The sequence below is a fragment of the Frigoribacterium sp. AC512 genome (assembly GCF_979258295.1).
This window is the reverse complement of sequence record NZ_OZ409850.1, coordinates 2781967-3012652: the sequence shown is the minus strand read 5'-3', so window position 1 is coordinate 3012652 and position 230686 is coordinate 2781967. Positions and strand designations below refer to the sequence as shown.

Sequence of the window (230686 nt, the reverse complement as noted above, 5' to 3'; positions counted from 1 at the left end):
AGTGCGAGGCGAGGCACTTGTCGAGGGCGTCGAGGGTCTCGTCGACGCGCATGTCGCAGAACACGTCCCGCTCGACGACGACGTGCGCCGAGAAGACGGTCGCGCCGCTGGTGATCTGCCAGGCGTGCACGTCGTGGGCGGAGACCACCCCTGGCGTGTCGGTGATGTGCGCGCGCACGGCCGCGAGGTCGATGTCGCCCGGCGCCGAGCCGAAGAGCACCCGGACGGCCTCGCGCAGCAGCGACCACGCCCGCGGCACGATCATGGCCGCGATGATCAGCGAGCCCACCGAGTCCGCCTGGGCGAAGCCCGTCGTCAGCACGACGACCGAGGCGACGACGACCGCCGCCGACCCGAGCAGGTCGCCGAGCACCTCGAGGTAGGCGCCGCGCATGTTGATCGAGTGGGAGGCGCCGCCGCGCAGCACCAGCAGCGCCACGACGTTGGTCGCCCCGCCCACGAGGCCGACGACGAGCATCGGCAGGCCCAGCACCTCGAGGTGGCTCGGGTCGAGGAGCCGCGACACGGCGGCGACGGCCACCGAGAGCGAGACGGCGACGAGCACGAGGCCGTTGACCAGCGCCGCGAAGACCTCGGCGCGTCGGTAGCCGTAGGTCTGACGGCCGCTCGCGGGGCGGGCGGCGACGATCGTCGCCAGCAGGGCGATGACGAGGCCGGCCAGGTCGGAGGCCATGTGGCCGGAGTCGGCGAGCAACGCGAGCGAGCCGGAGAGGGCCGCGCCGACGAGCTGGGCGACGAGGCCGAGGGCGACGACGCCGATCGCGAGGCGCAGGCGACGGCCGTCGGCGGCCATGTGGCCGTGCGCGTGGTCGTGGCCCATCCGTCGCTCCTCGCGTCACCCGGTCGGCCCGCCGGGTGCTGGCCGTCGTCGACCCTACCGGCGGCGACCGACGCTCGACAGGTGCGGCGGCTAGTCGATGTCGAGGATCGTTCCCGACTGTGCCTCGACGGTGATCCGGCACGGCGGGGCCGGGAACAGAGGAGGGGCCCCGGTCGTTGGCAGCGTCATGACCGACACCGGCGCCTCCTCCGTCCCCCGCCCCTCCTCGTCGGGCCCGCTCGTCGGCGTGACCGGCTCGACCGGCGCCGTGGGCGGCCGTGTCGCGGCGGCGCTCGCCGAGGTCGGCGTCCGGCAGCGCCTGCTCGTCCGCGACGCCTCGAGGGCGCCGCGGCTGGCGGGCGCCGAGGTGGCGGAGGTGACCTACGGCGACCACGAGGCGTCCGTCGCGGCGCTGCGCGGCGTCGACGTCCTCTTCATGGTCTCGGCCGCCGAGGCGCCCGACCGGCGGGCCCAGCACCTCGACTTCGTCGCGGCGGCGGCCGAGGCCGGCGTGGGCCACGTCGTCTACACGTCGTTCCAGGGGGCGGCCCCCGACGCCGTCTTCACCCTCGCCCGCGACCACTGGGCCACCGAGGAGGCGCTGCGTGCGTCGGGCATGCAGGTCACCCTGCTGCGCGACTCCTTCTACCTCGACGTGCTGCCCGAGTTCGCGGACGAGCAGGGCGTGCTCCGCGGGCCCGCCGGCTCCGGGCGCGTCGCGGCCGTCGCACGCGCGGACGTCGCGGACGTGGTCGCGGCCGTGCTCCAGGAGCCCACGGCGCACGCCGGTGAGACCTACGAGCTGACCGGCTCCGAGGCCGTCACGCTCGCGGAGGCGGCGGCCCGCCTGTCCGTCGTGCTCGGACGGCCGTTCTCCTTCGTGGACGAGACGCTCGACGAGGCGTACGCCTCACGCGAGCGCTGGCAGCCCGAGCCGTGGCAGGCGGACGCGTGGGTCAGCACCTACACGTCGCTCGCGTCGGGCGAGGTGTCCCGCGTCACGACCGCCGTGCGCGACCTCACCGGCCACGACCCGCTGACGATCGAGACCCTCTTCGGGCCGCGCGGCGCCTGAGCCGCTGCTGCCGCTGCCGCTGCCGCCGCTGCCGCTCGTGGCAGGGCATCTCGGCGGGTTCCTGTCGCTCAGGGCGGGTCAGCGCTGATCCGCCGCGGGCGACGGGGACCCGCCGAACCGGAGCGTGGACCCGCCGCGGGCGACGGGGACCCGCCGACTCGCGCGCTGACCCGCCGCGGGCGACGGGGACCCGCCGGCTCAGCGGACGCGTCGCGCGGAGAGCACCCCGCTGACCCCGAGCACGAGCACCGACACGAAAATCCCGACCATCGGCAGCTCCCACCCGCCGGAGGCGTCGTGCAGCCCGCCGATCGCCAGCGGCCCGAGCGAGGCGATGGCGTAGCCGCCGCCCTGCACCAGGGCCGAGAGGCGGCGGGCGTCGTCGCCGGTCGTGGCCATCCGCACGATGACGATGAAGATGATCGTGATGCCGCCGCCCTGGGCCGCGCCGCCGAAGATCGACCAGATCAGCCAGTGCTCGGGCGCGAAGAAGAGGCCGAGCGGCATGGCCGTCCAGAGCACGCCGATCAGGGCGATGACCGCGGACGGGCGCCAGCGCAGGGCGAGCAGCGGGACGCCGAGCGCCCCGACGACCGCCATGATCTGGAACACCGACGAGCTCGCGCCGGCGGCCTCACGGGTCAGGCCGATCTCGTCGCCGAGCAGCGTGGGCATCCACGCGGTGAGCCCGTAGTAGGCGAAGGCCTGGCCGGCGAAGGCGAGGGTGAGGCCCCAGGTGGTCCAGCGGCGCAGCAGCGGCCGGCGCCGCGCCTCCGCGTCGGCCTCGTGGGCTGCGGCCTCGACGACGTCGATGCCGCCGGTCATGACGTCGGCCGAGGAGGCGCCTCCTGCGTCGACCGCCCCGCTCCCGGCCCGTGCCCCCACGCCGAGCGCGACCCGCGGCCCGACGGCGACGGCCCACACGGCCACCGCCAGCACGGCGAGCAGCCCCCAGCCGACCAGCGCGGCCGGCCAGCCGACGACCGAGGCGATCGGGGCGGTCGCCAGCGACGTGATCATCGACCCGACGTTGAGCGCCGACGTGTAGATGCCCGTCACGAAGCCCGCTCGCTCGGGCGTGTAGTCACGCCGGATGATCACCGGCAGCACGACGTTGCCGACGGTGATCGCGATGCCGATCACGATCGTGCCGACGTAGAGCCAGGACGAGGTGCCGAGGGCGCGCAGCACGGTGCCGAGCAGGACACCGGCGAGGCCGATGCTGACGGCGCGCTCGGCGCCGACCTTGACGATCAGGCTCGAGGCGAGCGGGCTCGCCAGGGCGAAGCAGAGCACGGGGATGCTGGTCAGCAGCCCCGCGACGACGGCGGTGAGGCCGAGGTCGGCGCTCATCTGGCCGAGCACGGGCGCCGTGGCGACGATGGGGCCGCGCAGGTTGAGCGCGATGAGGACGATCGCGAGGGTGAGCAGCCAGGCGGCGGGCGAGCGGACCGCGGCCGAGCCGGCCTGCCTCACGCCGCGCCGCGCACGGGTGCCGTGACGAGCTCGACGCCGAGCAGGTCGGCCACCTCGCGCACGTCGGAGGCGACGGCGACGGCCCCGACGTGCTCGGCGGGCTCGCCGTAGCCCCAGGTCACGAGGATGGTCGGCACGTCGTGCTCGGCCGCGCCCTCGACGTCGTGGTGGCGGTCGCCGATCAGCACCGGACGCGAGACGTCGGCGCCGCGCTCGCGCAGGCGGCGGAGGGCCTCGGCGACGACGTCGGCCTTCGTGTTGCGCACCTCGTCGTCGGACGCCCCGGTGATCAGGTCGAGGTACTGCACGAGGTCGTGCGCCTCGAGGATCTTGGTGGCCGGGGTCTCGGGCTTCGAGGTGGCGGTCGACGTGGGCAGCCCCGCGGCGTGCACGCTGGCGAGCAGGTCGCGGACGCCCGGGAAGATCTCGCCCTCGAGGGCGCCGTTCGCGAGGTAGTGCGCGCGGTAGGTGCGCATCGCCTCGGCGAGGCGGTCGCCGGTGAGGCCGAGGCGCACCTCGAAGCTCTGCGGCAGGGGCGGGCCGACCCAGCCCATCAGCTCGGAGTGCTCGGGCACGGGCAGGCCGAGCGAGGCGATGGTGTGCGCGAGGCTGGCCGTGATCGCGGGCGCCGAGTCGGCGATCGTGCCGTCGAGGTCGAACAGGACGGCCGTGTAGGAGGGAGTCATCGCCTCCAGCTTACGAGCGCCGCGGAGCTCCGGCCGCGGCCGGAGCCGCTAGAACAGCCGCGAGTGCGAGTCGTCGAGCCCGCGCATCGCGTCGTAGTCGAGCAGCAAGGTGCGGATGCCGCGGTCGTGCGCGAGGGTGCGGGCCTGCGGCTTGATCTCCTGTGCGGCGAAGACGCCGGTGACGGGCGCCAGGTGCGGGTCGCGGTTCATCAGCTCGAGGTAGCGCGTGAGCTGCTCGACCCCGTCGATGTCGCCGCGGCGCTTGAGCTCGACGGCCACGGCGGCGCCCGAGGCGTCTCGGGCGAGGATGTCGACCGGCCCGATCGCGGTCATGTACTCCCGGCGGACGAGCACGTGCCCCTCGCCCAGCAGGTCGATCTGCTCGGCGAGCAGCTTCTGCAGGTCGGCCTCGACGCCGTCCTTCGTGAGCCCGGGGTCGACGCCCATCTCGTGCGACGAGTCGTGCAGCACCTCGTGGATCGACACGACGAGGATGTCGGCGGTCTTCGCCTGCGTGACCTTCCAGAGCTCGACGACCCCCGCCTCCTGCTGGTCGGCGTCGGGCTCGAGCACGGTCAGCGTGCACGGCGGGCTCATCCAGTTCAGCGGCTTGTAGCTGCCGCCGTCGGAGTGGACGAGCAGGCTGCCGTCGCTCTTGACCATGAGCAGTCGGGTGGCGAGGGGGAGGTGGGCGCTGAGCCGGCCGGCGTAGTCGACCGAGCAGCGGGCAATGACGAGACGCACCCGACGATCCTAGGGTCCGGTGCTCGGTGATCAGCACACTTCACGTTCTGCAAAATATATTGACTAGATTAGAAATCTGAAATACGTTTTGCTCGTCCGGAACGACCGGGCGAGAACGAGGGGACGACACCGATGACCGACACGACGCAGATCCCGACCAGCACGGACGGCGCCGCTCGTGTCGCGCCGGTCCCCCGCTGCCGACGGTGCGCCTCCTCCGACCCTGTCGACCTGCTCCGGCCGGTCGACGAGGTCGTCGAGATGCTGCTCGCCGACGTCGCCGTGGGGCGCTGGGTGCCGGGTGACGAGGTCGACGTCCGGTCAGCGTCCGTCGAGCACGGCGTCGACGAGAGCGTCGTCCGGCTCGCCCTGCACGACCTGCGGCGAGCCGGGCTCGTGAACACGAACCCCTTCACGGGCGGCGCCGTCGTGGTCTGGCACCGCCGCCACAACGAGGTGCTGCTGCGCAGGCTCGTCGGCGTCGTGTCCGTGGTCGCGGCGCGCCGTCCCTCGCTGGACGACCTGCCCGAGCCCGGGCCCGCCATCTCGGCGAGGGCTCGTCACGGTCTCGTGCTGCCGCCCGACCTCGCCCACCTGCTCGACCTCGTCCGGCTCCTCGTGCTCACGCTGCCCGAGGCGAGTCGTCGGCAGGTGCTCGCCGAGATCGTCACCCCGCTCTCGGTGCTGGGCACGACGACGGCGATGCGGGTGCACGGCATCGTCCCCGCGATCTCCGACGACGTCCGAGGCGTCATCGTCGACCTGGTCGAGGTCGCCGCCCACTACGGCGAGTGGGACGACGTCCCGGTGCTCGTCGCCGACTACGCGGTGGCCCTCGGCGCGGACGAGCGCTGACCTCCCCTCCTCCCTTCCCTCTCCTCATTCAGGAAGATCGGTCCTGAGCTGCGCAATGGGGGGCGTGCGAGTCCTGAGTCGTGCACGGATCAGGAACTCGGGCCCGCCATCTCCTGAGTTGCGGCGACGGAGGAGGCGACGGTCCCGGCCCAGCCGTGGTCCCGGGGGCCGTCGGCTAGGCTGCGGCACCATGAGCCGGGCAGAGGGCGACGTCGCCGCGAGGCCGACCCTCGCCGCGGTCGCGCGGGCGGCCGGGGTCAGCGCGAGCACCGCCTCCTTGGCCTTCAGCGGTGCCGGCCCCGTCTCGGACGAGACGCGCAGCCGCGTGCTGGCCGTCGCCGCCGACCTCGGCTACGGCGGGCCCGACCCCCGTGCGCGGTCGCTGCGCCGCGGCCGCTCGGGCATCGTCGGCGCCGTCCTCGAGGACACCCTGAGCAACGCCTTCCGCGACCCGATCAACGTCGCGATGCTCGACGGCATCGCCGACGTCACGGGCCCCGCCGACAACAGCCTGCTGCTGCTCACCGAGACCGAGGGCGAGCACACCCGGCTGCTCGACGCCCCGGTCGACGCGCTCGTCCTCTTCGGCTGCAGCACGCGACTCGACGCGTCCGTGTCGACGGTGCGACGCCGCGGCATCCCGCTGGTGTCGATCGAGGCGCCGCCGATGGAGGGCGTGCTCGACATCGGCGAGGACAACGTGGGCGCGTCCCGGCTGCTGGCGCAGCACCTCCACGACCTCGGCCACCGCCGCGTGGCCGTCGTCGCGCTCGAGCTGGGCCCGGGCCGCGAGACCGGGGAGATCACCGACGCACGCGTCGCGGCGGGCACGACCTGGCCTGCCCTCGAGCGACTGCGCGGCACGCGCCTGGTCTACCCCGACGCCGGCGGGCTCGTCACGCGCGGCAGCTGGACGTCCGAGGGGCACCGGGCCGGTACGCACCTGCTCGACGTGCCCGCGTCCGAGCGGCCGACGGCGATCATCGCCCAGAGCGACCTGCTGGCCTCGGGCGTCATCGCCGCGGCGGCGGACCTCGGGCTCTCGGTGCCCGGCGACCTCAGCGTCGTGGGCTACGACGGGGTGCGGCTCGACGACCCCCGGGCCGCCGACCTCACCACCGTGGTGCAGCCGGCGGTCGAGAAGGGCCGCGCGGCCGGTCGCGCCGTGCTCGCGCTGCTCGCCGGCGAGGCCGCCACGGGCACGATCTTCACGAGCGTGTTCCGCCCGGGCTCGACGACGGCGCCGCCGCGCGCCTGACGCCGCGGTCGCGGGTCAGCGCGCGCCGACGACCATCCAGCGGTCGGTGCGGGCCCGCAGCCCGAGCGTGACCGCGCGGGCACCGACGTAGCCGAGGCCGAACGTGAGCCAGAGCGCGACCGCGCCGGCCGTGCCGGGGCCGACCCGCGCCTCCACCGGGAGCAGCAGCGCGAGGTAGACCAGCACGCTGACGACGCTCGCGACGGCGAGGTAGCGAGCGTCGCCGGCGCCGAGCAGCACGCCGTCGAGCACGAAGACGAAGCCCGCCAGCGGGATCCCGACGGCCATCGCGACCACCACCGAGGGCAGCAGTGCGCGCACCCCCTCGTCGCTGCTGAAGACGGGCGCGAGCACCGGGGCCAGCATGGCGAGCAAGGCGCCGAGCAGCACGCCGCCGCCGACGCCGAACAGCATGAGGCGTCGGGTGATCGCCCTCACCCGCTCGCGGTCGCCCTGGCCGAGCGCGTGCCCGACCATCGCCTGCCCCGCGATCGCGAGGGCGTCGAGGGCGAACGCCAGCGTGCTGAACAGCGTGAGCGCGATCTGTATCACGGCGAGGCCGGTGACCCCCGAGGAGGCGGCGGCCGCGACGGTCGCGACGAGCGCGGCACGCAGACCCGCGTTCCGCACCAGCAGCCACGCGCCCGAGCGGGCGGTCCGGCCCACCCCGGCGAGGCCGGGACGCAGGTCGGCCCCGACGTCGCGCGCCGCCCGGACGGCGATGACGACGTAGACGGCGGCCATGCCCCACTGCGCGACGACGGTGCCTGCCGCGGAGCCCGCGATGCCCCAGCCGAAGCCGTAGAGGAACAGCGCGTTGAGGGCGGCGTTGGCCGCGAACCCGACGCCGGCGACGACGAGCGGCGTGCGGGTGTCCTGCAGGCCGCGCAGCAGGCCCGTCGCCGCGATGACGACGAGCATGCCCGGCAGGCCGATCAGCGAGACGGAGAGGTAGGTCGTCGCGGCCCGGGCCACGTCGCCGTCGACCCCGAAGAGGCCGACGAGCGGCTCGGCGACGAACGCGCCCGCCACGGCGATCGCCACGCCGACGACGAGGGCGAACCACAGGCCGTCGACGCCGGCGCGGATCGCCCCGCGGCGGTCGCCCGCGCCGAGGCGCCGAGCGACGGTCGGGGTCGTCGCGTAGGCGAGGAAGATCAGCAGGCCGAGCGCGGTCTGCAGGATCACGCTCGCGACGCCGAGCCCGGCGAGGGGCACGGAGCCGAGGTGCCCGACGAGGGCCGTGTCGGTGAGGAGGAACAGCGGCTCGGCGACGAGCGCGCCCAGCGCGGGCAGGGCCAGGCGGAGGATCTCGCGGTCGAGCGGCGACCGGAGGCGCACGTCTAGTCGGTGCCCCGGAGGCGGCCGACCACGGTCATCAGGTGGTAGACGACGATCGCGGCGACGGTGCCGAGGATGATGCCGCCGAAGCTCGCGCCGCCGAGCGCGAAGGTGAAGTCGGCGATGCCCATGATCAGGGCGACGCCGGCCGTCAGCTGGTTCTTCGGGCGGCTGAAGTCGACCTTGTTCTCGACCCAGATGCGGATGCCGATGACGCCGATCAGGCCGTACAGCGCCGTCGTCACGCCGCCGAGGACCCCCGGCGGGATGGTGAAGATGACGGCGCCGATCTTGGGCGAGAGGCCGAGGAGGATCGCGACGACGCCCGCGACCCAGTACGCGGCGGTCGAGAACACGCGCGTGGCGCTCATCACGCCGATGTTCTCGCCGTAGGTGGTGGTGGCCGAGCCGCCGCCGAGACCGGCCAGCACGGTGCTCAGGCCGTCGGCGAAGAGCGCACGGCCGGTCAGCGGGTCGAGGTCGCGCTTCGTGAGCTGGCCGACGCCCTTGACGTGTCCGACGTTCTCGGCGATCAGGGCGAGCACCACGGGCAGGAACCCGAGGTAGATCGGCAGCTGCGCGAGGTCGAACGCGGGCGCCGTGAAGGTCGGCAGCCCGACCCAGGCGGCGTCGCCGACCGCGCTGAAGTCGACCTCGCCGAGCAGCACCGCGGCCACGTAGCCGACCACGACGCCGACGAAGATCGACAGGCGGCCGAGCAGGCCCTTGAAGAGCACGGCGCTCAGCACGACGGCGGCGAGGGTGATGACCGCGGTGAGCGGGGCCTGCGCGAAGTTGTCGCGCGCCGCGGGAGCCAGGTTGAAGCCGATCAGGGCGACGATCGCGCCGCTGACCACCGGGGGCAGCAAGGCGTTGATCCAGCGGGTGCCGGCGAGGTGCACGACGACGCCGACGATCGCCAGCAGGGTGCCGACGACGATGATGCCGCTGAGCGCGAGGGGGATGCCGCCGACGGCGGTCGCGGCCCCGATCGGGGCCAGGAACGCGAACGACGAGCCGAGGTAGCTCGGCAGCTTGTTCTTCGTGATGATCAGGAACAGCAGCGTGCCGATGCCCGAGAAGAGCAAGGTCGTGCTCGGCGGGAATCCCGTGATGATCGGCACGAGGAACGTCGCGCCGAACATGGCGACGACGTGCTGACCGCCCAGGCCGATGGTGCGCGGCCAGGTGAGCCGCTCCTCCGGGGCGACGATCTCGGTGGAGTCGACCGTCTTGCCGTCGCCGTGCAGTGCCCAGGGGAGTGCCATGGGCAGAACTGTAGCGGCGCGCTGTTTCCTGCTCGTTTCCTGCACCGCGCCTGTGGAGGGGCAGGGCGCTCTGCACAGGCCCTGCTACGTCGGGCGCGGCGTCGCCGGCCCCGCCTAGGCTGGCGGACATGACGACCGACGCACTGTCCTCCGGCATCACCACCGACGAGCTCGACCCGGGCGTGCGCCCTCAGGACGACCTGTTCCGCCACGTCAACGGGCGGTGGATCGAGCGGACCGAGATCCCCGACGACAAGGCGCGCTACGGCTCCTTCTACCTCCTCGCAGAAGAGGCCGAGGCGGCGGTCCGCGACATCGTGCACGAGTCGCAGTCGGCCGAGCCGGGCACCGAGGCCCGCAAGGTCGGCGACCTGTTCACCAGCTTCACCGACGAGGCCCGGGTGGAGGCGCTCGGCGCCGAGCCGCTGCGCCCGCTCCTCGAGACGGTCGCGTCCGTCGACGACGTGCCCGGGCTGCTCCGCCTCGTCGGCGCCTTCGAGAAGCAGGGCGTCGCGAGCTTCGTCCAGCTCTTCGTCGACAACGACCCGGGCGACCCCACGCGGTACGTCGTGCAGGTCGAGCAGGGCGGCCTGGGGCTGCCCGACGAGTCCTACTACCGCGAGGAGAAGAGCGAGGCGATCCGCACCTCCTACGTGGCCTTCATCTCGCGCATGCTGGGGCTCGCGGGCCTCGACGACGCCGACGAGCGCGCCTCGCGCGTGATGCAGCTCGAGACCGCCGTCGCGTCGCACCACTGGGACAACGTCGCAACCCGCGACAGCGACGCGACCTACAACCTGCTGCCGTGGTCCGAGGCAGCCGCGCTCGCCGAGGGCGTCGACCTCGGCCTGTGGCGCGACGCGGTGGGTGCGCCCGCCGGCGTCTTCGACGAGGTCGTCGTGCGCGAGCCCTCGTTCGTGACGGGCCTGGCCGGGCTGATGACCGACGAGCACCTCCCGGCCTGGCAGGACTGGCTGCGCTGGCAGGTCGTCCGGTCGTTCGCCGCGTACCTGTCGTCGGCCTTCGTCGAGGCGAACTTCGACTTCTACGGGCGCACCCTGACGGGCACCCCCGTGCAGCGGGCCCGCTGGAAGCGCGGCGTCTCGTTCGTCGAGGGCGCCATGGGCGAGGCCGTCGGCCGCATCTACGTCGAGCGCCACTTCGCGCCCGAGGCGAAGGAGGCGATGGACGTCCTGGTCGACAACCTCGTCGAGGCCTACCGCCGCAGCATCGCCGACCTGTCGTGGATGACCGACGAGACGCGGGCCCGGGCCCTCGACAAGCTCGAGAAGTTCACGCCCAAGATCGGCTTCCCCGTGAAGTGGCGCGACTACTCGGCCCTCGAGGTCGACCCCGGCGACCTCGTCGGCAACGTCCGCGCCTCGGCCGTCGTCGGCTTCGACCGCGAGCTGGGCAAGATCGGCCAGCCGATCGACCGCGACGAGTGGTTCATGACGCCGCAGACCATCAACGCCTACTACAACCCCGGCTTCAACGAGATCGTGTTCCCGGCGGCCATCCTCCAGTTCCCCTTCTTCGACGCGAGCCGCGACGCCGCGGCCAACTACGGCGCGATCGGGGCCGTGATCGGCCACGAGATCGGCCACGGCTTCGACGACCAGGGCTCGAAGTACGACGGCGACGGCAAGCTGACCGACTGGTGGACCCCGGCGGACCGCGAGGCCTTCGAGCGCCTCACGACCTCGCTCATCTCGCAGTACGACGCCCTCGCCCCGGCACAGGTGCCCGAGCACCACGTCAACGGCGCGCTCACGATCGGCGAGAACATCGGCGACCTCGGCGGGCTGTCCATCGCGTACGACGCGTACCTGATCTCGCTCGACGGTGCCGAGGCGCCCGTGATCGACGGGATGACGGGGGCGCAGCGGTTCTTCCTCAGCTGGGCGCAGGCGTGGCAGATCAAGCTCCGCGACGAGGAGGCCATCCGGCTGCTGTCGATCGACCCGCACTCGCCCAACGAGTTCCGCTGCAACCAGATCGTGCGGAACATCGACGACTTCTACGACGCGTTCGAGCTGACGGAGTCCGACGCGCTCTGGCTCCCTGCCGAGCAGCGCGTCACGATCTGGTAGCCGTGCCGGCCGCGGAGGGTCGGACGGGCCGGCACAGCAGCAGGTCGGACGAGGCCGTCGAGGCGGGGCGGCACGCGCCGCCCTCGCCTCCGGGGGGTCTCGGGGGCGCGCTGACGGCCCTGGGCGACCTCGCGGCCGACGGCGTGCAGGTCTCCGTGTCGGTCTGGGACCTCGACGACGGCACCGAGCTGCTCGCCGTCGACGACTGCGTCGTGCTGCCCGTGGGGCAGCTCGGGGCGGTGCTGCTGTTGATCGAGGTCAGCGCCCAGATCGAGGCAGGCCGGCTCGGCGCCCTCGACGAGCTCGAGCGCATCGCCGGTCCGGGCAGCCGGGCGGCCCTCGGCGGCGGCGGCATCTGGTCGTACCTGCAGCGGCGTCGGCTGGCCGTCACCGACGCGGCCGCCCTCGTCGGGGCCGTGCGCGACCCCGCCGCCGTCAACGCGCTGCTCGGCAGGGTCGGGCTCGAGGCGGTCCGGGCCAGGGCCGACGACCTGGGCGTGCGGAACACCGCACTGCTCGACGAGATCCGGTCCGAGCGCGGTCCCGACGACGCGCCTGCCCCCTCCGTCGGCTCGACCCGGGAACTCGCCCAGCTGACGGCCCTGCTCGCGCAGGGGCAGGTGGTCGGGTCCGCGGTCAGCAGCCGGGTGCTCGGCTGGCTGTCGCTCGGGGTCGACCTGTCGTTCGTCGCAGCGCCCTTCGGCCTCGACCCCGTGTCGCACCGCCGGACCGACCACGACCTGCAGCTCGTCAACGCGGTGGGCAGCGACCGCGGGGTGCGGTCCGAGCTCGGGGTGCTGCGCGGGCCGCGGGCCGGCGTGGCCTACGCCGTGACGATGACGTTCGACGATCTCACGCTCGAGCGCCGCCTCCGGGTGCTCGCCGGGGCCAGAGCGGTCGGCGTCGACCTGCTCGCCCGCGTCCGCTGACGCGCGGGCCGCCCGGGCCCATTCGCGCCCCGCAGGTGCCGACCGGCAAATGCCGACCGGCAAATGCCGACCGCTCTGCCCTCGGGGGCCGTACAACACGGGGAATTCCCGTTGTTGCAGCACACGAGGTCGGGTTCTGCAGCGGCAGAAAGAGGCTGCGGCTGCGGCAGGGCCGGGGCTGCGGCAGGGCCCGGGCTCGGGTGCGGCAGGGCCCGGGTGCGGGTGCGGGTCAGTCGACCAGGCCGAGCTCGACCGCGACGCGCAGCGTCTCGACGCCTGCGGGAGGGCAGCGGTGAGCGTCCGCCGACGTGACCCAGTGCAGTGCGCCGATCTCGCCCGAGGGCGACGGCTCGGCTCCGTCGTCCGTCGGCGTCGCCGACCAGAGGCGCATGTGCACCTCGCGCCCCTCGGGCTCGCCGTGGGCCTGGGTCCGGACGGTGCCGAGCTCGCGGAGTGACGAGCGGTCGAGCTCGAGGCCGACCTCCTCGCGGGTCTCGCGGACGAGGGCGTCCTCGCCGGTCTCGCCTGCCTCCTGCTTGCCGCCCGGGAGGTAGAGCACGTCGCGTCCGCGAGCAGTGACCATGAGGAGGCGCCGGTCGCGCACCAGCACGAGGGCACTGACGACGATCGGGTCCATCCGCCCATCGTGCCGCATCACGACCCGGCGCTCGTGATCCGGCCCTCAAGACGCGAGTGATCTGCGTCGGCGCACCCGGACTTGCTGCTGTCCCGAGGTCCGCGACACGGGATCACGCGCAAATTACAGGTGGTGAGAGCGGGGAGGAGCGGAAGCAGGGAGGAGCGGAAGAGCCGGGGGCGCGTCAGCTGACGTCGCGGTCGCGGAGCCGCTCGTCGGCGGCAGGGCGCAGCACGGCGGGCTCGACGGCGGCCGCGCGGGTGTCGGTCAGGCCGAACAGCGACTCGAGGCCGTCGCGGAACTCCTCGCCGCGCCCCTCTCGGGCGAGCTCGCGGGCCCGGACCGACGGGGTGTGCAGCAGCACGCCGGCGAGGTGTCGCAGTGCCGACTCCGTGCGCTCGGACGAGTCGCCGCGCGACCGGGCGCGCTCGATCTCGGCGTCGAGCAGGTCGAAGACGTGGCGACGCAGCGCGACGACGGCCGGGGTGAGCGACTGCTCGGCGGCGACGGCGTGGAACTCGGCGGCGGCGCTCGAGACGAGTGCGCGGGCGTCGTCGGCGGCGGTCAGCTCGGCCATCGGGGCGTGCAGGCTGATCGTCTCGAGGTCGAGCAGCTCGACCCCGGGCACGCGGGCGACGAGGGGGTCGACGTTGCGCGGCAGGCCGAGGTCGATGACGAGGCGGCGCGACGCGTCGACGACCTCGGGCACGACGACGGGCTCGGTGGTCGAGGTGCAGGTGATGAGCACGTCGCTCCACGAGATGGCCTCGGCAAGGTCGTCGAAGGGGCGCAGGTCGTGCTTGAGCCCGAACCAGGAGGCGCGGCCCGACGCCGAGAACACGGCCAGGTCGCCCGCGCCCCGGTCGCGCAGCGCGGCCACGGTGGTGGCGGCGTACTGGCCGGTGCCGACGATGAGCACCCGCGCCTGCGCCCAGTCGGTCACCCGCGACGAGGCGAGCTCGAGGGCGAGGCGGACGAGCGAGCGCCCGGCCCCGCCGACGTTGGTGCGGTTCTTGACCCCGCGTGATGTCTGGGACGCCTTCTGGAACAGCCGCTCGAGGTCGCGCGACGTCGTGCCGCGCGTGCGGGCGGCCTCGAGGGCCCGGCGGACCTGGCCAGAGATCTCGTCCTCGCCGATGACGACCGACTCCAGCCCCGAGCTCACGGCGAACAGGTGCTCCACGACCTCGTCGCCGGTGATGACGCGGACGTTGTCGCGCATCTCGTCGGCGTCGATGCCGCTGGCCTCGCTCATGGTGCTGATGGTGGCCTCCACCGCGACGGAGGCAGCGGCCGTGAGGGGCTCCTCCACGTCGACGTAGGCCTCGAACCGGTTGCAGGTCGCGAGCACGACGGCCCCGCCCACGAAGTCGTTCGCGTCGACCAGGGTGCTCGCCGCGGAGGGTGCGCCGATGCTCAACTTCTCGAGGAGGTCGAAGCTGGCGTTCCGGTGGGACGCCGTGAGGCAGATGAGCACCCGTCGATGATAACTCTCATGCGCCGGTCGAACCCGGGGGTTGCCTCGATGTCGAGGCTGTGCACAGGTGATCCGTGCACAGGCTGCACATTCCGCAGCGCGCGTTCAGGAGGTGCCTGTCAGCCTGGCAGACGGCCTCGCATCACCGGGGCCCCGCACGACCAGAGGAGCACCACCATGACCGAAGGCACCACCAGCACCACTGACTCCGGCAGCACCGCCACGAGCACGCAGTGGCAGCTCGTCGCCCGGCCGCACGGCGAGCCGACCACCGACGACGTCCGCGAGGTCGAGGTCGAGCTGCCCGCGCTCGCGGCGGGCGAGGTGCGCGTGGCCAACGAGTTCCTCTCGGTCGACCCGTACATGCGCGGCCGGATGAACGACGTGAAGTCGTACGTGCCGCCCTTCGCCCTCGGCGAGACGATGACCGGCGGCGCGATCGGCCGCGTCGTCGCGTCCGCGTCCGACGACCTGCCCGTCGGCACGGTGGTGCAGCACGACCTGGGCTGGCGCGACGTCGCTCAGGGCGCCTCCTCGTCGTTCCGGGCCGTCGAGCCGGCGCCCGGCGTCGAGCTCTCGGCCTACCTCGGCGTGCTCGGCCTCACCGGCCTGACGGCCTACGTCGGGCTCACCGAGATCGCGGGCATCCGCGAGGGCGACGTCGTCTTCGTCTCGGGCGCCGCAGGCGCGGTCGGCACCATGGTCGGCCAGATCGCCCGTCTGAAGGGCGCCTCCCGCGTGGTCGGCAGCGCCGGCAGTGCCGAGAAGGTCGAGCTGCTCACCTCGAAGTACGGCTTCGACGCGGCCTTCAACTACAAGGACGGCGACGTCGCCGAGCTGCTGGCCGAGGCCGCGCCCGAGGGCATCGACCTCTACTTCGACAACGTGGGGGGCGACCACCTGTCGGCCGCGCTGGCCAGCTTCCGGGACGGCGGCCGGGCGGCGCTCTGCGGCTCGATCGCCGGCTACAACGCGACCGGCGCGCCCGTCGGCATCACCGGCACGACCAACATCGTGACCCGCGGCCTGATGCTCAAGGGCTTCACGCTCGGGAACTACCGCCACGTCGCTCCGGCGTTCCAGGCCGAGATGGGCCCGTGGCTCGCGGCCGGCGAGGTGGTGCACGACGAGACCGTCGTCGAGGGCATCCACTCGGCGTTCCACGCGTTCACCGGCCTGATGCGCGGCGAGAACGTCGGCAAGATGGTCGTCGCGGTCTGACCTGGTCCTGACCTGGTCCTGACCGCGGTCTGACCGCGGTCCGACATCGAGGTGACGCTCCGGGGGAGTGCGTCCGACGCGCACCCCTCGGCCGCGTCACCTCGATCCCGGCGCTGCCCAGCGGCCGGGTGGGACAATGGGGCACGTGACCCTGCCCGACACGCACCCGCTCCTCTCCGGCCGCACCGCCTCCTCGTCCCTCGTCCGTGCCCTGCGCGGCGACCGGCCCGAGGTGCTGCCCGTCTGGTTCATGCGCCAGGCCGGCCGCTCGCTGCCCGAGTACCGCGCGTTGCGCGTCGGCACGGCGATGCTCGACGCCTGCCTCGACCCGGCGCTCTCGAGCGAGATCACCCTGCAGCCCGTCCGTCGCCACGGCGTCGACGCCGGCATCTTCTTCAGCGACATCGTCGTGCCGATCAAGCTCGCGGGGGTCGGCGTCGACATCGTCGCCGGGCGCGGTCCCGTGCTCGACCAGCCGATCCGCACGCCCGACGACGTCGCCGCGCTGCGTCCCCTCGAGCAGGAGGCGCTGGCCCCGATCGCCGAGGGCGTCGCCCGCACCGTGGCCGAGCTGGGCGACACCCCCCTGATCGGTTTCGCCGGTGCCCCCTTCACGCTGGCGGCCTATCTCGTCGAGGGCGGCCCGTCGAAGGACCACATCCGCGCCCGCGCCCTCATGCACAGCGACCCCGAGACCTGGCAGGCCCTGCTCGGCTGGGCCGCCGACGTGACCGGGGCGTTCCTCCGCGCCCAGGTGCTCGCCGGCGCCAGCGCCGCTCAGCTCTTCGACTCGTGGGTCGGCAGCCTGTCGCTGTCGGACTACGAGCAGCACGTGGCGCCGTTCTCGGCCCGGGCGTTGTCGCACGTGGCCGACCTCGACGTCCCGACCATCCACTTCGGCGTCGGCAGCGGCGAGGTGCTGAGGGCGATGCACGGCGTCGGGGTCGACGCCGTCGGCGTCGACTGGCGCATCCCGCTCGACGAGGCCTCGCGGCGACTCGGCGGCGGCGTGCCCGTCCAGGGCAACATCGACCCGGCGATGCTGCAGGCGCCGTGGCCGGTGCTCGAGGCCCACGTCCGCGAGGTCGTCCGCCGGGGCCGTGCCGCCCCCGCGCACGTCCTCAACCTCGGCCACGGCGTCGGACCCGACACCGACCCCGACGTGCTGACCCGCATCGTGGCCCTGGCCCACACCCTGTAGGAGGCGCGCGACAGTGACCGAGGCGACCCGCTCCTCCGGGGCGGCCGCGCAGCGTGCCCTCGTGGTGGGCGGCGGCGTCGCCGGCCTCGTGGTCGCGCGCGACCTCGCGGCAGCCGGCGTCGCCGTCACGCTCGTCGAGGCCTCGGACCGGCTCGGCGGCGAGGTCGGCCGCCACGTCGTCGGCGGCCTGCCCCTCGACGCCGGCGCCGAGAGCTTCGCGACCCGCGGCGGCACGGTGCAGGCGTACCTCGACGAGCTCGGGCTCGGCGGCGACGTCGTGCTGCCCGACCCGCGCGGGGCCTGGGTGCAGCACGGCGCCGGACAGGCCTTCCCCCTGCCCCGCACGGGCCTGCTCGGCATCCCCGGCGACCTGACGGCCGACGACGTCGTCGCGGTCGTCGGCGCGGCGGGCACGGGCGAGGCGGCGCGGCTCGACGCGGCGGCGGGGGACGTCGGCGCCGACGAGACCTCGGTCGGCGGCCTCGTCCGCGTGCGGATGGGCGACGCCGTGCTCGACCGGCTCGTCACCCCGATCATCGGCGGGGTCCACTCCGTGCACCCCGACCTGCTCTCCGTCGACCGGGTCGCCCCCGGCCTCCGGGCGGCGCTGCGGCGGGAGGGCTCGCTGGCCGGCGCCGTGCTCAGGGTGCGCGCGCTCGCACCGGCGGGCTCCGCGGTCGCCGGGCTGCGCGGCGGCATGGCCAGCCTGGCGGAGGCGCTGGTCGCCGAGCTCGTCCGCCTCGGCGTCGAGGTGCGGCTCGGGGCCCACGTCGCGGTGCTCGACGCGCGGTCGGTGACGCTGACCGGCTCGGCGACGGCGACCGGCTCGGTGACGGCGACCGGCAGCGACCACGTCGTGCACGACGAGCACGGCACCGCACCCGAGCGCCTCGAGGCCGACGTCGTCGTGCTCGCGGTCGGCGACGGCGCGGGACGCGTGCTCGGCGGGCGGCCCGCCCACGCCGCGGGACTCATCACGTTGGCCACGCTCGTGCTGCGCGACGACCGCCTCGACGCGGCGCCCCGCGGCACCGGGGTGCTCGTGGCGCCCGGTGCCGACGGCGTGCGCGCCAAGGCGCTCACCCACGCGACGGCCAAGTGGCCGTGGCTCGCCGAGCGGGCCGACGGTCGGCACGTCCTCCGGCTCAGCTACGATTCCCCTGTCGTCACGGCGGCCACGAGCGACGACGAGCTGCGCTCCACGGCGCTCGCCGACGCGTCGGTGCTGCTCGGGCTGCCGCTCGACCCCGCCACGGTCGAGGACGCGGCGCGCGTCGAGTGGTCCGCACCCCTCCCGCAGGAGGCGGCCGGCGCCTCCTCGTCCCTGCCCGACGGCGTCGTCCGCGTCGGCGGCGCCGTGGCCGGTCGGGGGCTCGCCGCCGTGATCGCCCACGCGCGTCGCACCGCCGCCGACCTCGTCGCCCGCTGATCCGGCCCCCGGTCGGCGGGTCCGTGCCGCCGGCGGCGGGTGCTGCTCGATGTCGGCAGGTTCCCGTCAGCCCCGGCGGGTCAGCGCCGACCCGCCGCGGGCGACCCTGACCCGCCGCGGGCGACCGCGACCCGCCGTGGGCGACCGCGACCCGCCGCGGGCGGCCACGACCGGCCGCGGGCGACTGCGACCCGCCGCGGGCGGCCACTACCCGCCGACATGTGGCCGCAGCTGCGCGCTCGGGGCAGCGGAGGAGGCGCGGCGGGTCAAGTCGACCCGCGCAGCGGCCGAGCACGGGCGCGTCCGGGCGGCGGCGGGCGGCACCGGGCTACATTGGGACAGCGCGTCGGGCACCGGTCCGTGCGCCCCCACACATGAATGGAGCGACATGCGAGGCAAACTGATCTTCGTCGCCGGAGCAGCCGTCGGATTCGTGCTGGGCGCTCGCGCCGGCCACGAGCGCTACGAGCAGATCGCCGCGAACTCGTCGAAGCTGTGGAACAGCCGCGCCGTGCAGCGGCAGGTCGTCAAGGCCGAGGACTTCGCGGGCGCCAAGGCCGCCGACGCGGTCGACGCGGTCGTCAACGGCGTGAAGACGGTGGCCGTCAAGGCCGTCGGAGGCGGGAAGAAGAAGAAGTGACCGACTCCACCCGGAGCGACAAGGTCCGACGCGGCTCCAAGTCGCGCTCGTTCTTCGCCCTGGTCCAGGACGTCCCCAGCCTGGTCACCGACCTCGTCAAGGGCGAGCTCGCCCTGCTCAAGTACGAGATCATCGGCACGCTCAAGGCCTTCGGCATCGGTGCGGGGTTCCTCGTCGGCGCGCTCGTCTTCGTCTTCGCCATGCTCGGGGTGCTGCTCACGGGCATCGTCCTGCTGATCGCGATCTGGCTGCCCGGCTGGCTGTCGGCGCTGATCGTCGCCTTCGTGCTCCTCCTCGTCGCCGCCCTGCTGGCGTTCCTCGGCTACAAGAGCATCAAGAAGGGCCTCCCGGCCGTGCCGGAGAAGACGATCGCGAGCCTCAAGCGCGACCTCAAGGCCGTCAAGGGCGTCGGGACCATCCCGGGGCACGACGTCACCGAGTTCTGAGCCGCCGCCTCCGCGACTCCCTGCGAGCCCCGCTCGACCCCTCCTCCCCGCCCGCACCGATCGGAGACCCCGTGAGCGACAGCACCGCCAAGAACGACAGCAGCGACAAGGCCGACAAGGCCGACGGCAGCGACATCCAGGCACACATCGACCGCACCCGTGCGGAGCTCGCCGCGACGCTGAACGAGCTCGAGGACAAGCTCAACGTCCCGAAGCAGCTCGGGATCGCGGGCCACCGCGCGAAGTCGTCGTTCTCGCGCGACCCGCTGCCCTGGGTCGCGGGTGCCGGCGTCGCCGCGCTGGCGCTCGCGGGCGTCGTCGTCGCGGCCGTTCGGTCGCGCTGACCGGGAGCCGGGCTGCGAGCCCGCCCGACGGTCCCTGCGCGACGGCCCCTGCGCGACCGCCCGTCCGACGGCCCCGTCCGACGGCCCCCGGGCGGTCGGCCGGAGATCGCTCGACGACGTCGCAACCTGGTTGGGCTCCCAGCCCGCACAGGTGGAGAATGGCCCCATGAGTCACAGCGCCGACTCGCCAGTCCCCGAGCTGCCGACGTCCGATTCCCTTCCTGCCGAGCGACCCGGCGCCGAGCGCCTCGGGTACACCCTCTGGGCAGTGCTCCGCCGCGATCCCCAGAACCCGTACGCCCCCGAGCACGAGGACGTCGCGCAGCTCGACGAGCTCGTCGACTCCCTCGCCTCCGAGGGCGTGGTCGTCCGTGGCTTCTACGACGTCAGCGCCCTCCGCGCCGACGCCGACGTGATGATCTGGCTGCACGGCGAGGTCCCCGAGGCGATCCAGTCGGCGTACCGCCGCCTCCTGCGCACCGACGTCCTCGGCGGCCTGCTGCCGACCTGGAACGCCATGGGCATGCACCGCGACGCCGAGTTCTCGCGGAGCCACAGCCCCGCGTTCATGCGCGGCAAAGAGCCCGAGGCGTGGCTCACGGTCTACCCGTTCGTCCGCAGCTACGAGTGGTACCTGCTGCCCGAGGCCGAGCGCCGTCAGATGCTCGCCGACCACGGCAAGCAGGGCTCCGAGCACCGCGCCGTGCTCACGAACACGGTGGCCAGCTTCTCCCTCGGCGACTACGAGTGGATCCTGGCCCTCGAGGCTCCCGAGCTCGTCCAGCTCGTCGACCTCATGCGCGACCTCCGCTACACCGAGGCCCGCCGACACGTCCGCGAGGAGATCCCGTTCTACACGGGCCGTCGCATCACCACCACCGAGATCATCGAGGTCCTGTCGTGACCGACACCACCGGCATCACCAACGGCCAGCTCGTCCGGGCTGCCACCCCCGCCGCCGCGCAGGGGCCCGAGCACGTCAGCGTGCCCACCGACTACGACGCGATCCTCCTCGCCGGCTTCGGCGGGCCCGAGGGCCAGGACGACGTCATCCCGTTCCTCCGCAACGTCACGCGCGGCCGCGGCATCCCCGAGGAGCGCCTGGAGGAGGTGGCGACGCACTACCGCCACTTCGGCGGCGTCAGCCCCATCAACCAGCACAACCGCGAGCTCAAGGTCGCCCTCGAGGGCGAGCTGTCGCGGCGCGGCATCGACCTGCCCGTGATCTGGGGCAACCGCAACTGGGACCCGTACATGGCCGACGCCGTGCGCGAGGCCGACGAGCGCGGCTTCACCAAGCTCATCGCGGTCGCGACGAGCGCCTACTCGTCCTACAGCTCGTGCCGCCAGTACCGCGAGGACTTCGCGATGGCGCTCGAGGCCACCGGGCTCGAGGGCAAGATCATGATCGACAAGGTGCGTCAGTTCTTCGACCACCCCGGCTTCGTCCAGCCGTTCATCGACGGCGTCCGCGAGGGCCTCGAGAAGGCCCAGGCCGAGAACGCCGACCTCGACCTCGCGACCGAGGTGCAGGTGCTCTTCGCGACGCACTCGATCCCGTCGACCGACGCCGCCCGCAGCGGTCCCGAGGCGCGCGGCTTCGACGACGAGGGCGCGTACGCGGCGCAGCACAAGGCCGTCGCCGAGGTCGTCATGGCCGCGGCCGAGGCCGGTCTCGGGCTCGACCTGCCCGCCGGCGGCGGCACGACCGTGCCGTGGCAGCTCGTCTACCAGTCGCGCAGCGGCCCGCCCTCGATGCCGTGGCTCGAGCCCGACATCAACGACGCCATCGACGACCTCGCCGGCGGCCCGACGCGCGCCGTCGTCATCGTGCCGCTCGGCTTCGTGAGCGACCACATGGAGGTCATGTGGGACCTCGACGAGGAGGCGCTCGAGACCAGCGAGAAGAACGGCTTCTGGGCCACGCGCACCCCCACCCCCGGCATCGACCCGAACTACGTGACCGGCCTCGTCGACCTCGTCCTCGAGCGTGTCGAGGGCACCCCCGTCGACGACCGCCCGCACCTCACCGACATCGGGCCCTGGTACGACGTGTGCCGTCCGGGCTGCTGCGAGAACGTGCGCCTCGGGTTCAAGCCCGCCGTCTCGGGATTGGTGCCGTAGGAGCGTGGCGACACTCCGAGTAGGCACCCGGGCCAGCGCGCTGGCCGTCGCGCAGTCCACCACGGTCGCGGAGCGCCTCGCGGCCGCGACCGGCCACGACGTCGAGCTCGTCCGCGTGCACACCGAGGGCGACCGCACCCAGGCGACGGGCGAGTCGCTCTCGCTCGGCGGCACGGGCGTGTTCGCGAGCGCGCTGCGCGAGGCGCTGCTCGCCGACGAGTGCGACGTGCTGGTGCACTCCCTCAAGGACCTGCCCACCGCCTCCCACCCGGGTCTGCACATCGGGGCGATCCCGGGCCGGGCCGACGCCCGCGACGCGCTCTGCGCCCGTGACGGCCTCACCCTCGAGACGCTGCCGCAGGGCGCGAAGGTCGGCACCGGCTCGCCCCGTCGTGTCGCCCAGCTGCTCGCGCGACGTCCCGACCTCGAGGTCGTGCCGATCCGCGGCAACGTCGACACCCGCCTCCGTCGGCTCGAGGACGACCTGGACGCCGTCGTGCTCGCCGCGGCCGGCCTAGGCCGCCTCGGCCGCTCGACCTCGGTGACCGACCTGCTCGGCCTCGGCCCGTGGCCCAGCGCCCCCGGCCAGGGCGCGCTCGCCGTCGAGGTGCGCGAGGGCGACCCCAGCGACGAGCTGGCCCGCGGGCTCCGCGCGATCGAGCACGTCGAGACCCGTCTCGTCGTCACCGCCGAGCGCGAGGTGCTCGCCGGGCTCGAGGCGGGCTGCTCGGCGCCCATCGGCGCGACCGCCGTCGTCGACGCCGGCCTGCTGCTGCTCAGCGCCACGGTCTACAGCCCCGACGGCTCGCGCCGCATCAGCTCGTCGCACGCGGTCTCGCTCGAGGAGGGGCCCGTCACGGCCCAGCTCGCGGACGTCCACGAGGTGGCCGGCCGCGTCGTCGACGAGCTGCTCGAGCTCGGCGCGGCCGAGCTCGCGCCGATCGGCGGGGGGCCCGCGGGCGGGGACCCCCTGGGGAGCGCGTCGTGACCGCCGCCAAGCCGCTCAAGGGCGTGCGCGTCCTCGTGCCGCGGGGCGGCAAGTGGGGCGACGGCGTGTCGGCGTCCCTCCGGTCGTACGGCGCGGCACCCGTGATCGCGCCGCTCATCAACTTCGCGCCCGCCGAGACGCCCGAGCTGCTCGCCGCCGCGCTGGGGCGACTGAAGGCGGGCGTCTACGAGTGGCTCGTCGTCACCAGCGCCACGACCGTCGACGTGCTCGTCGGCAACGGGATCCGGCCCATCCCCGCGACGCGCATCGCGGCCGTCGGAGAGACGACCGCCGCGGCGCTGACGCTGGCCGGCTACCACGTCGACTTCGTCCCCGAGGGCGACAACTCCGCCCGCGGCCTCGTCAAGGAGTGGCCGTCGGAGCTCGTCGCCGGGCGCGTGCTCGTGCCCCAGTCCGACATCGCCGAGCCGACCCTGGTCGCCGGCCTGTCCGCCCGGGGCTTCGACGCCGAGTTCGTCTCGGCGTACCGCACCGTCGGCGTGCCCGTCACCGACGACGTGGTGCGCGACGTCGCCTCCGGCGACATCAGCGTGCTGCTCGTCACCTCGGGCAGCGTCGCACGGCAGATCGCCGCCCAGCTGACGCCCCTGCCCGAGAGCACGGTCGTGGCTTGCATCGGCCCGCGCACGGCGTTCGACGCCCGTGCGGCCGGGCTGCCCGTCCACCTCATCGCCGAGACGCGCTCCGCCGCGGCCCTGGTGGAGGCGGTGGTCGAGAACGCCGTCGCGGGCGGCACGGCCGACCTCGACGACGCGCACGGAGGGGGACGCTGACGCGACCCTCCCGCGGTGCCCGCACCGCGCCTCCTCGGCTCGACCGTGCCGGGGTCCCGACATCGACGACCATCGACGACCCGAGAAGGACCATGTCCCAGTTCCCCCGCGTGCGGCCCCGCCGGCTGCGCGCCACCCCTGCCCTCCGCCGCCTGACCGCCGAGACGCGGCTGCACCCGGCCGACCTCGTGCTGCCGATGTTCGTGCGCGAGGGCATCGACGAGCCCGTCGCCATCAGCTCGATGCCGGGCGTGGTGCACCACAGCCTCTCGAGCCTGCCGCGTGCCGTCGAGGAGGCGGCCGCGGCCGGGGTGGGAGGCGTCATGCTGTTCGGCGTGCCCCTCGAGAAGGACGCGGTCGGGTCGGGCGCCACCGACCCCGAGGGCATCCTCAACGTCGGCACGCGCGTGGCGGTCGACGCGGCGCAGGGCGCCCTCGTCGTGCAGACCGACCTCTGCCTCGACGAGTTCACCGACCACGGCCACTGCGGCGTGCTGGCCGCCGACGGCTCGGTCGACAACGACGCGACGCTGGTCCGCTACGACGAGATGGCGATCGTGCAGGCCGAGGCCGGCTCGCAGCTGATCGGCATGAGCGGCATGATGGACGGCCAGATCGGCTCGGCCCGCGAGGCCCTCGACGACGCCGGCTTCGGCGGCACGGCCTTGCTCGCCTACGCGGCCAAGTACGCCTCGGCCTTCTACGGCCCGTTCCGCGAGGCGGTGCAGTCGACGCTCGTCGGCGACCGGCGCACCTACCAGCAGGACGCGGCCAACGGTCGCGAGGGCATCCGCGAGGTCGAGCTCGACATCGCCGAGGGCGCGGACATCGTCATGGTGAAGCCGGCGATGAGCTACCTCGACGTGCTGGCCGAGACCGCGGCGATGAGCCCGGTGCCCGTCTGGGCCTACCAGATCAGCGGCGAGTACTCGATGATGCACGCCGCCGCCGCGAACGGCTGGATCGACCTCGACGCCGCGTCGTACGAGAGCGTGCTGTCGATCAAGCGCGCCGGTGCCGACGCGATCCTCACCTACTGGGCCACCGAGCTGGCCACCCGCCTGCGCAAGGGAGACATCTGATGGGCGACCACGCCAACGAGCACTTCTTCACCCGCGCGAAGCAGTCGATCCCGGGCGGGGTGAACTCCCCGGTGCGCGCCTACGGCAGCGTCGGGGGCACGCCCCGGTTCCTCGTGGGGGCGAAGGGGCCGCACGTGACCGACGCCGAGGGGCGCGAGTACGTCGACCTGGTGGCCTCGTGGGGCCCCGCGATCCTCGGGCACGCCCACCCCGAGGTGGTGCGCGCCGTGCAGGAGGCCGCGGCCCGTGGCCTGTCCTTCGGCGCGTCGACGCCCGCCGAGACCGAGCTCGCCGAGCTGGTGCGCGAGCGCGTGGCCGTCGGCGACGCCCGCCCGATCGGCAAGATCCGCATGGTGTCGACCGGCACCGAGGCCACGATGACGGCCATCCGCCTGGCCCGCGGCTACACCGGTCGCGACCTGCTCGTGAAGTTCGCCGGCCACTACCACGGCCATTCCGACTCGCTCCTGGCCGAGGCCGGGTCCGGCGTCGCCACGCTGTCGATGCCCGGCTCGGCCGGCATCACCGCCGAGACGGCGGCCCAGACGCTGGTGCTGCCCTACAACGACCTCGACGCCGTGCGCGCCGTGTTCGACGAGGACGGCCCCCGCATCGCGGCGGTCATCGTGGAGGCGGCTGCCGCCAACATGGGAGTGGTCGCGCCCGACCGCGGCTTCAACCGCAGCCTGTCCGAGATCACGAGCCGCCACGGCGCGCTGCTGATCGTCGACGAGGTGCTCACGGGCTTCCGCGTCGGCCCGGCCGGCTGGTGGGGCCTCGAGGCGTCGAAGGTCGTGCCCGACGGCGCCGGCTGGCAGCCCGACCTCGTCACCTTCGGCAAGGTGATCGGCGGCGGCATGCCCCTCGCCGCGCTCGGCGGCCGCGCCGAGGTGATGGACTTCCTGGCCCCGACCGGCCCGGTGTACCAGGCCGGCACGCTGAGCGGGAACCCCGTCGCCGTCGCGGCGGGCATCGCGACCCTGCGCCTGGCGACCCCGGAGGTCTACGCCCGGCTCGACGCCGTCGCCGACACGCTGTCGCGCGAGGTCTCCGCGGCCCTGTCGGCCGAGGGCGTCGAGCACACCGTGCAGCACGCCGGCTCGCTGTTCTCGTTCGCCTTCACGGCGACCCCGCCGCGCGACTACGACGACGTGCGGGCACAGCAGACCTGGCGGTACCCGGCGTTCTTCCACTCGATGCTCGACTCGGGGGTGGCCCTGCCTCCCTCGGTGTACGAGGCGTGGTTCGTCACCGCCGCGCACGACGACGCGACGGTGTCGCGGATCCTCGACGCCGTGCCGGCTGCGGCGCGCGCGGCCGCGGCCGCCACGGCCCCCGGCGCGTAGCCGCGCCGCGGGGCGCGGCGGCGCGGGCCGCGCCGTCCGCTCCTCGTCGAGCACGGCGCGGGACCCGCTCGGCGTCACGACCGGTAGATGCCCGCCTCACGGACGGCGTCGAACCAGCCCTGGAGGCGCCCGGGCTGCAGACGGACCGCCTCGGCTGCGCGGGGGCCGTCGGCGTCGCGCACCGCGTCGCGCAGCTCTTCGGTGAAGGCGCGGGCCGGGGCGAACTCGAAGACGCCGTTCATGACGGGTCGCTGCGCGAGCAGCGCCACACGAGGTGCGTTGTTCGCCCAGAGGCGTGCGAGGGACGGGCTGCCGGCCGCTTCCAGGAAGATGTTGTTCGTCCTCACGAGGCCCGTGACGTCCTCCGGCTCGTTCGAGGCGAAGGCGGCCGCGCGCGCCTCCAGGAGCGGCACGACCTCGTCGCGTGCGGCCGTGCTCAGCTTCGGCACGGCACGCTCGCAGACCATCGCCCAGACCCCGTAGCCGATGTCGATCGTGTCGACGAACTCGTCGTGGGTCGGGTCGACGACGCGGGTGTACCGGTTGGCCTCGATGTCGACGAGCGCCTGGTCGGCGAGCTTCGCGATGGCCTCGCGGACGGGGGTGCGCGAGACGCCCAGCCAGGCGACGAGCTGGTCGTCGTTGAGGCGCTCGCCGAACTGGAGCGTGCCGTCGAGGATCGCGGCGAACATCTTGTCGTAGACGACGTCGCGCAGCAGGCGGCGGGGGGCGGGCGGCTGATCGGTCAGCTGGGGGATGGGCATCGGGGTTGCTCCATGTCGAGAGAGGGGCGGACCACGAGGCTCCCTGCGCCTGTCGCGGTCTGCCGTGCCGTACGGGAGAGTGCATCGGACATCCGATACATCGTGCGAGCCTAGGGCCGCAGCCTGGACGCGCCCAGGAACGACGCGGGTCCCCGCCGACCCTCGAGAGGCCGGACGAGGTCAGCGGCGGACGTCGACGACGATCCTGCCGCGCACGGATCCCGCGACGATGTGCGGGCCGTGGTCGACCACGTCGGCCAGCGCGATCTCGGTCGTGAGCTCGTCGAGCAGCCCCAGGTCGAGGTCGGCGGCGAGGCGCCGCCAGGCCTCGCGGCGGAGCTCGACGGGGGCGTCGACCGAGTTGACGCCCACCAGCGAGACCCCGCGCAGGATGAACGGCAGCACCGTCGTGGGCAGGTCGCTGCCCTGGGCGAGCCCGCAGGCGGTGACCGTGCCGCCCCAGGCCGTCTGTGCGAGCACGGTCGCGAGGGTGCGGCTGCCGACCGAGTCGACCCCGCCGGCCCAGCGGGCCGACTGCACCGGCCGGCCGGGCCGGTCGAGCTCGCTGCGGTCGATCACGGTCGAGGCGCCGAGGCGCGTCAGGTAGTCGCGCTGCTCGTCGGCCCGCCCTGAGGAGGCGGTGACCGAGTACCCGAGAGCGCTCAGCACCGCGATGGCCACCGACCCGACGCCGCCGGCGGCGCCGGTCACGACGACGTCGCCGTCGTCCGGCCGCACGTCGCGCTCGAGGCGCAGGACGCTGAGCATCGCGGTGAACCCGGCCGTGCCGACGGCGGCGGCCTGCCGGGGCGAGATCCCCGCCGGCACCGCGACGAGCGACGCGGCGTCGACGACGGCCTGCTCGGCGTATCCGCCGTGGCGGCCCTCGCCGATGCCGGCGCCGTTGAGCAGCACCTGGTCGCCCGGCGACCAGTCGGGGGAGGACGACTCGGCGACGGTGCCCACGAGGTCGATGCCGGGCACGAGCGGACTCGTCCGCACGACGCCGGGATCGCCCGAGAGGGCCATGCCGTCCTTGTAGTTCAGGCTCGACCAGGCGACGTCGACGACGACGTCCCCCTGCCCGAGGAAGGCCCGGTCGACCTGCTGCAGGGCAGCAGGCCGACCCTTCTCGACGACGACGGCACGCATGCCGTCACGCTACGCGGCCTCGGTGCCCTACGGCTGGTCGACCGGCGGCGTCGTCGTGCGCGGGGACGCTGCGGCGGACGCGCCGGACTGGGCGCCCAGGAACCCGCCCAGGGCGCCGACGAGGTCGAGCCCGGTGGTCGCCTTGACGACGTCCTGCAGCTGGGTCATGTTGTTCGCGACCGACTTCGTGAGCTGGTTCGCGCCGTCGGTCGAGACCACCGTGAGGGCATCGATGTTGCCCATCGGCGCGGCCATCTCGCGGGCGATCTCGGGCAGGCGCGAGATGACCTGCGACGCGAGGGCCGCCTGGCCGAACTTGCCCTGGGCCTCGGCCAGCGCGTCGACGGCCTCGGCCTCGGCGAGGCCCTTCGCCCTGATCGCGGCAGCCTCGGCGCGACCGGCGGCCTCGACGGCGGCGGCCTCGTTCTCGGCGGCCGCGCGGGCGGCGTCGGCCAGCTGGGTGCGGCGGAACGCCTCGGCCTCGACGGCGGCGTTGGCCGCGTCGCGCTCGGCCTCGGCGTTCTGCACCGAGGCGTAGGCGGCGGCCTCGGCGGGCTGGCGCACGTCGATGTTGAGGCGCTCCTGGTTGACCTTCGCCTGCTCGGCGACGGCGATGCTCTCCTGCTCGGCGACGAGCTTGTCCTGCGTGGCGCGTGCCAGCTCGCCCGCGGCCGACGCCTCGGCGTTGGCCCGGTCGGTCTCGGCCTTGATCTGCGCCTGGCGCACGTCGAGCTGCAGCTGGCGCTCGGCCGTCTGCTGCGTGTTGCCGATGCGGGCCAGGGCCGCGATGCGCTCCGCCTCCGCCTCGGCCACGTCGGCGTTCTGCTTGGCGACCGCCGCCTCCGCGCGTCCGCGGTCGGCGAGGTACGTGCTGCCGGGCGTCTCGATCTCGCGGATGTTCATGGTCTCGATCTGCAGGCCGAGCTCGGCGAGCTCGCCCTTCGTCTCGTTCACGGCGTCCGCGGCGAGGCGCGAGAAGTTCTTGACGAGGTCGTCGACCGGCTGGCCGCCGATCAGCCCTCGGATCGAGCCCTCGAGGGACTGCTGCACGATCACGGGCAGCTGCTGCTGCTGCAGCAGGTAGCGCTGGGCCGCCCGGCGGACGCCGTCCTCGGTGCCGGTCACCTTGAAGTTGACGGTGGCCTTGACGGCCGTGCGGATGTAGTTGGCGTCGATCGCCTGCACCTCGACCGGGGTCTGGTACTGCTCGAGCGAGAGCGTGAAGCCCTCCTGGAAGATCGGCCAGACGAACGTGCGCCCGCCGATGATCACCTTCTGGGGGCTCGAGATGCCGCCGCCCTCGGAGCGCTCGGCCCCGCGGCCGACGACGATCAGCGCCTCGTTCGGCGGGACGCGGCGCACGCGGCTGGCGACGAACGACAGCAGGGCGAGCACGATGACGACGGCGACGACGACCGCGACGACGCTGGTGTTTCCGGTGATGAAGTCCACAGGGCTTCCTTCCAAGGGGCGGGGTGGTGCAGGGCTGGAGCGGTGCTGGTCGGGATGCGCCGGTGCGGCGAGGTGGCCGGCGACGGCGGGGACTGCGGGGCGACGGGCCTACGGGGCGACGGGACCCGCCGGGTCGACGGGCTCGACCTGCACCCGAGGCCCGGCCTCGGCGACGACCCGGACGCGGACCCCCCGGGCGATCGGGGCGTCGCTGTACGCGAGGCGCCGCTCGAGCTCGCGGACGTCGTCGAGGCGGACCTCGCCGCCGCTCGGCGTGGTCGCCTCGGTCGTGGTGCCGGTGAAGCCGACGGGCGACCAGTGGCCGCCGCTCTCGCGTCGGGTGACCCGGCGGACGAAGAGCTGCACGAGCACGAGCACGGCCGCCGCCACGAGCACGGCGACCATGTACGTCCAGACCGTGTCGAGACCGGCCTGGGTGGTCACGAGCCCGGCCAGCCCGAAGATCGACAGGGCGGCGCCGAGCGCGACGCCCGAGACGAGGCCGTCGCCGACGTCGAACAGGTCGAGCAGGTCGCCGACGACGATGCTGGCGAGGAGGACGACGAGCCCGACCGCCCCCACGACGATGAACGTGATCATGCGTCGAGACTGACAGGTCCGGAGGCCTCGCGCATCGCCTGCGCGGCGGAGCGTGGACGGACGGACGCCTCGCGACCCCGGGGAGGAGCGACCCGTGCCCTAGCCGAAGAGGATCGCGGCCTCGTCGTAGCGGTGCTGCGGCACGGTCTTCAGGCTGTCGAGCGCCTCCTCGAACGACACGTGCACGATGTCCGTGCCGCGCAGGGCGACCATGCGCCCCCAGCGGCCCTCGACGACGGAGTCGCTGGCCGCCATGCCGAGGCGGGTCGCGAGCACGCGGTCGTAGGAGGTGGGGGTGCCGCCGCGCTGGATGTGGCCGAGGGTGGTCGCGCGCGTCTCGATGCCCGTGCGCTCCTCGATGATCGGCGCCAGCGCCTCCCCGATGCCGCCCAGGCGCGGGCGGCCGAACGCGTCGAGGCCGCGCTCGGAGTGCGCGTCGCTCTCGTGGTCGGGCACGAAGCCCTCGGCCACGACGACCAGCGGTGCGCGCCCGCGGTCGTAGGCCGACTGCACCCACGCCACGATCTGGTCCATGCTCGTGGCCTGCTCGGGGATGAGGATGGCGTGCGCGCCGGCGGCCATGCCCGAGTGCAGGGCGATCCACCCGACGTGCCGGCCCATCACCTCGGCCACCATGCAGCGGCTGTGCGAGTCGCCGGTGGTGCGCAGGCGGTCCATGGCGTCGGTCGCGATCTGCACGGCGGTGTCGAAGCCGAAGGTGTAGTCGGTGGCGCCGAGGTCGTTGTCGACGGTCTTGGGGACGCCGACGATCTTCAGGCCGGCGTCGGTCAGGCGCTTCGCGGCCGCGAGCGTGCCCTCGCCGCCGATGGCCATGATGGCGTCGATGCCGAAGCGCTCGAGGTTCTCGGTGATGCGCTCGACCCCGCCCGCGCCCTCGAAGGGGTTGGTGCGGCTCGTGCCGAGGATCGTGCCGCCCTGCTTCGCGATGCCCTGGATCTCCTTGCGGGTGAGGGGCATGACGTCGCCGTCGACGACCCCGCGCCAGCCGTCACGGAACCCGACGAACTCCTGGCCGTGGATCTGCGTCCCCTTCAGCACCGCCCCTCGGATGACCGCGTTGAGTCCGGGGCAGTCGCCGCCGCTGGTGAGGATCCCTATCCGCATCGTGTCGCTCCGTCGCATGTCGGGCCCGGGGTCGGGCCGAGGTGCGTCCCATCATGGCGCACGGGGCTGCGTGCGCGGGTCCCTGCACCTCCGCGCCCGCACGGTCGGGAGCACGAGTCGGCGTACTACCCTCGGTGCATGACCGACCATCCCCCGCCGCGGCCCCCGTCGCCGTGGGCGAGGTTCGCACGGCCGGTGCCGGGCGAGCAGCGCGGGCAGTCCGTCGTGGGGCCCCCTCCGACCCTGCACCAGGAGGCGCGGGCCCGCCACGAGGCCGCCGTCGTCCCCGAGGCGGCCTGGCCCCCGGCCCCGGCGCCGGCTCCGTCGGACGAGGCGAGCCTCTGGGCACCGCAGCCGACGAGCTCGTCGGCCGGCGCCTCCTCGTCCTCGCCCCACGCCGCAGGCGGCCAGGGCTCGTACTTCACGTCGCTCGACGACGACGACTTCTGGGACAGCCGACCTCCCCGCAGCGACGACCCGGGACGCGGCCTCGCGATCGCCTCGGTCGTCTTCGGAGTCTTCGCCGCGCCCCTGGGCCTCGTGTTCGGGCTGGTCTCGGCACGGAGGTCGCGACAGGCGGGCCACGCCCCGACCCTGGCGCTGGTGGGCATGGTCGTCTCGGGCGTGGTGATCGTCGCGAGCCTCGTGTGGGGCATCTCCGCCCTCGACTACGTGACGCGGCTCTCGTCGACCTGTGCCCAGCTCGGCCCGGGCGACTACGTCGACGCAGACGGGCGCACGGTCACCTGCGGCTGACCGTGCGCCCGTCGGGTGCGCCGGGTGCGCGGGGCGCTGCCCTGCACCCTGACTAGAGCTGGACCGTGCCCGTGTCCGCCACGTTCTTCGGGTGACCACCGGTCAGCGCCGCCTTGGCGTACTTCAGCAGGGTCACGGCCTTCGGCTCGTTGCTGACCCAGTACTCGGCCGTGTCGACGTCGACCTCGATCAGGGCGACGGTGGGGTCGTCACGTCCCTCGTCGAACCAGGCCTCGGCGCCGGCCGTCCAGAACTCGTCGACCAGCGCGGAGTCCTTCGTCACCGACGCCTCGCCGGCGAGCGAGAGCCAGCCCTTGCCGGTCTCGACGGCGACGTTGACCTGCGGGTGGGCCTTGATGTCGTCGACCTTGGGGGAGGGGTCGCGGGTGAAGAAGTACACCTTGCCGTCGAAGTCGCGGTCGACGATCGCGAGCGGCCGGCTCACGAGGCGGCCGTGGCCGCTGCGGGTGGTCAGGATGCCGATGCGCCCGGCGTCGAGCACCTCGGCGACGCGGGAGATGTCGTTGGTCTCAGTCATGCGGGAGACGCTACGCCGGGGGCGAGGGAAGGGGTCCACCCGCGGGAGGCGCGGTGCGGGTCGCAGAGGACGACGTCGCGTCCCGCGCACGGCTCGCACACGACCAGCTGCTCGCGGCACTGCAGGTCGGAGCAGTTCTGCATCCGGCTGGTCGCCTCGCCGCAGGCGGAGCAGCGGCCGACGACGGCGGCGTGGTCGCTGAACTCGACGGACCCCCGCCGGTCGAAGACGTAGAGCGACCCCTCCCACAGGCCGTCGTCGCCGTAGCGCTCGCCGTAGCGCGCCACGCCGCCGTCGAGCTGGTAGACCCGGCCGAACCCCCGCGAGACCATCAGCGAGCTGAGGACCTCGCAGCGCACGCCGCCCGTGCAGTACGTGACGACGGTCTCGTCCTTGAGGTGGTCCCACCGGCCGCTGTCGAGCTCGGCCACGAACTCGCGGGTCGTCGCGACGTCCGGCACCACGGCGTCGCGGAACCGGCCGATGCGCGACTCGAACTCGTTGCGGCCGTCGAGGAAGACGACGTCCTCGCGCGCGACGAGCTCGTGCAGCTCCTCGGGCGTGAGGCGTGTGCCGCCGCCCACGACGCCCGACCCGTCGACGACCAGCTCGTCGGGGGCGCCGAACGTCACGACCTCGTCGCGGACCTTCACCGAGAGCCGCGGGAAGTCGTCGGCGCCGCCGTCGCTCCACTTCACGTCGAGGTCGCGGAAGGGGGCGTACTCCCGGGTCTTGCGGAGCCAGCGCTTCACGTCGGGCACCTCGCCGCCGAGGGTGCCGTTCACGCCGTGCGGCGAGAGCAGCACGCGGCCCCGGAGGCCGAGCGACTCGGCCAGGTCGCGCTGCCACAGCCGCACGGCGTCGGGGTCGGCCAGCGGCACGAACACGTAGAACAGGACGATCCTCGACACGGGCACCGGACGAGCGTAGTGGACTGCTCGGCAGGGCATACATGCACTAGTGTCAGCATCTCGTACATCACACACGAGGAGGTGCTGTGCCCGTTCCGCACGACCGCCAGACCGTCATCGAGCGCCGTCTGCACAAGGACGACGTGCACGAGACGCTGCTCGCGGCGATCACGGCCGGTGCCCTGCCCGCCGGCAGCCGTCTGCGCGACGCCGACCTCGAGTCGTGGCTGGGGGTCTCGCGCACTCCGATCCGGGCGGCCCTCGTCCGGCTCGAGCACACCGGCCTCGTCGAGACCCTGCCGCAGCGCTGGACGCGGGTCGCCGTCGCCCGCCCGGCCACGGTGCCGGCCCTGGTCGTCGCGCTGTGCGCGCTGTGGCGCGACCTCGTCGCAGAGGGGCAGGGCGTGCTCGCGCCCCACGCGGAGCACGACGCACGCCGGGCCTTCGCGCGCTGCGCGACGACCCTCGACGCCTACCGGGCCGACGTGTCGCACGACGCCGACCGGTGTCGAGCCCTCGTCGACGACGTCTTCGCCTGCGTCGCCCTGCTGCGGGGCGGCGGCGTTCCCGAGGTGGTGCGGGGCACCCTCGACGACCTCGAGTCGCGTCTGCGCCACCAGGCCGCGCTGCTCGGCCGTCGCCTCGACGCCGAGCTCGTGCGGACGGCGATCGGCGAGGCCGACGTGGCGGTCGCGACGGCCCATGCGGGCCGGCTGCGGGGCGCCCTCGACGAGCTGGCCCGCCGTGCCGCGCAGAGCTGCCCGGGCCCCTCCCCGGCACGTGGCCCCTGGTGGCGACCGTGACCCGGGCCGTGGTCGGCGACCGGGGTCACCTCGGTCGCCGGCAGCTGCTCAGCGACGACGTCTTCCGGGCGCTCCGGGACGCGGTCCTCGACGGGGTCCTCGAGCCGGGTGAACGCCTGCGCGACGACGAGCTCGTGAGGTGGCTCGGCGTGTCCCGGACCCCGATCCGCAACGCCCTCGACCGTCTCCGCGGCGCCGGGCTGGTCGAGCTCGCCGCGAACCGGTGGACCCGTGTCCGCGACCCGGACGACTCGGTGCTCGGCGACAGCGCGGCCGTGGTGGCCGCGCTGCACCGTGCCGCGGCCGTGATCGCCCTCGCGCGGCTCGACGACCGCTCCGTCGACGAGGTCTCCGTCGGTCTGGGAGCCGCGCGGCCCGTGGTGCGGCGCGGCGCGCGAGCTCCTGCGACGGTGGAGGTGCTGCGGTGCGTCGGCGTGGCCGTCGGCGGCGTCGCCGCGCGCGCGCCCGTCGAGGTGCTGGCCACGTCGTTCGCCGAGGCCGAGCTGCGCCTCGCGCACGGACTGCGATCGCGACGGTGCGTCGTCGATCTCGGCGTGTGGGACGACTTCGTCGCCTCTGCCCTGGAGTCTCTCGCTGCGCGCGACGGCGGGGCCTGGGGCGATGCCGTCGGGCAGCTGCTGCGTCGCGTCGCCGCGACGGGGCGGTGACGCAGGCCCGCCCGGGCGCCCGGTCTCACTGACCTCCGCCGCCGGGCGACGACGGGCCGTCAGGGATGGCTGCGGGCATCGATCACGAGGTCGGGAGACCGTGACGACGTGGACGGGACGACCTCGATGGCGTCGCGCAGCGACGCGCGACGGAACGCCTGCACGAGCGCGTCCGCGGTGCGGGGCCAGTCTCGGTCGTGGAGGGCCGTGCGCAGCTCGTCGAGGAGGGCGACGAGGGCCGGACGGGTCCAGTCGATCGACAGGTGGCGGCAGAGGAACGCGGCCCGGATGTCGAGCGGCTCGGCAGCTCGGCGCACGAGCGGGTTGCGGGCCAGCTCGAGGAACCCCGCGCTCGCCTGCACGAGGCCGAGGCAGGTGGGGCCCTCGTCGAGCACGGCCAAGGCCCGTTCGGCCGAGGCCCCGGCCCTCGCCGAGTCGCCGCGGGCGAGGGACCGGACGGCCTCGGCGTGCAGGACGCCGATCAGCTCGAGCGTGTCGAGCAGGTCGAGGTCGTCCGCCGTCGCCACGCAGGTCGACCGGTTCGCCTCGATCTTCACGAGGTCCTGGGACGAGAGCCGGGCAAGGGCTTCCTTGACCGGCGTCTTCGAGACCCCGAGCCAGTTCGCGAGGTCGTCCTCGAAGAGGCGCTCGCCCGGGGTCAGGGTGCCGTCGACGATGGCGTCGCGGATCGTCTCGAACGTGAGGTCGCGGAGCAGACGTCGAGGATGGCGGGTGGCGTAGGCCGGCACAGGCATGTTCCTCCAATGTGGAGTACGCAAAATATCACACGCAGGTACGCGGCCACCAGGGCTCACGGAGGCGCGGGCTACCATCGGCGGGTGGCCCTGGTCCCCGAGGCGTCCGTCGGCGCCGCCCCCCTCCGACCGGTCGAGACGGTCTACCGGCCGGCCGACCCCGTCGACGTCCGGGCGACCCTGCGGACGCTGGCGAGGGGAGCGGGCGACCCCGCCTGGCGCATCGAGGGCGAGCGTGTGTGGCGTGCCGTCCGCACGCCCTCCGGTCCCGGCACGCTGTGCCTCGCGGGCGGACGGTCCGAGGTGCGGGCGACGGCGTGGGGCCCGGGTGCCGAGTGGCTGATCGAGGGCGTCCCCGAGCTTCTCGGCCACGGCGACGACTGGGGCGGCCTCGACGTCTCCGGCAACGCCTTCCTCCGTGAGGCCCGCCGGCGGTCGCCCGGGCTCCGGCTCACCCGCGGCCGGCAGGTGGTGCAGGTGCTCGTGCCGGCCGTCCTCGAGCAGAAGGTGACGAGCACCGAGGCGTGGCGCGCCTGGCGCCAGCTCGTCCGGGCGCACGGCGACCCTGCCCCGGGGCCGGCTCCCGAGGGGATGGTCGTGCCGCCCTCAGCCGAGACGTGGCGCCGTGTGCCGAGCTGGGAGTGGCACCGGGCGGGGGTGGGGCCGCAGCGGTCCGCGACCGTGATGCGGGTCTGTGCCGTCGCCTCCTCGCTCGAGAGGGTGGTCGACCTGGGCCGAGGCGGGCCCGAGGCCGAGGCCCGGCTGCGCTCGGTGCCGGGCGTGGGCGTGTGGACGTCGGCCGAGACGACGCAGCGCGCGCTGGGCGACGCCGACTCGCCGAGCGTCGGCGACTACCACCTCCCCGCCCTCGTGGGGTGGGCGCTGATCGGCCGGCCCGTCGACGACGACGGCATGCTCGAGCTGCTCGAGCCGTGGCGCGGGGACCGCGAGCGGGTCGTGCGGCTCATCGGGGCCAGCGGCTTCTCGAAGCCGAGGTTCGGTCCCCGCATGACGATCCAGGACCACCGCCGGCACTGAGCAGCCCGGCCGGCGCGGCCGCGCCCGGGTGCGGACTAGGAGGCGCGGGCCACGACGCCGGGGTCGTCCCCCGACGCGGCGTGGTCGGGCGAGGCGGCGTGGTCGGACGAGGTCGCGTGGTCGGGCGACGCGTCGTCGCCGATGGCCTCGAGCACGCGCCGCGAGAACGACTCGAGGGTCGCGGCGTCGTCGTCCAGCGCCCCGACGAAGTAGCGCCGGATCGCGGCGGTGTGCCCCCGGGTCGCCGCGAGCATCGCCCGGCGGCCGTCGGCGGTGAGCTCGACCCAGGTGCCCCGGGCGTCGGACGCGCAGTCGGTCCGGCGCACGAGGCCGCGCTTCTCCATGCGCGTGACCTGGTGGCTGACCCTGCTCTTCTCCCAGCCGATCTGCTCGGCGATGTCGCGCACCCGCAGCCGCCGGTCGTCGCTGCGGCCGAGGCCCACGAGGATCTCGTACTCGGGCGCCGAGACGCCGGAGTCGTCGTGCAGCCTCAGCTCGAGGGCGCGGTCGAGACGCCGGCGCATCGAGTAGAAGGCGTCCCAGACGGCCCACTCGTCGTCGGAGAGTCGCTCGGCCATTCGCCCAGTGTAGGGACGGAGGTCCGGCCTATCCTCGACCCATGTCCGATGTGCGCGCCGCCGATCTCACCTCCCAGGTCGTCGACACGGTGCGACGGTGGCTGGTCGTCGCGTCCTCGGTCCCGGGCGACGCCGCGGCCGAGCGCTTCGCGGCGTTGCTCCGCGACCCCGACGGGCTCGCCTTCGCCGTGGCCTTCGCGGACCGCGTGGTGCGTCCCGAGGACCCTGCGGTGGCCGCACGGCAGCTCGACCGCCTGAGCCGGGACATGCCCGCCTCGCTGCCGTGGCAGCTCAAGGCCGCCGTCGCCGCGGGCGGCGGGTTCGGCCCGCTGGCGCCGCGCACCGTCGTGCCCGTCGCGCGGAAGGCCCTGCGGCGGCTCGTGCAGCACCTCGTCGTCGAGGCGGCACCCGACAAGCTCGGCCCGGCCCTCGCGGCCGCGGCCGACGGCGCCCGACTCGACCTCGCCCTGCTCGGCGAGCCCGTGCTCGGCGAGGCTGCCGCCCGCCGCAGGATCGAGGCGACGCGCGCGCTGCTCGAGCGGGACGACGTCCACCACGTCTCCGTTCCCGTCGCCTCCGTGGTCGGGACGGGCGCGGCCTGGGGCGCCGACGAGCGCGCCTCCGCCGCGGTCGAGGCGCTCACCCCGCTCTACGAGCTGGCGCTCGCGTCCGACCCGCCGAAGACGATCGACCTCGAGGTCGGCGAGCACCGGCACCTCGACCTCGCCATCGACGTCTTCACCCGGCTCCTCGACCAGCCGCAGCTGGCCGACCTCGAGGCGGGCATCGAGATCCAGGCCGACGTGCCCGACGCCCTGGCGTCCCTCCAGCTGCTGACCGACTGGGCTCGCGGACGCGTGGCCCGCGGCGGGGCGCCCGTCCGCGTCCGGCTGACCGTCGGCGGCGTCGCGCTCGAGGCCGTCGACGCCGCGCTGCACGACTGGCCGGTCGCGACCCACACGTCGAGGGCCGAGGCCGACGCCGCGCTCCTCCGGGTGCTCGACCACGCCCTCCGTCCGGTGTCGGCCGAGTTCGCCCACCTCGGGCTCGTCACCGACGACCCGTTCGTCGTGGCTCACGCCTGGACGCTGGCGAAGCGGCGCGAGGTGACGCAGCACCTCACGATCGAGATGCCCCTCGGCACGTCGCGGGGGCTCCTCCGGGCGGTGCGGGCCGAGGTCGGCGACCTGGTCGTGCGCGCTCCGATCGTGCAGCACGGCGACCTCGAGGCCGCGGCCGACCACGTCGTCCGTCGCCTCGCGGAGGTCGCCGCGCCGGGCTCGCCCCTCGCCGCGACGGCCGACCTCGCCCCCGAGGGGGCGGTCTTCGACCGTGAGGCCGTCCGCTACCGCGACGCCGCCGCGACGGCGGAGGCCGCGGTCGACGACGACGTGCCGCTGCCCGCGCGTCGTCAGGACCGCTCCCGCCCCCACCTCGCCGGGGCCGACCTCGACCTCGACGGTTCGTCCTCGTTCCGCAACGAGCCCGACACCGATCCCGGGCTCGAGGGCAACCGCGCGTGGGCCCGGCGCGTGCTCGCCGCCTCCCGGCGGTCGGACGCCGGTCTCGACGCGATCGAGGCCGCCCAGGTCGACGGCGACGACGGCGCGGCCCTCGTCGACGAGCTCGTGACCGACGCGGCCCAGGCCGGTGCGGCCTGGGGCCGGGAAGACCCGGCGACGCGCGCCGAGCTGCTCGAGCTCGCGGCCGACGGCGTCGCACGTCAGCGTGCCGCCCTGCTCGAGGTGCTCGTCAGCGAGACCGGCTCCGTGCTCGACGGCGCCGACCCCGAGGTCAGCGCCGCGGTCGACTCGGCGCGGCACCACGCCGGTCTCGCCCGCGCCGAGGCGGGCCTCCTCGGCGCCCGGCACGCGCCTCCTCGGCTCACGGTCGTCGTCCCCTCGTGGCGTGCGCCCCTCGTCTCCGCGGCGGAGCCCGTCCTCGCCGCGCTCGCCGCGGGCAGCGCGGTCGTGCTCTGCCCGGTGCGGGAGTCGCGCCGCACCGCGGCCGTGCTGGCCGAGGTGCTCTGGGGCGCGGGGGTGCCGCGCTCGCTGCTCGTCCTCGTCGACCTGGAGCTCGACTCGGAGGCCGGCCGCCGGCTCGTGGGCCACCCTGCCGTCGACCGGGTGCGGCTGACGGGCTCGCTCGACCAGGCGCGGCAGCTGCGGTCGTGGCGACCGGACCTCGACCTGGTCGCCGAGGTGGCCGTGGCCGCCGTCGCGGTCGTGACCCCGAGCGCGGACGCCGACCTCGCGGCGGCGGACCTCGTGGCCGGCGCCTTCCGCTTCGCGGGCCAGGCCCCGTCGGCCTCTCGCACCGCACTGCTCGTCGGCTCGGCCGCCCACGCCGAGCGGTTCCGCCGCCAGCTCGTCGACGCGGCGTCGAGCCTGCGGACCGGCTGGCCCGACGACGCGACGACGCAGGTCGGCCCGCTGATCGACCCGGCCGAGGGCGCCGTGCTCGAGGCGCTCACGGTCCTGGCGCCCGGCGAGAGCTGGCTCGTCGAGCCCCGGCAGCTCGACGACGACGGCGGCCTGTGGTCGCCCGGCGTCAAGGTCGGCGTGACGCCCGAGGGGGCGGCCCGCACCGCCGCCGCCGCCGCGCCCGTGCTCTGCCTGGTCGAGGTGGACGACCTCGACGCCGCGATCGAGCTGCAGCAGAGCCTGAGCGCCGGTGGCTCGGCCGCCCTGCACAGCCTCGACGTCGACGAGGTCGACACGTGGTTGCGACGCGTCCGGGCGGGCACGCTCGTGGTCGGGCGACCCACGTCGCCGATGGTCGTGCGTCGTCGGCCGGCCGCCTCGTGGGGGCGCTCCGCCGTGGGACTCGCGGTCGCGCCAGGCGGCCCCGACGGCCTGCTCGTGCAGGGCTCGTGGTGGCGGCTGTCGCGCGAGCCCCACCCGTCGCTGCGCCTCACCGGGGTCCCCGACGTGGTCGTGCCCGTGATCGAGGCGGCCCGGTCGTCCCTGTCGTTCGAGCAGTTCGACCGCGTCCGGTCGGGCGCGGTCAGCGACGAACGCGCCTGGCAGGCGCACGTCGGCGTGGCGCACGACGACTCCGACCTGCGGGCAGAGCGCAACGTGACGCGCTACCGGCCGCGGCCCGTGCTCCTGCGCCTGTCGTCCGACGCCGACCTGTCCGATCTCGTGCGCCTCCTCGTCGCCGCGGCTCGGGTGCGCGCGCCCGTGACGGTCAGCTCGGCCGTGCCCGTGCCGGCGTCGCTGGTCCAGCTGCTGCACTCGCCGGCGTCGCCGATGCGGGTCGGCGCCGTAGTGGTCGAGAGCGACCGGGCCTTCCTGGCCCGCGCCTCCGCCGGTCTGCTCCAGGCGCGGGAGGCGACGCACGAGCTGGACGACCTCAGCCTCCTCGCCCGTGCGACCGGGTCGCGCGACCCGGCCGCCGAGGTCGAGGGCGACGGCGACGGCGACGTCCCCCCGCCCGACGAGGTCGCGGTCGCCGCGTACCGCGACCTGCACGTGCGGCTCATCGGGGGAGACCCACGGGCCCTGGCCCGCGCGGTCGGCGGGAGCGTCGACGTCGTGGTGCACGGCGGCGACGTCACCGACGAGGGCCGGGTCGAGCTGCTGACCTTCGTGCGCGAGCAGAGCGTGACGGTCACGGCTCACCGGTCGGGGCTCGTGGACCCCGAGCTGCGCGACCTGAGGATCTGAGCGGCCCGGTGTCCGAGCCGGGCCCCCGGCCGGTCCGGCTGCCGGTCTGAGCAGCCGGCAGTCCTGGACGGCGTCTCAGCGGCCCGTCCTCCTGCCCGCGACCCCCCCGTAATTTGAGAGTGATCCGCCCCGTCGAGGGCGGTCTGCCCCGCCGGCCGCCCTCGAGACCACGGATCTCTCTCGCTTTGACCCCTCGCGCCCGTCTCCCGCGGGAAATGCCGACCGACGCGCCCGCTCAGCGCCCTCGATGCCCGGATTTCACACTATTCGGGGCGCCGCTGTCGGCATTTGCGGAGGCGGAGGCGGAGGCGGAGGAGGGGGTGGGGGCGGGGCGCCGCGGTCGGCATGTGCGGAGGCGGAGGCGGGGCGCCGCGGTCGGCTTCTGAGGAGGCGGGGGCGGAGGCGGAGGCGGAGGCGGAGGCGGAGGAGGGGGTAGGGGCGGGCGCGGCGCGGTCGGCTTCTGAGGAGGCGAGGCGGGGGTGGGCGCCAGCGCGGGTGCCGCCGGCCTCAGGCGGTGCGGCGGCTGATCAGCTTCGACAGCACGATGGCGCTGCGGGTGTGGTCGACGTTCGGGGCGTTGCGCACCCGCTCGAGCGCCTCCTCGAGGGAGGGGATGTCGCGGCTGCGCATGTGCACGATCGCGTCGGCGCTGCCCGTGACGGTGCCGGCGTCGACGACCTCGGGCACCGTGCTGAGGATGCGCTGCAGCTCGGCGGGCGAGACCGTGCCGCGGCAGAACAGCTCGACGAACGCCTCGGTGCCGAGGCCCTCGACGGCCGGGTCGACCTGGACGGTGAACCCCTTGATGACGCCGTCCGCCACCAGGCGGTCGACGCGGCGCTTGACAGCCGAGGCGCTGAGGCCCACCGACGACCCGATGTCGCCGTAGCCCGCGCGGGCGTTCTGCCTCAGCAGGTCGATGATGCCGTAGTCGAGATTGTCCACATCGGGCACTGTACGCTAATTTCTTGCGCGCAGGGTGATCTACGCGCACGATCATTGCGTAGAGAGCAGCCAATGTGCGCGTTGTCGGTGTGACACTGAACTCTGTGAGCATCGCCGCCGAGACCGTCCAGCCCTCTCCCGAGGCACCGCAGCCGCCGACCAGACGCGCGTCGCACCGCAGCGTGCTGATGTGCCGGCCCGAGCACTTCACCGTCAGCTACCGCATCAACCCGTGGATGGACCCGCAGGTGCCGACCGACACCTCGCGCGCCGTCGAGCAGTGGCAGACACTCTACGAGACCTACCTCGGGCTCGGCTTCGACGTGCAGCTGATCGACCCGCTGCCCGGCCTGCCCGACATGGTCTACTCGGCCAACGGCGGCTTCGTGCTCGACGGCAAGGCCTACGGGGCGAGCTTCACCTACCCCGAGCGCCAGCCCGAGGGGCCGGCCTACATGGAGTGGTTCGCCGCGGCCGGCTTCGAGGTGGTCGTGCCCGACGAGGTCAACGAGGGCGAGGGCGACTTCCTCCTCGTCGGCGACGTCGTCCTCGCGGGCACCGGGTTCCGCAGCGCGTCCGACTCGCACGCCGAGGTCGCCCGGATCTTCGGCCGTGAGGTCGTCGGCCTCACCCTGGTCGACCCGAGCTTCTACCACCTCGACACGGCGATCGCCGTGCTCGACCCCGAGCCCGTCGACGGCGTGCACAACATCGCCTACCTCGAGAGCGCGTTCGACGGGCCGTCGCTCGCCGTGCTGCGCGAGCGGTTCCCGGACGCCGTGCTCGTGGGCCAGGAGGACGCCTCGATCCTCGGGCTGAACTCCTACAGCGACGGCTACAACGTCGTGATCGCCGCGGCCGCCACCGGCTTCGAGCGCCAGCTGCGCGAGCGCGGCTACAACCCGATCGGCGTCGACCTGTCCGAGCTGCTGCTCGGCGGGGGCGGCGTGAAGTGCTGCACCCTGGAGCTGCGACGATGACGACCGACACGACCCGCACCTCCTCGGCCCCGGCCGCCGCCACCACCGCGGCGATCGCCGTCGAGGACGCGTCGCTGGCGCACAACTACCACCCGCTGCCCGTCGTCGTGTCGACGGCCGAGGGCGCCTGGGTGACCGACGTCGAGGGGCGCCGGTACCTCGACTGCCTGGCGGCGTACTCCGCCGTCAACTTCGGCCACGGCCACCCGACGCTCGTCGCGGCGGCGCGGGAGCAGCTCGACCGCGTCACCCTGACGAGCCGGGCGTTCCACAACGACCAGCTAGGCCCCTTCGCCGCCGAGCTCGCCGCCCTGCTCGGCAAGCAGATGGTGCTCCCGATGAACACGGGCGCCGAGGCCGTCGAGTCGGGCATCAAGGTCGCCCGTGCCTGGGGCTACCGGGTCAAGGGCGTCCGGCCCGGGGCCGCGAAGATCGTCGTCGCCGCGGGCAACTTCCACGGGCGCACGACGACCATCATCAGCTTCTCCGACGACGAGGAGGCGCGGGCCGACTTCGGTCCGTACACCCCTGGTTTCGTGACGGTGCCGTACGGCGACTCCGCCGCGCTCGAGGCCGCGATCGACGACGACACGGTCGCCGTGCTGATCGAGCCGATCCAGGGCGAGGCCGGCGTCGTCGTGCCGCCCGCGGCGTACCTGCCCGAGGTGCGTCGGATCACCCGCGAGCGGAACGTGCTCTTCATCGCCGACGAGATCCAGTCGGGCCTCGGGCGCACAGGCGCGACGGTCAGCTGCGACCTCGTCGACGTGGTGCCCGACCTGTACCTGCTGGGCAAGGCCCTCGGCGGCGGCATCGTCCCCGTCAGCGCCGTGGTCGGCGATCGTGACGTCCTCGGGGTGCTGCGGCCCGGCGAGCACGGCTCGACCTTCGGCGGCAACCCGCTCGCCGCCGCGGTCGGCCTGGCCGTGGTGCGGATGCTCGCGACCGGCGAGTGGCAGGAGCGCGCGACGCGACTCGGCACCCGCCTCCGCGACGGCCTCGAGGCCCTCGTCGGCTCGGGCGTCGTGACCGTGCGAGGAGCCGGCCTGTGGATGGGGATCGACATCGACCCGGCCGTCGGCACCGGCCGCCGGGTCTGCGAGGAGCTGATGCGCCGCGGGGTGCTCGCCAAGGACACGCACGGCTCGACCATCCGCCTCGCCCCGCCCATCGTGATCACCGAGGGGGAGGTCGACGAGCTCGTGTCGACCCTCGGCGCGGTGCTGAGCGACCTGCGCCGGGGCTGATCGCGGTCGCGGTCCCTCGCGCTGTCCTGGATGTCGGCGGGTTCCCGTAGCCCGCGGCGGGTCAGCGCCCGCCCGCCGCGGAGCACGGCGACCCGCCGTACGCGGCGGGGACCCGCCGCGGGCGACGGGGACCCGCCGTACGCGACGGGGACCCGCCGCGGGCGACGGGGACCCGCCGACATCCGGAGCCCGGGCCGGGCCGGGCCTCAGCCGCGGCCGGTCGGCGTGACGAAGAGGTAGACGACGCTGCGCGCCGTGCGGTGCTCCTGCGCGTTCGTGAAGCCGAGCCCGCCGAGCGTGCGCCGGTCGGCGTCGTCGAGCGCGTCGGTCTGCAGCCGGGCGATCCAGAGCCGGTCGACGCCGTCGAGGCGCTCGCGCAGCACCACGGCGTCGTCGGCGTCCTCCAGGTCGAGCGTGACGTCGGTGAAGCGCCCCTCGGGGATGCCGCTGCGGACGAAGGCCAGGTCGTCGAGCTGGTCGAACCGTTCGGGGTACGCGTAGAGGGCCTGGCGCGGCCTCGTCGAGACCGTCCCGGTGGCGTCGAGCAGGAACGCGTCGCCTGGTCGGGCCTGGCCCTCGATGTACGTCGAGAGCTGCGCGAGGTCCGCACCGCCGCCCTTCGCCGCCGGCAGCCGTTGAGCGACCCAGGTCGGGGCGGAGGCCACGACGAGCAGTGCGATGAGGGCGATGCTGATCCACCGACGCCGGAACCCGGTGATCGCGACCGCGAGCAGCAGGGCCATGCCGGGCGACGACCACGTCACGATCCGCGCCTGGTACACGGGCGAGAGCACGATGCCGAGGACGAGCATGAGGCCCGCAGGGATCGCGGCCCAGAGCGCCCCGAGCAGCACGACGCTGCCGGGGGTGCGCGAGCGGTCCCGCAGGCGGGTGCCGAGCAGGATCAGCAGCACGACGGCGATGGCCGCCCACGCCACGGACGTCGCGAACCACGGCTCGACCAGCACGCTGTACCAGGTGATGTCGGAGCCCGTCGACGGGTCGTCGGCCGTCAGCAGCCTGGTCCGCTCGGAGAGCACGGTGCCGATCACCGGCGCCGAGGCGAGCAGCGCGGAGCCGGTCGAGATGGACCAGCCGAGGAGGCGGTGGCGGGCTCCCCGACGACGGCGCTGGGCCGGTGCGAGGACGAGGAACACCCCGTGCACGACGACGATCAGCCCGAGCGGGACGAAGGTGACGATCGCGCCGGCGAGGGCGGCCCCGTAGCCGATCCACCACCTCCTCTGGTGCCGGCGGGAGGCGACGAGCACCAGCACGGTGAGCCAGACGGCCACGGCCGCGGTGAGCGCGTACGGGCGTGCCTCGGTCGCCTCGAGCGTGAGGCGGGGCAGCACCGCCGAGATGCCGGCGGCGAGCAGGGCCGTGCGGCGGTCGGTGAGCATGCGCGTGAGCACGAGCACGCCGGCCGCGACGACGCCGACCGCGACCGCGCTCGGCAGCCGGGTGACGAGCGTGCTCTCGCCGAGCAGCCCCGTCCAGAAGTGCATGAAGACGTAGTAGGCGCCGTGCACGAGGTCGCGCTGATCGAGGAACCCGAGCAGGGCAGGCAGGGGGAGGCGCGCGGCCTGGAGGGTGGTGGCCTCGTCGCTCCAGTAGGAGGGGACCCAGGCGGCGGCGAACCCGACGACCAGCGCCGCGACGCCGGCCAGCAGCGGGTCGAGCCAGCGGCTGCGCGAGGGGACGACGGCCGGGTCGTGGCCGATGCTCACGCGGCTCCTGCCGACGCCGCGCCGATGGACGACGCCGGGCCGGTGGACAACGCCGGGCCGGTGGACGACGCCGGGCCGGTGGACGGCGCCGGGCCCTCAGACGACACGGGTCCCGCCTGTGCGCGACCCTCTGTCGCGGAGGCCTGCGTGGCGGGGCACGGCATCGATCCGTGGACCTCTCGATCGTCAGTCGGTGCGGTGGAGGAGTGCGTGCTGTCGAGCATCTGTCCCGAGCGTATCGTCCTGGCGTCCAGGGCGGCTGGCCACGACGGCGGCCACGACCGGAGAGCGACGCAAGAAGCCCCCGGCTTGACCGGGGGCTTCGTGATGTGGCTGGACGCGGCGTCGATCCGCGGACCTTTCGATTTTCAGTCGAACGCTCTACCAACTGAGCTACCCAGCCGTGGAGTCCAGCTCGTGAGCTGGTCTCTCGGAGGGACGTGCCCTCCAGACGAGTGACTCGCCTTGGCGACCCTGACCGGACTTGAACCGGCGACCTCCGCCGTGACAGGGCGGCGCGCTAACCAACTGCGCTACAGGGCCAAACTGGTGTTTCTGATGGTACTTCTGGTGCTTCGTGCTGGTGATGATGCTACCTGGACCTGGTCAGAAGGAGAAACTGGAGCTTCTCGGTCGGACCGTGACCCCAACGGGATTCGAACCCGTGCTGCCGCCGTGAAAGGGCGGTGTCCTAGGCCACTAAACGATGGGGCCGAGTGGTCCACGAGGAACCACAGGCAACCGAGGAGCAAGCATACAGACCGGAGACCCTCCGCGCAAAACGGTCTCGACGGGCGCCGCGGCGGCCGCCGCTCGACACGACTCGCCGCCGGGCGCGACCTGCTGGCGGGTCGGCACGGGGCCGTCTACCTTCGACCTGTACTCCACAGTTCGTCGGTCGCGAGATCGGCGGACGATCGGACGGCTCGGGCCTCCCGGGCGAGCTCGACCTCGTGCACGACGAAATCGGAACCTCGATGACCTCCAGCCGCACCCTCCGGCACCGCGCCTCCTCGGCCCTCGCCGTCCACCTCGGCCCGCACGGCGCGCGTCTCGCCGCCGCCCTCGCGGCCGTCGCCTTGCTCGTCGGTGCCGGCGTCGCGTCGCCGCAGACCGCCCACGCCGCGGACTACCCGTCCTGGGCCGACGTGCAGGCCGCCCGCGGCGACACGGCCGCGAAGCAGGGGGAGATCGACACGCTCCAGGCCCTGCTGACCCAGCTCGACGCCGATCTCGACGCGAAGAACGAGGACGCCCGGCAGAAGGGCGACGCGCTCCAGGCGGCGCAGACCGCCTACGACGACGCGCAGTTCCGCACCGCCCAGCTGCAGGCCCAGGCCGACGACGCCGCGAAGGTCGCCGACGCCAGCGAGGAGCGGGCCGGGCAGCTCGCCGCCCAGCTCGGACGGTCCGGCGGCAACGACGGCATCAGCAGCAGCCTCATCGCCGACCCGGGCGACGCGGGCCAGCTGCTCTACAAGCTCGGCGCGATGAGCAAGCTCACCGAGCAGGCCGACGGCATCTACTCGCAGGCCACGCAGGACAGGAACACCGCGCAGTCACTGAGCGACCAGGCCGCCGTCGCGGCCGCCGCCCTCGAGGAGCTCGCCGACGAGGCCCGGGTGGCCCTGGCCGCCGCGAACGAGGCGGCACAGGCCGCCGCCGACGCGCTCGCCGAGCAGGAGGACAACAAGGCCCGGCTGGAGGCGCAGCTCGCGATCCTGCAGCAGGACCTGCAGACCACCGAGGCCGAGTTCCAGGCCGGCGAGGAGGCGCGCAAGGCGGCCGAGGCCGCTGCGGCAGCCGAGGCGGCCAAGTACGGCAGCCCGACGAACGGCACCCCGGCCGGCGTCATCTCGAGCGCGGGCTGGACCCGCCCGTCCGGCGGCAACGTCGTCAGCGGCTTCGGCATGCGCGTCAACCCGGTCACCCACGCGTACGTGCTGCACGCCGGCACCGACCTGGCCGCCGCCTGCGGCACGCCGATCTTCGCCGCCACCGCGGGCACGGTCAGCTACGCCGGCTGGATGGGCGGCTACGGCAACTTCGTCCAGGTCGACCACGGCGGCGGCGTCAGCACCGGCTACGGCCACCAGGTCAACGGCGGCATCATGGTCTCGGTCGGCCAGCGCGTCGAGGTCGGCCAGCGGATCGGCACCGTCGGCTCGACCGGCAACTCGACCGGCTGCCACCTGCACTTCGAGACGCGGCAGGGCGGCGTCGCGGCCGACCCGGTCCCGTTCATGTCGGCGCGGGGCATCCGCCTCTAGCGGCCGCTGCGCTCCGACCGCGCTGCGCGTCCTCGCGTCCCGGCCGGCCCCTCCTGCTCTCGTCATTCAGGAACCGCGCGGTCGGTTTTCCTGAGGGATGCACCGTTCAGGACCCCGCGTCCTCTCCTCGCGAAGATCAGGACCGACGTTCCTGAACGAGGAGCAGACACTGCGGGGCGGGCGGGCGCCCGACGGGCGACGACGAAGGGCCCGACGCTCGTGCGTCGGGCCCTTCGTCGTGCAGGGAGGCGTGGGTCAGTGGCCCTCGGCCGCCAGCTTCACGATGCCGGCCTCGACGATGGCCTCGGCCTCGGCGGCGTCGCCCCAGCCCTCGGTCTTGACCCACTTGCCGGGCTCGAGGTCCTTGTAGTGCTCGAAGAAGTGCTCGATCTCCTTGCGGAGGAACTCGGGCACGTCGGTGACGTCCTGGATGTGCTCCCAGCGCGGGTCCTTCGCGGGGACGGCGATGACCTTGGCGTCGCTGCCGCCGTCGTCGGTCATGTTGAAGACGCCGACGGGACGGACCTTGACGCCCACCCCCGGGAACAGCGGGTAGTCGAGCAGCACGAGCACGTCGACGGGGTCGCCGTCGAGGCCGAGCGTGTTCTCGAAGAACCCGTAGTCGGTCGGGTAGACGAAGCCGGTGAAGAGCACGCGGTCGAGGTAGACGCGACCCGTCTCGTGGTCGACCTCGTACTTGTTGCGGCTTCCCTTGGGGATCTCGATCACGGCGTCGTACGCGGCCATGGGTGCTCCTGGTTCAGTCTCGGGGGCACGCCGACCAGGCCGGTCGGCGGCTGCCGGTAACGTTACAAGATGCCCGAGAGACCGCGCCTGACCCCTGCCGTCGCCGACGTCCGACGTGCCGTCCGCGCCTCCTTGGCAGGCCTCACGACCGGCGACCTGGTGCTGGTGGCGCTGAGCGGCGGCGCCGACTCGCTCGCGCTCGCCGCGGCGACCGCGTTCGAGGCGCCACGGGCCGGGCTCGCGGCGGGTGCGGTCGTCGTCGACCACGGCCTGCAGCCGGGCTCGGCCGAGGTGGCCGAGGCGGCGGCCGCCCGGGCCTCGGCCCTGGGGCTCGCCCCCGTGGTCGTCCGTCGGGTCGACGTCGGCGCCGAGGGCGGCCCCGAGGCCGCCGCCCGCGAGGCCCGCTACGCCGCGCTCACGGCCGTGGCCGACGAGACGGGCGCCCGCGCCGTGCTGCTCGGGCACACCCTCGACGACCAGGCCGAGACGGTGCTGCTCGGCCTCGCCCGCGGCAGCGGCCCGACGAGCCTGCAGGGCATGGACGCCGTGTCGGGGCGGTGGCGGCGGCCGCTGCTGGCCGTCCGGCGCGAGGCGACCCGCGCCTCCTGCGCCGACCTCGGCCTCGAGCCGTGGGACGACCCGCACAACGACGACCCCGCGTACGCCCGGGTGCGCGTCCGCACGAGCGTGCTGCCCGTGCTCGAGCGCGAGCTGGGGCCCGGCGTCGCCGAGGCGCTCGTGCGCACCGCGGCGCAGCTGCGCGAGGACTCGGAGGCGCTCGACCACTTCGCCGAGGAGCAGGCGGAGGAGGTGGCCGACCACGCCGAGGCCGGCATCTCGCTCGACGTCCGGTCGCTGGCCGCGAACCCCGCGGCGCTGCGGCAGCGGCTGATCCGCCTGGCCGTCGAGAGCGAGTTCGCGCTGACGCTGAGCCGCGCGCAGACCCTCGAGGTCGCCCGGCTCGTCACCGACTGGCACGGCCAGGGGGCGGTGTCCCTGCCGGGCGTTACAGTGGTCCGCACCGGAGGCGCGCTGCACTTCGCCGCGACCGCCGCCTCCTGAGGCTCCGCCCCTCCCTCCCCCTCACGACTGGAGAACGCCCGACCATGGAACTCAGCGACATCGAGAGCGACCTGACCAGCGTCCTGTACACCGAGGAGCAGATCCACGCCGCGATCGCCGAGGTCGCCCGTGCGGTCGAGGTCGACTACGCCGGGCGCGAGCCGCTGCTCGTGGGCGTGCTCAAGGGCGCCGTCATGGTCATGGCCGACTTCGCGCGCGAGCTCAAGCTGAACGCGCAGATGGACTGGATGGCCGTCTCGTCGTACGGCTCGGGCACCAAGTCGTCGGGCGTGGTCCGCATCCTCAAGGACCTCGACACCGACCTGCACGGCCGCGACGTGATCATCGTCGAGGACATCATCGACTCGGGCCTCACGCTCTCGTGGCTGCTCGAGAACCTCAAGAGCCGCGGTGCCGCCTCCGTCGAGATCTTCGCGCTGCTCCGCAAGCCCGAGGCCGCCAAGGTGCACGTGGACGTCAAGTACGTCGGCTTCGAGATCCCCAACGAGTTCGTCGTCGGCTACGGCCTCGACTTCGCCGAGAAGTACCGCAACCTGCGTGGGGTCGGGGTCTTGGCTCCGCACGTCTACAGCTGACGCCCGTCCACCACCCCAGTACGGGAGCGGGCAGCCCGCTATGAGCGAACACCCATCAGGCCCCTAGGCGGCCCGTTGTAGCCTTTCGCTCACGTTCTTCCTGCAGAAAGGTGTCGGGCGTCGCCCGTACTGACATGGACTTCAAGAAACTGTTCCGCGGACCGATCATCTACATCGTGATCGCGGTGATCGGCATCGGCATCGGCTGGAGCGTCATCAGCGCCTCCGGCACGACCCAGGTGTCGACGCAGGAGGGGCTCAAGGCCCTGGGCGACGACAAGGTCTCGTCGGCCACGATCTTCAGCAACGAGCAGCGGGTCGACCTCGTCCTCAAGGACGGCGACGCGCAGCAGCAGTTCTACTACTCGACGCCCCGCGGCGACGAGGTCGTCACCGCGATCAACGACGCGGACCTGAGGGACTTCGACGACACCGTCACGCAGACCAGCTGGTTCGTGTCGCTGCTCAGCGTCCTCCTGCCGTTCCTCATCATCGGCGTCATCTTCTGGTTCCTCCTGTCGTCCATGCAGGGAGGCGGCAGCAAGGTCATGCAGTTCGGCAAGTCCAAGGCGAAGCTCGCGTCGAAGGAGACGCCGCAGGTGATGTTCACCGACGTCGCCGGCGCGGACGAGGCCATCGAGGAGCTCGAGGAGATCAAGGAGTTCCTCAAGGAGCCCGCGAAGTTCCAGGCCGTGGGTGCCCGCATCCCCAAGGGCGTGCTGCTCTACGGCCCTCCCGGCACCGGCAAGACCCTGCTCGCCCGCGCCGTCGCCGGCGAGGCAGGCGTGCCCTTCTTCTCCATCTCGGGCTCCGACTTCGTCGAGATGTTCGTCGGCGTCGGCGCCAGCCGCGTGCGTGACCTCTTCGAGCAGGCCAAGCAGAACTCGCCGGCCATCATCTTCGTCGACGAGATCGACGCCGTCGGCCGTCACCGCGGCGCCGGCGTCGGCGGCGGCAACGACGAGCGCGAGCAGACCCTCAACCAGCTGCTGGTCGAGATGGACGGCTTCGACGTCAAGACCAACGTCATCCTGATCGCCGCGACCAACCGTCCCGACGTTCTCGACCCCGCCCTGCTGCGTCCGGGCCGCTTCGACCGTCAGATCGGCGTCGACGCCCCCGGCCTCGACGGTCGCCGTCAGATCCTCGAGGTGCACGGCAAGGGCAAGCCCCTCGCCGCCTCCGTCAACCTCGAGGTGCTCGCCCGCAAGACGCCGGGCTTCACCGGTGCCGACCTCGCCAACGTGCTCAACGAGGCGGCCTTGCTCACGGCCCGCTCGAACGCGCAGCTGATCGACAACCGCGCCCTCGACGAGGCGGTCGACCGCGTCATGGCCGGCCCTCAGCGCCGCAGCCGCATCATGAACGACCACGAGAAGCTCATCACGGCGTACCACGAGGGCGGCCACGCGCTCGCGGCGGCGGCGATGCGGCACACGGACCCCGTGACCAAGATCACGATCCTGCCGCGCGGTCGTGCCCTCGGCTACACGATGGTGCTGCCCCTCGAGGACAAGTACTCCGTCACCCGCAACGAGCTGCTCGACCAGCTGGCCTACGCCATGGGCGGCCGCGTCGCGGAGGAGCTCGTGTTCCACGACCCGACCACCGGCGCCTCGAACGACATCGAGAAGGCCACCGGCACCGCCCGCAAGATGGTCACCGAGTTCGGCATGAGCAACAAGGTCGGGTCGGTCAAGCTCGGCCAGGGATCCGGCGAGCAGTTCATGGGCCGCGACATGGGCCAGCGCGACTACTCGGAGACCATCGCCGAGACGGTCGACGCCGAGGTGCGCGTGCTGCTCGAGCAGGCGCACGACGAGGCCTGGGCGGTCATCAACGACAACCGCGACATCCTCGACCACCTCGCGGCCGAGCTCCTCGAGAAGGAGACGCTCGACCACGACGAGCTCGCGGTGATCTTCAAGGACGTCAAGAAGCTGCCCGAGCGTCCGCAGTGGCTCTCGAGCGACAAGCGTCCCGTGTCCGACCGCCCCGCGATCCCGATGCCGACCAAGGCACCGGTCGACGCCGAGGCCGTCGACGGCGGAGTGGGCTCCGAGCCCGAGGAGGCGCCCTCACGGAAGCGCCCGCCGCGCACCACCCCCGGCATCGCCACGGCCTAGGCGCGCAGGCCGATCCGGGCGGCGCACCGCGTCCGCCCGGGTCGGTAGCCTTGCCTCTCGACCCGTGGCCCTGATCGGAGGAACCTCCCCGTGACCGACTCGCCGTCCGACGGTGCCCCCCGCTCGTCGTCCGCCGCGTCCGAGCCGCGTGCCTGGAAGCGGCCGCGTGGTCGCGAGCGGTACCCGGACCCGGTCGTCGTCGACGCACCTCCTCCGGCCAGTGCCCCCGCCGCCGGTGCCGAGCGTCGACTCGCCCTGTCGCTGGACGAGCGCGCCGCCGTCCGGCCGCCCGCCCAGCTGCCGCCCGTGACCCACACCCCGGCGACGCAGTCGTCCGCTGCGCAGGCACCGGCGCAGGCACCGACGACGGAGGCACCGGCCGCGAGGTCGTCGGCCGCGGAGGATCCCGCCCGGCAGCACCCGCCCGTGCCGACCCCGCCCACAGGCGCCCGTCCGGGCGTGCCGCCGGCCGTCGCGCCGCGGGCCTCCGCTGCTCCCGCCGCGTCCGGGGCACCTCTCCCGACGGCCGCCTCCGGCCACGTCTCCGGGCGACGCCTCGTGGTCGGCGGCCGCTACGACGGCCCGCTCCCCGGCGGCGACGCGACTCGCACGCGATCCGGGTCGCACGCCGCGCCCGGCCTCGTCGACGCACCTGCCCGTGAGCTCGACGAGCCCGGCCGACCGCCTCGCGAGCGCACCCGTGTCGCCTCGCACGCCGCCCCTCCGGAGGACCGGGCCGAGCTGCTCCGGCTCGAGGCCGACGACGTGGCTGCGGCCGCCGACGCCGCCCGCGCTGCCGACCCCGGTGGGCACTCGCGGCCGGCTCCTGCCGCTTCCGGCCCCCGGGCACGCCGCCGGGCACGCGGCCGCGCCGACGAGGTCGACCCGCGCGACGTCGCGACGCGGGCGATCCCCGTCCAGCGGCCCGCCGCCTCCGTGCGCGCGACAGGCGCGACGCGGGACGTCCACGGCTCCGTGACGGTCTCGCGGACGCTCGTGATGGGGATCCTCAACGTCACGCCCGACTCGTTCAGCGACGGCGGGCGCTACGTCGGCCTCGACGACGCCCTGCGCCACGCTCGCGAGCTCGTCTCCGCCGGGGCCGACATCGTCGACGTCGGGGGCGAGTCCACCCGGCCGGGCGCCCGCCGCGTCGACCCGGTCGAGGAGCAGCGTCGGGTGCTGCCGGTCATCCGCGAGCTCGCCTCCGAGGGCGTCCGGCTGAGCATCGACACCATGAACGCGGCCACCGCGTTCGCCGCCGTCGACGCGGGCGCCGACGTCATCAACGACGTCTCCGGCGGCCTCGCGGACCGCTACATGGCGCAGGTCGCCGCCGACACCGGCCGGCCGTTCGTCGCGATGCACTGGCGAGGACACCTCGCCGACGCGACCGCGGGCATGCGGGGCGACGACGTGGCCGGCCAGGTGCGCGACGAGCTGCGCCGCCGCGTCGACGACCTCGTCGACGCGGGCGTCGACCGCGACCAGATCGTGCTCGACCCCGGCCTCGGCTTCTCGAAGGACGCCGACCAGAACTGGGAGGTGCTCGCCGGCCTCCACGAGCTCGGCCGGCTCGGCCACCCGATGGTGGTCGGCGCGTCGCGCAAGCGGTTCCTCGGCGACCTGCTGCCGGACAGTGCCGAGCCCCGCGACCGCGACGCGGCCACGGCGGTCATCAGCGTGCTCGCCGCCCAGGCAGGGGTCTGGGCGGTCCGGGTGCACGACGCCGCGTCGACGCGCGCTGCCCTCGACGTCTGGCAGGCGTGGCAGCGCGGGTCGGGCCCGGCCCGCTCGGCGAGGCACGCGTGAGCGCGGCGGGCGACGGGCGCGCGCCCGACGAGGCGCCGACGACCCGCACGGCACCCGTCGGGCTCGACGTGCTGCGGCTGCTCGGCGTCCGCGCCACGGGCCACCACGGCGTCTTCGACCACGAGCGCCGCGACGGGCAGGAGTTCGTGATCGACGCCGTCGTGCACCTCGACACGACCCCGGCCGCCGACGACGACGACCTCGCGCAGACGGTGCACTACGGCGTCCTCGCCGAGCAGCTGGTCGCCGCGGTCGAGCGCGACCCCGTCGACCTGATCGAGACCCTGGCCGAGCGCCTCGCCGCCCTCGTGCTGAGCCACCCCGCCGCCGCGCGGGTCGAGCTGACCGTGCACAAGCCGAGCGCCCCGATCACCGTGCCGTTCGGCGACGTGTCGATCACCGTCGTGCGGGAGCGCGCGTGAGCGGCGCGGCCGGGGCCGGGCCCGTCGCACGCCGTGGGGTCATCGCGCTGGGCTCGAACCTGGGCGACCGCGACGAGCTGCTGCGCGACGCCGTCGCCGCGCTGGCGGCGACCCCGGGCGTGACCGTGACCGCCGCCTCCTCGCCGGTGTCGTCGGTCGCCGTGACGCTCGCGGGCCCCGACGCGAGCAAGCCGACCTACCTCAACGCCGTCGCGCTCGTCGAGACGACGCTCGAGCCCCTGGCGCTGCTCGACGCGCTGCAGGCGATCGAGCACGACCACGGCCGGGTGCGCGACGAGCGCTGGGGCGACCGGACCCTCGACCTCGACGTCGTCGTGCTCGGCGACCTCGAGCTCGACACCGAGCGTCTCACGCTGCCGCACCCGAGTGCGGCCGAGCGGGCGTTCGTGCTCGAGCCGTGGCTCCAGGTCGACGAGGAGGCGCGGCTCGGCACCCGGGGACGCGTCGCCGACCTGCTCGCCGCGCTGCCCGACCGCACCCGGCCCGTGCCCGGGGCGACCGGCCTGCTCGTGCCGGCGCGCGCCTCCACGGCCCCGGCCCCCGGGTCCGACGACGCCTCCGACGCCGCCGCGGCCGGCTCCGACGACGCGTCCGGCCCGGACGGCGCCCGCGCCCCTGCCCCCGCCCGCGTCCCCGACTCGGCGGGAGGCGCCTCGTGAGGCACACCCGTCCCGCGACCCTCATCGGCCTCGCCCTCGTGGCCCTCGTCGGCGGCTTCGTCGTGGACGCCGCGCTCGTGTCGTCCGGCCAGCCCTCGATCGTGCCGTCGATCGTGCTCGGCCTCGTGCTGCTCGTGATCGGCGGGATCGTCGTGACGATGGCCCTGCCGGTGCGCCGAGTCGCCAAGGGCACCCAGAAGGAGCGGATCGACCCCTACTACGCGACCCGCGTGCTGCTGCTCGCGAAGGCCAGCAGCCTGGCCGGCGCGCTCTTCGCGGGAGCGAGCGGAGGGGTCCTCGCGTTCATGACGACACGCGGCGTGGACGTGGCGATAGGCTCCGTGGTGCCCACGATCGTCGCCGTCGTGGGGGGCCTCGGCCTCCTCGCGGCCGGGATCGTCGCCGAGCACATGTGCACGGTGCCGCCCGGGGACGACGAGGGCGGGCCAGGAGCCCAGGCGGCCTGACCGCAGGCCGCAGCCCCGCCGACAGCACTGCTGCAGGGCGACCCGCAGCCGACCCGGAGGTACGCGCCATGGACCGACTCGACGTGGCAGAGCCCGCCTGGACCGGCATCTCGCCCAAGTACGTCTGGCCCGAGCTCGTGGGCTGGCTGGTCACCGGGCTGATCGCGGCCGTGGCCACGACGCCGCTCTGGTTCATCGGCGCCTGGTGGTGCTACGCGATCACCGCCGCCGTCGTGGTCGTCATGGTCGTCGTCATGGCGTTCGTGCCCCGACGCGTCCGCTCGATCCGGTACCAGCTGCGGTTGGACGACCTGCTCGTCCGCCGCGGCATCCTGTACCTGCGCTTCGTCGCGGTGCCCTACGGCCGCATGCAGCTCATCGACATCAACCGCGGCCCCGTCGTGCGGGCCCTCGGCCTCAGCGACCTGAAGTTCGTCACGGCGGCGGCGTCGTCGGGCGTGACGATCCCGGGGCTCCCGGAGGCGGAGGCCGACTCCCTGCGCGACCGCCTCGTCGAGCTCGCCGAGTCCCGCCGGGCGGGGCTGTGAGCGGGCCGCTGCCGGGGGAGGGGGCACCGCCTCCTGCGGACAGGCCTGCCGCGTCCGCGCCGCCTGCGACGCCCGCCGCGGTGGCCGAGCTCACCGACGGCGAGTGGCACCGCCTGCACCCGGCGACCCCGCTGCTCAAGGGCGGCATCGCCCTGATCGTCGTGCTGGGCATCATCGTCAACAACGCCCGCGAGTGGGTCGTCGGCTTCTTCGTGCCGGGCGGGCGTCGCCCCGACGGCGACGGCGAGGGCGACCCGTTCGGCTACGTCGTCGAGCACGGGTACCTCGGGTTCGTGCTGCTCGGGGTGCTCGTCGTGGTCGCCGTGCTCGTGCTCGTCTTCTGGTTGTCGTGGCGGATGAACACGTTCCGCGTCACGGAGGAGATCGTCGAGGTCCGCAGCGGCGTCGTCTTCCGCACGAACCGGCGGGCGCGTCTCGACCGGGTGCAGGGGATCAACATCCAGCGGCCGGTGCTCGCGCGCGTCTTCGGGGCCGCGAAGCTCGAGGTGAGCCAGGCCGGCGACGACGCCAACGTCTCGCTCGCCTACCTCCGCTCGGCGGCGGCGGACGACCTGCGGCGCGAGATCCTGCGGCGCGCCTCGGGCGTGCAGCGGTCGGCCGTCGACGGCGTGCAGGCGGCGGCGCCTGCCGGTGCGGCCACGACCGCGTCCGCGACCGCGTCCCCCCAGCTTGCGGCCGGCCAGGTCGCCCCGGGCCAGGCCGTTCCCGGCCACGCCGCGCCTGCCGACTCCCGTCAGCGCTTCGTCGGGCTCGTCGAGCAGCGCGCCCAGGACTTCCTCTCCGACGGCCTCGACCCGCAGGAGGCGACTCCCGAGTCGGTCGTGAAGGTGGACGTCGGCCGCCTGGTCGGCTCCGTCCTGCTCAGCGGGTACACGTTGTTCCTCGTCGCGGCCGCGATCGCCGTGGTCGTCAGCGTGCGGCTGACGGGCGAGTTCTTCCTGCTCTTCGCCCTGCTGCCCGCCGTGCTCGGCTCGAGCGGGTACTACGTCAACCGGGTCACGAAGTCGCTGCGCTACAGCATCTCGTCGTCCCGGGACGGCATCCGCATCGGCTACGGGCTGTTCTCGACGACGAACGAGACGCTGCCGCCCGGGCGCATCCACTCGGTCCGGGTGAGCCAGCCCCTGCTGTGGCGGCCGTTCGGCTGGTGGCAGATCAGCATCAACCGGGCCTCGCGCTCGTCGACCGACGGGTCGGGACAGCAGGGCAACTCGACGCTCCTGCCGGTCGGCGACGAGACGGACGTGCGGCGCGTCCTCGAGCTCGTGCTGCCCGAGCTCGTCGGCGTGGCCGCCGCCGAGGTGCAAGCCGAGGAGCAGGCCGAGGAGGCGTCGGTCCCGTCGGCCGAGACCGGCGTCGGCACCGAGACCGCGGGCGCCGAGCCCGCGGTCGCTGAGCCCGCGGTCGCGGAGCCCGCGCTCGCGGAGCCCGCGCACGCCGGGCCCGCGCACGAGGAGCCCGAGCGTGCCGTCGTGCACGAGCGCGCCTCGCACACCCTCTCGCTCGTCGAGGACGGCCTGACCTCTCGCGGCAGCGAGGGCGGCTTCACCACCTCGCCCCGACGGGCCGCCGTGCTGCGCTGGTTCTCGTGGCGCCGCAACGGGTTCCGCACGGCTCCGGGCGCCCTGCTGCTGCGCAAGGGAGCGATCTGGCGCGAGCTCGTCGTCGTGCCGCTGCCCCGGATGCAGAGCGTCGGCCTGTCGCAGGGTCCGCTGCTGCGTCGGCTCCGGCTCGCCGCCGTGCACCTGCACACCGTCCAGGGGCCGATCATCGCGACGATCGGCGCGCTCGACCAGGACGACGCGATGGCGTTCTTCGAGGGTGCCGCGCGGGACGCGGTGACCTCGGCCCGCGCCGACCGCACCCACCGCTGGGGCGCCTCCTCGGCCCCTGCCCCTGCTCTCGACCCGGCAGACCCGACCCCCGCCTCCTCGACTCCCGTCGCCCCCGTGGTCGCCCCTGTTCTCACATCTGAGAGTGATCCGCCCTCGGACAGCGCCGCGACCCCGCCACCGAGCGCTGGCGAGCAGGATCTGTCTCCGTTCGCCGACGCGCCCCGCGACGCACCTCGAGAGGAGCCGCGCCCGTGAGCCCGCAGCAGAGCGGCCGCCTCGGCGTCGGCGTGATCGGCGCCGGCCACGTCGGGCCGGTGCTCGGCGCCGCCCTGGCCGCCGCGGGCCACGCGATCGTCGGCATCTCGGCCGTGTCCGAGCGGAGCCTCGACCGGGCGGAGGCGATCCTCCCGGGCGTCCCCGTGCTGACGGTCCCCGAGGTCGTCGAGCGCAGCGAGCTCGTGCTGATCGCGGTGCCCGACGACCAGCTCGCCGACCTCGTGCAGGGCCTCGCCGCGACCGGCGTCTGGCAGCCGGGACAGCTCGTCGTCCACACGTCGGCGGCGCACGGCCTCGAGGTGCTGCGGCCGGCTCTCGTCGCGGGGGCGATCCCGCTGGCGATCCACCCCGCGCTCACGTTCACGGGGACCACGATCGACCTCGTCCGGCTCCGCGAGGCGTGGTGCGCCGTGACCGCGCCCGGGCCCGTCCAGCCGATCGGGCAGGCGCTCGTCGTCGAGATGGGCGCGGAGCCCGTGCTCGTCAGCGAGGCGGACCGGCCGCGCTACGCCGAGGCCGTGGCGACCGCCACCGAGTTCTCCGCCGCGATCGTCACGCAGTCGGTCTCGATGCTCGCCGAGCTCGGCGTCCCGGAGCCCGGCCGCCTCATCGCGCCCCTGGTCCGCTCCGCCATGGACCGCGCCCTGGGCGTCGCCGGCGGCTCGAGCGGCCCCGGTACCATCGACATGGCGGCGTTCGACGACCCGCCGTCCCCGTTCGGCGGGGGCCTCGGCGCCTGACGGCTGCGCGCCTCCTCGTCCGCTCGTCGCCGTCGCGGCCCACGCCGCGCCTCCTCGCCTCCCCGTTCTCTCCGTCCCCCACCACCCCGCTGGAGCCCCCGCACATGACCGACGCCCCCGAGACCACCACCCCCTCCGACGACGCGGCCACCGTGGCCGCCGCCGCGGCCGAGGCGGCTCGCGAGGCCTCCGAGCAGAAGCAGGTGCGGCTCGAGAAGCGTGCCCGGCTGCTCGAGACCGGGCGCGACGCGTACCCGGTGGGCGTCCCGCTGACCGACACGATCCCCGCCGTGCGGGCGCGGCACGCCGAGCTCGAGGCGGGCGCCGAGACCGGCGAGGTGGTCGGCCTGGCCGGTCGCGTCGTGCACGCGCGCAACACCGGCAAGCTCTGCTTCGCGGCACTGCAGGCCGGCGACGGCTCGCGCATCCAGGCGATGGTGTCGCTGGCCGAGGTGGGCGACGAGTCGCTCGCCGAGTGGAAGGACCTCGTCGACCTCGGCGACCACGTCTTCGTCAAGGGGCAGGTCATCTCGTCGCGCCGCGGCGAGCTGTCGATCATGGTGAGCGAGTGGGCGATCGCGTCGAAGGCGATCCTGCCGCTGCCGAACCTGCACGGCGAGCTCAGCGAGGAGACCCGCGTGCGTCAGCGCTACCTCGACCTGATCGTCCGCGACCAGGCCCGTGCCACGGTGCGCGCCCGCGCCGCCGCGGTCTCGTCGCTGCGCCGGACCTTCGACCAGCACGAGTACCTCGAGGTCGAGACCCCGATGCTCCAGACGATGCACGGCGGCGCGGCGGCGCGTCCGTTCCAGACGCACAGCAACGCGTTCGACACCGAGCTGTTCCTCCGCATCGCGCCCGAGCTGTTCCTCAAGCGCGCCGTCGTCGGCGGCATCGACCGCGTCTTCGAGATCAACCGCAACTTCCGCAACGAGGGCGCTGACTCGACGCACTCGCCCGAGTTCGCGATGGTCGAGGCGTACCAGGCCTACGGCGACTACGAGCAGATGGCCCGGCTCACGCAGCAGCTCGTGCAGGAGGCGGCGCTCGCGGTCGCGGGGACCCACCTCGTCACGCTCGCCGACGGCACCGAGTACGACCTCGGCGGCGAGTGGGCCCGCGTGCCGATGTACGAGTCGCTGAGCGAGGCCGCCGGCGTCGAGGTCACGCCGTCGACGACCGTGTCCGAGCTGCAGCGCCTCGCCGCGACCGTCGACCTGGTCGTGCCGCACGAGACGCACGGCAAGCTCGTCGAGGAGCTGTGGGAGCACTTCGTCAAGCCCTCGCTCGACCGCCCCACCTTCGTCGTCGACTTCCCGGTCGACACGAGCCCCCTCGTCCGCCAGCACCGTTCGAAGCCCGGCGTCGTCGAGAAGTGGGACCTCTACGTGCGCGGCTTCGAGCTCGCCACGGCGTACTCCGAGCTCGTCGACCCGGTCGTGCAGCGCGAGCGCTTCGTCGAGCAGGCCGCGCTCTCGGCCCGTGGCGACGCCGAGGCCATGCGCCTCGACGAGGACTTCCTCCGTGCCCTCGAGCACGGCATGCCGCCGAGCGGCGGCATGGGCATGGGCATCGACCGCCTCCTCATGGCGATCACCGGGCTCGGCATCCGCGAGACGATCCTCTTCCCGCTCGTCAAGTAAAGCCCCGTCCCGGGGCGTGTGCGCCTCTTGACCGCCCGAGTCTGTGTCAGTACGTTGGTACGAAGCTGATACAAAACCCGGGAGGGCTCGATGTTCTGGATCTACCTGCTCCTCGTCGCGTCGCTGGTCGTCATCGCCGTCGACACGGCATCGCCCCGTCGCCACGGGGCACAGCTCGCGAAGCTCGCCGCCCGCATGAACCTGCCGGTGACACCCGAGGTCGAGCCGCTCGTCCGCGCCCGCCTCCGCCGTCGTGCCTGGGGCGTGGGGCTCGGCGGCGGCGTGGTCGTCGCCGCGGCGCTCACGGCCGGGCTGCTGTCGCCCGAGCTGCGGCAGTCGCCCGTCGCCGCGGCGGCCGTGCTCGTCGCGGGCTTCGCGGGCACGGGCGTCGGCGCGGCAGTGGCCGCCACCGGCTCGGTGCCCCGTCCCGCCGCCGACGCGGTCCGCGTCGCCCGGACCGCGCCTCCTCGTGTCGCCGACTACGTCGGCCCGCCCGAGCTGCTCGGCGCGCGCCTCGTCGTGGGCCTGGCACTCGTCGCCGTCGTCGTCGGCGGTGTGGTCGCCGTCACGGGCCTCGGCGGCGCCCTCCCTCCGATCGCTCTCGTCGACTGGGTCACGGGCATCCCCGGGGTGACCGCCCTCGTCGCCGTGGTCGGGCTCGTCGTGACCGAGGTGGCCATGAGGCGCCTCGTCGACCGCGGGCAGCCGGCCGTGTCCGAGCTCGACCTCGCCTGGGACGACGCGCTCCGGTCGATGGCCCTCCGCGACCTCGTGACGGCCCCCGTCGTCCTCGGCTTCGTCGGCCTCACCGGCACCCTGACCGTCCTGGGCGACGCGGCCGCCGGCGGTGGCCCCGGGTCCGTCGGCAACGTGGTCGTGGGCGTCCTCGGGCTCGGCGTGGTCGTGCTGCTCACGCTCGCGGCCGGGGTCGTCATCTGGGCCCTGGCGACGAAGCCGCACCTGCACTGGTGGCGACGCCTGTGGGAGCCGCGCCGCCCCTCCGTCGTCGGCCCCGCCGGCGCTTCGGGGAGCCGACCGTGATCGTCATCGACCAGCGCTCGTCGGTGCCGCCCTTCGAGCAGCTCCGGCAGCAGCTCCTCGCCGCGATCGGCTCGGGCGAGGTGGCGGCCGGCGCCCGGCTGCCCACCGTGCGGCGGTTCGCGGAGGACCTCGGCATCGCGCCCGGCACCGTCGCCCGCACGTACCGCGAGCTGGAACAGGCGGACGTGCTCGAGACCCGCGGCAGGCACGGCACGTTCGTGACCGCGGGCGGCGCCGAGGCCGAGGCGCGGTCCGCCGCTGCAGAGTTCGTGGCGCGGCTGCGCCGCCTCGGGGTGGACGCGGCGACCGCGCGCGGGCTCGTCGACGCCGCCTTCGACGCGTCGGCCTGAACGGAGCGGGCTGTCCTGCAGGAGGTGCGGGGCGCCTCCTGCGGGGCGACTGCGGCGCGAGGTCGTTCGGCCTCGACGCATCCCCAGGTGCGCAGGGGCCGGCAGCGCTTATCCTCGACGCATGCCAGAGACCTTCTTGGGAGCCGCGATCTTCGCCGTGACGCCGACGATCGTCGTGGGCCTGATCTTCTGGTTCGTGGTGCGCTCGCTGCTGCGGGCCGACCGGACCGAGCGGTCCGCCTACGCGAAGATCGAGGCGGAGGAGCGCGAGCGAGCCGAGGCCCTCGAGCGCGGCGGGGCCGGCGCGACCCGCTCCTCCTGAGCGTCCCTGCACGCCCGTCGACATCGTCGGCGGGCGTCTGCTGTACCCCGAGGGCAGAGGAGCGCGCGGCGCGGGGGACGAGCCTGTCCCCCGGCCAGGGTCGCCATCTGGACGGGAGAGCGGGCACTGTACCCCAGGACCCGCATCTGCGCCCTACACCCGATGGCGGCGCTCGTCAAAGCCTGGTCTCTCCCGTCCCCCGAAAGGCTCGAAACCCTGTGCGCGCGCACAGAACTGCCTAACGAAGGCCCGGAGCGACTTCTGTCGGGACCCTGCCACGCGCCAGACTCGTCTCAACGCCGAAGAGCTTCACGAACTATTCGACATGACACCAGTCAGACCTCGAGCAGGGAGAGAACGATGACGATCACATCCGTCACCACGCGCAACACCACCACGGACACCACCGACGAGCCCGAGGTCGAGGTCCTGTCCCAGGTCCGCGGTGCCTCCACCGACCAGGTCGGCGACTACCTCCGCCACATCGGCCGCATGCCGCTGCTGGACGCCGCAGAAGAGACCGAGATCGCGCGTCGCATCGAGGTCGGCCTGTTCGCCGGCGAGAAGCTCAAGGAGCTCCAGGCCGCCGACGCCGTCAAGAAGAACCGCACCAAGGCGCACGCCGAGATGATGCGCGACCTCCGCTGGCTGCAGCACGACGGCGAGCGTGCCAAGGACCGCATGATCACGGCGAACCTCCGCCTGGTCGTCAGCATCGCGAAGCGCTACACGCAGCGCGGCCTCCCCTTCATGGACGTCATCCAGGAGGGCAATCTCGGCCTCGTCCGCGCGGTCGAGAAGTTCGACTACACGCAGGGCTACAAGTTCTCGACCTACGCCACCTGGTGGATCCGCCAGGCGATCGCCCGCGGCCTGGCCGACAAGGCGCGCGCCATCCGCATCCCCGTGCACACGGTCGAGCGCATCAACCGCATCTCGCGTGCCGAGCGCGACCTCACCGTCGACCTGGGCCGTGCGCCCACCGTCGAGGAGGTGGCCGAGGAGGTCGCCATGGAGGTCGCCGACCTGGTCGAGCTCAAGTCGCGCTCGCACGAGCCCGTCTCGATCCACACCGTCGTCGGCGACGCCGAGGACAGCGAGCTCGGCGACTTCATCGAGGACGAGGAGACCCCCTCGCCCACGGCCGCGACCGAGAACTCGCTGCTGAACCGCGACATGCACGCCCTCGTGGCGACGCTGCCCGAGGACGAGGCCCGCGTCATCCGCATGCGATTCGGCCTGGACGACGACCAGCCGATGACCCTCGACGAGATCTCGAAGCGCGTGCACAGCTCGCGCCAGGCCGTCTCGCGCGTCGAGAGCCGTGCCCGCCTCCGCATGTTCGCGAAGGCCGTCAGCCAGGACCTGCAGCTGTACCTGCAGTAGGCCGTTCCGACCTGCAGTGCCTGAGGGCCGCCTCCCCGTCCACGCGGGGAGGCGGCCCTCTGACGTCCCCCTCGTCCCATCGCCCAAGTGACGGGCCCACGGTCATTCCTGCCCGTGAGTGGTCCCAATTCGGCCCTCGTCTCCTCGTGAAGAACGACATGTGACCCCAGGACGGCCCGGCACGCCGGCTCACCGGGCGTATCCGCTCGAATGGTCCCAATTGGGGCCCCTCAGCCGATGCAAGCACGAGAACGGACCACTCGACGTCAGGCGGAGAACCCTCCACACCCGAGGAGGCGCGCGTCGTTCGCACAGGACGCCTCCGTTCCCGGGCCACCCGCCCCGCATCGCCCCGATGCTCGTCACATGCCTCGTGTCGATCTGCCTCCGTCGTTGTCCGCCCGGCCCTTCTCCGTGGCGGAAGCGCTCCACGCGGGGCTGGGTCGAGAGCGACTCCGGGGCCGGGACCTGGTCCGTCCACATCACGGAGTCCGGGCACCCCTCCGAACGGCTTCGGTCGGTCACGTCCAGGACGCGGCTCGGCTCTTCCTCCCTGCGATGCGACCAGGATGGTGTTTCTCCCACGTCACGGCACTCGCCATCTGGGGCCTGCCCCTTCCCTCGATGCCGGTCCTCGGCGGGCCGCCTGGACCGACCCTGTTGCACGTCTCCGCCTCAGCAGGGCGCGGTCCTCGGCGGGGAGGCATCGTCGGACATCGCGGACTCGGCCTCGACACGGCTCGCACCCTAGGTGACCTTCCCGTCGTCGACCCGTTGACGGCGTTCGTGCAGGCAGCTTCGCAGTTGCCTCTGGACGCTCTCGTGGCGGTCGGCGACGCCCTCTGCGGTTCGTGGTCGCCGTGGCCGGAGGCGCGCGAGCGAGCACTGACCGACATCGAGGAGCACCTCGCCGCCTCGGGTCGGGCACGTGGGGTCGGTTCGGGCCGACGAGCGCTCACGCACGTGCGCATCGGCGTCGAGTCCCCGAAGGAGACAGAGCTCCGCCTGCTCCTCGTCCGAGCAGGACTCCCCGAGCCCGAGATCAACACCAAGACCTACGACGGGGCCGGTCGCTACCTCGGCAAGCCCGACCTCCGCTACCCGGACGAGCGGGTCTCGATCGAGTACGAGGGCGACGAGCACCGACGTGACCCGGAACGATGGCGCCGCGACATCCGCCGACGGGAGCGCTTCGCCGACGCGGGCTGGCGGACGATCCGAGTCACGGATGCCGATCTGCGAGGGGCGTCTGGGCGCGAGCTCGTCGGCCGGGTCCGGCGTGTCCTCTCTGGCTGACGACTCCGTCGAGTGGTCTCGATCTGTCCTTCACCGCCGCCGGGACGACTGTTCGCGACCACTCGGTCCGTGGCGGGAAGGGGACGGGGGGAGGAGGGGGTGGTGGGGGAGGCGCGGCGGCGGTACCGTGGGGAACGGACGAGCGAGCGCACATCAGCGCACGCCGCAGGAGCTGCACGAGAGGGGTGATGAGAATGGCCGACGTCATCGCGATCGCGAACCCCCCTCACACCCGGGTCGCCGTCTAGACGCTGCGCCTCGCGCGAGCGCCGGTGAGCGGCCCCCTCCTCAGGAGATCCGCTTGTCCTCTCACCCCGACGACTCCGTCGTCCCGCTCTACACCTCGACCCCCACCACCTCGACCCCCACATCCTCGGCCCCCTTCCCGGCCGATTTCGTCGTCCCTGCCTTCAGCACCGCCGAGCCCGAGGACGACCAGCGCTGGTCGACCTGGCCGGCGGCCACGCCCACCGAGCGCGGCCCACGTCCGTGGCCGGGCTGGCTCGTCACCTCGGCCGCCGCGGTCGACACCGAGCTCGGAGTCGTCAAGTCGGGCAAGGAGGCGGACCTGTTCCTCATCGACCGCACCGTGCCCGACGACGTCGAGCTCGGCCCCCTGGACGGCGGCCGCAGCGCGCTGCTCGCCGCCAAGCGCTATCGGGGCCCCGAGCAGAGCGACTTCCACCGCTCCGCCCAGTACCGAGAGGGGCGGCGTACCCGCAACACCCGCGACGGTCGCGCCATGGCGCGCGGCTCCTCGCACGGTCGCCGGGTGCAGGCAGGCCTCTGGGCGGCGGCGGAGTTCGACGCGCTCGGCCGGATGCACGCGCTGGGCCTGCCGGTCCCGTACCCGGTCCAGATCTCGGACACGGAGGTGCTGATGGAGTTCATCGGCGACGGCACGGCCGCCGCACCTCGCCTGGCCCAGACGCGTGCCGACGGTGCCGACCTCTGGCCGTTGTTCGAGCAGGTGGCCGAGATCGTGCTCGTCCTCGCGCGTGCCGGCTTCGCCCACGGCGACCTCAGCGCCTACAACCTGCTCGTGCACGAGGGCCGCGTCGTCGTCATCGACGTGCCGCAGCTCGTCGACGTCGCGAGCAACCCGCAGGGCGCCGAGCTGCTCGAGCGCGACTGCCGCAACGTCTGCGAGTGGTTCGGTCGCCGCGGCTTCGAGCGCTCGCACGACCACCTCTTCGCCGAGGCCCTGGGGGAGGTCTTCGGCTAGGAGGCGACGTAGAACCGTCGCGAAGCGCTGCGGCAGCCCTGCCGGGCGACGCTTCCTGACGGTTCACCGGAACCACGACGGCAGGAGGCGCGGGTCAGCTGGACGGGGTCGGCGACAGGACCTCGGTCGCCTCGGCCCCTGCGGCGCCCCGGCGGTGCGCGGTGCGCGCCTTGAACTTCGCGCGGACGTCGCTCGGCACGAGCTCGAGCAGCTGGTCCTCGCGCAGCGGCAGGTCGAGCAGGCTGAGCTTCAGGCGCCCCTTCGTGGCGTGCCGTCCGGCGTCGAGGCGGATGACCTGCCCGGCCTCGGGCCGCAGCGACATCGACACGACGCAGCCGTCGCTCACGTCGGCGACGACGCGGCCGTCGACCTCGAGGGCCGCCGAGTGCGTGCCGCTGCCGATCTGGAAGCGCAGCTGCTCGAGCGGTCCGAGCACCACCGAGCGGTCGATGCCCGACATCGGCGCGACGGGCGTGATCAGCGTCGCCGCGACGGCCGGAGACAGGATCGGCCCGCCCGCGGCGTAGTTGTAGGCCGTCGAGCCGGCACTCGTCGCGACGACGACGGCGTCCGCCTTGTAGTAGCCGTAGGGCGTGCCGTCGAGCACGAGGTCGGCCGTGACCACGCCCTCGCCGGGGCGGCGCGCCATCGACACGTCGTTGAACGCGAGGAACCGGTTCTCGGTGCCCGACGCGGTGTGCACGACCTCGACGGCGTGGTGCGGCTCGAGCGAGAAGTCCTCGGCGGCGAGCCGTTCGAGGGCGGCCGGCAGCTCGTGCGGCTCGACCTCGACGAGGAACCCCACGTTGCCGTAGTTCACGCCGAGCACGGGCACGGGCCGGTCGGCGACGAGCCGCATGGCGCCGAGCATCGTGCCGTCGCCGCCGAGGGCCACGACGACGTCGACCGTGTCGCGGAACTCCTGCTCGTCGACCAGCTCGACGCCGCCCTGCATGCGCGACTCGTCGGCTGCCTGCGCGACGAGACGGACGTGGCCGCCGGCGACCTCGCCGCGCTGCTTCCACCCGCAGAGGATGTCGACGGAGTCGCGGACCGACTTGGTGGGGTGCGGCACGAGGCCGACGACGAGGTTGCCCATGAGGCGAGGCTAGACCGCGCCCCTGTCGCCCGGCTGACGCCGCCGACCCGGCCCGCGCCTCCCGCGCCCGCGCCCGCCGACGCGACCCCCGCCTCCGCGGCTGTCCCGCTGGTTCACAGGGTGTCACGCCCCCAGCGAACAGGGATGACCTGCGGGGGAGGCGCTGGTTACGCTCTCCGTAGACCGGCACCGAATGCAGGTGTCGACCGCGTACTGGTGGCGACGACCACCCCGCCACCGAGGGAGTCAAGAGATGTTCGAGAGATTCACCGACCGTGCCCGTCGCGTCGTCGTCCTCGCCCAAGAAGAGGCGAAGATGCTGAACCACAACTACATCGGCACCGAGCACATCCTGCTCGGGCTGATCCACGAGGGCGAGGGCGTGGCCGCCAAGGCCCTCGAGTCGCTGGGCATCTCGCTCGACGCCGTGCGCGAGCAGGTCCAGGACATCATCGGCCAGGGCCAGCAGCAGCCCACGGGCCACATCCCCTTCACGCCCCGTGCGAAGAAGGTCCTCGAGCTGAGCCTCCGCGAGGCGCTGCAGCTCGGCCACAACTACATCGGCACCGAGCACATCCTGCTCGGCCTGATCCGCGAGGGCGAGGGCGTCGCCGCCCAGGTCCTCGTGAAGCTCGGCGCCGACCTCAACCGCGTCCGCCAGCAGGTCATCCAGCTCCTCTCGGGTTACCAGGGCAAGGAGGCGGTGGCCGTCGGAGGCGAGCAGCAGCAGAGCGCGCAGGGCGGCAGCCAGGTCCTCGACCAGTTCGGCCGCAACCTGACGCAGGCCGCGCGCGACAACAAGCTCGACCCGGTCATCGGCCGCGAGAAGGAGATGGAGCGGGTCATGCAGATCCTCTCCCGCCGCTCGAAGAACAACCCCGTGCTGATCGGTGAGCCCGGCGTCGGCAAGACCGCCGTCGTCGAGGGCCTCGCGCAGGCGATCGTCAAGGGCGAGGTGCCCGAGACGCTGAAGGACAAGCAGCTCTACTCGCTCGACCTCGGCTCGCTCATCGCCGGCAGCCGCTACCGCGGTGACTTCGAGGAGCGCTTGAAGAAGGTCACCAAGGAGATCCGCACCCGCGGCGACATCATCGTCTTCATCGACGAGATCCACACGCTCGTCGGTGCGGGTGCCGCCGAGGGCGCCATCGACGCCGCATCGATCCTCAAGCCCCTGCTGGCCCGAGGCGAGCTGCAGACGATCGGCGCCACGACGCTCGACGAGTACCGCAAGCACTTCGAGAAGGACGCCGCCCTCGAGCGGCGCTTCCAGTCGGTGCAGGTCAACGAGCCGTCGCTGCCCCACACGATCAACATCCTCAAGGGCCTCCGCGACAAGTACGAGGCGTTCCACAAGGTCTCGATCACCGACGGCGCCATCGTGTCGGCGGCGAACCTGGCCGACCGCTACGTCAGCGACCGGTTCCTGCCCGACAAGGCGATCGACCTGATCGACGAGGCCGGCGCCCGTCTGCGCCTCTCGATCCTGTCCGCCCCGCCCGAGCTGCGCGAGTTCGACGAGCGCATCGCCGGCGTCCGCGCCCAGAAGGAGGGCGCGATCGAGGACCAGGACTTCGAGAAGGCCGCCTCGCTGCGCGACGAGGAGAAGAAGCTCCTCGGCGAGCGTCTCCGTCTCGAGAAGCAGTGGCGCTCGGGCGAGGCCGGAGCCGGCGGAACCGTCGACGAGGGCATCATCGCCGAGGTGCTGGCCCAGGCGACGGGCATCCCCGTCTTCAAGCTCACCGAGGAGGAGACCTCGCGTCTCGTCTTCATGGAGCAGGCCCTGCACCAGCGCGTCATCGGTCAGGAGGAGGCCATCGCGGCCCTGTCCAAGACCATCCGACGCACTCGCGCCGGCCTCAAGGACCCGAACCGCCCCTCCGGGTCGTTCATCTTCGCCGGCCCCACGGGCGTCGGCAAGACCGAGCTGGCCAAGGCGCTCGCCGAGTTCCTCTTCGACGACGAGGGCGCGCTGATCAGCCTCGACATGTCGGAGTTCGGCGAGAAGCACACGGTGTCGCGGCTCTTCGGTGCCCCTCCCGGGTTCGTCGGCTTCGAGGAGGGCGGCCAGCTCACCGAGAAGGTGCGCCGCAAGCCGTTCTCCGTGGTCCTCTTCGACGAGATCGAGAAGGCCCACCCGGACATCTTCAACTCGCTTCTGCAGGTGCTCGAAGAGGGACGTCTCACCGACGGCCAGGGCCGCGTGGTCGACTTCAAGAACACGGTCATCATCATGACGACCAACCTGGGCTCGAAGGGCATCGCCGGCGGTCCCGTCGGATTCCAGATCGAGGGCGACACCGCGACCGGCTACGACCGCATGCGCGCCAAGGTCAACGAAGAGCTCAAGAAGCACTTCAAGCCCGAGTTCCTCAACCGCGTGGACGACACCATCGTGTTCCCGCAGCTGTCGAACCCCGAGCTGCTGCAGATCGTCGACCTGTTCATCAAGCGCCTGAGCGACCGTCTGCTCGACCGCGACATGACGGCCATGCTGACGGTGCCCGCCAAGGAGCAGCTCATCAAGATCGGGTTCGACCCGGCCCTGGGTGCTCGCCCGCTGCGTCGTGCGATCCAGCACGAGGTGGAGGACCGCCTGTCCGAGCGCATCCTGACGGGCGACCTGACGGCCGGCGACCACGTGCTGGTCGACTGGGTCGACGGCGAGTTCGTCTTCACGACGACCCGCCAGCCTGGCCGCGACGAGGTGCTCGTGGGCGACGTGCCCGAGATCGAGAGCTAGGCGCGAGCCAGCTCGTCGGGAGCGTCAGCTCCCCGTGATCCGCCGAGAGGGCGGTCCGGCTCCGGCCGGGCCGCCCTCTCGCGTGCGCCCCGGGTGCCAGCCCGCCGCTCGATGCCGGCGGGTCGTGGTGGCCCGCGGCGGGTCGTGGTCGTCCGCGGCGGGCGGGCGCGGACCCGCCGGGGGCGACGGCGACCCGCCGACGGGGACGGCGACCCGCCGACGGGGACTGCGGCGTGGGTAGGCTCGGGGGATGACATCCGCGGACCAGCACGGCATCACCGTCCGCGACGCCGTCGTCAGCGACGTGCCGCACATCCAGCGCCTCTGCGAGCCCTTCGTGCAGAAGCGGATCCTGCTCGGCAAGGACCTCGTCACCCTCTACGGCGACGTGCAGGAGTTCCAGATCGCCGTCGGCCCCGACGGGGTGCCCGTCGGCTGCGGGGCGCTGCACGTCATGTGGGACGACCTCGCCGAGATCCGGACGCTCGCCCTCGACCCGGCCTGGATCCGCCGGGGAGTCGGCCACCGCCTCCTCGACTCGCTGGAGGGCGCCGCCCGGCGCCTCGAGATCGGCCGTCTGTTCTGCCTCACCTTCGAGGTCGAGTTCTTCGAGAAGCACGACTACCTCAACGTGGGCGACGACGGGCTCGTGCCGCCCGAGGTCTACGCCGAGCTCGTCCGCTCGACCGACGAGGGCGTCGCCGAGTTCCTCGACCTGGCCCGGGTCAAGCCGAACACCCTCGGCAACTCGCGCATGCTCAAGGCGCTGCCGCCGCTCGCGGACTGACCGCGTCCCGCCCGGCCGCGCGCCCGCCTCCTGCGTGCTCGGCGGAACTTCCCAGGCCACACGCCGCCAGCGTCCGCCGCAGGGCGGTGGCCAGCACTTAACCTGTGCGCATGTCGACGTTCACGAATCCGACCGGCCCGCAGCCGCCCTCGGTGTACTGGCGTCGCCGAGCCCTCGTGCTGCTCGGCCTGGTCGTCGCGATCGTCGTCGTCGTGCTGATCGTCGTGCGGCCCGGAGCCTCGGGCGACGAGCCCGGTGCCGCGGCCACCAGCACCCCCGCCGCCGACCCGGCCCCGTCGACGGCCGCCACCGCCCCTGCCGCCGACGCGACCCCCAATCCCGGCAGCACCGACGCGGCGGCGGTCGACGGCGCCCGCTGCGCCGCGACCGCGATCGAGCTCGTCCCCGTCGTCGACAAGCAGGTGTTCGCGCCCACCGAGCTGCCGCAGATCTCGATGTCGGTCACCAACACCGGTTCGTCGGACTGCGTGATCAACCTCGGCTCGGGCCAGCAGAAGCTCGTCGTGACCAGCGGCGAGGAGCAGTGGTGGTCGTCCGCCGACTGCCAGGTCGACCCCACCGACCAGGACGTCACCCTCACCGCCGGCCAGACCCTCTCGACCCCGGCCATCGCCTGGGACAGGACGCGGTCGACGATCGACACCTGCGACGCGGACTCCCGGCAGGCCGTGCCCGCAGGAGGCGCGACGTACCGCCTGACCGTCAGCGTCGGCGACATCACGTCGGCCGACACCGCCCCCATGATCCTGAACTGAGCGATGACCGAAGCTGCTTCCCCCGTTCCGAGGCGCTCGAGCTGGCCCTGGCCAGCCAGGACGTCGCCGCCGTCGCGTTCGCCCTTCGGCACGACGTGGTCGTCGTGCCGAAGCTCGTGGTTCCCCCTGCTGAAGGCGGGCTCGTCGCCGAGGGCGACGGCGTCGGCGACGGCGTCGGCGACGGCGTCGGCGTCGGCGTCGCTGCGGCCGACACGGCGGCCCTCGCCGACCGCGACTCGGCCGAGCCCGTCTCCGTCGTCGCCGAGCAGGTGCGCGTCTTCGGTCGCGAGAACACCGACAAGCGCATCCTGCTGCTCTTCTCCTCGGCGGAGGCGTACGCCGCGATGGTCCCGGACGACCCCGACCTCGAGGTGATGCTCTACGACTCCGACGCGCTGCGGGCGTTCATGGAGGTGCACCTCGACGTGCTCGAGCAGGTCTTCTTCGACATCGCCGGCCCGCACACCATGGCCGCCGCCCCCGAGGACCTGCTGAAGGCCCTGAAGTAGGCCTGCGGCCGGGCGCTGTCGCGGCGGGCTGCCCGGCGCGCGTCAGGCGGGCGAGTTCGTCGCAGGCGGGCTGTCGTGACGGCCCAGGTCGGACGAACTCGCCCGTGATCGACCTGGTGGGCGCCTAGAAGGCGCCGTCGAGCTCGCGCTCGCGGGGCGTGCTGGCCGCGCTGAAGGCGCGTCGCAGTGCCTCGCGCAGGTTGCCCGACTCGGCGTCCACGAGCTGGCTGAAGCCCAGCCGGCCCGCCTCGCTGGCGCGTTGTCTCGGCGACGACACGGGCCTGATCTCGCCCGCCAGGCTGATCTCGCCGACCGCCGCCATCGTGTGCGGGTAGCTGACGTCGCGGCTGGCGCTCGCGAGGGCCAGCGCGATCGCCAGGTCGGCCCCCGGCTCGGTGATCTTGATGCCGCCGACGGTCGACACGTAGACGTCGGCGTCGCCGAGCCGGATGCCGGCCCGTCGTTCGAGCACCGCGAGCAGCATCGCCACTCGCGAGGAGTCGACGCCGTTGACGACCCGTCGGGGCTGCGGAGTGCTGCTGGCGACGATCAGCGCCTGGACCTCGACGGGCAGCGCACGCCGCCCCTCCATCGCGATCGTGATGCAGGTGCCGCTGACCGGGGCGCCGCTGCGCGACATGAAGAGACCGCTGGGGTCGGCGACCTCGGCGATGCCGTCGCCCGTCATCTCGAAGCAGCCGACCTCGTCGGTGGGCCCGAAGCGGTTCTTGTGCGCCCGGATGAACCGGAGCGAGGTCTGCCGGTCGCCCTCGAACTGGCACACGACGTCGACCAGGTGCTCGAGGAGGCGCGGGCCGGCGATCGTCCCGTCCTTCGTCACGTGCCCCACCAGCAGCACCGGCAGGTTCCTGTCTTTGCTGACGCGGATGAGCGTCGACGCGACCTCGCGGACCTGTGACGTGCCGCCCGCGATGCCGTCGATCGACGACGACGAGACCGTCTGTACCGAGTCGACGATGACCAGCTGCGGGTCGACCTGCTCGATCTGGCCGAGGATCACGGCGAGGTCGACCTCGGCGGCGAGGAACAAGTTGTCGTGCATCGCCCCGGTGCGCTGCGCCCGCATCCGCACCTGCTGCGCGCTCTCTTCCGCGGTGACGTAGAGCACGCGGGCCCCGGTCGCCGCGGCGCGCGACGCGACCTCGAGCAGCAGCGTCGACTTGCCGACCCCCGGCTCGCCGCTGAGCAGGATGGCCGCGCCCGGCACGATGCCGCCGCCGAGGACGCGGTCGAACTCGGCGATGCCGCTCGGCCACGAGGCGACGGCACCGGCCTCGACCTGCGTGATCGGCCGGGCGACCCGGTCGCCGCCGACCGACACGGGGGCGGTGCCCCGGGCGCTCACGAGCGCGGACGTGACGTCGACCACGGTGCCCCAGCGCTGGCACTCGCCGCAGCGGCCGGCCCACTTGAGGCTGGTCCAGCCGCACTCGGTGCAGCGGAAGGGCGGGGTGGTGGGGCGAGGCATGCTGCGAGCCTAGGTGGGACGTCCGACAGCGGGGGCGCCTCCTCGGCCCCGTTGTGGGGGCGCGCACCGTGTCCGGAGAGCGAACCGGACCCGTTGTGGGGGGCTCGGAGGGTGAAGTCCCTGTGTTTGCATCGAACTTGCGGTGAACGCACGGTCCCGACGACCGTGCGACGTGCGCACGGTCCCGACGACCGTGCGACGTGCGTGGGGTCCCGACGGCCCCACGTCGACGAGCGCGCGGTCCCGACGACCCCGCGCTCACGAGCGCGCGGTCCCGACGACCCCGCAGCTCCCCGCACGACTGGAGTCCGCTGTGCCCACCCCCCGTTCCATCCGTGCGTCCGCCGTGCTCGTCGCGGCCCTCATCGTCGCAGGCGGCCTCGCCGACGGACAGGCGGTGAACGCCGCCCCGGTCGATCCGACCGTCGCGACCGCACCTGCCGTCCCCGCCGTGCCGACCGGCACCGCGCCGGCCGAGGGCACTCCTGCCGCGCCCGACCTCACGGACGACATGATCGCCGTCCCCTCCACCCCCGTCACGGCGCCGCACCTGCACGCCGAGGCGGCGGAGGTCGAGGCGCGCGAGGCCGAGGTCATGGAACAGACCGAGGTCGAGGGAGGCGGCGCGCAGCAGCCGACGCAGTCGGCCCAGGCCGCTCCCGTCGCCGTCGTCCACCGTGTCTCGGTGAGCATCGCGACCGTCACGACGACCACCGCCGACGACGCCGCGACCCCGCCCGACGACGCGTCCGTCACGACCGCGATCCAGCAGCTGCACGACTTCTGGTGGGAGGAGTCGGGCGGCACCGTCGACGTCCGCCTCGGCGGCATCGAGCGCACCTCGCTCGCGAAGGCCACGTGCGACCCCTCGGCTGTGCTCGACTCGGTGCACACGACCGCGTTCGGGGGCGCCTTCGCGTCGTACCGGTGGGCAGGCACCGACAACCACCTCCTCGTGCTGACGCGCGAGACCTGCGGGTCGGCCGCGTTCGGCACCGTCGGGGGCGGCGGCGGCGAGATCTTCAGCTCGGTCGGCACCGACACCGCGCTCGGCGTCCCCGTGCTGATGCACGAGTTCGGCCACAACCTCGGCTTCGGCCACGCCGGCGCCGGCATGTGCCGCAGCTCGACCACCGTCGACGCACCCCTCTCGGACTTCGCGCACACGACGGACACCGACACCTCCGTGGCGTGCCCGGTGGAGGAGTACGGCGATTTCTTGGACATCATGGGCTACTCCGTCTCGGGTGCGCGACCGCACCTGTCGACGCCGCAGCGCCTCCGCGCCGGCTTCCAGGTCGACGCCACGACGCTCCGCGAGCCGGGCACCCGGCAGCAGGTGACGGTCGGCGCGCTCGACGGCGCGGCGACCACGGCCGGCGGCCGGGCCGTGCAGGTCGTCGACCCGCTGAGCGGGGACACCTACTGGGTCGAGTACCGAACCGCGAGCGGCCGCGACGCGACGAGCGCCGAGTTCCGGGGCGCGTCGCCGCGGTGCTCGTCCCTCGACAAGACGCTGGTGCGCTGCGCCCTCGACGGCGACCGTGCCGTCGGCGAGGTGCGCGTGCTGCGCGCGATGCCGCTGTTCGGCTCGTCGGTCTCGACGGCCGTCCTGGCCGCCGGCCCCGTGAAGGCGGGCGACCTGACGCGCCGCGACACGCACCTCGACGCCGGCGAGAGCTTCACCAGCACCGGCGGGGGCTTCACCGTGGCGGTCCGCTCGACCTCGCCCTCGGGCGGGGCCGTGCTCGACGTCAGCCTGAGCGGCGGCACGCCGACGCAGGCCGCGCCCGCCGGGGACACGGCCGGGCGACCCGCGCCCACCTCCACGCCGACGCCCACCCCGACGCCGACGCCCACGCCCACGCCCACGCCGACACCCAAGGTCAAGACCGTGCCGACCGCGTCCGGGTACGACTACAGCGCGGGCGAGCCCGCGATCCTCGGCAGCAAGGGCAGCGCATCGTCGGCCGCGTCCGACAAGGCCTGCACGGGCGGCTACGCCGTCGCCGGCGACAGCGGGTTCTTCCTGACCACGGCGCAGAACTGCGCGGCCGGCGTCACGGTCGACGGCAGCGTGCGCGGCGACGCCGGCTACCACGCCGACATCTACTACTCGAACCCGCGAGACCCCCTCTCGCTGCTGCTGATGCGCTCCGGGAACGACGCGCACCAGATCGTCGAGGACCCGACCACGGGCAAGCGTCCCGGCAGCGGCCTCGTGGTCGGGTGGACCCGCAGCGTCGACCAGCCCGTCGGCTACGTGATCGGCAAGATGGGCATCGACACCGGCTGGACGGAGGGGCGCGTGGTCGGCACGGCGGCCGGCCCGAACGGGACGAGCCTGCTCTGCACGAACGCTCCCGCCTCGATCGGCGACATCGGCGGCCCCGTGTGGCGCAGCGAGGGCAGCGGTGTCCGGGCCCTCGGCACGGTCGTCGGCGTCAGCGACAAGGGCGGGGCCTGCTACCGCCCCATCCAGGAGACCCTGTTCCAGTACGGAGCGTCCCTCCCGTCGTTCGGCGCCGCTCAGGGCCGGCCGGCCGGGGGCACGTTCGCCCCCGGGATGACGTCCTACCGCGGGACCGTCACGTTCGCGGACGCCGGTCGCGTCCTCGACAAGGGCGCCGACTGGCGCCGCTGAGCCACTGGGCCACTGGGCCGCTGGGCCGCTGAGCCGCTGGGCCGCTGGGTCCGCAGCCGGCGGGCCTCGCAGGAGGCGCCTCCTCAGCTCGTCGACCGCCGGCGGACCCGGCACCCGACGACGTCCTCCTCCCGGGTCAGCTGCGGGGCAGCGTCTCCGCACCGCGGGCCGAGGCGCGGGCGGCCGCACGCTCGGCAGTGCGGGCCGTCGAGCCCGCGGTCGCGGCGTCGTGCACGCTGGCGTCGGCGTCCGTGACGGCGTGGTCGGCGGCGATCCGCGCGACGCGGGCGGCGATGGCCGGCTCGAAGGCGCTGGCCCAGACGCGGTACCCGCGGTCGTTCGGGTGGAACAGGTCGCCCGCCGAGTTGCGGAACGTCCGCACGAGCCCCTGCTTGCGCGTCGTGTCGTAGAGGGGTGCGACGGTCAGGCCGAGCTCGTCGGCGAGGCGCCGCACGATCGCGTTCGCCTCGGCGATGCGGTGCTCGCGCTCGGGGATCCACATCGTCGGCAGGTCGGCGACGATCGCGTGGCTCGGCAGCGCCTCGTAGATGTGCCGCAGGTTGCGCTCGAAGGTCTCGGCGTCGAAGTCGATGATGTCGTTCGCGCCGATGGCGACCGTCACGATGTCCGGCTGGTACTTCTCGAGCTTGGGCAGCTGGTCCTTGCGGCAGAGCCACGTCGTGGCCCCGCTGACGCTGAGGTTGACGACCCGGACGGAGGTGCGGGTCGCGTGCCGGATCCGCACCGACAACCTGCCCACGTAGCTCCGCGCCGGGCTCGACGCCCCGATGCCCTGCGCGGTCGAGTCGCCGAGCGCGACGTAGAGCAGCTTGCCCTTGCGGTCGAACCGGTCGCGCCACCAGGCGGAGTGCACCGGCAGCAGGTCGTTCAGGGTCGCGGCGGCGGAGCGCTGGCTGCGCAGCGCGCGGCGCCAGACGGCGAAGAGGGCCCCGCCCGCGGCGAGGGTGACGCCGACTCCGGAGAAGAAGGCGAGGGGGTGACGGGTGGGCATGCGGGGAGCGTACGCCCGGCGGTCAGGTCGGAGCCGCGAGACCGCCCGGATCGACCTCGCACGCGTCTCCGGAGTCGATCTGTGGCCTCTCGAGGAGGCGCGGCGAACCGTCGCGATGCGCTCGCTGCTGGCCTCGGGGCAGCACTCTCCGCCGGTTCACCCTGGCCGGAGGCGGATTTCGACACGGGGGCACGGATGTACTAAGCTCTCTCCCGGTACCGTGTCCGAGCGGCCGAAGGATCATGTCTCGAAAACATGTGTGGGGGTTGACTCCACCGTGGGTTCAAATCCCACCGGTACCGCCAAAGAAAACCCCTGGTCATCCAGGGGTTTTCTGTTTTACTAAGGGGCTGTTGGTGCACATGTGGTGCAGCCTGCCGACAGATATGGGATCGCACGGCAGTGACGTGTCACCTCGTCAGCTCAGATCGACCCCGTCGCTGAGGTCGAGCGTCATCGACCCACACGGATGGTGGCTGGCTCCTCGCGGCGTCCGAGACTGTCACCGATGCGACCGACCCGTCTCGTGCTCACCCCCGCTGCGGGCGCCGGCGATCACGGACGGGAGGAATCCGGGGAACGCTTGCTCGAGGTCGGCTTCGCGGAGCACGTTCATCCGTGACGTGCCGACGTAGTACTGGTGGATGACGCCCCCCTGCCGCAGGGCTGTGAAGTGGTGCGTCGCGGTCGAGGCCTTGACGGGCAGGTCGAAGTTGCCACAGCTGATGTCTGCCTCGGCGGCGGCGAGCTGCGCCACGATGCTCAGGCGGATCGGGTCGGCGATGACCTCGAGGACCCGTGGGAAGTGCAGGTCCTCGACGGAGGGTTCGTCGTCGATCAGTGCTCGAGCCATTCGGGTCTCCTTACGAGGGAGATGATCGTACCGGGCGCGGGTCAGCGGACCTGGATGACGACCTTGCCGAGGGGGCCCTCGGCAAGACGGTCGTACGCGGCCTTCGCGTCCTCGAACCGGAACGTGGAGTCGATGACGGGGTTGATCTTGTTCTCATCGAGGAACTCGACGAGCTCCTCGAAGGCGAAGCGCGTGCCGACGGCGATGCCCTGGATGGTGGTCTGACGGAACAGCACCGTCATGAGATCTAGGTTCGTGGTCTGCCCGGCGAGGAACCCGATGACGGCGACGACGCCACCGGCCTTCGCTGCCCGGACGGAGTCGTTGACGCCGTCACCGCCGGCGACGTCGATGACGACGTCGACGCCCTTCCCGTCGGTGAGCTCGAGGACCTTGCCGGCCCAGTCGGGGGTGGTGCGGTAGTTGATGAGGTCGGTGGCGCCGAGTCCCTTCGCGACGGCGAGCTTGTCGTCGCTGGAGGAGGTCGCGATGACGCGGGCGCCGAAGGCCGACGCGATCTGGATCGCGAAGACGGACACCCCGCCGGTGCCCTGCACGAGGACGCTGCCGCCCTTGCCCAGCTTGCCGTGGTGGAAGAGGGAGAACCACGCCGTCAGCGCTGCGATCGGCAATGTGGCAGCTTCCGCGTCGGTGAGGTTGTCAGGGCTCTTCACGACCCGGTCCTCATGCAGCAGCATGAACTCGGCGAGACCGCCGTCGATGGGGCCGCCGATCATCGCGTCGGTGTGAGCGTCGTCCCATGGGCCATCGGTCCAGGTGGAGTAGAAGTGCGAGGTGACTCGGTCGCCGACCTTCCACTTCGTCACGTCGGAACCGACCGCAGTGACGACGCCGGCGGAGTCAGCGCCGACGATGAGGCCCTTCGGCATCTTCTCGGGGGAGTAGTTGCCCTCAACGAGGGCTTTGTCCCGGTAGTTCAGGGAGACGGCCGAGACCTGCACGAGGAGGTCGTGGGGGCCGGGGGTCGGGGTGTCGACCTCACGGAGGTCGAGGTTGTCGAAGCCGAAGTCGGCGAGGGTCCAGGCGCGCATGGCGGTCCGATCGTCCCGGGGAAGCACCGGGGTCCCGGAGCCGAAGCCTCACGGTACGCTTAACTTTGACGGAGATCAAACTTGATCGTTCTCGAAGTTCCGCGCTGCCACGCCCTTGACGTAAATCTCCTCGATCGACTTGACATTGACATTAGTGTCAGTGTTGACGATGGTCAGATGACGACTTCTGCCCACACCCAGAGCAAGCCCCCGAGCACGGACCGCCTCAAGCCAGGCGACGGTCTCGTCCTCGGCCTGCTGATGTCCTCGACGTTCCTCGTCCTGCTGAACGAGATGCTCCTCGGCGTCGCCCTTCCGACCCTCATCCGGGACCTCGGCATCACCCCGTCTGCCGGCCAGTGGCTGACGACCGGGTACCTGCTCACCCTCGCCCTGCTGATCCCCGCAACCGGGTTCATCATGCGCCGCTTCCACCTGAGGACGATCTTCCTCACCGCATTGTCGATCTTCATCGTCGGGACCGCGATCTCGGCGTTCGCGCCGGGATTCGCGGTTCTCCTCGTCGGCCGCATCGTCCAGGCGGTGGGCACGGCCGTGTTCGTGCCGCTGCTGATGACGACCGCGATCCGCCTGGTGCCGGAGTCCCGCCGCGGCCGGATCATGGCGCTCGTGACCGCCGTCCCGGCGATCGCCCCCGCAGTCGGCCCCGCCATCTCCGGCCTCGTGCTGACGTTCCTGCCCTGGCGGTGGCTGTTCATCCTCGTCCTGCCCCTCGCCGTCATCGCCCTCGTCGCCGGCGCGATGCGGCTGAAGAACATCACCACCCCAGAGCGAGCGACCCTCGACCTGGTCTCGGTGGCGCTCTCCGCCGTCGGGTTCGGCGCCCTCGTGTTCGGGCTGTCCCTCATCGGTGAATCTGCCACCGGCCACGCACCCGTCCCGCCTGCCATCCCGATTTTCATCGGTGTCCTCGGCGTCGCCGGGTTCGTGTTCCGTCAGCTCGCGCTCCGTCGCCACGGAGACGCGTTCCTCGACATGCGCATCTTCCGGTCGAAGTCCTTCGTCGTCCCGATCCTCGTCATGCTCTTCGTGGCACTGAACGGCTTCGGGATCCTGCTCGTCCTGCCCCTGGTGCTCACTGGCTCCCTGGGGCTCAGCACCCTCTCGATCGGGCTGTTCCTCGTGCCCGGAGGTGTCGTCATCTCCGTCGTCTCGGCCCTCGGCGGCCGCGTCTACGACCGCTGGGGGCCCTTGCCCCTGGCGATCCCCGGCTCGATCATCTGGGCGGCCAGCATCTGGTTCCTCAGCACCCTCGACAACACCCACAGCGTCTGGATCTACCTCACCGGGTACCTCGTCATGACCGCAGCCCAGGCGATGATGTGGGCCCCGATGACGACCCTCGCCCTGTCGTCGCTGCGCTCGGAGCTCTACCCGCACGGCAGCGCTGCGTTCAGCACGGTGCAGCAGCTCGCCGGCGCTGCAGGCGGCGCCGTCCTGGTGTCGGCGTACACGATCGGCTCGAACGCTGCGAACGCCGGCGAGCTCACGGTCGCGCAGACTGTCGCCGCCGGCCAGACGGCCTTCATGACCGCCGGCATCATCGCGATCGCCGCGATCATCGGCACCCTCGCCATCGGCCGTCGCCGGGCCACCCCGGAGCTCTCGGTCAACGCCTCCTGACCGGGTCGCTCCCCGCACAAAAGAAGGCCCCCGCCACACGGCGGGGGCCTTCTGCTGTCGACGTCCGGTTCCCTCCTCGAGGAGGAACCGGGACGATCAGCGGGCGGGGAAGGTGATGACGCTGCGGGCGATGCCGCCGCCCTCGAGACCCTCGTAGGCCTCGTTGATGTCGCCCAGCTCGATGGTCTGCGACACGAGGTCGTCGAGGTTTAGCTTTCCCTGGAGGTACAGGTCGACGTACATAGGGATGTCGGCGTAGAAGTTCGACGACCCGAGCCAGATGCCCCGGACGCCCTGCTGCTTCGACAGCAGGGTGCTGTCGGCCGGCGAGGGGCGCACGTCAAGGGCAGCGCCGGGGCGCATGCCGCCGACGAGGTAGGTGGTGCCGCCGAACCCGAGGGACGCCATGGCGGTCTCGGCGACTGCGGGCACGCCGATCATCACGAAGGCGTGGTCGACACCGGCGCCCCCGGTGAGCTCGAGGACACGTGCGGCGGCGTCTTCCTCGCCGGAGTTGACGACGGCGGTGGCGCCGAACTTCTGGGCGAGCTCGAGCTTGTCGGGCTGGATGTCGACGGCGATGATCGTCGTCGCCCCGGCGAGAGCGGCTGCCTGGATCGCGTTCAGGCCGACTCCACCGCAGCCGAACACGGCGATCGACTGCCCCGGGGTCACCTTCGCGGCGTTGAAGATCGACCCGGCGCCGGTCGCGACGGCGCAGCCGATGATCGATGCCTGCTCGAAGGGCATCGAGGGGTCGATGGCGACGAGCTGGTTCTCGTGGATGAGGGCCTGCTCAGCGAAGCCGCCGAGGCCCTGCATCTGCACGACCGGGACCCCGTCGACGTCCAGGCGCGGCGCCTCCTCGTCGGTGCGGTCGAGGGAACCGGGGTTCGTGCAGCCGTTGAGGTTCCCGCGGAGGCACGCCTGGCAGTGCCCGCAAGGCTGCAGGGCGGCCGCGACGACGTGGTCGCCGACCTTGATCCGGGTCACGCTGTCGCCGACGGCTGCGACGACACCGGAGATCTCGTGGCCGAGGACGGCCGGCAGGCCGATGCCCATGCCGCTGCGGGCGACGGTGATGTCGCTGTGACAGAGGCCGGAGGCGCGGACGTCGACGAGGACTTCCCGGCCTGTGGGGGCGGCGATGTGCACCTCCTCGACCTGGAAGGGCTGTCCGATCTCTCGGATGAGTGCTGCACGCATGAGGGTTCTCCTTCGAATTATGCGTAGACCGCCGGGTGGCGGGGAGTCTCAGTCAGGTGGGCTGAGAGGTTCAGGGGGCGATGCGGTGGAAGCCCGAGCCCTGGCAGACGAGGGGTCGGAGGGCTTCTGCGGTACGGACTGCGACGACTTCGAGGAAGGCCACGGTGTGGTCGCCGGCGTCGACTTCGTCGTGGACGGTGCACTCGAACCAGGTGGCGGCACCCTCGACGAAGCGGGCGTCGGACCGTGTCGAGAGCAGGGTCACGCCCTCGAACCGCCGATCCCGGTCAGGGCCAGCCATCTGCCGGGCCAGGGCCGCCTGGTCCTCCGCGAAGCCGGACACCCCGATGCTCGCCGCAGCACGCAGCCGCGGCCAGCTCGTCGACGTCCGCTGGATCGCGACTGACACCAACGGCGGATCCGCCGAGACACCGACCGTAAACGACGACGCCACCATCCCGACCTCGTGCCCGTCGACGGCGGCGACGAGAGAGACCACGCCGGACGGGAAGAGGGCGAACGCACGCCGCACAGTGGAGAGGTAGACCTCGTCCCGGGGACGGGTCTCGACGGTCTCGGTCATGGTCGGGCTGCTCGTGTCGCCGGGACTCAGTAGATTGCGCGGTTGAGGGCGACGAGGTAGGCGGCGCTGACCGATCCCTCTGCTTCTCCTCGCTCCGTGACGGCAGCGATGGCGAGATCGCGGCGCTTCGGGGAGCGGGTCGCGTTGGCCTTCGTCAGGGCCGCGGGAAGCTCGGCTGCGGTCCGGTCGGTGCAGTACGCCGGCGTCCCCGGCTGCTGCCGCCACGACTCCGCGAGCGAGCCTGAGTCGAAAGCCTCGAAGCCCGTCGCCTCGACCAGGGACATCGCCGTCTCCTTCGCTGCCGGGTCATCACCGGCGACAGCGATCGCGATGCGGTCAGGCGTTCCCGGGGCGCTGGCGTGTTCGGCGAAGGACTGGGACGTGATGGCGTTCCACGCCTTCACCACGGGGCGTCCGTAGTGCTCGGACACCCACAGGCTCTCCGTCTGTCCCTCGTCCAGCTCGGTAATGTGGCCGTCGCGGAGCGGGTAGTAGTTCGACGTGTCGATCACGACCGCCGTCTCCGGTGCGTTCTTGACGAGGGGGGCGATGTCCGGGACCCGGCTGATCGGGACGGACACGATGACCACGTCGACCCCCTGGGTCACGTCGGCAGCTTCGACGGCGCGGGCGCCGGTCTCGAGTGCTGCCTGGTCGATGGTCTCCGGGCCGCGGGAGTTCGCGATGGCGACGTCGTGCCCGGCGGCGCTGAGTCGCTGAGCGAGGGTGGTGCCGATCATGCCTGCGCCAATGATGCCGATCTTCATGGGGAATGCCTGTCTTCCGTCTCGGGTGTCTTCCCCATCCTCAACATTGTCACTAGTGTCAATGTCAAGTCGAATGAAGGAGAAATCGTGAGAATCGGAGAACTGGCCGAGAAGACGGGCGTCGCGCCCCGAATGCTCCGGTACTACGAGGCACAAGGCCTCATCCAGCCGACGAGGCTCCCGAACGGGTACCGGGACTACGACGACTACCTGATCGAGCGGGTCGGCAAGATCCGTGGCCTTGTCGACTCGGGCATCCCGTCGCGGATCATCATCGACGTGCTCCCGTGCCTCGACAAGCAGCAGGCGATCATCGTCCGCGACGTCGAGCCGGGGCTGCGCGACATGCTCGCTGAGGAGCGCGACCGCATGGCCCGCAAGATCGACTTCCTGATCCAGAACCGCGACGCCCTCACCAGCTACATCGCGGCCGTGGACGCCGCGGTCGCCGAACCGCAGACCGCCCTGGCCAGCTAACCCCTACCTCGAAGCCCACGGCGAACGCCTCGAACGGGACGCGAACACGCGGGCTTGACCTTGTCACTAGTGTCAATGTTGAGACTGGTTCCATGACCACCGAGAATTCCGCCCCGACCGATGCCCCTCAGATGCTCCTGGCGATGCAGCTCGTCGGGGGCTTCGGGGGTGAGCCGGGCGCCTGGCGTCTGCCTGGTGTCCCTCTCGACAGCTACACCGACATGGACGCTCACGTCCGCCACGCCCAGGCTGCCGAGCGGGGCAAGATCCAGCTCCTGTTCTTCGCCGACACCCCGGCGCTCGAGACCGACCTGAACGTCCAGCCGCAGCGGCACGTCATCGACCCCGTCGTCGTCATGACCTCGATCGCCCGGGAGACCACCCGCATCGGGCTCGTCGCCACCGCCTCCACCACCTTCAACGAGCCGTACAACATAGCCCGCCAGTACAAGGCGATGGACGTGATCAGTCACGGCCGGATCGGCTGGAACGCCGTCACCACCTCGAACCCGGAGGCTGCAGCGAACTTCGGGTCAGCGGTCCCGCCGAGGCCGGAGAAGTACGGACGCGCCCACGAGGTCATCCAGGTCGTCGAGGCCCTCTGGGGCAGCTGGGGCAAGGACGCACTCATCGGCGACGTCGACGTCGGCGTCTACGCCGACGCGTCGAAGATCCAGCCGATCAACCTCGGCGGCCAGTACGTCGCCTCCCGCGGCCCCCTGCCGATCCCGCCGTCGGAGCAGGGCCAGCCCGTCATCTTCCAGGCCGGGGGCGGGCAGAACGGCATCGACCTCGCGGCCCGCTACGCCGACGGCGTCTACGCCAACCCCTACGACATCGCCACCGCCAGAGCCCAGCGAGACGCCCTCCGCGCCGCGGCCGTCGCCGCCGGCCGGAACGCGGACGACATCAAGATGTTCGCCGGGTTCATGCCCACCGTCGGCGCCACGAAGCGCGAGGCACTGGACCGCCGCCGTGCCTTGGACGAGTCGATCGACCTCCGCCAGCGGGTGGCGTACCTCGGACACATGATCGGGCTGCCCCTCCGGTACGAGGACATCGACCAGCCCGTCCCCGAGCACCTCCTCGACCGAGCCCGCGCAAACCTGTCCGACCCGCGATCTGAGCACGCCCTCGACGTCGTCCGGGAGGGATGGACCCTCCGCGACGTCATCGCACACGGCGTCATCGACTACCACCCCGTTGTCGCCGACACGGCCGAGAAGATCGCCGACTTCATGCAGGAGTGGTTCGAGGCGGGCGCCTGCGACGGTTTCTCCCTCGCGATCGACAGCCTCCACGACGGTGTCGACGCCTTCGTCGACGAGGTCGTGCCGATCCTGCAGGAGCGCGGCGTCTTCCACCTCGACTACGAGGGCGCCACCCTCCGCGAGAACATGCACGCCGCCCCGCGCTACGGCCGTGACCCGCGCGTCATCTCAGCGGACTGATCTCGTCGTCACGCACCTCGTGCCTGTTCGCCCTCTGACCACGGGTTCTTCGTGATGGAGGAAAAAACGCGGCGCGTGGGAAGATCGATCGATCCCGGGAGGGCAAAGTGCCGCTTCTTCCCGGGGCAGAACGAGTGTCGAGAACAGCCCGCCACGAGAAAGCCCCGCGAGCCCAGTCTCACCGGGTTCCGGGGCTTTTCTCGTCGCGCGTGCTGCGGAGGGATCCGAGACGCAGCCTCGGGTCAGCTGACGGCGTCGGTGAGCGCGTCGAACTCGGCGTCGGTGAGCTCGATGGTCGCGCCGGCGAGGTTGTCCTCGAGGTGGGCGATGCTCGACGTGCCGGGGATGGGCAGCATCGCGGGCGAGCGCTTGAGGAGCCAGGCGAGGGCGAGCTGCGCCGGGGTGGCCGCGTGCTGCTCGGCGAGCTTCGTGAGCGGGCTGTCCGAACCGGTCAGGCCGCCGGTGGCGAGCGGGAACCAGGGGATGAAGGCCAGGCCGTTCTCGGTCGCCCAGTCGAGCAGCGGCTCGGCGGAGCGGTCGGTCAGGTTGAAGAGGTTCTGCACGGAGACGATCGGGGCGACCGCCTGTGCCGCCTTCACCTCGTCGATGCTGACCTCGCTGAGGCCGATGTGGCGGATCTTGCCCTCGTCGCGCAGCGCCCCCAGCTCGCCGACCTGGTCCTCGAGCGGGACGTTCGGGTCGATGCGGTGCAGCTGCAGCAGGTCGATGCGCTCCACGTCGAGGTGGCGGAGGTTCATCTCGACCTGCTGACGGAGGTAGGCCGGGACGCCGAGCGGCGTCCACTGGCCGGGACCCTGACGGGTGTTGCCGACCTTGGTGGCGATGACGATGTCGTCGGCGTAGGGGTGGAGGGCCTCACGGAGGAGGCCGTCGGTGACGGCGGGGCCGTAGGCGTCGGCGCTGTCGAAGAACGTCACGCCGAGCTCGACGGCACGGCGGATGACGCGGACGGCCTCGTCGCGGTCGCTCGGCTCGCCCCAGACGCCGGGGCCGGTGAGCTGCATGGTGCCGTAGCCGAGGCGGGTGGTGGGCAGGTCCCCACCGATGCTGAAGGTGCCGGAGGCGGCTGCGGGACGGTTCGTGGTGGTGTCGGTCATGGACGCAGTCTGCTCCTCGGCGTTCGTTCTGTGCGGAGGAAGGGATGATGCCGTGCGTCTACGGAGGGCCTCACGCTGCGCGCAGCCACGTGATCCGCTCGCGGATGCGGGCGTCGAGGTCCCCGAACTCGTCGAGGACGTCCATCGCCGCATAGGCGCGACCGCGCGCGCGCTCGGTCACGGCCTCGACGACATGGTGCTCCGCGAGCGTCTCGACCCCGCGGTAGACGCTTCGCTCGGCGATGCCGGTGACGCGGGCGAGTTGTTCGACGGTGAAGACCGGCAGAGCGAGGAGGTGCGACAAGAGCTGGTCGGCAGTGCTGCCCGAGCGAGAACCGATCTGCGCGCGCCAGGTCTCTTCGTAGCGCGCGAACGAACGCGCCGTGCCTCGCGCCTCCCGAGCCGCGGCCTCGACGCTGAGCGCCAGATCCGTGATCATCGGCAAGGGGTCTCCCGAGCGGTACCTCGTCAGCAGCGAGAAGTAGTGCGTCGTGTCCGCAGCGAGTGCGCTGGCCACCGGGAGCACCGTGTGCGGCGTCACGCCCCGACGACGGAGGACTGCGCCGATCAGTGCCCGGCCGATCCGGCCGTTCCCGTCGGTGAACGGGTGGATGCTCTCGAACTGCGCGTGTGCGATCGCGGCCTGCGTGACGGGCTCGACGTCGTCACGGTTCACGAAGGTGACGAGGTCGTCCAGCAGCGCAGGCACGTCCTCCGGCGGCGGGGGCACGTAGAGGGCGCTCCGCGGGGAGTGCTGCGAGCCGCCGATCCAGTTCTGGACGTCGCGCACCCGGCCGGCGCTCCGGCGCTCATCCGGATCCGGGTCGTTCCGCATCAGCGCCGCGTGGGCGGCGAGGATCTCCTCGAGCACGATCGTCTCGCTCGACGCCTCGATGAGCGTCACGATCGCGACGCCGGCCGCGACCATCGACAGCGCGGACTCGTTCTCCCTGAGCCCGCCGATGGCGCGGGCGAACGCGACCGGCGTCGCCTCGACGTGCTCGATGCGGCTGGAGGCGACCGATTCCATGCGGATCAGGAAGCCGGCGAGAGGGGCGAGCACGCCGTCTGCGACCCGCTCGAGGTCCTGGGCCTCCCAGCAGGCTCTTGCGAGGTCGCGCTCCGGTGCACTCGGCGGCGTGAGCCCGGCGATCTCAGGTGGCAGCGACACGACGATCTCGCCGAGCATGCGATCTTCTCGATTGCCGCGTCGGGCAGAGCTCTGCCACCGAGCCGTCCGTGTGGCGTGTTCCGGCCAAGCCGTCATCGCGCCCCCCTAGTGTCAACAAGTCAGTCGATGTTGACACTTACCACCGATAAGTGTCAATAGCGGACGCTTTGTCGCCACTGCTGCCGGGCAAGCGGGCCACCCTCAGCGATACGAGTAGAAGCCCTCGCCCGACTCGACCCCGAGCTTGCCCTGGTCGAGGTAGTTCGTCTTGAGGTGGTCCGCCCAGAGCTGGGCCCCCTCCTCGTCGCTGGCCGCCGAGATGGCGTAGGCGGTCCGCAGGCCGACGACGTCGAAGATCTGGAACGGCCCCATCGGGGCACCCGTTCCGATGCGCCAGGTGGCGTCGATCGTCTCGGGGTCCGCGACGCCGCGCAGGACGAGCTCGGACGCCGCGCCGAGGAACGGCACGAGCAGCGAGTTCAGCACGTAGCCGGGCTGCTCCTTGTGGAGGGGGATCGGCACCATCCCGATCTCGCCCGCGAAGGCCACGACCTGGTCGAAGACGGCGGGGTCGGTCCGCGGGCTGCCCATGATCTCGGCCGTGTTCTGCCGCCAGATGTGGTTGGCGAAGTGCAGCGCGAGGAACTTCTCGGGGCGGCCCGTCGCGTCGGCGAGCTGGCTCGGCAGCAGGGTCGACGAGTTCGTCGCGAAGATCGTGTGCTCGGGCGCCGCGGCGGCGAGCCGCGCGTAGACGCCCTGCTTGAGCTCGAGCGTCTCCGGCACGGCCTCGACCACGAGGTCGGCGTCGGCGACCGCCTCGGCGAGGTCGGTGGTGAGGGCGATCCCGGCCACCGCCTCCTCGGCTGCCTGCCGGTGCTCGTCGCCGAGGTCGCCGACGTACTGCTCGACGATCGACCGGAGGCGCGCCTCGGCGGCCGTGACGGCGTCGTCGTCGACGTCCCAGGCACGGACCGCGACGCCGTGGCTCGCGATCTGGAAGGCGATCTGGGCGCCGAGGACGCCGGCGCCGACGACGGTGACGTGGCTGAAGGTGGTCATGGGGTTCCTGTCTCTCGGGTCGTTCTCGTGACCAGCTGTACTCCCCACGGCGGGCGGAGACCCGGCCGCGGCGAGTGACGGCGTTCTCTGGCCAGCGGCCCTTGACCCGAGCCGCTCCGGGGTGGACCATCGCGAGCACCAGCGCATCGCCGACAGAGGAGTCCCCATGCTGTTCGTCAACCTGCCCGTGACCGACCTGCCTCGCGCGGTCGCGTTCTACACGGCGCTCGGCTTCAGGCAGAACCCCGCGTTCAGCGACGACAACGCCGCCTGCATCGTCGTCGAGGAAGACCAGGCCGCCTTCATGCTGCTCGTGCGCGACTTCTTCCAGACGTTCACTGACCGACCGGCCGGCGACCCGTCGACGACCGTCTCGACCATGACCGCGCTCATGGTCGAGAGCCGTGGGCGCGTCGACGAGATGGCCTCGGCGGGCCTCGCGAGCGGCGGCGTCGAGGAGCGCCCCGCCACCGACCTCGGCTTCATGTACCAGCGCCAGCTCTCCGACCCTGACGGCAACGTCGTCGAGCTCGGCTGGATGCATCCGGCAGCGGCCGCACAGGGGCCGGAGGCCGCCGCGGAGCGGTAGGCGACCGGCGTCAGACGCGCCACATGCGGAACGGCCCCGTCCGCATGTAGTTCTGCGAGTCGACCTCGACGCCGGACGCGAGCAGGGCCTCGTTGACCGCCTTGATCCGCCTCTCGGTGACCAGGCCGGGGTCGCCCTTCTTCGGCCTCGCGTCCCAGCTGAGCTCCTGGCCCGTGCTCGATCGCACCTTCAGGATCGGGGCCCCGCCGAAGGAGCCTTCTCGCAGCACCGCCTCCTCGACGTCACGGAACCACATCACCTGGGCCCTGCCCGACAGCGAGCTGTACTCCATGCGGTCGGCGAAGAGACGGAACCAGTGCCGCCTCAGCACGACGGCGATCCCTACCAGGAGGACGCCGAGCGCCAGGAAGAACACGGTGCCGAGCGCGTCGGTGCGGGGGATCCCCGAGAGCGCGGCCAGGAAGAAGGCCGCGGCCATCAGCGCCGGGGCCGCCCACCTCGCGTCCGGCCGCGTCTCGTCGATCGGCTGCTCGTCCGGTGAGGGCTGCGCGTCGGCCGGGTGCTGCTCGTCGGCCGCGGGCTCCGCGCCAGCAGCGTGCTCCGCGCCAGCAGCGTGCTGCGCGTCGGCCGGGTCGGCGTCGCCAGCCGGCTCCGGTCCCCCCTCGGTCCCCATGCCGCGATCGTAGCGGCCCGTGTCGGCCCCGAGCCGTAGGGTGCCGCCATGCACACGAACGCGCAGACCCCGGCCCCGGCACGCGTCCCCGAGGAGGCGGTGGCCGACCTCCGAGAACGGCTCGCCCGCCGACGACGCGTCGACCTGCCCTCGGGGCTCGAGCCGCGGCACGGAGTGGACGCCGCGTGGCTCGAGCGGCTGCTCGCGTGCTGGGCCGACGGATACGACTGGAGGGTGCACGAGCAGCGCATCCTCGACCTGCCGTGGGAGCTCGTCGACGGCCCGACCCCCCTCCGCGTCGTGCACCGCCGCGGTGCGCCCGACGCCCCGGTGGTCGTGCTGCTGCACGGCTGGCCCGACTCGGTGCTGCGCTTCGAGAAGGTGCTGCCGCTGCTGGGCAACGCGACGGTCGTGGTGCCCGCCCTGCCCGGGTACCCGTTCAGCGCCTCCTCGGCTGTCGGGGGCATGTCGGGCACCGACATGGCCGACGTGGTCGCGGCCGCGATGCACCGGCTCGGCCACGACCGGTACGTGGTCAGCGGCGGCGACATCGGGGCGTACGTCGCCGAGGCGATGCTGCGCCGCCACGGCCAGGCGGTCTCGGCCGTGCACCTCACCGACGTGCCGCAGGGGCACCTGGCCGCCGAGCTGCCCGACGACCTCACCGGCGAGGAGCGTGCCTACGCCGACCGCCGCGAGCAGTGGCAGGCTGCCGAGGGCGGCTACGCCCACGAGCACGCGACCAAGCCGGGCACGCTCGCAGTGGCTCTCGGCGACTCCCCGGCGGGCCTGCTCGCGTGGATCGGCGAGAAGCTCTGGTCGTGGAGCGACCGCTCGGTCGAGGGCGGGATGGAGGCGGTGTTCAGCGACGACGACGTGCTCACCTGGGTCTCCGCCTACTGGTTCACGGGCACGATCGGCACGTCGTTCGGCCCCTACGCTCTGCGGGAGCCCTCGACCAACGAGCGGGTAGAGGCGGCGGTGCCTGCGGTGCTGTCGATCTTCCCCGGCGACCTGGCGAACGCCCCGCGGTCGTTCGCCGAGCGGCTCTTCGACGTGCGCGCGTTCCACGAGCACCCGGCGGGCGGGCACTTCGCCGCGTGGGAGCGGCCGGCAGAGTTCGCCGCCGACCTGCGCGAGGCGATCGCGCTCGGCTCTGCCGGTGTTGCCGCCGAGGCCTGACCCGGGCGTGCCCGGCGCTCGCCGAGCCGCGCCACCTGCACTGCACCGCGTTTCGTACAACGCACCGTGTCTAGTCCCGGTGCGTTGTCCGAAACGCGGTGTGGCGCTGGCCGAGGGGCCGGGGCAGCCAGCGGGCCAGCCAGCGGCGCAGCGCGGCGCGGCGAAGCACGTGGGTTCGGCGGGTCAGGCAGCCGCGACCGCGGTGGCTGCGAGACCGAGGACGGCGCAGACGCCCGTCAGCGTGCGGACGGTGTTCCACCGGGCCCACGGCGACTCGAACGCACGTCGCGCGGCGCTCGCCGAGGTCGGCCCGGACACGTCCGCCCGAGCGAGCGCCTCGTTCAGCGGCACGTTGCGCGCGACCGTGATGACGAACGTGGCGACCGAGGCGGCCGCCGCGCCGACCGCCCAGGTGCTCGTCGAACTGCCGTCGATGACGTGCAGCACCGCGAGCAGCACCGCGGTGGCGGGTGCCGCGACGAACACGAGGAGGAACGACGGGCGCAGGATCGCCGTGTTGATCGCGCGGAACGCTCCGGTGAGGGCGACGTCGTCGAGCCGACGCAGCCCCGGCGACACCGCGACCGCGAAGGCGAAGAACAGGCCCGCCACGAGACCGTTGGTGAGCAACGCGACGACAGCGACGAGGTCAGGCACGAGTCCGCTCATGGCCGGAGGCTAGCGAGCCGCCGTGAACATCCGTCGACGGCGGGCCTCTCGGGCCGAGGGCGGGTCCGGGACGACCCGCCCTCGAGCCGGAAGACCCGCCCTCGGCAGAACGAGCACGAGCACGAGGAGGCGCCGGCACGAGCACGAGGAGGCAAGGTGAACGGCGGTGCGAGCAGGTCGGGGAGGCGAGGTGAACGGGGTACAGGACGGTCGGCCAGACGGGCGACTGGAGGGGGCGGCGTGCCCCGAACGGGGGACGCCTGAGGGGGTGTCAGCCCTTCCTTCCTCCATCGCTTCTTCATAGAGTTGTCGATGCACCGTCTCGACCACCTCCTCCTCGGGGTACAGACGCGGTGCGAACCGCCGCTGCCTCACCAGCCGGCCAGAACCGATGCCGTCAGGGGCCAGAGTGCAGAAGCCACGCCACAGGGCACGCAGGGACGAACGGCGTCGCCCGCCGCTCGTGCGTGCGATCGCGGGCGTGCTCGCCGTGGCCGTCGCCGTCGTCGGGCTGAGCCTCACGCCCGTCGAGCAGGCCGACGCCGCCGTCGTGCAGTGGGGGACGAACAGCGGCACGGCGCCCAACTACCAAGCCACCGTCAACGGCGACTTCGTGATGGCGGGCAACGGCGTGCTCGCGTGCCAGACGCTGAACATCTCCGGCGCGGGCACCTGCGCCGAGCTGCACTCGACGTCGACCAACGCGCAGAACGTCAACGACAACTTCGCCATGGTCGCCACGAACTCGGTCTCCGGCTTCACGACGAACTCCTCGAGCGCGCAGGTCACCATCCCGGCCGGGGCGTCCGTCGCGAAGGCCTTCCTCAGCTGGAGCGCCAACACCGGGTCGTACAACGTCTCGCAGACCGCCTGCACGGCCCCCAGCACGGCACGCGGCACGACGACGCTCCCCGGAGGCGCGGCGAACGGCTACCTGACGCGCGCGGCCCAGCTGCGGGTCGGCAGCGGCACCGCGGCCCCCACCTCCATCGCCCCCGCCAGCGTCCTCGTCGACCAGCCGGTCGCGTCGCAGCCGCAGTACTACAGCGCGAGCGCAGACGTCACGTCGGCCTTCGCCGGTGCGGCGACCGGCAGCCCCCTCACGGTGTCGGCGGGCAACATCTGGACCCCCACCGGCGCCGGCTGCTACGCCGGCTGGTCGCTGACGGTCGTCTACGACTACGGCAGCTACGTCGCGGGCAACGCGGCGTCGGCGCCGAAGCGGGTCATCTTCTACGAGGGGCACGTGCGCCAGGCCTCGACCGACACGCCCCTGACCGTCGCCTTCGCGGGGTTCACGGCCGTCGGCGCCGGCACGCGGGCCGGCTTCACGCTGTTCGAGGGCGACCGGAACATCACGGGCGACACGGTCGAGTACAGCAGGGCGAGCTCGTCGACCTACACGCAGCTGCCCAACGCCAACGGCGCGACGGGCAACTACGGGGTCGGCCAGGCGCTCGGCTCGACCCGGTACACGCAGACCGGCACGCCCTTCACCAACCAGAGCGTCGACGTCACCACGAACTCGCTGACCGCCGTGCAGAGCGGCGACAGCCGCATCGACCTGCGGATCAGCACCTCGGGCGACTCCTACCTGCTCCGCAACGCGGTGCTGTCCGTGCCGACCGCGGGGCTGCAGGTCGACAAGTCGGCCGACGGCACCGCGGACGTGCAGTCGCGGCTGGCGGGCGAGCCGGCCACCTTCACGGTGCGCCTCACGAACTCGGGCGCGGGCACGCTGCAGTCCATCGTGGTCAGCGACGACCAGGCCGACTGCGCCAGGACGCTGACCGGCCTCACCCTCGCGCCGCAGGAGTCGTACACGTACACCTGCACCGCGAACGGCGGGTCCAGCCAGCAGTACGTCTCGACGGCGACCGCCACGGCCAGGACGGTGGCCGGGGCGTTCCTCGCGGAGGACAGCGACAGCACCACCGTCCAGGTGACGGCGCTCGCCCTCGCCAAGACGAGCGCCCTGGCCGCCGGCGCGACCGGTCGAGCGGGCGACACGCTGACCTACACCTTCACCGCCACCAACTCGGGCCAGTCGACGCTGACCGGGGTGGCCGTCACCGACCCGCTGCCCGGCCTCTCGGCCGTGTCGTACGCCTGGCCCGGCGCAGCGGGGACGCTGACCGGCGGACAGGCCGTCGTGGCCACGGCGACCTACGTGCTCCGGCAGGCCGACGTCGACGCCGGATCGGTCGCCAACACGGCGACCCTCGTCGGCACCGACCCCGACGGCGGTCAGCAACCCCGTGCGAGCGCGGCGCGCACGACCCCGTTGACCGCTGCGCCGGGCCTCGGCGTCACGAAGACGGGGGCGCTCGCCGCCGGTGCCGCGGGCGTCGTCGGCGACCGCGTCACCTGGTCGATCTCGTTCACGAACAACGGCAACGTCACCCTCACCGGCGTCGCGCTGACCGACTCGCTCGCCGGCCTGTCGACGCCCGTCGTCACCTGGCCGGGCGCCGCGGGCACGCTCGCCCCCGGTCAGACCGCCACCGCCACAGCCACCTCGACCCTGACGCAGGCGCAGGTCGACGCCGGGGCCGTGCGGAACACCGCGACGGTGACCGGGCGCACGCCGACCGGCACCACGACGAGCGCCACGAGTGCGGAGGCGGTGGTCACCACGGTCGCGGCGGCGCCGTCCCTCGTCACGACCAAGAGCGCGCTCGTCGGCGGGGCGGGCGGCGTCGGCAGCACCGTCACCTACTCGTTCGCGGCCCGCAACAGCGGCAACGTCACCGTCACCGGCGTCTCGATCGCCGACCCGCTGCCCCGGCTCTCCGCCCTCGCCCCGACCTGGCCCGGCACGGCCGGCACCCTCGCCCCGGGCCAGACCGTCACGGCGACCGCGACGTACACGCTGACGCAGGCCGACGTCGACGCCGGCTCCGTGCGCAACACGGCGACCGCGACCGGCACGGCCCCGTCGGGCGCCGCCGTCTCGGCGGCCTCCCCGCAGGTCGTCACGCCGACCGCCGCGGCCGCGCCGGCCGTCACGCTGGCCAAGTCGGGGGCCCTCGCCACGGGCGCGACGGGCGTCGCGGGCGACACGGTCACCTACTCGTTCGTGCTGCGCAACACCGGCAACGTCACCCTGACCGGCGCCTCCGTCGCCGACCCGCTGCCGGGCCTCTCGCCGTTGACCTACGGCACCTGGCCGAGCGGCGCTGCCGGGACGCTCGCGCCCTCGCAGCAGGTGACCGCCACCGCGACCTACACACTCCGCCAGTCGGACGTGGACGCCGGCGCCGTCGCCAACGCCGCGACGGGCACCGCCGCCCCGCCGACGGGCGCCGCGGTCTCCCAGACCCGCAGCGCCACCGTGCCGATCACCCCGACCGGGGCGCTCGTCGTCACCAAGACGGGGACGGCGAGCGGCGCCGCCGGCGTGGGCAGCACCGTCACCTACGACTTCACGGTGCGGAACTCGGGGAACGTCACCCTGACGCAGGTGGCGCTCGTCGACGCGCGCGCCGGGGTCTCCGCACCCACGGTCACGTGGCCCGGTCCGGCAGGCACCCTCACGCCGGGGCAGACGGCGACGGCCAGGGCCGCGTACACGATCACGCAGGCCGACGTGGACGCCGGCCGCGTGCCCAACACCGCGTCGGCGACCGGCCGCACCCCGCAGGGCGCGACCGTCACGGGCACCTCGCCGCAGTCGGTCGTGACGACGCAGCCGGCGGCCCCCGCCGTCACGCTCGGCAAGGCCGGCGTCGTGCAGGGCGGCGCGGCCGGAGCCGCCGGCGACGTCGTGCGGTACACCTTCACCCTGCGCAACAGCGGAAACGTCACCGTCACCGGCCTCGGCGTGTCCGACCCGCTGCCCGGCCTCTCCGCCCTGCAGTACGCCTGGCCCGCGACGGCCGGCACCCTGGCGCCCGGCCAGACCGCCACGGCGACCGCGAGCTACACGGTGACGCAGGCCGACGTGAACGCGGGCAGCGTGCGCAACACGGCCACCGCCTCCGGCAGGTACGGCACCGCCCCGGTCACGGCGACCTCGGGCGAGGTGACGACCCCGACGGCGGCGGCCCAGCCGTCGGTGGCCGTCACCAAGAGCGGCGCGCTCACCAACGGGCAGGCCGCCGCGGCGGGCAGCACGATCACGTGGTCGTTCACGCTCCGCAACACCGGGAACGTCACGCTCACGAGCGCCGGCGTCGCCGACTCGCTGCCCGGCATCTCCGCCGTGACCTGGGGCACGTGGCCGAGCGGGGCGGCGGGCACGCTGCAGCCTGGCCAGACCGTCACGGGCACCGCCACGTCGCCGGTCACGCAGCAGGACGTCGACGCGGGCTCGGTCGCCAACACGGCGACCGGCAGCGGCACCGCGCCCTCGGACGCCGTTGTCCGCTCCGTGGCGCCCGCGACGGTGGCGCTCGCCGCCGTCCCCGGGATCTCGCTCGGCAAGTCGGGCGCCGTGACGTCCGGCACCGGAGCGGTCGGGGACACGATCACCTACACGTTCTCCGCCCGGAACACCGGCGGCACCACCCTGACCGGCGTCGCCGTGGCCGACCCGGCGCCCGGGCTCTCCGCCCTCACGTACGGGACGTGGCCCGGCGGCACTGCCGGGACGCTCGCGCCCGGGCAGGCCGTCACGGCGACGGCGACGCACGTCGTCACGCAGGCCGACGTCGACGCCGGCGTGGTCCGCAACACCGCCACCGTGAGCGCGCGGACGCCGGCCGGCGACGCCGTGGCCGCGACCTCGCCGCAGGCCGTCGTCGCGACGGCGGCCGCTGCACCGGCCCTCCTCACCACGAAGACCGCGTCGAACGGGGGAGGCGGCGTCGGGTCGGTCGTCAGCTACGCGTTCTCGGCCCGCAACTCGGGCAACGTGACGCTCAGCGGCGTCGTCGTCACCGACCCCCTCGCCGGCCTCTCGGCGCTGGCGTACTCGTGGCCGGGCACGGGGGGCACGCTCCGGCCGGGCCAGACGGTCACGGCGACGGCGACCTACACCGTGACGCAGGCCGACGTGGACCGGGGCGCCGTGCTCAACCGGTCGACCGCCTCCGGCGCCTCGCCCTCGGGCGCGGCCGTCTCGGCGCAGTCCGCGGCCGTCACCACCGCGACCGTCGCCTCCTCGCCCGTGCTCGCCCTGACGAAGTCGGGCGTGCTCAGCGGCCCGCCCGCGGCCGGCAGCACGATCACGTACTCGTTCGGCCTGCGCAACACCGGCAACGTCACGCTCACCGGGGCGACCGTCGCCGACCCGATGCCGGGCCTGTCGCCGCTCGTCGTGACCTGGCCGGGCACCCCCGGCGTCCTCGGCCCCGACCAGCGGGCCACCGCGACGGCGACGCGCACCGTGACGCAGGCGGACGTCGACGCGGGCGCCGTCGCGAACACGGCCTCCGCCTCCGCTGCCCCGCCCACCGGCGGCCGGGTCTCGACCTCGGCGTCGGCGACCGTCCCGCTGCCCGCGTCGGGCGCACTCGCCGTCGAGAAGACCGGCGTGGTCACGAGCGGCACCGGCGTCGCCGGCGACGCCGTCCGCTTCGACTTCGTCGTGCGGAACACGGGCGCGGTCACCGTGTCCGGCATCGTGCTCGCCGACGCGCTGCCGGGCGTCAGCACGCCCACGATCACCTGGCCCGGCGCCGCGCGCACGCTGGCCCCCGGCCAGCAGGCGACCGCGACGGCCAGCTACGTCGTCCGCCAGTCGGACGTCGACTCGGGCAGCGTCCGCAACACGGCGTCCGTGCAGGGCACGACGCCGGCGGGCACGACCGTCTCGGCAGCGTCCCTGCCGGCCGTCGTCCCGACCGCCGCGGCCGCGCCGGCCCTCGACGTGCAGAAGTCGGCGAGCTCGCCGGGCGACCGCAAGGTCGGCGACGTCGTCACGTACGCCGTGTCGGTGCGGAACAGCGGCAACCAGACGGTCACCGGGGTCACGATCGTCGACTCGCTGCCCGGCCTCTCCGCTCCGTCCGTCACCTGGCCCGGCCAGGCGGGCGTGCTCGCGCCCGGCCAGCAGGCGCTCGCCACCGCGACGTACGTCGTCCGCCAGGCCGACGTCGACGCGGGCAAGGTCGTCAACGAGGCCAGCGCCTCCGGCCAGGCCCCGGGCGGCGTCGCCGTCGTCGACTCGTCCGGCCAGGTCGCCACCAGCACCCAGGCCGCGGCCCCCTCGCTCGCGGTGACCAAGGCCGGCGCCTTCGCCTCGGGCTCGAGCGGCCGGGCCGGCGACGTCGTCGACTTCACGGTCACCCTGCGCAACACCGGCAACCAGACCCTCACCGGCGTCACGGCGACCGACACCCTGCCCGGCCTCGGGGCCCTCGCCTACGGCACCTGGCCGAGCGGCACGACGGGCACCCTCGCGCCGGGCCAGGCCGTCACGGCCACCGCGAGCTACACGTCGCGCCAGTCGGACCTCGACGCGGGCGCGATCGCCAACACCGCGGAGGGCCGCGGCACGGCGCCGGGCGGCGTCGGCGTCACGGCGAGCGGCAGCGCGTCCGTCCCGACCGCGCAGACGCCGTCGCTGAGCCTCGTCGAGGTGGCCGCCGCCTCCGGCCGGGCCGCGGTCGGCGACACGGCCACCTTCACCTACACCGCCCGCAACACGGGCAACCAGACCCTCGCCGGCGTCGTCGTCGCCCCCGGTCCGGGCCTGTCGACGCAGACCGTGACGTGGTCGGGCACGCCCGGCACCCTCGCGCCGGGGCAGACCGTCACTCTCGTGGCGTCGCGCACGATCACGCAGGCGGACGTCGACGCCGGCTCGGTCCGCGACGCCGGCACCGCGACGGGCACGGCCGGTGCGCGCACCGTCGCCGCGACGGCCTCCTCGTCGGTCGCGACCGTCGCCGGCGCCCCGCGGGTCACGACCACCAAGACCGCGAGCACAGGAGGCGCGGGTGCGGTCGGCGACGTCGTCACGTACTCGTTCCGCGCGACCAACGCCGGGAACGTGACGCTCACGGGCGTGACGATCGCCGATCCGCTCCCCGGGCTGTCGCCGCTCAGCACGACCTGGCCGGGCACGACCGGCGTGCTCGCGCCCGGGCAGTCCGTCGCCGCCGTGGCGACCTACACGCTCGGCCAGGCCGACGTCGACCGAGGCTCGGTCGTCAACACCGCGACCACGACCGCCACGGCGCCCGGCGGCACGGCCGTCTCGTCGAGCTCGGCCGTCGTGACGACCCCCACGGTCCCGTCGGCGCCGGCCCTCGCGCTCGAGAAGTCGGGCGCGCTCGCGGCGGGCTCGACGCCGCGTGCCGGCGGCGTCGTCGACTACACGTTCCGCCTCGTGAACACGGGCAACGTGACCCTCACCGGTGTCGGCGTGGCCGACGCCCTGCCGGGCCTCGGGGCGATCACGGTCGCGACGTGGCCGAGCGGCGCCGCCGGCACGCTGCGACCCGGCGACGCCGTCGTCGGCACCGCCTCCTACGCCCTGCGCCAGGCCGACGTCGACGCGGGCGCGCTCGCCAACACCGCCGTGGCCACGGCGACGCCGCCCGTCGGCGCGGCCGTGACGACCCGCGGCTCCTCGACCTTCCCCCTCGCGTCCGCGGGCGCCGTCTCCCTGACGAAGACCGCGACCGTGTCCGGCGTGGGCGGGGTCGGGGACACGGTCACCTTCGACTACGTCGTCACCAACACGAGCGCCGTCACGCTGGCGGGCGTCGGCGTGGTCGACGGCCTCGCCGGGCTCGGGCCCGTGGGCTACGGCGTGTTCCCCGGAGGCACCGAGGGCGTGCTGGCCCCCGGCGAGTCCGTGACGGCCAGCGCCGCGTACACGATCCGGCAGTCGGACGTCGACGCCGGCGTCGTCGCGAGCACGGCGACGGCGACCGGGCGCACCCCGCAGGGCGTGGTCGTCTCAGCGGAGGCCGGCACGACGACCCCGACGGTCGCGGCGGCCCCCGGCCTCTCGACGACGAAGAGCGTCACGCCCGCGGCGGGCGCACGCCTCGGCGACACCGTGCGCTACACGGTCACCGCGTCGAACACGGGCAACGTCACGCTGGCGGGCGTCGTCCTGGCCGACCCCCTGCCCGGTCTCTCGACCCTGACCCCCGGTGCCTGGCCCGACGGCGTCGCCGGCCGTCTGCTGCCCGGCCAGTCCGTCTCGGCCACCGCGAACTACACGATCCGCCAGGCGGACGTCGACCGAGGCTCCGTCACCAACACCGCGACGGCGACGGGGACCACGCCTGCCGGGGCCCTGGTGTCGGCGCCGAACGCCCCCCTCACGTCGCCGACCGCCGTCGCGGCTCCGTCGCTCGCGATCACGCAGACGGGCAGCCTCGCCGCCGGCGCCGCGGGCCGCGCCGGCGACGTCGTCACGTGGTCGTCGACCGTCCGCAACTCCGGCGACCAGACCGTGACCGGCATCACGGTCGCCTTCGGCCTGCCCGGCACGTCCGCTCCCGTCGTCCGCTGGCCCGGGGCGGTCGGCGTCCTCGCTCCGGGGCAGACGGCGACGGCCACGGCGACCTACACGCTCACGCAGGCCGACGTCGACGCCGGCAACGTCTCCGACCTGGCGACGACGCGGGGGACCTCGCCCGCCGGCACGGCCGTCGAGGCCTCCGCCCCCGCGACCGTGCCGATCGGCAGCGACGCGCGGATCACGCTCGAGAAGATCGGTCGCATCGCCCCCGGCAGCGCGGGAGAAGAGGGCGACCCCCTGCAGTACGTCTTCACGGTGCGGAACGCCGGGAACGTCAGCCTGACCGGGGTGACCCTCGTCGACGCGCTGCCGGGCGTCGTGGTCGGCGGCTGGGCCTGGCCCGACTCCTCGCGGCCCGGCGAGCTCGCCCCGGGAGCCGTCGCGACGGCCGTCGGCGACTACACGGTGACCCAGGCCGACGTCGACGCGGAGTCCGTGACCAACAGCGCGACCGTGAGGGCGACGTCGCCCGGCGGACAGGTGGTCGAGGGCAGCGCGACCGTCGTCGTGCAGACGGGCGAGCAGCGCGCCGACCTGATCACGACCAAGTCCGCCGTCGTCGAGGGCGACGGCGGGGTCGGCGACGACGTCGTCTACTCGTTCACGGCCGAGAACACCGGCAACGTCACCCTGACCGGCGTCGAGGTCGTCGACGGCCTGCCGGGCCTGAGCCCCGTCGAGTACGTCCTGTGGCCGGGCGCGCCGAACGTCCTGGCGCCCAGGGAGAAGGTCTCCGCGACCGCGAGCTACACGATCACCCAGGCGGACGTCGACCGCGGCTCGGTCACGAACGCGGCCCGCTCGGTCGGCACCTCCCCGGCCGGCGTCGCCGTCACCAGCGCCTCCGTCGCCGTCGACACCCCCACGGTGCGCCGTGCCGCCGCGGTCTCCGTCGACAAGACCGCCTCGCTGGCCGGCGACCCCGCCGCCGGCTCCGTCGTCACCTACTCGTTCACGGTGACGAACTCCGGCAACACCACCCTGTACGCGCCGACCGTCGCGGACGCCCTGCCGGGCCTGTCGCCGATCGACGTCGGCGCACTGCCCGCGGTCCTGCGGCCCGCCCTGCTCGACCCGGAGACGGGCGACGTCGTCCGCCCGGCCGACAGCGCCAGCGTGACCGCGACCTACGCGCTCACGCAGGCCGACGTCGACGCCGGGGCGGTCGCGAACTCGGCCACGGTGACGGCCACGTCGAGGCCGACGCCCGGCTCTCCCGTCGACCAGTCCGTCGTCGTCACCTCGAGCGACGCGGCCAGCGTGCCGCTCGCGGCGGCCCCGGGCCTCACGCTCGACAAGCGCGCCACGCTGCCGAGCGGAGTGGCCGCGGCCCGCGTCGGCGACGTGGTCACCTACTCGTTCACGGCCGTGAACACGGGCACCGTGACGCTCGACGGGGTGGCGATCACCGACCCCCTCGCCGGTCTCTCCGCGCTCACGACGACCTGGCCGGGTGACCCGGGCGTGCTCGCGCCCGGGGACACGGCCGCCGCGACCGCGACCTACACGGTCACGCAGGCCGACGTCGACGCGGGTGCCGTGCGCAACCAGGCATCGGTCGTCGGGGCGACCCCCGCCGGCGACGACCTCCTCGTCCTCTCGCCGCAGACGGTGCTCCCGACGGTCGCCGCCGCACCGCAGCTCACGACGTCCGTGGTGTCGAGGGTCGGCGGGCTCGGACAGGTCGGCGACGTCGTCGAGTACGACGTGGTGATCTCCAACGAGGGCAACGTCACCGTCGAGGGCATCGCGCTCGACGCCCGCCTCGCCGGAGGAGGCGCCCTCGCGCCCCTGGCGTACGACGCCTTCCCGAGCGGCACGGCCGGCACCCTCGCCCCCGGCCAGTCCGTGACCGTGCGCACGAGCCACGTCCTCACCCAGGCCGACCTCGATGCGAGCTCCGTCGTCTTGACCACCGTCTCGGCCGGCACCGCCGCCGTCAGCGGCACCTCCGTGACGAGCGCCACGACCAGGACGTCCGACGTCACGGCGGCGGCGTCGCCGTCGATCGCCGTGACCGACGAGGGAGCGCTCGCGAGCGGCGCCACCGGGGTCGCCGGCGACGCCGTCGCGTGGCGCTACTCCGTGACGAACACCGGCAACGTCACCCTCACCGACGTGAGACTGACGGACGAGCTCCTCGTCGACGGCCTCGCCGTGGCGTGGCCCGGTGCGACCGGGCAGCTCGCCCCCGGCCAGACCGCGACCGCCACGTCGACGCACCGCCTGACGCAGGACGAGGTCGACGCCGGCGGCGTGGAGAGCGTCGCGGAGGCGAGGGGCACGTCGCCGGCCGCGACCACCGTGACCGCCAGGACGACCGCCCTCGTCGAGGTGCTCGCCCGCGGCGCCCTCTCCGTCGTCAAGACCGGCGCCCTCGCCGACGGCGCCGAGGGCGGCGTGGGCGACACGGTCGTCTACCGCCTCGAGATCACCAACACGGGCAACGTCACCCTCGACGGGGGCGTCCTCGTGGACGCGCTGCCCGGCCTCGGCACGCCGACGATCACTTGGCCGGTGCCCGAGGAGCCGGGGCTCGTGCCGGTCGGCGCGACCGTCATCGGCGTCGCCGGGTACCCGCTCACCCAGGCCGACGTCGACCTGGGCTACATCGACAACACGGCAGCGGTCCGCGCGACGACGCCCGCCGGCGACCAGGTCGACGCGCCGTCGAACACCGTGCGGGTCACGACGGCCCTGCCCGCGCCCGCGCTCACCACGACCAAGACGGCCACGACCGCCGACGGCGCCGCGCCCGGCGAGGGCGACGTCGTCACGTACCGCGTGACGACCCGCAACACCGGCACCGTCACGCTCACCGGGGTCGCCCTGACCGACTCGCTGCCGGGGCTCTCGTCGATCGTCGTCGACGCGTGGCCCGGCACCGCCGGCGTGCTCGCCCCCGGCGAGGAGATCGGCGGCACCGCGACCTACACGGTGTCCCTCGCCGACGTCGACGCCGGATCGGTCGTGAACTCGGCCGGGGCGACCGGCGTCGCACCCCGCGGCGCGACAGTCGAGTCCGTCCCCGTCGTCGTCACGACGCCGACCGAGGAGGCGTCCCCGGAGATCCTCGTCAGCAACACGGCGGTCCCGCTGCCGGGCTACCGCGGCGTCGCCGGCGACCAGGTGCAGCTGGCCTACACGCTGGTGAACGACGGCAACGTGACGCTCTCGTCCGTCGCCTTCGTCGACGCCCTCGCCGCCGCCTCCTCGCCCACCTACCTGTTCCCGAACGCGGACGGCACGACCGTCAGCCCCGGGCAGGCCGTGACCGCGACCGCCGTCTACACCCTGACGCAGGCCGACGTCGACGCCGGCTCCCTGTCGAGCCTCGTCACGGGCTCGGCCGCCTCGCCCCGGGGCGTCGTCCTCTCGGGGACCGCGCCCGCGACGCTCTCGATCGCGCCGGCCCCCGGCCTCTTCATCGACAAGCTCACCGTCGAGCGCGGCAAGGCCTTCGGGCTCGGCGAGAGCATCGACTACACGATCACCGTGACGAACACCGGCACGGTGACGCTGTCGGGCGTGCTGATCTACGACGCGCTCGACGGGCTGTCGCGGCCGGTCGTCACCTGGCCCGGCCAGGAGCGCGTGCTCGCACCGGGGGAGTCGGCGAGGGCCACCGCGTCGTACGTCGTGCGGCAGTCGGACGTCGACCGCGGCACCGTGACCAACCTCGCGAGCGCGTCGGCACAGACCCCCACGGGCGCGTCGGTGCCGACGGTCTCGGACGAGGTCGTCAACCGCACCGTCGCCGCGGCTCCGGAGGTCACCACGACGTCGACCGCGACGGTGGGCGGCACGGGCGCCGGCGTGGTCGGCGACACGGTCACCTTCACCGTGCTGGTGCGCAACACGGGCAACGTCACCCTCGCCGGCGTCACGACGTCCACCCCGCTGCCCGGCCTCTCGGCCCCCGCGACGACGTGGCCGGGCGACGAGGGCGTGCTCGCCCCCGGCCAGGCGGTCGAGACGCGCACGACCTACGTCCTCACCCAGGCCGACGTCGATCGAGGTTCGGTCGCGCTCGGCGCGACGGGATCCGGCACGGCGCCCGACGTCCGTGTCGTCGACGCGCCCGCGCCGCTGCTCACCGTGCCCACGGCGGCAGCGGCACCCGCCGCCCTCGTCACCGACAGCGGCTCGCTCGCGCCCGGTGCGACCGGCCTCGCCGGCGACGAGCTCGTCTTCACCTACACGCTGGCGAACACCGGCAACACCACCCTGACCGCCGTCGGCTTCACGGACGGCAACGCGGGCGTCGGCGCACCGGCCTACGCCTGGCCCGGAGCCGAGGGAGTGCTGGCTCCCGGCCAGACCGTCACCGCGACCGCCCGCTACACGCTGACGCAGGCCGACGTCGACGCAGGCTCGGTCACGAGCGTCGTCGACGGCACGAGCACCGACCCGGCCGGCGTCGTGCGCACCGCCTCCGCCCCGGCGACCGTCACCGTCGCCCCGGCCCCCGCGCTCACCGTCCTCAAGTCGGCCGAGATCGTCTCGGGCACCGGAGGCGCGGGCGACGTCGTCCGCTACCGGCTCGACATCACGAACACCGGCTCGGTCACCCTCACCGACGGGCGCCTCCTCGACCCCCTGCCCGGTCTCGGCACGCCGCAGATCACCTGGCCCGACCCCGAGCGGCCCGGTCGCGTCGCCGTCGGGGAGACGGTCGTCGGCGTCGCGGACTACGCGCTGACCCAGGCCGACGTCGACCTCGGCCACATCGACAACCAGGCCTCCGTCTCGGCCGTGACGCCCCAGGGCGTCGAGGTCCGCGCCGAGTCGAACACCGTCCGCGTGACGACCGTGGAGCCGTCGCCGGCGCTCACGGTCACGCAGACCGGCGCCGTCCGGGCCGCCGGCGTCGCCGGCGACACGGTCGACTGGGTCGTCGTCCTGCGGAACACCGGCAACGTGACCCTCGAGGGCGTCGCCCCGACGGGCACGCTCGCCGACCTCTCCGACTACGTCGTCGAGTGGCCAGGGGCCCCGGGAGTGCTCGCGCCGGGAGCCGTGGCGACCGCCCGCGCGTCGTCGCCGGTCGAGCAGTCGGACGTCGACGCGGGCTCCGTGACGAACGTGGCCGCCGCCTCCGGCACCTCCGCCCGTGACGGTGCTGCGGTGGTCGGCCCCGACGCCCCGACGACCGTGGCGACGCTCGCCGCGGCCCCCGGCCTGTCGGTCACCAAGACGGCGGCCCTGGCCGACGGCGACCGCGGCGTGGCCGGCGACACGGTCTCGTTCTCGTACACGGCGACCAACACGGGCACCGTGACGCTCACCGGGGTCCAGCTGGTCGACGCCCAGGCCGGCGCCGGGGCCCCGACCTACGCCTGGCCCGGCACGCCCGGGGTCCTCGCGCCCGGACAGAGCGTCACGGCCACGGCCGCGTACACGCTGACGCAGTCGGACGTCGACTCGGGCGGGCAGTCGTCGACCGTCACGGCGACCGGTCGCACCCCCGCGTCGTCGACCGTCCAGGCGACGGCGACGGACGGCGTCGTGCTCGCCGACGAGGCCTCCATGGTCGTCGCGAAGTCGGGTGCCGCCCGAGGTGCAGGAGGCGTCGGCGACGTCGTCGACTACTCGTTCTCGATCACGAACACCGGCGACGTCACCCTCTCGCTCGTCGACCTGGTCGACCAGCTCGGCGGCGTGTCCGACCCGCAGATCACCTGGCCCGGCCAGCCCGGCACGCTCGCCCCCGGGCAGGTCGCCACCGCCACGGCGACGTACGCCGTCACCCAGGCCGACGTCGACCGCGGCAGCGTCGGCAACACCGCCGTCGCGACCGGCAAGCCGCCCGCCGGCGACACGATCAGCGTGAGCTCGCCGCTGACGACGACGACGGTCCAGCCCGCCGCGCCCGGGCTCAGCGTCTCGAAGACCGGCGCCGTCCGGGCCGACGGTGCCCTGCGCGACACAGTCGACTGGACGTTCGTGGTCGCCAACACGGGCAACGTCACGGTGACGGGCATCGACCTCGTCGACGACGTGCCCGGCGTCTCGACGCCCGCCGTCCGCTGGCCGGGCGCCGACGGCGTGCTCGCCCCTGGTCAGCAGGCCACCGCGACCGCCACCTCCGAGATCGGCCAGGCCGACCTCGACCGCGGACAGGTGCTCAACGTCGCGACCGCGACCGGCTCGTTCGCCGGCGTCGCGGTGTCCGCGACGACGGGCGAGGTGTCCACGCCCACCGCCGCCCCGGTCCCCGGGATCGCCGTGACGGACTCCGGCGCGCTCGCCCCGGGCTCGACCGGTGTGGCCGGCGACTCCGTGACCTGGTCCTACCGCGTCACCAACACGGGCACGGTCACCCTCGCCGGGGTCGACGTGGCCGAGCGCGTCCCCGGGACGACGGCCCCCGTCGTCGTGTGGCCGGGCGAGCCGGGCGTGCTCGCGCCGGGTGCGTCGGCGACCGCCACCACGACCGCGGTCCTCACGCAGGCCGACGTCGACGCCGGTGCCGTCTCCAGCACCGTCGACACCACGGGCACCGACCGGGCAGGCACCGTCGTGGCCGCCCGCGCCTCCGCCACCGTGCCGATCGCCCCCGCCGGCGCCCTCGTGGTGACCCAGGTCGGCGGCGTCGTCGCACCCGGCATCGGCCAGGTCGGCGACACCGTCGAGTACGTCGCGACGGTCCGGAACGAGGGCAACGTCACGCTCGCCGACGTGGACGTCGCGCTGAGCCTCGCCGGGCTGACCGCCGACACGATCGACTGGCCCGCCGCCCCCGGCGTGCTCGAGCCCGGCCGGTCCGTCCTGGTGCGCGCGACGCTGACGCTGACCCAGGCCGACGTCGACCGGGGCTTCGTCGAGAACACGGCCTCGGCCCGGGGCACGGCCCCCGGCGGCGCCGAGGTCACGGCCGTCGCCGGCGCGGTCCGCGTCGCCACCGTCTCCGCGGTGCCCGGCATCACGACGACGAAGAGCGGCGCGGTCTCCGGCGCCGGAGCTGTCGGCGACCTCGCGACCTTCGAGATCGTCGTCCGCAACACGGGCAACGTGACCCTCACGGGCGTCTCGGTCGCCGACGACCTCGAGGGGCTCTCGCCGCTCGCCTACGGCCCCTGGCCCGGTGCGGAGGGTGTCCTCGCCCCCGACCAGTCCGTCACGGCGACCACGACGATCGTCCTCGACCAGGCCGACGTCGACGCCGGCGGACTCGTCAACACGGCCACGGCCACGGGGACGCCCCCGGGCGGGGCCGCCCCCGTGGGCGACGCCTCCGACCCGGCGCCGGTCGCCGCCGAGGCCTCGCGCCCCGCCGTCGCCGTGACCGACTCCGGCGCCCTGGCGCCGGGCTCCACGGGAGTCGCGGGCGACACCGTCATCTGGACCCAGACCCTCCGCAACAGCGGCAACGTGACGCTCACGGGCGCCGCGCTCACGGACGCGCTGCCCGGCATCGGCGAGCCCGTCTGGGTGTGGCCCGGCGAACCCGGCGTGCTGCTGCCGGGCCAGGTCGCGACGGCCACGGCCACCTCGGTGCTGCTCCAGGCCGACGTCGACGCCGGAAGCGTCACGAGCCAGGTGACCGGCAGCGGCCTGCCGCCGACCGGCGCCGCGGCGACCGCGACCGACGTCGCGACCGTGCCGATCGCCTCCGCTCCCGGGCTCACCCTCGTCAAGGAGGCGGCCCTCGCGTCCGCAGGGCAGAACGGCCTGGGCGACGTCGTCGACTACGCCTTCACGATCGGCAACACCGGCAACGTGACGCTGACGGGCGTCGTGCTGGCCGACGCGCTGCCCGGGCTGGGCCCGGTCGTCGTGAGCTGGCCGGGCGAGCAGGAGGGCGTGCTGCCGCCGGGCACGCAGGCCACCGCGACGGCCCGCTACGCGATCCAGCAGGAGGACGTCGACCGCGGTGCCGTCCAGAACTCGGCGACCGTCACGGCGACGGCGCCCGACGGCCGTTCGTCGGTCGCCGTGTCGACCCTCGTCGTCGTCCCCACCGAGGCGTCGGACCCGTCGATCGCGACCGAGAAGTCGGCGGTCGTCGCCGGCTCCGGAGCCGTGGGCGACGTCGTCACCTACACGTTCGAGATCCTGAACACGGGCAACGTGACGCTGAACCTCATCGCGCTCCGCGACCGCCTGCCGGGGCTCTCGCGGCCCGACATCGACTTCCCGACCGCGACGGGCATCCTCGCCCCGGGCGAGAGCGCCCTCGGCGAGGCCACGTACGCGATCTCGCAGGCCGACGTCGACCGCGGGCACGTCGACAACCAGGCCACCTCGGTCGGGTCGGCGCCCGACGGCACCGTCGTGACCGGCGTCTCGAACACCGTCCGCACCTCCACCGATCCCGAGGCGGCCTCGGTGACGACGACCCAGACGGCGCGCCTGGCGCCGGGCGACGTGGGTCGCGTGGGCGACGTCGTCGAGTACGCGTTCACGGTGGTCGCCGACGGGCCGCGCACGCTGACCGACGTCCGCGTCGACTCCACGGTCGTCGGGCTCACCGACGTCGTGGCGGCCTGGCCCGGCCAGCCGGGGACCCTCGCCCCCGGTCAGCAGCTGACCGTCACCGCTCGGCACGTCGTGACGCAGGCCGACGTGGACGCCGGCCGCGTCGTGAACGTCGTCACGGGCTCGGGTCGTGACCCCGCAGGGGCGCTCGTCGCCGACGACTCCGACGAGGCCGTCGTCGAGCTCGTGGCGGCGTCGCGGGCCCTCGACCTGGTGAAGACCGGGACGCGCTCGGGCTCCGGCGTCGTCGGCGACGCGGTCGACTACCGCTTCGTCGTCACGAACACCGGCGAGACCACCGTGCGCGACGTCGTCGTCGCCGACCCGCTGCCCGGGCTGTCGGCCGTCGCCTGGGGCACGTGGCCCGGCGAGGCCGGCGTGCTCGCCCCGGGCGAGTCCGTCACGGCGACGGCGACGTACGTCCTGGTGCAGGCCGACGTCGACCGCGGCTCGGTCCGCAACACGGCGACCGTCTCGGGAACGACCCCCCGCGGCGACGACGTGGTCGACGCCTCCGACGAGTCGGTCGTGCCGACCGCCCCGCGCGCCGCCTCGCTCGACGTGTCGAAGCAGCAGGCGCTCGCCGCGGGCGCGGAGGGCCGACCCGGCGACGTCGTCGAGTACACGTACTCGGTGACGAACACGGGCAACGTGACCCTCGACGGGGTCGAGCTGCGCGACCCGCAGGCCCGCCTCTCGAGGCTGTCGTACCGGTGGCCGGGCGAGCCGGGCGTGCTCCTCCCGGGCCAGACGGCGACGGCGACGGCGACCTACGTGCTGACGCAGGCCGACGTCGAGGCCGGCGTCGTCGCCTCCGCCGTGACCGCCTCCGCGTCGACCCCCGCCGACGCGATCGTCGTCGACCGGGCGGCCGACTCGGTGGCGATCGTGGCCATCTCGGAGCTCGCCCTGTCGAAGACCGCACAGCCGCTGACGGCCGCCCAGCTCGGCGCCGTCGTCGACTACCGCTTCGAGGTGACGAACACCGGGACGGCCACCCTCACCGAGGTCGTCGTCGACGACGACCTCGTGGGCCTGACGTCGCCCGTCTACCGGTGGCCCGGCGCGCCCGGCGTCCTCGCGCCGGGCGAGGTCGTCGTCGCGACGGCCTCCTACGTCGTCGGCGAGGCCGACGTCGAGGCCGGGGCCGTCGCGAACACGGCCACGGCAGGGGCTGTCGGCGCGGACGACGCGAGCGTCCTGGCGACCGACGGGGCGACCGTGGCCGTGGCACCGGTCCCCGACCCCGAGCCGCCGGTGGACCCGCAGCCGCCGGTCGGCCCGCAGCCGCCGGTCGGTCCGGTGTCGCCGGCCGACCCGGCACAGCCTGCCGCGCCCGCCGGCCCCTCGGTGCTCGTGCCCGTCTTCTCGCCCGTGGCCACGGCGGTCCTGGCCTGGACCGGCGGCGGTCTCGCCGGTCTCGCCGGCCTCCCCCTCGGCGGCCTGTTGCTGCTGCTCGGCGCCCTCGTGGTGAGATGGGGGCAGCGCCGCCCACCCCGAAAGGAACGCCCATGACCTCCACCCGGTGGACGACGACCCTCGCCGTCGGTGCCCTGGCACTGGCCCTGACCGGCTGCACCTCGCAGGACGCGGAGCCGTCGCCGTCGCCGACGCCGACGGCCGAGGCGACCGAGCAGGCCTCGGCGGGCATCACCGACGTCCAGGACGTCCCCGGCTCCGGAGAGGGCTTCACCGGGGCCCTCAGCGACCTGCAGATCGCCACCTGCGAGCGGGGCGACGGCGGCTGGACCGTCGACGGGACGGTCCAGAACCCGAGCGAGGGCCCGGTCACCTACCGGCTCTACATGTCCCTGCTCAGCGGAGGGTCCGACACCCGCGCCCTGCAGCAGGTCGACGTCGGCCCCGTGGAGGCCGGCGAGGGTGCCGACTGGTCGATGACCATCCCCGTCGAGGAGGACGGCCTCACCTGCGTCCCGCGCGTGGAGCGGTACGCCGCCTAGGGTCCGGCTCTCCGGAGACCGCCTGGACCGCGGGGCCCGAGGTCGCGGCCTCGGCAGCAGGGCCGCGCCTCAGGCGTCGGAGTACCCGAGGCGGGCGGCGGCGGCGGCCGAGGCGAGCGCCATCCAGACGCTGACGGTGGCCACCTGCACCCACGCGTCGGTGCCGAACGAGGTCTGGAGGACCAGGCCCGGCCCGGCCTCGGACAAGAGGTAGTCGGAGAGGAACACGTCGCCGACGCGCACGCCGCCGGTCATCCCGGGGAGCAGCAGGACGAGCGCGATGACGGAGGCCGTCGTGAGGGCGACCCCGCGGAGCACGGTGCCGAGCAGCAGGCAGAAGACGGCGACGACGGCGACGTAGATCGCGGCGGCGACCACGGCGCGCACGACGGTGCCGGCCTCGATCCAGCCGTCGGGGTGCACGGCCGAGGTGGCGGCCAGGCCGGCGACCGAGCCGAGGACCGACAGGACGACGCCCAGCAGGGCGGACACGGCCGCCTTGGCCAGCAGTGCGAGACCGCGACGGGGCGCGACGGCCAGGGTGGTGCGGATGCTTCCGGTTGCGTACTCGGACGTCGTCCCCAGGGCCGTCAGGAGGCCGATCACGAGGGCGGACAGGGTGGCGGAGCCGAGGACCGCGGTGGTGGTCGAGGCCTCGGCGCTCGAGGCGAACGCCACGGCGCCGAGCGCCCCGGCACCGACGGCGGCGAGCGCGAGCCACCGCATCGAGGTCAGGGAGGCGACCTTCAGCCACTCCGACCTCATCAGGCCCGTGAAGTCCTGGTGGGCGGCGGTCGACGTGCGGGTGTCGCGGGCGGCGACGGGTGCCGAGGACGAGGTGGGCAGGTGCTCGTTCATCGTGTGGCCTTCGAGGAGTCGGTGTCGGTGATCGCGTCGGCCCGGTACTCGACCGAGTCGCCCGTGAGGTGGAAGAAGGCGGCCTCGAGGGAGACCTGGACCGGGGCGAGCTCGTACAGCAGCACGCCGGCGGGCCCGGCCGCCTGGGCGATCTGCTCGGCGGTCAGGCCGGCCACCTCGACGGTGTCGGCCGAGACGGGGACGAGCGTCGCGCCCAGCGGCGCCACCAGGGCGCTCAGGTCCTCCGGTCGGTCCGTGCGGACGCGGACGGCGCCGCCGCCGCCGGCTCGTGCCAGCAGCTCGGCCGTCGGGGTGTCCGCGATCACGCGCCCTCGTCCGAGCACGACGAGGCGGTCGGCCGTCTGGGCCATCTCGCCCATCAGGTGGCTCGAGAGCAGCACGGCCCGGCCCTCGGCGGCCAGCTGGCGGCACAGCTGGCGCACCCAGATGACGCCCTCGGGGTCGAGGCCGTTCACCGGCTCGTCGAGCACCACCGTGCCGGGGTCGCCGAGCAGTGCCGTGGCGATGCCGAGACGCTGCTTCATGCCGAGCGAGAACGTGCCGACCTTCTTGCGGGCGACGCTCTCGAGCCCGGCCAGGCTCAGCACCGCGTCGACGCGACGGTCGCCGATCCCGTTGGTGCTGGCGACGACGCGCAGGTGGTCACGGGCCCGTCGGCCGGGATGGACCGCGCCGGCGTCGAGCAGCACGCCGACCTCGGCCATGGGCGCAGGGCTGTCGACGTAGCGGCGGCCGTTCACCGTGACGGTGCCCGACGTGGGGCGGTCGAGCCCGACGATCATCCGCATCGTGGTCGACTTGCCGGCGCCGTTCGGCCCGAGGAACCCCGTCACCGTGCCCGGCCGCACCGAGAAGGACACGCCGTCGACGACTGTCTTCGCGCCGTGGCGCTTGCTGAGTCTGGTCGCTTCGATCATGGTGCCGACGCTACGGACGTCGGACGGACGTGAGATCCTCCACGGGTATCCGTCCGCTGGTACCGGAGTGCCGAGGGTCTGTCGTGCCGAGCGACAGCCGCCTCCGGCGTCGCGGCCGTACCGGTCCGGCGCGGGTCCTGCACATGTCGGCAGCCGGGGGACGTCCGGCGGCCGGGACTGGGACCTGCCTGCACGTGCAGGACGGTCCCGCCGCCGAGGGAGTGACCTGGGGGAGGTCCGCGCCGGGCGGGCCACGGACGAGAGGACGACCGACATGGGTCTCATGGACAGCGCGAAGGACGCGATGGGCAGCGACAAGGGCGAGAAGGCCTCGGACGCGGGCATCGACAAGGCCGAGCAGGCTGCCTCACAGAAGAGCGGCGGCAAGTTCGACGACAAGATCGAGAAGGCCGGCGACGCTGCCGACGAGAAGGTCGGCCGCTGAGCTGAGTCGTCGTCGGGGTGCCGCGCTCAGTGTGCGGCACCCCGACGGCATCCGCGTCGGGGGACGTCCCCGTGGTCGACGCGGACCGCAGCCCGCAGCCCGCCCAGTCCCCTCAGGCGCCGAGGAGCGAGAGCACCAGCCCGCCCCCGGCCGCGACGAGCACCACGGCCCACGGCGGCGTCCGCCAGGCGGTCAGCAGCACGAAGCAGACGAGCGCCAGGCAGAACGCCCCGGTCGACGTGATCGCCGTCGTCGCGACGGGGTCCCAGAGCGCCGCGGCGAGCAGCCCGACGACCGCGGCCCCCGCCCCCCGCATGACGCCGCGCAGCCACGCCCGGTCCCGCACCGCCGCCCAGAACGGCAGCACCCCGACGAGGAGGAGCAGGCCGGGGGCGAAGATCGCCAGCGTCGCGAGCAGCGCGCCGAGCGGGCCCCCGGGGCCGAGGGTCGTGACGGCGCCGAGGTAGGTGGCGAAGGTGAAGAGGGGACCGGGCACCGCCTGGGCCGCTGCGTACCCCGTGAGGAACGCCTCCTCGGTGACCCAGCCGGGGTCGACGAGACCCGCCTGCAGCAGGGGCAGCACCACGTGGCCGCCGCCGAGCACGAGGGCGCCGGAGCGGTAGAGGACGTCGACGAGCGCGAGCGCCTCGGAGCCGGTCGCGCGGGCGAGCAGCGGCAGGCCGACGAGCAGCCCGGCGAAGAGCGTGAGGCAGGCGACGGCGGCCCGGCGAGGGACGGCGGCCGCCCAGGCCGCGGGTGCCGCAGGCGGAGAGGCATCCGCGCCGCCGTCCGCGCCGCCGGCCGGGTCGCTCGCGCCGCGGAGCAGCCAGAGCCCGGCCAGCACGCCGACGGCGATCGCCGCGAGCTGCCCCGTCGAGCCCGGAAGCGCGAGCGCGAGCACGGCGGCGACCACGGCGACGGAGGCGCGGGTCCGGTCGGCAGCCAGCGAACGAGCCATCCCCGCGACGGCGTGCGCGACGATCGCCACGGCGCCGATCGTGAGGCCCGACACCAGCGCGCTGCCCACGGGGCCCTCGAGGAGCCCGACGCCCGACGCGACAGCGAGCATGACGAGGGCCGACGGGAGGGTGAACGCCACGAAGGCGGCCAGGGCGCCGAGGGGGCCGCCGCGCAGCAGCCCGAGGCCGAAGCCGACCTGGCTCGAGGCCGGGCCGGGGAGGAACTGCCCCAGCACGACGAGGTCACCGTAGTCGGCATCGCCGAGCCAGCGCCTCCGCTCGACGAGGTCGGCGCGGAAGAAGCCGAGGTGCGCGACGGGGCCGCCGAACGAGGTGACGCCGAGCACGGCGAAGGCGCGGAGCACCTCGGCCGCGGTGCCGGGGCGCGGGGGCGCATCCTGCCGGCCGTCTTCCGGCGAGTCGGCCGGCTCGGTCGCGTCGGCGGGGTCCATCGACCCAATCGTCGCCGATCTCGCGGCGTCGTGCCACGGGGGGACGTGGACGGCGGGCGACGAGGAGGTGACCGTCAGGGGCCGCGGCGCCCGCGAGTCGAAGGGGACCGCCCGGCAGTCGGGGTGCCGGACGTCCGCGCGATGGTCGACCCTCGGGGGAGGGCCGCCTGCGACCTCGGTCACGACGGTGTGGGTGCGAAGGGGCAAGTCCGGCGTGGGTGTCCTGCCGAGGTGGTCGCCCCGGCACGCCGAAGTCAGCCCACGGTCGGCGCGGCCCCTAGGACTTCCGTCACATCCGTGTCGTGGAAGACTCGACGACGTGCGCATCCTCCTCGTCCGACACGGCCAGAGCACCGCCAACGCCGCCGGTGCCGTCTCCAGCGCGGCCCCCGGCCCCGACCTCACCGACCTCGGTCGCGAACAGGCCGACGCCCTCGTCGGGACGCTGGGCGACGACCGGATCGACGCCATCTACGCGTCGACGCTCGTCCGTGCCCAGCAGACCGCCTCCCCCTCGCCGCCCGTCTCGGGCTCGACGTCGTCGTCCGTGACGGACTGCACGAGATCGAGGCCGGCGACCTCGAGGACCGCACCGACGAGGAGGCGCTGCGCGGCTATGTCCTGCCGTTGGTCGCCTGGGCAGGGGGAGACCTCACGGCCTCGGCCCCGGGCGCCCCGGACGGGCACGCGTTCTTCGAGCGGTTCGACGCCGCGATCGCGGACATCGTCGCGCTGCACGACGACGACGCCACCGTGGTCGTCGTCGGCCACGGCGCCGCCACCCGCGTCTGGCTCGGCGGTCGCGCGCTCAACGTCGACCCCGAGTTCACGACCAGCACCGAGATGGAGAACACGGGCGTCATCGAGGTCGTCGGCTCGCTCGAGGCCGGCTGGACGGTCGTGAGCTGGCAGGGCGCGCCCGTCGGCGTCGCCGCCCCGAACGACCCGACCGGCGAGGCGCTCGGCGAGGCCGTCGACGGGGACTGACCCGCACCGGGCACCCGGCGGGACTACGGACGTCGGTAGTCGTCGTCCGACACGTGCTCGAGCCACGTCGTGGTCGTCGACGGGTCGTCGGCCGACTCGATCATCGCGAGGTGCTCCATGTAGTCGTCCGGAGTGGCGCCGTGCCAGTGCTCCTCGCCGGGAGGCGTGTAGATCGTCTGGCCGGGCAGCGCCTCGACCACGGTGCCGTCCCGCGAGCCGAGCAACGCGACGCCCTCGGTGACGTGCAGGGTCTGCCCCCTCGCGTGCGAGTGCCAGGCCGTGCGGGCCCCCGGCACGAACCGCACCTTCACGACCGTCATCCGGTCGCCCTCCTGCTGCGGCGACGCGATCGCGTCGAGCCAGACGTCGCCGGTGAACTGCTCGGGCGGGTTCTTGACGGTGGGCGCTTTCGGGACGATCTGCACGGGTGCTCCTCGGTCGTGGGGGAGCGGCCTGCCGGGCGGCGGCCGCTCGCGCCGCCGCGGGGCTGACCGCGAGGCGCACCTCGACGCTACGACGGCGACCCGGCGCCCGGGGTGCCCTGCTGGTGCCCCTGTGGAGCCGGGGCGGGCACGTGGTGCCGGGGAGGGGTCACGCCGGTGGTCGGTGAACCGCGTTCCGAACGATGAACCGCGAAAGAACGCGGTTCATCGTTCGGAACGCGGTTGGTGGGGCGGGGTGACGGGGGGAGGCGCGGCGCCCGACGGGCACCGCGCCTCCTGCGTCCAGGGCCGGGGTCGGCGTCAGTCGGGCAGCGGCGCCGCGTAGACGCGGAAGTCGCCCTTCTCGGCGTGCATCGTCCACAGGGTGTCTGCGAGCACGTCCGGCTCGTGGGCCGGGTCGCCGCCGCCGATGCCGAGCGGGATGATCAGCTGACCGACGTGGATGCCCTCGGACGCCAGCGCGCCGTGCAGCAGCTCGGCGTAGGCGCTCTCGCCGGCGAAGGCGACGGCCGTCCCGGTGACGCCGTCACGCGGACGCACCGCGCTCGCGCCGTTGACGAAGAGGAGCGTGCCCCCGCCGAGGCTGCGCATCCCGGGGATCACCTGGTGGGCCGCCGTCGCCGGGCCGTAGATCGAGAACTCGACCGGGCCGACGAGGTCGTCGGCGACCGTCTCGAGCACGGGACGCATGAACTCCTTGGCGGGGAGGGGGCTGTACTGCAGCACCTCGATCGGCCCGAGGCGGGAGGCGGCCTGCTCGAGCGCGGAGACGAGCGAGGGGCGGTCGCGCACGTCGGCGACGAAGCCGGCGGCCGTGTGGCCCTCGGCGACGAGGGTCGCGGCGAGCTCGTCGACCCTGGCCTGGTCTCGGGCGATCAGCGCGATGCTGAGGCCCTCGCGGGCGAAGCGGCGGGCGACGGCCAGGCCGAGGCCCTGGCCGGCGCCGATGATGGCGAGTGTGGTCATGGCCCGACCCTACGGAGGCCCGAGGAGGCGTGACGCGCCCTGCCAGGGAACGCTCGGGCGCCGCAGCCGCGGCAGTCCCGTTTTAGTCAAATGCAACAAAGTGGCCTAAAGATCCTGAGTCGCGAGCTCGCGCAGCAGCGCCGCCTCCTCGTCGGGGGCGAGGCCGGCTCGGCGGGGACGGCCGACCCCGCGCGTCACCTCGTCGTCGCGCACGCGTCGTATCGTCTCGGCGAGGGGGCGCGTCGTGCCGCCGGCGGCACGGAACGCCGCCGTGCTGCGCCGCGCGAAGCCGGACGCCTCGAGCGGCAGCCACAACGGCAGCGACCGGGGGCCCGCCCACCACCGCACGTCGTGCTCGAGCAACCAGGCGTCGTCGACCGGCACGAGCTCGGGGTCGGTGCCGGCCGCGAGCCGCGCCTCCTCGAGGACCTCGGCCAGGGGCACCGGCTCTGCGGCAGCGATGACCGGGCCGAGGAGGCGCTCACGGCCCGCCCGCACCACCCACGCTGCGAGGTCGGCCACGTCGATCACCTGCGCCCAGCGTCCCTCGGTCGTGGGCACGAGCACGCGGCCGCCGCGCAGCATCCGCGCGGGCCAGTGGCCGAACCGGTCGCTCGGGTCGCCGGGACCCACGACGAGCGAGGGCCGCACGACGAGGAGGCGGTCGCCCAGCCGGGCGGCGGAGGTGCGCTCCGCCCAGGCCTTCTGCTGCGCGTAGAGATCGGGAGCGGCGTCGTCGGGGCGCTCGCCGACCGCGACGAGCTCGGCGGACTCGTCGGCGCCCGGCTCGTCGTCGCGGGAGTGGACGCTGACGGACGAGACGAGGGTCCAGTGGCGGGCGCGTGCGGCCAGGGCGTCGAGCGCGCCCTCGACGAGGTCGGGCGGCGTCGCGAGCTCGACGACCTCGTCCCATTCGCGGTCGACGCGGGCCACCGCGTCGTAGGCGCCGGGGCGGGTGCGGTCTGACCGGACCAGCGCGGCTCCCTCGGGGGCGCCTCCTGCGCTGCCCCGGGCGAGGCAGGTGACGTCGGCTCCGTCGGCCACCGCCTGCCGCGCGATCTCGTGGCCGAGCCACCCCGTCCCGCCGAGCACCAGCACCTTGCGCATGCGGGCCAGTCTGCCGGATCCACGGGTTCACGAGCCGCGGGGACCGCACAGCGGACGGGCAGAGAGAGGGCACGGCCACCACGCAGGTGGCCGTGCCCGGGTCGATGTTGTCCGCATCTGAGCTTCACGGGCAGGGGAGCGGAGCGACACCGGCCGGTGAAGACGCATGGTGACGCCTTCGACCCGGTGGACGGTACGCGCTCCGACCCGTGCCCGTCCGCATCCCGGTCAGGGCCCGGTCGGCACCCGGACGAGGGGACGCGGGGATCGTGCACGACGCCCCCAGGCGGTCACGGTCTACCGTCGAGGACATGTCCGTCACCCTCCCTGCCCCTGGCCGCCTCGACGACCGCGCCGTCGTCGTCACCGGAGCGAGCTCCGGGATCGGCCGTGAGGCCGCCCGTGCCCTGTCGGAGCTCGGCGCCACCGTCGCCGTCGTCGGCCGCAACCCGGACCGCACCCGCGCGGTCGCCGACGAGGTCGGCGGCACCGCCTACCTCGCCGACTTCGCCGACCTCGCCTCGGTGCGCTCGCTCGCCGACCAGCTCCTGGCCGACCTGCCCCGCATCCACGTGCTCGCCAACAACGCCGGGGCCACGATCGCGGAGCGTCAGCGCACCTCCGACGGCTTCGAGCTGACGTTCCAGGGCAACCACCTGGCGCCGTTCCTGCTGACCTCGTTGCTGCTGCCGCGCATGGTCGAGACCGCGGCCGACCACGCGCCGGGCACCGTCCGCGTCATCCAGACCTCGAGCGCCGGCAACCTCTTCGGCCGGGTCGACCTGGCCGACCTCGACGGCGACCACGAGCGCTGGTACGGCGGGTTCCGCGCCTACGGCACCTCGAAGCTGCTCAACATCCTGTTCACGCGCGAGCTCGCCCGTCGTCTCGGCAGCACGGGAGTCGACGCGTTCGCGTTCCACCCCGGCTTCGTCGCCTCGGGGTTCGGCGGGAACGGCCCCGTCGCCACCTTCGCCAAGCGCGCGGCCGTGTCGACCGAGCAGGGCGCCGAGCCCCTGGTGCGGCTCGCGGCGGCGCCGACGGTGCCCGCGCCGAGCGGCAACTACTTCGACCGGCTCCGTGCGCCGGGTCGCGTCGCGGCGCAGGCCGGCGACCGCGACCTGATGCGCGACCTGTGGGAGCGGAGCGCCGACCTGCTCGGCATCCCGTCCGACCCGCTCGCCTGAGCGCCGCGCGCCGCGCTGCTCGGTGTTCCTCCTCATTCAGGAAGATCGGTCCTGCGTCGTGCGGCGGGGGGAGTGCTCGTCCTGAGTCGTGCACGGATCAGGACGTCGCCGCCACGGGTTCCTGAGTCGTGCGGAACGACGCCCGTGCCGAGGAGGTGCGGGGCCGGCGAGCAGGGGCAGGCACAGCGGGGCGAGCAGGGACAGGCACAGCGGGGGAGGCGCGCGTCAGGTGATCCTGACCCGCGCCTCCCCCGTCCCTAGGGTCCGCACGTCGTCGCCGAGGTCGACGCGGTGCGTCGGGCTCGGCAGGGCGCGCGGCGCGTCAGTACGCGACGGAGATGTGCTCGCGCCGGTGCGCCGGCGTCTCGATCTCGTCGACGATCGCCAGCGCGAAGTCCGCTCCGCTGACGGCGGAGGCGCCGTCCTCGTCGGTGAACGCGACCTCGCCGCCGACGCGGTAGCGGCCCCGCGCCTCACCGGGGGCGTACGCGCCGAACTGCATCGCGGGCGACACGAACGTGAAGTCCAGCGACTCGGCACTGGTGAGCAGCTCGCTCAGCACCTCGTTCATCTGGAGTGCCTCGTCGGCGTACTCCGGCGGGATCTGGCCGGTCTCGGCCTGGCGCGGCCCGCCCTCCTCGAGGCGCAGCGAGCTGTAGCCGCCGACGACGACGAAGCGGGCGCCGTGCTGCTCGGCGAGGGCCGCGAGCTCACGGTCGACCTCGACGATGCGTCCGTCGAGCTCGCCGCGGGGCGAGAGGCTCGAGACGACGACCTGGGCGTCGGACACGGCGCGGGCGCGCACGTCGGCGTCGACGAGCGACCCGGTCTCGTAGCGGACACCCGCGACGCGGGCCTCCTCGGCTGGCACGCTGCGGCTGACCGAGACGACCTCGTGTCCGCGGCGCGCGGCCTCGGCGACGATCGCGCTGCCGGCGTAGCCGGTCCCTCCGACGACGGTGATGCGGGTCATGGCGTTCTCCTTCTGGTTCTTCTGTCCGTGGGGCTTCGCGGCTACGCTAGGTCCATTGGTCACTGATGGGAAGTAGGCACTTTTTGGTAACCATCACCAGCTCGGACGCTGCCCCGGCGGTCGCTCCCGCTCCTCCTGCGGGCGGTCCGCCCCCGCTCGACCCGTACGCCGCGGGCTGCCCGTCGCGCCGCCTGCTCGACCGCATCGGCGACCGCTGGACGGTGCTCGTCGTCGGCTCCCTCGGCACGGGTCCGCTGCGCTTCTCCGACATCCGGAGGCGCGTCGAGGGCATCTCGCAGAAGATGCTGACGCAGACCCTCCGGGGGCTCGAGCGCGACGGGCTCGTCACCCGGACGGTCTTCGCCGAGGTCCCGCCGCGCGTCGTCTACGAGCTGACGGAGGCGGGCGAGACGCTGCGGACACCGCTGCGCGCCCTCGAGGAGTGGTCGATCGCGCACTTCGGGCAGGTCTCCGGCGCCTGGGCCGAGTACGACGAGAGGGCCGGCGGAGGCGCGGAGGGCTGACGCAGGCGGCCGGCGGTCCGGCGGCCCCGCGGCCCCGGCCCCGGGGTGGACGCAGCCCGGCACGAGACGTATCGTCGACCCGTGATCATCACCGCAGTCGCGCAGCCCTCGGGGCGTCAGGAGGTCGTCGGCGCACTCTCCGCCGGCGGCAGGTAGTCGCACAGTCGACACCCCCTCTCTCCTCCCCTGATCACTGCTCGTGTGCGCCGTCGTGCGCGCACCTCCTCGCCCCTCGAAATGCCTGCCCGCCGTCGAGTGGTCACTTCTCGTCCGTCCCCGTCGCGGGATCGACCGGAGCTGACCACTCGTCGTGCGGGCACGTCCTGACGGGGCCGGGGCAGGTGCGCGCGGCCCGGCGCCTGAGCACCCTGAACGACTGGTGAACCCCTGATGCTGCCCCTGACCGCCTCCGCCCTCCGCGCCTCCTTCGCGAACGCCTCGCGCAAGGAGACCTCCGACCTCGTGCTCCCGCCCGACCTCGACGCCCTCGACTGGGACTCCCTCGAGTTCGTCGGCTGGCGCGACCCGAAGCTGCCCCGCCGGGCCTACGTCGTCGTGCCCGTCGACGGCGAGCCCGTCGGCCTCGTGCTGCGCCAGGCCGAGGCCACGCCCCGGTCGCGAGCGCAGTGCAGCTGGTGCCAGGACGTGACCCTGCCCGCTCCGGTCGCCTTCTTCAGCGCGAAGCGGGCCGGTGCTGCCGGACGCAACGGCGACACCGTCGGCACTCTCGTCTGCGCCGGGTTCGAGTGCAGCGCGAACGCCCACCGCCCGCCGCCGCCCGCGTACCTCGGCTTCGACGTCGCGGCCGCCGTCGAGCAGCGGGTGCTCAGCCTGCGCGAGCGGACCGCCGGGTTCGTGCGGACGGTGGTCGACGGGCGCTGACCCGGCTGGCTCGGCTGACCTAGCTGGCCCGGCCGGCGCGGCTGACTCGGCTGACCCGGCCGGCTCGGCCAGCAGGCGCCGAGTGGTCCGAACTGGTCGTTCCCTGCCCCCAGGGGAACCGTTCGGGACCACTCGACGCCGCCGGCCGGGTCAGCGGGGCCGACCACCGGCCCGGGAGGACCGCCGGGGCGTCACCCGAGGAGGCGCCCCACGGCCACGCGCACGATCTCGCGTTGGGCGTCGACGTCAGCCGTGCGCGGCTGGTCGTCGGGCAGGCCCGGCAGCTGGACCCACGCCGACGCGATGGCCAGCACGAGGGCGAACAGGTCGTCGGGCGACCACGGCGGCGCTTCCGCCGACGCGGCCGACGCGGCCGACGCGCCCGATGCGGCCGACGCACCCGATGCGCCCGATGCGGCCGACGCACCCGATGCACCCGATGCGCCCGATGCGCCCGACGCGTCGGCGCCGACGAGGCGCTCGAGGTGCCCGACGGAGGTGGCCCGCACGCTCTCGAGGACCCCGAACGACGCCGCCCAGTCGTGCCGCTGCTCCAGCCGGGCCCAGGCGAGGAGGCGCTGGTTGGCGGGGTTGTCGACGAGGTGGTCGAAGACGGCGACCGCGAAGTCCTCGACGGAGGCGAAGTCGGCCGAGGCGGCCTCGCCGAGGTGAGCGAACGAGGCGTTCAGCACCGCGGTGAAGAGCGACTCCTTGTCTCCGTAGTGGGCGTAGAGGCGCTCCTTGCTGCAGGTGGCCGCCGCGGCGATCCGGTCGACGCGGGCGCCGGCGAGGCCGTGCTCGGCGAACTCCGCCGTGGCCGCCGCGAGGATGCGGCGGCGCGTCTCGTCCGCGTCGTAGGCCATGCGGCGAGAGTAGCCCCTTACAAAGCCAACCAACTAGTAGGTAGTATCTCCAGGTCCATGACGGCCGCCCGTCGTGGAGCGCCCCGAGACTCAGGGCACCAGAACCAGGAGAACAGTGACCACCTCAGAAGCACGGCCCGCCACCGGGTCGATCCCCGCTGCGTCCTCGCCCGCCGCACCTCCGTCCGCCCGCCGTTGGTGGGTGCTCGTGATCGTCGGGCTCGCGCAGCTCGTCGTCGTCCTCGACGGCACCATCGTCAACATCGCCCTGCCGCAGGCCCAGGCCGAGCTCGGCCTGTCGGACGAGAACCGCCAGTGGGTCGTCACGGCCTACGCCCTCGCCTTCGGCGCCCTGCTGCTGCTCGGCGGCCGCATCGCGGACTTCTGGGGCCGCAAGCGCACCTTCATCGTCGGCATGGTCGGCTTCGGCGCCGCGTCGGCCTTCGGCGGGCTCGTCTCGACCGGCGAGCTGCTCGTCACCGCCCGTGCGCTGCAGGGCGTCTTCGCCGCGCTGCTCGCCCCGGCCGCCCTCGCCGTGCTCACCACGACCTTCTCGCGCGGACGCGAGCGCAACACCGCCTTCGCCGTCTTCGGCGCCATCTCGGGTGCCGGCGCGGCCGTCGGCCTGGTGCTCGGCGGCGTCCTCACGGAGTTCGTCAGCTGGCGCTGGTGCCTCCTCGTCAACGTGCCGATCGTGATCGTCGCGATCGTCGCCGCCGCGCTCGTCGTCCGCGAGAGCAAGGCCGAGGGCGACAACCGGCTCGACGTCGTCGGCACGGTCGTCGTGGCCCTCGGCCTCGCGTCCCTGGTCTACGGCTTCACCCAGGCCGAGGACGGCTGGGGCAGCCCCGTCGTGATCGGCTTCATCGCCCTCGGCGCCGGCCTGCTCGCCCTGTTCGTGCTCGTCCAGAAGCGCAGCGACCACCCCCTCCTGCCCCTCGGCGTGCTCACGAACCGCGTGCGCGGCGGAGCGTTCCTCGTCCAGCTGATCGTCGGCAGCGTCATGATCGGCGCCCTGCTCTACCTGACGTTCCACCTGCAGATCGTGCTGGGCTTCGGCCCGCTCGAGGCCGGTCTCGCGACCCTGCCGATGACGCTCGTCATCATGGTGATGGCCCCGATCCTGACGAAGCTGCTGCCGGTGATCGGGCCGCGCCTCCTCATGGTCGTCGGTCCGATCGTGGCCGCCGCCGGCCTGTTCTGGCTGTCGTTCATCACGCCCGAGGGCGGCTACGCGACGCACGTGCTGCCCCCGCTGATCGTGATGGGCGTCGGCCTCGCCGGCATCTTCGTGCCGATGCAGAACCTCGCGCTCGCCGGGGTCGCTCCGCACGAGGCCGGCGCGGCCAGCGCCACCTCGAACGCGATGATGCAGATCGGCGGCTCGATCGGGCTCGCCGTCTACACGAACCTGTACGCGTCGGCCGTGGCCGGCAGCGCCGCGGGCGGGCTCGGAGCGCTCGTCGACGGCTACTCGGCGGCGTTCGTCGCGGCCGCGGTGGCCGCGTTCATCGCGGCGCCGATCTCGTTCTTCATGATCCGGGGCACGAAGGAGGAGCTGCTCCCGAGCGGCCCCGTGGTGCACCTGGGCTGACGCCCGGCACTGGCCGGCCCGGCCCCGCCCTGCCGCGCGCCCCGCACCCCGCGCCCTGCGCCCCGCGCCCCGCGCCCTGCGCCCGCGCCGCGCGCCGCGCGCCCCGCAGGGGACCATGCACCCCGCAGTGGACCATGCACCCCGTCGTTTCGGGGTGGATGGTCCACTCCGGGGTGTTTCGTGTTTCGTGCTTCGCGCGGCGCAGGAGGTGCGATGTGCGCCGGGCGGGCACCGCACCTCCTCGAGCTGCATGCCCACCATGAACCGCGGACCGAACGATGAACCGCGAAGAAACGCGGTTCATGGTTCGGTCCGCGGTTCTTCGCGCTTCGGGAGTCGGCGGGCTACTCGGCCTTCTCGGTCTGCCACTTCTCGGGGGCGCGGTCGCCGTTCGGGCGGACCGGTCGCACGTCGCCGACGATCGGGATGGCCCGCTTGCGGAGCGCCCACATGTAGCGGACGAAGAAGTGGGTCAGCGTCGACAGGCGGTTGCCGTTGCCGAGCAGGCTCGTGATGTGGACGAAGACCCAGAGCAGCCAGGCCACCGGCCCGGTCATCGTGAAGCCGTTCGGCAGCTGCACCACGGCCGCGTTCGTGCCGACCGTGGCCATCGTGCCCTTGTCGTGGTACTTGAACGGCGTGGACGGCTTGCCGGCGAGGAGGCGCTCGATCTGCTCGCCGATGTGCTCGCCGCCCTGGATGGCCGGCTGGGCGAGCTGGGCCAGGGCCTCGTCGGTCGCGGCGATGTCCCCTGCAGCCCAGATGCGGTCGAGGCCCTTGACCGTGAGGTCGTCGTTGACCTGGATGCGACCGCCGTGGGTCTGCGGCACGCCCCAGGCGGCCACCTCTGCGTGCGCGGCGACGCCGGTGGCCCAGACGACGAGCTCGGCGGGGATGAACTCGCCCGAGGCGGTGCGGACGCCGTCGGGCGTGACCTCCTCGACGCCGGTGTCGAGCCGCAGGTCGACGCCGCGCTTTCGCAGCACCTTGGCGGCGTAGCGACGGAGGCGCGGCGCGAACGGCTTGAGGAGCTCGCCGCTGCGGTGCACCAGCGTGATCGTGATGCTCGAGGCGTCGATCTCGGGGTACGCGTCCTTGAGGGCCTGGTCGCGGAGCTCGGCCAGCGCACCGGCCATCTCGACGCCGGTCGCGCCGCCTCCGACGATGACCACCCGGACCTCGCCGCTGCCCTGCGACGCCGCCGCGTTCTCGAGCTGCGTGAACATCTCGTCGCGGATGCGGAGGGCCTGCGAGCGGGAGTACATCGAGTAGGCGAACTCGTAGGCGCCCTTGGTGCCGAAGTAGCTCGTGTTGACGCCGTTCGCGAGGACCAGCGCGTCGTACGAGATCTCTTCGCCGTCGCGGAGCGTGATGACGCGCTCGTCGGCACGGACGGTCGTGAGGAGGCCGTGACGGAAGTCGGCGTTCGACTGCTTCGAGCGCAGGCTGCGGAGGAAGTACGTCACGTCGCCGGCGTTCAGGCCGCCGGTCGCGACCTGGTACATGAGCGGCTGGAACATGTTGTAGACGTGCCGGTCGATCAGCGTGATGTCGACGTCGGCGTCCTTGAGGGCGCGCATCGTGGCGATGCCGGCGAAGCCGCCGCCGACCACGACGACGTGGGGCCGCGCGGGCCGTGCAGCGGGCGTGGGGCTGGAGGTGCCGGCAGGTCGCTCGTCGGAGGTGCGGTCGTCGGACATGAGGGTGCTCCTGCGGGGTGCTCGGTTCGTGGCGGAGGTCGCCGGTGACCCCGATCTGCAGGCGGCTGGTTCCTCCGCCCGTGTCAGGGTACTCGCCTGTGAGGGTCCGTCGGACACCGTTCTGCAGGCTGCGCAACGGGTGTCGTTGAACGCTCCGAGAGGCCTCCCGGCGTCGTCGGCCGGACCCGGCGCGGGCGGCGTAGGGTCGTCGTCACCGGATCAGAGGGCCCCGCGCGAGCGGACGGCCGAGGGGGTACATCGTCGTGACAGGACACCACCGTCGAGGCCGCTGCGTGCCGGGCGAGCGCCCGTGAAGGGCTACGTGCTCTGGCGTCGGGACGCGTCGCCCGTCGTCCGCCGTGACCGCGAGGGCGACGACCGCCTCCGGCTGGTGGCGTCGCTCGAGGACCTCGTCCCCCTCGGCGCCGAGATCGCCGGGCTCGTGATCGACGACGACGCGGACGCGGAGACGAGCCACCTGACGGAGGACGCGTCGCCCCCGAGCGCGCCCGACCCCGACGACCGGCCGCTCGCGCCCGTCGTCCCGCTCTTCTCCGCCGACCGTCCCGCGCGACGCCGTCGCCGCCTCCACCGCTGACGGTGGCCCCCCGGGCTCGGGCTAGGGTCGTGACGACCGTCGCGCACCCAGCCGACGGCAGTCGAGGAGGCGCGCAGCCGTGACCGAGGTCGTCCTGTTCCACCACGCCCAGGGCCTGACCCGCGGGGTCGTCGCCTTCGCGGACGCGTTGCGGGCCGCCGGCCACGTCGTGCACACGCCCGACCTGTACGAGGGCCGCACCTTCGACTCGATCGACGAGGGCCTCGAGTTCGTGCACGGCCTCGGCGTCGGCGAGGTCGCCGCCCGCGGGGTCCGCTCGGCCGCCGACTTCGACGCCGACGTCGTCTACGCCGGCTTCTCCCTGGGCGTGTTGCCCGCGCAGCACCTGGCGCAGTCGCGCCCCGGTGCCCGCGGCGCGCTCTTCTTCCACGCCTGCGTGCCCGCGGCCGAGTTCGGCACCTGGCCGGCCGGCCTCGCCCTGCAGGTGCACGGCATGGACCACGACCCCTTCTTCGCCGACGAGGGCGACCTCGACGCCGCCCGCGAGCTCGTGGCCCAGCTGCGGGCCGACGACCCCGACGCCGACGCCGAGGTCTTCACCTACCCCGGCAGCGAGCACCTCTTCGCCGACTCGTCGCTGGCCGCGTACGAGCCGGCAGCCGCGGCGCTGCTGACCGAGCGCACGCTCGACTTCCTCGCACGGCACTGACGGCGCTGGCGTCTCCCTGGGCCCCGGCCCGCGCCTCCGGGGCAGAGTGGAGCGACCGCGGCGCCCTCACCACCGGCACGAACCCGCGGACGACACGAGCGAGAGGCCTGACATGAGCGACACCACGCACGCGCACGACGACGATGCGACGACCGGGACCGACGTCGACGCAGGCTCCGGCGTGGAGGCCGACGGGCGGTCGCCGCTCGGCCAGCAGGGCGCCTTCCGCGACGCGGAGGGTGCGGACGCCGACACCGAGTCGTCCGAGCAGGACGGCACGGAGAGCGTGCCGCGCGCGGGCGGCGGCCCGGCGCCGACGGACGGCACGGGCACCAGCGGCACGGGCGTCACCGGCTCGGCAGCCGTCAGCTAGTCCGCGGCCGTCTCCACGGCGAGGCCCCGTCCCGGGAGGACGGGGCCTCGCTGCGCGTCCGGGCGTCGGGCGTCCCGGCGTCCCGGCGCTCGTGTCGCGCGGAGAACCGCTCGTCCGCGCGTGCGGAGACCCGTGTCGCGGGCGCGACGACAGGCGTCGCGGGCGCTCGGCGTACCCCGTCGAACGGGAGGCTGGCTGTCGAACGCGCGCGGATTGTCGCTGCTGGCAGGGGACGGGGTCAAGCCCCCCTGCCTCTTTGTCCCCCTGATGCTCGTTCCTGGGACGAGCCTCCCTCGGCTCGGGACAGATTGAGGCGACCACAGACGACCGTGATCACCACGGTCACGACCCTGGAGAGGTTCGACATGAGCGACACCAACGGAGACGGCACCACGCCGTCGACCCCCGTGTACGACCAGGCCGCCGAGACCGGCTCGCCGCTCGGCGAGGCCGGTGCCTACCGCGACGTCGAGAGCAGCCTCGAGCGCCCGCTGGACGACACGGACGTCGACGGCGTCCCCCGCGCCGCAGGAGGCGCCTCCTCGACCGACGGCACCGCCGTCGGCTCGACCGGCGCGTACGGCACCGTCGGCGGCAGCACGACCGGCGCGACCGGCTCGACCGGCGACTCCGACTCGGGCGGCGGCGGGAAGGCCGACGCGGCGAAGGGCGAGGCAGGCAAGGTCGCCGGCGATGCCAAGGAGCAGGCCGCGAACGTGGCCGGCAGCGCCACGGAGCAGGCCGGCAAGGTCGCCTCGGAGGCCGCCGACCACGCGAAGCAGCTCTTCGGCCAGACGACGTCCGAGCTGAGGGACCAGGCCGGCGCACAGCAGGAGAAGGCCGCGGCCGGCCTCCGCACCGTCGGTCAGCAGCTCGAGTCGATGGCGCAGGGCTCCGACGGCGGAGTCGCACAGCAGCTCGTCGGCAACCTGTCGGGCCGCGCGCACGGCGTCGCCGAGTGGCTCGAGGGGCGCGACCCGGGGTCGCTGCTCGACGACGTCAAGCATTTCGCCGCGCGCAAGCCCGGCACCTTCATCGCCATCGCCGCGGTCTCCGGCCTGCTCGCCGGCCGCGTCGTCAAGTCGCTGACCGCCGAGGCGAAGGACGAGCACGGGGCCGCGTCGAGCACCGGCACCTCGACCACCGGCACCGGCACCGGCACCCCGAGCACCACCACCCCGAGCACCGGTGCCGCGCACACCACGGGCACCTCGGCCACCGGCCCGATCGCCGGCGAGTACGACGTCGTCACCGAGGGCGACGTCCCCGGCCTCGGCGCGACGGGCGGCGCCTCCGGCACCGCCGGCACGAGCACCAGCAGCGTGCCCGGCACCTGGCCCGACTCCACGGGGGCGCGCCCGTGACCGACCCGACAACGGGGGCGGCGTACCCGTCCTCTCCCGTCGGCGGCCCGGACCCCCGGGTCCCCGGCCCCGACTCGCCCGCTCCGGAGGAACGCGCGGCGAACACGTCGCTCGGCGACCTGCTGAGCGGCGTGACCGGCGACATCTCCACCCTCTTCCGGCAGGAGGTCGAGCTGGCCAAGGCCGAGCTCAGCGTCTCGGCCAAGAAGGCGGGCAAGGGCGCCGGCATGTTCGGCGGCGCCGGGCTCACCGGCCTGTTCGCCCTGCTGTTCCTGTCGCTGGCGGCGATGTGGGGCCTCGGCTCCCTCATCGGCCTCGGCTGGTCGTCGCTGATCATCGCGGTGATCTACGGCGTCGTCGCGCTCGTGCTGTTCCTGCGCGGCAAGAAGGAGCTGAAGCAGATCCAGGGGGCGCCGAAGACGGTCGACTCCCTCAAGAAGATCCCCGACACCGTGAAGCCTGGAGGCACCGCATGAGCAACGCAGACGGGTCGAAGACCCCCGAGGAGATCCGCGCCGAGATCGAGCGCACCCGCGCCGGACTCAGCTACGACGTCGACACGCTGGCCGACAAGGTCAACCCGACGAGCATCGCCCACCGCCAGACCGACAAGGTCAAGGGCAAGTTCACCACCATGAAGGAGTCCGTCATGGGCACCGCCCACAGCGGCACGAGCAGCGTCTCCGGGGCAGCTTCCGGCGCCGCTGACTCGGCCAAGGAGACCGCGCACCAGGCCGTCGGCAAGGCCAAGGGCAACCCGCTCGCCGTGGGGCTCATCGCCTTCGGCGTCGGTGCGCTCGTCGCCTCGCTCATCCCCGCGTCCGACGCCGAGCAGGAGCTGGCCGCCACCGCCAAGGACAAGGCCGGGCCCGCCGTCGACGCCGCCAAGGGCGCCGCGCAGGACGTCGCGCAGAACCTCAAGGAGCCCGCGCAGGAGGCCTTCGCCAGCGTGAAGGACACCGCTCAGGAGGCGGCGAGCACGGTCCAGGACGACGCCCGGTCGGCAGCCGGCGACGTCAAGGACAGCGCCCAGCAGTCGAAGGACACCGTCCAGGGCGCCTGAGCCCGTCACCCTCTCGAAAGGAACCACATGTTCTTCCACAAGCAAGAGCTGCAGCACAGCGCCACCCCCGACGCCCCCGACGCGGTCTACGCGCGCAAGCTCCAGGAGGTGCTGGGCGGCCAGTACGGCGAGATCACCATCGCCATGCAGTACGGCTTCCAGGCCTGGAACACGCACATCCCCGGCAAGTACCGCGACCTCCTCTACGGCATCGCCGCGGAGGAGTTCGGCCACGTCGAGATGCTCGCCATCATGATCTCGCAGCTGCTGGAGAAGGCCCCCGTCGGGCTCACCGACGAGGCCGTGCAGAACGACCCCGTCATGGCAGCCGTCATCGGCGGAACCGACGTGCAGCAGGCGATCGTCGCCGGCGCGGGCGCCCGCCCGGTCGACAGCATGGGCAACCCGTGGCAGGGCGCCTTCATCACCTCGAGCGGCAACCTGCTCGCCGACTTCACGGCGAACGCCAACGGCGAGATGCAGGGCCGTCTCCAGGCCGCGCGGCTGTACCACATGACCGACGACAAGGGCGTGAAGGACCTGCTGAGCTTCCTCATCGCCCGGGACACCATGCACCAGAACCAGTGGCTGGCCGCCATCCAGGAGCTGCAGGACGACGGGATCGAGCAGTTCCCGGTGCCGAGCACGTTCCCCCAGTCGAAGGAGGACCAGACGGTGAACTACCAGTACCTCAACTTCTCCGACGGCGAGCACGCGAAGGAGGGGTCGTGGGCCTCGGGCCCCTCGCCCGACGGCAAGGGCGAGTTCTCGTACCACGACGGTCCCACCACGACCGCGCCGATGCCCGCTCCGACCACGCCGGACGAGCGCTTCCACGGCACGACGGGCAAGTCGCCGCTGCTCGAGAAGACGAAGGGCGCCGTCAAGGACGCGCTGCACAAGGGCTGAGCGCAGACGCACGACGACCCCGTCCCCTCGAGGGGCGGGGTCGTCGTGCGTCGTGGCGGCGGGTGCTAGCGGCCGAGGACGATCGAGCCGGTGTGCGTGCGGATCGTGGAGGTGCGGGTGCTGAACGCGTTCAGCTGGGCGCGCACGTAGCGGCCGAGCGAGGTGCGCTGCACCGACGGCGACACGTAGGCGCCGATGGTGACCGCGTCGCGGTGCGCGGTCGAGACGTACGAGCCGATCGGCTCGTCGCGGCGGGTCGTGCTGACGTAGCGGCCGCCGAGCGGGAACGGCTGGGCGGGAGTGGTCGATGCGGTGCGGTCCATGGGGGCCTCCTCGTTCAGGGAGACGAGGGCCGCCGGTCGACTGAGGGCGGGGTGCTCGTCTCCGTCGGCGTGAGCACCACCCTAGCGCCTTTTCTTGAACAGTTCAAAACAACACCCCGACCGAGGAGGCGTGCGTCACGCCCCGAGCAGCAGTCGAAGCCCCAGCGCCGTCATCACCACGGCGATCAGGCCGTCGAGCACGCGCCACGACGACGGCTTCGCGAAGAACGGCTTGAGGAGGCGCGAGCCGAGGCCCAGCGCCGCGAACCACAGGAAGCTGCCCGCGATGGCCCCGCCCGCCCACCACCAGCGGAGGTCGCCCGGCTGCTGGTTCGCCACCGACCCGAGGAACACGATCGTGTCGAGGTAGGTGTGGGGGTTCAGCCAGGTGAGGGCGAGCACGGTGACGACCGCGGTCTTCCTGCTCGGCTGCACCGCGCCTCCCTCGGTCTGCAGGGCGCCCGACGGCCGGATCGCCCGCCTCGCGGCGAACCCCGCGTAGACGAGCAGGAACGCGGCCCCGACAATGCGCACCGCCACGAGAGCCTGCGGGGCCGCCGCGATCAAGGCCCCGACGCCGGCGACCCCGGCGATGATCAGCACGGCGTCGCTCACGGCGCAGACCGCGATGACCGGGAGGACCACGCGGTTGACGCCCTGCAGGCCGATCTTCAGCACGTAGGCGTTCTGCGCTCCGATCGCGACGATCAGGGCGAGGCCGGTGCCCATGCCGAACAGGGCGGGCAGCAGGAGGGAGGAGAAGGTCACGGCTCGACGCTAGGGAGGAGGCGGGGCATCTCTCTAGCTCATGTTCGTGATGCTGCATAAGCTCTGCTGATGATCACCTTCGCCACGGAGCACCTCGTGACCCTTCGTGCCCTCGTCGACGAGGGCACCTTCGAGGCGGCCGCCCAGCGGCTGCACATGACGCAGTCGGCCGTCTCGCAGCGCATCAAGCAGCTGGAGCGCACCGCGGGACAGGTGCTCGTGCAGCGCACCACGCCCGTCGTGACGACCGCGGCCGGCGACGTGGTGCTGCGCTACGCCCGGCAGGTGCAGCTGCTCGCCGACGACGCGGCGGTCGAGCTGGGCGCCGGCGACGGCGCGGGCGGTCCGGGAGGCGCCGGCGGGCCGGGCGGGCTCGGCACGTCGATCGCCGTGGCCGTGAACGCGGACTCGCTCGCGACCTGGTTCCTCGAGGCGCTCGCCGCCCTGCCGCCGGAGGTGGGCGCCGTCTTCGACCTGCACCGCGAGGACCAGGAGAACACGACCTCGCTGCTGCGCTCGGGCACGGTGCTCGCCGCGGTCACGTCGACGCGGGAGCCGCTGCAGGGCTGCTCGTCCGAGCCGCTCGGGCTGATGCGCTACCGCGCGGTCGCCAGCCCCGGCTTCGTCGACCGCTGGCTCGGGGGAGTGCCGACGATGGGCCGCGTCGACGCCGCGCCGATGCTCGACTTCGACCGGTCGGACCAGCTGCAGCGGGGGTTCCTCCGGGCGTCGCTCGGCTACGACCCGCGGCCGCCGCGGACGTTCGTCCCGTCGTCGGCCGACTTCGCGCGGGCCGCTCGGCTCGGCCTCGGCTGGGGGCTGCTGCCCGAGGCGCAGTGCCTCGACCTGCTCGCCGACGGGTCGCTCGTCGAGCTCGCCCCCGGCGAGCACGTCGACCTCGCGCTGTACTGGCAGCGCTGGGCCCTGTCGTCGCGGCTGCTCGACACGCTGACGGAGTCGGTGCGGCGCTCGGCGGCGGAGGTGCTGCTGCCGGCGTGAGGGGCGCGCTCGGGCACAGGAGGCGCGCGTAGCGTGAGCCGGTGAACAGCGCACCCGAGACCGGCACGCCCGAGACCCGCACGTCCGAGACCCGCACGTCCGAGACCAGCACGTCCGAGACGCCCGCGGCCGAGGTCGGCGACGCCGAGACCCGCACCTTCGAGACGCGGGTCGGCACGGTCGTCGGGCGCGTCGACGGCGACGTGGTGCGCGTGCTCGGCGTGCCGTACGCGGTGGCCGAGCGGTTCGAGGCTCCCCGGCCCGCACCTCCTGCGGTCGATGACGAGGGGCGGCCCGTGCCGCTGCTCGCGTTCGAGCGCGCGCCCGCGTCGCCCCAGCTGTCGTCGCCGTCGATGCAGGTGCTCTTCGACGACGCGGCCCGCGGCATGGTCGACTCCGAGCACTGCCAGGCGCTGTCGATCACCTTGCCCGCCGACCTCGCGCCGGGGGAGCGGCTGCCCGTGATGGTGTGGATCCACGGGGGCTCCTACGTCAACGGGGCGGGCGACCTGGCGGTCTACGACCCGCGCTCGCTCGTGGTCGAGCAGCGCGTCGTCGTCGTCACGGTGACCTACCGGCTGGGGGTGTTCGGGTTCCTCGGCGACGGCGAGCGGGTCCCGTCCAACCTCGGGCTGCTCGACCAGCTCGAGGCCGTGCGCTGGGTGCACGAGACGATCGACGCGTTCGGGGGCGACGCCGACACGGTGACGCTGTTCGGCCAGTCGTCGGGCGGCGACTCGATCGCCCACCTGATGATCAGCGAGGGGGCGCGCGGGCTGTTCCGCCGGGCGATCGTGCAGAGCGCTCCGCTCGGGCTCGACCGTGGTCGGTCCGCGATGACGAAGGCGATGCTGCGCGTCACGGGTGCGCCCGCTCCCGACGCCACCGTTGAGGAGCTGCTCGCCGGCCAGCCCCTAGCCGAGCGCGTCGCCCTGCGGTTCGGGCTGCGCGGGGGCATGCCGTTCGGCCCGCAGTACGGCCGCGCCCCGCTGCCCGCCGAGGAGGACCGCGACGCCGCCTGGCGCGACGTCGCCCCGCACGTCGACCTGCTGATGGGCGCGACGACGGAGGAGACCGGGCTCTACGTGCCGCTCGTCCGGCCGCTCGACGTGCTGACGAGCCTGCCGGTCGTCGGCGGGCTCCTGCGCCGCGTGCTCGTCCGGGCGACGACCGGGGCCGTGTACGGACGCGACGCACGCCGCTTCGTCGCCCGGCACCGCGCCTCCGGCGGTCGGGCCGTGCGGTACGAGCTGAGCTGGGCGCCGCGCGGCAGCCGCTACGGCGCCGCGCACATCACCGACCTGCCGCTGCTGCTGGGCACGGAGGAGGCGTGGGGCCGGTCGGCCCTGCTGGGCGAGTCCGACTGGGCGGAGGTCGACCGGCTCGGGCGGCGGGTGCGGCAGATCTGGGCCGACTTCGCGCGGACCGGGACCGTCGCGGCGGACGCCGCCGCCGGGGCGTCGCAGGCGCTGGTGCTCGACCGCGGCTGAGCGCGGCTCTGCGCACGCGACAACGGGAGCGGCGGGTCGGTGCCCCTCGTGCTCGACCCGACGCTCCCGCGTCTTCCCCCTCTCGCCGGCCGTCCCTCCCCGACGACCGGTCCGTCCGGCGCCCCCGCGCCGGATGGTCCCTGTGCCCCCGCAGGGGCTGCCCAGGCCCGGACTAACCCCGTCCGGAGGCGGCTGCCTGGGCGGCGATGACCGCCTCGGCCACCGGGATCAGCACGTCCTGGTTCTCCGACGTCACACCGGAGCCGCCGCGGACCTGGACCCAGGTGTCGTCGACGAGCACGTCGATCCAGCACGCGTTCCCCTCGGCCTCGATGCACGCGGCCCAGGCCGCGTCCGCGCCCGCCACCGTCACGGCCGACCTCTCGCGCGGCGACACGCTGTCGAGGGCCCATCCCGAGCCCGAGGCCCAGGTGACCGTGACCCCCTGGGGACGTGCGCTGTCGGCATCGGGCGCTGCCAGCCAGTCGCAGCCCTCGGCCCGCTGCTGCGTCTCGAAGATGCCCGTGTGCAGGTAGTAGCTGAAGGCGTCCGTGACCTCGGTGGGGACGCCGCCGGTGAGGAGCTCGCTGATGCGGGCAGCCGACGGCAGGTCGGAGCACGTGGTCTCGTCCCAGCTCGTCGCCGGGGGCTTCCACGCGGCGCCCGGGGTCTGTGAACGCAACTCGTCGGCCAAGGCGGCGAGCACCGGGCGGAACGTGTCCGGCGTCGCCTCGTACTCGACGTAGCCGCTGCTCTCGAACCACCACGGACCCACGACGACGGAGGTGCGGCACCCTGTCGCGGCACCCTCGCAGGCGCCCGCGGAGACGTCTCCGAGGCCCTGGTCGGAGAGCCCCGACTCGCGCAGCCCCGAGATCCACTCGCGCCCCCGGTCCCCGGCGGGGACGACCGTCACCTGGAGGACGGACAGCTCGTAGATGTCGCCGTCGGTCGACCAGCTGCACTCGAGCGCCCCGACCTGGTCGTAGGCGGCGTCGAGGGGGGTGTTGCCCTGGGGCACCTCGGGCGTCACGGCGCCGCGCGGCACCACGGTCGAGACGCCGATGCGCTCGCCGAGGGTCGCGCAGTCGACGCCGAGCGCCACGGACGGCGCGGCGGGCTGCGCCGGGACGACCGGGGCGGCCGTCGCGGTCGGCGTCGGGCGCGCGGTCGGCGTCGCGGACGGCGTGCTCGTGGGGGTGGCGGCCGGCGACGCCTGGAACGGCGAGGGCAGCACCAGCGCGAGCGCGCCTCCTGCGCCCCCGACGCCGAGCAGGGCGACGAGGCCGAGGGTCAGGCCGAGGTGGCGGCGGGCCCAGGGGCGTCGTCGCGCCGGGGGCTCGGCGGCTGCGCGGCGCAGCACGTCCTGCTTCATCGAGACGAGCATGCGGTTCAGGTCGTCTCCGGTGGGGGGCTCAACGTCCATCGCGGATCACCGCCTTCCTCAGTCGTGTCCGGGTCCGGGAGACCCGTTGTGTCAGTGCGCCGACGCTCAGCCCGAGCAGCTTCGCGGCCTCGGCGTAGCTGCGTCCCTCGATCAGGCACAGCTCGCAGATCTGCTGGTCGACGGGGCTGAGCGCCTCGATCTCGGCGCGGACCCAGCGGAGCCGCTCGCGCGCCTCCCTTGCGTCGTCGTCGGCGGGGGCGACCAGCTCGGCGGGCAGCTCGTCCGCCTCGGTGCGCTGCCGCTTGCGCCTCAGGTTCATCGCGTGGTTGCGGCAGGCGACGAGCAGCCAGGGCAGCAGCGAGCCGTCGTGCAGCGTGATCTCGGCGGAGCGGCGCCAGAGGGTGACGAGCGTGTCCTGCACGATCTCCTCCACGTCCATCCTGCTGTCGGCCAGCGCCCACGCGTAGCGCGTCAGCGTCGGCGCCCAACGGTCGAAGATCTCCGACAACGCCCGCTCGTCCCCGCCCGACGTGCGTCGGACGAGGTCGGAGTCGTTCTCCGTCGTCATGTCCATGTCTGCCCCCCTCACTACAGGAATGTCGCAGATCGCCGAGGTCTGACAGGAATCGTCGAGAAATCTCGGCACGTGTCGCCGAGGGCGGGTCTTCCGGGTCGAGGGCGGGTCGGCAGGTACCTGCCCTCGGCGGAGGCGACCCGCCCTCGAGCGTGGGCAGCAGGAGGCGCGGCGACGGCGGACAGCAGGAGGGGCGTCGCTAGCGGGCGAGCGCCGTGAGCTCTGCCCGCGTCGCGGCCCCGGCCTTGCGGAGCAGGTTCGAGACGTGGAACTTCACCGTGTTCTCGCTGATGCCGAGCGACTCGGCGACGGCGCGGTTGCGGGCCCCGGAGGCGACGAGCCGGAGCACGTCGCGCTCGCGGGGGCTGAGCGACACCGCCTCGTCGAGCGACCCCGGCTCGGGCGGCGGGTCGAGCGGCAGGCTCACCGTCAGGTCAGATCCCCAGCCGGGCGTCGACGACACTGACAGCGTCCCGTCGAGGGCCGAGACGCGCTCGGCGACCGGGCGCAGCGAGTCGTCGTGCGCGGTCAGCTCCCCGGCTCCGTCGTCACGGACGGCCATGAGCAGGTTGAGGCCGTCGCAGTCCCACTGGATCCGCACCCGGCGGGCGCGGCCGTCGTCGACGAGGGCGAGCACGGTGCTGCGGACGATCGTGCGGGCGGCGTGCGCGACCTCGCCCGGCAGGGCGCGACCGGTCGCCGGCGGCTCGACGAACTGGACGTCGAGCTCGCCGAAGCGGACGAGGGGGCGCAGGTCGTCCCGGAGGCGCGCGAAGGCCCCGACGACCGGCTCGAGCAGCAGGGATCGCTGCTCGTCCGTCTCGGACCGGAGCTCGACGACGGCCGCCGCGGCGACCTCGATGGCGACGGTGCGGGCGGCGCGGTCGTCCAGGCGGGCGGAGCGGAGCGTCGCGAGCAGCGACTCCAGGGTCAGTGCGTGCCGATCGAGCAACTCCGACACGGTGCGCGCGTGCCGGGCGACGACGGCGCGGCTCGCGGCCGAGGGCAGGTCAGGCACGGGCAGGTCGGGCACGACGTCACCCTACCCGGCCCCTACCCGCGCGCTCCTGCCTACCCGTTCGGGCAGGTGGCCCCGCCCCGACGGGCAGCGCACCCGGAGGTGCACGGGAGCAGGCTGGGAACCATGCCCGACGCAGACAGCACCTCCACCGCCTCTTCGGCCCCCGCCTCCTCGCCCGCCGACGCGCTCGAGCTGGTGCGGTCCGAGGTGGACCGTGCCGTGCGCGCGGTCGTCGAGACCGACCCCGACGGCCTCGACGCCGTGGCCGACCTCGTGTCCGGTGCCGGGCGCGTCTTCGTGCACGGCGCGGGCCGCTCCGGACTGGCGCTGCGGATGACCGCGATGCGGCTGATGCACCTCGGCCTGACCGTGCACGTGGTCGGCGAGGTGACGTCCCCCGCGATCGGCGAGGGCGACGTGCTGCTGACCGCGAGCGGGTCGGGGACGACGAGCGGCATCGTCAGCGCGGCGGAGTCCGCGGTCGACGCCGGTGCCCGGGTCGCCGCGATCACCACGGCCGCCGACTCGCCGCTGGCCGGGGTCGCGACCGCCGTCGTGCTCGTGCCCGCCGCCGAGAAGCTCGACCGCTCGGGCTCCGCCTCGGCGCAGTACGCCGGCGGCCTCTTCGAGCAGGTCGTCGTGCTCATCGGGGACGCGCTGTTCCACGCCCTGTGGCAGCGCTCCGGCCAGAGCGCCGACGACATGTGGCCCCGCCACGCCAACCTCGAGTAGCCGTCGGCTGCTCGTCCGACACGTCCCACCCCGAAAGAAGGAGCACCACATGAAGCTGCAGTTCGCCATGGACACCCTGACCACCGAGGCCGCCCTCGAGCTCGCCGCCGCCGCCGCACCCAGCGTCGACATCATCGAGCTCGGCACGCCGCTGATCAAGGCGGAGGGCTTCCGCGCCATCACCGCGATCAAGGAGGCGCACCCCGACAAGGTCGTGTTCGCCGACCTCAAGACGATGGACGCGGGCGAGCTCGAGGCCGGCGAGGCCTTCAAGGCCGGTGCCGACCTCGTCACCGTGCTCGGCGTCGCGGGCGACAGCACCATCGCGGGTGCGGTCAAGGCCGCGAAGGAGCACGGCAAGGGCATCGTCGTCGACCTGATCGGAGTGCACGACAAGGCCGCCCGCGCCAAGGAGGTCGTCGCCCTCGGCGCCGAGTTCGTCGAGATGCACGCGGGCCTCGACGAGCAGGCCGAGGACGGCTTCACGTTCGAGGCGCTGCTCGAGGCCGGCAAGGCCAGCGGCGTGCCGTTCTCGGTCGCCGGCGGCGTCAAGGCGGCCACGGTCGGCTCCGTGCAGGACGCGGGCGCCCAGGTCGCCGTCGCGGGCGCCGCGATCTACGGCGCCGACGACGTCGCGGACGCCGCGCGCGAGATCCGCGCCGCGATCAAGTAGCGCGACGCCAGTACTCCGAGGAGGCGCGGTGCAGGCAAGTCCTGCACCGCGCCTCCTGCGCGTGTCCGTGCACGTGACTCGATTCAGGAAGGGCGTCGTGACGCATCCTGATCCGTGCACGATCCAGGTCTCCTGGTCCCCCCTGTGCGCGACGCAGGAGCGATCTTCCTGAATGAGGAGGGTGGGCTAGTGCACCAGCACGACGGCGAGCGTCGTCGGGGCCTCGTGGCCCGGCCACGTCGCGGACAGGACCTGCGTCGTGTCGTCGTGCACGCCTCCTGCGGCCTCGGCGAGGGAGGCGGGCGAGCCGCCGCCGTCGGGGGTGCGCGCGACCACGAGCGTGCACGATCCCGCGTCGACGACGGTCGCGCCGTCGACCGGGCGCGTGCCCCGCACCGAGGTCGAGGGGACGACGGCGTCGGGCGTGCCGCTGCCGACCACGACCATCGTCGCATCGCGGGGCACCCGTTCGCCGTCGGCCTTCAGCAGCACCTCGTCGGCCTGGCCGTCGCCCGTCAGCGCGGCCGCGATCGTCGCCGCGACGAAGACGGGGTCGCCGCAGCCGTCGTAGACCCAGCGCTCGCCGAGCACCGAGTGCTGCATCGTGCCGACCAGCAGGTCGTCGGCGCCCTCGAGCGGGGCGCCCCGGTAGGTCAGCGGCACCTGCAGCACGGGGCCGTCGCCGGCGCGGACGAGCAGCACCTCGACGCCGACCTCGCCGGCCGGGTCGTCGAGGCGGAACGCCGCGACCTTCTCGAGGGGCCCGGGGTCGCCCTCGAACCACGGCTGGCTCGGCGCCCAGGCCGCGAGGGCCTCGAGCTTCGACGGGACGAGTTCGGCCTGGTGGAGGAGTGCCATGCCGCGATCGTAGGGGGCACGACCGACGCCGGCCAGCGCGGGCCTAGCCTGGTGCGGTGACCGCGACTCCCTCCGCCGCCGGCCCTGACCGCCCCGCCGAGCCCGCGCCTCCTGCGCCCGGCACCTACCGCCACTTCAAGGGCGGCCGCTACGAGGTGATCGGCACGGGGCGGCACGTCGACACCGAGGAGGCGCTGGTCTTCTACCGCACGCTCTACGGCGACCGCTCGCACTGGGTGCGTCCTGTGGCGCAGTTCGTCGAGCACGTGACGCGTGACGGCTGGGACGGGCCGCGGTTCGTCCGCGAGGAGCCGCAGCCGTCGCAGCCGGAGCCGCGCACCGAGCCCTAGCCGCCGCGGCCGGGGCCGCTCGTGCTCTCCTGTGACGGCCGGGGTGCGGACGGGCGGCGTCCCCCGGAACGGGGTCCTGCCGGTCCCCGAAGTGGGGGACCTCGACTCGTTGCCTGCCTCCAGGGGGTCCTCCACAATGAGGACTGCCGCGTCCCGACCCGCGGCGGCGCTGCCCGCGACTGAACCCGCGCACGAGGCGCCTCGCGCCCGGCTGACCGGGCGAGCTCCTGGAGTCACCCGTGCCCCGTCCCGACGCCCCTGCCCTCCCGCGCGCGCTCTGGCGCCTCCTGCTCGCGGTCGCCGTCGTGCTCGCGGGGCTCGCCGTCCCGGCCCTCGTCGCCCCGACCGCCGCCCGCGCGGCCGACGGGCTCGCCGTCACCTTCACCGAGTCCGCCCCCGCGAGCACCCTCGTCGGCGACGCCGTGGCGGTGACGCTCACGGCCTCGAACGCGACGACGACGCCCGGCTACAACCTGACCCTGACCGACGTGATCCCGGACGGCGCGACGTTCGCCTCGGCGGACGCGGGCCTCGGCTCGCCGAGCCGTGTCGTCAAGCTGGCGAACGGCACGACGAAGCTGATCTGGTCGAACGTCGCCGACCTGCAGGCCGGGGTCACCGTGGCCTACACCTACTCGTACACGAGCACCGCGGCCGTCGGGGCCGTCGTGACGACCTCGGGCGCCGCCTTCGTCAGCTCGGCCGCGCGGACCCTGCCGAAGTTCACGGCGGCCGGCACGCCCGCGGGCAGCCCCGGCGGGGACCCCGTCGCCGACCCGGCCGTCGTGAGCGCGACCGCCGGCTCGACGACGACGCTCGTGCCGTTCAAGCTCGACAAGAGGGAGGACTCGAGCCCCGAGGGCGAGCTGCTCCGCGGTGTGCACGACCACCCCACGACGTACACGCTGACGGTGACGAACAACAGGGTCGGCCGCTCGACTGGCTTCTCGATCGTCGACTTCCTGCCTGCAGGCCTCGAGTTCCTCGGCTGCGCGAGCGTCGACAACAGCGCCCCGGGCACCGTCGAGTACCCGGGCGCGCCCCGCCTCGACTCCCGGCCGCTGCCCGACACGGCAGGCCTCTGCCGTGAGCCCTCGAGCGTCAGCACGGTCCGGGTCGACCCGGACGGCGCGACCGGCCCGCTCGCCCTCGGCGTGTACACGCGGGTCGAGTGGACCGGCCTCGGCGACCTCGCCGCCGGGGCGACGACCACCCTGCGCTACGCGGCGGCGGTGCCCCTCCGCGAGAACGAGCTGTTCCCCGCCGGCGCGCCCGCCGCGGGCGCGACCGGTCTCTCGACGGCGAACCTCGACAACAACACCGGCACCGAGACCCGTGACGAGCAGCCGCTGACGAACAGCGCCACGACGTCGGGCGGCTGGCTCGGCACCGCCTACACCTCGTCCGCGTCCGCGATGGTCACCGCCGAGGACGTGCGGATCGTCAAGAGCCGCGGCGTCAGCGGCGACGACCAGGGCTCGATCCGCCAGGGCGCCACGACGAACTGGCACCTCGCGATCGCCACCTCGGAGTACGCGCAGGGCACGAGCGACCTCACCGTCGTCGACACGATCCCGGACGGCCTGTCGTACGACGGCGGCCCCGGCGCCCCGCGCGAGTCGGCGGTGCACGGCGAGACGGGGGCCCCCTTCGCGCCGGTCTCCGTCACGGGCGGCACCCAGGAGGTCCCGGCCCAGACCGTCACCTGGGTCGTGCCCGGGTTCACGGCACAGGACGGCACCTACACGATCGACTTCACGACGACGACCTTGGACGCCTACCGCAGCGGCGCCGGCCCCGTGGCGGCCCGCGACACCTGGACGAACGTGGTCGAGGTCCGCGACACGACCTCGGTGCTCGTCGACGCGAGCGATCGGTCCACCGAGCTGCGGACGCACGTGCTCGCGACGAACGACGACTCCTCGGCGGGCCAGCAGGCGGCGCCGGTGCAGCTGCGCAAGCTCGTGGCGGAGCGCTCGGCCTCGTCCGACTGCCTGACGGCGTCCTACCTGGCTGACGGCACCGCCCCCTCCTACCGTCCCGGCGACACCGTCTGCTGGCTGATCGAGGTGGACTTCCCCGCCGGCCTCGACACGGTGCGCAGCACCGTCACCGACCTGCTGCCAGCCGGGTTCCGGTACGTGAAGTCGGGCTACGCGGCGGCGCACACGAGCGCGAGGCCCACGCCCGTCTTCGACGCGGCCGCCGGGACGATCACCTGGACCCTCCCGACCGAGCAGCCCGGCACGCGCTTCCGCGCCGTCGTCACGACCACCGTCGCGGACGCTCGCGCCGCCTCGGACGGGGACGTCGCCGGGAACCTCGCGAAGCTGACCTACCAGAACACGGCAGGGGCCGTCCAGCAGCTCCGCGCGCGGGCTGACGCCACGTGGGCCGAACCCCAGCTCACGGTGACCAAGACGGCCTCGCCCGCGGTCGTCCAGGCCGGCGACGTCGTCGCGTACACGGTGACCGTCTCCAACGACGGCGCCGTGCCCGCGACCGCGACGGCCGTCCGCGACCTGCTCCCCGCCGGCTGGGGCACCGCGCAGGTGCGCGACGTCAGCGCGGGCGGCACCGTCACCGACGGCTCGCCGAGCCGGATCGACTGGACCGGGCTCACCGTCCCGCCGCGGTCGGGGTCGACGCCGGGCACGCTCGTCCTCGCGTACTCGGCCACGGTGCCCTCCGGCGTGGCGTCCGGTGACGTGTTCTCGAACACGGTCGGCGTCCGCGCCTACCAGGGCGAGACGAACGCGGGCACGCCGTTCACGTACGTCCCGGAGGACAACGTCGACCCGCAGACGCCCAGGCCGAACGCGGCGCGGGCCCGCGCCGTCGCCGACGTGGCCGCCGGCGTGCCGACGGTGACGAAGACGGGTGCCCCGACGTCCGCGGCGGTCGGGACGATCATCACCTACGACGTCACGGCGGAGATCCCGCAGGGCGTGTCGCTGTACAGCTCGACCCGCGGCACGACTCCCGCAGTCGTCGACGAGCTGCCCGCAGGGCTCCGCGTCGTCGGCCGGCCGACGGTGGTCGTGGACGGGGTCGCCCAGCCCGCCGCCTCGGTCACGCCCGCCACCGCCGCGGACGGCACGCCCTTGCGGCAGACCGTGACGGCCTCGCTGCCGCTCGACGAACGCGGCGTGTACGTCAGCGCAGTCGGTGGTGCGCCCGACAGGGTGACCGTGACGGTGACCGCGCAGGTGCTGAACTCGGCGAGCGCGCCCGCGGTGCTCCGCGGCACGCAGCTGCGCAACACCGGGACACTGCGCTGGTGGGGCGCGGCCCCTACGACGGAGGAGGCGGTGCGCACGGCCTCGAGCGCCCCGGCGGTGACGGTCGTGGCCGAGCCCGGCCTGACGCTCCGCAAGACCAGCAGCGCTCCCGGCGGCGTCGTCGCCGGCGGCGACGTGGTCACGTACTCCCTGACCGTGCGCAACCCGGCCGGCCCGAACGTGTCGACCGCCTGGAGCGTCGTCGTCACCGACGAGCTGCCCGAAGGGCTGACGTGGCTCTCGGGCGGGACCTGGAGAGAGTCGGACAGGACGGTCACCTTCGGACCGATCGACGTCGCCCCCGGCGCGACGCCGGCCGCGTTCTCCTTCCGGGCCGAGGTGCCGCCGATCGTCGCGAACACCACGATCGAGAACACGGCCACGGCCGTCGGCACGTCCCTGCCCGGCGACCAGCCCGGGGACGGCACGGCCGACGGCACGCTCCTGAGCGAGCGCACCTACGCGGTCGACGCGTCGAACAGCGTCACCTCCCCGGCGCCGACCGTCACGAAGAAGCTCCTCGACTCCCCGACGCGGACGACGGGCGAGCTCTCGTCGTACTCCCTGGACGTCCGGGTCCCCGCCCGGGTGAGCGCCTTCGACGTGACCGTGCACGACACGCTGCCGGCGGGGCAGTCGTTCGGCTCCCTCGTGGCCGTGACCTGCGCCTCCTGCGACCCGGCCGTGCCGGTGTCGATGCTCGGCACCCCCCGGACCGGGACGATCGGCTTCTGGCTCGGCGACCTCGAGGCGTCGCCGGTCGAGCGCGTCGTCCGCATCGAGTACACGGCCTGGGCCCAGGTGTCGACGACGTCGGGCCAGGTCCTCACCAACGTCGCGCAGGTCGCGTTCGACAAGACCGACAAGATCGACGGCAAGCCGGCCTCGCGCCCGCTCGCGGCCTCGTACGACTACACGAGCCTCGCGTCGACCGCCGCCGTCACCGTCGTCGAGCCGCGCCTCGTTCTCGACAAGCGCGTCGACGGCCAGGTCGGCGACGCCGACACCCGCCGCGCCGTGCCCGGCGAGACTCTCACCTACCGCGTCGCCGTGACCAACGTCGGCACCGGCCCCGCCCACGACGTGCAGGTCACGGACGCGCCGGACACGCGCTTCACGGGCTTCACCCCGGTCGAGGGAGGCGCGGGCGCCGTCACCGGCGCCGTCCGCAGCTGGACGATCGACGGCCCCGTCGCCCCGGGCGAGACCAGTACGATCGTCTACCGGCTGACCGTCCCCGCCGGCCTCAGCTCGGCCGACGAGGTCGCCGGCCCCGAGCTCGCCAACACGGCCGACGTGGCGTCGTACGCGGGCGTGGCCGACCAGCCGGCCGACGGCCGCGACTACGAGACCTACCACGACGTGGACGCCGACACGGTCGGCGTCGAGGTCGACCTGGCCTCGCTCGCGGGCTCGACCTGGTTCGACGCGAACGGCGACGGCGTCCGCACGGCGGGCGACCCCGGGCTCTCGGGAGTCGGCGTGACCGTCGTCTTCGCGGGCGCCGACGGCGTGCTCGGCACGGCCGACGACGAGCGCCACCCGACGACCTCGGGCCCCGACGGCTCGTGGGGGGTGGACCACCTGCCCGGCGGCAGCTACCGGGTCGACGTCGACCCCGCGACCCTGCCGGCCGGCCTCGTGGCGAGCTACGACCTCGACGGCGTGGCCTCGGCGGGCTCGGCCGTGCTGACGCTGGCCGAGGGCGCCGACCGCACCGACGCCTCCTTCGGCTGGGTCGGCAGCGGCTCGATCGGCGACCTCGTCTGGGCCGACCGCGACGGCGACGGCCGCCAGGGAGCGGGCGAGCCCGGCCTCGGCGGCGCCGAGGTGCTCGTGACGTGGGCCGGCCAGGACGGCGACCTCGCCACCGAGGGCGACAACGTCGAGTGGGAGCGCGACAGCGACGCCGAGACCGGCGCGTGGTCGGTCGGGAACCTGCCCGCCGGCACCTACTCGGTGAAGACGGGCGCCCTCCCGGCCGGGTACCTGCTCGCGTCCGGCCCCGCCGGCGTCTCGGGCCTCGGCGGCCGCACCGCGACGAGCACGCTCGTGCTCGGCGCCGGCCAGCAGGTCGTCGACCAGGACACCGGTTGGCGCGGCACCGGCGCGATCGGCGACCGCGTGTGGCTCGACCGCGACGGCGACGGCGTGCAGGACGACGGCGAGCAGGGGCTCGTGGGCGTCCAGCTGACGGTCACCTGGGCCGGCGCCGACGGCGAGCTCGACACGGCCGACGACGCGGTCGTCCCCGTGGTCACGGGCGCCGACGGCTCGTGGCTCGTCGACCACCTGCTGCCCGGTGAGCACCGGGTCACCGTCACGGGCGCGCTGCCCGAGGGCGCGACCTCGAGCTTCGACGAGGACGGCACCGCGGACGCCACCGGCGACGGCACGGCTCCCGGCACCGCAGGAGGCGACAGCACGACGCGCGTCGTGCTCGCGGCCGGCGACACCGCGCACCTGACGGCCGACTTCGGCTACGAGGTCGGCTCGAGCATCGGCGACCGCGTGTGGTGGGACGTCGACGGCGACGGCACGCAGCAGCCCGGTGAGCCCGGCCTGCGCGGCGTGGGCGTGACGGTCACCTGGCTCGGCGCGGACGGCGTGCTCGGCACGGCCGACGACCTCGGCTTCACCGCCGTCACCGACGACGAGGGCGACTGGCTCGTCCGCGACCTCCCGAACGGCGACCACACGGTCGCCGTGACCTCGGGCGTCGCCCCCGGCTTCGTGCCGACGCACGACGCCGTCGGCCCGGCCGACGGGGTCTCGCGCACCTCCCTCTCGAGCGAGCGCTCCGTCGACCTCGACCAGGACTTCGGCTACCGCGGCGACTCGACGATCGGCGACCGGGTCTGGCTCGACCGCGACGGCGACGGCCTGCAGACGAGCGACGAGCCCGGCCTGCCCGGCGTGCGCGTCACGGTGACGTGGGCCGGGCCCGACGGCACGGCCGGCACCGCGGACGACGTGGCGCTGCCCTCGGTGCTGACGGACGCCTCCGGGGCCTGGTCGGTCGGCTCGCTGCCCCTCGGCTCGTTCTCGGTCGTGGTCGACCAGAGCACGCTGCTGCCCGGCCTGTCGTCGGTGCACGAACGCGACGCCGACCTCGACCTGGCCACGACCGTCGTCGTCGCCCGGACCGGGACGACCGTCGACGACGCCGACCTCGGCCTGCGCGGCGACAGCAGCGTCGGTCGGGTCGTCTGGCTCGACCGTGACCGCGACGGCGTGCTCGACGACGACGAGCGCGGCCTCGGCGGCGTGCGGGTCGACGTGCTCTGGGCCGGCCCCGACGGCCGGTTCGACACGGCCGACGACGCCGTGTTCGGCGCCGTCACCGCGACGGACGGCAGCTACCGGGTCGACGGCCTGCCCGCGGGCAGCTACCGCGTGGGCGTCGACAGTGCCTCCGTGCCCGCCGGGCTCGGCCTGGTGCGCGACGAGGACCCCAGCCCCGACGGGGTCACGACGATCGAGCTGCCGGTCGCCACGGCGCACCGGACGGCCGACTTCGCGTTCGCGGGCGGCGCCTCCGTGGGGAGCTCGGTCTGGCTCGACACTGACGGCGACGGCGTGCGCTCGGCGGACGAGCAGCCCGTGCCCGGCCAGCCCGTCTCGCTGCGCTGGGCAGGCCCCGACGGCGTGCTCGACACCGCGGACGACCAGCTGTTCTCCACCGTGACCGCGGCCGACGGCTCGTACCTCGTCACCCTGCTGCCCGACGGCGCCTACCGGGTGTCGGTCGACGGCGGGATCGCCTCGGGCGCCGTCAACACCGGTGACCCCGACGGAGGTGCCCCGAACGTCTCGCAGATCGCCATCGCCGGAGGCGCGTCGGACCTGGCGCAGGACTTCGGCTACCGAGGCACGAACGCCCTCGGCGACACGGTCTCCTGGGACCGCGACGGGGACGGGACCGACTCGGCCGGCGACCCGCGCCTGCCCGGCGTGCAGCTCGAGCTGACCTGGCTCGGCCCCGACGGCGTGGCCGGCGGCGTCGATGACGTCGTGCTGACGACGACGACCGACGCCGCGGGCTCGTGGCGGGTCGACGGCCTGCCCGACGGTCGCTGGACGGTGGCGGTGGTCGGCGGCGTGCCCGCCGGGCTCACGCCGAGCAGCGACGCGGACGGTGCGGACGCCACGGGCGGGTCGGACGGTGCGGGCGACGCGTCGGCCGACGGCCGCAGCGCGGTCGAGCTGGTCGGCGGCGTGGTCGACCTCGACCAGGACTTCGGCTTCGCCGGGGCGGGCTCGATCGGCGACACGGTCTGGCTCGACGAGGACGGCGACGGCCGTCAGGGGGCCGACGAGGTCGGGATCCCCGGCGTCACGGTGACCCTGACCTGGGCCGGCGTCGACGGCGTGCTCGGCTCGCCCGACGACCGGGTCGAGACGGCCGTCACCGACGAGCGGGGCCGCTGGCTGGTCGAGCACCTCGCCGCGGGCGAGTTCCGGGTCGAGCTGACGGGCGGCGTGCCCGTCGGGCTGACGACGACGCGGGCCGGGTCCGAGTCTGGTGCTGGTGCTGGTGCTGGTTCGGGCTCCGGCCCTGGTGCCGGCAGCGGCTCCGGTTCCGTGCCGACGAGCACGACGACGCTGGCGGCCGGTGAGGCCGACCTCGACCAGGACTTCGGCTTCCGTGCCGACGCGTCGCTCGGCGACTCGGTCTGGCTCGACGTGGACGGCGACGGCGTGCGCGACCCGCACGAGCCCGGCGTCGGAGGCGTGGTCGTCACCGTGCGCCTCGCCGGTGCCGACGGAGCCCTCGACACCGCCGACGACCTCGTGCTGACGCGGACGACCGACGCGTCGGGCTCCTGGACCGTCGGCGGTCTCCCGGCCGGGGCGGTGCGGGTCAGCTACGACCCGTCGACCCTGCCCGCGGGCACCGTGCCGGGCTCCGACCTCGACGGCGGCACCCCGACGGCGGCCACCGTGCGGCTGGAGGCCGGCGAGCAGCAGCTCGACGTCGACTTCGTGGTGCGCGGCACGGCCAGCGTCGGAGGCGTCGTGTTCGACGACGAGGACGGCGACGGAGTGCGCGACCCGGGCGAGAAGGGCGTCGGAGGCGTCGGCGTCACGATCGTCTGGAGCGGACCCGAGGGCCCGGTCACGATGGTCGTGACGACCGGACCCGACGGCACCTGGTCGGTCGGCGGTCTGCCCGGCGGCGACTACACGGTGACGGTGTCGATGGACGGCGTCCCCGCGGGCACCCGACCGAGCGCGGGCGTGCGCACCACGTTCACGCTCGCGCCGGGCGGCTCCGAGCAGGTGCTCACCGGCCTGACCGCGCAGCGCCTCGCCTTCACCGGCTCCGACCTCGGCGGCGTGCTCCTGATGGGGCTGTCGCTGCTCGTCGCCGGAGGGGCGGCCCTGGTCGTCTCCCGTCGCCCGAGCCGTCGTCGCCGCACCGTGACGGAGGACTGAGGAGGCGCCTCCTGCGGGCGACGATGACCCTCGACTTGCCGCTTCGCGGGCCCCTGAACCAGGGGAGACCCCGCCAACTGGCAACTCTCGAGGGGTCCAGACCGAGCGGCGATCCCGGATTCTGCGGGGACACTCAGGCTCGTGGTGCATGCTCGTCGCTTCGCCCGCGCCCGCCCGTACCCCTCGGCAGCGCTGGGCGGACGTGCCGGGCCCCGAGGCCCCGCTGGAACCGACACCGACCCGTCACCTCGACAGCACCTGCCGGTCGACCGGTCCGCCCCTGGGCGGAACGGCCGGGCCGCCTCCGGGACCGACTCCCCGGCCGTGCCGTCGTGCACCGCGCCTCCCGCGGTGCTGCGCACCCGAGGCGCAGAGGTGAGTCGACGTGCCCCTGACCGAGGCGCGCCGAGCAGGCCGGCCGAGCAATGGGACGACATGACCTCCGAGAACACCCCCGCCCCCGAGGGCACCCGCAGCACCAGCACCGCCAGCACCACCCGCTCCGTCACCGACGGCTCCACCGGCACCGCGGCCGCGCCGCTGACGCGCCGGGCCATCGCCGCCGACCGTCGCCGCGCGAGCCGCCGCCGCCTCGTCGGAGTGACCGCGGTCGCCGCCGTCGCGATCGTCGCGGGCACCGGATTCGCCTTCGTCAACCGTGCCCCGTCGGCCGAGGCCGTCGCCGCGGCCCACGCCGAGAGCGTCAAGCAGAACGAGGCGGCGATCGCCGACTCGCTCGCCGAGGCCCAGGCCAAGACCACGATCGACATCGCCTCGCAGGTCGTGAGCTCGACGAAGGACAAGGTCGACGCCAGCGCGCTCGAGACCTCGGTCGCCTCGCTCGCGGACTACGAGAACCTCGACTCCGACACGCTCGCCGCCCGCGTGGCCGAGACGGCGACGACCGCGCAGACGGTCCAGGCCGCCGCGTCCGAGGCCGACCGCCAGGCCGCCGCCGCCGCAGCTGCCGCCAAGGCCGCCGCGGAGGCCCAGGCCGCCGCCGAGGCTCAGGCCGCCGCCGAGGCAGCCGCAGCCGCGGCCGCCGCCGCGCAGGCCGCCGCGAACACGCCCGCCGCCGCCAAGGCCGCCGCCCAGCAGCTCGCCTCGTCGAAGTACGGCTGGGGCAGCGACCAGTACGGCTGCCTCGTCAACCTGTGGCAGAAGGAGTCGGGCTGGAACTACAAGGCCTACAACCCGAGCGGCGCGACCGGCATCCCGCAGGCGCTGCCCGGCAGCAAGATGGCGACCGCCGGCTCCGACTGGGCCACGAACGCCACCACTCAGGTCACCTGGGGCCTCGACTACATCAAGCGCGCGTACGGCACCCCGTGCAGCGCCTGGGGCCACAGCCAGTCGGTCAACTGGTACTGAGCCCGCCCGGCGGTCTCGGCCGCGTCCCGTCACGGGGGTGACGATCGCGCCTCAGCCGACGAGAAAGGTCCTCCCCGAGCTCGGGGAGGACCTTTCTCGTCGGTCGGCGGCCCTTGACCAGGGGGGAGACGAGTGCGGGGAAAGAGGGGCGCGGGGGAGCAGGGCCGGGGCTGGTCAGTTCTGGGGCGGGATCGTCTCGCGGTCGGTGGGCTTGTCGGTGGTGACCGGCACCTCCAGCGTGGGCTCCGGGGTCGCGGGCTCCGGCGTCGCCGTCGGGCTCACCGGGGTCGGGCTCGGCGTCACCACGGGGTCGTCGCGCTCGCCGCAGCCGGCGAGCACCCCCACCGCGAGCACGGCCGTCGTCAGCGCGGTCGCCGCACGTGCGCCCGCGCTCGTCCTGCTCGTCCGGGGCGTCCTGCTCGTCCCGTTCTCGGCACTCCTCGTCGTCATCCCCCGAGCCTACGCACGAGCCGAGCCCGTCGAGTGGTCACGAAGTGTCGTCCCGCCGACGCGGAAGGACCACACCTGACCACTCGCCGACACCCGCTCGAGCACAGGCCCGAGCCCGAGCCCGCGCGGTCAGACGGGGCCGACCAGGGTCCAGGCCCCGCCGTCCCGGCGAGTCACCTGAGCGCCGCGCACGTCGGCCAGCCCGCCGACCGTCGACTCGACCGCGGCCCCGACCCCGAGCGCGAAGGAGTCGTCGGCGCCCGTGAAGCGCACCACGAGCTGGGGCTCGCCCCGAACCATGACGATGTCGTTCGCCTCGACGGTGGTGTGCTCGGCGGCGGCCGCCGCGGCCCGGGGCAGCAGGGCGTCGGGCCGGACCCTCGCGTGCAGGGAGCCGACGGCGAGCAGGACGCGATACGAGGACATGCCTCGATCCTGCCCGACTAGCGGTCGTCCTCCGTCACGGCGGCTGCCTCCGTCGGCTCGGGCACCAGGCGCATCCCGACGGTCGTCGACGCCGTCTCGAGCAGATCGGTGACCCAGGCGCGGTTGACGGCGGGCATGCGGCTCCCGGCATAGACGAAGTGCAGCGGGATCGACTCGTGCACCCAGATGACGCTCCGGCCCTGGCCCGACGGCTGGTCGTCGCGCCAGGTCAACGAGAAGCTCTCGTGCCGGCGGAGCTTGGTGACGATCGCCAGCTGAAGATGAGCGAGGGTTCGGTCGTCGAGGTCGATCGCGTATCGATCCGACCCGTAGAACAGTGTGCCCAAGTGCTTCCCTCCCTGCCGTTCGAGCGTAGATGCCTGCACGCGCATGGATCATTCCGGCACCCACCCCTTGACACGGCACGCGCTCGGTCGCTAGGCGAGGCGAGGCGGGTGAGTTCACACGCTCGACGCACGCCCGACTCGGCCCCGACCCGCGGGCCTGCCAGGCTCGGGGCATGAAGCGCACCGCCTCCGCCCGTCTCGAGTTCGACGTCGCCGGCCCCGCCGAGTTCGTCCTGTCGATCGCCGCCTCGGCCCTGTACGAGCAGCGAGCCGAGGAGGCGCTGGTCGTCACCCAGCACGGAGCGCCCGTCGCCGTGCGCGAGCTCGTCGACCAGCACGGCACCCGCCTGCACCTGTGCGACGTCGGCGCCGGCAGGGTGCTCGTCGACTACCGCGTCGTCGTCGAGGGGAGGCTCGCCCCGCCACCGGTCGACGAGCTCGACCTCGTGCGTTCCCGTCGCCCGAGCCGCTACTGCGAGTCGGACACCCTGGCCCCGACGGCCCGGGCGGAGTTCGGCGGCCTCGCGGGCCGCGACCTGCTGGCCGCCGTCAGCTCGTGGGTGGGGTCGCACCTCGCCTACGTCCCCGGTGCCAGCGCGCCGACCGACGGCGCCGTGCAGACCCTGCTCGACCGCCAGGGCGTCTGCCGCGACTACGCGCACCTCGTGATCGCCCTGCTCCGCGCGCTCGACGTCCCGGCCCGGCTGGTGTCGGTCTACGCGCCGGGACTGTCGCCGATGGACTTCCACGCCGTGGCCGAGGCCTTCGTCGACGACGAGTGGCACGTGGTCGACGCCACGGCACTCGCGCCGCGGAGCACGCTGCTGCGCATCGCGACCGGCCGGGACGCGAGCGACACCGCGTTCCTCACGAGCCACGGCGACGCCGTGACCGTCGCGTCGATGCAGGTCGGCGCCGTCGCCGACGAGCTGCCCCGCGACGACGTGACCGCCTTCGTCAGCCTCGGCTGAGCGGGGGAGCAGCCGACATCCGCCTCGATGCCTCGTTCCGGACGAGATGCCCCGGCACGCCGAGGCATCTCGTCCGGAACGGAGCACGGAGGACGTTCCCCGGCTGACCGGCGCCGCTCAGTCGTCCTCGACCGCCGGCCACGACGCAGGGCCGGCCGTGCCCGCCGGGTACTCGTCGATCGGCACGTCGCCGGCGCGCCAGGCGTCGAGCACCGGGGCGACGATGCGCCACCCCTCGACCGCCGAGTCGCCGCGCACCGACAGGGTGGGGTCGCCGTCGAGGATCCCGGCGAGCACCTCGCCGTAGGCCGTGAGGTCCCCGAGCCCGAACTCGGCGTGCAGGGTCGCCCGCGACAGGTCGTACGAGTCGCCGGGGCCGTTGACGTTGAGCTCGAGCGACATCTCGTCGGGCGCGATGGCGATGCGGAGGCGGTCCGGCGTGCCGCCGCCGACGAACTCGCGCGGCACGTGCGTCGGCGGGCGGAAGGTGATGACGATCTCGCGCCTCCTCGAGGCCAGCGCCTTGCCCGAGCGCAGCCGGATCGGCACGCCGGCCCAGCGCCAGTTCTGCACCTCGACGACCATCTCGGCGAGCGTCTCGGTCTCGATGGACGCGTCCACCCCCTCCTCGGCGGCGTAGGCGGGCAGGTCGCGGCCCTCGATGGTGCCGGCCGTGTAGCGGGCACGGCGGCTGTTCGCGACGGGGTCCCCGTCGAGGAGGCGCGTGGCGCGCAGCACGAGCTGCTTCTCGTCGCGCAGGTCGACGGCCTTCAGGGTCGAGGGCGCGTTCATCGTGAGCACGGCCATCACCTGCAGCAGGTGGCTCTGGATCATGTCGACGAGGGCGCCGGCGTGGTCGTAGTAGCGGGCGCGGCCCTCGAGGCCGAGGGTCTCGTCGTAGACGATGTCGATGCTCTCGACGTGCTGGTTGTTGAGCATCGGCTCGATGAGGCGGTTCGCGAAGCGCAGCCCGAGCAGGTTGAGCACCGTGGCCCGGCCGAGGAAGTGGTCGACGCGGTGCACCCGCTCCTCGGGGACGAGCTGCAGCACGAGCTCGTTGAGGTGCCCGGCCGACGCCACGTCCGTGCCGAAGGGCTTCTCGAGGGCGAGGGCGGTGCCCTCGGGCAGCTGCACCTGCCTCAGGGCCTCGCAGGCCTTCTCGGTGATCGCGGGCGGCAGCGCGAAGTAGATCGCGGGAGGTGCCTCGCACGCGTCGAGCAGCGTGGTCAGGGCGCCGGCCGACGTCACGTCCGCCGTGATGTAGCGGGTCGAGGCTAGCAGGGCGTCGACGGCGGGCCCGGCCGCCTCGACGCTCGCGAACGAGTCGGCGACCCGCTGGTGCCACTCCTCGTCCGAGTACTCCTCGACGCCGGCGCCGATCAGCTGCACGCGTCGCACCGGCTCGTGGGCCAGCAGCCCCCCGAGCCCGGGCATCAGGAGGCGGGCCGCCAGGTCGCCGGACGCGCCCAGGATCAGGAGCGTCACCGGCTCGCTGCTCGGCCCGCCCTCGTCGCCGATGGTCGCCTCCGTGGCGGGGTCGCTGGCCGTGTGTCGCGTCGCGGTCGTCATGCGGACGACGGTAGACCGCGCGCCGGCGCACCGCTCCCGTCGCCGACGCCGGACGTGGTGGGTCGACCTGTCGGTATGCCTCCTGTGTCATCCTGGTCCGGGCGAGCGGTGAACCAGCGCCGTCGCCGCACGACCTCGGAGGGGCGCAGATGATCCTGCAGAAAGCCGTCACGCCGCAGCTGAGCGCGGCCTACCACGACCACGACCACGACCGGGTGGCCGGCTTCGTCGTGCCCTGGGGCGCCGTCGGCCACGCGCGCACGCCGCGTGAGCTGATCACGGCGCACGGCCTCGACTTCCCGGGGACGCCGTTCTCGCCCGACATGCCGCACATCGACGTGCTCCGCTTCGAGAGCACGGCGAACCTGCTCCTCGAGAAGGCCACGGGCGGTCCCGACCGGGCCACGCAGAACGTCACCGGCGGGCCGTTCCTCGACCGCCCGCCGTTCCGCGGGGATGGCTTCGTCGCCGACCCCGACCACGTCATCCCGCTCTCGTGGCTCCCGCACCGCCGCGTGCCCGCCGGCGCCGAGCTGCACCGCATCGCCGCCGACGGCACGAGCACCTACCTCGCGTACTTCCACTCCGCCGCCTGGGGCTGGATCTACGCGGACGACATCGAGGCGAGGCGTGAACGCCAGCCGCGTCTCGTCAGCCGCTTCGTCGGCGGCCTGGCCCGGATGGACGACGGCGAGGTCCGCATCGCCGACCTGATCGACGGGGGCACGCGCGTGATCGCCGTGCGCCAGGACGAGCAGGCCGAGGCCGACGGCTGGACGCCGACCACCCCGATGGTCTGGTCGCGCACCATCGACGTCGCCGACGCGCAGGAGTACTTCGAGCTCGACGTCCGCACCCGCTGGAACGGCCTCGGCTACCGCGTCACCGACCAGTACCCCACCGCCACGGGCCTGCGGCTCAGCGGCACGTACAGCGACCACGACGCCGACCTCGCCGAGGGCCTGCAGCTGGTCAAGATCGACGCCGCGGTCTACGAGGGCGAGCTGCCGGGCCACCTGCTCGAGGAGGCGACCATCCGCCAGACGCAGCTGCCGGAGTGGCCTGCCCTCGCCCTCGCCTGAGCCGTACCGACCCGGCCCGGCCCGGGTGCTCAGTTCGGGCCGGGGCTCTGCGCCCGGCGTCAGGCGCGACGGGTCGGGCGGACCGACACCACCTCGGCCGTCGCGCCGTGGGGCAGGTCCACGACGAGGCGCACGGCGTCGGCCACCGACTGGGGCTCGAGGTAGAGCGACACGTCGTAGACGCCTCCCTCGCTCTCGACCAGCTCGTGCTGCATGTCGGTGTCGACGCGGCCGGGATGGACCGAGCTGACGCGGACGCCGTGCCGACGCTCCTCCTCGCGCAGCGAGTCGGTGAGGGCCCGCAACGCGAACTTGCTCGCCGCGTAGGTGCTGCCGCCTGGGCCGGCGGCGAAGCCCGAGCCGCTGTTGATCGCGACGACCGTGCCCCGGGCCGCGCGCAGGGCCGGGAGCAGCTGTCGGGTCAGCTCGGAGACGGCGAAGACGTTGACCTCGAAGACGCGGCGCCAGTCGTCGCGGCTCGTGCCCTCGACGGTCCCGCCGCCGATCACCCCCGCGGCGTGCACGACGACGTCGAGGCGGTCGAGCGCGGGCGCCTCGAAGGGCGACCCTGCCAGGTCCGCGACCCAGGGCGCGGCGGAGGGGAGCGAGCCGGCCAGGGCGACCAGCGCCTCCTCGTCCCGGCCGTGCACGACGACGTGGTGCGTGCGCGACAGGTCGCGGGCGACGGCGAGGCCGATGCCGCGGGTGGCTCCGGTGACGAGGGCTGTGGGACGGGACGCGTCGGTGCTCATCGCCCCAGTCTGACGCGTCGCGGCGTCAGTCGCGGATGATCGGCAGCGGCCCCGTGAGCTGCGGCAGCTCGCGGTCGCTGAGCAGCCAGCGCTCGCCGGAGGCGGTCACCAGGAACGCGAGGGGCCCCGGCCGGCAGACCACGAGCGCACCGCCGGACTGCTGCTGCAGCACCTGGTCGAGCGCGCCGCCGAGGTCGCGGTCGTCCTCCGAGCCGCCGGCCGAGAGCACGGCGCAGCGCCCCTCGGCGCCCATCGCGGAGAGCAGCCGGCGCACGCCCTCGGGGTCGCGCAGCTCGGGGGCCATGGGGTGCACGACGCCCATGTCGACCCACTCGACCGACTCGAGCAGCGCGTCGAGGCGCTCGCGGGGGGTGTCGACGCCCTCGGCGGCCTCGTGGGCCAGGCTCTGGACGGCGTCGCGGGCGTCGGGCGCGGCGAAGGCCTCGAGTGCCGCGATCACGGGTGCGGGCAGCTGCGGCACGGGGATCTCCTTCGGGGTCTGGATCACCCATCCTCCCACCTGGTGCGGACGGGCGGGTCCTCCGCGCGGTCGAGGCGCCGACGGGGGCCGCGACTGCGAGGATGGGCCCGTGACCACCGCCTCCTCGACCTCCGCCTCCTCGACGCCCCCGCCCCTCGGCCTCCTCCTCGACGTCGACGGGCCGATCGCCAGCCCGGTCAGCCGCACCATCGCCCTGCCGCAGATCACGCGAGACCTCGTCGCGCTCGCCGCGGCGGGCATCCCGGTCGTCTTCAACACGGGCCGGTCGGACGCGTTCATCCGCGACGAGGTCGTCGGCCCGATGATCGCGGCGGGCCTGCCCGCCGGGGCCCGGGTGCACGGCATCTGCGAGAAGGGCGCGTCGTGGTTCTCGATCGGGCCCGAGCACGGCCCCGGCGGCATAAGCGAGGTGCAGGTCGACTCCGCCCTCGCGATGCCCGCCGATTTCGCCGCCGAGATGGACGAGCTCGTCACGGCCGAGTTCGCCGACCTGGTCTTCTTCGACCACACCAAGCGCGCCATGGTCTCGATCGAGCAGCTCACGACGGTCGAGTCGGCCACCTACCTGGCCCGCCAGCGCGAGTTCGACGAGAAGGCGATGGAGGCGCTGGTCCGGCGAGGCGCCGGGGTCCGACGACTCGACGACGAGCGTCGCGACGCCCGCGGCGAGGTGCAGTGGCGCGTCGACCCGACCATCATCTCCACGGACATCGAGTCGGTCCGCCTCGGCAAGGACCTCGGCGCCGAGCGCGCCCTCGAGCTGCTCGCCGAGGACGGCGAGCTGCCCCTCGCCTGGCGCACCGTCGGCGACTCGCGCAGCGACTACGCCATGGCCGACTGGCTGCACGCGAACGGCCACGACGTCGCGCACGTCGACGTGCGGCCCGCCGACGGCGTGCCGGCCACGGAGTACCCGGTGCTCACGAGCGCGACGGGGCTGATCCACGACGACGCCGGGGCGGAGTTCCTGGCGCGCTGGGTCCGCGACGTCGGCGCCTGAGCCAGGGCGCCCCGGGTGAGTCTGTCCCTCGCCCGGGTGACACGACGGGCGATACCGCCGGGTATGAGCCCAGCAACCGCGCGGGTCGTCGAGGTCGTGTGCCCCGCAGGAGGGGTACGACCCCCCGAACGGGTGACAACCTGGTTCCAGACCAGCCTGTACTGTTCTGAGCAGTCGCCGCGAGGTCCCCCGAAAGGCCCACACGACGACCGCACCACCAGAACCACCCGCCGTCCGGCCACCCACCGGGCGCACCCGACAGGCCCGTCCGAGAGGACGAGCCCCGGAGGCACCCTCCTCCGCTCACCGCCGTCGCCGGCTCACACCCAGGCCGTCGACTGCACCCACCCGTCGCCACAGCTGCCGACGCCCTCCCCGGACGTCTGCAGGCGACAACGGCTCCTCTCTGCCGTCCGGGATCTCCGCAGTCCCGAACCAGGAGAGAAGTACTCGCATGTCCCGAACCATGCGCGACGCTCCGCTGTCCCCGGAAACGGGGTCGGCCGCCACGTCGTCCACCGCCGACCGCCTCGCGGCCGGCACCACCGCAACCACACCCGGCACCACCAGCACCGGCACCCTCGTCCTCGACGAGCGTCCCGACACCGCGACGACCGTCGACCAGAGGCACCTAGCACCCTCCGGACCCGTCGGCCAGCGTCGCGAGCCGGTGCCCGCTCCTCGGCCGCGGGCCGACCACGTCAGCGTGGCGGCCCGCCCCGAGGGCGGCAGGGCGCACAGCCCGGTCATGGTGCTGCTCGTGCTCATCGCGACGCTCGGCATCCTGCTCTACGCGCAGTTCCTGCTGAACCCGAGCAACCGCGGCGACATCCTGCCCTACGCGATGATCATCGTCGCCGAGGCGATCCTCGTCGTGCAGACGCTCTTCGCGATGTGGACGATCCTCTCCGGCGGCCAGGACCCCCGCGACTTCGACTTCCACGCGACGCAGGACACCCTGTACGACGAGGACGAGATCGACCGCCTGGGCCTCCGCGGCACGCCGCACCTCTGGCCGATGCGCATCGCCGGCGAGAAGATCGTCGCCGACGTGTTCATCACGGTCTACGGCGAGGAGCTCGCCAAGATCGCGACCACCGTCCAGGCCGCGCTCGCCCTGAAGGGCGAGCACCGCACCTGGGTGCTCGACGACGGGCGCAGCGACGAGGTCCGCGACCTCGCCGCGCAGCTCGGCGCGCGCTACATCCGCCGCCTCAGCAGCAACGGCGCGAAGGCCGGCAACGTGAACCACGCGCTGGCCATCGCGAAGGGCGACTACTTCGCCATCTTCGACGCGGACTTCGTGCCGAAGACGGACTTCCTGTTCGAGACGGTGCCGTTCTTCGTCGACGAGAAGGTCGCCTTCGTGCAGACCCCTCAGACCTACGGCAACCTGACGAGCCTCGTCAGCCGCGGTGCGGGCTACATGCAGACCGTCTTCTACCGGTTCATCCAGCCGGGCCGCAACCGCTTCAACGCGGCCTTCTGCGTCGGCACGAACGTCATCTTCCGCCGCAGCGCGATCGACGAGATCGGCGGCATCGACACCGACTCGAAGTCGGAGGACGTCTGGACGAGCCTGCACCTGCACGAGGCCGGCTGGAAGTCCATCTACATCCCCATGACGCTCGCCGTGGGCGACGCCCCCGAGACCATCGAGGCGTACAGCAAGCAGCAGCTGCGCTGGGCGACCGGCGGGTTCGAGATCCTGTTCCGCCACAACCCGCTCAGCCCGCGCCGTACCCTGACGATGGACCAGCGCCTCCAGTACTTCGTCACCGCGACGAACTACCTGACCGGCATCGCCCCGCTGCTGCTGCTCATGGTGCCGCCGATGGAGATCTTCTTCGACCTCCGCCCGATGAACCTGCACATCTCGGTGCTGCAGTGGTTCCTCTTCTACGCCGGCTTCTACCTGATGCAGATCGTGCTGGCGTTCTACACGCTCGGCTCGTTCCGCTGGGAGGTGCTGATGCTCGCCACCGTGTCGTTCCCGATCTACGTCAAGGCCCTGTGGAACGTCATCAGCGGCAAGGACGAGGCGTGGAGCGTCACCGGCCGCAAGGGCAAGGTGTCGTCGCCGTTCAACTTCATCATCCCGCAGGTGCTGTTCTGGCTGTTCCTCACCCTGACCTCGTGCGTGGCGCTCGTCCGCGACGCCGACAACGGCGTGCTCACGCTGGCGACGGTGTGGAACCTGCTCAACACCTTCATCCTGTCCGCGTTCCTCGTCGCCGCCTGGCGCGAGGGCCGCACGCTCAAGCGCTTCGCGAGGGCCGAGCAGCGCGGCGACGTGACCGACGCCCCCGTGGTGCTCACCGCGCCTCCCGGCTCGGCGCCCGCGTCTCCTCGCACGCAGGTCTCGCGGCCCGCTCCGCGCACCGGCGAGGAGATCCTCGCCCTGCAGCAGGCCGACGAGGCCGAGCAGGCGGCGGCGAGGGAGGCGGACCTCGCGACCGCGCACCGCCTCGCCGACCGCACGCCCTCCGACGACCCGGAGCAGACGGCGCGCGACCAGGCCCGCCAGGCCGAGCTCGCGGCGTCCCGCGCCTTCGCCCACTCCCACGAGAGGGACGCGCTGGCGCACGCCGCGGAGCACGACCCCGACTCGCTCGTCGGCGCGGGACGCCGGGCGGACCGTCCCAGCGGCCGCCGCGCCGCCGCCTCCGCCGCCCCCGACCACGGCGACGCCCCCGACCACGGCGCCAGCGCCGACGACTCCGGCGCCCGCGCCGACCAGCAGGAGAGGGTCACGTCATGACCTGGATGAACCGCCTCAAGATGACCGCCGGCATGCTCGTCGTGCTCGTGCTGGTCGCCGCCTTCACGATGATCTTCACGCAGCGCCAGCAGCAGGTGAACAGCACGAGCGCCGAGATCGCCGCCCAGGAGTACTCGGTCGGCACCGACTACAGCGGCACCATCACCCGTTCGTACGTCGAGAACGGCGACGAGGTGAAGGAGGGCGACACGCTCTTCGAGGTGCAGAGCCTCTCGCTGCTGCAGGACATCTCGCGCGGCCTGGTGACCTACGACACCGCGACCTACTCGGTGGCCCCCGACGGCACCCTCACCCTGAAGGCCGCCGTCGACGGCACCGTCGCCGACGTGCTGCTCAAGGAGGGCAGCTTCGTCCAGGCCGGCGGCTCGCTCGGCACCATCGACAAGGAGGACACCCTCTTCGTCGCCGCCGACTTCGTGCTGACGCCGCGTGACTACGAGCGGATCGAGTCCGGTGCCGAGGTCGACCTCATGCTGCCGAACCAGACCACCATCACGGGCAAGGTCGGCGTCGTGAACGTCGAGACCAAGGACGGCGACGCCGAGACGACCCTGCAGGTCTCGAGCGACGAGCTCGTCGAGGGCGCGTACAACGGGCTCGTCACGCCGGGCACGCCCGTCGAGGCGAAGCTGCACCTCCGGGACGACGGGGTGCTCGCCGGCCCCGTCGACTCCCTCACCGACTTCCTGCGTCAGATCGGAGTCTGATCATCGCTGACGCAGGAGAAGAGACGACGGGTCGTCGTCGTGGGCTGGGTCGTTCGGGACCCTCGACCGACGCCGCGACCACCCGTCACGCCGAGGAGGCGCGGGTCGACACCCGACGCGCGCCGCGCCTCCTCGGCACCCCCCGCCTCGCAGGCCGCGGCCTCGCAGGCCGCGGCCCGGCCGGTCGCCTCGTCGCGGCCGTGGCGCTCGTGACCGCCGGCGGCCTCGTGCTGGCCGGCTGCACGAGCGACGACGGCTCGACGGGCCCCGACGGCGGCAGCACCGAGGGCCGCACCACCGCGGCCGGCGACGTGCTGCCTGCCTCGCAGGTCGACCCGCTCGTGGCCGCCCTGCCCGAGGAGTCCGTCGCCGACGTCCCGACGATGCGGCTCGCCGACGGCGTCCTGCCGCCGACCAACCGCTGGTTCTCGGGACTGGTCTTCGGCGACGAGCCGATGCCGGTCTTCCCGTTCCCGATCTCGTTCCAGCTGACCGACGACGGCTTCGCCGCCGGCCAGCCCGCCCCGGTGCCGTCCGCCACCGCGATCGTCGGCCCCGCGCTGACCGACGTCTCGGTCGACCTCGGGTCGTCCGACTTCGTCGTCAGCGGCTACGACGACGTGTCGGTCACCCTCGAGCACCGCGACGGCGACACCGTGCTCGGCCGGACGACGATCGCCGTGGGCTCGCCCACGGTGTCGTACACCGCGGCGACGGCGCAGACCGACGCGCTCTCGGTGCTCGGCGACGGCACCTTCGAGGCGGCCGGCGACGGCCGCGCGACGGTCGAGGTCGGCGACGCCACCTGGGGGGTCGTCGTCACCGGCGGCACCCTCGACGCCGACGCCTCCTCCGTCTCGCTGGACGAGGGGGGCTCGGTCGTGCTCGTCTCGGTCCCGGCCGGCGCTTCCTCCGACCAGACCACGCAGGTGCTCGACGCGGCGGCCTCGCCGCTGACCGGAGTCACCACCTCGTACGGCACGAGCGGCAGCGGCGACCAGCAGCAGCAGACCACCGAGCTCGGCTACGTGACCGCGGCGGGCGGCGACGCCCTCGTCGTCGCGGCTCCGCACCAGGGCGACTCCGGCCCCGCGGCCGGCGGCACCGACACCGGTCTCACGTACCCGACCGTCTACGGGACGGTGCCCCTCTCGATCGGCACCGGCCTGTCGTTCGGGGCGCCCACCACGACGGCCTCGGCGGCGCTCGACCTGAGCGGGCTGAGCGACGCCGAGCGCGCCTCCGTGCGCGACCAGCTCGAGATCGACGTCAGCCTGACGCCGACCTTCGCGGCCGACACGTACTACGGCGGCAAGGCGCTCTACCGGGCGTCGATGCTCTACCAGCTCGCCGTCCAGCTCGACGACCAGGAGGTGGCGGCCGACCTCAAGAAGCGGATCGTCGACCAGCTCGACCTCTGGACCGAGCCCGACGGCTGCGAGTCGCGCGACCAGGAGTGCTTCGTCTACGACCCCGCGGTGAAGGGCGTCGTCGGCAAGGCCGCGTCGTTCGGCTCCGACGAGTTCAACGACCACTACTTCCACTACGGCTACTTCCTCTACGCGGCCGGCGTCATGGCCGCGGACGACCCCTCGCTCGCCGAGGGCTGGCAGCCGGTGATGGACCTGCTCGCCGCCGACATCGCGTCGGGCTCGCAGAACGGCTCGTTCCCCGACCGTCGCGCGTTCGACCCGTTCTGGTCGCACAGCTGGGCCAGCGGCTACTCGCCGTTCGCCGACGGCAACAACCAGGAGTCGTCGTCGGAGGCGGTGGGCGCCTACGCGGGCCTGTCGCTCTGGGCGTCGGCCACCGGCGACGACGCCCTCGGCGGGGAGGCGAGCTGGATGCTGAGCGCCGAGTCGCAGGCGGCCCTCGCCTACTTCGTGGCGCCCGACCTCAGCGACCCGGTGTTCGCGGGCTCTGCCGGGACGACGACCTTCGACCACAGTGTCGTGTCGCTCAACTGGGGCGGCAAACGGGACTGGGCGACCTGGTTCTCGGCCGAGCCGTCGGCCATCGCGGGCATCCAGCTGATCCCGCTGAGCCCGACGTCGGTCGACTACCTGACCGCCGAGGCCGCAGGAGGCGCGGAGCAGGTCGACGCGTTCGTCGCGGAGGCAGCCCCGGACGGCTTCGACGGGCCGCTCGCCGACTACGTCCTGATGTACTCGGCGCTGGCCGGGAAGGACGCGGCCGCGTCGGCGCTCACGACGCTCGCCGCGCTGCCCGACACGGGGATCGACGACGGGAACTCTCGGTCGTACGCGATGGCGTGGATCCTGGCGGCGCAGGCGCGCGGCTAGCTGCACGCGGCCGCGGCTGTGGCTGCGCCCGCCTCGAACCGCGTTCCGAACCATGAACCGCGTTTTCTCGCGGTTCATGGTTCGGAACGCGGTTCCCCGCGTCCGGGGCGGCGTCAGCCGACGACGCGCGTGTCGTCGACGAGCTGCGTGACGACGCCGTCGTCGCCCACCGCGACGAGGGTGCCGCCCCAGAACTGCAGGTCGCGCGCGCCGGCGGCGTCGCCCTCGCCGGGCGTGAGCTGCCAGAGCGCGCGGCCGTCGGCGAGGTCGTACGCGACGACGGCGCCGCCGAGCGACTCGCCGCCGAGACCGACGTGGTCGGGCGTCGCGAGGTAGAGCGCGGTGCGCGACCCGGCGACAGGGGCGGCCTCCAACGGTGCGGCCAGGCGGCTCCGGACGGCGCCGGTCGAGGCGTCGAGCACGAGCAGCTCCCGGCGCGGCCCCGTCCCGTCCGACTCGTCCGGCCGTCCGACGGAGACGGCCGTCCGCAACAGCACGTCGCCGTCGCGCTGCCCCGGGGCCGCCGCGAGCACGACGGGCGCGGGCTCGTCGGCGCTCCCGGTCGGCGTCGACCAGCGCTCCGACCCGGTGTCGCGCTCGACGCACGTCACGGCCTCCTCGTCCGCGAAGACCACGCAGCCCCCCACCACCACGGGCGGGCGATCGGGCTCGAAGCCCCGCCTCCACAGCTCACGTCCCTCGGCCGCGTAGGCGATGCGCTCGACCGGGAACCCGCCGTCGCCGTCGGCCTGCAGGTCGACGAAGACGAGGTCGTCGTCGACGACGCTCGACGTGCCTCGCCCCCACGTCTCGCCCCACGCGCGTGAGGCACGGGTCGCCGGGTCGACGAGCGACGCCGCCCCCGCCGTGACGACGAGGACTCGAGCCGCGACGAGCTGGGCGCGTCCCACGGTGCCGAGGTCCGCCTGCCACGTGGACCTGCCGATCTCGTCGCGGGACAGCGTCGCGACGCGGGTGCGCGCGGGGCCGTCGACGAAGCCCCTGCCGCGGTCGCCGCCGCCGCCGCCCGTCTCCGTCGTGACGAGTACCCAGTCGTCGTCGGCCTCGAGCACCGTGACCGGGCCCTCGGCCGAGACGCGACGCTCGAGGACGAGGCCCGTCGCGAGGTCGAGCAGCGCGACCGTGGTGCTCTCCGAGCCGAGCTCCGAGGCCGCGGTGCCGATCACGGCCGTCTCGGCGTCGCCGTCGACCCAGGCGCCGAGCTGTGCGGAGGAGGCGACGTCGCTCACGTCGGAGGTCGGCGTGCTCCACCGGACCACGCCCGAGCGCGGGTCGACGCGGGCGATGCGGTCGCCTCGGGCGGCGGGTTCGGGGCAGGTCGTCGTCGAGGTGCCGAGCTGCGCGGTCGTGAGGACGAGCACGTCGTCGCCCGCCCGCGCCAGGACCCGCAGGTCGATGCAGCCCGGCTGCACGTCGGGCACGCCGAGGTCGGCAGGGTCGATCCGCCAGCCCTCGGCCGCGGGAGCGCTGCGCAGCTCGTCGACGACGAGCCCGTCCGCGGGGGCGCCGTCGGGATAGTCCGGCTGCGAGGCGACCCCCGCGCCGACGACGAGGGCGGTCGCGACGACGACCGCGGCGGCGGCCGTGCCCGCTCGACGACCCGAGGAGGCGCGCTGCCAGCGGGCGCGCAGGCCGCCTCCTCGTCCGCCCGGCCGCGCAGCGCGGCCCTGGGCATCGACGTCGGCGCGGCCGGTCCGGGCGCGGCCGGCCCGAGCACCGTCGGCGCGTTCGTCGCCGCCGGGGCGCGTGTCCTCGTGGTCCGTCACGGTGCTCGTCCCCTCTCGCGCGCCTCCGCCGATGGTACGGCCGCCCCTCTCCGGCTGCCCTCGCTGGCCCGTCCTGCGGATCCCTCTCAGATTTGAGAGTGATCCGAGCTGTGCGCCCCTCCGCAGCCCGGAGTTGCGCCCTCCCGGCGACGGATCTCTCTCGGCTTGCCCGGAATCGCCCGCCGTTAGGCTTGACCGGCCTGGCCCGGCCATGCCTGGTGCGGCCCGATCACCGCCGCACCTCGCCGCACCTCGCCGCACCCCGCAGCCGCCCCACCCCGGAGGACAGCCTCATCGAAGCCCTGGTCATCTCGATCCTCGCCGTCGCGGCGGTCGTCCTCATCGTGATGCAGGTCCTGTACCGCCGCCGGGTCATGCGCCGCCGCCAGGCCGCCGGCCAGGACCCGGTCGGCCGCGGCACCTACGTGATCTTCGCCGTGACGGCCGCCTTCTTCCTCTTCGCCGTCTTCGTCTTCCCGCTGCTCGTCCGCGGGAACTGACGGGCACGGTCCGCTGCTCGTCCGCGGGAACTGACCCGCGCCTCCTGCGGCCCCGTGCCGCCCCCGCTCGTCGCGGCGGCCGCGGACTGCGTCCGGCGACGCGTTCCGGACACGGTGACGCGCTGGATCGCGTCATCGTGTCCGGAACGGGCCAGCCCGGCACGTGAGGCCGCGCCTCCTGCGGCCGAGCCCGCGATCGGGCTCAGCCGACGAGCTCGACGCCCGTCGTCAGCCCGTGCACGACCCCGTCGGGGTCGACGCGCACGAGCGTCGGCCCCCAGAACGCCGACGTGAACGAGCCCGTCGAGAGCTCGATCGTCCACAGCGTGCGGCCGTCGGACAGGTCGAACGCGATCAGGGTGGGGGTGTCGCGGCCGCTCGGGAAGAACGTCGCCGCGTAGCCGGTCGTCCGCGAGGTGGCGATGACGTAGGAGGCGACCGGCAGCGCCGTCACCCACCGCTCGTCGCCGGAGGGCGCGGCCAGCGCGTGCACCTCCTTGCCTCGGTCCAGACCGCTCGGGTCGCCCTGCTCGTCCGCGTCGACGACGGCCGCCAGCACGTCGTCGGTCGCCGTGCCGAAGTACGCCTGCACCTGCTCGGCCTCGCCGCTGCCGCTACCTCCGTCGCGGTCGCCGCCGCCCGGGGCCTGGAGCGTGCGGCTCCAGAGCTCGTCGCCGGTGCGGGGGTCGAGGCAGGTGACCTCGCCGCCCGGGACGGTGACCGAGATGCACGAGTCCGTCACGGACGGGTAGCTCGTCGACGGGAGGCGGGCCGACCAGCGGAGCGCGCCGTCGGAGTCGAGCGACACCATCGTCGGCTCGCCCCCGGCGCGCCCGCTGAGCACGACCCCGTCGAGCGACGCGGCCCACGACTCGACGTTGCGCAGGCCGCCCGGCAGCGGCTCGACCGCGCCGTCACGCGCGTCGACGACGAGCGGCTCGTCGCCCACGTCGATCACGAGCAGGTCGCCGACGAGGCGCACGCTGAGCCCGGCGCCGGCGTTCCCCGTCCAGGTCGGCGCCGACAGGTCGTCCGCGCGGTAGAGGCGGTAGAGCGAGCGGCCGCCCTGGGCGACGACGGCCCCCTCGTCCGAGAAGCGGTCGACGGACTGCTCGGAGACGACGACGGCCGTCGTGCTGAGGCCCTCCACCTGGAGGACGGTGCCGGTGCTGCTGCCGGTGCTGCTGCCGGTGGTCGGGTCGGAGCCCTCGGGGTCGTAGCCGGGATCGCTCCCGTCGGCGGCGCCGCCCGTGGCCGACCCGTCCGATCCGTCGGCTTCGTCGGTTCTGTCGGTCCCGTCCGATCCGTCGGCCTCGTCCACCTGGCCCGTCGCGCCGTCGTCCGGCGGTCCGCGCAGCACCTCCTGCACCTCCCCGGTCTCCGTGTCGATCCGGGCGAGGCCCGATCCGACGATCGACTGCACCGCGACCAGGGCGTCCCCGGTCGCCGGGTCGACGCTCGCCTGGAGCCCGATCGCGTCGACGCCGACCGCCTCGGCGACGTCGGCGACCCAGAGCACCTCGCCCGTGCGCGCGTCGAGCCGGGCCAGCCGGCCGGGAGCGTCCTCGCAGCCGGAGTCGGGCACGTACCCCTGCGCCGACGTCGTGACGAGCACGTCGTCGTCGCCGAGCCGGGTGCTGCCGTCGAAGCCGACGCAGTCCGCCTCCGCGCCGGGCGCCAGGGCCGATCGCAGGTCGGTGCTCCACGCCGTCGTCGTCGGGGCCGTGCGGAGGTCGTCGACCTCGAAGGAGGCCCTGGCCACGGGGGCGTACTCGGGCCCCGCCGCGACGCCGCCGACCGCCACCAGGACGGCGACGAGGGCGGTCGCGCCGAGCAGGCCCGCCACCCGCCGCGTCGGGGTCAGCCGTCGCCAGCGGGCGGCCGCGGCCCGCACGACGCCGGTCAGGGCCGAGGAGGCGCGACCGGGAGGGCGGAGGGGGCCGGCCGTCGACAGGGCCGGGTCCGGCGCAGCGGGGGCGGGGTCGCCCGCGTCGTCGACGTCCTCGGTGCGGGGCCCGCCGTCGCTCCGCGCCGGGGCCCCCTCCCACACGGCCGACGCCCGGGCGGGAGCCGCCGGGCGCCAGGGCTGATCGTCGTCGTCCCGCACGGCTCCATGCTAGGTCGGGACCGGGGCTGCCGGGCCGGCCCGCGCCTCCGCCGCCGCCCCTCCGCGACCGACCGTCCGGTCGCGCGGCGGTCGTGGTCGAGCCGACGACCGCCTCCTCGACGCCGCCTCGCGCGCGTGCGCGGCCCGCAGTATGCTGGCGCGTCGCCCCCGGCCGGGGGCCGCGTCCGCCCACCGAGGAGTCACCCATGGCGACCACCCCGCCCCCGAGCGCCCGCCGCGGCCTGATGCGCACGAAGTCCGTCGAGTCGTCGATCCAGGACTCGCTCGAGGGCGAGAGCAAGCTGAAGCGCTCGCTGGGCGTCACCGACCTGACCCTGATGGGCATCGCCGTCGCCGTCGGCGCCGGCATCTTCTCGGTCGGCGCGAACGCCGCCGCGAACTTCGCCGGGCCCGGCGTCATCATCTCGTTCATCCTCGCGGCCGTCACCTGCGGCCTGGCCATCATGTGCTACGCCGAGTTCGCCTCGACCATCCCCGTGGCCGGCAGCGCGTACACCTTCACCTACGCGACGATGGGCGAGTTCCTCGCGTGGATCATCGGGTGGGACCTCATCCTCGAGACCCTCACGGGCGCGGCCGTCCTCGCCAAGTACTGGGGCATCTACCTCAGCACCGTGTTCGAGCAGTTCGGCGTGCCGCTGCCCGACACGATCGCGCTCGGGCCGGTCCAGCTGAGCTGGGGGCCGTTCCTCATCGTCGCCGTCTTCACGGTGCTGCTCGTGCTCGGCACCCAGCTGAGCTCGCGCGTCGGCAGCGTCTTCACGGTGATCAAGGTCGGCATCGTGCTGTTCGTGATCGTCGTCGGCTTCTTCTTCGTCAAGGCGTCGAACTACACGCCGTTCATCCCGGAGTCGCAGCCGCGCACCGGCGAGGGCTCGACCGACGCCTGGACGCAGTCGCTGTTCTCGTTCCTCAGCGGGGCCGCCCCGGCCCAGTACGGCGTCTTCGGCCTGCTGGCCGGCGCCTCCCTGGTCTTCTTCGCCTTCATCGGGTTCGACATCGTCGCCACCAGCGCCGAGGAGGTCAAGGACCCGCAGAAGACCATGCCCCGCGGCATCTTCCTCGGCCTCGGCATCGTGACCCTGCTCTACGTGCTCGTCGCCGTGGTGCTGACCGGCATGGTGTCGTACCGCGACCTCGCCTCGAGCGAGACGCCGAACCTCGCCACGGCGTTCGAGCTCGTCGGCGTCGACTGGGCCGCCAAGGTCATCGCCGTCGGGGCGCTCGTCGGCCTCACGACCGTGATCATGGTGCTGCTGCTCGGCCTCGCCCGCATCGTCTTCTCGATGAGCCGCGACGGGCTGCTGCCCCGCGGCCTCTCGAAGACCTCCGCCAAGCGCGGCACGCCCGTGCGCGTGCAGGTGCTCGCGGGCGTCGTCGTCGCGCTGATCGCCGGGCTCACCGACGTCGGCGTGCTCGAGGAGATGATCAACATCGGCACCCTGTCGGCGTTCGTGCTCGTGAGCATCGGCGTGATCGTGCTGCGCCGCACCCGCTCGGACCTGCCGCGCGCGTTCCGCGTGCCGCTCGTGCCGTTCCTGCCGATCCTGTCGGCGGTGCTCTGCATCTGGCTGATGCTCAACCTCACGACGCTGACCTGGGCGCGGTTCGCCGTGTGGCTCGCGATCGGCGTGGTCGTGTACTTCGCCTACGGGCGGCGGCACTCGCGCGTCGGGCGCGAGCAGGCGGCCGAGCTGCAGGAGGCGCCCCGGTCGTAGGGTGCGCGGGCTGCGGCTGCGGCTGCGCCTGCGGCCGGCCGGGTGTCTCGGCGTCGAACCGCGTTCCGAACCATGAACCGCGATAGAACGCGGTTCATGGTTCGGAACGCAGTTCCTCGCGGTGCCGAGGTAGCCGAGGGACGCCGGTCGGCGCCGCCGCCGGTCGGCGCGTGCGCGGAGCGACGCGAAAGGACAAGACGACGCGGGGGCCCGCGTCGTCTTGTCCCTTTCGCGTCGGCTCGCGCCCGCGGGCACCCGCGTCCGGGCGCTCCCGGTCAGCCCAGCTGGTCGAGGGCGGCGACGACCTCGGCGACCTCGGTGCGGGTCGTGTAGTCGACGTGGACGTCGGCGAAGACGACCCGGCCGTCGCCGTCGACCACGAGCACCGTCGGGAACGGGATGTCGCCCGTCGCGTCGGCGTTGCTGTCGGCGACGTCGAAGCCGAGCCGGGTGTGTGCCGCCCGCGCGTCGGCGGTGGGCTCGGTCACGATGCCGAGCGCGCGGCTGAGGACGTTGCCCGGGTCGGACAGCACGGGGAACTCGAGCGAGCCGTTCGTCGTGGCGAGGTCGCTGCCCTCGGGGGTCTGGGGGCTGATGGCGACCAGGGCGACGCCGCGGTCGCGCAGGGTCGGGAGCAGCTCCTCCTGGTAGGTCTTCAGCGTCAGGTTGCAGTACGGGCACCAGGCGCCGCGGTAGAAGACGAGCACCGCGGCCGATTCGCCGATCGTCTCCGCGAGGGAGACCTCGTCGCCCGCCGGGGTGAGCAGCGTGGCGTCGACGACCTGGTCGCCGACGGCGATCGCGTCGTCGGGCACACCGGCCTCGCGGAGGCCGCGCTGCTCGGCGTCGAAGACGGCGCTGAGCTCGGGGCCGATCTGGGTCGTGAAGCCCTCGTTGAACGTGCTGACCTGCGTGGCGATGTCGGTCGTCATGGCGTGCTCCTCCGTGAGGCCGCGCGTCGGGTGCGGGCCGGGTGCGTGCGACTGTAGGGGCACCTCCTCGGTGTCGTTCGCCGGTGCGTCACGGTTCGTCACGAACGCCCCCGCCCCCGCTCCCGCCGTCGCCGTCGCTGCCGCGTGCGTGCGTGCACGACTCAGGACCAGCGGCCCGGGTCCTCCTGAACGGTGCACGGCTCAGGACTCCGAGTCCCCCGTCGCGTGATGCAGGACAGAAGTTCCTGAACGGGGAGGAGGCGCGTCAGCTCTGGCAGTGGGGGCACCAGTAGGTGTCGCGCAGCTCGAGCTCCGACTCGCCGAGCTCGCCCCGGACGATCTTCGTGCCGCAGCGGAGGCACGGCTTGCCGGCTCGTCCGTAGACCCAGTCGGTGGTGCCGCGCAGGTTCCCCGTGGTGGTGCGCTCGATCCTGTCCTTGTTCGCGACGATGAGCCGGTGCGCGAGGTCGATCATCTTCGGGCGGTTCTCGACCTCGCCGACCGGACGGGTCGGGAGCACCCCGCGCAGGAAGCAGACCTCGGCCCGGTAGACGTTGCCGAGGCCCGCGAGCACGCGCTGGTCGAGCAGGGCGAGCCCGACCTCGCGCGCGGGGTCGGCCTCGAGGTTGTGGAGGGCCAGCGCGGCGTCCCAGTCGGGGCCGAGCAGGTCGGGGCCGAGGTACGCCGTGACCGAGTCCTCCGGGTCGCGGGCGACGAGCTCGACGATGCCGAGGTCGAAGCCGACGGTGACCCACTCCTCCGTCTCGAGCACCACCCGCGCCTGGTACGCGGGCCGCCGCCACTTCGTGCCGTGCTTGTACACGTGCCACGAGCCCTCCATCTTGAGGTGCGTGTGCAGGGTGTGGTCGCCGATGTGGTGCAGGAGGTGCTTGCCGCGGGCGATCACGTCGTCGACCACCTCGCCGCTGAGGTCGACCGTGGCGAACGCCGGGACGCGGAAGTCGGTCGACGTCAGCACCTGGCCGTGCAGCACGGCGTCGAGGTTCTTGGCGGAGCGGTAGACGGTGTCTCCCTCGGGCACGGTGGGGGCTCCTCCTGGTCGGTGCGGTGCGGTGCGGTGCTGGTGCTGGTGCTGGTGCTGGTGCTGGTGCGGTGTGGTGCCGGTGCCGGTGCCGGTGCCGGTGCCGGTGCCGGTGCCGGTGACTGTGCCGGTGCGGATGTGGTGCTGGTGCTGGTGTCGCCGTCGTCGAACGATCGTGGTCGTGGTCGGCCCCGGCGCGGCGACGGCCGGGCGCGGCCTACGACCGCAGCCGGATCCCGCTCGGGGTCGGGGCGAAGCCGGCGTCGCGCAGGGCGTCACCGAGACGGGTGCCGAGGACGAACTCGCCGTCGACGCGCTCGACCGCGAGCTTGCCCAGCCTCGCGCGCACGACCGACGCGAGCGAGCCGGCTGCCAACGCGAGTTCGCGGTCGTCGGGCTCGCCGAAGGTGAGCAGGGTCTTGCCGCCGCGCTCGACGTAGACGGTGAGGCGTCCGTCCACGAGCACGACGAGCGAGCCGGCCTTGCGGCCCGGACGATGACCGGTCCTCTTCGACGTACCGGTGGCGGTTCCGGTGCCGGTGCCGGTGGTCGGCCGGTCCGGGGCGGTGCCTGCTCCGTCGGGACGGGTCAGCCCCGCCGCCGCGGCCACGGCGCCGTCGCCGGCGGTGCCCTCGGCCGCGGCGGGTTGCCCGGGCCACGGCAGGGCGGCTCCGTAGGGGTTCGCGGGGTCGGTCGCGGCCAGGGTCACGACCGGGATCTCGCGCCCGCGCCCGGCCGACGCGAGGGCGTCGTCGTCGCGGCGGTCGGTCTCGTCGCGGACGAACGACCGCAGCCGGTCGACCGTCGGCCCGGTCGCGAACTGGGCGGCGCCCAGGCCCTCGACGAAGTAGCCACGGCGGGCCCGGCCCGTCTCCTCGAAGCCGCTCAGCACCTTGTAGACGGTCGAGAAGCCACCTCGCACGCCCTCGTTCATGACGGCGCCGCGCGTCACGACGCCGTGTCGCTCGAGCAGGATCTCGGCCTGTGCCGCGGCGCGCACCGTGGCGTCGGGCTCGGCCAGGGGCAGCAGCGACCAGCGCCCGCCGACCGTCGGCGGCCCGGCCTGGCGCGGCATCGTCACCCGCCCTCGGCTGCGGTACGACGACCGCGACCGGGTCGGCGTGCGGGGACGGGACGCCTTGCCGCTCACCTGCGTGCGCAGCGGCGCGAACGTGTCGTTGGTGATCTGTCCGGCCCAGACGAGGTCCCAGATGGCGGTGACGAGCGCCGCGTCGTCGGTGCTGCCCACGGCGTCGGAGAGCTGCCGGAAGAAGTACGCCCCACCGCCGGCCAGCGCGCCGAGCACCTCGCGCTGCAGCTCGTCGGTGTCGGTGCCCAGCGGCTCGGGCAGCGTCACCTGCGCACCGTCGGCGAGGTGCAGGCTGACCCAGCCGTCGTTCCCGGCCAGGCTGCCCGAGCCCGACCAGATGACCTCGCCGGTCGCCGTCAGCTCGTCGAGCATGCCGGGGCCGTAGTCGGTGACGCGGGCGGGGAGGATGAGCGTCTCCCAGGCGGAAGCAGGCAACGCGACCCCGCTGAGCTGGTCGACGACCTGCACCACGCCGTCGAGCCCGCGCAGCCCCGAGCCCTTGGTGCCGATGGCGACGTGCTGCCAGGCCGGGAGGAAGCGGCCGAGCGTGTCGGGCGCGACCGGCTCGACCTCGTGCCGCAACGCCGCGAGCGACCGGCTGCGGAGCCGCTTGAGAACCTCGGAGTCGCACCACTCGCTGCCCTGCTGCTGCGGTCGGAACTCGCCCTCGACGACGCGCCGCTGCACCCCGAGCTTGCGCAGCGTGTCGAGGACGACCGCCGTGCCGAGACCGAGCCGGTCGGCGACCATCTGCGGCGTGAACGGGGCGTGGGTGCGCGCGAAGCGACCGACGAGGTCGCCGAGCGGGTCGTCGACCGGCTCGACGAACGCTGTGGGCACGCCGATCGGCAGGGCGACGCCGAGGGCGTCGCGCAGGCGCGACGCGTCCTCGATGCCGGCCCAGCGCTCGGTGCCGCCGTGGGTGAAGCGCAGCACGCGGTTCGAGCGGACGAGGTCGGTGAGCGCCGCCTCGAGCTTGGTGCGTCCCTCCGCCGACTCTGCGGACTCGGCTGCCACGGTGTCGCCTGCCACGGCGCCTGCATCGTCGCCCGCGTCGTCCGCGTCGCTCTCGGCCTCGGCCCCGGCCCCCGCCGTGGCGGTCGCCGCGCTGCCTGCCGTCGTCGCCAGCCAGCTCCGGTCGACGATCTCGGAGGTGGTCAGCGGCCCGAGCAGGCGCAGCAGGTCGACGACGCCCTCGATGTCGCGGGCGCGGCGGTCGGGAGCGAGTCGCTGCAGCTCGAGCTCGTGCTGGTCGATGACGTCGGCGTCGAGCAGCTCGCGGAGCTCGGCCCGGCCGAGCAGCTCTTGCAGCAGGGTCGAGTCGAGCGAGAGGGCGGCCGCGCGGCGCTCGGCCAGCGGCGAGTCGCCCTCGTACATGAATGCGGCGACGTAGCCGAAGAGCAGCGACCGGGCGAACGGCGAGGGCACCTCGGTCTCGACCTCGACGACGCGCACGGCGCGGGTCTCGAGCTCGCGGGTGAGGCTCATCAGGGCGGGGAGGTCGTAGACGTCCTGCAGGACCTCGCGCACGGCCTCGAGCACGATCGGGAACTGCGGGTACTTGCGCGCCACGTCGAGCAGCTGCGACGCCCGCTGGCGCTGCTGCCAGAGCGGTGAGCGACGGCCGGGGTTGTACCGGGGCAGCAACAACGCGCGGGCCGCGCACTCGCGGAAGCGGGAGGAGAACAGCGCGGAGCCGCCCACCTCCTCCGTCACGATCGCGTCGAGGTCGTCGCCCTCGAACCGGAAGAGCTCGGACCCGGGAGGCTCGGCGTCGGTGTCGGGGATGCGCACGACGATCCCGTCGTCAGCCGCCATCGCGCCGCCGTCGACGCCGAGCTGGTCGCGGATGCGGGCCGAGATCGCGAGGGCCCACGGCGCGTGCACCTGCATGCCGTAGGGGGAGTGCAGGACGAGCCGCCAGTCGCCGAGCTCGTCCCGGAAGCGCTCGACGACGAGGGTCGTGTCGGACGGCACGTGCCCGGTCGCCTCGCGCTGCTCGGTGACGAAGGCCAACAGGTTGCGGGCCGCGCGCTCGTCGAGCCCGCCCTGGGTGACCCGTCGGGTGGCGTCGTCCGTCGACGAGCTGGCGAGCTCGCGGATGTATCCCCCGATCGCACGGCCCAGCTCGGCCGGACGGCCGATCCCGTCGCCCTTCCAGAACGGGACACGACCCGGCTGCCCGTAGGCAGGGGAGACGAGCACGCGGTCGTGCGTGATGTCCTCGATGCGCCAGCTGGTCGCGCCGAGGGCGAAGACGTCGCCGACCCGGGACTCGTACACCATCTCTTCGTCGAGCTCGCCGACGCGGGCGGCCTTCTCGCCGACCATGAAGACGCCGAACAGGCCGCGATCGGGGATGGTGCCGCCGCTCGTGACCGCGAGCCGCTGGGCGCCCGGGCGACCGGTGAGCGTGCCGTGCACGCGGTCCCAGACGATGCGGGGCCGCAGCTCGGCGAACTCGTCGGAGGGGTACTTGCCGCTCAGCAGGTCGAGCGTCGCGTCGTAGGCCGAGCGCGGCAGGGTCGCGAACGGGGCGCTGCGGCGCACGGTCTCGAACCACTCGTCGGCGTCGATCTCGTCGAGGGCGACGGCCGCGACGGTCTGCTGGGCGAGCACGTCGAGGGGGTTCGTCGGCACGCGCAGTTCTTCGATCAGGCCCGCCACCATCCGCTCGGCGGCGACGGCCGAGTGGATCAGGTCGGCTCGGTGCTTGGGGAACATCACGCCCCGGCTGATCTCGCCGACCTGGTGCCCGGCCCGTCCGACGCGCTGCAGCCCGCTGGCGACCGACGGCGGCGACTCGACCTGGACGACGAGGTCGACCGCGCCCATGTCGATGCCGAGCTCGAGCGAGCTGGTCGCGACGACGCAGCGGAGGCGTCCGCTCTTCAGGTCGTCCTCGATGATCGCTCGTTGGTCTTTCGAGACGGAGCCGTGGTGCGCCCGCGCGAGCAGCGGCTCGCTGCCCTGGGTCTGCCCGCTGCCGCCGATCAGCTGGGCAGGTGCGCCGCCTCCCACCATGGGGTTGCGGGGCGGGTTCGTCGGTGCGGACGGCGCGAAGGGGTCGACCACGGTGGACGAGTCCGAGGTGTCGGAGCCGCCGGAGGCGATCTCGGGGACGGCACCGGCGGGCACCAGCTCGCCCCGCGCCTCGTCGGCGGCCTGCAGCGCGGCGGCCCGGGTCTCGACGTCGGCGCCCGTGCGCTCGAGGTAGATGTCGTTGAGGCGCGCGGTGAGCCGCTCGGCCAGCCGACGCGAGTTCGAGAAGACGATCGTCGAGCGGTGGTCGAGGATCAGGTCGACGATCCCCTCCTCGACGTGGGGCCAGATCGAGCCCTGGGGGGCACTGCCCGCGGCGGAGCCCTCGAGCGGCGCGGCCGTGCCCAGCTCGGTCATGTCGTCGACGGGCACGACGACGCGCAGGTCGAAGGTCTTCTCCGAGCGCGGGTTCACGATCGTGACGGGCTTGCGGCCGGAGAGGAACCGGGCCACCTCGGTCGGCGGGCGCACCGTCGCGGACAGCCCGATGCGCTGCGCGGGCTTCTCGAGCAGCGCGTCGAGCCGCTCGAGCGACAGGGCGAGGTGGGCGCCGCGCTTCGTGGCGGCGACCGCGTGCACCTCGTCGACGATGACGGTGTGCACGCCCTTGAGGTTCTCGCGCGCCGCCGACGTGAGCATGAGGTAGAGCGACTCGGGGGTCGTGATGAGGATGTCGGGCGGGGTGCGCTGCAGGAGGCGGCGGTCGCCGGACGAGGTGTCGCCCGACCGCACCCCCACCGTGAGCTCGGGTGCGTCGATGCCGAGCCGGCGGGCCGTCTGGGTGATGCCGACGAGGGGCGAGCGCAGGTTGCGCTCGACGTCGACGCCCAGCGCCTTGAGCGGCGAGATGTAGAGGACCCGCGTGCGGTGCTCTTTCACCTCGGGCGGCGGCCCGCTCGCGAGCGTGTCGATCGACCAGAGGAACGACGCGAGGGTCTTGCCGGAGCCGGTCGGCGCGATGACGAGGGCGTCGTCGCCCTCGCTGATCGCCTGCCACGCCCCCTGCTGCGCGAGCGTCGGCGCCGCGAAGGCGCCCCGGAACCACTCGCGGGTCGCGGGGGAGAAGCGCTCGAGGATGTCGGTCATCGTGAGGACCATCCTGCTCCGGACCACCGACACTGCGCCGTGAGCGCGGCGTCGCAGACCGTGGTCGGGGAGTCGGCGGGTCGCCGTGCCCCGCGGCGGGCGGGCGCCCGCCCGCCGCGGGCGACGACGACCCGCCGCCCCGTGCTCTGACCCGCCGCCCCGTGCTCTGACCCGCCGCCCCGTGCTCTGACCCGCCGCGGGCGACGGCGACCCGCCGCGGGCGACGGCGACCCGCCGCGGGCGACGGCGACCCGCCGACATCGCGCGCGCCGGGCACGAGCCCCGGGCGTCGGGGGCCGCCGCTACGGTGGGCGCATGCCGAACCTGCTGCACCTCGACTCGTCCGCCGACACGGCGACCAGCCGGTCGCGCGCGATCACCGCCTCCTTCGCCGACGCCTGGCGGTCGCTCGGCGACGACCACACGGTGACGCGCCGCGACCTGCACGTCGACCAGCCGCCGCACCTCAGCGACCCGGCCCTGCACTGGCCCGCGCGGCTGCGGCTCCCCGGCGCCGCCCCCGACCCTGCCGCCGAGGCCCTCCAGGCCGAGCTGATCGCCGAGCTGACGGCCGCCGACGTGGTCGTCGTCGGCGCCCCGCTCTACAACTACACGGTGCCGTCGACGCTCAAGGCCTGGCTCGACAACGTGCACCTGCCCGGGGTCACGGCGCCCTTCGACGGCGACGACCAGCAGCCGATGCTCGGCCGTCCGCTGCTGATCGCGACCAGCCGGGGCGGTTCGTACGACGCCGGCTCGCCGACCGAGGGCTGGGACCACGCGGTGCCGGTGCTCGAGCAGATCCTGGGGTCGACGCTCGGCATGGTCGTCGAGGTGATCGCGGTGAACCTCACGCTGAGCGGGCAGATCGCGATGCCCGACGGGGCGCGCGAGCGAGCCGAGCGCGAGCTGGCCGAGGCGCTCGCGGCGGCCGCCGACGCCGCGCGCCGACTCGGGTGAACGGCCGTGCCGGCCGCCTCGGTCGCCGCGCGCAGATCGTCGCGGCCCGGGTGCTCGGCTACCTCTCGGCGGTGCTCGCCGTCGTCGGCGTCGTGACGCTCGCCAAGGGCAGCCCCGGCGTGGGCGGCCTGCTGTTGCTCGCCGCCTTCGTGCTCGTCGCGATCGCGTACGCCTTCGTCCGCAGTGTGAACCGGCGCACTGTGGACCGGCGCAGCCTGGACCGGCGCCGCCCGGACCAGCCCGGCTCGCGGCGCAGCTCCCGTCTCAGGCGGCCCGGGCGATGAGTCCGCGGCCGTAGTTGAGGCGCGACTGGGCCTCGAACAGCTGCGCCTGGCCGTCGGGCAGCGCTGGCTCGAAGCTCTGGTGGGTGAACGAGCCGTTCGTCGCGGTGAACTGGACGAAGCCCGAGCGGCGGTCCGCCTTGACGAAGAAGAACGCGATGGCCCCCAGGCCGATGATCGTCCAGAAGAAGAGCACGAGCAGCACGACGCCGAGGGCGATCGCCCAGCCCGGCGTGTATCGGTCGGTCCGGGACATGTCCTGGACGAAGAGCTGCGTGCCCGCGAGCGGACGCGTGCCCGACGGGGTCACGAGCTCGTGCTCGGTCAGGGTGATGTCGCCGTACTGGACCAGTGCACGGGGAGGCGTGGGCCGGCGGGGCGGGACAGGGACGAGCTCGCTCGACATGAGGGCCTCTCGACGTTGGTGGTGAGGCCCCAGGATGGCGGTCTCGCGGGCCGGGTGCCAACCCCCTCGCGGGGGAGGAGCTCCGGGGCGGCGATCGGGCACGCTGCCGGGCGCGCTGTCGGCGGCAGCGCCTAGGGTCGGACCATGCACAGTCGCACCCTGGGCCGCACCGGCCGCGAAACATCCGTCATCGGCCTCGGCACCTGGCAGCTCGGCGCCGACTGGGGCGACGTCAGCGAGAGCGACGCGCTCGAGGTGCTGGGCGCCTCCGTCGAGTCGGGCGTCACGTTCTTCGACACCGCCGACGTCTACGGCGACGGCCGCAGCGAGAAGGTCATCAGCACGTTCCGCGCGGCGAACCCCGACGTCCCGCTGACCGTCGCCACCAAGATGGGCCGCCGCCTCGACCAGGTGCCCTCGAACTACGTGCGCGAGAACTTCATCGCCTGGACCGATCGCTCGCGTCGCAACCTCGGCGTCGACACCCTCGACCTGGTCCAGCTGCACTGCCCGCCGTCCGCCGTGTACGACGACGACGCCGTGTACGACGCGCTCGACGAGCTCGTGCAGAACGGGGCCATCGCCTCCTACGGGGTGTCCGTCGAGGAGGCGCAGCAGGCGCTGACCGCGATCGCCCGCCCCGGCGTCGCGACCGTCCAGATCATCCTCAACGCGTTCCGGCTCAAGCCGCTCGACGAGGTCCTCCCGGCGGCTCAGCGGGCCGGGGTCGGCGTCATCGCCCGCGTGCCGCTCGCCAGCGGGCTGCTCTCGGGCAAGTACACGGCCGAGACGACGTTCGCCGAGAACGACCACCGCACCTTCAACCGCCACGGCGAGGCCTTCGACCAGGGCGAGACCTTCAGCGGCGTCGACTTCGAGCAGGGCGTCCGCGCCGCGCAGGAGTTCGCGGCGGCCGTGCCCGACGGCGTCACCGTGCCCCAGGCGGCGCTCGCGTGGATCGTCGACCAGCCGGGCGTCAGCACCGTCATCCCGGGGGCACGCAACGTCGAGCAGGCGAAGGCCAACGCGGCGGCCGGCGACGTCGAGCTCGAGGAGGGCCTCGACTCCGAGGTCGTCCGCATCTACGACGAGTACTTCCGCGCCGCGGTCCACCCCCGCTGGTGACCTCGCGAGTGGTCCGAGATCGATCCCCGGCCCGCACGCCGACGTCGATCTCGGACCTCTCGCGTGCCCGGCCGGGCCGCGGTCGGGCTCGCACCGGGCCGCCGTCGGGCCGCGGTCGGGCGGCGGTCGGGTCCGGCCGTGCTCGCGCCGGGGTACAGCGACCTGACCAGCCGGGCAGCCGCCCGGGCGTAGACCGGGGTCATGGCCGACAACATGTACACGCCCCAGAACCCCATCGAGCAGTACCCGCAGCCTCCCTTCGAGCCACAGCAGCAGTCCGCGCCCGGCGACGTCCACGCGATGAAGCCCGAGCCCGACCACGGCGAGACCAGCTACGTCGGCAGCGGCCGGCTGGCCGGTCGCAAGGCGCTCGTCACCGGTGCCGACAGCGGCATCGGCCGTGCGACCGCCATCGCCTACGCCCGTGAGGGCGCCGACGTCGCGCTCAGCTACCTCCCCGAGGAGCAGGCCCAGGCCGAGGAGGTCGCCCAGCTCGTCCGCGACGCCGGCCGCACCGCGGTGCTGCTGCCCGGCGACCTCCAGGACGAGCAGACCAACGCCGAGGTCGTCGAGAAGACGGTCGCGGAGCTCGGCGGGCTCGACATCCTCGCGATCATCGCCGGCGTCATGCCGACCGTCGACAGCATCGACGACTTCGAGACGAAGACGCTCGACCACGTCCTGAAGGCCAACATCTACCCGCTGTTCTGGCTGACGAAGGCGGCGTCGCCGCACCTGAAGCCCGGTGCGTCGATCCTCACCTGCTCGTCGATCCAGGGCTTCCAGCCGTCGCCCTCGCTCGCCGAGTACGCCGTCTCGAAGGCCGGCATCGCCAACTGGACCCGTGCCATGGCCCAGCAGCTCGCCGAGCGCGGCATCCGCGTCAACGGCGTCGCCCCCGGCCCCGTCTGGACCCCGCTGCAGCCCGCGTTCGTGCCGAACGAGAAGATCGAGACGTTCGGGTCGGAGGCCGCCTACGGCCGTCCCGGACAGCCCGTCGAGCTCGCCCCGTCGTTCGTGTTCCTCGCGAGCCAGGAGTCCAGCTACATCAGCGGCGAGACCATCGCGGTGACCGGCGGCACGCCGATCCACTGAGCCGCGCCTCCTGCGGTCGTCGACGGCCCGTCCCGCTGCTGCGGGGCGGGCCGTCGGTCGTGGCCGGCGTGCGGGGCGGGCCGTTCGCCGTCCCCGGGGCTGGGGTCGGGTCGACGTGCCGCAATGCGAGACGGATCCTCCTTCGCGCGACCGCGCTGCCGCCTCCTTCCGTCCTCCGGCTCAGGAACACTCTCAAATTTGAGAGTGATCCGCGTCCGCGTCCGCGTCCGCGTCCGTGCCCGCGTCCGGGCTTCGGCCCAGCCTCCGTCCGCGCCAGCACCCGGTGCGACTAAGCCCAGCGCGTGCCCTCGCCCGCGAGCACGGCCCGGTACCCCTCACGGAACGTCGGGTAGGCGAACGTGAAGCCCGTCCCGCGCAGCAGCCCGTTCGACAGCCGCTTGTCGCCGCCCGCCTGCCGCCCCGCAGGAGGCGCGGGCTGCGGAGCGGGGACGCCCAGCTCCGCGGCCAGGAAGACCAGGACGTCGTCGAGCCGCGCCGGCTCGTCGTCGGTGCCGAGGTAGACCGGCCCCACCATCGCGAGCCCGGCGAGGTGGACGAGCGCGGCGGCGGCGTCGTCCCGGTGGATCCGGTTGGTGTGCGGCGACGTGCCGGGCGTCTCGGCGAGGGTCGCCGACCCGCCGCGCACCTGCTCGATCAGTCGCTCGCGCCCTGGACCGTAGATGCCCGAGAGTCGCACGAGGGTCGCGTGCGGTGCGCGGTCGCGCAGCAGCGCCTCCGCCTCGACCAGCACCGCGGCCGTGGGGGTGCCGCCGGTCGCGGGGGTCTCCTCGGTGACCAGGCCGCCGTCGTCGACGTCGTACACCGCGGTCGACGAGACGACGAGGAGGCGCGGGTCGGCCGCCGAGCGCTCGATCCCGTCGAGCACGTGCGCCAGCCCGTCGACGTACGTGGCCCGGTACTCGTCCGGGTCGCGGCTGCCCGCGGCGAGGGCGACCACGACGACCGTCGCGTCGTCGTCGATCACGGGCGCCTCGGCGCGCAGGTCGACGGCGCGGCCCTCGAGCTGCTCGGGCAGCACCTCGGGCCGGCGGCGCAGGCCCACCACGCGGTGCCCCTCGGCGGCGAACCGCAGGCCGGTCTCGGTGCCCAGGTCGCCGCAGCCGGCGATGACGATGCTCATCGATCGAGCGTACCGACGGAGGTGCGGCGCGGCCTGGGCGGGGCGCCCCGCACCTCCTGCCGGTCCCTCCCCGAAGCGGCCCGCGCCTCCCGCGCACAGCGCTCCGCGCCGACGCGGGCCGCGCCTCCCGCCGTTGCCGACCGGGAAGCTGCAGATGCCGACCGGGAAGCCGCAGGCACCGCCCGTGAAGCTGCAAATGCCGACCGGAGAGCCCGTTGTAGCGGCTTTTCCGGTCGCCGGATGCGGTCTCGAGGCCAGATTGGTCGGCATTTGCGGCCAGCAGCCAACAGCCAGCAGCCAGCAGCCAGCAGCCAGCAGCCAGCGGCCAGCAGCTGTGTCCGGGCGGGCGGGCGGCAGCGAGCTCCGGACGGGTGCGGCGGCTCAGAGCCGCTCGAGCGTCGCCGGGTCGAGCGTCCCGTCGAAGAACCGCCCGAGCGCCCGGGCGAAGCGCTCCTCGGAGGGGTCCGCCTGGGCGAACAGCGTCAGCGACGAGTGCAGCTTCATCGCGTCGACCTCGCCGAGCACGTCGACGGCAGAGGGGCCGTCAGCACCGTCGGGAAGCTCGAGCAGGGCGTCGACGCAGTCGAGGAGGCGCGGGCCGAGCACCGGGTGCGCGAGGAACGCCCGGGCGGCACCGACCGTGTCGAGGGCGAAGTGCCGCGAGGTCGCGCTGGTGCCCAGCCCCGCCACCTGCGGGAACACGAACCACATCCAGTGGCCGCGCTTGCGCCCGGCGCGCAGCTCCCGCAGCGCGTGGTCGTACGTGCCGTCCGCCTCCTGGGCGTCGACGAAGCGGTCGAGGTCGTGGCGGGAGAGCAGGTCGTCGTCGGTCATCGTCCCGGTCTACGCCCGTCGACGGGCGGTGCGTCCGACACGGGGCCTGTCGTCGCCCCTGCGAGCCCGCGACCCTCCAGGGGCTGGCGGAGCCGTCGCCGCACGAGCTAGTCTGGTCGGCTGCCCGGACCGGGCGGCGCGTCCTCGCCGCACGCCCCCGCGGCCCGAGAGACCACGATGACCTCCACCGCCGAGCCCGGCCACGAGCCCGTCCCCGAGACGCCGACGCACGCCGTCCCCGAGACGCCGACGCACGCCGTCGTCGAGCAGATCCCCTTCCCCGCGTCCGTGTCGCCTGACGCAGCAGGCGCCGCCGACTACGTCGCCGCCGTCGACCTCGAGAACGCCGTCCGGCGCGCCGCGATCGGCTCCGACGAGCTCTCGTGGGAGCCCGACGAGCAGCTCCCCCACCTGCTCGACGAGGTGCACAGCGACCACCGGCTCTTCGGCGTGCGGGAGCAGGGCCGTCTCGTCGCGGTCGGCTGGTACGAGACGCGCCGTGAGGGCGACGCCGCGACGACCGCCTGGCTCGACGTGTCGGTGCTGCCCGAGGCCCGCCGCCGCGGCCACGGCACGCTGCTGGCCGAGCACCTCGAGCAGCTCGCCCGCGCCGAGGGGCGGACGCAGGTGATCGCCTACGTGCGCTCCCGGGGCGAGGGCGAGCCGCGCCTCCTTCCCCCACCGGCGCCGGGTCGGTGCCGCGGGGGAACGACGAGGTGCGCTTCCTGCTGGCCCGGGGCTGGGAGCTCGGCCAGGTGATGCGCTGCAGCCGGCTGCCGCTGCCCCCGGACGAGGAGGCGCTCGGCACGGTCCGCGAGCGCGCCCGGTCGGCCGCGGGCGACGCCTACCGCCTGCACACCTGGGTCGGCCGTTCGCCCGAGCGCTGGGTCGACGACCTCGCCGCGCTCGAGACGCGGATGAGCACGGACGCCCCCGCCGGCGGCCTCGACGAGCCGGAGGACGTCTGGACCGCCGAGCGCTGGCGCGACGAGGAGGAGCGCTCGATCTCCGGTCCCCGCACCCGGTTCACGGCGGTGGTCGAGCACGTCGCCTCCGGCAGGCTCGTCGGGTTCAGCCAGGTCGAGGCGCCGGCCGACCGCGCACGACCGGCGTTCCAGCAGGACACCCTCGTGCTGCGCGAGCACCGAGGGCACCGGCTCGGCTGGCTGCTCAAGGTCGCCACGACCGACCTGTTGCTCGCCGAGCGTCCCGGGCACCCCGCGGTGTTCACCTTCAACGCGGAGGAGAACCGGCCGATGCTCGACGTCAACGAGGCCGTGGGCTTCGTTCCGTTCGAGCACGAGGGGGCGTGGAGCAAGAAGCTGTGACGCCTCGACCTCGTGTCAAGGCCCTGACCGCGTCGGACCTGCCCGGCTACCGTCGAGCATGACCGGCGGGGAGGGCAGCTCCCCGCCGGTCGTCGACTCCTTGGACGTTCACGTCCGTCCGCCCGCCCCGCCCCGCCCGCCGCCGTCGATGTCGAGAGGTCCCCGCCGTGAGTCCCTTCCTGCCCCGCACCGCTGTCGTCACGGGCTCCGAGTCCGGGATCGGCCGGGCGACCGCGGTCGCCCTCGCCGAGGCGGGCCTCGACGTCGGCGTGACCTGGCTCGACGACCAGGCGGGGGCGGAGGCCACCGCCGAGGAGGTGCGTTCCCGTGGGCGCACCGCCCACGTCGCGCACCTCGACCTCGGGCAGCTCGAGAGCTGCGGGGACGTCGTGGACGACCTGGCCGAGCGGCTCGGCGGCCTCGACGTGTTCGTGAACAACGCGGGCACGGGGTCGTCCGTCCCGGTCGTGGACCTCTCGCTCGAGGAGTGGCGGCGGGTCGTCACGGTCGACCTCGACGCCGCGTTCGTCTGCCTGCAACGCGCCGCCCGGCGGATGGTCGCGGCGGGCACCGGCGGGCGCCTCATCGGCGTGACGAGCGTGCACGAGCACCAGCCGCGGGTCGGCTCGGGCGCCTACGACGCCGCGAAGCACGGGCTCGGCGGGTTGCTCAAGACGATGGCGCTCGAGCTCGGCCGGGACGGCATCACCGTCAACGCGGTCGCGCCCGGCGAGATCGCGACCCCGATGACCGGACAGGCCGACGTCGACCCCACGACGGTGGACCGGCCCGGCGTTCCGCTCGGACGTCCCGGGGACGCGCGCGAGGTCGCGGCGGTGATCGCGTTCCTCGCGTCGCCCGCGGCCGGGTACGTGACGGGCGCCTCCTGGGCCGTGGACGGGGGGATGCTGCAGATGGGGCCACAGGGCGGGTCGCACCTGGTGGGCGACGGGTGGCGGCGCGTCTGACCGCGGACTCGCGTCCTACGCCGTGAAGTCGGCGCTGATCTCGGCGTGCACCTCGATGTCGGCGGGGGCGAGATCGAAGCCGCCACCGCCTCCTGCGGGGGACGTCGCCGCGCGGGCGAGGCCGAAGGTCGCGGCACCGCCCGCCGCCCCGGGGCGCAGTCCGGGCTCGAAGACGGCGACGAGCACGGGCTGCGACAGGCCGAGCGCCTCGGCGTAGTCGCGCGCTCGCGTCACCGCGTCGCCGACGGCCGCGACGCGGGCCGCCCGCTCGGCCTCCGCCCGCGAGTCGTGGCCGAGCGACCACTCGAGCGCGTCGACCGAGACGCCGTCGATCCGGGCCAGCTCGGACACCCAGGCCGAGAGCGCCGCGAAGTCGCTGAACCGCACCACGACGACCGAGCGCGCCCGGAAGCGGGCGGGCAGGTCGGGGTCGGGAGCCGAGGAGGTGCCGTCCGCGTCCCAGCGGACCGGCGGGACGACGGGGCCCACGGTCACGTCCTGCGCGCTCCACCAGGTCGCGGCGCCCTGCCGTCGGTGCCCCGTGGCCTGCTCGGAGACCCGCGCGTGCAGCGACTCGGCCTCGGCGACGACGGCCTCACGGTCGGTGCCCTCGGCGACGAGCGACAGGTGCACGACCCCCCGTTCGGCGTGGTGCCGGTGGACGACGGAGCCGGTGACGGCGATCGTGGTCATGGTCTGCCTCCTCGAGTGGGCGGGCGGTCGGCCGGGGCGGCGCGCGCCTCCTCGGCGGTCGCCGCCAGCAGGCCGGGCTCGGCCTCAGAGGCCGGGCTGCGCCTCAGGCTACGGGCGCCTCGTCCGCACCGTCGAGCACCGCGGGGGCCGTGACCCGCGACATGAAGGCGACGAGGTCGGCGAGCTCCTCCTGTGAGACGCCGTGGGCGAGGCCCGGGTAGACGGTCTGCTCGGCGTCGGCGTGCGTCTCGAGCCAGGCGGAGGTGCGCTCGACCGCGGCGACCGGGATCACCGAGTCGACGTCGCCCCTGCCGTAGAAGACGGACGGTCGGACCTGGGCGAGGGCCTCGTCACGAGCGGCGGACGCTGCGGCCGTATCGGGGTCGGCGTCGGGCGCGGTCGGCACGACGAAGCCCGCCAGCACCGCGGCGAACTCGAAGCGGCGAGGAGCGTGCCGCAGCAGCTGCAGCGACAGCGAGCCGCCCTGCGAGAAGCCGAGCAGGCTGACCGAGGGGTGCGCGTCGCCGAGCGAGTCGAGCCAGGCGAGCACGGCCTCCGCGGCGTCGTCCACGGCGCCGGCGGACGGGGCGCCCGGCGTGCTGAGCGGGTACCAGGAGAAGCCGTCGCCGTGCGGCAGCGGGGCGCGCAGCGACGCGAGCGCGACGTTCTGCGGCAGGTAGGGGGCGAGTCCGATCAGGTCGCCCTCGTGCGAGCCGACGCCGTGCAGCAGCACGACGAGCGGCCGCCCGGCCCGGTCGGGCTCCTCGACGGACCAGCGGACCAGGGCGGGATCGATCGTGACCATGCCTCGACCCTGCCAGACGGGCTGACGGGACGCGCGCCTCCTCGGGGCTCGGAGAGCGTTTCGTCACCCGACCGTGACGAAGGGCTAGTAGACAGGGGCCATGAGCTCCGTGCAGACCCCCGACCCCACGCCCGGCGACCCCAACCCGGGCTGGCTGTCCGAGGAGGAGCTGTACACGATCCGGCAGCGCATGCCGATCCTCTACGTCGAGGCGGTGCCGGTGCGGACCGACGGCATGGGCGTCGTGACCGAGGTCGGGGTGCTGCTGCGCGCCTCCGAGGGGGGGTCGATCTCGCGGATGCTCGTCTCGGGGCGCGTGATGTACGGCGAGAGCCTGCGGACGGCGCTGTTCCGCCACCTCGAGAAGGACCTGGGGCCGATGGCGTTCCCGCAGCTGCCGCCGTCGCCGGTGCCCTTCCAGGTCGCCGAGTACTTCCCGCTGCCGGGGTCGTCGGTCTACACGGACGCCCGCCAGCACGCCGTGTCGCTCGCGTACGTCGTGCCCGTCACCGGCACCTGCGACCCCCGCCAGGACGCGCTCGAGCTCACCTGGCTGACGCCGCACCAGGCCGCGTCGGACGACGTCGCCGGCGAGATGGAGGGCGGGCGCGGAGCACTGCTGCGGAGCGCGCTCGCCTCGGTCGGCGCGCTGCACTAGCACTGCGCCGCGCCGCTGCGCCGCGCCCGCGCTGCGTGGCGCGCCCGGCGGCATCGCTGCACCCCTGAACCAGCGCTGCACCCCTGGAACCGACGGTGCCATGCGGATCCGAGGGTGCAATCCGGATCCGAGGGTGCGGCGGGCGACTTGTCCACAGCCGAGGAGGCTCGGGTCGCGCCCCGAGGACCGCCTGCGACATGCTCGTCTCGTGCGTGACATGTCAGGACTGCTCGTCCTCCGGCAGGAGGTCGTGGCCGACGGGGGCGACAGCTCGACCCTCGAGCGCGACGCCCGGCGCGGGCGCCTCGTCCGCCTGACCGCAGGGGCGTACGTCCGCGCCGACGAGTGGGCCGCCCTGACCCGCGCAGAGCAGCACGGGGCCCGCGTGCACGCGGTCGTGCCGCGGCTCGGGCCGGACACGTTCGTGTCGCACGAGTCGGCCCTGGCGCTGCAGGGCTTCCCGCTGCTGGGCGAATGGCCGACGCGGGTGCACGTCGTGTCCCGGGGGCGCCCGCGCACCAAGGTCAGCTCGACCGTGCACCGACATGCCGTGGCCCTGCGGAACGACGAGACCAGCGTGGTCCAGGGGCTGCCGGTGGTGCTGCCGCGACGGGCAGCGGTCGACGTCGTCCGCCGATGGGACCTCCGTGGCGGGGCCGTCGTCCTCGACCACGGTCTCGCTGTCGGCGCGTTCTCCCGAGAGGACCTCGAGGGAGTCCTCGCCGAGCACGGTCGTGCCCAGGGCAGCCGGCGGGCCGCCGCCTCCGTGGCCTTCGCCGACGGGCGAGCCGAGTCGCCCGGGGAGTCGATCAGCCGCGCCGCCATGCACTCCGCGGGGCTGACGCGACCCGAGCTGCAGGCCCGTCTGCCGGCCGAGGGGTCGCTCGTCGGGTTCGTCGACTTCTGGTGGCCGTGCTGCGGGGTGATCGGCGAGTTCGACGGAGAGGTGAAGTACAGGGACCCCGCGATGCGCGCAGGGCGCACCGCCGAGCAGGTCGTCGTCGAGGAGAAGCTGCGGGAGGACGCCCTGCGTGCACTGCCCGGCGTCCGCACCGTCGTGCGCTGGGGCTGGGCGGAGGCGCTCGCGGTCGAGCCGCTCCTCCGGAAGCTGGCCCGCGCGGGCGTCTGCTGAGGCGGTGCCGCCGGAGCGCCGCCCGAGCGCGCGGCCCCCGCCGGGCGCTGCACCCCCTGTTCGGCACTGCACCAGCGGTTCCGGAGGTGTCGTGCGGGTTCGGGGGTGCAGCGCGGGCGCGGGCGCAGCGCGGGCGCAGCGCGGGCGCGGGCGCAGCGCGGGCGCGGGCCCAGCGCGGGCGCGGGCCCAGCGCGACGCCCCCGGGCGGCGCGGTGGCGCCGCCCGGGGGCGTGGGTGCACGTGGTGCCGTGGGGCCTAGCGGCCGCCGCGCTGGCCGCCGCCGCTGCGGGGCTTGCCGCCGACGAGACCGCCGACCTTGAGGCCGCCGGGGCGTCCGCCGTCCGAGGAGGCGCGACGCGAGCCGCCGCCGGAGCGACCGCCCTGCGAACGCTCGCCCTGCGACGCCGCGAAGTCGGCCTGGTCGTTGCGCACGGCGTTCGTGCGGCTCTGGCCGCCGTCGCTCTGGGCGCGGCGTCCGGGCTGGCGGGTGCCGCGAGCCTCGGAGTCGCGGGCGCCGCCGTCACGTACGGGCGTCGACGCGCCGCGGCCCGACTCGGTCGAGTAGAAGGTCGAGGCGCCGCCGCGGGGAGCAGCGTCGCGCGAGCGACCGCCGCCGTCGCGTCCGCCACGGGGTGCTCCGTCACGACCGCCCGAGCGGGCGGGTCCGCCGTCGCGACCCGCGCCTCCTGCACGGCCGCCGCCCGCAGCGGGACGACCCGAGCGGTCGGCACGGGCGATCGGGGCGCCGGTGCTGTCCTGGCGGGCGGCGCGCTTGCGCTGGGCGTTGGCGCCCTGCGAGCGACCTCCGCCGCCTCCGCCGTTGCCGCCCTGCTGCTGCTGGACGGCCGACTTCGGCAGGGGCTTCACGTACGCGGCGACCTCGCCGACGAGCGCCGCGACCTCGGGGGAGGAGGTCGTGACGGCCGTGGTGGTCGGCTTGATGTCGGCCTTCTTCATCAGCTGGGCGACGTCGCGCTTCTGGCTGGGGATGACGAGGGTGACGACGTCGCCCTCGGCTCCGGCGCGGGCGGTGCGGCCCGAGCGGTGCAGGTACGCCTTGTGCTCGGTGGGCGGGTCGACGTGGATCACGAGCTCGATGTCGTCGACGTGCACGCCGCGGGCGGCGACGTCGGTGGCGACGAGCACGCGGGCCGAGCCGTCCTGGAACGCGGCGAGGTTGCGGTCGCGCTGCGGCTGCGACAGGTTGCCGTGCAGGTCGACCGAGGGGATGCCGGCCTCGGTCAGCTTCTTGGCGAGCTTCTTGGCGTGGTGCTTGGTCCGCATGAAGAGGATGCGGCGCCCCTTGCCCGAGGCGAGCTTCTGCACGAGGGCGTTCTTGCTGTCGAGGTCGGGCGTCTCGAAGACGTGGTGGGTCATCGCGGCGACGGGCGAGTTCGCCTCGTCGACCGAGTGCAGCACCTCGTTGTGGAGGAACTGCTTGACCAGCTTGTCCACGCCGTTGTCGAGGGTCGCGCTGAAGAGCAGGCGCTGGCCGTCGTTCGGGGTGGCCTTCATGATGCGGGTGACGCCGGGCAGGAAGCCCAGGTCGGCCATGTGGTCGGCCTCGTCGAGCACGGTGATCTCGACGGCGTCGAGCTTGATGAAGCCCTGCTTCATGAGGTCCTCGAGGCGGCCGGGGCACGCGATGACGATGTCGACGCCCGACTTGAGGGCCTGGACCTGGCGGTTCTGCGAGACGCCGCCGAAGATCGTGGTGGTGTTCATGCCGTACGCGGCCGCCATCGGCGCGAGGACGGCGTCGATCTGCGTGGCGAGCTCGCGCGTCGGGGCGAGCACGAGGCCGAGCGGGCGGCCCGGGCGGCGCTTGCCGCCGGCGAGCTTGCCGCCGAGGCGCGCGGCCATCGGGATCGAGAAGGCGAGGGTCTTGCCCGAGCCGGTCTTGCCGCGGCCGAGGACGTCGCGTCCGCCGAGGGTGTCGGGGAGCGTGTCGACCTGGATCGGGAAAGCGTTCTCCTTGCCGTCCTTCGCGAGGGCGGAGACGATCGGGGCGGGGACCCCGAGGGAGGCGAACGAGACGGCGGGGGCGTCGGTCGCGTCGGCGACCGGGACGACGGGGGAGTCGGTGGTGAGTGACATGCGTGCCTTTCAGGGGCAGGTGTCGAGCCGGGCCGAGGCTGCGGGCCACGCGTCTCGGTCGCCCTGACGCAGTGGTCGTGGGCGTTGCCGGGAACGGCGGTGCAGAGCCGGTGAGCGGCTGTCGTAGCCGGGCTCGAGGTGTGGCGACGGTGCAGGTGTGCACGATCGTTTCGCCGCAGAGTGAGCTTCGCGCGCCTGCTGGATGCCTGGGTGTGTGCCAGGGCGAGAGGCGAGGAGGGGCGTGCTACGACGCAGGGAGCCGGTCGGGCCGACTCGCAAGTGACATCAGCTTAGCGGCACTCGTCGCAGAACGCGAGGAGGTGCGGGCCGGGCACGCGAGGAGGCGCGGGCCGGGCACGCGAGGAGGCGCGGGCCGGGCCCGCAGGGCGCGCACGCCGGGCAGGCGGGTCGACCTAGGAGAAGAGGCCGCGGATCGCCTTGCCGAGGGCCGTCCTCCGACGGTGCCAGCCGTGTGCGGCGAGGGTCCGCTTGACGGGACCGACGACCTTCGCCGAGTTGAACGTGTACGAGCCGGACGCAGTCCCGACGCTGCGCTCGGTGTTGATCTCCGACCGCTTGTACTCGTGGGTCTCGGGCAGCAGGGTGATGCGCAGCCGGTAGCCGGAGCGGCTGCTGCCGAGCATGCCCCGGGCGTCCTGGTACACCCAGGTGGCGACGATCCTGCCGTCCTCGACGGCGACCGTGAACGGGTTCGCGGGGTCGCGGCCGAGTGCGAGCAGCGCCTCCGTCACGACCTCGGGCGAGGAGGGGGCAGCTGTCGCGGATGAAGAGCCGTCGGGCGGCGTCGGCACGGTCATGCGGCCACGCTAGCGGACAGGTCGTCCTGCCCCCGCTGCACGGTCCGGGCCGGGGCTCAGTGTGCCCCCGAGTACCGCTCGCCGACCGGGATCTCGACGGCCACGCGGTTGCCGGGCTGCGCGAGCGGGCAGGCCCACGCGGGGTCGTAGGCGCAGCTCGGGTTGTAGGCGAAGTTGAAGTCGAGCACGATCGTGCCCGGCTCGGAGCCGGGCCCGAGGTCGGCGCCCTTGACGGAGTCGATCAGGTACCGACCACCTCCGTAGGTGCCGCCCGGCTTGCCGGCGAGCGCGTCCCCGACCGGCACGAACAGGCCGCCCCCGTACGAGCGCAGCCGCCACACGTCGAGCGAGCCGACGCCCGGCACCTCGACGCGCCCTACCCGGTCGAAGGGCACGTCGCCGTCGGTGCCCGTCTCGACGACCATGCGGTGCGGCTCCGCGGGCAGGATGGGCACCTCGAAGCGCCACGCGGCGTCGTACGGCTTCGTCGGCAGGCCGGTGAAGTGCGGCCTGTCCTCGGGGAGCAGCGGCGTGACCGGGTTCGTCGTGAAGAGCTCGTCGCGGGTGCGTCGCCACAGGTCGTGCGCCGCCTCGAGGTCGGTCGCCTCGCGCACCTGCCGGTACAGCCCGTGGATCGTCCGGCGCCACGCCGCCAGCGCGAGGCCCGAGTCGGTGTCGGGCACGAGGGGCGCGGCCGCGGCGGCGTCGCCTGCGGCGGTGGGGGACGAGGAGGTGGGGGTCGGGTCGGTCACGCGGGCGACGGTAGTCGGGACGCCTCCTCGGGGACCGGGAAGGCGCCTCCTCGTCTCGCGGCGGCCGGTCGGGCGACGACCGGGCCGCTCTCCGGGCAGCCGGTCGTGCGACGGCGCGGTCTGCCAGGATCGGCCCGGGGGCGACGGTCGTCCCGTCAGGGGGAAGAACATGCAGAACAGGATCCGCACGGCCACGACCGTGCTCGTCACGACCGCGGTGCTGGGGCTCGGGCTCGCGGGGTGCTCCGCACAGGTGAACCGGACGGTCTCCGCCGACAAGTTCGCGACCACGGTCGCGGACGCGCTCGAGCAGACCGTCGGCCAGCGACCCGACGTCGACTGCGGCGACGACGCGATCGACCTCGTCGACGGCGACGAGGTGCACTGCGACGTCGGCGCGATCGGAGACGAGACGGTCTACGACTCGGTCTCGACGATCAGCACCGACGGAGGCGACGACTACTCGGTCGCCGTCGAGGTCGACCAGGAGCCGAAGGGCTAGGTCGCGCTCGCCCCGGTCGGGACGTGGCCGCGTGCGCCGGTCTCGACCGGCGCGTGCTCGCGCTCAGCCCGCGTGGCGCGGGTGCGTCTCGGGTGCACGCCAGCCCGGCGCGAGGGCGCGCATCCGGAGCGCCCGCCACTGCCAGACGAGCCAGAGCCCGGGCCACAGGGCGATGCCGACCGGCCCGGCGTGGAACACCAGGCGGTCGCGCAGCAGGGTCTCGTCGGGGCCCAGGGGCGACACCGCCATGCGGTGGTCGATGCGCATCCGCGAGAACTGGCCGGCGGTGCCCCTCCCGGTGTCACGCTGGATCCAGGCGCCGTCACGGTCGTGCCAGTCGAGGTCGACGTGCGTGTCGCCGAGGGGCAGCAGGCCGAGGATGTGGGCGGTCACGGGGTGCGCCTCCTCGGTCCAGCGGCTAGGGAAGCCGTCGGGCGCGAGCGAGCGGTACCGCACCAGCGGCTTCGTCACGGCGACCATGACGGCCGGGTCGCGCAGGGCGTCGGCCGCGGCGTCGACGGGACAGGCGAGTCGGATCTTGAGCTGCACGTGCATGCGGACGAGTCTGCTCCCGTGGGCTGGGCGGCGGGCGCGGCGTGTCGGACGCCGGTGCTGGGCGGCTCTCCTCATTCAGGAAGATCGCTCCTGAGTCGCGCACCGGGGGGACTCCCGGTCCTGAGTCGTGCACGGTTCAGGAAGTGCGGGTCGCGACGTCCTGCATCGTGCAGCCCGCGCTCGTCGTAACGCGGGGCAACGCACCGACCCGAGGAGGCGCCCCGACCTACCCTGAGGACGTGACCGCACCTCGCACAGCCCCGCAGCAGACGGCATCTCAGCCGCAGGCCCCGCAGCAGCAGCCCCGGCACAGGGAGCCGCACCAGTCCAAGTACCAGGTCCGCCTCGACCAGGGCGTCGCCGGTGCGGCCCGCGTCGCGCCCGGGGCGCACGTCGTGGTGGTGGTGGACGTCCTCGACGGGCACGGCCTCCTCTCGACGGCCGACGTGCTCGACGCGGTCGCCGCCGTCTCGGACGCCGAGGCGCTCGTGCTGCACGCGACCGCCGCCTCCTCGGCCGACGTCGCCCGCCGGGTGCTCGACCGCCAGGCCGAGCGGGGCGACCGCGCAGTCGTGGCCGTGGTCGCCGCGGGCGCGCTCGACGACGACGGGTTCCGCTCCGCCGTCGAGGACGTCCTCGCCGCGGGGGTCGTGGTCGACGCGCTCGCCGCCTCCGGCATCGACTTCTCGTCGCCCGAGGCCGCCGTCGCGTGTGCCGCGGCCGTGTCGCTGCGGGGCGCTCAGTCCCACCTGCTGACCGCCTCCTCGTCTGCTGCCGAGCTCGTGGCGACCGGGCAGGAGGAGGCGCTGGCCGCCGCCCGCACACCGGCCGCCGTCGCGACGGTGCACCGTGTGCCGTCCGGCGAGGACGGCTGACCCGGCTGACCCGGCTGACCCGGCTCGCACGGTTGACCCGGCTGGCCCGGCTCGCACGGGGAACAGAGCGAGCTGGCGTAGCGTTCTGCCCAGCACGGGGGCCGACCGAGCCCCCGACCAGAGGAGTGGACGATGAAGGCAGTTCTGAGCGACGGCACCGTGGTCGCCGAGGCACCGAAGGACGAGCTGATCTCGATCGAGGGCAACTGGTACTTCCCGCCCGCGAGCGTCAACGACGAGCTCTTCGAGAAGAGCCCCACGCAGTACCACTGCCCGTGGAAGGGCGACACCCAGTACTTCAGCGTGAAGGACGGCGAGACGCTGCTGCAGGACCGCGCGTGGAGCTACCCCACGCCGATCCCCGCGTCGTTCGACCGCGTCGGCAAGGACTACACCGGCTACGTCGCGTTCTGGAAGGACGTGCAGGTCGTCGAGTAGGCGCACCTGTCGCCTCGCACCCGCGAACGAGCACCGCACCCCTGAATCCGGGGGTGCGGTGCTCGTTCGCCGGTGTGGTGTGCGGGCCGTTCGCAGGCTCACCCGGCGCGTTCGGCGTGACGCTGCGCGTCACCGCTGAGCCGATCCGGGTTCGCAGGCTCACCCGGCGCGTTCGGCGTGACGCTGCGCGTCACCGCTGTGCCGATCCGGGTTCGCAGGCTCACCCGGCGCGTTCGGCGTGACGCTGCGCGTCACCGCTGAGCCGATCCGGGTTCGCAGGCTCACCCGGCGCGTTCGGCATGACGCTGGCGCGTCACCGCTGAGCCGAACGCGCCCTGTGCGCTCGGACCTTCGCCCGGTTGCCGCAGCGCTGCATCGAGCACCAGCGGCGGCTGCGGGCCCGCGACTCGTCCCGGTAGACGAGCCCGCACAGCGGGTTGGCACAGCGCCGGAGGCGCGACTCGTCCCCGCCGCCGAACCCGACCTCGTCGAAGAGCCGCACCCCGTCGCGGGCGACCGAGGCCAGCGCCTGACCCAGCCGCAGCCGCCCCGCGCCGGCCTGACGGCGACCACCGGCGAGTGCGGGAGGCACGTCCGGCGTCGCGGCGAACAGGTTGAGCATGTCGACGTCGCCGGGGTCGGGCGAGGCCCCGTCGACCGCGGCGACGGCCAGCCGCGCGATCGCGTCGCGGAGGCCGCGGGCGTCCGCGAGCTCGCGGTCGGAGGCTCCGCCGCCGATCCCGGGGAACCGCTCGGCGAGCCAGTCGTCGAGGTCGGCGGGCAGCAGGAGGCCGTCCCAGGGTGACGAGCCGTCGACCGGCTGCGCGAGACCTGACTCGGGGCCGAGGCGCGAGCCGGCGCGGAACCCGCCGAGGTACGCGAAGTCGAGCGCGAGCGCCCCGGAGTCGAAGAACCAGAGCGTGCCGGTGTCGGAGCGCAACCACTGCCCAGTCTTCATCTGACCACCGTAGCCGGTTACGCGGCTCGGCTCGCGCCTCCTCGGCTCTGCGGCTCCGCACATGCCGACCGCGGACGTGCGACACGCCGCGTGGTGGGGCGGATCCCGGGCGTGTCGAGCCTTTGCGGTCGGCATTTGCGGGCCCGACGGGGGCAGCGGCAGCGGCAGTGGCAGTGGCAGTGGAGCGAGACAGATCTGGCAGATGACTCCCCGCAGGGCTGACTCCTAGGTCGCCCACGGTCGGATCCCTCTCAAATTTGAGAAGGGTTCAACCGGACGTCGGGCGCTGGGCGCCGGGCGCGAAGGCGGGCCCCGCGGCTCAGAGCGTCAGACGGCGCGCTTGGTCCAGGTGATGAGGTGCGCGGGGTCGTACCGGCGCGAGCAGCGACCGCAGGCAAGGGGCCGCTTCGGCTCCCGGTAGCGGAAGTGCTCGTGCCCGGCGGCGCAGACGCCGACCCACGGGGCCAGCTCGGAGGCGATCGCCCCGTCGTGCAGCCGGCCGCCGACGTAGCCCAGCTCGGTGGCGACGCTCTTCCAGCGCGGACCGTGGCCCGCCCGCGACCCGGCGACGGCGTGCGCGACCTCGTGCAGCAGCACCTGGTGGATCTCGTCGTCCTCGTACCTGCCCGCGAGGTGCCGTGACACGGTGATCCGCTTCTTGCCGTAGTCGCAGAGCCCGGCACGGGTCTTGGCCGCGTCGAAGCCGAAGCTCCACACGGCAGGGTCGAGGTGCAGGGCGATCAGGGCGTCGGCCCAGCGCCGCACCCGGTCGAGGTCGGCCACGGTCAGCCCCTCCGCGTGGCGGGCACGGTCCGGGGCGTCACGAGGAGGCGCGGCGCAGCATCGACGCGCAGGTCAGCGCGACGGGAACGGCCAGGTGGTCGGCTCGTCGTCGCGCGGCAGCCCGTCGACGACCCCGGTGACGCCGGTGGCGCCGCGGCGGGGCTCGCCGTCGTCGTCGACCGCGGGGGCGTCGACGACCACGGCACGCTCGCCCTCGCGGTCACGGTGCCCGGCGGCGTTCGCCGCGAGGCTGGAGATCTTGCCCCAGAGGCTGGTGTCGGCGCGGGTCGACGGCTTGTCGAGCACGGGCTCCGACGGGGCGACAGGCACCGAGGAGGCGGCGGGCGCGTCACCGGGATCGATCCGCATCGCGGCGGCGAGGGCAGGCTCGATCGGCGCCGGGGCCTGCGGGGCCGGGACCGCGGCCGACGCGGCAGCTGCGGCAGCCGCGCCGGGCTCTGACGTCGCGGGCGAAGCCGGGGCGGGCGCGGCGGAGGCGGCGGGAGCCGGGGCGTCCGCGTGCTCCGGGGACTGCTGTGCGCCTCCTTCGCCCTGGCCGTCGTGCCCGACAGCCGCGGTCGCGGGCGACCCGCCCCCGACGCGAGGCAGGCCCGAGGGGTTCGTGTCGCCCTCCTCCGGCGGCGAGACGACGGCCGCGTGGGCGCCCGTCGCGGCGCGGCCGATCGGCGTGATCGAGCCGGTCTCGCGGGCGTGCGCGGGGCCCTCGTGCGCAGCCCGCATCAGCCCCTCGATCACGGTGCGGAGCGCGTCGAGCCGGTCACGGGCGGCGCCGGCCTGCTCGTAGGCCGTCAGCGCGGCGGTGAGGACCTCGTCGCTCTCGTCGTAGCGGCCCAGGTCGAAGAGCGTGTAGCCCTCGAGCTCGGCGGCGGTGGCCTCGAGCACGCGCCACTCCTCGGTGGAGGCGGTGATGCGGCTGGTGTGCAGGTCGCCGAGCGCGCGCTCGAGCTTGCCCTGCTCGCGGAGGACGTGCGCACGACGGATGCGCGCCGCCGTGGAGTCGGCTCGGTCGCCGGTGAAGTGGGCGAGGCGGAACGCCTCCTCGGCGATGGCGAGGGCCTCGTCGAGGCGCCCCAGGGTGCGCAGCAGGTCGGCGCGCTCGCCCAGGGCGGAGGTGCTGCGGCTCTGGCCGAGGGCCGCGAGACGGGCCTCGGCGGTGCGCACGTCGACGGCGACGCGGAGGCTTATCGGCTCGACGCCGGGGACCGGACGGGAGGTGCGGCCCGAGGGCGCGTCGGAGCCCGGCGGCACGCTGCGGGGGCGGGTGCTGCCGGTCGCGGATCCGGGGTTCGAGTCGTGCTGGCTCATCGAGTACGAGGGTAACCGCAGGGTGGTCGTTCGGGCCGTCCGGCGCGCGCTCGGCGGCGGTCCGCTCGAATACTGTGGTGGTCCTCTCAAATTTGAGAGTGATCCGCCGCGTCGTGACCGGGGGAGCTGGGCAGCGAAGGGCGGGCGAGCAGGATCTGTCTCGCTTGGTCGCCACCGCGCGTGGTCCTCTCAAATTTGAGAGTGATCCGCCGCGTCGCGACCGGGGGAGCTGGGCAGCAAGGGGCGGGCGAGCAGGATCTGTCTCGCTTTGCGGCGGCGGCGGCGGCGGCCACGACCGGATCGCAAGAGGCGCGGGTCGACCCCTGCCGGACCTGGCGCCGCGCGGCGCCGCGCCGCGCCCGTCAGCCGACCGGCTGCAGCGGCACGCTGACGATGCGGTCGTCGCCCTGCCGGGTGTCGCCGCGGCCGTCGGTGTTGTTCGTCAGCAGCCAGAGGGTGCCGTCCGGCCCGGGCAGCACGTCGCGGATCCGCCCGAGCGACTCGTCGCCCGAGAACCGCTCGGTCGACGTCGCCTCGCCGGCCTCGGGCACCTGGATCTCGAAGAGCGTCTCGCCGCCGAGACCCGCCAGGAACAAGGTCGACCCGACGGCCGTGAGGCCGCTCGGGCTCGCCTGGTCGGTGCGCCACTGCAGCACCGGCTCGAGGAACCGGCCCGACGACCCCGACGACCCCGACGACCCCGACGACCCCGACGAGCTCCGGCCCTCGACCTCGGGCCAGCCGTAGTTCGCGCCCGGGGCGAGGGAGTTCAGCTCGTCCCAGGTGTCCTGGCCGAACTCGGCGACCCAGCCGCCGCCCCACGCGTCCCACGCGATGCCCTGCGGGTTGCGGTGGCCGAGGCTCCACACGGGCGACCCGGGCATCGGGTTGTCGCTCGGCACGGCGCCGGTCGGCGAGATCCGCAGCACCTTGCCGCCGAGCGAGGTCTCGTCCTGCGACGCGGTGTCGTCGGAGGCGTCGCCGGTGGTCGCCCAGAGCATGCCGTCGGGGCCGAAGGCGATGCGGCCGCCGTCGTGGTTGCGGGCGGCGGGGATGCCGGTGAAGACGTCCTCGACGGGGCCGAGTCCGTACGAGCCGGGCTCGCCCGTGAGGGGCGCGCGCACGATGCGGTTGTCGTCGGCGGTCGTCAGGTAGGCGTAGAGGTAGGAGGGCGACCCCGCGAGCACGGCGAGCCCCAGCAGGCCCGACTCGCCCTGGTGCACGACGCCGTCGAGGGTCGCGACGTCGCGGACCGACCCGTCGCCGGTCAGCTCGACGACGCGGCCGCTGTCGCGGAGGCTGATGAGCGATGACCCGGTGTCGAGCCGCACGACCGACCAGGGGGCCTCGAGGCCGGTGACCACGTCGGTCGGCTCGGCCCCGTCGGCGACGCGGACCGCCGCGGTGTCCGTGGTCGGCGCGACCGGACCGGGACCGGGCGTCGTCTCGACGGGTGCGGCGGCGTCGCTCGCCGAGCGGGACGACGACGTGCCCGGGGACGCGCCGTCGCCTCCGGTGCAGCCCGCGAGCAGGAGGGCGAGGGAGGTCGTCACGGCAGCGGCGACCACGGCGCGCGTGCGCCGGGCGGGCCGGGGTCGGGGCCGGTCTCGTGTCATGGGGTGCACCTCCTCGTGCTCCAATCAGACATGAGGAGGAGCGGGCCGGGCGACGGGTGCGGCGCATCGTTGCACGACCGTGACGAGTCCGTCACCCGACCGTGACGAACGTGCGAGCGGCAGTGGCGTCGCGGAGACAGATGGGTACACTGGGCAGTCGTTCAGGTGCAGGACTCACGGGGGAGCGGGACATGCCCATAGACGGTTGGCGGATCGACCCTGCGACGGCGCGTGCCGCCGTGGCCGGGGCACGGACAGAGGCAGAGGGGTTCGGGCAGCTCGAGGTCGGCCTCGTGAGTGCGCTGCAGTCGGCGTCGACGGCGACGTCCGGCAAGGCGCCGTCCACGACGTCGTCGCTCGAGCGCATCCTCACGGACCCGTTCGAGCTCGACCTGGCCGCGGTCGCGCAGCGCCTGTCCGCGGCGGTCGAGGCGACGGAGGCGGCGATCGCTGCGTACGAGGCGGGCGACGCCGAGATGGGCACCCGCAGCGACGGGGCGGTGGAGCCGCGATGACCGCCTTCGAGGAGCTGCGCGAGCTGCCCGACCCGGGCACGCTCCAGGCGGCCGCGACGTCGCTGACGACCTTCGGCTCGGACGTCGTGTCGGCCGTCGACGCCGCGAGCCGCTCGTGGGCAGGGCTCGGCGGCGGCGACGTCTACGAGACCCCCGAGCGCGAGACGGTCCTGCAGGCGATGCAGAAGCCCGCGACGATCGCGGCGATGATCGAGCAGAACGCCGGCACGGCCGCCGCGGCGCTCGACGCCTACGCGGGCGACCTGCAGCGGCTCGCCACCCGCAGGGCGGCCCTCGTCGAGGACGTCGCGGCGCACGCGGCGACGCCCGCCCCCGTCGAGGACCCCGACGACCCGGCCGGGCACGAGGCCGACGTCCGCGCCGCCGAGGCCGCCACGGAGGACCTCGCCGAGCGCGTGCGCCGGTTCAACGTCGACGCCGACGCCGCCGACCAGGACTGCGCCGACGCGCTGAACGTGCTCGACAAGTACTCCGACACGGTCGTCGCGCGGTTCCACGACCTCACGTCGGACGGACTCGGCGGCGTGCTGACGGGTGGTCTGATGGCCACGACCGAGGAGGCCCTGTCGCGCTGGCGCCGAATCGCCATCGTGCCGGCGGACGCCGTCCCGACGATCATGACGGTGCCGGCCCCGGACGACTTCGTCAACGGCAAGCCCGTCTGGCGCAGCCCCGGGTCGTCCCTGCTCCTGCCCAGGCCTCCGGCGCCGCCTCCGCTGGAGGTGGGTCCCGGCGTCCGGCCGCACGACCTCTTCGTCGGCGACGCGAAGGTCAGCCCCGGTGCGATCCCCACGGCGGCCAAGTGGGGCGGCCGTGCGCTCGGAGCTGCCGGCTTCGTGCTGACCCTCGGCGCAGCCGGCTACGAGGAGTACGTCGCCGACCAGCGCGACCACCCCGAGTGGACGACGTCGCAGCGCGCCGAGAGCATCACGACGGCGACCGTCATCAAGGGCGGAGCGGGCGTGGCGACCGGGTTCGCCGGCGCGGCCGCCGGCGCCGCCCTCGGGACGCTGATCTTCCCCGGCGTGGGCACGGCCATCGGGGCGATCGTGGGCGGCGGGCTCGCGAGCGGCTTCGGCGCCGAGCCGCTCGGCGACGTGCTCACGGGATGGTATGAAGGCAGTGCGGCCGAGGACGCCGTCCACGACGTCTGGGAGGACCTCTTCGGATGATCATCGCAGCAGTGGTGGGACTCGGCATGATCGTGCTCGGCGGATCGGCCCAGCTCGGGCTCTGGCGGTCGTGGACCCGACGCCAGCCGCCGAGCTTCGTGCTGCCGTGGTGGTACCTCGGCGTCGGCGTGCTCATGGCGCTGCTCTTCGGCCTCACGGCCGACACGTCGGCCGCCGTGGCCCTCGGGTCGCTCGGCGTCGCGCTGGTCGCCCTCGTCTTCTTCGTCGGCCTGCTCGTGTTCGGCGTCCCGCGCCTCCTGCTGCCTCGCTGGTACCGGGCGAGCCGGGGTCTCTCGTGAGCGAGTCGCGCGTGGTCGCCACGCCCGACGTGCTCGTGCCCGTGCCCGACGGCTGGGTCGTGGTCGACGACGCGCCCGAGGCGGTCGTCCTGGCGTGGCCGGAGCGTCCCGACGACAGCTTCCGACCGAACGTGGTGGTCACCCGCCGCCCTTCCGACGAGCCCGTGCCCGCCGCGTCGGCCGACGTGGTCGCGGCGACGCTCGGCCTGCAGCGCGACGCCCAGGTGCTGGCCGTCGAGCCGCTCCACGACGGTGCCGTGCCGGGCCGCCTGGTCACGTACGGCTACGACTCCGACTCCGCGTACGTGTGCGTGCAGCAGTGGGTGTTCGCCACGGGCGCGACGCACGTGCACGTGACCGCGAGCTGTTCGATCGACGAGATGCTGCTCGTCCACCCGCACTTCTCCGAGCTCGTCCGCGGGCTCGACTTCTCGCCGGGAGGCGCCCCGTGATGCCCCAGCTCGACGTCGCCGCCTCCGCGAAGGTCGGCCAGGACCTCGAGTCGCTCGAGCGGGTGCCGCTGCACCAGCCTCGACCGACGTCGCGGTGGTCGGTCAGCGACGAGGCGCTGCAGCACCTCTGGTCGATCCGCGAACGCGGCCTCGTGGCCAAGGCGAAGCGGACGTCCGAGGCCGGGCGTGAGCTCCGCTCGGCGGGGCTCACCACCGCTCTCGGCGCCCTGACCGCCGACGGGGCCACCGTCGCCCGGTGCATCGGCGCCCCCGTCGCCACCTTCGGCGTCGAGGCCCGTCACGCGGGGCGCACGAGCACCTGGGGCTACTGGGCCGACCGCGAGATCGGGGTCGTGCAGGCGAGGGCGTCCGTGGCCGAGCTGCTCGAGGGCCCGGCCGTGGCCGCGCCGGCGCAGGACGCGCCGGCGCAGACCGGGCCGGTCCACCTGGAACTGCTGCCGCTCGACCGGGCCGTGGGGCGCCTCCTCGCCTGGACCGGGCTGTCGCCCGCCTGGGCCGTCGCCGAGGACGAGCCGCTGATCCTGCCGGCCGACGTGCTCGACGACCGCATCGACCGCCCCGGGCCGCGGTCCGAGCCGTCGCCGGTCGACGACTGGGCGATGCGCCGTCTCTGGGACCGGCCGGCGTGGACGCAGATCTCCGGCTGGTCGGCCACGACGGGCAACGGCTTCCGGGTCGTGACCGCGGGCGACGCCGGCGCGTTCCGACGTCAGCCGGTGGTCGACCGCCCCGACCTCGTGCAGCTGTTCCCCGTGCCGACCGGCACCGTGCTGCAGGACGTCCTCGCGATGTTCACCGAGCGCCGCGTCGACGCCTGACCGGCAGACACCCCGGAGTGGACGATGCACCCCGCAACGACGGGGTGCATCGTCCACTCCGGGGTGCGGGGCGGGTCAGGCGCGGGCGGTGCTCAGGCGCGGGCGGCGAGCTCCGCGCGCAGCGGCCAGTCCTGGCCCTCGAGGATGAGCTGCGCGGCCCGGCCGGTGCGCGTGTTGACGACGACCGGCGCGAGCAGGTTCACCGTCATGCCGCTGGCCGCAGGGGTCGCGACGACGAGCAGCAGCGCCTCCGCGGCGTCGTGCAGGTCGAGCCCGGTGGTCTGCTCGTCGGTCAGCACCGGCGAGTAGTCGGGCAGGTGCACGGCGGCGTCGAGCACGTAGAGCCGGACCTCGGACGACGTGTCCGTCGCCCGCAGCGCGAACAGCCCGGTCGCGCCCTCGACCTCGTCGAGGACGAAGTCGACCAGCGGCTCGAGCCCGAAGGGAGGCGCGACGAACGCCACGGGGGCGGTCACGGCGCTCATCGGAGGAAGTCCATCAGCGAGACCTGGAGCACCTTCGCGGTGACCTGCAGGGCGGCCTGGTACGAGTTGTTCTGCAGCTGCAGGTCGAGCACGGCCTGGCCGAGGTCGAGGTCCTCGAGCCCGGCGCGCTGTGCCTCCAGCGTGACCTTCGTGTCCATCAGGGTGTCCTCGGCTCTCAGCAGCTGGGCGTGGCGCGCGCCCATGTCGGACTGCACGCTGCGCAGGCCGGACACACGGGCGTCGACGGTGGTCAGGTGGGACGCGACGTCGCCTCCGCTGCGGAGGCTGGTCGCGATGTCGTCGATCAGGGCGAAGACGGAGGAGGCGCCGATGCCGAACGCGGCCGAGCCGTCCGAGTCGACCGCGACGGTCGTCTCCGGCCCGATGCGGCGGGTGACGCTGGACCCCGCGGTGCCGGTCCAGCTGTAGTCGGCGCGGAAGGCGACCCCGGCGTCCGAGGTGCCGGCGAAGACGCTGCGGCCGTTGATGCTCGTGTTGGCGACGCCGAGCAGATCGGCCTTGAGGCCCTCCAGCTCGACGGCCACCGCCTCCTTGGCGTTCGGCGACAGCGAGCCGTTGGCGCCCTGGAGCGTCAGCTCGCGCACCTTGGCCATCAGCGAGTCGGCGGCGATCAGGGCGGAGTCGGTCGTGCTCAGCCAGCCGTCGCCGTCGGCGACGTTGCGGGTGTGCTGGGCGTGGGCCGACTGCAGGCTCTTCACGCGCAGGGCCTCGGCCGTGGCGGTGGGGTCGTCGGAGGGGCGGCTCAGCTTGTCGAGGCTCGTGGCCCGCTCCTGCGCCTGCGCCAGGCGCACGGAGCCCGCCTGCAGGTGCTGCTGCGACTGCAGCGCGGTCATCTGGTTCGTCACTCGTGTCAGCATCGTCCCTACCTCCCGACCCGGCCCATGCCGTTGATCAGCGTGTCGAGCATCTCGTCGATCGCGGTCATCACGCGTGCGGCGCCCTGGTAGGCGTGCTGGTAGCTCAGCAGCGAGACGTTCTCCTCGTCGAGGCTCACGCCCGAGCCCGAGAGCTGCCGGTTCTTCGCCGACGACGCGGCGAGGTCGGCGAGCGACGACTGTGCCATCTCGCTCTTGGCGGAGGCTCCGATGCCGGCGACGATCGACGACCAGGCGCGGTCGGGCGAGCCCGAGCCCACGCCGATCTGCGCGATGCGCTGCGCGACGGAGCCGTCGAGGGCTCCCGCGCCGCCGCCCGACGCGATCGAGGAGGCGCCGGTCGGCACGACCGTGAGGCCGCGTGCCGCCGAGACGCCGGGCGCCAGGGCGAAGAACTGGCCGGCGGGCTGGCCGTCGGCGCGGACGCCGCCGGCGTGCACGGCGTTGACCTGCGTCGCGAGCTGCGTGGCGAGGGCGTCGTACGAGGCCGCGGCCTCGGCGAGGGCGCCGCCCTGTCCGCCGGCCGCGGGGCCGAGCAGCGAGACGGCGCCGGCGAGGCTGCCGCCGTCCATGGCCACGGGGTCGCCGGGGCGATGCGCCCACTCGACGGTCACGCCGGTCGAGGCGCTCATCGCGAACTCGCCCTTGACGACGACGCCGCGCGCGGTCGTGCCGCTGACGAGGGCGTTGCCGCCGATCAGCACGTCGACCGTGCCGTCGCCGGCGTCGCGGACGGTGCCGCCGGCGATCGAGGCGATCTGCTCCGTGAGGCGGGCGCGGGCGTCGATCAGCTCGTTGGCGCTGGTGCCGTCCTGCACGGCCGAGCGGATGCGGCCGTTGAGGTCGGCGACCTGGCGGGCGGCGTCGTTCAGCTGGACGCCGAGGGTCTGGGCGGTGCCGCGGGTGGCGCTCCACTGGTCCTCGACGGCCTGGTGGCCGGAGGCGATGCTCGCGGCGAGGGTCTTCGCCTGGCCGAGCAGCACCGACGCGGGGCCGGTCTGGTCGGGATGGCTGCCGACGTCGCTCCACGAGTTCCAGAAGGCGCCGAGCTGGGCGGTGATGCCCGTGCTGCGCGGCTCGCCGAGGCCCTGCTCGAGGGACGAGAGCGCATCGGCACGCACGGACTGGTAGCCGGCGGCGGCCGCGGCGCCGCGGACCTGGCCGTCGACGACGGCGTTGCCGAGGCGGGCGATCGCGTCGACCGCGACGCCCTGTCCGGGCACGACGCCCGCGCTGAAGCGGCCCGTCCGGGCGGGCGCCTCGACCGAGCTCTGGCCGACGCGCTGGCGCGTGTACCCCTCGGTGTTGACGTTGGCGATGTTCTGGCCGGTCACGTCGATGCCGGTGCGGGCGGCGACGAGGCCGGTGTAGGCGGTGTGCAGGCTGCCGAAGGTGCTGACCATCACAGCCGCCCGTCGAAGAGCTGACCGCCGGAGACCTGGCTGCCGGAGGCGGCGCCCGCGCCGGCACGTCCGGCGCGCTGTGCCGAGGCGCCCCCGACAGAGCCGCTGGCGTCGTAGATGCTGCCGGCGGCCGCGTCGGCCGCCGTGGCCATGGTCTCCTGCGTCGCCCGGGCGGCGGCGCGGAGGAACCGCTCGTTCTCGTCGCGCAGCTGCGCGATGCGGGCGGTGAGGTCGGTCATCGACCTCAGGTGAGCCGTGAAGATCTCTCCCCAGGGGCCTGCGGGAGCCGCGGCGATGATCTCGCGGAGGGGCGCCTCCTCGTCCGTGCCCCACTCCTGGGCGACCGACGAGACCTCGACGGCACGGGCCAGCCCGGCCTCGCGGAGGCGCTCGAGCACCTGCTCGACCTCGCGGGTCGCGTGCTCGATCCAGCGGGTGCGGCCGGCGGTGAGCAGCAGCTGCTCCTCCTCCAGCTTGAAGGTCAGCAGCTCCAGCAGCTCTCGCTCACGCCAGAGCAGCGCGGACAGCTCGTTCGCGCCCATGGGGCCTCCTCGGTCAGGGGGTCGTCGGGTGGTGCAGCGGAGCGGTGATGTCCTCTGCACGGGGGACTATCGGCGTCCCGCCGTCCGGCGTTAGGCGGCGGGCGTCCGCCTGCCCCTCCTCATTCAGGAACATCTGGCCTGACTCTCGCGGCGGGGGGACCGATCGTCCTGACTCGTGCACGACGCAGGAACCCTCGCGCGCAGGTTCCTGCACGATGCGACACGGTGTCGCCGAGCAGAGGTCGGGCTCGCGTGCACCCGCGCTCCCCGCGCACACCCTCGTGCGCGAGCGGGGGTGCGCGCGCAGTTCGACGGGTGAGACCGGCTCACTCGCTGAGCTACACCCCCGAACCGGCGCTGCACCCCGTGAACGGAGGGCGTAGCGCTGGTCAGAGGGTGCAGCTCGGGGCGGTCGGAGGCTCAGGGCAGGCCGCGCACCGAGAACACCTGGTCGAGGAACACCCGCCCCGCACCGCGCAGCCCGCCCGAGCCCTGGTGCCGCGTGACCTCGACGAGCAACTGGTCGGTCGCCATCGGCAGGCAGTCGGCCCAGAGCGTCGAGCGGACGCCGGCGACGAAGACGTCAGAGTCGGCCAGCACGCCGCCGAGCACGAGCCGGTCGGGGTTGAAGAAGTTGACGATGGTCGCGAGCACGCCGCCCGTCATCACCCCGGCTCCGCGCAGCAGGCCGGTGGCGAGGGGGTGCGCGTCGCGGGCCAGGTCGATCATCGCCTCGACGGTCGAGACGTCGTGGCCCGCCAGCTGCATCTCGCGCACGAGCGCGTTGCCCGAGGCGAGCGCGTCGAGGCAGCCGGTGCGGCCGCACGAGCACGGGACGGCGGTCGCGCCGGGCACCGTGACGTGGCTGATGTCGCCTGCCCAGCCGTTGCTGCCCGTGTAGAGCTCGCCGCGCGAGACGATGCCGCAGCCGATGCCCGAGCCGACCTTGACGAAGACCTGGTCGGCGGGCACGGCCTCGTCGCCCTCGGCCACGAGCTCGCCGGCCGCCATGAGGTTCGCGTCGTTGTTGACCACGACGGGCAGGTCGATCTCGCGCCGCACGACCTCGGCGACCGAGACGCCGTTCCAGCCGGGCATGCGCGAGGGCGAGACGATGCGCGCCGTCGTCGACGAGACGGGGCCGGGCACGCCCACCGACAGGCCGCTCAGGCGAGCGTGCCCGGGGTCGCCCAGCTCGTCGAGCATCCCGAGGAGGTGCGCCAGCGACGCCGACAGGACCGCGGTCGGCCCCTCGGCCACGTCCAGGGCCACGTGGCGCTCGGCCAGCAGCGCGCCCGAGAAGTCGACCAGCCCGAAGGAGGCGCGGTCGACGCCGAGGTCGACGCAGCCGACGAGGCCGGCGTCGCCCCGGATCTGCAGCCGCCGGGGACGGCGGCCGCCCCGCGACGCGCCCTCGCCCGTCTCGACGACGTGGCCGAGACGGATCAGGTCCTCCACGCGGGAGGCGACGGTCGAGGGAGACAGCCCGGTCACCCGGGCGAGGTCCGCGCGTGACCTCGCGGCGCCCGTCCTCAGCGGACGCAGCACCTCGACGGCCTGGGGCGTGTGGCGGGGAGGGGCGCGGAACGCCTCGGTCGTCGTCATGGGCCCCTCGCGATGATCGGTCGCGAACCTGATCAGGCTGGTCGCGTTTCTCCAGTATTGCACGAAGTTGATCGAAATCTACGTGTAACAATCGCACAGTAGGTTCCCGTTCCACACGGACGACGACCTCACCGGACGGCGACGCGGCCCCCTTGCCGCACCTCTCGAGAAAGCGGCACCAGCGTGGACAGCACCGCCTCAGGCACCAGCGCGAACGACATGATCACGATGCGCGACGTCCAGAAGCACTTCGGCGAGCACCACGTCCTCAAGGACGTCACGCTCAGCGTGGCGCCGCGCGAGGTCGTCGTGGTCGTGGGCCCCTCCGGCTCGGGCAAGTCCACGCTCTGCCGCTGCCTCAACCGGCTCGAGACGACCACGAGCGGCGAGATCCTCGTCGACGGCGTCCGGCTGCCCGAGGAGGGCAAGGCGCTCGCCGCCCTCCGCTCGGACGTCGGCATGGTGTTCCAGTCGTTCAACCTCTTCGCGCACCGCACGATCCTCGACAACGTGACCCTGGCGCCGATCACCGTGCGGGGGGAGTCCAAGAAGGACGCCCAGGCCCACGGACTCGAGCTGCTCGCCCGGGTCGGCATCGCCGACAAGGCCGACGCGTTCCCCGCCCAGCTCTCGGGCGGCCAGCAGCAGCGGGCCGCGATCGCCCGTGCCCTGGCGATGCGGCCGAAGGTGATGCTCTTCGACGAGCCGACGTCGGCGCTCGACCCCGAGATGGTGAACGAGGTGCTCGACGTGATGGTCTCCCTCGCCGCCGAGGGGATGACGATGATCGTCGTCACCCACGAGATGGGCTTCGCCCGTCGCGCCGCCGACCGCGTCGTCTTCATGGACGACGGTCGCATCGTCGAGCAGGCCGACCCGGCCACCTTCTTCGACCACCCCGAGTCCGACAGGGCGAAGGCGTTCCTGTCGAAGATCCTCACCCACTGACCTCCTCCCCCCTACGCACCTCCGGCAGCACCACCTCCCACAGCAGCCCCATCGAAGAGAGGCACCACCTTGCGCACCTCCCCCTCCCCCCTCCGCCTGCGTCGGGTCGTCCCGGCAGCCGTGGCCGTCGTCGCCATGCTCGGCCTCGCGGCCTGCTCGAGCGACAGCTCGGCCGTCCCCGGCGCCGACCCCAGCGCCTCCTCGGCCGCCTCGGCCCTCGACGAGGTCTACGCGAACGCGGTCGTCGCGGACGCGGCCGACATCCTGCCCGACTCGACGATGGCCAAGATCAAGGAGCGCGGGAAGCTGATCGTGGGCGAGGCACTCGACGCGCCGCTCCTCTCGCAGCAGGACCCGTCGAACCCCGACGACGTGCAGGGCTTCGACGCCGACCTCGCCAAGCTGCTCGCCATCTACATCCTGGGCGAGCCGAACGTCGAGATCGTCCCGCCCGCCTCCGAGACCCGCGAGGCCCTGCTGCAGAACGGCACCGTCGACGTCGTCTTCAACACGTACACGATCACGGAGGAGCGGGCCGAGCAGATCTCGTTCGCCGGCCCCTACCTGGAGTCCGGCCTCGCCGTCGCGGTGAAGGCCGACAACGACGACATCGAGGGCATCGAGGACCTCGGCGGCAAGAAGGTCATCGTCGGCGCCAACACGCCGGCCGTCACCGCCGTGCCCGAGGAGCAGCCGACCGCCACGCTCGTGTCGTTCGCGACCGACCCGCAGGCGATGCAGGCCCTCAAGCAGGGCCGCGGCGACGCATACGTGCAGGACTTCACGCTGCTCGCCTCGAACGCCGCGTCGGACGACTCGATCAAGGTCGTCGGCCAGCCCTTCACGACCGAGGCCTACGGCATCGGCCTCGCCAAGGACGACGCCGACTTCAAGGCGTTCATCAACGACTGGCTCGTGCAGATCGAGGACGACGGCACCTGGGCGAAGGTCTGGGACGCGACCCTCGGCGCGGCCGTCGAGTCGGACACCCCCGACGCCCCCGAGATCGGCTCGGTCCCCGGCTCCTAGCCGGGGTCGTGGGCGCCGGTGCGCCGGCCGGCCGTGGGGGCGACCCGACGGCCGGCCGGCACCCGGTCGCCTCGCTGCAGCCGCACCTCCTGCGGTCTGCCCGTTCACCGAACCTCCCCGTTCTCCGCCCCACCCGCCCTCGGCCCGAAAGACCCCATGGACCTCTTCGTCGACAGTGCAGGGCCGCTCCTCACGGCCCTCGGCACGACGATCGTGATGGCGCTCGTCGCCGGCGCCGGGGCCCTCGTGCTCGGCACGCTCGTCGCCGCCGCCCGGATCAGCCCGGTGCCCGTGCTGCGCGGCGCCGCCTGGGTGTACACGCAGTTCTTCGTGAACGTGCCGCTGCTGGCGCTGCTGATCCTCGCCGTCTTCGCCCTGCCCGACGCCGGGCTGATCATGCCGCTCGCGCCGACGACGGTGCTCGTGCTCGCCCTCTACGAGGCCGCCTACGTGGCGGAGGCGGTGCGAAGCGGCGTGAACACGGTCGGCAACGGCCAGATCGAGGCGAGCAGGGCCCTCGGGCTGACCCTCGGCCAGACGCTCCGGCTCGTCGTGCTGCCGCAGTCGCTGCGGGCGGCCGTGCAGCCGATCGGCAACGTGATGATCGCGCTCACGATGAACACGGCGCTCGCCGCGGCCGTCGGCGTCGTCGAGCTGACCAGCGCCGTGAACAAGCTCAACCTCGTCCAGGCCCAGCCGATCCTGATCTTCACCGCCGCCGGCCTCGTCTACATGGTGCTCGCCCTCGTCATCGGCCTCGGCGCCGGACGCCTCGAACGAAAGGCGGCGATCGTCCGATGACCACGCCGACCACCTCCTCCTCCCGTCCTGACGGCGGTGCGGCTGCCGTCACCACCGCCTCCGCCTCCGTCCGGAAGGCGCCCACGGTCTCGCTCTACGACGAGCCGGGCCCCCGGACGCGACGCGCCATCCGGCTCTGCTCGGTCGTCGTCGTGCTCGCCCTCGCGGGGCTCGTCGCCGCCGGGCTCGTCCAGTTCGGCTCGCGCGGGCAGCTCGACGCCGACCGCTGGACGCCGTTCCTCTCCTGGCCGATCTGGCAGTACCTGCTCGTGGGGCTCTGGGGCACGATCCAGGCCGCCGCCCTCGTCGCGGTGCTCGGCGGCGCGCTGGGCCTCCTGCTCGCGCTCGGGCGGCTGAGTCCGCGTCGCCCGGTGCGCTGGCTGTCGACCGCGTACATCGAGGTCGCCCGCACCGTGCCGGTGCTGCTGCTCATCTACCTGATGCTGTTCGGGCTGCCGCAGCTCGGCCTCGACCTGCCGCTGATCTGGAAGCTCGTCGTGCCGTTGACCGTGGCGAACTCGGCCGCGTTCGCCGAGATCGTCCGCGCCGGGATCCTCGGGCTGTCGCGCGGCCAGCGCGAGGCCGGGCTCAGCCTCGGGCTCTCGTCGGCGCAGACGACCCGGCTCGTCGTGCTGCCACAGGCGCTCCGCTTCGTGACGCCGTCGCTGGTGACCCAGCTGGTCAGCCTGGTCAAGGACACCTCGCTCGGCTACATCGTCGCCTTCACCGAGCTGCTCTACCGCGGCCAGGTGCTGTCGTCGTTCAACCACCTCCTGATCCAGACGTTCCTCGTCGTGACGCTCGTGTACCTCGTCTTCAACGGGGCGCTGTCGACGCTCGCCGCCCGCCTGCGGGCACGGCCGTCGCGGCGCAGCCCCCGGCGCGCCGCGGCCCCCGTGCCGGCGCCGGCCTCGGCGCCCGCGCTCGACTGACCCTCCCCCTCTCCCCGTCACCAAGGAGCACACAGTGGCCCCCTCCCTCCCTTCCCGTGCCGACGGTCTGCCGACGCCGACCGCCCCGGCCGGCCCTGCGGCACCGTCAGCCCCGGCCGCGTCGCTCGCCGAGCTCGCCGTCGTGGTGCGCTCGGGCGTGGTCGAGAGCCGGCACCTCGGCTGGCTGGTCGCGCTCGACGCCGAGGGGCGCGTCGCGGCCGACCTCGGCAGCGGCGCGACGCAGGTGCTGCCGCGCTCGACGACCAAGCCCGTGCAGGCGCTCGCCTGCCTCGAGGCCGGGGCCGACCTCGAGGGCGAGGAGCTCGCGATCGCGGCCGGCAGCCACACCGGCGAGGACGCGCACGTCGAGGTCGTCCGCCGCATCCTCACGAGGGCCGGGCTCGACGAGTCGGCGCTCGGCTGCCCGGTCGACTGGCCCGAGGACGAGGCGACGCGCGAGCGGCTGATCCGCGACGGCGAGACCCGGTCGCGCGTCCGCATGAACTGCTCGGGCAAGCACGCGGCCATGCTGCTGGCGTGCGTGTCCGCGGGCTGGGACACCGCCTCCTACCTGGACCCTGCCCACCCGCTGCAGCAGCTCGTCCGCCGGACGCTGGAGGCGGTGGCCGGCACGACCGTGGAGGCCACGGCCGTCGACGGCTGCGGCGCACCCCTCTTCAGCACGACCGTCGAGGGGCTGGCGCGCTCGTTCCGGGCGCTCGTCACGGCTGAGGCGGGCACGCCCGCCCGCCGCGTCGCCGACGCGATGCGCGCGCACCCCTTCTACGTCGGCGGGAACGCCCACGCCAACAGCGACGCCATGACCCGCGTGCCCGGCCTGCTCGCCAAGGGCGGCGCCGAGGGCGTGATCGGGATGGCGACGTCGACCGGCGAGGCCGTGTCCATGAAGGTGGTCGACGGCAGCCCGCGGGCGACGACGCTGGTCGCGCTCGAGGTGCTCGGGGCGCTCGGCGTGGACGTCTCCGGGGCCGGGTCGCTGACCGCGCTGCCGGTGCTCGGCGGCGGGGTGCCCGTCGGCGAGATCCGGGTCGGGGCCGACGTCGCGGCGTGGGTCGCGGGGGCACGCGGCTCCGGTGCGCACGGCGCCGGGGTCGACGCCTCGTGACGGACGTCGTCGTCGAGCTCTGCGTCGACGACCTCGACGGGGCGCTGGTGGCCGACCGGTCCGGCGCCGACCGGATCGAGCTCTGCGCCGACCTGCTCGAGGGCGGGACGACCCCGAGCGCCGGGCTGGTCCGCTCGGTGCTGCGGGCCGTGCGGCACGTGGGCGTGCAGGTGATCGTCCGTCCGCGCGGCGGCGACTTCACGTACGACGACGGCGAGCTCGACGTCATGTGCGCCGACCTCGAGGCCGTGGCGGCGCTCGCGGCCTCGCTGTCGACCGAGCACTCCGCCGGCCGGGAGGGCGTCACCGAGGTCGGCGTCGTCCTCGGGGCCCTGACCGCCGCCTCCGAGGTCGACGTGCCGGCGATGCGCCGGCTGCTCGCCGCGGCCGGTCCGCTGCCCGTCACGTTCCACAAGGCGATCGACGCCACGCCCGACCTGCTCGCCGCGTACGACGTGCTGCGCTCGCTCGGCGTGCGCCGCGTCCTGACGGCGGGCGGACCGGGAACCGCGGCCGAGGGCGCGGACGTGCTGGCCGAGCTCGTACGGCGGTCGGCCGCGAGCCCCGACGCCCCCGAGGTCCTCGTCGGCGGCGGGGTCCGTGCCGCGGGCGTGGGCTCCCTGCTCGCCGCGACCGGCGCCTCCTCGGTGCACCTGCGGGCGATGTCGCCGTCGCCGCGCGGGGACGGGACGCTGCGGACCGACCCTGCCGTCGTCGCGGAGTTCCTCGCGGCCGTCGGGCGCGGGTCGGGCAGCCCTGGCGTCGCGGACGCCGCGGACGGCCCGGACGCCGCGGACGCCGCGAACGCCGCGGACGCCGTGAGTCCTGCGGACGCCGCGGACGCCGCGAGTGCCGGGAGTCCTGCGGGCGCTGCGGGCGCCGTCAGCGTCGCCGGCAGCGAGAGCCCAGGAGGCGCGGTGCGCCACCCGTCCCCGTCCCGGTCCGCGGTCGTCGCGGTCGACATCGGGGGCACCTCCTTCAAGGGGGCGGTGGTCGACGACTCCGGGCGCACCGTCCTCTCCCTCTCGGTCGCGGCGGGAGCCACGGGCGCGGAGTCGATCGACCTCGTCATCGGCCTGCTGCACGAGCTGCGGGCCACGGCGCGCGCCTCGGGGCACGACGTCGTCGGGGTGGGCGTCGTGACGCCGGGCATGGTCGACGCCGAGCGCGGCGTCGTCCTCTTCGCGTCGACGCTCGGCTGGACGGACGTGCCGCTCGGGCCGATCCTCTCCGCCGAGCTCGGGGTGCCCGTCGAGATCGACCACGACGTCCGGACGAGCGGCCTGGCCGAGAGCCTGTTCGGCGCCTCGGCGGGGGTGGCCGACTCGGTGCTCGTCGCCGTCGGCACCGGCGTGGCCGCGTCGATCACGAGCGGCGGTCAGGCCGTCCGCGGGGCCCTGACGGCGGCGGGCGAGCTCGGCCACGTGCCGGCGGTGCCCGGCGGCGAGGCCTGCACCTGCGGCCAGCACGGCTGCCTCGAGGTCTACCTGTCGGGGGCCGGCGTCGCCCGGCGGTACGCGGCCCACGGAGGACTGCCCGGGCTCGACACGGCGGCCGTCGTCGCGCGGGTCGGGGGCGTCGAGGGCGTCGGGACCGGCGTCGACGCGGTCGCGGACCGGGTCTGGGCGGACGGCGTCCGGGCCCTCGCGCTCGGCCTGACGTCGCTCACGCTGCTCGTCGACCCGGCGGTGATCGTGCTCGCCGGGGGAGTGTCGCGCGCGGGCGCAGCCCTCGTCGACCCGCTGCGCGCCGAGCTGGCGGCCGGCCTGGCCTGGCGGGCCGCGCCCGAGGTGCGGCTGTCCGAGCTCGGCACGCACGGCGGGCGCATCGGCGCCGCGGTGCTCGCGTTCCGCGCCGGCGGGCGGGGAAGCGTCGTCGACTCGTGGTCGCGGGCGGACCTGCTCGCCGAGTGAGCCCCGCCGCCCCTCTCCTCATTCAGGAAGACGGCTCCTGCGTGGTGCGAGGAGAGGAGGGAGGGTCCTGAACCGTGCACGAACCAGGAACCGACGGGCTGGACTTCCTGAGTCGTGCGGGCGGTCCGGCCGAGCGGGCGGTCCCGCCGAGCGCGCGGTCCGGACGTGTGCGCGGTCCGGACGTGTGCGCGCCGGTGTCGGAGGCGGCGGCTAGCCTGCCCGCATGCCCGAGGGTGACAGCGTCTTCCGACTGGCCGCCCGCCTCCGTGCGTCCCTCGACGGTCAGCGGCTGGCGGGCGGCGAGCTGCGGGCGGGCGCCGCCGCGGGCACGCCGCTGGAGGGGTGGACGATCCGCGAGCACGACACGCACGGCAAGCACCTCCTCACGCGTTTCGACACCGGGCGCACGCTGCACACGCACCTGCGCCTGCAGGGCTCGTGGACGATCACGCGGCCCGGTCGGCGGCTGCCCACGGCCGTCGCGAAGGAGGCGCGGGTCCGGATGCAGACGGAGGCCGGCTCCACCGCATGGGGCCTCGACCTGCCCGTGGTCGAGCTGCTCGACACGCGCGACGAGCGCTCCGTGGTGGGCCACCTCGGGCCCGACCCGCTGCGTGACGACTGGGATCCTGCGGAGGCGCGGCGCCGGATCGAGGCGACGGACCCGGGCCGCACGGTGGCGGCCGTGCTGCTCGACCAGCGGGTGCTGGCCGGGCTCGGCAACCTGTGGGCGAACGAGGTCTGCTTCCTGCGCGGGGTGTCGCCGTTCAGCCCGGTGGGCGCGGTCGACGCGGCGGCGCTCGTGCGGGTCGCGGCGCGGGGGCTGCAGGCGTCGGTGCGGGTGCCCGGCATGTTCCAGACGACGACGGGGAACACGCGGCGCGGCGCGCGGCACTGGGTGGCGGGGCGCGCCGGGCGCCCGTGCCTGCGCTGCGGCACGACCGTGCTCGTCCGTGCCGAGGTCGCGGACGACCCCGGTCGGCGCCGCACCTGGTGGTGCCCGAGCTGCCAGCCGGTCCGCTGAGCGCACTGTCGCCGGCGCGACACGCCGATACCTGGCGGTATGCGCCTCCTGTGTCCTACTCTCAGCACGTCTCGACGAGCGAGACCACCCGACGAAGCCGGATCCCGATGCGCCCTCTCCGTTCCCCCTTCCTCCGCCGTGCCGCCGCGGGCCTCGCCGCGACCACCGTCGCCGGGGCTCTGCTCCTCTCGGGGGCCGGTGCCGCCCAGGCGGCCCCTCCGGCGCAGACGGTGTTCCTCGACCAGAGCTTCGGTGGCGCCTCGGCCGGGCCCGACTTCCTGCTCCCGACGACGCCGTCGGGAAACGTGGCCTGCCTCACCGCAGGCACCGACGTCGCCGCTTCGCCGATCCCCGGGTGCCGCTTCGCGAACGACCCCGAGGGTTCGGGAGCGCTCCGCCTCACGGACACCGGCACGAGCCAGTCCGGCGGCGTCGGGTCGACCGTCTCGGTGCCCACCGCTCAGGGCCTCGACGTCACCTTCGACTCGTGGCAGTACGGCGGCGGCGCCGCCGACGGCCTCACCTTCTACCTCGCGGCGACGGATCCCTTCGACCCCGAGGTGCCGACGCGCCTCGGAGGCATCGGCGGCTCGCTGGGCTACAGCCCGCAGGACTCGCAGCTCGGCCTCGCGAACGGTTACCTGGGCGTGGGGCTGGACGCCTACGGCAACTTCGCCAACCCCGCCTTCAGCGGGAACTCGTGCCCGCCCGTCGGCGGGGCGGGCTCGAACGCCCTGACTCTCCGCGGCCCCGGCAACGGGTCGACGGGCTACTGCGTCCTGAGCAGCACCCGGGTCGACGGGAACCTGCGCGGGTTCGACGGCGTTCGCGACGAGGCCGGTCGAGTCCCCGTCGAGGTGGCCGTGAACCCCTCGGCCGACACCGTCACCTCGCCGTCGGGCCTCGAGGTGCCGGCCGGCAGCTACGTCGTGAGTCTCCAGGGGAGCTTCGGCAGCGCGCCGACGATCACCCAGGGCCCCCTGCCCTCGCTCCTCGGCTCGTCGACCGACCCTTCCTGGTACGACCCCACGACCGGCGTGCCCTACAAGCTCACCTTCGGCTGGACCGGCGGCACCGGGAGCCTGTCCGACTACCACGAGATCGCGAACGCCCGGGCGACGACCCTCGTCGGCCCTGCCCCCGTGCTCGCGCAGACGACGTCGGGCAGCGCGACCGTCGTGCCGACCCGCGGCTCGACCGTGAGCGTCGCCGCGTCGGTCAGCGCCGACGGCGGCGCCGAGGCCGAGCCCGTGGTGGCGACGCTCGTGTTCCCCGAGGGGCTCGCCCCGACGCTGCCGACCGCGGCGACCGGCTGGGCGTGCACCGTCTCCGGCCAGACCGTGACCTGCACCGTCGTGCCCTCTCCCGAGTTCGCGCCGGGCGCCTCCCTGCCGGTCCTGACCGTGCCGTACACGGCGACCGCCGACGCTGCGGGCGTCCTGACCGTGCTCACGACCGTGTCGTCGACCGACTCCGCCGCGGCGACGTCGCAGCTCGAGGTCTCGGCCGTGCGTGAGCCCACGGTCGTGACGTCGTCCTCGGGTCGACAGACGCCGGGCACCACCGGCCCGTCCACCGTCTTCACCGCCGACGTCGCCTCGGCCGCGGCGACCGACCCGACGGCGCCCCTCGGCACGGTCGAGTTCGTCGACTCGGCCACCGAGGAGCTGCTCTGCGCGGCCGACCTCGTGCCGGCCTCGTCGGGAGCGACGTCCACGGCGACGTGCACGGCCGACGCCGACCCGTCGACCGCCGTCCGCGTCGACTACGACCAGGCCGACGCCGCGCACGAGCCGACCCGGGCTGACCTCGGCTCGTTCGTGGTCGTCACCACGCCCGTCGCCCTGGGCGCCGGCGCGGTCGTCGTCGACGGCGATGCACAGCTGAGCGTCACGGGGCTGCCCGCGGACGCCACCGGCACCGTCGTATTCTCGACCGGAGCCACGACCCTCTGCGCCGTGACCCTGCCGACCGTCGCCTGCACCGTCCCCGACCTCGCAGACGGCAGCTACACGGTGACCGCGGCCTACTCGGGCGACGCGGTCTACGCGGCCGCCGAGGCCACGGCGTCGTTCCGCGTCGGCACGGTCGCCGCTCCGGTGCCGGCGCCCGCCGATCCCGCAGCCCCCTCGGTGCCGGCCGCCACGTCGGCACCCGCGGCGACCGCACCCGTCACTGGCGACGAGGAGGCGCGCCTCGCCTTCACGGGATCGACCCTCGTCGCCTGGACGGCCGGCGCCCTCGGCCTCGCGCTCGCCGCCGCCGGAGTCGTGCTGGTCGCCGTCCGCCGCCGCGGCCGCACCGCCTGATCGCCTGACGGCCTGACGGCCTGCCGCGGCGCGCTACGCGAGCGGGTCGGCCGCGCGCCGCTCGCGGAACGCGACCGCGTTCACGCGGTTGCTGCAGCGCACGCTGCAGAAGCGCTTGGAGGCGTTCCGCGAGAGGTCGACGAGCACGCCGTCGCAGTCGTCCGCCGCGCACTCGCGGAGGCGCCCGGTCTCGTCGGTCCGGACGACGTCGACGAGGGCCATCGCCGCCTCGACGAGGATTCGGTCCGCGAGGGGCGCCTCCTGCGGGGTGGCGTGCACGTGCCAGTCGAGGTCGCCGTGCCGCACGAGCCGCGGCACCGCCTGCAGCCGCGCGAGCAGCTCGTTCACGGCCTCGACCATCGCGTCGCGGTCGAGGGTCCAGAGCTGACGGAGGCGCGTGCGGGCCTGCCGCACGGCCGCGAGCTCGGCCTCGTCGCCGTCGAACCGGCCCGAGAAGCCGAAGCGCGTCATCAGCTCGGCCAGCTGGTCGGTCGTGGCGAGCTGGTCGACGCCGCTGCGGGTCGCTCGGGCGGCCGTGTTGAGGATCGTCGCGTCGAACTCCAGCACGTCTTCCGTGTCAGGGGCGAAAAGCACATTGACTCCTTACTCGCGACCAGTCTACTGTCAGGACTCATCATCCTTTAGTCCCTGACGGACACAGTGCGCCTGATGGCACAGTGCCCCTGACGAAACGAGCAGCCGTGGACCGCCGCCACCTCACGACCGGACTGATCGTCGCGGTCGTGGCCGCCGCCTCCTTCGGGGTGTCGGGCCCCTTCGTCAAGCCGCTGCTCGCCTCCGGCTGGAGCCCGGTCGCCGCCGTGGCCCTTCGCGCCCTCGTCGGGGGCGCGCTGCTCGCTCCGGTCGCCCTCGCGGCGCTGCGCCTCGACCTGCGACCGATCTGGCGGGCGCGGCGGCGCGTGCTCGGGATGGCTGTCGTCGGCGTCGCGGGCACGCAGGTGTTCTACTTCGCGGCGATCCAGCACATCCCCGTCGGCACGGCGATCCTGCTCGAGTACATGGCCCCGCTGCTGCTCGTCGCCGTCGCGTGGGTCGTCTCGCGGCGTCGGCCGGCCGGGGTCGTGCTGGTCGGCTCCGCGATCGCCGCCGCCGGGCTCGTGCTGGTCGTGTCGCCGAGCGGCGGGGGAGCGCTCGACCCTCTCGGGCTGCTCTTCGGCGTCCTCGCGATGGTCTGCTGCGCCGGGTACTTCGTCATCGCGGCGCAGCCGTCCGGCGACCTGCCGCCCGTCGCGCTCGCCGCCTCGGGGCTGCTGGTCGGGTCGGCGCTGCTCGGTCTCCTGGGCCTCACCGGGCTCGTGCCCTTCACGACGTCGGCCGACGACGTGGTGGTGCTCGGCGGGGTCGTCGCCTGGTGGGTGCCGATGCTCGTGATCGGAGTCGTCGCGACGGCCGTCGCCTACGCGACGAGCATCACCGCGAGCTCGATGCTCGGGTCGCGCCTGGCGTCGTTCGTCGGTCTGCTCGAGGTCGCGGCCGCCGCGGCCTGGGCGTGGGTGCTGCTCGACGAGGCGCTGACCCCGTGGCAGCTCGTCGGAGGCGTCCTGATCGTCGCGGGCATCGTGGCCGTGCGGTCGGACGCCGGCTCGGACGACCCGAGCCCGGCGCCCGAGATGCTGGCGGCGGCGCCGGCCGCGGCGCCGGCCGCGGCGCCGACGCCGGCGTCAGCTGTCGACTGACCTGCGGGCACGGGCACGGGCACGGGTTCGAGTCCGGGCCCGAGCCCGCTTCCGCGTCCGCGTCCGCGTCCGCGTCCGCGGAGTCACTCGACCTCGGGCCAGTCGCTCGTGAGGAACGCCTCTACCGCGCGGTGGCGGAAGCTGTAGCGCGTGCCGCGATCGATGATCCCGCGCACGCGGTCGAGGCGCTGGGACGTCGGACCGGCGTCGGTCGACCTCGAGAAGCCGGCGTCGGTCGAGATGCGCGTGAGGGTGCGTTCCGTCGGGTCGAGCTTCGCCATCGCGACCACGAAGTCCCGTTCGCGCGGCGGCAGGCGCTCGAGGATCCGCTCGACGTGGGAGGTCGCCTCCGCCTCCGCCGATCGCCACCCTCGAATCGCGTCCGCTCGACTGATGACGTCTCCCGTCCCGGCGTACCAGGCGGCCTGCCCGGCGAGCTGGAAGAGGAAGGGCTCGCCGCGGCACACGTCCACGATGACCTCTGCGGCGTCGGGGGCGAGGTGGACGACGCTCACGGAGCCCTCACCGTCGGGGACCTCCCACCCCACGACGACGAACTCACGGAGAGCGCTGCGCAGGTCGTCGTCGTCGATCGGCGTCAGGACGGTCGTGGCGAAGCGCCGGCTGAAGGTCGCGCCCTTGCGTCCGGCCGAGGCCTCGGCGAAGTCGGGCAGCCCGGTCAGGTAGACGGCGATCGGGAGGGACCGCTCGACCGGGCCAAGCCCGGGAACGTCCACCTCCGTCGTGAAGGTGATCGCGTCGCCGAGGGCGATGAGCACCTGGGACAGGGCTGCCTCGTCCGTGATGTTCTGGATCTCGTCCAGGTGGATGACGACGACCGCGTCGTGGTCGATCGCCGCGTGCCCGATCTCGACCAACAGGTCCGTCAGGGCCGTGTGGGGCTCTTGGCCCTCTGCTCCGCGCAGGGAGAGGGAGACTCCGCTCAGGGCGACCGACTGCACCCGCCGCACCAGGTCGCCGATCCGGTGTTCCCGTCCTGCTGACAGCCCGGCCTTGTCGGCGAGCCGGAGGATCTCGGCCGCGAGGCGCTTGACCGGATCGGTCCCGAGCGCCAGACGGATCTGGGGCGTGACCCAGTCGCCCCGCCGGTCCGCGTCCCCGGCGATCCGTCGCACGAGGGAGGACTTGCCGAGGCCCGGCTCACCGAGGATCGTGCGGCCGCGCTCCCAGAGTCCTGCGGCGAGACGAGGCCGCAGGACGTCCTGCCAGTCGCTCAGCTGGCCCGTCCGCCCGGCCCATACGGCGGGCACGACGTCCGAGCCTGGCTGGAACGGATTGGTGACCGGAGTACGCACGTGGATAAACTTATCAGGCCGCGGCTGCTCCTTGATAAGTTTATCAATGAGCATCCGCTCGTCCGTCACTCCGCCTCGCCCGCGCCCCTCCCTTATCGGCTGACGCACCTCGCCCGCTACGCCGCCGCCGCCCCAGCCCGGGGGCCACCGCCGCCCGGCACCCCCCGAAGGCGCGCCGTGCGCGCCCCCTCACTGGGGACAGCGCACCCCTTATACGGCCCTCGGCCCGTCGATAGGTTTGCTCTTGCACGGCGGAGGAGATCCGCCGGGCCGGGAGACCCGAAGTCCCTGGCCCGACGTCCACGAAGTCCGAGCCCTGCACCACACGCCACGCCAGACCGCCTCGCTTGCCCGCGAACGCACCGCTGAGCGCGCCGACGAACCAGCCCTGATCAGAGGGCTCATCGGCGCGCCCGGAACCTGAACCGGCCTGCCCGACGCAGGCCCCGTCCTGCTGGGAGCACCGGATGAACCGCACCGAACGCAACGCCATGGTGGTCGAGAACCTGCCGCTGGTGGGCTACCTCGTCAGCGAGGTGTGCGCCCGCGCCACCCACCTGTCGCGCGACGACCTCGCGAGCGTCGGCGCCGTCGCCCTCGTCCAGGCCGCGGACGCGTTCGACCCCACCCTCGGCATCCCGTTCGGCGCCTACGCCCGCACCCGCATCGTCGGCGCCTTCGCCGACGACATGCGCTCCGGCGACTGGGCCAGCCGCGGCACCCGCAAGCGCATCAAGGAGACGCTGTCCACGCAGGAGGCGCTGACCGCCTCCCTGGGACGCGCCCCCTCGGTCGACGAGATCGCCGGCGCCCTCGGCGTCGACCGCCAGACCGCGTCGAGCGCGCTCGCCGACGCGGCCCGCACCGTCTCGACCCTCGACGACACGGTCGCCGACCACCTCGCGGCCGACGTGCCGATGCCCGGCGACCACCTCCTCGCCAGCGAGCGCAGCCGCTACGTGCGCGCCGCGGTCGACGCCCTCCCCGAGCGCATGCGCCTCATCGTCGAGGCCGTCTACTTCGGCGACCGCACGGTCACCGAGGTCGCCGCCGAGCTCGGCATCACCCACAGCGCGGTCTCCCAGCAGCGCACGGAGGCGGTCCGCCTGCTCCGGGACGCGCTCGCGGCCCACTACGCGGACGACGAGACGGCGGACTTCGTCCCCGTGTCGAAGACGGCGCCCGCGCGCCGCAGCGCCTACCTCTCGAAGGTCGCCACGAACGCCGCCGTGGGCATCGCCCGCGCCGTGCGCGAGCCGGCCTCCGAGGGCTTCAGCGCCGCCGTCTGACGGCCCGCCGTCGCCCCGTGCGACGGTCCGGAGAAAAACTTCGGCGCTCGGCTAACGAGTGCCGGCGACCGGCCGAGAGTAGCCGGTGTCAGCCCACGGACGGGCTGACGAACACCACCCAGTCACGGAAGAGGAAACACCATGGGCATGCAGATCAACACCAACCTCGCGGCGAACAACACCTACCGCAACCTGAACGCCACGCAGAACGACCTGTCGAAGAGCCTGGAGAAGCTCTCGTCGGGCCTCCGCATCAACCGTGCCGCTGACGACGCGGCCGGCCTCGCGATCTCCGAGGGCCTGCGCTCGCAGGTCGGCGGACTGACCGTCGCCGCACGCAACGCCCAGGACGGCATCTCGGTCGTGCAGACCGCGGAAGGCGCCCTGACGGAGGTCCACTCGATCCTCCAGCGTGTGCGTGACCTCGCAGTCCAGGCCGGCAACGACTCGAACAACGGCAAGGCCCGCGAAGCGATCACCACCGAGGTCACGGCCCTGACCGACGAGCTCTCGCGCCTCGCCGACTCGACCAACTTCAACGGCATCAAGCTGCTGGACAAGTCGGCCGGCACCGCAGGCGTCATGAGCTTCCAGGTCGGAGCCAACGGCGACGCTGCCAGCCAGATCACCGTCGACCTGTCGAAGACGGACATCAAGACCCTCGCGACGGACCTGAAGGCCGCGATCGTGACGACGGACGGGTTCGCCAGCGCGACCGTGGCCGCCGCCACCATCACGACGGTCGACACGGCCATCACGGCGGTCTCGACCGAGCGTTCCAAGCTCGGTGCCGTCCAGAACCGCTTCGAGCACGCCATCGCGTCGACCAACGTCGCGAAGGAGAACCTCACGGCGGCCGGCTCGCGCATCCGCGACGTCGACATGGCGGAGGAGATGGTCAAGTACACGCGATCCAACGTCCTCAGCCAGGCCGGCCAGGCGATGCTCGCACAGGCGAACCAGAGCACCCAGGGCGTGCTGTCGCTCCTCCGCTAGTCGTCACCGACCGGCGGATGACCGGCTCCCGATCCCAGCGAGGGCCTGACACCACCTGAGCTCGGCTCCTCCGGGAGCGAACGGTTCACGACCGGTGGTCGGGACGCAGCAGCTGATCCTCTGCGTCCCGGCCCTCGGTCATCCCGAGCGTCGTCGACGACCTCGCCCGCACCTCGTGCAGCACCGCACCACCCGCAGCACAGCACCTCCAGCAGCACCGCACCACCACACCACCCCACTGACTCCCTGCATCCCGCGGTCTCCTCCGCACCTCCTCCAGCTCACCCGCCCCCGTCCCCGAAGGAGCACCCGATGGCCTCGTTCGGCATCGACGGCCTCGTCTCCGGGCTCGACACCACCACGCTGATCAACGGCCTGATGGCGGCGGAGGCGGTGCCCCAGACGATCCTGAAGAACAAGGCGACCGCGAACCAGGCGCTGGTCACCGCGCTCCAGGGCCTCAACACGAAGGTCGCCGAGCTGGCGACCCTGGCGAAGACGACGGCGAAGGCCGACTCGCTCGCCGCGTTCACCGCGAGCAGCAGCTCGAAGGACGTCACGGCCACGACGTCCGCGGCCGCGCTGCCCGGCTCGATCGACTTCACGGTCGGCTCCACCGCGCAGGCGAAGAGCGGCGTCACCGCCGCGATGACCGCCTGGCCCACGTCGCCCGCGACGCTGACGTTCACGTCGGCCGCCGGCAAGGCCGTGGAGGTGACCAGCGCCTCCTCGTCGCTCGACGACCTCGTGCGCGCCGTCAACTCGTCGGAGGCGGGCGTCAAGGCCGTCAAGGTCGCGTCCGGCAAGGACGCCGACGGCACCGTCACGTACCGCCTGCAGCTCACCTCCGCGACGACCGGCGCCGCGGGCGGCTTCTCGGTGCACCAGGGCACGGCCGCCGAGGTCGCCGCCGGCACCGCCCCCGACCTGCTCGCCGCTCCCGGCGCCGCCGTCGTCAAGCAGGCGCGCGACGCCTCCGTCACCCTCTGGGCCGGCACCGCCGCCGAGCAGGTCGTGACGAGCGCGACCAACACCTTCGCCGACCTGCTGCCCGGCGTCTCGGTCACCGTCACGGCGCCGAGCACCGACCCCGTCACGCTCACCGTCGCCCGCGACGGCGCCGCCTCGTCGAAGGTCGCCTCCGACCTCGTGTCGGGGCTGAACGGGATCCTCTCGCTCATCGCCTCGAAGAGCGCGACGTCGACCTCGACCAGCGCCTCCGGGGCCGTGACGGTCACGTCGGGCACCTTCACGGGCAGCTCGACGACGCGCGACGTCGTGCAGAAGCTGACCACGGCGATGTCGTCGCCGATCGGGGGCGTCTCGCCCTCGAGCATCGGCATCTCGATCACGAAGACCGGCGCGTTCGAGTTCGACGAGGCCAAGTTCTCCGCCGCGCTCGCGGCCGACCCCGTGAAGGTGCAGGCAGCCCTCTCCGAGATCGCCGGCCGCGTCGAGGCCGCTGCGACGAGCTCGTCCGACAAGCGCGACGGCAGCCTGACGAAGATCATCACCGGCCAGCAGTCGGTCGTGAAGGACCTCACCGCCCAGATCGCGAACTGGGACGACCGGCTGTCGTCGCGTCGCACCCAGCTCCAGAAGACCTACACCGCCCTCGAGGTCGCGCTCAGCTCGCTCACCGCGCAGCAGAGCTGGCTGAGCAGCCAGATCTCGAGCCTGAGCAAGAGCAGCTGATGGACGCCACCTCCTTCGCGGCGTTCGCCGCCGCCACCCAGCCCACCGCCGTCGTGCAGCGCCAGCGGTCGGAGTACGCCGAGCAGGCCGTGCTCTCGGCGACGCCCGTCCAGCTCGTCACGATGCTCTACGACCGCCTGCTGCTCGACCTCGCCCGTGCCGAGAAGGCCCAGGTCGGCCAGGAGTGGCCGGCCGCGTCCGAGCAGCTGCTGCACGCCCAGGCGATCATCGCCGAGCTCACCTCGTCGCTGCGCGTCGACGTGTGGGACGGCGGCGAGGGGCTGCTCGCGCTCTACAGCTACACCTCGACGGCGCTCGTCAACGCGAACGTGCATCGCGACGTGGCCCTGACCCGCGAGGTCACCGGGCTGCTCGAGCCGCTCCGCCAGGCGTGGCACGAGGCCGCGACGTCGCTCGGCGGCGGGGTGGCCGGCGGCGCCGGTGCGCCCGCGTCGACCGGTGCTGGTGCCGCTGCTCCGGCCGCCGCACCGGCCGCGGCCGCGCCGGCGTTCGCGGCGTCGGCCTTCCCCTCTGCGGCGCCGGCCTCGCCGGCCGCGTCGCAGCCCGGCGCCGGCTCGCCGCTGCCCGTGGGCGTCGCCGCCTTCGGGGCTGCGACCTCCGGCTACGGGGCGACCAACGCCTCCTCGACCTCTCTCGGGGGCGAGCTCGGTGTCGCCTAGGACCGACCGCACCCACGCCGCCTGGCTCGCCGCCCTCGACGAGCTCGAGGCGGTCGCCGGGCGCGACCCGCAGGCCGTCGCCGCCGGTGCCGGTGCGGGCACGATCGGCACCTGGACGCCGCCGGCCGGCCTCGGCCCGCTGCCCCCTGAGCTCGCCGACCGGGCTGCCGCCGTCGCCGGCGCGCAGCGCGGGGCCCTCGCCCGGCTCGACGCCGCACGCAAGGCCGTGCTCGCGCACCTCGGGGTCGTCCGCAGCGTCGAGTCCTCGCACGAGCCCGAGCGCCCGGTGTACCTCGACGCCACCGGCTGACCCCGCCCGGACATCTCAAGGCGCGAGTGATCCGTGCTGCCGCACCCGAACCTCCTGGGGTCCAGGGCCTCGCGGCGACGGATCACGCGCAAATTACGGGCGAGGCGAGACAGCCGAGGAGGCGCTTCCTCAGCCCCAGGGGATGACGCCGACCACGATCGCCACGGCCAGCATCACGAGCGACACGATCGCCGCGCGCCAGAGCACCTTCTTGTGGTGGTCGCCGAGGTTGACGTTCGCGAGGCTGACGAGCAGCAGGATCGCGGGCACGAGCGGGCTCTGCAGGTGCACGGGCTGTCCGACGACCGAGGCGCGGGCCATCTCGACGGGGTCGATGCCGAACGCGGCGCCGCTCTGCGCGAGCACCGGCAGGATGCCGAAGTAGAAGGCGTCGTTGCTCATGAAGAACGTGAGCGGCAGGCTCAGCACCCCCGTGATGACGGCCAGGTACGGCCCCATCGAGGTCGGGATCACGTCGACCAGCCACTGGGCCATCGCGTCGACCATGCCGGTGCCGTTGAGCACGCCGATCAGCACGCCGGCCGCGAAGACCATCGACACGACGCCGACGATGCTCGGGGCGTGGGCGACGATCTCGGCCGACTGCTCCTTGACGCGGGGGAAGTTCACGAGCAGCGCGACCGCCGTCCCGACCATGAACACGTAGGCGAGCGGGAACAGGTCGGCGACGAGCAGCACCATCACGGCGACGGTGAGGACGAGGTTGAACCAGATCATCCGGGGCCGCAGCGTGGGGCGGTCGGGGTCGAGCATCGTGTCGGCCATCGTGACGCCGCCGCCGAGGGAGCCGTTCGCGCTGCCGTCCGAGCCCGAGCCCGCACCCGAGCCGGGGTTGTCGACCGCGCGCTCGCCCGGCCCGTCCGCCCGCGAGCCGTCGGCCCGCCCGCCGCGCACGCCGAGGGCGACGGTCGGGCTGGTGAACATCGAGACGCCGACGCCGGGCCTGCCGGGGCCGCCGCCGCGCGAGGCGCTCGCGAGCTCCTGCGACAGCGGCGACATCGCCGACGCCGCGGCGGCCAGCGTCGACCCGCCGAGCTCGAGCGTCCCGAGACGACGGCGCTCGCGCAGCCCCATCAGCCACGAGAACACGAAGACGAGCACGAGGCCCGCGATCAGCGACGGCACGAGCGGCACGAAGATCTCGCTCGGCTGCACGCCGAGGGCTGCGGCGGCGCGCACGGTGGGCCCGCCCCACGGCACGATGTTCAGCGTCCCGTTCGCGAGGCCGGCGACGCAGGTCAGCACCACCGGGCTCATGCCGAGCTTGAGGTAGATGGGCAGCATGGCCGCCGTCGTCACGATGAACGTCGTCGAGCCGTCGCCGTCGAGCGAGACCGCGCCGGCGAGCAGCGCCGTGCCGAGCACGACCTTCGCCGGGTCGTTGCCGGTCGCCCGCAGGATCAGCCGCACCAGCGGGTCGAACAGCCCGACGTCGATCATCAGGCCGAAGTACATGATCGCGAACATGAGCAGCGCGGCCGTGGGGGCCAGGTCGCCGATCGCCTCGATCACCATGTCGCCGATGCCGAGCCCCGCGCCGGCGAAGAGGCCGAAGATCGTCGGGACCATGATCAGGGCGAGCATCGGCGAGAGCCGCTTGGTCATGATCAGCACCATGAAGGTGAGGACCATCAGATAGCCGAGTACAACGAGCATCAGGACTCCTTCGTCCGTCGGGCGCGGTGGCGCGTCCGGGCACGCTAGCCGGGCACGAGGAGGCGCGTCCTGCTTCTGCGCGTTGGGGCCGTTCCGCACGTTGGCCGCGTTCTGCGCGTTCTGCTCACGCGCCTCCTCGGCTGCGGCCTACGCTGGCGGACGTGACCGACGACAGCTCACGGGCGGCGCCCGCCGCGACGCACGCGTCGGCGACGACCGCGTCCCTGCCGCGGCCCCGCCGGCGCACCCGCTTCGCGACGCAGGTGCTCCTGCTGCAGCTCGCGGTGGTGACCGCGATCGTCCTGCTCACCAGCGCCGTGTTCGTCGGCCTCGCCGTGCAGCGCCTCGAGCGCGAGGCCGAGTCGACGGCGCTCGCCGTGGCGCAGAGCGTCGCGAGCGACGTCGACGTCCGCACCGAGGTCGCGCGGCTGAGCGTCGACGGCACCGCCCTCGACGAGGAGGCGCTGGCCGACGGCGACCTGCAGCGCACGGCGGTCGCCGCCCAGCAGCGCACCGGGGCCCTGTTCGTCGTCGTCACCGACGACCGCGGTGTCCGCCTCGCGCACCCCGATCCCGACCGCATCGGCGGGATGGTCAGCACGAGCCCGGACGCGGCCCTCCGCGGCGAGGAGACCGTCTCGTGGGAGCGCGGCACCCTCGGCGACTCCGCCCGCGCGAAGGTCCCGATCTACGAGGCCGACGCCGCGGCCGGCTCCGATGCCGCTGCCGCCGGCCGGGCCGCGGTCGTCGGCGAGGTCAGCGTCGGCTACGCCCCGGCGCGGGTCTACGACACGCTCCTCCGCGACAGCCTGCCGGTGGCGGCCGTCGCCGTGCTGGCCCTCGGGCTCGGCGTCGTCGCGTCCGTGCTGATCCGGCGTCGCCTCGACCGGCTCACGCTGGGGCTGCAGCCCGACGACCTCGCATCCCTCGTCCAGAACCAGCAGGCCGTGCTCGCCGGGGTCGGGGAGGGGGTGCTCGCGGTCGCGCGCGACGGGCGCGTGAGCGTGTGCAACGAGCAGGCGGCGCAGCTGCTCGGGCTCGGCGCCGGAGCCGTGGGGCGCCTCCTCGGCGACCTCGACCTGCCCGAGCCGCTCGTCGCCCTGCTCGGCCGCGGCCCCGCCCGACCCGAGTCGACGACGCTCGTCGTCGGGCAGCACGTGCTGTTCGTCGACGTGCGTCCGGTGCGGCGCGAGGGGGTCGACCTCGGACGCGTCGCCGTGCTGCGCGACCGCACCGCCGTCGAGGCCCTGACCCGTCGGCTCGACGCGGTGGGTGCGATGACGACCGCCCTGCGCGCCCAGCGGCACGAGTTCGCGAACCGGCTGCACGCGGTCAGCGGGCTGCTCGAGATCGGCCGGGTCGACCAGGCGAAGCGGTACCTGGCCGACGTGCTCGAGCACGGCCCGCTGCGCTACCCCGTCAAGCACGCCGACCGGCTGACCGAGCCGCACCTGCAGGCGTTCCTCGGCGCGAAGGGGGTGGAGGCGGCCGAGCGCGGGGTGCTGCTGCAGCTCGGCCCCGAGACGCTCGTGTCGGGCTCCGTGGTCGAGCCGGGCGACGTGACGACCGTGCTCGGCAACCTCGTCGACAACGCGGTCCGCGCCGCGGTGGCGGGCGGCACCTCGCCGGCCTGGGTGGAGGTCGAGGTGCTCGACGACGGACGAGATCTGCACCTGTCGGTGATGGACTCCGGCCGCGGCGTCGACGACGAGCACGCCGTCTTCGCGCGACGGCCCGCGGCGGAGCCGATCGGCGACGCCGGAGTCGACCCCCACGCCGAGCCCGAGGCCGGTCCCGACCCCGAGCCCGATCCCGACCGCGTGCACGGTCTCGGCTTCGGCCTGCCGCTGTCGCGCGAGATCGCCCGCCGGGCCGGCGGCGACGTTTGGCTCGCGTCGCCGCGCGGCGACGGGCACGGCGCCGTCTTCTGCGCCCGGCTCGTCGGCGCGGTCGACCCGGCGGGGGAGCCCGCCCCCGCACCGACCCCGAGGAGCACCCCGTGACCGACGCCGCCACACCCTCGCCCGTCACCGCGCCCGCACCCGCGCCCCTGACCGTGCTCGTGGTCGACGACGACTTCTTCGTGGCCGAGGTGCACCGTGCGCAGGTCGACGCGCAGCCCGAGCTGCGCGCGCTGCCGGCGGTCGGCACCGTCGCCGAGGCCCGCCGGGTGGTCGCCCGCGAGCGCGTCGACCTCGTGCTGCTCGACCTGTACCTGCCCGACGGCCGCGGGCTCGACCTGCTCCGCGAGCTGGACGTCGACACGTTCGTGCTCAGCGCGGCGTCCGACGGCGAGACGATCCGGACGGCGCTCCGCCGCGGTGCCCTCGCCTACCTGATCAAGCCGTTCGCGGCCGAGCTGCTCGTCGACCGTCTGCGGTCCTGGCTGCGCTTCCGGCACGTGCTCGACGGCGGCACCGACCAGGAGGCGGTGGAGCGCGCCCAGCGCATCCTCCACTCGGGAGACGCGCGCGCCTCCTCCCGGTCGCGCTCGGCGACGGAACAGGCCGTGCTGGAGGCGGTGGTCGCCTCCTCCGTCGAGGTCTCGGCCTCGGAGGTGGCCGACCAGGTCGGCGTCAGCCGCGCGACCGCGCAGCGCTACCTCGCGCAGCTCAGCGCCGACGGGCAGCTCGCGATGCAGCTGCGCTACGGCGCGACCGGCCGGCCAGAGCACCGCTACCAGCGCTGCTGACCCTCGAGTTGCCACTTCGCGGGCCTCTGAGGCACGCGAGACCCCGCCGACCGGCAACTCGAGAGGTCACACGGGCGGCTGGGGGACGTACTCGATGCCGCGACGGACCTGCTTGGCTCGCGCCGCACCTCCCAGGCGCATGACGAGGTGCAGCGCCATGTCGATCCCGGCGCTGACGCCCGCCGACGTGATGACGTCGCCGTCGTCGACGAAGCGCTCGTCCTCGCGCACGTCGATCGTCGGGTCGAGGCTGCCGAGCAGCACCGTCGAGCCCCAGTGCGTCGTCGCGGCACGCCCGGTGAGCAGGCCCGCCGCGGCGTAGACGAGGGCGCCCGTGCACACGCTCGTCATCAGCGGCACCGTCTCGGCCTGCTGCCGCACCCACTCGAGGCGCTCCTCGTCGTCGAGGTGGGCGCGGGTGCCCTTGCCGCCCGGGTAGATCAGCACGTCGAGCGGCGGCAGGTCGTCGATCGTCGTGTCGGGCAGCACGCGGAGGCCCTTCGCCGCGGTGACCGGGCCGGGCGCGTCGCCGAACGTGATCACTTCCCAGCCGTCGCCGGGGTGCGCCTTCGTCCAGTACGAGAGCACCTCCCAGGGGCCGATCGCGTCGAGCTCCTCGTACTGGTCGAACAGGAAGATGCCGATCGTCTTGGTCATGCCCCCAGTCTCGTCGCGGGACGACAGGACGTGCGCACCGCAGGCGGCCGGCGGGCCGGGGCGAGTCTCAGCTCGCGAGGACGAGCACGGCGACCGACGGCCGCGCGACGGTCACCGGAACCACCAGAGCGACGGCAGCTCGAGGGGCGGCGGCCGCAGGAACGCGATCCACGCGCCGAGCGGCCACAGGAGGAGCGGCACGACCACGACCACGACGACGACCGCCGCGACCATCCCGAGCACGACGAGCCCCACGACGCCGCCGAGCGAGCGGCCCAGCACGTGACGCACCCGGTCGGCGTCGTCCACGTCGCCGTCGACGGTGGCCGGCTCGACCCCGTCGGCGGTGCCGAAGAGGCGTCGGGCGTCGTCCAGCCCGTCGGGCCACGCGTCGTCGTCGCTCACGACCCCAGTGTCGCTCACGCCCCCGTGTCGCACCGCGCCCCCACTCCGGGGGCACGTGCCCCGCGCGGCCTTACGCACCCCCGGCCCGCGCCGATAGAGCGCCCTGAGCACGGATCGCTCGACCCCTCGGCCACGGATCGGCCCCCAGACCACACCACACCCCCGGACGGGCACCATGCCGATCGAATCCGTGACCCAGGCGGCGCTGCAGAGCGCCCTGGACG

Annotated in this window: 197 protein-coding genes, 4 tRNA genes and 1 pseudogene (2 of these 202 running past the window's edge); 117 read left to right on the top strand and 85 right to left on the bottom strand. The window is 73.9% G+C overall.

The window, feature by feature from the left end; all coding sequences use genetic code 11:
- Positions 1–841: the 5' portion of a cation diffusion facilitator family transporter gene (locus ACZZ97_RS13845; RefSeq protein WP_314103428.1), read on the bottom strand. The gene continues 74 nt to the left of window position 1, outside the view; the window shows 841 of its 915 coding nt (coding positions 1–841); its start codon is at positions 839–841; its stop codon lies beyond the left edge, outside the window.
- 187 nt (positions 842–1028) lie between these two features.
- Here ACZZ97_RS13845 and ACZZ97_RS13840 point away from each other — a divergent pair, with 187 nt between their 5' ends.
- Positions 1029–1916, top strand: a complete 888-nt coding sequence (locus ACZZ97_RS13840; protein ID WP_463473525.1) for an NmrA family NAD(P)-binding protein — start codon at positions 1029–1031, stop codon at positions 1914–1916.
- A gap of 198 nt (positions 1917–2114) precedes the next feature.
- Here ACZZ97_RS13840 and ACZZ97_RS13835 read toward each other — a convergent pair whose 3' ends face one another.
- The 3 genes from ACZZ97_RS13835 to nucS are packed head-to-tail and all read right to left on the bottom strand — an operon-like array spanning position 2115 to position 4822.
- Entirely contained in the window at positions 2115–3392 is a 1278-nt protein-coding gene (locus ACZZ97_RS13835; RefSeq protein WP_192170119.1) for an MFS transporter, read from the bottom strand.
- Positions 3389–4078: an HAD hydrolase-like protein gene (locus ACZZ97_RS13830; RefSeq protein WP_463473524.1), complete on the bottom strand. Its 690-nt coding sequence runs from the start codon at positions 4076–4078 to the stop codon at positions 3389–3391. The genes ACZZ97_RS13835 and ACZZ97_RS13830 overlap by 4 nt, the downstream gene beginning before the upstream one ends.
- Before the next feature lie 48 nt (positions 4079–4126).
- Positions 4127–4822 carry an endonuclease NucS gene (nucS, locus tag ACZZ97_RS13825; protein ID WP_123547425.1) on the bottom strand — a complete coding sequence of 232 codons (696 nt, stop codon included), beginning with the start codon at positions 4820–4822 and terminating at the stop codon, positions 4127–4129.
- 132 nt (positions 4823–4954) lie between these two features.
- On the opposite strand from nucS, the gene ACZZ97_RS13820 reads away from it, so the two are divergent.
- Both ACZZ97_RS13820 and ACZZ97_RS13815 read left to right on the top strand, forming a co-directional pair.
- Positions 4955–5677 carry a hypothetical protein gene (locus ACZZ97_RS13820; protein ID WP_463473523.1) on the top strand — a complete coding sequence of 241 codons (723 nt, stop codon included), beginning with the start codon at positions 4955–4957 and terminating at the stop codon, positions 5675–5677.
- Between the two features lie 190 nt (positions 5678–5867).
- The gene (locus tag ACZZ97_RS13815) at positions 5868–6935 is read left to right on the top strand and encodes a LacI family DNA-binding transcriptional regulator (RefSeq protein ID WP_463473522.1); all 1068 of its coding nucleotides are present in this window, start codon (positions 5868–5870) and stop codon (positions 6933–6935) included.
- 15 nt (positions 6936–6950) lie between these two features.
- Here the strand turns inward: ACZZ97_RS13815 and ACZZ97_RS13810 are convergent, their stop codons facing one another.
- Together ACZZ97_RS13810 and ACZZ97_RS13805 are read right to left on the bottom strand one after the other, a co-directional pair.
- The gene (locus ACZZ97_RS13810; protein ID WP_463473521.1) at positions 6951–8276 is read right to left on the bottom strand and encodes an MATE family efflux transporter; all 1326 of its coding nucleotides are present in this window, start codon (positions 8274–8276) and stop codon (positions 6951–6953) included.
- A 2-nt stretch (positions 8277–8278) separates the two neighbouring features.
- Positions 8279–9544, bottom strand: a complete 1266-nt coding sequence (locus ACZZ97_RS13805) for a uracil-xanthine permease family protein (protein WP_314103829.1) — start codon at positions 9542–9544, stop codon at positions 8279–8281.
- 128 nt (positions 9545–9672) lie between these two features.
- Between ACZZ97_RS13805 and ACZZ97_RS13800 the strand changes: the two genes are divergently transcribed.
- Complete coding sequence (locus ACZZ97_RS13800; RefSeq protein WP_463473520.1) at positions 9673–11637, top strand: M13 family metallopeptidase; 1965 nt, start codon at positions 9673–9675, stop codon at positions 11635–11637.
- A 155-nt stretch (positions 11638–11792) separates the two neighbouring features.
- Positions 11793–12566, top strand: coding sequence for a serine hydrolase (locus ACZZ97_RS13795; RefSeq protein WP_463473519.1), 774 nt, complete (start codon positions 11793–11795; stop codon positions 12564–12566).
- Positions 12567–12795: 229 nt separating this feature from the next.
- Here ACZZ97_RS13795 and ACZZ97_RS13790 read toward each other — a convergent pair whose 3' ends face one another.
- Complete coding sequence (locus tag ACZZ97_RS13790) at positions 12796–13203, bottom strand: NUDIX hydrolase (protein WP_314104060.1); 408 nt, start codon at positions 13201–13203, stop codon at positions 12796–12798.
- 184 nt (positions 13204–13387) lie between these two features.
- Positions 13388–14680 (bottom strand): glutamyl-tRNA reductase, encoded by a 1293-nt coding sequence (locus ACZZ97_RS13785; RefSeq protein ID WP_463473518.1) that lies wholly within the window; start codon positions 14678–14680, stop codon positions 13388–13390.
- A 177-nt stretch (positions 14681–14857) separates the two neighbouring features.
- On the opposite strand from ACZZ97_RS13785, the gene ACZZ97_RS13780 reads away from it, so the two are divergent.
- The 12 genes from ACZZ97_RS13780 to hemL all read left to right on the top strand — a co-directional run bounded on the left by ACZZ97_RS13780 (position 14858) and on the right by hemL (position 26295).
- Positions 14858–15901 carry an NADP-dependent oxidoreductase gene (locus tag ACZZ97_RS13780; RefSeq protein WP_463473517.1) on the top strand — a complete coding sequence of 348 codons (1044 nt, stop codon included), beginning with the start codon at positions 14858–14860 and terminating at the stop codon, positions 15899–15901.
- 136 nt (positions 15902–16037) lie between these two features.
- On the top strand, positions 16038–17102 hold the full coding sequence (gene hemE, locus ACZZ97_RS13775) for a uroporphyrinogen decarboxylase (protein WP_463473516.1): 1065 nt from the start codon (positions 16038–16040) through the stop codon (positions 17100–17102).
- Positions 17103–17115: 13 nt separating this feature from the next.
- Complete coding sequence (locus ACZZ97_RS13770) at positions 17116–18531, top strand: protoporphyrinogen/coproporphyrinogen oxidase (protein WP_463473515.1); 1416 nt, start codon at positions 17116–17118, stop codon at positions 18529–18531.
- 388 nt (positions 18532–18919) lie between these two features.
- Positions 18920–19171: a hypothetical protein gene (locus ACZZ97_RS13765; RefSeq protein WP_123547434.1), complete on the top strand. Its 252-nt coding sequence runs from the start codon at positions 18920–18922 to the stop codon at positions 19169–19171.
- On the top strand, positions 19168–19617 hold the full coding sequence (locus tag ACZZ97_RS13760) for a phage holin family protein (RefSeq protein WP_314103368.1): 450 nt from the start codon (positions 19168–19170) through the stop codon (positions 19615–19617). The genes ACZZ97_RS13765 and ACZZ97_RS13760 overlap by 4 nt, the downstream gene beginning before the upstream one ends.
- 71 nt (positions 19618–19688) lie before the next feature.
- Positions 19689–19961: a DUF3618 domain-containing protein gene (locus tag ACZZ97_RS13755; RefSeq protein WP_192040518.1), complete on the top strand. Its 273-nt coding sequence runs from the start codon at positions 19689–19691 to the stop codon at positions 19959–19961.
- Between the two features lie 166 nt (positions 19962–20127).
- Positions 20128–20865 (top strand): hydrogen peroxide-dependent heme synthase, encoded by a 738-nt coding sequence (hemQ, locus tag ACZZ97_RS13750; RefSeq protein ID WP_314103370.1) that lies wholly within the window; start codon positions 20128–20130, stop codon positions 20863–20865.
- Positions 20862–22085: a ferrochelatase gene (locus ACZZ97_RS13745; RefSeq protein WP_463473514.1), complete on the top strand. Its 1224-nt coding sequence runs from the start codon at positions 20862–20864 to the stop codon at positions 22083–22085. The genes hemQ and ACZZ97_RS13745 overlap by 4 nt, the downstream gene beginning before the upstream one ends.
- A 4-nt stretch (positions 22086–22089) precedes the next feature.
- Entirely contained in the window at positions 22090–23073 is a 984-nt protein-coding gene (hemC, locus tag ACZZ97_RS13740) for a hydroxymethylbilane synthase (RefSeq protein WP_314103373.1), read from the top strand.
- Positions 23070–23867 carry a uroporphyrinogen-III synthase gene (locus tag ACZZ97_RS13735; protein WP_463473513.1) on the top strand — a complete coding sequence of 266 codons (798 nt, stop codon included), beginning with the start codon at positions 23070–23072 and terminating at the stop codon, positions 23865–23867. Before hemC ends, ACZZ97_RS13735 begins: the two co-directional genes overlap by 4 nt.
- A gap of 92 nt (positions 23868–23959) precedes the next feature.
- Positions 23960–24949 (top strand): porphobilinogen synthase, encoded by a 990-nt coding sequence (gene hemB, locus ACZZ97_RS13730; protein ID WP_314103377.1) that lies wholly within the window; start codon positions 23960–23962, stop codon positions 24947–24949.
- Positions 24949–26295 (top strand): glutamate-1-semialdehyde 2,1-aminomutase, encoded by a 1347-nt coding sequence (hemL, locus tag ACZZ97_RS13725; protein ID WP_463473512.1) that lies wholly within the window; start codon positions 24949–24951, stop codon positions 26293–26295. The genes hemB and hemL overlap by 1 nt, the downstream gene beginning before the upstream one ends.
- A gap of 74 nt (positions 26296–26369) precedes the next feature.
- Here hemL and ACZZ97_RS13720 read toward each other — a convergent pair whose 3' ends face one another.
- The 5 genes from ACZZ97_RS13720 to ACZZ97_RS13700 all read right to left on the bottom strand — a co-directional run bounded on the left by ACZZ97_RS13720 (position 26370) and on the right by ACZZ97_RS13700 (position 31388).
- Positions 26370–27059, bottom strand: coding sequence for a GntR family transcriptional regulator (locus ACZZ97_RS13720; protein WP_463473511.1), 690 nt, complete (start codon positions 27057–27059; stop codon positions 26370–26372).
- 180 nt (positions 27060–27239) lie between these two features.
- Entirely contained in the window at positions 27240–28211 is a 972-nt protein-coding gene (locus ACZZ97_RS13715) for an MDR family oxidoreductase (RefSeq protein ID WP_463473510.1), read from the bottom strand.
- 27 nt (positions 28212–28238) lie between these two features.
- Positions 28239–29663: an SPFH domain-containing protein gene (locus tag ACZZ97_RS13710; protein ID WP_123547445.1), complete on the bottom strand. Its 1425-nt coding sequence runs from the start codon at positions 29661–29663 to the stop codon at positions 28239–28241.
- A gap of 108 nt (positions 29664–29771) precedes the next feature.
- Positions 29772–30263, bottom strand: a complete 492-nt coding sequence (locus ACZZ97_RS13705; protein WP_314103882.1) for an NfeD family protein — start codon at positions 30261–30263, stop codon at positions 29772–29774.
- Between the two features lie 99 nt (positions 30264–30362).
- A complete protein-coding gene (locus ACZZ97_RS13700) occupies positions 30363–31388 on the bottom strand; it encodes a 6-phosphofructokinase (RefSeq protein ID WP_123548256.1) in 1026 nt (341 codons plus the stop codon).
- A gap of 138 nt (positions 31389–31526) precedes the next feature.
- Here ACZZ97_RS13700 and ACZZ97_RS13695 point away from each other — a divergent pair, with 138 nt between their 5' ends.
- On the top strand, positions 31527–32144 hold the full coding sequence (locus tag ACZZ97_RS13695; RefSeq protein WP_463473509.1) for a DUF4190 domain-containing protein: 618 nt from the start codon (positions 31527–31529) through the stop codon (positions 32142–32144).
- A 52-nt stretch (positions 32145–32196) separates the two neighbouring features.
- On the opposite strand, the gene ACZZ97_RS13690 is transcribed toward ACZZ97_RS13695, so the two are convergent.
- Together ACZZ97_RS13690 and trhO are read right to left on the bottom strand one after the other, a co-directional pair.
- Entirely contained in the window at positions 32197–32682 is a 486-nt protein-coding gene (locus tag ACZZ97_RS13690; protein WP_192040530.1) for a pyridoxamine 5'-phosphate oxidase family protein, read from the bottom strand.
- Entirely contained in the window at positions 32679–33599 is a 921-nt protein-coding gene (gene trhO / locus ACZZ97_RS13685) for an oxygen-dependent tRNA uridine(34) hydroxylase TrhO (RefSeq protein WP_463473508.1), read from the bottom strand. The genes ACZZ97_RS13690 and trhO overlap by 4 nt, the downstream gene beginning before the upstream one ends.
- An 80-nt stretch (positions 33600–33679) precedes the next feature.
- Here trhO and ACZZ97_RS13680 point away from each other — a divergent pair, with 80 nt between their 5' ends.
- A complete protein-coding gene (locus tag ACZZ97_RS13680) occupies positions 33680–34396 on the top strand; it encodes a GntR family transcriptional regulator (RefSeq protein ID WP_463473507.1) in 717 nt (238 codons plus the stop codon).
- Positions 34384–35064, top strand: coding sequence for a GntR family transcriptional regulator (locus ACZZ97_RS13675; RefSeq protein ID WP_463473506.1), 681 nt, complete (start codon positions 34384–34386; stop codon positions 35062–35064). Before ACZZ97_RS13680 ends, ACZZ97_RS13675 begins: the two co-directional genes overlap by 13 nt.
- A 59-nt stretch (positions 35065–35123) precedes the next feature.
- On the opposite strand, the gene ACZZ97_RS13670 is transcribed toward ACZZ97_RS13675, so the two are convergent.
- Positions 35124–35819 carry a GntR family transcriptional regulator gene (locus ACZZ97_RS13670; RefSeq protein ID WP_463473505.1) on the bottom strand — a complete coding sequence of 232 codons (696 nt, stop codon included), beginning with the start codon at positions 35817–35819 and terminating at the stop codon, positions 35124–35126.
- Between the two features lie 84 nt (positions 35820–35903).
- On the opposite strand from ACZZ97_RS13670, the gene ACZZ97_RS13665 reads away from it, so the two are divergent.
- Positions 35904–36857 carry a DNA-3-methyladenine glycosylase family protein gene (locus ACZZ97_RS13665; RefSeq protein ID WP_314104524.1) on the top strand — a complete coding sequence of 318 codons (954 nt, stop codon included), beginning with the start codon at positions 35904–35906 and terminating at the stop codon, positions 36855–36857.
- Between the two features lie 35 nt (positions 36858–36892).
- Here ACZZ97_RS13665 and ACZZ97_RS13660 read toward each other — a convergent pair whose 3' ends face one another.
- Positions 36893–37435 (bottom strand): MarR family winged helix-turn-helix transcriptional regulator, encoded by a 543-nt coding sequence (locus ACZZ97_RS13660; RefSeq protein WP_314104523.1) that lies wholly within the window; start codon positions 37433–37435, stop codon positions 36893–36895.
- A gap of 41 nt (positions 37436–37476) precedes the next feature.
- Here ACZZ97_RS13660 and ACZZ97_RS13655 point away from each other — a divergent pair, with 41 nt between their 5' ends.
- Entirely contained in the window at positions 37477–41106 is a 3630-nt protein-coding gene (locus ACZZ97_RS13655) for a proline dehydrogenase family protein (RefSeq protein ID WP_463473504.1), read from the top strand.
- 507 nt (positions 41107–41613) lie between these two features.
- Here ACZZ97_RS13655 and ACZZ97_RS13650 read toward each other — a convergent pair.
- Positions 41614–42051, bottom strand: a complete 438-nt coding sequence (locus tag ACZZ97_RS13650) for an Lrp/AsnC family transcriptional regulator (RefSeq protein WP_123547455.1) — start codon at positions 42049–42051, stop codon at positions 41614–41616.
- Between the two features lie 188 nt (positions 42052–42239).
- Here ACZZ97_RS13650 and ddaH point away from each other — a divergent pair, with 188 nt between their 5' ends.
- Complete coding sequence (ddaH, locus tag ACZZ97_RS13645; protein WP_463473808.1) at positions 42240–43031, top strand: dimethylargininase; 792 nt, start codon at positions 42240–42242, stop codon at positions 43029–43031.
- Entirely contained in the window at positions 43028–44278 is a 1251-nt protein-coding gene (rocD, locus tag ACZZ97_RS13640) for an ornithine--oxo-acid transaminase (protein ID WP_463473503.1), read from the top strand. Before ddaH ends, rocD begins: the two co-directional genes overlap by 4 nt.
- A 206-nt stretch (positions 44279–44484) precedes the next feature.
- Here rocD and ACZZ97_RS13635 read toward each other — a convergent pair whose 3' ends face one another.
- The 4 genes from ACZZ97_RS13635 to ACZZ97_RS13620 all read right to left on the bottom strand — a co-directional run bounded on the left by ACZZ97_RS13635 (position 44485) and on the right by ACZZ97_RS13620 (position 46722).
- Positions 44485–46008: a glycosyltransferase family 39 protein gene (locus tag ACZZ97_RS13635; protein WP_314104051.1), complete on the bottom strand. Its 1524-nt coding sequence runs from the start codon at positions 46006–46008 to the stop codon at positions 44485–44487.
- 330 nt (positions 46009–46338) lie between these two features.
- Positions 46339–46411, bottom strand: a tRNA-Phe gene (locus tag ACZZ97_RS13630).
- 63 nt (positions 46412–46474) lie between these two features.
- Positions 46475–46551 (bottom strand) — tRNA-Asp (locus ACZZ97_RS13625).
- A gap of 98 nt (positions 46552–46649) precedes the next feature.
- Positions 46650–46722 (bottom strand) — tRNA-Glu (locus ACZZ97_RS13620).
- Between the two features lie 263 nt (positions 46723–46985).
- Between ACZZ97_RS13620 and ACZZ97_RS13615 the strand changes: the two genes are divergently transcribed.
- Complete coding sequence (locus ACZZ97_RS13615; protein WP_463473502.1) at positions 46986–48278, top strand: peptidoglycan DD-metalloendopeptidase family protein; 1293 nt, start codon at positions 46986–46988, stop codon at positions 48276–48278.
- Between the two features lie 255 nt (positions 48279–48533).
- Here ACZZ97_RS13615 and ppa read toward each other — a convergent pair whose 3' ends face one another.
- Positions 48534–49025, bottom strand: coding sequence for an inorganic diphosphatase (gene ppa / locus ACZZ97_RS13610; protein WP_056057947.1), 492 nt, complete (start codon positions 49023–49025; stop codon positions 48534–48536).
- 69 nt (positions 49026–49094) lie between these two features.
- Between ppa and tilS the strand changes: the two genes are divergently transcribed.
- From tilS to ACZZ97_RS13525, 17 genes are all read left to right on the top strand, one after another.
- On the top strand, positions 49095–50087 hold the full coding sequence (gene tilS / locus ACZZ97_RS13605; RefSeq protein WP_463473501.1) for a tRNA lysidine(34) synthetase TilS: 993 nt from the start codon (positions 49095–49097) through the stop codon (positions 50085–50087).
- A gap of 44 nt (positions 50088–50131) precedes the next feature.
- Positions 50132–50683, top strand: a complete 552-nt coding sequence (hpt, locus tag ACZZ97_RS13600) for a hypoxanthine phosphoribosyltransferase (RefSeq protein WP_123547461.1) — start codon at positions 50132–50134, stop codon at positions 50681–50683.
- A gap of 134 nt (positions 50684–50817) precedes the next feature.
- Positions 50818–52809 carry an ATP-dependent zinc metalloprotease FtsH gene (gene ftsH, locus ACZZ97_RS13595; protein WP_463473500.1) on the top strand — a complete coding sequence of 664 codons (1992 nt, stop codon included), beginning with the start codon at positions 50818–50820 and terminating at the stop codon, positions 52807–52809.
- Between the two features lie 90 nt (positions 52810–52899).
- Positions 52900–54621, top strand: coding sequence for a dihydropteroate synthase (gene folP / locus ACZZ97_RS13590; protein ID WP_463473499.1), 1722 nt, complete (start codon positions 52900–52902; stop codon positions 54619–54621).
- Positions 54618–55043, top strand: a complete 426-nt coding sequence (folB, locus tag ACZZ97_RS13585) for a dihydroneopterin aldolase (protein ID WP_463473498.1) — start codon at positions 54618–54620, stop codon at positions 55041–55043. The genes folP and folB overlap by 4 nt, the downstream gene beginning before the upstream one ends.
- The gene (gene folK, locus ACZZ97_RS13580; protein WP_463473497.1) at positions 55040–55723 is read left to right on the top strand and encodes a 2-amino-4-hydroxy-6-hydroxymethyldihydropteridine diphosphokinase; all 684 of its coding nucleotides are present in this window, start codon (positions 55040–55042) and stop codon (positions 55721–55723) included. Before folB ends, folK begins: the two co-directional genes overlap by 4 nt.
- Positions 55720–56190 (top strand): DUF3180 domain-containing protein, encoded by a 471-nt coding sequence (locus ACZZ97_RS13575; protein ID WP_463473496.1) that lies wholly within the window; start codon positions 55720–55722, stop codon positions 56188–56190. Before folK ends, ACZZ97_RS13575 begins: the two co-directional genes overlap by 4 nt.
- Before the next feature lie 68 nt (positions 56191–56258).
- The gene (locus tag ACZZ97_RS13570; protein WP_463473495.1) at positions 56259–56738 is read left to right on the top strand and encodes a PH domain-containing protein; all 480 of its coding nucleotides are present in this window, start codon (positions 56259–56261) and stop codon (positions 56736–56738) included.
- Positions 56739–56818: 80 nt separating this feature from the next.
- Positions 56819–58849 carry a PH domain-containing protein gene (locus ACZZ97_RS13565; RefSeq protein ID WP_463473494.1) on the top strand — a complete coding sequence of 677 codons (2031 nt, stop codon included), beginning with the start codon at positions 56819–56821 and terminating at the stop codon, positions 58847–58849.
- Entirely contained in the window at positions 58846–59610 is a 765-nt protein-coding gene (locus ACZZ97_RS13560; protein ID WP_463473493.1) for a Rossmann-like and DUF2520 domain-containing protein, read from the top strand. Before ACZZ97_RS13565 ends, ACZZ97_RS13560 begins: the two co-directional genes overlap by 4 nt.
- A gap of 104 nt (positions 59611–59714) precedes the next feature.
- Positions 59715–61253, top strand: coding sequence for a lysine--tRNA ligase (lysS, locus tag ACZZ97_RS13555; protein ID WP_463473492.1), 1539 nt, complete (start codon positions 59715–59717; stop codon positions 61251–61253).
- Positions 61254–61343: 90 nt separating this feature from the next.
- On the top strand, positions 61344–62294 hold the full coding sequence (locus tag ACZZ97_RS13550) for a hypothetical protein (RefSeq protein WP_463473491.1): 951 nt from the start codon (positions 61344–61346) through the stop codon (positions 62292–62294).
- On the top strand, positions 62291–62644 hold the full coding sequence (locus ACZZ97_RS13545) for a GntR family transcriptional regulator (RefSeq protein ID WP_146902274.1): 354 nt from the start codon (positions 62291–62293) through the stop codon (positions 62642–62644). The genes ACZZ97_RS13550 and ACZZ97_RS13545 overlap by 4 nt, the downstream gene beginning before the upstream one ends.
- 121 nt (positions 62645–62765) lie before the next feature.
- Positions 62766–62966: a hypothetical protein gene (locus ACZZ97_RS13540; protein ID WP_463473490.1), complete on the top strand. Its 201-nt coding sequence runs from the start codon at positions 62766–62768 to the stop codon at positions 62964–62966.
- 360 nt (positions 62967–63326) lie between these two features.
- Positions 63327–64352, top strand: coding sequence for a sigma-70 family RNA polymerase sigma factor (locus ACZZ97_RS13535; RefSeq protein ID WP_192040547.1), 1026 nt, complete (start codon positions 63327–63329; stop codon positions 64350–64352).
- Between the two features lie 822 nt (positions 64353–65174).
- On the top strand, positions 65175–65648 hold the full coding sequence (locus ACZZ97_RS13530) for a hypothetical protein (protein ID WP_463473489.1): 474 nt from the start codon (positions 65175–65177) through the stop codon (positions 65646–65648).
- A 301-nt stretch (positions 65649–65949) separates the two neighbouring features.
- On the top strand, positions 65950–66873 hold the full coding sequence (locus ACZZ97_RS13525) for a serine protein kinase RIO (protein WP_463473488.1): 924 nt from the start codon (positions 65950–65952) through the stop codon (positions 66871–66873).
- A 94-nt stretch (positions 66874–66967) separates the two neighbouring features.
- On the opposite strand, the gene ACZZ97_RS13520 is transcribed toward ACZZ97_RS13525, so the two are convergent.
- Positions 66968–67972 carry an NAD(+)/NADH kinase gene (locus ACZZ97_RS13520; protein ID WP_463473487.1) on the bottom strand — a complete coding sequence of 335 codons (1005 nt, stop codon included), beginning with the start codon at positions 67970–67972 and terminating at the stop codon, positions 66968–66970.
- A 253-nt stretch (positions 67973–68225) separates the two neighbouring features.
- Here ACZZ97_RS13520 and ACZZ97_RS13515 point away from each other — a divergent pair, with 253 nt between their 5' ends.
- The 4 genes from ACZZ97_RS13515 (at position 68226) to ACZZ97_RS13500 (ending at position 72787) form a co-directional block, all read left to right on the top strand.
- A complete protein-coding gene (locus tag ACZZ97_RS13515) occupies positions 68226–70715 on the top strand; it encodes an ATP-dependent Clp protease ATP-binding subunit (RefSeq protein ID WP_146902288.1) in 2490 nt (829 codons plus the stop codon).
- A 250-nt stretch (positions 70716–70965) separates the two neighbouring features.
- Positions 70966–71502: an amino-acid N-acetyltransferase gene (locus ACZZ97_RS13510; RefSeq protein ID WP_314102360.1), complete on the top strand. Its 537-nt coding sequence runs from the start codon at positions 70966–70968 to the stop codon at positions 71500–71502.
- A 110-nt stretch (positions 71503–71612) separates the two neighbouring features.
- Positions 71613–72278 carry a hypothetical protein gene (locus ACZZ97_RS13505; RefSeq protein WP_463473486.1) on the top strand — a complete coding sequence of 222 codons (666 nt, stop codon included), beginning with the start codon at positions 71613–71615 and terminating at the stop codon, positions 72276–72278.
- Between the two features lie 104 nt (positions 72279–72382).
- A complete protein-coding gene (locus ACZZ97_RS13500; protein WP_463473485.1) occupies positions 72383–72787 on the top strand; it encodes an SseB family protein in 405 nt (134 codons plus the stop codon).
- 124 nt (positions 72788–72911) lie between these two features.
- On the opposite strand, the gene radA is transcribed toward ACZZ97_RS13500, so the two are convergent.
- Positions 72912–74276 carry a DNA repair protein RadA gene (radA, locus tag ACZZ97_RS13495; RefSeq protein WP_463473484.1) on the bottom strand — a complete coding sequence of 455 codons (1365 nt, stop codon included), beginning with the start codon at positions 74274–74276 and terminating at the stop codon, positions 72912–72914.
- Between the two features lie 313 nt (positions 74277–74589).
- Here radA and ACZZ97_RS13490 point away from each other — a divergent pair, with 313 nt between their 5' ends.
- Entirely contained in the window at positions 74590–76920 is a 2331-nt protein-coding gene (locus ACZZ97_RS13490) for a hypothetical protein (protein ID WP_463473483.1), read from the top strand.
- Positions 76921–77056: 136 nt separating this feature from the next.
- On the opposite strand, the gene ACZZ97_RS13485 is transcribed toward ACZZ97_RS13490, so the two are convergent.
- Positions 77057–77932: an SGNH/GDSL hydrolase family protein gene (locus ACZZ97_RS13485; protein ID WP_463473482.1), complete on the bottom strand. Its 876-nt coding sequence runs from the start codon at positions 77930–77932 to the stop codon at positions 77057–77059.
- Positions 77933–78146: 214 nt separating this feature from the next.
- Between ACZZ97_RS13485 and ACZZ97_RS13480 the strand changes: the two genes are divergently transcribed.
- Positions 78147–78237, top strand: a tRNA-Ser gene (locus tag ACZZ97_RS13480).
- A 197-nt stretch (positions 78238–78434) separates the two neighbouring features.
- On the opposite strand, the gene ACZZ97_RS13475 is transcribed toward ACZZ97_RS13480, so the two are convergent.
- Both ACZZ97_RS13475 and ACZZ97_RS13470 read right to left on the bottom strand, forming a co-directional pair.
- Positions 78435–78785 carry an ArsR/SmtB family transcription factor gene (locus ACZZ97_RS13475; protein ID WP_463473481.1) on the bottom strand — a complete coding sequence of 117 codons (351 nt, stop codon included), beginning with the start codon at positions 78783–78785 and terminating at the stop codon, positions 78435–78437.
- A gap of 41 nt (positions 78786–78826) precedes the next feature.
- Positions 78827–79837, bottom strand: coding sequence for a zinc-dependent alcohol dehydrogenase family protein (locus ACZZ97_RS13470; RefSeq protein WP_463473480.1), 1011 nt, complete (start codon positions 79835–79837; stop codon positions 78827–78829).
- A 177-nt stretch (positions 79838–80014) separates the two neighbouring features.
- Between ACZZ97_RS13470 and ACZZ97_RS13465 the strand changes: the two genes are divergently transcribed.
- Positions 80015–81481, top strand: coding sequence for a DHA2 family efflux MFS transporter permease subunit (locus tag ACZZ97_RS13465; protein ID WP_463473479.1), 1467 nt, complete (start codon positions 80015–80017; stop codon positions 81479–81481).
- A 96-nt stretch (positions 81482–81577) separates the two neighbouring features.
- On the opposite strand, the gene ACZZ97_RS13460 is transcribed toward ACZZ97_RS13465, so the two are convergent.
- From ACZZ97_RS13460 to ACZZ97_RS13450, 3 genes are all read right to left on the bottom strand, one after another.
- Entirely contained in the window at positions 81578–82687 is a 1110-nt protein-coding gene (locus ACZZ97_RS13460) for a zinc-binding dehydrogenase (RefSeq protein ID WP_463473478.1), read from the bottom strand.
- 70 nt (positions 82688–82757) lie between these two features.
- Positions 82758–83270 (bottom strand): flavin reductase family protein, encoded by a 513-nt coding sequence (locus ACZZ97_RS13455; protein ID WP_463473477.1) that lies wholly within the window; start codon positions 83268–83270, stop codon positions 82758–82760.
- Between the two features lie 26 nt (positions 83271–83296).
- Positions 83297–84193 (bottom strand): NADPH-dependent F420 reductase, encoded by an 897-nt coding sequence (locus tag ACZZ97_RS13450; protein ID WP_463473476.1) that lies wholly within the window; start codon positions 84191–84193, stop codon positions 83297–83299.
- Between ACZZ97_RS13450 and ACZZ97_RS13445 the strand changes: the two genes are divergently transcribed.
- Positions 84125–84514 (top strand): MerR family DNA-binding transcriptional regulator, encoded by a 390-nt coding sequence (locus ACZZ97_RS13445; protein ID WP_463473475.1) that lies wholly within the window; start codon positions 84125–84127, stop codon positions 84512–84514. The genes ACZZ97_RS13450 and ACZZ97_RS13445 overlap by 69 nt on opposite strands.
- Before the next feature lie 92 nt (positions 84515–84606).
- Complete coding sequence (locus ACZZ97_RS13440; RefSeq protein ID WP_463473474.1) at positions 84607–85965, top strand: NtaA/DmoA family FMN-dependent monooxygenase; 1359 nt, start codon at positions 84607–84609, stop codon at positions 85963–85965.
- 242 nt (positions 85966–86207) lie between these two features.
- Here the strand turns inward: ACZZ97_RS13440 and ACZZ97_RS13435 are convergent, their stop codons facing one another.
- From ACZZ97_RS13435 to ACZZ97_RS13425, 3 genes are all read right to left on the bottom strand, one after another.
- Positions 86208–87083, bottom strand: coding sequence for an aldo/keto reductase (locus ACZZ97_RS13435; protein ID WP_463473473.1), 876 nt, complete (start codon positions 87081–87083; stop codon positions 86208–86210).
- Between the two features lie 70 nt (positions 87084–87153).
- Positions 87154–88272 (bottom strand): Fic family protein, encoded by a 1119-nt coding sequence (locus ACZZ97_RS13430; RefSeq protein ID WP_463473472.1) that lies wholly within the window; start codon positions 88270–88272, stop codon positions 87154–87156.
- A gap of 183 nt (positions 88273–88455) precedes the next feature.
- Entirely contained in the window at positions 88456–89313 is an 858-nt protein-coding gene (locus ACZZ97_RS13425) for a 3-hydroxyacyl-CoA dehydrogenase (RefSeq protein ID WP_463473471.1), read from the bottom strand.
- Positions 89314–89479: 166 nt separating this feature from the next.
- On the opposite strand from ACZZ97_RS13425, the gene ACZZ97_RS13420 reads away from it, so the two are divergent.
- Positions 89480–89902: a VOC family protein gene (locus tag ACZZ97_RS13420; RefSeq protein ID WP_463473470.1), complete on the top strand. Its 423-nt coding sequence runs from the start codon at positions 89480–89482 to the stop codon at positions 89900–89902.
- A 10-nt stretch (positions 89903–89912) separates the two neighbouring features.
- Here the strand turns inward: ACZZ97_RS13420 and ACZZ97_RS13415 are convergent, their stop codons facing one another.
- A complete protein-coding gene (locus ACZZ97_RS13415; RefSeq protein ID WP_463473469.1) occupies positions 89913–90536 on the bottom strand; it encodes a hypothetical protein in 624 nt (207 codons plus the stop codon).
- A gap of 48 nt (positions 90537–90584) precedes the next feature.
- On the opposite strand from ACZZ97_RS13415, the gene ACZZ97_RS13410 reads away from it, so the two are divergent.
- Positions 90585–91718: an alpha/beta fold hydrolase gene (locus tag ACZZ97_RS13410; RefSeq protein WP_463473468.1), complete on the top strand. Its 1134-nt coding sequence runs from the start codon at positions 90585–90587 to the stop codon at positions 91716–91718.
- 183 nt (positions 91719–91901) lie between these two features.
- Here ACZZ97_RS13410 and ACZZ97_RS13405 read toward each other — a convergent pair whose 3' ends face one another.
- Entirely contained in the window at positions 91902–92387 is a 486-nt protein-coding gene (locus ACZZ97_RS13405) for an anthrone oxygenase family protein (protein WP_463473467.1), read from the bottom strand.
- 463 nt (positions 92388–92850) lie between these two features.
- Between ACZZ97_RS13405 and ACZZ97_RS13400 the strand changes: the two genes are divergently transcribed.
- Positions 92851–110808: a DUF7507 domain-containing protein gene (locus ACZZ97_RS13400; RefSeq protein WP_463473466.1), complete on the top strand. Its 17958-nt coding sequence runs from the start codon at positions 92851–92853 to the stop codon at positions 110806–110808.
- Positions 110805–111254 carry a hypothetical protein gene (locus ACZZ97_RS13395; RefSeq protein ID WP_314104487.1) on the top strand — a complete coding sequence of 150 codons (450 nt, stop codon included), beginning with the start codon at positions 110805–110807 and terminating at the stop codon, positions 111252–111254. Before ACZZ97_RS13400 ends, ACZZ97_RS13395 begins: the two co-directional genes overlap by 4 nt.
- 69 nt (positions 111255–111323) lie before the next feature.
- Here the strand turns inward: ACZZ97_RS13395 and ACZZ97_RS13390 are convergent, their stop codons facing one another.
- Entirely contained in the window at positions 111324–112112 is a 789-nt protein-coding gene (locus ACZZ97_RS13390; RefSeq protein WP_463473465.1) for a hypothetical protein, read from the bottom strand.
- Entirely contained in the window at positions 112109–113050 is a 942-nt protein-coding gene (locus ACZZ97_RS13385; protein WP_463473464.1) for an ABC transporter ATP-binding protein, read from the bottom strand. Before ACZZ97_RS13385 ends, ACZZ97_RS13390 begins: the two co-directional genes overlap by 4 nt.
- 274 nt (positions 113051–113324) lie before the next feature.
- Here ACZZ97_RS13385 and ACZZ97_RS13380 point away from each other — a divergent pair, with 274 nt between their 5' ends.
- Positions 113325–113495: an Rv0909 family putative TA system antitoxin gene (locus ACZZ97_RS13380; RefSeq protein WP_463473463.1), complete on the top strand. Its 171-nt coding sequence runs from the start codon at positions 113325–113327 to the stop codon at positions 113493–113495.
- Between the two features lie 112 nt (positions 113496–113607).
- Here ACZZ97_RS13380 and chrA read toward each other — a convergent pair whose 3' ends face one another.
- Entirely contained in the window at positions 113608–114906 is a 1299-nt protein-coding gene (chrA, locus tag ACZZ97_RS13375; protein WP_463473462.1) for a chromate efflux transporter, read from the bottom strand.
- On the opposite strand from chrA, the pseudogene ACZZ97_RS13370 reads away from it, so the two are divergent.
- A pseudogene (locus tag ACZZ97_RS13370) lies at positions 114788–115893 on the top strand (histidine phosphatase family protein). The gene chrA and the pseudogene ACZZ97_RS13370 overlap by 119 nt on opposite strands.
- A 23-nt stretch (positions 115894–115916) precedes the next feature.
- Here the strand turns inward: ACZZ97_RS13370 and ACZZ97_RS13365 are convergent.
- The 3 genes from ACZZ97_RS13365 to ACZZ97_RS13355 form a co-directional block, all read right to left on the bottom strand.
- A complete protein-coding gene (locus ACZZ97_RS13365) occupies positions 115917–116318 on the bottom strand; it encodes a (R)-mandelonitrile lyase (protein WP_463473461.1) in 402 nt (133 codons plus the stop codon).
- Positions 116319–116636: 318 nt separating this feature from the next.
- Positions 116637–117302 carry an SDR family NAD(P)-dependent oxidoreductase gene (locus ACZZ97_RS13360; protein ID WP_314104125.1) on the bottom strand — a complete coding sequence of 222 codons (666 nt, stop codon included), beginning with the start codon at positions 117300–117302 and terminating at the stop codon, positions 116637–116639.
- A gap of 105 nt (positions 117303–117407) precedes the next feature.
- Complete coding sequence (locus ACZZ97_RS13355; RefSeq protein WP_463473460.1) at positions 117408–118409, bottom strand: NAD-dependent epimerase/dehydratase family protein; 1002 nt, start codon at positions 118407–118409, stop codon at positions 117408–117410.
- Between the two features lie 311 nt (positions 118410–118720).
- Between ACZZ97_RS13355 and ACZZ97_RS13350 the strand changes: the two genes are divergently transcribed.
- Complete coding sequence (locus ACZZ97_RS13350; protein ID WP_463473459.1) at positions 118721–119596, top strand: SDR family NAD(P)-dependent oxidoreductase; 876 nt, start codon at positions 118721–118723, stop codon at positions 119594–119596.
- A 322-nt stretch (positions 119597–119918) separates the two neighbouring features.
- On the opposite strand, the gene ACZZ97_RS13345 is transcribed toward ACZZ97_RS13350, so the two are convergent.
- The gene (locus ACZZ97_RS13345; protein ID WP_463473458.1) at positions 119919–120569 is read right to left on the bottom strand and encodes an NAD(P)-dependent oxidoreductase; all 651 of its coding nucleotides are present in this window, start codon (positions 120567–120569) and stop codon (positions 119919–119921) included.
- Positions 120570–120760: 191 nt separating this feature from the next.
- Here ACZZ97_RS13345 and ACZZ97_RS13340 point away from each other — a divergent pair, with 191 nt between their 5' ends.
- Entirely contained in the window at positions 120761–121093 is a 333-nt protein-coding gene (locus ACZZ97_RS13340; protein WP_233569146.1) for a winged helix-turn-helix transcriptional regulator, read from the top strand.
- 390 nt (positions 121094–121483) lie between these two features.
- On the top strand, positions 121484–121975 hold the full coding sequence (locus ACZZ97_RS13335; RefSeq protein WP_463473457.1) for an FBP domain-containing protein: 492 nt from the start codon (positions 121484–121486) through the stop codon (positions 121973–121975).
- Positions 121976–122166: 191 nt separating this feature from the next.
- On the opposite strand, the gene ACZZ97_RS13330 is transcribed toward ACZZ97_RS13335, so the two are convergent.
- A complete protein-coding gene (locus ACZZ97_RS13330; protein ID WP_463473456.1) occupies positions 122167–122838 on the bottom strand; it encodes a TetR/AcrR family transcriptional regulator in 672 nt (223 codons plus the stop codon).
- A 115-nt stretch (positions 122839–122953) separates the two neighbouring features.
- Between ACZZ97_RS13330 and ACZZ97_RS13325 the strand changes: the two genes are divergently transcribed.
- Entirely contained in the window at positions 122954–124432 is a 1479-nt protein-coding gene (locus ACZZ97_RS13325) for an MFS transporter (protein WP_463473455.1), read from the top strand.
- Between the two features lie 344 nt (positions 124433–124776).
- On the opposite strand, the gene ACZZ97_RS13320 is transcribed toward ACZZ97_RS13325, so the two are convergent.
- A complete protein-coding gene (locus ACZZ97_RS13320) occupies positions 124777–126132 on the bottom strand; it encodes an NAD(P)/FAD-dependent oxidoreductase (RefSeq protein WP_314104418.1) in 1356 nt (451 codons plus the stop codon).
- Between the two features lie 310 nt (positions 126133–126442).
- On the opposite strand from ACZZ97_RS13320, the gene ACZZ97_RS13315 reads away from it, so the two are divergent.
- From ACZZ97_RS13315 to ACZZ97_RS13285, 7 genes are all read left to right on the top strand, one after another.
- Positions 126443–126730: a hypothetical protein gene (locus ACZZ97_RS13315; RefSeq protein WP_314104417.1), complete on the top strand. Its 288-nt coding sequence runs from the start codon at positions 126443–126445 to the stop codon at positions 126728–126730.
- Positions 126731–126809: 79 nt separating this feature from the next.
- Positions 126810–127400, top strand: a complete 591-nt coding sequence (locus tag ACZZ97_RS13310) for a dienelactone hydrolase family protein (protein ID WP_314104415.1) — start codon at positions 126810–126812, stop codon at positions 127398–127400.
- 112 nt (positions 127401–127512) lie between these two features.
- On the top strand, positions 127513–127773 hold the full coding sequence (locus ACZZ97_RS13305) for a hypothetical protein (protein WP_463473454.1): 261 nt from the start codon (positions 127513–127515) through the stop codon (positions 127771–127773).
- Between the two features lie 365 nt (positions 127774–128138).
- On the top strand, positions 128139–129137 hold the full coding sequence (locus tag ACZZ97_RS13300) for a hypothetical protein (RefSeq protein ID WP_463473453.1): 999 nt from the start codon (positions 128139–128141) through the stop codon (positions 129135–129137).
- A gap of 119 nt (positions 129138–129256) precedes the next feature.
- Entirely contained in the window at positions 129257–129613 is a 357-nt protein-coding gene (locus tag ACZZ97_RS13295; protein ID WP_233569147.1) for a phage holin family protein, read from the top strand.
- The gene (locus ACZZ97_RS13290; protein ID WP_463473452.1) at positions 129610–130200 is read left to right on the top strand and encodes a DUF3618 domain-containing protein; all 591 of its coding nucleotides are present in this window, start codon (positions 129610–129612) and stop codon (positions 130198–130200) included. The genes ACZZ97_RS13295 and ACZZ97_RS13290 overlap by 4 nt, the downstream gene beginning before the upstream one ends.
- Before the next feature lie 27 nt (positions 130201–130227).
- The gene (locus ACZZ97_RS13285; protein WP_314103596.1) at positions 130228–131109 is read left to right on the top strand and encodes a manganese catalase; all 882 of its coding nucleotides are present in this window, start codon (positions 130228–130230) and stop codon (positions 131107–131109) included.
- A gap of 65 nt (positions 131110–131174) precedes the next feature.
- On the opposite strand, the gene ACZZ97_RS13280 is transcribed toward ACZZ97_RS13285, so the two are convergent.
- Both ACZZ97_RS13280 and ACZZ97_RS13275 read right to left on the bottom strand, forming a co-directional pair.
- On the bottom strand, positions 131175–131432 hold the full coding sequence (locus ACZZ97_RS13280; protein ID WP_463473451.1) for a hypothetical protein: 258 nt from the start codon (positions 131430–131432) through the stop codon (positions 131175–131177).
- Positions 131433–131567: 135 nt separating this feature from the next.
- On the bottom strand, positions 131568–132200 hold the full coding sequence (locus tag ACZZ97_RS13275; RefSeq protein WP_463473450.1) for a LysE/ArgO family amino acid transporter: 633 nt from the start codon (positions 132198–132200) through the stop codon (positions 131568–131570).
- 69 nt (positions 132201–132269) lie between these two features.
- On the opposite strand from ACZZ97_RS13275, the gene ACZZ97_RS13270 reads away from it, so the two are divergent.
- On the top strand, positions 132270–133199 hold the full coding sequence (locus tag ACZZ97_RS13270; RefSeq protein ID WP_463473449.1) for a LysR family transcriptional regulator ArgP: 930 nt from the start codon (positions 132270–132272) through the stop codon (positions 133197–133199).
- A gap of 41 nt (positions 133200–133240) precedes the next feature.
- Positions 133241–134689, top strand: a complete 1449-nt coding sequence (locus ACZZ97_RS13265) for a carboxylesterase family protein (RefSeq protein WP_463473448.1) — start codon at positions 133241–133243, stop codon at positions 134687–134689.
- A 172-nt stretch (positions 134690–134861) separates the two neighbouring features.
- Here the strand turns inward: ACZZ97_RS13265 and ACZZ97_RS13260 are convergent, their stop codons facing one another.
- From ACZZ97_RS13260 to ACZZ97_RS13250, 3 genes are all read right to left on the bottom strand, one after another.
- On the bottom strand, positions 134862–136115 hold the full coding sequence (locus ACZZ97_RS13260; RefSeq protein ID WP_463473447.1) for a hypothetical protein: 1254 nt from the start codon (positions 136113–136115) through the stop codon (positions 134862–134864).
- Positions 136105–136650 carry an RNA polymerase sigma factor gene (locus ACZZ97_RS13255; protein ID WP_314104110.1) on the bottom strand — a complete coding sequence of 182 codons (546 nt, stop codon included), beginning with the start codon at positions 136648–136650 and terminating at the stop codon, positions 136105–136107. Before ACZZ97_RS13255 ends, ACZZ97_RS13260 begins: the two co-directional genes overlap by 11 nt.
- Positions 136651–136849: 199 nt before the next feature.
- Positions 136850–137683 carry a helix-turn-helix transcriptional regulator gene (locus ACZZ97_RS13250; RefSeq protein ID WP_314104107.1) on the bottom strand — a complete coding sequence of 278 codons (834 nt, stop codon included), beginning with the start codon at positions 137681–137683 and terminating at the stop codon, positions 136850–136852.
- 111 nt (positions 137684–137794) lie between these two features.
- Here ACZZ97_RS13250 and hxlB point away from each other — a divergent pair, with 111 nt between their 5' ends.
- Both hxlB and hxlA read left to right on the top strand, forming a co-directional pair.
- Complete coding sequence (gene hxlB, locus ACZZ97_RS13245) at positions 137795–138403, top strand: 6-phospho-3-hexuloisomerase (protein WP_463473446.1); 609 nt, start codon at positions 137795–137797, stop codon at positions 138401–138403.
- A gap of 49 nt (positions 138404–138452) precedes the next feature.
- The gene (gene hxlA / locus ACZZ97_RS13240) at positions 138453–139076 is read left to right on the top strand and encodes a 3-hexulose-6-phosphate synthase (protein WP_123547560.1); all 624 of its coding nucleotides are present in this window, start codon (positions 138453–138455) and stop codon (positions 139074–139076) included.
- Positions 139077–139262: 186 nt separating this feature from the next.
- Here the strand turns inward: hxlA and ACZZ97_RS13235 are convergent, their stop codons facing one another.
- On the bottom strand, positions 139263–139934 hold the full coding sequence (locus tag ACZZ97_RS13235) for a CG0192-related protein (protein ID WP_314104101.1): 672 nt from the start codon (positions 139932–139934) through the stop codon (positions 139263–139265).
- Between the two features lie 56 nt (positions 139935–139990).
- Here ACZZ97_RS13235 and ACZZ97_RS13230 point away from each other — a divergent pair, with 56 nt between their 5' ends.
- The 3 genes from ACZZ97_RS13230 (at position 139991) to ACZZ97_RS13220 (ending at position 150375) form a co-directional block, all read left to right on the top strand.
- The gene (locus ACZZ97_RS13230; protein ID WP_463473445.1) at positions 139991–140284 is read left to right on the top strand and encodes a DUF1653 domain-containing protein; all 294 of its coding nucleotides are present in this window, start codon (positions 139991–139993) and stop codon (positions 140282–140284) included.
- Between the two features lie 239 nt (positions 140285–140523).
- Positions 140524–149004, top strand: a complete 8481-nt coding sequence (locus tag ACZZ97_RS13225) for an SdrD B-like domain-containing protein (protein WP_463473444.1) — start codon at positions 140524–140526, stop codon at positions 149002–149004.
- A 435-nt stretch (positions 149005–149439) separates the two neighbouring features.
- Positions 149440–150375 carry an aggregation-promoting factor C-terminal-like domain-containing protein gene (locus tag ACZZ97_RS13220; RefSeq protein WP_463473443.1) on the top strand — a complete coding sequence of 312 codons (936 nt, stop codon included), beginning with the start codon at positions 149440–149442 and terminating at the stop codon, positions 150373–150375.
- Between the two features lie 174 nt (positions 150376–150549).
- Here ACZZ97_RS13220 and ACZZ97_RS13215 read toward each other — a convergent pair whose 3' ends face one another.
- The 3 genes from ACZZ97_RS13215 to ACZZ97_RS13205 form a co-directional block, all read right to left on the bottom strand.
- On the bottom strand, positions 150550–150825 hold the full coding sequence (locus ACZZ97_RS13215; protein WP_463473442.1) for a hypothetical protein: 276 nt from the start codon (positions 150823–150825) through the stop codon (positions 150550–150552).
- A gap of 129 nt (positions 150826–150954) precedes the next feature.
- Entirely contained in the window at positions 150955–151251 is a 297-nt protein-coding gene (locus ACZZ97_RS13210) for a hypothetical protein (RefSeq protein ID WP_463473441.1), read from the bottom strand.
- Positions 151252–151268: 17 nt separating this feature from the next.
- Positions 151269–151598, bottom strand: a complete 330-nt coding sequence (locus tag ACZZ97_RS13205; protein WP_314102781.1) for a DUF7882 family protein — start codon at positions 151596–151598, stop codon at positions 151269–151271.
- Positions 151599–151771: 173 nt separating this feature from the next.
- On the opposite strand from ACZZ97_RS13205, the gene ACZZ97_RS13200 reads away from it, so the two are divergent.
- On the top strand, positions 151772–152569 hold the full coding sequence (locus ACZZ97_RS13200) for a transglutaminase-like domain-containing protein (RefSeq protein ID WP_463473440.1): 798 nt from the start codon (positions 151772–151774) through the stop codon (positions 152567–152569).
- A 117-nt stretch (positions 152570–152686) separates the two neighbouring features.
- Here the strand turns inward: ACZZ97_RS13200 and ACZZ97_RS13195 are convergent, their stop codons facing one another.
- On the bottom strand, positions 152687–154138 hold the full coding sequence (locus ACZZ97_RS13195) for a glucose-6-phosphate dehydrogenase (protein ID WP_463473439.1): 1452 nt from the start codon (positions 154136–154138) through the stop codon (positions 152687–152689).
- Between the two features lie 149 nt (positions 154139–154287).
- On the opposite strand from ACZZ97_RS13195, the gene ACZZ97_RS13190 reads away from it, so the two are divergent.
- Positions 154288–155220 (top strand): hypothetical protein, encoded by a 933-nt coding sequence (locus ACZZ97_RS13190; protein ID WP_463473438.1) that lies wholly within the window; start codon positions 154288–154290, stop codon positions 155218–155220.
- Positions 155221–155279: 59 nt separating this feature from the next.
- Here the strand turns inward: ACZZ97_RS13190 and ACZZ97_RS13185 are convergent, their stop codons facing one another.
- Both ACZZ97_RS13185 and ACZZ97_RS13180 read right to left on the bottom strand, forming a co-directional pair.
- Positions 155280–155972: an SDR family oxidoreductase gene (locus ACZZ97_RS13185; protein ID WP_463473437.1), complete on the bottom strand. Its 693-nt coding sequence runs from the start codon at positions 155970–155972 to the stop codon at positions 155280–155282.
- Positions 155973–155997: 25 nt separating this feature from the next.
- Positions 155998–156480: a hypothetical protein gene (locus ACZZ97_RS13180; protein WP_463473436.1), complete on the bottom strand. Its 483-nt coding sequence runs from the start codon at positions 156478–156480 to the stop codon at positions 155998–156000.
- 82 nt (positions 156481–156562) lie between these two features.
- Here ACZZ97_RS13180 and ACZZ97_RS13175 point away from each other — a divergent pair, with 82 nt between their 5' ends.
- The 4 genes from ACZZ97_RS13175 to ACZZ97_RS13160 all read left to right on the top strand — a co-directional run bounded on the left by ACZZ97_RS13175 (position 156563) and on the right by ACZZ97_RS13160 (position 163266).
- On the top strand, positions 156563–157474 hold the full coding sequence (locus tag ACZZ97_RS13175; RefSeq protein ID WP_463473435.1) for a hypothetical protein: 912 nt from the start codon (positions 156563–156565) through the stop codon (positions 157472–157474).
- A gap of 454 nt (positions 157475–157928) precedes the next feature.
- Complete coding sequence (locus ACZZ97_RS13170) at positions 157929–160235, top strand: glycosyltransferase family 2 protein (protein WP_463473434.1); 2307 nt, start codon at positions 157929–157931, stop codon at positions 160233–160235.
- A complete protein-coding gene (locus ACZZ97_RS13165; protein ID WP_463473433.1) occupies positions 160232–160963 on the top strand; it encodes an HlyD family efflux transporter periplasmic adaptor subunit in 732 nt (243 codons plus the stop codon). The genes ACZZ97_RS13170 and ACZZ97_RS13165 overlap by 4 nt, the downstream gene beginning before the upstream one ends.
- 200 nt (positions 160964–161163) lie before the next feature.
- Positions 161164–163266, top strand: coding sequence for a glycosyl hydrolase (locus ACZZ97_RS13160; protein WP_463473432.1), 2103 nt, complete (start codon positions 161164–161166; stop codon positions 163264–163266).
- Between the two features lie 113 nt (positions 163267–163379).
- Here ACZZ97_RS13160 and ACZZ97_RS13155 read toward each other — a convergent pair whose 3' ends face one another.
- The gene (locus tag ACZZ97_RS13155; protein WP_463473431.1) at positions 163380–165053 is read right to left on the bottom strand and encodes a PQQ-binding-like beta-propeller repeat protein; all 1674 of its coding nucleotides are present in this window, start codon (positions 165051–165053) and stop codon (positions 163380–163382) included.
- Positions 165054–165271: 218 nt separating this feature from the next.
- On the opposite strand from ACZZ97_RS13155, the gene ACZZ97_RS13150 reads away from it, so the two are divergent.
- Positions 165272–165553, top strand: a complete 282-nt coding sequence (locus tag ACZZ97_RS13150; RefSeq protein WP_463473430.1) for a hypothetical protein — start codon at positions 165272–165274, stop codon at positions 165551–165553.
- A gap of 202 nt (positions 165554–165755) precedes the next feature.
- Here the strand turns inward: ACZZ97_RS13150 and ACZZ97_RS13145 are convergent, their stop codons facing one another.
- Positions 165756–167660 (bottom strand): outer membrane protein assembly factor BamB family protein, encoded by a 1905-nt coding sequence (locus ACZZ97_RS13145; protein ID WP_463473429.1) that lies wholly within the window; start codon positions 167658–167660, stop codon positions 165756–165758.
- 206 nt (positions 167661–167866) lie between these two features.
- Here ACZZ97_RS13145 and ACZZ97_RS13140 point away from each other — a divergent pair, with 206 nt between their 5' ends.
- Positions 167867–169399 (top strand): APC family permease, encoded by a 1533-nt coding sequence (locus tag ACZZ97_RS13140; RefSeq protein ID WP_463473428.1) that lies wholly within the window; start codon positions 167867–167869, stop codon positions 169397–169399.
- A 275-nt stretch (positions 169400–169674) separates the two neighbouring features.
- Here the strand turns inward: ACZZ97_RS13140 and ACZZ97_RS13135 are convergent, their stop codons facing one another.
- The 3 genes from ACZZ97_RS13135 to ACZZ97_RS13125 all read right to left on the bottom strand — a co-directional run bounded on the left by ACZZ97_RS13135 (position 169675) and on the right by ACZZ97_RS13125 (position 176591).
- Positions 169675–170331, bottom strand: coding sequence for a peroxiredoxin-like family protein (locus tag ACZZ97_RS13135; protein ID WP_463473427.1), 657 nt, complete (start codon positions 170329–170331; stop codon positions 169675–169677).
- Between the two features lie 265 nt (positions 170332–170596).
- Positions 170597–171373, bottom strand: a complete 777-nt coding sequence (locus ACZZ97_RS13130) for a DNA-formamidopyrimidine glycosylase family protein (protein WP_314104670.1) — start codon at positions 171371–171373, stop codon at positions 170597–170599.
- 217 nt (positions 171374–171590) lie between these two features.
- Positions 171591–176591, bottom strand: coding sequence for an Lhr family ATP-dependent helicase (locus ACZZ97_RS13125; RefSeq protein WP_463473426.1), 5001 nt, complete (start codon positions 176589–176591; stop codon positions 171591–171593).
- Positions 176592–176906: 315 nt separating this feature from the next.
- Here ACZZ97_RS13125 and ACZZ97_RS13120 point away from each other — a divergent pair, with 315 nt between their 5' ends.
- Together ACZZ97_RS13120 and ACZZ97_RS13115 are read left to right on the top strand one after the other, a co-directional pair.
- Entirely contained in the window at positions 176907–177551 is a 645-nt protein-coding gene (locus ACZZ97_RS13120; RefSeq protein WP_463473425.1) for an FMN-dependent NADH-azoreductase, read from the top strand.
- Positions 177548–177835: a hypothetical protein gene (locus ACZZ97_RS13115; protein ID WP_463473424.1), complete on the top strand. Its 288-nt coding sequence runs from the start codon at positions 177548–177550 to the stop codon at positions 177833–177835. Before ACZZ97_RS13120 ends, ACZZ97_RS13115 begins: the two co-directional genes overlap by 4 nt.
- Here the strand turns inward: ACZZ97_RS13115 and ACZZ97_RS13110 are convergent.
- Positions 177816–178238 carry a hypothetical protein gene (locus ACZZ97_RS13110; protein WP_314103213.1) on the bottom strand — a complete coding sequence of 141 codons (423 nt, stop codon included), beginning with the start codon at positions 178236–178238 and terminating at the stop codon, positions 177816–177818. The two genes, ACZZ97_RS13115 and ACZZ97_RS13110, sit on opposite strands and share 20 nt — an antisense overlap.
- A 144-nt stretch (positions 178239–178382) precedes the next feature.
- Here ACZZ97_RS13110 and ACZZ97_RS13105 point away from each other — a divergent pair, with 144 nt between their 5' ends.
- A complete protein-coding gene (locus ACZZ97_RS13105; RefSeq protein WP_463473423.1) occupies positions 178383–179363 on the top strand; it encodes an aldo/keto reductase in 981 nt (326 codons plus the stop codon).
- Between the two features lie 201 nt (positions 179364–179564).
- A complete protein-coding gene (locus tag ACZZ97_RS13100; protein WP_463473422.1) occupies positions 179565–180458 on the top strand; it encodes an SDR family oxidoreductase in 894 nt (297 codons plus the stop codon).
- Positions 180459–180747: 289 nt separating this feature from the next.
- On the opposite strand, the gene ACZZ97_RS13095 is transcribed toward ACZZ97_RS13100, so the two are convergent.
- Together ACZZ97_RS13095 and ACZZ97_RS13090 are read right to left on the bottom strand one after the other, a co-directional pair.
- Positions 180748–181599 (bottom strand): Rossmann-fold NAD(P)-binding domain-containing protein, encoded by an 852-nt coding sequence (locus ACZZ97_RS13095; RefSeq protein ID WP_314103207.1) that lies wholly within the window; start codon positions 181597–181599, stop codon positions 180748–180750.
- Positions 181600–181980: 381 nt separating this feature from the next.
- On the bottom strand, positions 181981–182433 hold the full coding sequence (locus ACZZ97_RS13090; RefSeq protein WP_463473421.1) for a DUF1810 domain-containing protein: 453 nt from the start codon (positions 182431–182433) through the stop codon (positions 181981–181983).
- 177 nt (positions 182434–182610) lie between these two features.
- On the opposite strand from ACZZ97_RS13090, the gene ACZZ97_RS13085 reads away from it, so the two are divergent.
- The 3 genes from ACZZ97_RS13085 (at position 182611) to ACZZ97_RS13075 (ending at position 184729) form a co-directional block, all read left to right on the top strand.
- Positions 182611–183192: a GNAT family N-acetyltransferase gene (locus ACZZ97_RS13085; RefSeq protein ID WP_463473420.1), complete on the top strand. Its 582-nt coding sequence runs from the start codon at positions 182611–182613 to the stop codon at positions 183190–183192.
- Positions 183150–183761, top strand: coding sequence for a hypothetical protein (locus ACZZ97_RS13080; RefSeq protein WP_463473419.1), 612 nt, complete (start codon positions 183150–183152; stop codon positions 183759–183761). Before ACZZ97_RS13085 ends, ACZZ97_RS13080 begins: the two co-directional genes overlap by 43 nt.
- 167 nt (positions 183762–183928) lie before the next feature.
- On the top strand, positions 183929–184729 hold the full coding sequence (locus ACZZ97_RS13075; RefSeq protein WP_463473418.1) for an SDR family oxidoreductase: 801 nt from the start codon (positions 183929–183931) through the stop codon (positions 184727–184729).
- Between the two features lie 15 nt (positions 184730–184744).
- On the opposite strand, the gene ACZZ97_RS13070 is transcribed toward ACZZ97_RS13075, so the two are convergent.
- Together ACZZ97_RS13070 and ACZZ97_RS13065 are read right to left on the bottom strand one after the other, a co-directional pair.
- Complete coding sequence (locus ACZZ97_RS13070) at positions 184745–185422, bottom strand: SIMPL domain-containing protein (protein WP_463473417.1); 678 nt, start codon at positions 185420–185422, stop codon at positions 184745–184747.
- 103 nt (positions 185423–185525) lie between these two features.
- The gene (locus ACZZ97_RS13065; RefSeq protein ID WP_463473416.1) at positions 185526–186227 is read right to left on the bottom strand and encodes an alpha/beta hydrolase; all 702 of its coding nucleotides are present in this window, start codon (positions 186225–186227) and stop codon (positions 185526–185528) included.
- 100 nt (positions 186228–186327) lie between these two features.
- On the opposite strand from ACZZ97_RS13065, the gene ACZZ97_RS13060 reads away from it, so the two are divergent.
- Positions 186328–186885, top strand: coding sequence for an NUDIX hydrolase family protein (locus tag ACZZ97_RS13060; protein ID WP_463473415.1), 558 nt, complete (start codon positions 186328–186330; stop codon positions 186883–186885).
- A 217-nt stretch (positions 186886–187102) separates the two neighbouring features.
- Positions 187103–188017 (top strand): hypothetical protein, encoded by a 915-nt coding sequence (locus tag ACZZ97_RS13055; protein WP_463473414.1) that lies wholly within the window; start codon positions 187103–187105, stop codon positions 188015–188017.
- A gap of 255 nt (positions 188018–188272) precedes the next feature.
- Here the strand turns inward: ACZZ97_RS13055 and ACZZ97_RS13050 are convergent, their stop codons facing one another.
- From ACZZ97_RS13050 to ACZZ97_RS13040, 3 genes are all read right to left on the bottom strand, one after another.
- Entirely contained in the window at positions 188273–190114 is a 1842-nt protein-coding gene (locus tag ACZZ97_RS13050; protein ID WP_463473413.1) for a DEAD/DEAH box helicase, read from the bottom strand.
- 413 nt (positions 190115–190527) lie between these two features.
- Positions 190528–190932, bottom strand: coding sequence for a hypothetical protein (locus tag ACZZ97_RS13045; RefSeq protein WP_314104144.1), 405 nt, complete (start codon positions 190930–190932; stop codon positions 190528–190530).
- A 56-nt stretch (positions 190933–190988) separates the two neighbouring features.
- Complete coding sequence (locus tag ACZZ97_RS13040; protein ID WP_146903578.1) at positions 190989–191615, bottom strand: DUF1684 domain-containing protein; 627 nt, start codon at positions 191613–191615, stop codon at positions 190989–190991.
- A 238-nt stretch (positions 191616–191853) separates the two neighbouring features.
- On the opposite strand from ACZZ97_RS13040, the gene ACZZ97_RS13035 reads away from it, so the two are divergent.
- Complete coding sequence (locus ACZZ97_RS13035; protein ID WP_314104145.1) at positions 191854–192186, top strand: DUF4333 domain-containing protein; 333 nt, start codon at positions 191854–191856, stop codon at positions 192184–192186.
- 63 nt (positions 192187–192249) lie between these two features.
- Here ACZZ97_RS13035 and ACZZ97_RS13030 read toward each other — a convergent pair whose 3' ends face one another.
- On the bottom strand, positions 192250–192741 hold the full coding sequence (locus ACZZ97_RS13030) for a hypothetical protein (protein ID WP_314104146.1): 492 nt from the start codon (positions 192739–192741) through the stop codon (positions 192250–192252).
- Between the two features lie 239 nt (positions 192742–192980).
- Between ACZZ97_RS13030 and ACZZ97_RS13025 the strand changes: the two genes are divergently transcribed.
- Both ACZZ97_RS13025 and ACZZ97_RS13020 read left to right on the top strand, forming a co-directional pair.
- On the top strand, positions 192981–193616 hold the full coding sequence (locus tag ACZZ97_RS13025; protein ID WP_463473412.1) for a 2-phosphosulfolactate phosphatase: 636 nt from the start codon (positions 192981–192983) through the stop codon (positions 193614–193616).
- A 132-nt stretch (positions 193617–193748) separates the two neighbouring features.
- Entirely contained in the window at positions 193749–194054 is a 306-nt protein-coding gene (locus ACZZ97_RS13020) for a DUF427 domain-containing protein (RefSeq protein ID WP_123547613.1), read from the top strand.
- Between the two features lie 313 nt (positions 194055–194367).
- Here the strand turns inward: ACZZ97_RS13020 and ACZZ97_RS13015 are convergent, their stop codons facing one another.
- From ACZZ97_RS13015 to ACZZ97_RS13000, 4 genes are all read right to left on the bottom strand, one after another.
- Entirely contained in the window at positions 194368–195012 is a 645-nt protein-coding gene (locus ACZZ97_RS13015; protein WP_463473411.1) for a CGNR zinc finger domain-containing protein, read from the bottom strand.
- A gap of 327 nt (positions 195013–195339) precedes the next feature.
- A complete protein-coding gene (locus ACZZ97_RS13010; RefSeq protein ID WP_123547615.1) occupies positions 195340–195795 on the bottom strand; it encodes a SprT-like domain-containing protein in 456 nt (151 codons plus the stop codon).
- 72 nt (positions 195796–195867) lie between these two features.
- Positions 195868–197121: a tetratricopeptide repeat protein gene (locus tag ACZZ97_RS13005; RefSeq protein ID WP_463473410.1), complete on the bottom strand. Its 1254-nt coding sequence runs from the start codon at positions 197119–197121 to the stop codon at positions 195868–195870.
- Between the two features lie 362 nt (positions 197122–197483).
- Positions 197484–198737 carry a PQQ-dependent sugar dehydrogenase gene (locus ACZZ97_RS13000; RefSeq protein ID WP_463473409.1) on the bottom strand — a complete coding sequence of 418 codons (1254 nt, stop codon included), beginning with the start codon at positions 198735–198737 and terminating at the stop codon, positions 197484–197486.
- A 191-nt stretch (positions 198738–198928) separates the two neighbouring features.
- Between ACZZ97_RS13000 and ACZZ97_RS12995 the strand changes: the two genes are divergently transcribed.
- From ACZZ97_RS12995 to ACZZ97_RS12975, 5 genes are read left to right on the top strand one after another with little or no spacing between them, the layout of a single operon-like run.
- The gene (locus ACZZ97_RS12995) at positions 198929–199252 is read left to right on the top strand and encodes a DUF6507 family protein (protein WP_463473408.1); all 324 of its coding nucleotides are present in this window, start codon (positions 198929–198931) and stop codon (positions 199250–199252) included.
- Positions 199249–200445, top strand: coding sequence for a hypothetical protein (locus ACZZ97_RS12990; RefSeq protein ID WP_314104199.1), 1197 nt, complete (start codon positions 199249–199251; stop codon positions 200443–200445). Before ACZZ97_RS12995 ends, ACZZ97_RS12990 begins: the two co-directional genes overlap by 4 nt.
- On the top strand, positions 200442–200744 hold the full coding sequence (locus tag ACZZ97_RS12985; protein WP_314104197.1) for a hypothetical protein: 303 nt from the start codon (positions 200442–200444) through the stop codon (positions 200742–200744). The genes ACZZ97_RS12990 and ACZZ97_RS12985 overlap by 4 nt, the downstream gene beginning before the upstream one ends.
- Entirely contained in the window at positions 200741–201196 is a 456-nt protein-coding gene (locus tag ACZZ97_RS12980) for a hypothetical protein (RefSeq protein WP_463473407.1), read from the top strand. Before ACZZ97_RS12985 ends, ACZZ97_RS12980 begins: the two co-directional genes overlap by 4 nt.
- Entirely contained in the window at positions 201196–202035 is an 840-nt protein-coding gene (locus ACZZ97_RS12975) for a hypothetical protein (protein WP_463473406.1), read from the top strand. Before ACZZ97_RS12980 ends, ACZZ97_RS12975 begins: the two co-directional genes overlap by 1 nt.
- Before the next feature lie 92 nt (positions 202036–202127).
- Here ACZZ97_RS12975 and fliW read toward each other — a convergent pair whose 3' ends face one another.
- The 5 genes from fliW to ACZZ97_RS12950 form a co-directional block, all read right to left on the bottom strand.
- A complete protein-coding gene (gene fliW / locus ACZZ97_RS12970; RefSeq protein WP_194614013.1) occupies positions 202128–202520 on the bottom strand; it encodes a flagellar assembly protein FliW in 393 nt (130 codons plus the stop codon).
- Positions 202517–203398 carry a flagellar hook-associated protein FlgL gene (gene flgL / locus ACZZ97_RS12965; protein ID WP_463473405.1) on the bottom strand — a complete coding sequence of 294 codons (882 nt, stop codon included), beginning with the start codon at positions 203396–203398 and terminating at the stop codon, positions 202517–202519. The genes fliW and flgL overlap by 4 nt, the downstream gene beginning before the upstream one ends.
- A gap of 5 nt (positions 203399–203403) precedes the next feature.
- Positions 203404–204819, bottom strand: coding sequence for a flagellar hook-associated protein FlgK (flgK, locus tag ACZZ97_RS12960; RefSeq protein WP_463473404.1), 1416 nt, complete (start codon positions 204817–204819; stop codon positions 203404–203406).
- Complete coding sequence (locus tag ACZZ97_RS12955; protein ID WP_463473403.1) at positions 204819–205361, bottom strand: flagellar protein FlgN; 543 nt, start codon at positions 205359–205361, stop codon at positions 204819–204821. The genes flgK and ACZZ97_RS12955 overlap by 1 nt, the downstream gene beginning before the upstream one ends.
- Before the next feature lie 420 nt (positions 205362–205781).
- Positions 205782–206966, bottom strand: coding sequence for an ROK family transcriptional regulator (locus tag ACZZ97_RS12950; RefSeq protein ID WP_463473402.1), 1185 nt, complete (start codon positions 206964–206966; stop codon positions 205782–205784).
- A gap of 219 nt (positions 206967–207185) precedes the next feature.
- Between ACZZ97_RS12950 and ACZZ97_RS12945 the strand changes: the two genes are divergently transcribed.
- From ACZZ97_RS12945 to ACZZ97_RS12910, 8 genes are all read left to right on the top strand, one after another.
- Positions 207186–207914, top strand: coding sequence for an amino acid ABC transporter ATP-binding protein (locus ACZZ97_RS12945; protein ID WP_123548277.1), 729 nt, complete (start codon positions 207186–207188; stop codon positions 207912–207914).
- A 69-nt stretch (positions 207915–207983) separates the two neighbouring features.
- Positions 207984–208943, top strand: coding sequence for a glutamate ABC transporter substrate-binding protein (locus tag ACZZ97_RS12940; protein WP_463473401.1), 960 nt, complete (start codon positions 207984–207986; stop codon positions 208941–208943).
- 156 nt (positions 208944–209099) lie between these two features.
- A complete protein-coding gene (locus tag ACZZ97_RS12935) occupies positions 209100–209744 on the top strand; it encodes an amino acid ABC transporter permease (protein WP_463473400.1) in 645 nt (214 codons plus the stop codon).
- Complete coding sequence (locus ACZZ97_RS12930) at positions 209741–210676, top strand: amino acid ABC transporter permease (protein WP_463473399.1); 936 nt, start codon at positions 209741–209743, stop codon at positions 210674–210676. The genes ACZZ97_RS12935 and ACZZ97_RS12930 overlap by 4 nt, the downstream gene beginning before the upstream one ends.
- Before the next feature lie 34 nt (positions 210677–210710).
- Positions 210711–211802, top strand: coding sequence for an asparaginase (locus tag ACZZ97_RS12925; RefSeq protein ID WP_463473398.1), 1092 nt, complete (start codon positions 210711–210713; stop codon positions 211800–211802).
- Complete coding sequence (locus ACZZ97_RS12920; protein ID WP_463473397.1) at positions 211799–213715, top strand: copper homeostasis protein CutC; 1917 nt, start codon at positions 211799–211801, stop codon at positions 213713–213715. The genes ACZZ97_RS12925 and ACZZ97_RS12920 overlap by 4 nt, the downstream gene beginning before the upstream one ends.
- Before the next feature lie 223 nt (positions 213716–213938).
- On the top strand, positions 213939–214739 hold the full coding sequence (locus ACZZ97_RS12915) for a DNA-formamidopyrimidine glycosylase family protein (RefSeq protein ID WP_463473396.1): 801 nt from the start codon (positions 213939–213941) through the stop codon (positions 214737–214739).
- A gap of 107 nt (positions 214740–214846) precedes the next feature.
- A complete protein-coding gene (locus ACZZ97_RS12910) occupies positions 214847–217048 on the top strand; it encodes an Ig-like domain repeat protein (RefSeq protein WP_463473395.1) in 2202 nt (733 codons plus the stop codon).
- A 33-nt stretch (positions 217049–217081) separates the two neighbouring features.
- Here ACZZ97_RS12910 and ACZZ97_RS12905 read toward each other — a convergent pair whose 3' ends face one another.
- Positions 217082–217642, bottom strand: coding sequence for a CGNR zinc finger domain-containing protein (locus tag ACZZ97_RS12905; RefSeq protein WP_314103408.1), 561 nt, complete (start codon positions 217640–217642; stop codon positions 217082–217084).
- A 107-nt stretch (positions 217643–217749) separates the two neighbouring features.
- Between ACZZ97_RS12905 and ACZZ97_RS12900 the strand changes: the two genes are divergently transcribed.
- Complete coding sequence (locus ACZZ97_RS12900) at positions 217750–218745, top strand: DMT family transporter (protein ID WP_463473394.1); 996 nt, start codon at positions 217750–217752, stop codon at positions 218743–218745.
- Between the two features lie 83 nt (positions 218746–218828).
- Here the strand turns inward: ACZZ97_RS12900 and ACZZ97_RS12895 are convergent, their stop codons facing one another.
- Entirely contained in the window at positions 218829–220130 is a 1302-nt protein-coding gene (locus ACZZ97_RS12895) for a P-loop NTPase family protein (protein WP_463473393.1), read from the bottom strand.
- 398 nt (positions 220131–220528) lie between these two features.
- Between ACZZ97_RS12895 and ACZZ97_RS12890 the strand changes: the two genes are divergently transcribed.
- The 5 genes from ACZZ97_RS12890 to ACZZ97_RS12870 all read left to right on the top strand — a co-directional run bounded on the left by ACZZ97_RS12890 (position 220529) and on the right by ACZZ97_RS12870 (position 225031).
- The gene (locus ACZZ97_RS12890; RefSeq protein WP_314103399.1) at positions 220529–221350 is read left to right on the top strand and encodes a sigma-70 family RNA polymerase sigma factor; all 822 of its coding nucleotides are present in this window, start codon (positions 220529–220531) and stop codon (positions 221348–221350) included.
- A 141-nt stretch (positions 221351–221491) separates the two neighbouring features.
- Positions 221492–222346, top strand: coding sequence for a flagellin N-terminal helical domain-containing protein (locus ACZZ97_RS12885; RefSeq protein WP_463473392.1), 855 nt, complete (start codon positions 221492–221494; stop codon positions 222344–222346).
- A 312-nt stretch (positions 222347–222658) separates the two neighbouring features.
- Positions 222659–224041, top strand: coding sequence for a flagellar filament capping protein FliD (gene fliD / locus ACZZ97_RS12880; protein WP_463473391.1), 1383 nt, complete (start codon positions 222659–222661; stop codon positions 224039–224041).
- The gene (fliS, locus tag ACZZ97_RS12875) at positions 224041–224721 is read left to right on the top strand and encodes a flagellar export chaperone FliS (RefSeq protein ID WP_463473390.1); all 681 of its coding nucleotides are present in this window, start codon (positions 224041–224043) and stop codon (positions 224719–224721) included. The genes fliD and fliS overlap by 1 nt, the downstream gene beginning before the upstream one ends.
- Positions 224711–225031, top strand: coding sequence for a hypothetical protein (locus ACZZ97_RS12870; RefSeq protein WP_463473389.1), 321 nt, complete (start codon positions 224711–224713; stop codon positions 225029–225031). The genes fliS and ACZZ97_RS12870 overlap by 11 nt, the downstream gene beginning before the upstream one ends.
- 129 nt (positions 225032–225160) lie before the next feature.
- Here ACZZ97_RS12870 and ACZZ97_RS12865 read toward each other — a convergent pair whose 3' ends face one another.
- Positions 225161–226708: a CitMHS family transporter gene (locus ACZZ97_RS12865; protein WP_463473388.1), complete on the bottom strand. Its 1548-nt coding sequence runs from the start codon at positions 226706–226708 to the stop codon at positions 225161–225163.
- 161 nt (positions 226709–226869) lie between these two features.
- Between ACZZ97_RS12865 and ACZZ97_RS12860 the strand changes: the two genes are divergently transcribed.
- Positions 226870–228711 (top strand): sensor histidine kinase, encoded by a 1842-nt coding sequence (locus tag ACZZ97_RS12860; protein WP_463473387.1) that lies wholly within the window; start codon positions 226870–226872, stop codon positions 228709–228711.
- The gene (locus tag ACZZ97_RS12855) at positions 228708–229400 is read left to right on the top strand and encodes a response regulator (RefSeq protein ID WP_463473386.1); all 693 of its coding nucleotides are present in this window, start codon (positions 228708–228710) and stop codon (positions 229398–229400) included. Before ACZZ97_RS12860 ends, ACZZ97_RS12855 begins: the two co-directional genes overlap by 4 nt.
- Before the next feature lie 66 nt (positions 229401–229466).
- Here ACZZ97_RS12855 and ACZZ97_RS12850 read toward each other — a convergent pair whose 3' ends face one another.
- Both ACZZ97_RS12850 and ACZZ97_RS12845 read right to left on the bottom strand, forming a co-directional pair.
- Entirely contained in the window at positions 229467–230057 is a 591-nt protein-coding gene (locus ACZZ97_RS12850) for a DJ-1/PfpI family protein (RefSeq protein WP_314103707.1), read from the bottom strand.
- A gap of 111 nt (positions 230058–230168) precedes the next feature.
- Positions 230169–230462, bottom strand: coding sequence for a hypothetical protein (locus tag ACZZ97_RS12845; RefSeq protein ID WP_314103709.1), 294 nt, complete (start codon positions 230460–230462; stop codon positions 230169–230171).
- Positions 230463–230637: 175 nt separating this feature from the next.
- Here ACZZ97_RS12845 and flgB point away from each other — a divergent pair, with 175 nt between their 5' ends.
- Positions 230638–230686 carry the 5' end (the start) of a flagellar basal body rod protein FlgB gene (gene flgB, locus ACZZ97_RS12840; RefSeq protein ID WP_314103710.1) on the top strand. The gene runs 311 nt beyond the window's last position, so only the first 49 of its 360 coding nucleotides appear in the window; the start codon lies at positions 230638–230640; the stop codon falls past the right edge of the window.

Excerpts from the sequence above, each read along its gene's own strand:
- ACZZ97_RS13840 (WP_463473525.1), top strand. The coding sequence starts at position 1,029 with ATGACCGACACCGGCGCCTCCTCCGTCCCCCGCCCCTCCTCGTCGGGC.
- ACZZ97_RS13830 (WP_463473524.1), bottom strand. The coding sequence starts at position 4,078 with ATGACTCCCTCCTACACGGCCGTCCTGTTCGACCTCGACGGCACGATC.
- ACZZ97_RS13820 (WP_463473523.1), top strand. The coding sequence starts at position 4,955 with ATGACCGACACGACGCAGATCCCGACCAGCACGGACGGCGCCGCTCGT.
- ACZZ97_RS13815 (WP_463473522.1), top strand. The coding sequence starts at position 5,868 with ATGAGCCGGGCAGAGGGCGACGTCGCCGCGAGGCCGACCCTCGCCGCG.
- ACZZ97_RS13805 (WP_314103829.1), bottom strand. The coding sequence starts at position 9,544 with ATGGCACTCCCCTGGGCACTGCACGGCGACGGCAAGACGGTCGACTCC.
- ACZZ97_RS13800 (WP_463473520.1), top strand. The coding sequence starts at position 9,673 with ATGACGACCGACGCACTGTCCTCCGGCATCACCACCGACGAGCTCGAC.
- ACZZ97_RS13790 (WP_314104060.1), bottom strand. The coding sequence starts at position 13,203 with ATGGACCCGATCGTCGTCAGTGCCCTCGTGCTGGTGCGCGACCGGCGC.
- ACZZ97_RS13780 (WP_463473517.1), top strand. The coding sequence starts at position 14,858 with ATGACCGAAGGCACCACCAGCACCACTGACTCCGGCAGCACCGCCACG.
- hemE (WP_463473516.1), top strand. The coding sequence starts at position 16,038 with ATGGGGCACGTGACCCTGCCCGACACGCACCCGCTCCTCTCCGGCCGC.
- ACZZ97_RS13765 (WP_123547434.1), top strand. The coding sequence starts at position 18,920 with ATGCGAGGCAAACTGATCTTCGTCGCCGGAGCAGCCGTCGGATTCGTG.
- hemQ (WP_314103370.1), top strand. The coding sequence starts at position 20,128 with ATGAGTCACAGCGCCGACTCGCCAGTCCCCGAGCTGCCGACGTCCGAT.
- hemB (WP_314103377.1), top strand. The coding sequence starts at position 23,960 with ATGTCCCAGTTCCCCCGCGTGCGGCCCCGCCGGCTGCGCGCCACCCCT.
- hemL (WP_463473512.1), top strand. The coding sequence starts at position 24,949 with ATGGGCGACCACGCCAACGAGCACTTCTTCACCCGCGCGAAGCAGTCG.
- ACZZ97_RS13720 (WP_463473511.1), bottom strand. The coding sequence starts at position 27,059 with ATGCCCATCCCCCAGCTGACCGATCAGCCGCCCGCCCCCCGCCGCCTG.
- ACZZ97_RS13715 (WP_463473510.1), bottom strand. The coding sequence starts at position 28,211 with ATGCGTGCCGTCGTCGTCGAGAAGGGTCGGCCTGCTGCCCTGCAGCAG.
- ACZZ97_RS13705 (WP_314103882.1), bottom strand. The coding sequence starts at position 30,263 with ATGATCACGTTCATCGTCGTGGGGGCGGTCGGGCTCGTCGTCCTCCTC.
- ACZZ97_RS13700 (WP_123548256.1), bottom strand. The coding sequence starts at position 31,388 with ATGCGGATAGGGATCCTCACCAGCGGCGGCGACTGCCCCGGACTCAAC.
- ACZZ97_RS13695 (WP_463473509.1), top strand. The coding sequence starts at position 31,527 with ATGACCGACCATCCCCCGCCGCGGCCCCCGTCGCCGTGGGCGAGGTTC.
- ACZZ97_RS13690 (WP_192040530.1), bottom strand. The coding sequence starts at position 32,682 with ATGACTGAGACCAACGACATCTCCCGCGTCGCCGAGGTGCTCGACGCC.
- ACZZ97_RS13670 (WP_463473505.1), bottom strand. The coding sequence starts at position 35,819 with ATGCCTGTGCCGGCCTACGCCACCCGCCATCCTCGACGTCTGCTCCGC.
- ACZZ97_RS13660 (WP_314104523.1), bottom strand. The coding sequence starts at position 37,435 with ATGGCCGAGCGACTCTCCGACGACGAGTGGGCCGTCTGGGACGCCTTC.
- ACZZ97_RS13655 (WP_463473504.1), top strand. The coding sequence starts at position 37,477 with ATGTCCGATGTGCGCGCCGCCGATCTCACCTCCCAGGTCGTCGACACG.
- ddaH (WP_463473808.1), top strand. The coding sequence starts at position 42,240 with ATGTGCCGGCCCGAGCACTTCACCGTCAGCTACCGCATCAACCCGTGG.
- rocD (WP_463473503.1), top strand. The coding sequence starts at position 43,028 with ATGACGACCGACACGACCCGCACCTCCTCGGCCCCGGCCGCCGCCACC.
- ACZZ97_RS13615 (WP_463473502.1), top strand. The coding sequence starts at position 46,986 with ATGACCTCCAGCCGCACCCTCCGGCACCGCGCCTCCTCGGCCCTCGCC.
- ppa (WP_056057947.1), bottom strand. The coding sequence starts at position 49,025 with ATGGCCGCGTACGACGCCGTGATCGAGATCCCCAAGGGAAGCCGCAAC.
- tilS (WP_463473501.1), top strand. The coding sequence starts at position 49,095 with ATGCCCGAGAGACCGCGCCTGACCCCTGCCGTCGCCGACGTCCGACGT.
- hpt (WP_123547461.1), top strand. The coding sequence starts at position 50,132 with ATGGAACTCAGCGACATCGAGAGCGACCTGACCAGCGTCCTGTACACC.
- ftsH (WP_463473500.1), top strand. The coding sequence starts at position 50,818 with ATGGACTTCAAGAAACTGTTCCGCGGACCGATCATCTACATCGTGATC.
- ACZZ97_RS13570 (WP_463473495.1), top strand. The coding sequence starts at position 56,259 with ATGGACCGACTCGACGTGGCAGAGCCCGCCTGGACCGGCATCTCGCCC.
- lysS (WP_463473492.1), top strand. The coding sequence starts at position 59,715 with ATGACCGACGCCCCCGAGACCACCACCCCCTCCGACGACGCGGCCACC.
- ACZZ97_RS13550 (WP_463473491.1), top strand. The coding sequence starts at position 61,344 with ATGTTCTGGATCTACCTGCTCCTCGTCGCGTCGCTGGTCGTCATCGCC.
- ACZZ97_RS13540 (WP_463473490.1), top strand. The coding sequence starts at position 62,766 with ATGCCAGAGACCTTCTTGGGAGCCGCGATCTTCGCCGTGACGCCGACG.
- ACZZ97_RS13535 (WP_192040547.1), top strand. The coding sequence starts at position 63,327 with ATGACGATCACATCCGTCACCACGCGCAACACCACCACGGACACCACC.
- ACZZ97_RS13520 (WP_463473487.1), bottom strand. The coding sequence starts at position 67,972 with ATGGGCAACCTCGTCGTCGGCCTCGTGCCGCACCCCACCAAGTCGGTC.
- ACZZ97_RS13515 (WP_146902288.1), top strand. The coding sequence starts at position 68,226 with ATGTTCGAGAGATTCACCGACCGTGCCCGTCGCGTCGTCGTCCTCGCC.
- ACZZ97_RS13510 (WP_314102360.1), top strand. The coding sequence starts at position 70,966 with ATGACATCCGCGGACCAGCACGGCATCACCGTCCGCGACGCCGTCGTC.
- ACZZ97_RS13505 (WP_463473486.1), top strand. The coding sequence starts at position 71,613 with ATGTCGACGTTCACGAATCCGACCGGCCCGCAGCCGCCCTCGGTGTAC.
- radA (WP_463473484.1), bottom strand. The coding sequence starts at position 74,276 with ATGCCTCGCCCCACCACCCCGCCCTTCCGCTGCACCGAGTGCGGCTGG.
- ACZZ97_RS13485 (WP_463473482.1), bottom strand. The coding sequence starts at position 77,932 with ATGCCCACCCGTCACCCCCTCGCCTTCTTCTCCGGAGTCGGCGTCACC.
- ACZZ97_RS13475 (WP_463473481.1), bottom strand. The coding sequence starts at position 78,785 with ATGGCTCGAGCACTGATCGACGACGAACCCTCCGTCGAGGACCTGCAC.
- ACZZ97_RS13470 (WP_463473480.1), bottom strand. The coding sequence starts at position 79,837 with ATGCGCGCCTGGACCCTCGCCGACTTCGGCTTCGACAACCTCGACCTC.
- ACZZ97_RS13465 (WP_463473479.1), top strand. The coding sequence starts at position 80,015 with ATGACGACTTCTGCCCACACCCAGAGCAAGCCCCCGAGCACGGACCGC.
- ACZZ97_RS13460 (WP_463473478.1), bottom strand. The coding sequence starts at position 82,687 with ATGCGTGCAGCACTCATCCGAGAGATCGGACAGCCCTTCCAGGTCGAG.
- ACZZ97_RS13455 (WP_463473477.1), bottom strand. The coding sequence starts at position 83,270 with ATGACCGAGACCGTCGAGACCCGTCCCCGGGACGAGGTCTACCTCTCC.
- ACZZ97_RS13440 (WP_463473474.1), top strand. The coding sequence starts at position 84,607 with ATGACCACCGAGAATTCCGCCCCGACCGATGCCCCTCAGATGCTCCTG.
- ACZZ97_RS13435 (WP_463473473.1), bottom strand. The coding sequence starts at position 87,083 with ATGACCGACACCACCACGAACCGTCCCGCAGCCGCCTCCGGCACCTTC.
- ACZZ97_RS13430 (WP_463473472.1), bottom strand. The coding sequence starts at position 88,272 with ATGCTCGGCGAGATCGTCGTGTCGCTGCCACCTGAGATCGCCGGGCTC.
- ACZZ97_RS13425 (WP_463473471.1), bottom strand. The coding sequence starts at position 89,313 with ATGACCACCTTCAGCCACGTCACCGTCGTCGGCGCCGGCGTCCTCGGC.
- ACZZ97_RS13420 (WP_463473470.1), top strand. The coding sequence starts at position 89,480 with ATGCTGTTCGTCAACCTGCCCGTGACCGACCTGCCTCGCGCGGTCGCG.
- ACZZ97_RS13415 (WP_463473469.1), bottom strand. The coding sequence starts at position 90,536 with ATGGGGACCGAGGGGGGACCGGAGCCGGCTGGCGACGCCGACCCGGCC.
- ACZZ97_RS13410 (WP_463473468.1), top strand. The coding sequence starts at position 90,585 with ATGCACACGAACGCGCAGACCCCGGCCCCGGCACGCGTCCCCGAGGAG.
- ACZZ97_RS13405 (WP_463473467.1), bottom strand. The coding sequence starts at position 92,387 with ATGAGCGGACTCGTGCCTGACCTCGTCGCTGTCGTCGCGTTGCTCACC.
- ACZZ97_RS13395 (WP_314104487.1), top strand. The coding sequence starts at position 110,805 with ATGACCTCCACCCGGTGGACGACGACCCTCGCCGTCGGTGCCCTGGCA.
- ACZZ97_RS13390 (WP_463473465.1), bottom strand. The coding sequence starts at position 112,112 with ATGAACGAGCACCTGCCCACCTCGTCCTCGGCACCCGTCGCCGCCCGC.
- ACZZ97_RS13385 (WP_463473464.1), bottom strand. The coding sequence starts at position 113,050 with ATGATCGAAGCGACCAGACTCAGCAAGCGCCACGGCGCGAAGACAGTC.
- ACZZ97_RS13380 (WP_463473463.1), top strand. The coding sequence starts at position 113,325 with ATGGGTCTCATGGACAGCGCGAAGGACGCGATGGGCAGCGACAAGGGC.
- chrA (WP_463473462.1), bottom strand. The coding sequence starts at position 114,906 with ATGGACCCCGCCGACGCGACCGAGCCGGCCGACTCGCCGGAAGACGGC.
- ACZZ97_RS13360 (WP_314104125.1), bottom strand. The coding sequence starts at position 117,302 with ATGACCACACTCGCCATCATCGGCGCCGGCCAGGGCCTCGGCCTGGCC.
- ACZZ97_RS13355 (WP_463473460.1), bottom strand. The coding sequence starts at position 118,409 with ATGCGCAAGGTGCTGGTGCTCGGCGGGACGGGGTGGCTCGGCCACGAG.
- ACZZ97_RS13350 (WP_463473459.1), top strand. The coding sequence starts at position 118,721 with ATGTCCGTCACCCTCCCTGCCCCTGGCCGCCTCGACGACCGCGCCGTC.
- ACZZ97_RS13345 (WP_463473458.1), bottom strand. The coding sequence starts at position 120,569 with ATGACCCGCATCACCGTCGTCGGAGGGACCGGCTACGCCGGCAGCGCG.
- ACZZ97_RS13335 (WP_463473457.1), top strand. The coding sequence starts at position 121,484 with ATGCTGCCCCTGACCGCCTCCGCCCTCCGCGCCTCCTTCGCGAACGCC.
- ACZZ97_RS13330 (WP_463473456.1), bottom strand. The coding sequence starts at position 122,838 with ATGGCCTACGACGCGGACGAGACGCGCCGCCGCATCCTCGCGGCGGCC.
- ACZZ97_RS13320 (WP_314104418.1), bottom strand. The coding sequence starts at position 126,132 with ATGTCCGACGACCGCACCTCCGACGAGCGACCTGCCGGCACCTCCAGC.
- ACZZ97_RS13305 (WP_463473454.1), top strand. The coding sequence starts at position 127,513 with ATGAGCGACACCACGCACGCGCACGACGACGATGCGACGACCGGGACC.
- ACZZ97_RS13300 (WP_463473453.1), top strand. The coding sequence starts at position 128,139 with ATGAGCGACACCAACGGAGACGGCACCACGCCGTCGACCCCCGTGTAC.
- ACZZ97_RS13290 (WP_463473452.1), top strand. The coding sequence starts at position 129,610 with ATGAGCAACGCAGACGGGTCGAAGACCCCCGAGGAGATCCGCGCCGAG.
- ACZZ97_RS13285 (WP_314103596.1), top strand. The coding sequence starts at position 130,228 with ATGTTCTTCCACAAGCAAGAGCTGCAGCACAGCGCCACCCCCGACGCC.
- ACZZ97_RS13280 (WP_463473451.1), bottom strand. The coding sequence starts at position 131,432 with ATGGACCGCACCGCATCGACCACTCCCGCCCAGCCGTTCCCGCTCGGC.
- ACZZ97_RS13270 (WP_463473449.1), top strand. The coding sequence starts at position 132,270 with ATGATCACCTTCGCCACGGAGCACCTCGTGACCCTTCGTGCCCTCGTC.
- ACZZ97_RS13260 (WP_463473447.1), bottom strand. The coding sequence starts at position 136,115 with ATGGACGTTGAGCCCCCCACCGGAGACGACCTGAACCGCATGCTCGTC.
- ACZZ97_RS13255 (WP_314104110.1), bottom strand. The coding sequence starts at position 136,650 with ATGGACATGACGACGGAGAACGACTCCGACCTCGTCCGACGCACGTCG.
- hxlB (WP_463473446.1), top strand. The coding sequence starts at position 137,795 with ATGCCCGACGCAGACAGCACCTCCACCGCCTCTTCGGCCCCCGCCTCC.
- hxlA (WP_123547560.1), top strand. The coding sequence starts at position 138,453 with ATGAAGCTGCAGTTCGCCATGGACACCCTGACCACCGAGGCCGCCCTC.
- ACZZ97_RS13235 (WP_314104101.1), bottom strand. The coding sequence starts at position 139,934 with ATGGCACTCCTCCACCAGGCCGAACTCGTCCCGTCGAAGCTCGAGGCC.
- ACZZ97_RS13220 (WP_463473443.1), top strand. The coding sequence starts at position 149,440 with ATGACCTCCGAGAACACCCCCGCCCCCGAGGGCACCCGCAGCACCAGC.
- ACZZ97_RS13215 (WP_463473442.1), bottom strand. The coding sequence starts at position 150,825 with ATGACGACGAGGAGTGCCGAGAACGGGACGAGCAGGACGCCCCGGACG.
- ACZZ97_RS13210 (WP_463473441.1), bottom strand. The coding sequence starts at position 151,251 with ATGTCCTCGTATCGCGTCCTGCTCGCCGTCGGCTCCCTGCACGCGAGG.
- ACZZ97_RS13200 (WP_463473440.1), top strand. The coding sequence starts at position 151,772 with ATGAAGCGCACCGCCTCCGCCCGTCTCGAGTTCGACGTCGCCGGCCCC.
- ACZZ97_RS13195 (WP_463473439.1), bottom strand. The coding sequence starts at position 154,138 with ATGACGACCGCGACGCGACACACGGCCAGCGACCCCGCCACGGAGGCG.
- ACZZ97_RS13190 (WP_463473438.1), top strand. The coding sequence starts at position 154,288 with ATGATCCTGCAGAAAGCCGTCACGCCGCAGCTGAGCGCGGCCTACCAC.
- ACZZ97_RS13185 (WP_463473437.1), bottom strand. The coding sequence starts at position 155,972 with ATGAGCACCGACGCGTCCCGTCCCACAGCCCTCGTCACCGGAGCCACC.
- ACZZ97_RS13170 (WP_463473434.1), top strand. The coding sequence starts at position 157,929 with ATGTCCCGAACCATGCGCGACGCTCCGCTGTCCCCGGAAACGGGGTCG.
- ACZZ97_RS13165 (WP_463473433.1), top strand. The coding sequence starts at position 160,232 with ATGACCTGGATGAACCGCCTCAAGATGACCGCCGGCATGCTCGTCGTG.
- ACZZ97_RS13140 (WP_463473428.1), top strand. The coding sequence starts at position 167,867 with ATGGCGACCACCCCGCCCCCGAGCGCCCGCCGCGGCCTGATGCGCACG.
- ACZZ97_RS13135 (WP_463473427.1), bottom strand. The coding sequence starts at position 170,331 with ATGACGACCGACATCGCCACGCAGGTCAGCACGTTCAACGAGGGCTTC.
- ACZZ97_RS13125 (WP_463473426.1), bottom strand. The coding sequence starts at position 176,591 with ATGACCGACATCCTCGAGCGCTTCTCCCCCGCGACCCGCGAGTGGTTC.
- ACZZ97_RS13120 (WP_463473425.1), top strand. The coding sequence starts at position 176,907 with ATGCCGAACCTGCTGCACCTCGACTCGTCCGCCGACACGGCGACCAGC.
- ACZZ97_RS13110 (WP_314103213.1), bottom strand. The coding sequence starts at position 178,238 with ATGTCGAGCGAGCTCGTCCCTGTCCCGCCCCGCCGGCCCACGCCTCCC.
- ACZZ97_RS13105 (WP_463473423.1), top strand. The coding sequence starts at position 178,383 with ATGCACAGTCGCACCCTGGGCCGCACCGGCCGCGAAACATCCGTCATC.
- ACZZ97_RS13100 (WP_463473422.1), top strand. The coding sequence starts at position 179,565 with ATGGCCGACAACATGTACACGCCCCAGAACCCCATCGAGCAGTACCCG.
- ACZZ97_RS13095 (WP_314103207.1), bottom strand. The coding sequence starts at position 181,599 with ATGAGCATCGTCATCGCCGGCTGCGGCGACCTGGGCACCGAGACCGGC.
- ACZZ97_RS13090 (WP_463473421.1), bottom strand. The coding sequence starts at position 182,433 with ATGACCGACGACGACCTGCTCTCCCGCCACGACCTCGACCGCTTCGTC.
- ACZZ97_RS13085 (WP_463473420.1), top strand. The coding sequence starts at position 182,611 with ATGACCTCCACCGCCGAGCCCGGCCACGAGCCCGTCCCCGAGACGCCG.
- ACZZ97_RS13070 (WP_463473417.1), bottom strand. The coding sequence starts at position 185,422 with ATGACCACGATCGCCGTCACCGGCTCCGTCGTCCACCGGCACCACGCC.
- ACZZ97_RS13065 (WP_463473416.1), bottom strand. The coding sequence starts at position 186,227 with ATGGTCACGATCGATCCCGCCCTGGTCCGCTGGTCCGTCGAGGAGCCC.
- ACZZ97_RS13060 (WP_463473415.1), top strand. The coding sequence starts at position 186,328 with ATGAGCTCCGTGCAGACCCCCGACCCCACGCCCGGCGACCCCAACCCG.
- ACZZ97_RS13055 (WP_463473414.1), top strand. The coding sequence starts at position 187,103 with ATGTCAGGACTGCTCGTCCTCCGGCAGGAGGTCGTGGCCGACGGGGGC.
- ACZZ97_RS13050 (WP_463473413.1), bottom strand. The coding sequence starts at position 190,114 with ATGTCACTCACCACCGACTCCCCCGTCGTCCCGGTCGCCGACGCGACC.
- ACZZ97_RS13045 (WP_314104144.1), bottom strand. The coding sequence starts at position 190,932 with ATGACCGTGCCGACGCCGCCCGACGGCTCTTCATCCGCGACAGCTGCC.
- ACZZ97_RS13035 (WP_314104145.1), top strand. The coding sequence starts at position 191,854 with ATGCAGAACAGGATCCGCACGGCCACGACCGTGCTCGTCACGACCGCG.
- ACZZ97_RS13030 (WP_314104146.1), bottom strand. The coding sequence starts at position 192,741 with ATGCACGTGCAGCTCAAGATCCGACTCGCCTGTCCCGTCGACGCCGCG.
- ACZZ97_RS13020 (WP_123547613.1), top strand. The coding sequence starts at position 193,749 with ATGAAGGCAGTTCTGAGCGACGGCACCGTGGTCGCCGAGGCACCGAAG.
- ACZZ97_RS13015 (WP_463473411.1), bottom strand. The coding sequence starts at position 195,012 with ATGAAGACTGGGCAGTGGTTGCGCTCCGACACCGGCACGCTCTGGTTC.
- ACZZ97_RS13005 (WP_463473410.1), bottom strand. The coding sequence starts at position 197,121 with ATGAGCCAGCACGACTCGAACCCCGGATCCGCGACCGGCAGCACCCGC.
- ACZZ97_RS13000 (WP_463473409.1), bottom strand. The coding sequence starts at position 198,737 with ATGACACGAGACCGGCCCCGACCCCGGCCCGCCCGGCGCACGCGCGCC.
- ACZZ97_RS12995 (WP_463473408.1), top strand. The coding sequence starts at position 198,929 with ATGCCCATAGACGGTTGGCGGATCGACCCTGCGACGGCGCGTGCCGCC.
- ACZZ97_RS12990 (WP_314104199.1), top strand. The coding sequence starts at position 199,249 with ATGACCGCCTTCGAGGAGCTGCGCGAGCTGCCCGACCCGGGCACGCTC.
- ACZZ97_RS12985 (WP_314104197.1), top strand. The coding sequence starts at position 200,442 with ATGATCATCGCAGCAGTGGTGGGACTCGGCATGATCGTGCTCGGCGGA.
- ACZZ97_RS12975 (WP_463473406.1), top strand. The coding sequence starts at position 201,196 with ATGCCCCAGCTCGACGTCGCCGCCTCCGCGAAGGTCGGCCAGGACCTC.
- fliW (WP_194614013.1), bottom strand. The coding sequence starts at position 202,520 with ATGAGCGCCGTGACCGCCCCCGTGGCGTTCGTCGCGCCTCCCTTCGGG.
- flgL (WP_463473405.1), bottom strand. The coding sequence starts at position 203,398 with ATGCTGACACGAGTGACGAACCAGATGACCGCGCTGCAGTCGCAGCAG.
- flgK (WP_463473404.1), bottom strand. The coding sequence starts at position 204,819 with ATGGTCAGCACCTTCGGCAGCCTGCACACCGCCTACACCGGCCTCGTC.
- ACZZ97_RS12955 (WP_463473403.1), bottom strand. The coding sequence starts at position 205,361 with ATGGGCGCGAACGAGCTGTCCGCGCTGCTCTGGCGTGAGCGAGAGCTG.
- ACZZ97_RS12950 (WP_463473402.1), bottom strand. The coding sequence starts at position 206,966 with ATGACGACGACCGAGGCGTTCCGCGCCCCTCCCCGCCACACGCCCCAG.
- ACZZ97_RS12945 (WP_123548277.1), top strand. The coding sequence starts at position 207,186 with ATGATCACGATGCGCGACGTCCAGAAGCACTTCGGCGAGCACCACGTC.
- ACZZ97_RS12935 (WP_463473400.1), top strand. The coding sequence starts at position 209,100 with ATGGACCTCTTCGTCGACAGTGCAGGGCCGCTCCTCACGGCCCTCGGC.
- ACZZ97_RS12930 (WP_463473399.1), top strand. The coding sequence starts at position 209,741 with ATGACCACGCCGACCACCTCCTCCTCCCGTCCTGACGGCGGTGCGGCT.
- ACZZ97_RS12915 (WP_463473396.1), top strand. The coding sequence starts at position 213,939 with ATGCCCGAGGGTGACAGCGTCTTCCGACTGGCCGCCCGCCTCCGTGCG.
- ACZZ97_RS12910 (WP_463473395.1), top strand. The coding sequence starts at position 214,847 with ATGCGCCCTCTCCGTTCCCCCTTCCTCCGCCGTGCCGCCGCGGGCCTC.
- ACZZ97_RS12890 (WP_314103399.1), top strand. The coding sequence starts at position 220,529 with ATGAACCGCACCGAACGCAACGCCATGGTGGTCGAGAACCTGCCGCTG.
- ACZZ97_RS12885 (WP_463473392.1), top strand. The coding sequence starts at position 221,492 with ATGGGCATGCAGATCAACACCAACCTCGCGGCGAACAACACCTACCGC.
- fliD (WP_463473391.1), top strand. The coding sequence starts at position 222,659 with ATGGCCTCGTTCGGCATCGACGGCCTCGTCTCCGGGCTCGACACCACC.
- fliS (WP_463473390.1), top strand. The coding sequence starts at position 224,041 with ATGGACGCCACCTCCTTCGCGGCGTTCGCCGCCGCCACCCAGCCCACC.
- ACZZ97_RS12865 (WP_463473388.1), bottom strand. The coding sequence starts at position 226,708 with ATGCTCGTTGTACTCGGCTATCTGATGGTCCTCACCTTCATGGTGCTG.
- ACZZ97_RS12850 (WP_314103707.1), bottom strand. The coding sequence starts at position 230,057 with ATGACCAAGACGATCGGCATCTTCCTGTTCGACCAGTACGAGGAGCTC.